The organism is Brevibacillus brevis (assembly GCF_031583145.1).
Taxonomy (GTDB): domain Bacteria; phylum Bacillota; class Bacilli; order Brevibacillales; family Brevibacillaceae; genus Brevibacillus; species Brevibacillus brevis_E.
In genome coordinates, this window is sequence record NZ_CP134050.1 from 4267501 (window position 1) to 4498186 (window position 230686).

Sequence of the window (230686 nt, forward strand, 5' to 3'; positions counted from 1 at the left end):
GGGTCCGACTACGGCTGTGGAGGGCTTGAGAAACATCAACGGCTCCTTGGGCAGATCCATCGCCATTTCCGAAACATGGTCCCGGTAATTCGCACCGATGCAGACGATTTTGCTGGGCGCAGCCGGGGCGACCAATGTGACTTCGTCCATCGACAGCTCCAAACCCGTCATGATGGGCTTCGCTGTTTGGATCTTGTAGATATCTCCTTCGATCACGCGTACTTTGTGATCCTCTTCCACCATCCAGCCGTGCTTGATCTTGCCGTTGCGTTCATAACGAATAATCATGGTACTCCTCCCCCGTCACCACTATTTCTCCTGTCAGAACAAATCCGAGGCAACCTCTCGCGGCTTCGTCGTAATTTCTTCAACCACGGTACGGTTGACGGCATCGTCCACCAAAGCCTCGACATCCAATGCTCCCTCGAATTTCTCCGCCAGATATGGCTTGGGACGCGTCACCGGATTTTTCGGCGTGAAGACCGTGCAGCAGTCTTCATAAGGCAGGATAGAGAGCTCGTACGTATCGATCCTGCGGGAAATCTCCGTAATCTCCGTCTTGTCCATCCCGATCAGGGGACGCAGCATCGGAATCGAGATCACCTTATTGATGGTATCCATGCTTTCCAGCGTTTGCGAGGCAACCTGCCCCAGGCTCTCCCCAGTAGCCAACGCCAATGCCTTGGTATTGGCTGCGACCCGCTCCGAGATACGCATCATGAAGCGGCGCATGATGGTGATCAAGTAATCCTCCGGGCATTTCTCGCGGATCGCCGTCTGGATCTCGGTAAACGGCACCACGTGCAGGCGGACCGTTCCTCCCCATCTTGCGAGCTTTTGCGCCAGGTCGCGCACTTTCTCCAAGGAGCGCTCGCTCGTGTACGGATAGCTGTGGAAGTGGATCGCTTCGAGCGTCACTCCCCGCTTCAGCATCATCCAACCGGCGACAGGACTGTCGATTCCGCCGGAAAGCAGCAGCAGAACCTTCCCGCTGACACCTACCGGCAAACCACCCGGGCCCGGAACGGTTTCGCAGCTGATATACGTGCCTTCCGTGCGGATTTCGATATTCACAATGGCTTCCGGTTCATGCACGTCTACTTTGATTTGAGGAAGCGCGCGCAAAATATGGGTACCGACCATGCGATTGACTTCCATGGAAGGAATCGGGTAGCGCTTGTCTGCCCGACGCGTCACGACGCGGAACGTGCGTGGCTGCGGATTCATTTGCCGGATCAGCTCCAAAGACCGCTGCTTGATCGTCTCAATATCCGGATCCACCTGGATCGTCGGGCTGAAGGAAGAAATCCCGAAGACGCGCTTCAGTCGCTCCATGACCTCATGCGCATCTTCGCCGTGCAGCTCCACATACATCCGGCCGTAGTTGCGGCGGACCTTCACCTTGTAAAAGGAACGAAGAACGCTTTTGACGCTGCGCACCAGCGTTTCTTCGAACGTATCGCGATTCTTGCCCTTGAGGGCCAATTCTCCGTAACGGATCAAAATAACATCGTAGTTCATGTCTGTCTCCTTTATATGGGTTACGCTTTGACTTTCATCTGTGTACGCAGGCTGCTGACGCACTCTCCTAACGCGCTCAAAAAGCTCTTGATGTCTTCCTCCGTATTTTCCCGGCCCAAACTGATGCGCAGCGACGACAGCGCACAGTCGCGGTCGATGCCTGCAGAAACGAGAACGCGGCTCGGTTCATTCGCTTTGGACGAGCAAGCCGACTTGGTGGAAACCAGAAAACCGCGCTCTTCCAAGGCGTGCAGCAGTACCTCCGCTTTTACGCCGGGCACGGAAATATTCATGATATGCGGCGCCGTGCCGCTCGCCGGGGTGTTGATCCGGCAGCCTTCGATCGCGGAAATGCCTTGGCGCAATTGCTGCAACAGCTTCTCCAAACGAGCGGTTTCGCCTGTTCCCAGTTCGCTCAGGATTCGGATCGCCTTTGCCATGCCGGCGATTGCAGGCAGGTTTTCGGTCCCCGACCGGACGCCGCCTTCTTGCCCTCCGCCCATCAGGAGCGGGTGAATGATCAGGCCTTCCCGCTTGTAAAGAATCCCTACACCGCGAGGGCCGTAAAATTTGTGAGCCGACACGCTCAGAAGGTCAATCCCGGAATCCTTGAGACGCAAAGGGATCTTGCCAACAGCTTGCACCGCGTCCACGTGAAACAGCACTTTCGGAAATTGCTTGAGCCATTGACCGATCTCCGCAACGGGCTGGATGGTACCCAATTCGTTGTTCACATACATAACCGAAACGAGAATCGTATCCGGACGCATCGCCTTTTTGACATCTTCCAGCGATACCCGGCCATCCCGGTCCACCGGCAAATACGTCGTCGTAAAGCCCAGGCCTTCCAGCTGCTTGCAGACATCGTAAACAGCCGGATGCTCGACCTGTGTCGTGATGATGTGCTTCCCTCGGTTTTGATATTGAAAGGCAACGCCTTTGATCGCCGTATTGTTGCTCTCGGTTCCGCCGGAAGTGAAAATGACTTCTCCCGGTTTGCAGCCGAGATACGATGCAGCCACCTCACGCGCCTGCTTGAGCACCGTCTCTGCCTCTACTCCCATCTGATGCAGGGAGGAGGGGTTTCCGTAATAGCTTTCCATGGCCCGTTTCATCGTCTCCACCACTTGGGGATGAGGGCGTGTCGTAGCACTATTGTCCAAGTAAATCACCAGTACACACCATCCTTGGGGGCGAGGTGCCCGATATCTACGCTTCATCATAACACGACTGTTCCCCGAACATACAGCGTAAAGCATGTTTCCCGCTTATTTTCCCCCAGATTTGGGGGATGGACAGCCAATTCTCGCCAATTCCGAGCGATCGTTCACACACTATTCACAGATGAAGCGCTTACATCCAGGAATAGGCTCTTTACACCGCGAACCCTTTTCGTTAGAATTGTCAGTAAATTAAGAAAACCTTTTTACAAAAAGAAAAATCAACGAGGAGAGAGCAACCATGACGACACAAGCCATGCAAGAAAAAATCACCAAGATGGAGGCAGAACTGAAGCGCCTCCAAGCCGAGCTCGCAAAAATGAGCAAGAGCACCCCTCCGATCAACCGGTCTGATGTCGCATACCTAAATGAGGTGTACAACGGGTGACCATTCCCTTCCTTTGTGATCAACAGCGTGGTGACGGCATGAAACGTATTGCCCGAAACCACGCTACTTTTGTGTTTGCGATCCAATAAAAACCGCTTCGGTCAAGGTGACGGAAGCGGTTTTTGTTTGCCTTCTATTTATAGGGGATCGGGCCGTGATAAACGCCCGTGAACACTTCTTGCGCAGGTCCAGTCATGAACACCCGGTTATCCTCTTCCCGCCACTCAATGAACAGGTCGCCTCCCGCCAAGTGAACGGTCACCGTTCGATCCGTCTTGCCGCTCAAAATGGCGGCGACAGCAGCCGCACAAGCTCCCGTGCCACAGGCCAGCGTGACCCCGGAGCCCCTTTCCCACACGCGGAAAAGAATCTCCTGCCGGTCGATGATTTGAATGAACTCGACGTTCGTCCGCTCAGGGAACCACTCGTGAAACTCGATTTTCGGACCGTACTTGAGCACGTCTTCGTCGCGGACTTCGTCCATAAACAGGATGGCGTGCGGATTGCCCATCGACACCGCCGTCATGGTAAACGCTTCACCGTCGACCTCGATCGTCTCTTCCAACGCTTTCTCTTCGGGAATGCCGGTCATGGGGATGGCTGCCCGCTCAAATCGAGGTTCTCCCATGTCGATCGTGACCTGCTCCACCTTTTCATCCTCGCCAAGAGAGACGATCGGAGTGACAATTCCCCCCAGCGTTTCTACCGTAAACGTCCGTTCCTTCGTCAAACCGTGGTCATACACGTACTTGCTGACACAGCGCAGCCCGTTCCCGCAATTCTTCGCTTCACTGCCGTCGTTGTTGAATACGCGCATGCGAAAATCCGCGCGTTCCGATGGCAAAATCAAGATCAACCCGTCTCCGCCGATGCCGAAATGGCGGTCGCTTACCCGCCGCGCCAGCTCGGGGAGATCTACCCCTGACAGATCTTCCGCGAAGCAGTTGACATACACGTAATCGTTTCCCAGTCCATGCAATTTGGTAAATTTCATGGTTCTCTCCTCTTTTTCTCGAAAATTTCTGTCTCTAGTATTAGCCCTATCTTAACACAACACACCCGTCCGTAGGGAAGTGGTATACTACCACTAGTTTATCGCGAGAGCAGGAGGAATGTCCCATGGATTTTTCTGTTTGCCGCTATGCACTGGGCACAACCAATGAAGCGAAAAAATCTGCTGTCCGCATGGCGACCGGGGTGGAGCCCGTCTGCATAAAGGTGCCTTCCGGCGTATCTGCCCAGCCCATGTCGGAAGTGGAGACGATCGAGGGCGCGATCAACCGGGCGAAAGCTGCATATTCCGGGGTGCCGGACGCCCGGATCGGACTGGGTCTGGAGGGGGGCTTGACGTACGACGAACGCGTCACGCAGCAATGGTACCTTATTTCGGTATGCGCCGCCTGGAACGGCTCCAAGCTTTCAGTGGGTAAAGGCGTTGCCTTCCCCATCCCGAATCAGGCAGTGGAGCGAATCCGAAAGGAAGGCATTGAACTGAGTGCAGTCATCGACGAATGGAGCGGCGCGACCGGAACCAACCACGGCGGCGGCGCTTACGGCCTATTGACGGAAGGGCGGATTCACAGAGCCGATGTGTTTCGCGATGCGGTTACCGCTGCGATCACGCCCTATTTTTCGCGATTTTATTCGTGAACAGACCATGCAAAACACCTCCCCAGACATTTCTGGGGAGGTGTTTTTGGAATGGCACTTTTACCGGGCCGTGTAGAAGGGGTAGATCACAAGCGCACCCAAAATGGCGATCGCCCCTACAATCATCGCCCAGGCACCCAGCGAACGGGAATTGCGTCGATACGCCAGATAACCAAGAACCATCCCGATGGGTGCGATCAAGTACGGCATCAAGAACAGGGACAGGATCGAAAGCCCCAGCCCCGTCATGCCGATACCGCTCGCCCCATTTTCCCGGCCATCCTCGTCCCGATTTTCACGAACCGTGCGGTGTGCCCGAACGGGTTCCGCGATCTCGGCAGCAGTCTCCGCGTCGTTATCCCGTACACCCGCGACTCTGTAATGCTCTTCGCGTGTGCGGTCTACGCCGTCCAGACGGTCCGAAAAATCGTTTTCTACCCGAGCCGACTCCCCTGTGTAACGCTCCGTGTGCGTATACGGGTCGTACTGAATTCTGCGCATTCGGGCCTGTTTCTCGTCTTCGTCAAACGCAGCCTCGGTCCACGCATCAGCAGCAAACTCCGTATCGTGCAGATCGACTGTCTCGGAAAAACCGGTATCTTCCTTCCGCTTCGCATTCATACGTTCGTTTCGGTCCGACATAGCATGCTCAGCCCCTTTTGGCAAAGGATTTGTTGGTGAAGGAAGTAGCCTTATTCTCTGCCTTGGGTGTACAATTTAAACTGGAGGCGAGAGGATGAGACCTGACAAAGTCCTAACCATTGGCATTGACATCGACGGAACTGTAACGTCACCCAGCAGTATTGTCCCTATGATGAACGAAAGCTTTGGAAAAGATTTGCGATATGAAGACTGCTACGAATACAACCTGGCGAACGTGTACAACATCACGGACGAGGAATTTGACCAGTGGCTGGAGGATAATGGGGAGCGCCTGTACGACGAGGCCCCCGTACACGGCAGTGCTGATCGCATCCTGCAGTCGTGGCACCCTCACTACAAGCTGGTTTATATCAGCGCACGCGAAGCGCGTCACCGCGATGTCACGATAAACTGGTTTTCAAGGTACAGCATTCCGTATCACGAGGTCGACTTGATCGGCTCGCACGACAAGTTGGCAGCTGCAAAAAGATGGGGCGTCGATCTGTTCCTGGAAGACCGGCTGGAAAACGCCTTGCAGCTGTCACAAGCCCTGCAAATCCCTGTCTTTCTGTTCGACACCCCTTACAACCAGGGCGAATTGCCTTCGCTGATTCACCGCGTCTCGACGTGGGAGGAAGTACATGACTATGTTGAGAGGCTGTCCCTTCGCAAAAGCAGCGTGTAAGAAGCAAAAAGACGTATCGCCGTGAGGGATACGTCTTTTTCGCCAAAAGCAGTTACTTGCCGGATTTCGATTTCGGCTTGAACGTCAGACAACAGGTTTCGGACGATGTGCTCGCTTTGTCTTGATGTTCCGTATCATGGCCGTGCTCATCAGCAAACTCTTCATTGTAGTTTGCGTTCGCATGGGCGTCGATTTCCACCATGATTTCGTCAGCGCTGCACAAGTTTCCTTGTGCCCAGTATACGCAATTGGCTACGCTGCATTTTACTTGTGGCATCCCTTATCACCCCCTAGGGGCTATCCTTCACATCACCGCAGCAGGTTATACTTTTCAGACGCGGGAAAAAACTTACGGCGCCTGTTCTTCTGCCAGAAGGGGAATCGCACATGACAAGCATTCGAATCGTAGTTATCACAGGAGCGACAAGCGGACTCGGCCACGCACTCGTGCGCCTGCATCTGGAAAAAGGAGACGTCGTCGTCGCTACCGGCAGAAAAATGCCGGGACTGCAAGCATTGGCCAAGGAGCATTCGTCTAGCGAGCGACTCCACACGCATTTGTTTGACGTATCGGACAAGCAGGCGGCGACGCAGTTGGCCGATTGGGTCTTTGCGCGCTTTGGGCGCTGCGACCTTTTGTACAACAATGCGGGAACGGCCGTGTTCGCTCCCTTCGCACAGATGAGCGGCAGCGAGGTCGAAGAAATGGTGCAGACGAACATTGTCGGCGTCATGTACACCACCCGCGCCTTTTTGCCGATGATGCAACAGGCGTGCTCCGGACATATCGTCAACATCGCCTCGCTTGCGGGCCAGGTGGCCACAGCCAAAGCAGCTGTGTATGCTGCGAGCAAAGCGGCGGTCATCCGTTTTAGCGAAGGGCTCCGCCATGAGCTGGAGCCCTATGGCATCCGGGTCACCTGCGCGATGCCGGGACCGATCGACACCCCGTTTCTCGACCGCGCAGATCGGACAGGCTCATACCGTACAAAGGTCAGCCGCTATCTGCTGACGCCGGAGCAGACGGCTGGGCGGATTCTCAACGCGGTAGAAAAAGGCAAGGCGGAAGTGGCCATGCCTTTGCGCCTTCACTATCTGTCCCTACTCTACGCCCTCTTTCCCCATAGCGTGAAGCGGCTCGTCGCCCCGCTGCTCAACCGCAAGTGACGGTTTGTCCAGCTGCCGCAGCGCCACAAACGCGGCTCCCGCTGCGAGCAGGCACACGAGAGCTCCTGCTCCAAACAGTCCCTGTACTCCCAGGAAGGGAATCAAAAGACCCGAGACAGCGGCTCCTGCCGGCATTCCCGTCCCCGTGATCGTGCGAATGCTGGTCATGACCCTCCCGAGCAGATCGTTCGGCACCTGCTTTTGCAGATAGCTCCGGTACAAAATGTTGTAAGGCGAATAACTGAACCCGGCAAGCGCCATCGCCACCATCGCGACCTCCAGACGGGAGAACAGGGCAAGCGGCAGCGTCGTAATCCCCCATGCCGCAATAATTCCCGCCAACGTCGCCCCCAGCGGCACTTTCCACGTCACCGTAGAGAAGAACAACGAGCCCAGCAAAGCCCCGATCGCCAGCGAAGACCAGAGCATCCCCAAGGCGACCGATCCCCCGCCCAAATCTTGATTGGCATAGAGCGGAAGCGCCACCTCGATCGGCCCGTACGCCATATTGAACAAAAAGGTAAAAAAGACGAGAGCGAGCATCTGTCTTTTGGTAAACAAATAGCGGTAGCCCGTCCGCATGTCGCGAAGCAGCGAGCGCACATACCCTCCCGCATTCTCCTTCACAGCCGAAGCTGCAGCTGGAACTTGGGAGCTTTTTGCCTGCCTTGGCAATCGCGAAAAGCAAAACGCACAGATGAAGAAGCTGGCGGCGTCGATCAGAAGCACGTAGGCTTCGCCGATCAGTCCGATCAACACCCCTGCCAATGCCGGACCGAACATGTAGACGATCTGCCATTGGCTTTCCATGACCCCGTTGGCTCTGACCAGATGCTTCGGATCAGTCACGAGGCTCGGAAGCATGGTCTGTGCCCCCGCAGTGCTGAGCGGAGATAAAATTCCTGCGATCACAATGAGCACGTAAATGACAGCAAGAGGTACCTGCTCGGCCAGCAGCAAGGCGACGAGCAGGATAAAAATCAGCCCCCGCACAACATTGTCGACCATGATCAGCTTTCTCCGTTCATAGCGATCCAGCAGCACCCCCGCCACCAGACCGGAAAAAACAGCCGGGAGCATGTACGCCAGAATGACTCCGCCCATCGCTGCAGATGATCCTGTCTTCTTCATGACGAACCACGTCAGACCCATCCAGCCAAACTGATCTCCCAGTGCAGACAGAAGCATTCCCAGCCAGTACCAGCGAAAAGAAGGCTGTCGCCACAATTCTTTCATGTTCATCTTCCTTTTCTTACCGGATGTTTCCTCCATTGTACGGATTATTGCATACTTTTTCAACAATTATATTTATTAATAAAAGAAGTTTCTTTTTCATATACAAAGAACCCTCTGCCAACGATCAGTGGCAAAGGGTTTCCTTTGAGACAATTCGTTATTCGCTGGTTGCTTCCACCTTCTCCCGTGCCCGCCAGCTCCACAGCCAAATCAGGCCGGCCAATACGCCAAAGACGGCCAGCCAAGTGGAGACAGCCGCACTGCCGACCTGCTCTGCCCCGTACCCAAGGACGATACAGCTCACCGAAAAACTGCCCATCGTCGCCATCTCCCGAATGGAAAAAACCCGTGCCAGGTAATCGGGATCCGCGAGTCGCTGGAGTTTGGTGACGGACAGAATGGACGAGCTGTACGAAGCGAACGAACAGCACAGGATCGCCGCTGCCAGACCGAGGAGCGGCTCGATGTGAAAGACAGCGTAAATGGAGAGGCCCATAGCAACGAGCCCCCATCCTTGCACGGTCGAAACCCCTCGATCCCCCAACCGGTCGGCCAGCTTGCTCACCGCGATTCCCGCGAAGACGCCGCCCAATCCGAGTGGAATGTCCAGCAGACCAAATACGTACAGACCTTCCCCGCGCTCCTGCAAAATGTAAAACATGAGCATGATGTAGAAAGCGCCGAGAACACGCTCTGCCATTTGGTACAACAGAATTTGACCAATGCCTTTTTTGGTTGCGATGTAGCGAAAGCCCTCCTGCAAGCGAGCCGCAAAGCTTGCAGCCGCTTTCGAATCCCCGACAATCGCGATCTTGGGCAGCTTCAGCAAAAAGGCAAGCGAGACCAGATAGCATGCCGAATCCAGCAAAAAATTGTAACGGTACGAGAACCAATAGACGAGGACCGCAGCCGCCCCCTGACAGACGATGATCAAAAAGGAAGTCGTTCCCTGGAGCAAGGAATTGGCTGCAAGCCGGTCCTTTTCCTCGACAGCGCTGACGATCGTCACTTGCATCGCCGGCTGGAAAAAGGCGCTGCAAATATTCACCAGGATCAAAAGCAAAAAGGCGACCCACAGATATGCGGGAGAGGTAATGAAGAAAAACAGGCTGACGAGCACAGCTCGCAGCAGATTGACCGTGACCATGACCCGCTGTTTGTCCCAGTTTTCCACGAGCGCACCGGAGAAGAAGCTGGTCAGGACGTAAGGAACCATGCGAAAAACCGTTCCGCCCGCGAAGGATAGACCGGAACCGCTCAGATCGTGCAAAAGCCCGACAACCGCGATAAAGGTGAATTCGTTTCCGATAATGTGAATGATGTGAGCCGCATATAAACGGCGAAATACCGGGTGTTTCAGCAGCCCCATAGCCTAGCATCCTCTCACCGTTTTTCCGTATTGTAACACTTGCTTGAAAAGAATGGCAGAATGATCTTGAAATTCAACTCGTTTTATTGATACAATACGTTCAAATAAAACTGAACGTTTAAAAAATAGAGCACGTTCACTTTCATCGAAAAGAGGTTTGTACTATTGAAACGTTATCTGGTCATCGAAACCATCGAGCAGTTAAAGGCCGTCAGCGACGCCCTGCGCATGGAAATCATCACCCTGCTCACCAGGGACGAGTATACGGGAAAGCAACTGGCCACCATGCTAGGTCTCTCCGCCTCCAAAGTCCACTATCACCTCAAGGAGCTGGAAAACCACCACTTTGTCGAGGTCGTTCGCACGGAAGAAAAGAACGGGATCGTACAAAAATTTTACCGGGCGGTTGCCTTCGACTTCAAAGTCAGCGATGCGCTGCTCCCCTCTTTGCGCGAAGACACCATCCTCCTGCAGGAAACCATGCTCAACCATCTGCGTTCCAGCATCACGCGTTTGTACAACGCTCCTGATGAGTCGTTCCTGTATTTTGCCGATGAGGACAAACGCCCTCCGGCAGTCGCTCTCAACTCGGAAGTCAAGGCTCCCCGCCACGAAATTCGGGAATGGATCGGGAAGTACCACGCGCTCTTGAACGAACTAGCCCAAATCGGAGAGCGGTATCAGGAGCGAGTCGCAGCCGGAGAAGCCGAAGATACGGAGGAGTATTTTTACTTGGTGACGGTCGGCTTCATGACCCATGAGCGTTACTACATGGCAGATGACGAGTCTTTGCCGGAGGACTACGAGCACCTCCCGTCTGAATACAAGCACATCACCGGCAAGATGGTTGTGAAAAAAAGAAAGGAGGGTGAAACGGATGCCGGTAAAAACCGGGGATAGCAGCCTCTGGCGCCATTCGGCTTTTGTTCGCCTGTGGTGCGGGACGATCCTGTCCGCTTTGGCCGACAGCGCCTTTTTCCTTCTGCTTTCGTGGTTTATCGTGGATGTGACCGGTTCCGAGGCAGTTCTCGGGACGACGCTGATCTGCATGTCCATTCCTCGTCTGCTGTTCATGCTTTTAGGTGGAGTGGCTGCAGACAGGTGGAGCCGCAAATGGATCATGTTTGGCTCCATTTTTGCCCGCGGACTGATCTTGCTCTTGTTCAGTCTGCTTCTGGCAATCGATGGCGGGGGCTGGCTTCCCTACTCCGCTTATGCCGTCGCTGTTCTTTTCGGCATGGTCGATGCGTTCTTCTGGCCGGCTCGCAGCTCCATCCTGCCTTTTCTCGTACCGCGCGAGCAGCTCGCGAAAGCCAACAGCATGATGGAAATTTCGCAGCAAATCAGCACAGTGGGAGGGCCCCTCGTCTCCGCCTTGCTAATCCGCAGCGCCCACTATCCACTCATGTTTCTCATCCTGGGAGTGTGCTTTCTCGCAGGGACGTGCTTTATCTTCGCTCTTCGCTTGCCGCCTGCCGCGGCTGAGGGAGCGCCTGGACCGGCTTCCACCGAATCCTCCTCTTACTTCAAAGACCTCTTTAGCGGCATTCGCTATACGTTTTCCGTACCGATCCTGAGCATCATTTTCGTCACTTCGCTGTTCACGAACATGACGTTTTCCGGCCCGATCAACATGGGGCTTCCGTTGCTCGTGAAAAGCCTGGGCTGGAACGGCAGCGCCTACAGCTCGCTGTCCATCACTCTCGGAATCGGGATGATCGCGGGCGGTATCCTGACAGGCCTGTGCAACGGCTTTCGCGGGAAATTCATGCTGCTGCCGCTCATTCTCGCAGTTATGGGCCTTTCCATCAGCTCCCTGTTTTTCATGCAGCATCTCGCTCTGGGGTATGCCGCGATGCTGATCATCGGACTTGCGCTCAGCATGACAAACATCCCCTACATCACATACATTCAAAGCATCGTGCCCGCACACATACTGGGGCGGGTCATGTCGCTGCTCTCCCTGATGTCGATCGGACTTGGTCCGGTGAGCTACGCCATCTGCTCTTTCGTTCTGGAACACAAGGTGGCGACTCCCGCCGTCATCATGCTGGCGGGCGGCCTGGGCTTGGCTGTGATCGCCATGGGCCTGTTGATGTTCCGCGAAGTGCGCCAAATGGAGCGGCATCCGGCTTGGAGCCGCTCCAACCACTCCGAGCAATCGCATCCTCTCAGTTCCTAACAAGGCGTCGACAATGGCGCAAAAGGGTTTGCAGATGTACGGCATGATCCGGTGAACAGCGACGGCTGGACGGCGAATGCAGCGTCATTCCTCCATCCGCCTGGTCTACCGCATTTTGCAAGCAAGGGGTGCCCGTTCGGATATCCATTCATTCCCATTGAAAAAAGCGCCCCTCTTCCGATTGGAAAAGGGGCGCCGCCCGTTCGTCTGCAGTATTAGGATGTTTTCCATTTCGCCAGTTCAGACGGGAATTTGTCGTTCAACACCTTGATGTAGGTCCCTTTCATCCCCAGAGAACGGGATTCCAGTACGCCGGCGCTCGCCAGCTTGCGCAGAGCGTTGACGATAACGGAGCGCGTGAGGCCGGCCTGATCGGCCAATTGGCTGGCTACCAGCAAGCCTTCTTTGGCGTCGAGCTGCTCCATGATCTTTTCGATCGCGATTTGCTCGCTGTACGAGAGAGACGAAAGCGCGATTTTCGCAAACGTTTTGTCACGAACTTCATTCTCGATCTGCTCTGTCCGCTGACGCACGATTTTCATACCGATGACAGTCGCCCCGATTTCACCCAGAATCAAATCCTCCGTCTCGAACTGGCCGTACGCCCGCAGCAAAACCAACGTCCCGAGACGGCTTCCGCCCGCATTGATCGGCACGATCGTCGTCATCATTTGCGGGAACAGGGAGCGCATTTCTGCCGGAACCATGCTGTACGGGCTGCTGATCGGCTCATTAGCGAGAGTCTGATTGACTTCCAGCAGTTTTTGGTGGATGCCTTCCTGTACGTGGGTCGAAGGTCTTCCCTCTTCATTCAGTGCAATTTCCTGGTTCAGTCCGCTTCCGAGGATGGAACCGTCAGCCGTAATGATGTACACATTCGCCGCAATTACTTCCGACAAGAGTCGGGCAAGGTCTTGATAGCCGACTCCGCTTCCACCCATGGTCTTTTGCAGCATCACATTGATCTTTCTCGTTTTTTCCAGCAAATTCATCAATAATTTCCTCCTTGGATTCTTCTTGATCACAGTGTTGTCAGAAAAATCCAGGGCTATACATGCAAATCAAAAAATTAGAAAGACACTTCATGGACACCCTTGTTGCTGTAGAAACCGCGGGGAAATAGGTGTGAGCCCGGACACGCATACGTCTATCCACTCGTATCATGAATGGAATGCACAAAGCCAAAGATGCGGGAGGGATTGGTTGATGAGTCTTTTTCAAGGGGGGAACGGGATCGCATTGATCCTCGTCTTGTTTATTCTTCTGACAATTGTGGGTGACTTTGAAAATTGACAGCGAGAGGAAAAGAGCTGCCCGTAAATGTTCGGGCAGCTCTTTTGCGAAATTCAGGCGCGGATCTGCTTGCGAATCAGTTGTTCGATTGCAGTCGCGATGTCGCCGGTGGGGCGATGGAGCTCTGCAGCATGCAGGCGGAATCGGACGTAGCGTTCGTCCAGATTGAACGCTTCCTCGAAGGCGCCTAAAAATCCCCGTGCGCGTTTGTCCAGCTCCAGCAGCACCTCCACGCTATCCTCTCTCAGGTAAAAGATTACCTCCAGCTCTTCCAGACGGCTGCGGAGCACGCCTGTCGGGCGAAACTCGAATTCTTGCACAAATGGATACGTCCTGCCCAGATGGCGGTTGTATTCACAATCCACCTTGTACAATTGAAAACCGATCAGTTGGACAGCATCCAGCACCTTTGCCATCAGCGGATGCGGACGTACTTCGATGAAGTCGGAATCCCCCGGGTCCATGGCATTTTTAATGTCGAGTCCAGTCCGCAAATAAACAGGCTGGCGCCCCATCGTCAGCGGCGTATCGTACGGAAGCTGGAAGGAAAACGGCAGCACTTTGTGTTCCTTGGGCGAAAGCACCACCGGTTCCGTTAGACGATGCTTGATCAGGGTGCACTCTTCCTTGGCTTTTCCGTTATTCGTTTCCCGCTCGTAGTGGGTGATGACATACATATAAATCTCGTCGATTTCCTGGGCCACGTCCCCCCCTGTAAGGTGGACTTCGCCTCTCAGCATCTCTCCGGGGACGAGGGACTCTTGCTCCAGACGGGTGTCCACTTGCGCAGAACCGATCCCTACGCTGGCCAACAGTTTTTTAAACATCGACATTCACGTTCTCTCCTTTTACTGGTGCCCCTGCTGATCCTGCATCCGGGCAGCACGGATGATTATGTAGGAGTATACGGATTCAGGAAGAGAAAGTTTCGGGCGACCTTTTTGAGCACGTCATCCTTTTTGACTTCGGCTGTAACAAACACATGCAGCGTCCGGCTGATGACGACCGTCTTGACCCTGACCTCCACCATCGTCCGGTCAGGCAGGACGTATTCGCGGCGCCGCAGCATTTCGTGCAAGACCTGGTGCACCTCAGCTACTTGCTCGACCTTTTTCCCTTTCAACGAAGCCAAATCCGCTTCCACCAGCTCGACCACCTGCACCTGGATCGTCGGGTGAAGATTGGAATCCAAAACGGTCACGCGAACCGTATCAATCCCGACCTCCTGTTTTCTCCGCGATTCTTTTTGCTTGTTTTTGAGCTCCTGATTTTCCTCAAACAGCTTTTTGTTTTGGAACTCGAGGCTTTTCTTCACGAGCATCATTTCTTCCATCTCCTTGCCGTACAAAAAAAGCACCGTGGCGCCCCCTAGCAAAATTCCGATCATCCAGATGGCGATGTAGCGCTTCCAATGCTTTCGGCTCATGACCTCACCTGCACAAGCCACTGCATGCAAATCGTTCCGATGTGTGCGCCCAAAAAGGCGACGACAATCATCACAAGCTGCTTGACGACAGGGGAGAAATTGCCCATCAATATTTTCTCGATTTGCAGGAACGAATCAAATGTCCCTCCGAGAGCGCCGACGATCCCAAAAATTTTCAGCTGATCCGCCAGCTGGGCCATGGAGAAAAGGGGCGGCTTTTCGGTCAGAAACGCACCCAGTCCGCCTGAGATCGCACCTCCGACGACGATGCCGTAGGCTACGAAAAACGTCAAAATGACTTGAGCCATGCCGTATCCATCCTTCCGACACCAGAGCTTATGTTTATCCCTACGCGGCTCGTCTCCTTTTTATGATGGATGCTCCAGGGTAGCATGGGACAAAAAAACGACGGCATGCTTTGATCGCATGCCGCCCCTCTACCTCTTCCTTCTTCCTGCTCTGCGCAGTCTTTTCTCGATTCGCGCCGAATTCATCACCATGAGATCCATAAACAAGTTCACCATATTGGGATTGCGCAGCAGCTGCTTGAATTCGTCCGGATTCTCTTTGAACCAACGCTCATTGGCGTCAATCCAGGACCGGAACCCGGCATTGGACTTGTAGTGCTGGTGTAGCCGTCGAATCGGTCTATATGAGCTCACATTAATCAATCCCTTCGTCAAAGAATATCGAGAGGAGGAAGATGATGATCACGATCCAGATCACCACTTCGAAGCCATCCTGGTTAAAAAAACCTTTCATGTCTGTCCCCCCTTTAACCAGTCGCGATCCTTGCAACCAGGCCGCCCATGGATCCCTTCTCTGATAGGAATATGTCGTGTGGAAGCCGTCGGATTGGACCATGGCCTGCCTCGCTCCCATTTTCCGCTCCCGCCCAATTGCCGTGCATAGAGACGTTGTTGTTCCACTCATACTAATGGGAAAGAAAGCTCGAGAGGAGACGATCATGGAAGCAGTGACCGATTCCCTGTGGCGCAACAAGCCTTACTTGTTGCTTTTGCTGATTGTCTTTTTCATGCACGCAGCCTCTTATTTGGTCATCCCTGTCTTTCCTGTATACCTCGAAAAAATCCGCTCCCTCTCCCTCGCGCAGGTCGGACTTGTCTTGGGGGCGGGCAATATTACGTACCAAGTCGGCAGTCTGCTCGGCGGCCCTCTGTCCGACCGCTTCGGACGGCGTGGCCTTATCATGCTCGGCGCCCTGCTTCAAGGCTCTGCTATGCTCGGGTATCACTACATGTTTTCGTTTTGGCTGTTTCTGCTGTTTTCCGCGGTCAACGGAATGGGGCTCGGTCTTCTCGCTCCCACCATCAAAGCCATGATCGCAGACGAAGTGCCCGCACAAATGCGCACCTCCGCTTTTTCGTGGCGCGGGATCCTTGCACATTCCGGGATTATCGTCGCGGGAGTCGTCATCGCGTGGATGACTTCACTGGGCAGGCAGCCCTTTTTGCTTGCTGCGCTTGTTTTTGGCCTTCTGGCGGCACTGACCCGGCTCAGCTTGCCCGACGATCGATGTATCGGCCCACAGTGCAAGCGAACGCCGCTTTCGGAGTACAAGCACATCCTGACCCATCGGAGCTTTCTGTTGTTTTCTCTGATCACCCTCTTGATTTGGGCGCTTTACGCGCAGTTCGCCCTGGTCATGCCGCTGAGAGGTGAGCATGTCCTGCATTCCGCCACGCTGATCGGGCTGATCTGGACGATCAATTCCACCAGTGTCGTCCTGCTTCAAGGCATCGTCTCCCGATTCGTGCTCCAAAGAGTCAACCCGTATCTGTGCCTCGCCTTCGGGACCACACTATTGGGAACGGGACTTACGCTGATGGGCTGGGCGGGCCAGTTCGCTACGCTGAGCGGAGCCGCCATCCTGTTCATTCTCGGTGAAATGCTGTTCATGCCGGTCCAGGACAGCCTCGTTACCCACTTCGCCAAAGAAGAGTGGCTGGGCGCGTATTTCGGCTTTTCCAACTTTGTCTCCGGAATCGGCACCGCGATCGGCACGAGTCTCGGCGGGGTCATGGTGGAGAGGCTGGGAGGTGTGGGCAGCCGCTACCCTTGGCTCGCATACGGAGTGATTACCTTGTTTGTCGCGGCTGTCCTCGGCCTGTTCGCCATCTATGCCATGGCCAGGCATAAGCAACCGGAAGGAGCAAAGAAGCATCCGACCGGCTCAAGGAGAAAGGAGGAGGCCACATGAAGCGAAACGTCGCATCAGCACAGCCGGGTTCTACGGGCAACCGAAACTGGCTGCCGCTGTCTTCGCTGTTGATCCATCTGGAGGACAGCGCCCTTGCAAGAAACCGCCAGGGTCACAGGAAGTCAAGCGGCGAGCCTTGGCTGTGAACGAGCCTGGCTGTAAACGAGCCTGACCTATAACCTGCCATACCGAAAGGAGATCACAATGACCAAGCAAAAGCCGCAATCCCCGCACTCCAGCGAAGCCAACGAACGGAATCGACAGCCGGACTCCGTCAAGAACAACGCGCCCGGCTTCGGCGATAAAAAACTGGAAGGACCAAATCGTCCCTCCACCTGAGATGGTTAAGTCGGAGCATTCCCTTGTGCGGATGCTCCTTTTTGTTTGGCTTTCTTCACTTAATTTTCGACAATATTCGGATATTTTCTTGAACGTGATGTTTAGATATCCTATTATGAAAAGACAGAATACCAATAACCGGAAAGGACGTAGAGCCTTGCCACACCATTCGACGACCAGATCTCATCTTTATCCTTATTTCCTCGTGCTTCTACCCATCATCTTTACGGTGGTCGTTGTCATCGGATATTCTCAGGCGAAGCTCCTCTATTTTCAATCTGGTGTCCAGACGATGGACAGGCAGCTGAACACCGTAACGCAAATCCTCACTCTGTTTAACAAGCAGGTCAAGTCCGAAATTCTCACCTTCACGGAAGCGGAAAACCAGATCCGGGACATGATGGTCGGTCCGATGCCGGAAGAACGCGACCGTTCGCAAATCAGGCTGGCGCTCGCCGAAGGGGACGAGCTGTTCGCCTTCAATTCCCAGGGCACCTTGATCGTACATCCGTCTTACGAAGGCCAAAATTTGTACAACATGAAGAATCCTACCGACCGCTATTTCGTCCGGCAAGTTCTGAATGAGGGAAAAAACGTGGTGACGTACCAGAAGACAGACCCATCCACTGGCAAAGCCGAGGAAAAAGTCACCGTTGTCCGCTATTTTCCCCAGTGGGAACTGGTACGTTTGCCTATCCTCCCCGGAAAGCGAGTTTTACGAGCAATTCAGCAAAGTGAAGGGATTTCTTATCGCTCTCGTCGTAGCAAGCTACGTCATCACCGCTATCTTGTTCATTTTGACCTACCGAAAGGAAAAAGCGCTGGTCTCCTCTACCCTGCGCGGAGAGCAGCTCGCAGAAGTCAACAAAAGCATACTCAAATCACTTGCCGTCGCCCTGGAAGAACGCGACGCGTATACCTCTTTGCATTCCCAGCGCGTGGCTTATTACATGCGGGTCATCGGGCAGCAGATGGGCCTGGATGAGCATACACTTGATCTGATGTACACCGGCGGTCTGCTGCACGACATCGGCAAAATCGGGATTGAAGACAGCATTCTGCTCAAGCCGGGGAAGCTGACGGACGACGAATTCCACAGCATCAAGTCCCATCCGGTACGCGGCGAAGCCCTTTTGCGAAAGCTGTATGCGCAAGTGGACAAAAAGGATGCGGCGAGCATCCAGTCGATCCTTGCCATCACCCGGCACCATCACGAGCGCTTCGACGGCAAGGGCTATCCCGATCAGCTGCGGCAGGAAGAAATCCCCATCATCGCTCGCGTGACGGCTGTAGCGGATTCGTTCGATGCCATGACATCGTCCCGGGCTTACAGGAGGGGCTTGTCTTTTTCCAAAGCGTGCGACGAAATCATGCGCAACTCGGGGACACAGTTCTGCCCGAAGGTCGTGGAAGCTTTCTTTCAAAGCGTGACCGAAGAGACGTTTCGTCACGCCCATCAAATTTCCCGGACGAACGAGCTGCTCGAGCCGCTTGTAACCGAGCCAAAACCCCAGCTCTTCCGTCCGTTGAGCGGGTAGCGCAGATGCCTGCCAGGAAGCAGCAAAAAAAGCCATGTGCTCATGAAACAAGGAGCAGCATGGCTTTTTTGCAATTCTCAGGAGATCGGCACCAGTCGATACGGAAGCGAATACGATTCGAGTCCAGCCAAAAACTTGTCACGTGACGGTTCATCCGGCGCGATCAGCTGCAAATAACGGGTGAAATAAAAGACGATCCGATCCTCATCCCCTTCTTTCAGCCGATAATGCGCAAGTGTGGCGATATCCTTGAGTTGATAGAAGTAATCGTAGCGCTCCCGGGTCAGCTCTGCCCTGAAGGTACGGCTGACAACCACGTCGTGGCTGCGATTTTCCCTCGTGTTTTCCTTGGTCGCCCCGAGAAACCGCAGCAGCTCTCCCGCGCGCGCCGCCCCCATTTTCTCGGCGAGCATCCCGTCGTTGTATTCAATCTCTACATCACTGAGACGTTCACGGACAGACTCCAGCATCGCCATCAACACTTTGCGCACCGCCAAATTTTCCGTGGCAAACTGGTTGTCGAACACATTGAACTCAAACGATGTAGCTGCACCTTGGCGACGAGTGTACAAGATGATCGCATTCATAAGTCTGCCTCTCCTTCGGGTTAGCGCGGCAGGATCGACTCCCATGTCTTCCGATCCAGCTTGCGGATGATGGAGAACAAGAGACGTTTTGCCGCTTCGTAATCAGCCGTGTCGATGATGGACGCATGGCTGTGAATGTAACGGGACGGAATCCCGATCACGGCCGACGGAACCCCTTTGCCGTGGTATTGAACCACTCCGGCATCCGTATAGCCTTTCGCCACGTAAATTTGGTACGGGATCTTCTCTTCCTCGCAGGTCGCGATCAACAGCTCCCGCAATCCCACCGGCATGACTTGCATCGGGTCGAAAATGCGCATCAGCAGACCGCCGCCGAGCCTTCCGCCTTCTTCCCGTACACCCGGTATGTCACCGGCCGGGCTGGCATCAAGGGCCAGGAACAGGTCGGGATCGATCAGCTCTGCCGCCGTTTTTGCTCCGCGTCCCCCAGACAGCTCTTCCTGTACGGTCGCTCCCACATAGACTACATTCGGATGCTCAGGCTGCTCGTGCAGCTCCTTCGCCAACTCGACGGCCAAGCTGCAGCCGTAGCGGTTGTCCCAGGCTTTTGCCATGATGCGCCGCGGGTTGGCCATCACCTGGAACGGACAGATCGGCACAATCGGTTGACCCGGACGGACGCCCAGCCGCACCGCATCTTCTCGTGTGTCTACGCCGATGTCCACATACATGTTGCGAATATCCATCGGGCGATTACGCTGGTCGTCGCTGAGCACGTGCGGAGGAATGGAGCTGATGACCCCTTCGATCACACCCTGATCCGTCACAATTTGTACACGCTGGGCCAGGAGCACTTGCCCCCACCATCCTCCGAGCGTCTGGAAGGAAATAAACCCTTTGTCCGAGATGCGCGTGACCATGAAGCCCACTTCGTCCATATGGCCAGCCACCATGATTTTGGGACCGCGCTCGTCCCCTCGCATCACGCCGAAAATGCTTCCCAGATTGTCGTAAACCACTTCGTTTGTATACTGGCTTATGTATTCCCGCATGATATCCCGTACCGGGCCTTCAAATCCCGGTGCGCCGGGCGCTTCGGTCAGACGTTTCCACAGTTCAAGTTGAAACTCGTTTCCCATCTCGTCGTGCCTCCTCTATGATCCACCCATGATCAGTCTTTCGTACTCTATTATCGGCCAGTGCGGATAGGGATGCAACCAATCCGTTTGCAGGAATGGGCATCCGTTTCCCGAATGCTAATAAGGATAGAACCGTGTTGGGAGGAAATGCACATGCCGATTACATTTCGCAAACTGACTGAGCCTGCTGACCTGCAGCTGGTGGAAGCCTTGGAGCGGGCCGTCTGGAACACAGACGAGGTCGTTCCGTACCATATGACGATCACGGTCGCCAAGTTTGGCGGACTTTTTATAGGAGCCTTTGACGACGACGAGATGATCGGCTTTCTATACAGTTTTCCCGGCTTCACGGAGGGAGAACCCCATCTTTGCTCGCACATGCTCGGCTTTTTGCCAGCCTACCGCAAACAGGGGTTGGGCGTGCAGTTGAAGTGGCTGCAGAGGGACGAAGCCCTGGCGATGGGCCACACGAAAATCACATGGACGTACGATCCGCTGGAAACCGTAAACGGGATACTCAATATCGTCAAGCTCGGCGGCATTGTTCGCACTTACCTGCCAGACTGCTACGGTGTGCTCGACGATGAGTTCAATCGCGGCTTGCCGACCGATCGCTTCCTCGTAGAGTGGTTCCTGGACAGCGGCCGCGTCCAGCGCCACAAGGAAGGCTCTGTCCCACCGCCCGCTCTGGCGGCAAATGCACCCGAAATTCTCGCCTATGAAACAGTCGATGATGTCCCCCGTCCGCTTGATGTACGGTTTGATCTGGATGAGTCTCTCCTGCTTTTGCCGGTACCAGCCCACTTCCAGGAAGTCAAGCGTACCGACATGAAAATCGCAGCCGACTGGAGAGCGAAGACCAGTCAGCTGTTCCAGCATTACTTCGCGAGAGGATACACCGTCACGCACATTTTGCGGGATCTGGAAATCGTTCGGTACGTCCTCGAGAAGCGCTCTTTTTCCTCGATCCTACAAGAAGCCGATCGCGGGTAACGGCAAGCGAGAGCCGCTTGTGGTACAATATGGGCTGACCTACCCTACACGAAAAAGGACGAGTTACGTACATGAATAGAGACCTACGAGATTACGATGTCATCGTCATCGGCGGCGGACCATCCGGATTGATGGCCGCTGCGGCAGCTTCCGGACAGGGCGCCCGCGTCTGCCTGGTGGAAAAGGGCGGAAAGCTGGGGCGCAAGCTCATCATTTCAGGCGGCGGACGCTGCAATGTGACCAACGCCAAGGAAGAGGATGAGCTGATCAAGCAAATGCCCGGGAATGGACGCTTTATGTACAGCGCTTTCGCCCAGTTTAACAACCGCGACATTGTGCGTTTCTTCGAAGAGCTCGGCGTAGCGCTGAAAGAAGAGGATCGCGGCCGGATGTTTCCGGTGACAGACAAAGCCGTCACAGTAGCGCAGGCCTTGATTGACAAGATCAAACGGCAGGGCGTGACGATCCGGCTGAACAGCCCGGTTAAAAAAGTGCTGTACGAAAATGGACGCACCGTTGGCATCGAACTGCTCAACGGCGAGCAGCTGAGTGCGTGCAGCGTCGTGATTGCGGTTGGCGGCTGCTCTGTCCCGCAAACCGGATCTACCGGGGATGGCTACGCGTGGGCTCGGGAAGCCGGGCATACCATCACCGACCTGTACCCTACGGAGGTCCCGCTGCTTGCCAGCGATTCGTTCATCCGCGACAAGTCGCTGCAAGGCCTTTCCCTGCGCGATGTAGAAATGACGCTGTACGCGCCCAACGGGAAGAAAGTGAATACGCAGGAAGGCGACATGATCTTTACCCATCAAGGGATTTCCGGCCCCGCTTCTCTGCGCATGGGCCATTATGTATCCATCACCATGCGCAAATACGGTGCCGGACCATTGAAGCTTACCCTGGACTTGATGCCGGCCAAGTCAGCTGAAGTCGTATCCGCAGAGAGTTGGGAGCTGTTGGAGGAGCAGCCGAAAAAGGCCGTGAAAAACGTCCTCAGAGGCTACCTGCCCGAGCGGATGATTCCTATTCTGCTCTCGCTCGCTTCGATCCCGGAGGAAACGACGCTCAGCCACATGCGCAAGCAGGAGTGGACGGACCTGGCCAAGCTGATCAAGGCCTTCCCTCTGACCATCACCGGTACCCTGTCCCTCCAGGAAGCCTTCATCACCGGCGGCGGGGTAAGTGTAAAGGAAATCGACCCGCGCACTATGCAGTCCAAATGCGTCGATGGCCTTTATTTTGCCGGAGAAGTGATGGATGTCCACGCCCACACAGGCGGATACAACATCACGATCGCCTTTTCCTCCGGCCACGTCGCAGGAACGCACAGTGCCATACAAGCGTTGGAAAAAGTTTGAGATAAAGAGGTTTAAGAAAGAACAAAGCGGGGAACGAATAAAGTAGGTACTCTTTTTGGAAAAGAGTGATCAGCACCTTACTCCCCCCTAGTTGTAAGATGCTGGTTATCACACCTTTACTCCCTTTATCTTCCCTAGCTGAAGCGTCGCCGCGGTGAGCGACGCTTCTTTTTTTGCTGTGCGCTTGTCGCGGAGCCAATCTTTGGCGGGGCCGCGGATGCCCTTATACTGGATAGAAATACAAAAAAACACCCGTGCGGTTTTGTTTGCACGGGTTCTCTTTCCTCTATTCAAGCTACGGCTGCCTGGTACAAATAGGCCAGTCCCGCCATGACAAAAGCAAAGCCAAGCAGGTAAAACGTGTTTGCCCTTTGCTTGACCCGCTTCTCATCTCCATGGAAATGTGCCTCCATTCGGGCTTGCCACCGTTTCGTGCGGGGCTGAACCATCACCAGTACTCCCATCAAAAGGAGAAACAGGGGAAAAAACAAGGATGCCTCACCCCTTTTTCTTCCGTCGCAAAAGCCAGCGCGTTTCCATCTCTTCCGGGGCCCCTTCGACCACCAGGCGCGCTTCCTCCGCCAACTGGTAGGCTTCCGCAAAAGCCAGCTGCCTAAACGACTGCTCCGCTTTCGTCAACAGCTCGTTTACTTGCCGATTTTGTCTGCGGTACCGGTTCGTGTACTGGATCGCCCCTTCGGCCAATTGACACGTCGAAATGATCCGCTCTGCCATCCGCTCGGTCTCTCCTACCAGTTCGTTCGCATCGTTGATGAGAATCGCGACTTCTTCCAGGTCGTAGCGATACTGTTCCATGATCGCCTTGATTTGCGAGAGCGTCTGTACTACCTCTTCAAACATATACTTCAGGTGATCCGGGATGCCGGGCAAATAGCTGCGCTTGATTTGCTGGCGAACGCGGATCAGTGTCCCGGAAATGCGCTCCAGCTCGTCGAGCGCATCGTCTTCCGTCTCGATGACCAGTCGGAGTGGTTCCGGCTCCGGCTCCGCCTCTTCCCACTCGGCGGCCCGCTTGGGAATGACCAGCTCGTACTCGTCTCCCGCTTCTTCCATCGGCTCGGCCGCCTTTTGCTGCGGCGCCACAGTCTGCCGCCCGGAAGTCGGAAACGGGATCGCTTTGGCGTTTAGCAGCACATCGCGCTCTGCCTTGCTCAGCTCGGCCTGGTTCAGTTCAGCCGGCAGCTCATCGGCATGCCAGGCCAGCGTCTCCCTACTTCCCGTACCTACCTGCTCCACACGATCCGACCGCGATGGGGAGAATGCTTCTTGCTCTTCCTCTCGCTCTGCTTTGGAAGCAAGGGCGGTTTCCTCCGGCATCTCTGTCTCCCAATGAAGCTCCGCTGCTTGTCCGGATCCGTCTGATTCCCTCGTGCGGAAAGACTCGCCCGTCTCTTCCACTTCTTCCGCAGCCTCGGACGGAGCGTGCTTCGGCCAGACAGCCGCTTGTCCCCCCGCTGCAGCTTCCCGATGGGCCAGGACTGCCTCCTCCAGATTTTGATAGGTGGTGTCCACCAACACCTCGAACGCCTTTTGATGGGTTCGCACCATCTCGAGATTGCCTTCCTCCAGAGCGCTTTTAGCTGCCGTCAGCAGTTGCTTTGCCTGAAGCAGCGCTTTATCCAACGCATCCTGCTCCAGTTGAAACCCGTCGCGGTGGGCTTGATCGATACCTTCCTCCAGCTGTTTGAACTCCTCCGGCATTTCCTTTTGTACCCTCTGGACCAGCGACGGGATCTGCTCCATGGATTGGGTCACGCCCTCCAGCAGCTGCTGTGCTTTGAGCGTGGTATTGTACGCCTGAAGATCGTCTCCGGCCGCCCGTGCCGTCTTGATCAGGTTTCGCATCGTCTCGACCTCGTCGAGCGTGGACTTCAGCTCGTGAAACGAAAGCCCGTACTCCAGACGCAAATCGGACAGGCGCCGCTCCACTTGCTCGACCAGCTTGCCGATTTCCGGGATGACGACCTTCGTCTCCGACTCCTTCTTGGTCGCCTCGACTTTGGGAGCGTCCGTTTTGAGCTCCGCAAGCTCCGTCTCGATCTCGGTCAGCAGCTCTCTCACTTCGCCCAGCATGCCGAGTGCCAGTGAGAAGCGGAAGCGGTCGCAAGCCTCTTCCGCGTCGAGAATCATCATTTCCACGTCTGGGACGCGGATGCGCAGCAGATTTTCTTTCTTGTCGGCGAGGTGGTGGTAGCGGACCTCCGTCGTGGCGCTGGAGCGGCGCTTTTCTACTTCAATCTGGTTGATTTTGTCTACGACCTCGTCCTTCCAGTCTTCCACTTCGTCCACCTGTGCAAAAATGGAACGGCGCCGTATCATGGCGTAGATGAGTCCAATCGAGAGTGCGGCAAAGATGGCGCCGATCAGGTAGATCCACCACGGTACGCCTCCTAGATCGGACGCTTTCTTGTCATCTGATTCGGTGCTCGCTTTGGCGTCAGCTGGAGCGTTCGTCGCCGGCTTGTTGCTGATCCGGTTCAACTCGGCGTTGACCTCTGTAATCATCGTCTGGATGCCTGTCAAATACTGCTTTTGATTGCGGAAAGGCTCGTAAAAGGAAGTGATTTTGTCATGCAGCATTTCCATCGTGGCGCCTTTTGCCTGAAGGCCGGGCCCGGCGTATACGCCCAGCTGCTCCGCATCCGTATCCAGGACGACCATCAAGGAATCGTCGGCCAGATTGTAGTTGTCAAACAGCTTTTGGGCATAATCGTCCGGAGACTCCGCTTCCGGGGACGTGCTTTCCACGACCACGACCTTGTAAGTGCCCGGATTTTCTTTGAGGGCATCGGCGAACTTTGCCTTCTCTTCTTTTTTCAAAAAGTTGTCCGCGTCTTGAACGACCTCGTCGGTTTTGTCCGGGAACGGCGTGGCAAAAGCCGGACTCGCGTATAGCAACATGCCTGCCAGACAGAGCATGAATAATTTTCGTTTCACGTTTCATACAACCCCTTAACGTATGTATTCATGGGTGAGGGTACTCATTATGTGGGAAGCAAGCATCCGCGAAGATAGCTCATGATAGAGGCTTGCAGCCATAAGGCGAACTCCTCGGAGTACGGTTCGAGGTCAAAAACCTGGCGAACCATTTGCGCTTGCAAAAAAGGATACGTCATTTGGCTGATCACAGCCAGAACAGTCCGATCAATCGAAACAGGCAAAAAGTCACCCGTCGCTACGCCATTTTCAATGACGCGGGTGAGCCCGTGCTTCCAGCGGCTGATATACAACGTCAACACTTCGCGAGCCAGCATCGATTCCACGCTCAATTCCCGCTGGATCAGCCGGGTGATCGGCGCGTGCTCGCATTGAAAGCCTACGTACAGCTCGACGGCCTTTTCCAGCCGCTCAAAGGGCGTGGCGTCCCCATCGCGGGCTTCCTGCTCTTCCACAAGCCTGAACAACGTCTCAAAATAGGAAGCGATCAAGGTTTCCAAAACTCCTTGCTTCCCTTGGAAGTGATAAGAGATCAAGGCGGAATTCACCTGAGCTTCCTCAGCAATCAGTCGAACCGATGTTCCTTTGTAGCCATATATGTCAAACAGCTTGGCCGCTGCAGACAAGATGCGCATTTTCGTCTGATCCATTGCCCGGTCCCTCCTGTTATGGCTCGTCACCAAGGCAGTGAGGCATCTTTCCTATTTTAACGATGTTTCGACGCAAAAAGATAGTCTCGTTTGTTAGTTCGACAATGTTTTCCAGTATTCCTCCCCGATGCGGGCAAGCTATGATAAAAAAACAACGTCACCTTCGCTCCGTGCGAAAGGAGGTCCCATGCGCAAAAAATGGCTTCCGCTCACCCTGTTTCTCGCGCTGTTCAGCTTTCCGCCAGGAGGCCCGGTGGTTAGCAGCTCCGCTCCTTTCGACCTGGTTTCCCCCAGTCATTACGATCAACCCTTGTCTGTCGTTACGTACAACATCCGCGGTTGCCGTACGGATACCGGTGCCGCTGACCCCGAGCGGATCGCATCTGCGCTGCGTACGCTCGATGCCGATGTGATCGCCTTGCAGGAGGTCGACGTTCGGTTGCCGCGCTCCGGATTTGTCGATCAGGTCGCGGCCATCGCCGCCCAGCTCCGAATGAACTTCGCATACGGGCCATCGATCGATTTCGCCATCGGCTCCTACGGCAACGCCGTGCTCAGCAAGTTTCCGATCCGGCATGCCGGGATTCTCAGGCTGCCTGCCGAATGGGAGCCGCGCAGCTTGCTGGATGTGTCGATAGACTGGAACGGCTACCCGCTCCATGTGCTGGTCACCCATTTGGGCATCGAAAAGTCAGAACATCGCGAACAGGTCGAATCATTGTACGACTATTTGCAAGAAAAATCGTACGATTCCACCGTTTTGCTCGGCGATCTCAACATGCTCCCGTCTGATCCGCTCTTGCGCCAATTGCGCGGACCGCTCCTTGACCCGCAGCACGAGAGAAATCTGGCCTTGCGCACGCTCAAGCATGACGGGCCCCCAAAGGAGATCGACCGCATTTTGTACTCCCGTGATTTCGGCTTCCTCGCCGCCTCTGCTCCCGCTATCGGTCCTTCCGATCACTTTCCAGTGAAAATGGAACTGAAGAAGTCCGGACTCTCAACCGAGAAAAAGGCGATCCCTCCCGGCTGAGCCGAAGAGGAATCGCCTTGCAAGCAAAACGTCATGGAGAAGCTGGAGCAGCCTCCGGATCCGGAATCGGTTTTACTTGGCCATAATTCTGTAGATACGTTTCGACCTGGGAATGCTCACGAACTCGTCGGCCATTCAAATCATATTGCGACTGAATCGACATGGTGATCGTGGTGGGGAGCATGGTTTTCCTGTTGTAGTGGACAGTGTACTCGGCATTCAGGTCCATCTGCTCCACGATTTCGTTCAAGTTCGGAGTGTTCGCGGATTGGATCCTGGGTCCCTTCTGTCCGGTTGCGCTCTTTTTCCACGCCCCGTCCGACAAGGCCATCGCCAGTTTGACCCTCGGCCGGTGGGTTGAAGTAGCCGCTGACGTGGATTGGACGTGAGAGCCTGTCTGTTCGTTCATCTGGGTTACCAGCCAGTTTTTCAGCTTCGCGGGATCGAGCGTGACCCGCACCGCTTCGATATCGTCATTCGGATTCTCGTCCGGAACGGGGCGGACATTCCTTTTCATTTCTGCCATTTGCTGAAAGGAGTAGTCCGGACTCCAGTTGTCCAGCTCCTGCCGGAAAGCCGCCTGGGCGTGTGCGACGTCCTTCCATTCGGGATCGCTGCCCTGTTTGGCGTACAGCTTGTCGCCACGGTGCAGCAGGCTGAGGGTCTCCACCCGGTTCTCTTCGGGCACGGACAGCTTTACATTCATATACACGGCATCTCTATCTTTTCGTCCGGAAAAGTTCACGGCATTGCCATTGGCGCTGTTTTCCGTAAGCAGCTTGGTGCTGCCGTAAAAGGCGTACGAATCTTGCGCGGAAAATTGATCGTGTACCTGATCAAAAGCTGATCCCGCATTTTGCTTGACGCCCATCTGATTGCAGCCGGCCATGGCCGTACAAAAAAGGGTCACCAGACCAATCGTCCAACCTTTGCGCATAATAGCCCTCCTTCACGCGACATCGGCAAGCCGCCCCCGGTCGCTCGTCTCCCTTAGCGTTTCCTGGGAAGAAAAAGGTTATTCTGCGCACAGCCCTCCATCGGTCATCAGCCCCCACATTCAGGCCCCATCATCCGCCTATCGCATGCTGCTTTGAGACCGCCTGATTTCCTTCAATGCCTTCATCACATGATTTTCTCCCCTGCCGAAATAGTCGTGCAGCCGCCTGTATTCCCGATACAGCTTATCATAGACCGCCACGTTTTCCGGAACCGGCACGATCTTCTCCGGGTTCACTCGGGCGATCTTGCGCGCCGCTTCTTCGATATCGTCAAACCCTCCGGCCGCCTTTCCCGCCGCTACTGCTCCGAACATCGCTGCTCCTACCGCCGGCGTTTGCAGGTGGGAGGCAATGGAGATCTCCATCCCTGTCACATCCGCATAGATCTGCATCAGCATCCGGTTTCTGTGCGGCAATCCTCCGCACGCTATCAGCTCCCTCACCGGCACCCCGCTATCGGCAAACGTCTCGATGATCACCCGCTTGCCGAAGGCCGTCGCTTCAATCCACGCCCGATAGATTTCCTCAGGCTTTGTATCGAGCGTGAGGCCGAGGATCATTCCGCTCAAATGGGCATCCACCAGGACAGAGCGGTTTCCGTTCAACCAATCCAGGGCGAGCAGGCCGCTTTGCCCCGGCTTCAACCTCGCTGCTTTTTCTTCGAGCAGTTGATGCAGGGAAAGCTGCTTCTCCCTCGCTTCGAGGTGATAAGCCTCAGGGATGCCGTTTTCCAGGAACCAGGCGAAAATATCGCCCACCGCGGACTGCCCGGCTTCATAGCCGTAAAAGCCCGGGATGACGCCATCCTCTACAACCCCGCACATGCCGGGTACAATCTTTTCCTCATCCCCGAGCAAAATGTCACAGGCGGAAGTTCCCATGATCATCAGCATGGAGCCTGGTTGGGTGATCCCCGCCGCCGGAGCAGACACGTGGGCATCCACATTCCCGACTGCCACCGCAATCCCTGGGCAAAGGCCCGTTTTCCGGGCGAATTCCTCCCGTAGTCCCCCCGCCCTGCTGCCCAGTGGCAGCAAGGTCCGGGACAGCTTTTGGTCGACGACATGCTCCAGGCGCGGATCGAGCGCCTGAAAAAAGTCCGGACCCGGATATCCCTGCTGTTTATGCCAAATGGCTTTGTAGCCGGCCGTGCAGGAGCTTCTCGCTTCGTTCCCGGTAAGCTGCCAGACGATCCAGTCCGCCGCCTCTATGAATCGGTCCATTTCATCGTAAATCTCCGGCGCTTCGTTTACGATCTGCCATAGTTTCGGGAACAGCCATTCGGAGGAGATTTTCCCGCCATATCGCGACAGGAACGAGAAGCCGGGCTGCATCGCGATGGCATTCAACCGGTCGGCCTCCTCTTGCGCTGCATGATGCTTCCACAGCTTCACCCAGCTGTGCGGGTTTGCCCGATAGGCAGGGAGATTGCACAGCGGCGTGCCGTCTGCTTTTACCGGCAAAACGGTGCACGCTGTAAAGTCTGTCCCGATCCCGATAATTTGCCGAGGCGACAACCGGTGCGACGTATCGCGAACGACCGCCGCGACCGTCTCCACCCATGCCTCGACGTAGTCATTGGGATCCTGCAATGCCCACTCCTTTTCCAGCTCCGCGTCCGTGCCGGGCAACCTCTCGTCGATCACGCCGTGCGTGTAGTCTTTTACCGCGGATGCCAATACATCTCCGTTTGCCAGATCGACCAGCACCGCCCTGGCGGATTCCGTACCAAAGTCCACCCCAATTGCATAGGTCTTTTCCAAAACGATCGTTGCCCCCTCGCTTGTACGTACAAGTGCGAACGAAAATGATCGGCTACCGGAGCCTCCAGACAAGGTCGTTCCAGCGCAGCTCATTGCGGAAAGCTGCCAGCGAGGTCCCTTTGCCGATCACGAGACACTCGATGTTGGCCATCTCGGTCCAATCCACGAGCTGTTCCGTCGTTACCCGAAACGAGAAGCAGGTGTGGTGCGCCCCGCCCGCCAGGATCCACGCTTCCGCCGACTCCTGCAAAGACGGCTGCGCTTTCCAGAGTACGCGGGCAACCGGAAGTTTTGGCATCTGCTTGGATGCGGCTACGGCTTCCACCTCGTTGATCAGCAGACGAAAGCGGTCTCCCATGTCGATCAGCGAAGCATTTACCGCAGAACCAGCCCTCCCGTCGAAGATCAGCCTCGCCGGGTTTTCCTTACCCCCGATGGACAAGGGATGCACTTCCACCCTCGGACGATTGCCCGCGAGCGTCGGACATATTTCCAGCATGTGTGCTCCCAAAACGAGCTCATTGCCTTCTTCCAGATGGTACGTGTAGTCTTCCATGAAGGAGGTCCCTTCGTTTGCCCCCATGATTTTCATCAGGCGGACGAGGGCCGCCGTCTTCCAATCTCCCTCTCCTCCAAAGCCGTAGCCCTGTTCCATCAGCCGCTGTACGGCCAGCCCGGGAAGCTGCTTCATTCCGTGGAGATCCTCGAATGTCGTGGTAAAAGCGCTGAACCCGCCTTCTCGCAAAAAGGACAGCAAGCCCAGCTCGATTCGCGCCTGTTCGCGGACTGCTTCTCGAACCGGCCCATCTGAGCGTGCTTCGGGTTGAAAGTCATACCGATCCTCGTACTCCTCCATGAGCGAGTCGACCGCTGATTCTGGAACGGCGCGCATCCTTTCTACCAGATCCCCAACGCCAAAGCCGTTGATCGACCAGCCGAATTTGATCTGCGCCTCCACTTTATCCCCTTCCGTGACGGCTACCTCGCGCATGTTGTCGCCGAAGCGGGCTACTTTCAGCTGCCTTCCCTCCACGTGTGCGGCTGCCGTTCGCATCCAGGCCCCGAGCCTGCCTATTACCTGCGGATCTTCCCAATAGCCGACGACCACTTTGCGGGGAATTCTCATGCGGCTGCCGATAAACCCGTACTCGCGGTCGCCGTGGGCAGACTGGTTCAGGTTCATGAAATCCATGTCGATGGTCTCCCATGGAATCTCCCGGTTAAACTGCGTATGCAGATGGAGGAGGGGCTTTCGCAATTCGGAAAGGCCCGAAATCCACATTTTGGAAGGAGAAAAAGTGTGCATCCAGGTGATGACCCCGCCGCAATGGGCGGCTGCATTCGCTTCCAGACAAACCTGGCGAATGCCGTCCGGCGTGGTTACTACCGGCTTGAAGATCACCTGGTGCGGGGCAAACGCCTCGCTTGCGAGTCCGAGCACCAACCGCTTGGCGTTTTCCTCCACCTGACGTATCGTATCCTCGCCGTACAAAGGCTGACTACCTGTGACAAACCAAAATTCATACGCTTTCTGTTCGAGCATGGCGTTCCTCCTTGGATAGTCCGACCGGGTGCGCCGGAGGACATGATTGAATTATTTCTGAATTTTCAGTTATTGTTTGGCAGCCTGACCGTAGTAGGCATCCGCCCCGTGCTTCCTTCGGAAATGCCGATCCAATAGCGCCTGATCCATCCCGCCTGCATCCGGCTGAAGCGCGTAGGTACGGGATGCGATCTTCGCTACTTCCTCCAATACAACCGCATGGTGGAAGGCTTCATCCGCATTCCTCCCCCAGGTGAACGGTGCGTGCGAATGGACTAGCACTCCCGGGATATTTAGCGGGTCCAGTCCCCTGAGCGCCTCCACGATCACTTGGCCGGTGTTCTGCTCGTACTCGCCGTGGATTTCCTCCGCCGTCATCCTTCTGGTGCAAGGCACTTCTCCGTAAAAATAATCCGCATGCGTCGTCCCCAGCGCGGGAATCCCTCTGCCCGCCTGCGCCCACGCAGTCGCCCAAGGCGAGTGGGTGTGAACGATGCCGCCAATTTCCGGAAAGGCCTGGTACAGCAGCAGATGCGTCGGGGTATCGGAGGACGGCTTCCACTTCCCTTCTATCCTTTTTCCCTCGAAATCCACCACGACGAGATCGTCGATTGTCAGCTCTTCGTAGGGTACGCCGCTCGGTTTGATCACCATGAGACCTTTTTCCCGATCGATCCCGCTGACATTTCCCCACGTAAACGTCACCATCCGATATTTGGGCAAATTCAGGTTTGCTTCCAGCACCTCTTGCTTCAATCGCTCCAGCAACCATATCCCTCCCCGATCAAAGGAATTCTTTATTTTCTGAATCAGTCCACTCCCATAAACTGCCGCTCTCTCAATATTTTCGGTTTGCCACTTCTTTTGCGGCCAAGACCTCGGTATACACGCTTTCCGGGGACACAATCCTCTTGGGCAAGGTTCTGCCTTCCATGACTTCCATGACGGCAGTCGTGATCAGGGGCCCGAGCAATGGATTGCACTCCACTACACAGTTGATTTTGCCCTCGACCATCTTTTCGAAAGCCTTTCGCGTCCCGTCGACCGAGATGATGATGATATCCTTCCCCGGTGCGACGCCTGCCTCTTCCATCGCCTCGATGGCGCCGAGAGCCATGTCGTCGTTGTGGGCGAACAGCACCTTGGGTACCTTCTTCGGATCCTTCAGAAATGAGCTCATGACCTTCTTGCCTTGCTCCACCGTAAAATCAGCGGGGGCCTCGTAGCCTATGACCAAATCCGCCCGCGCTTTGATCGTATCCCGAAAGCCTTTTCCTCGCTCGATGGAGGGCGTGGATCCAACCGTGCCCTGCAATTCGGCAATCACGATCGGTCCGGGGGTGTCGCGCAGCTTGTCGAGCAAATACTTTCCGGCCTTTCTCCCTTCTTCATAAAAGTCGGAGCCGATGAAGCTGACGTACAGCGACGGATCTTTCACGTCGACGGCGCGGTCGGTGATGATGACGGGGATCCCGGCCTGCTTGGCTTCCTTGAGAATTGGCTCCCACCCCGACTGGACTACGGGAGCGATCGCAATCACGTCGACCTTATGCCGGATAAAGGAGCGGATCGCTTCGAACTGCTTTTCCTGGGACTGCTCGGCATTGGAAAACAGCAGGGTAATGCCAGCCTCACGGGCTGCCTCCTGTATGGAACGGGTATTGGCGATCCTCCAGTCGCTTTCCGAGCCGAGCTGGGAGAAGCCCACCACGATCCGTTTGTCCGTTAGCGGTTCTGCCGCGTCCGAAGCACGCCCCTGACCCGAAATCGCTCCCTCCATGTGCGGGGCAGCAGACGGGGAGGACTCAAGCGTACTGGCTTCATTGCAGCCGAGCAGGCCACACGCCATCAGCAATATCCAGATGTACGGAAAAAACCATCGGCGAGATTGTCTTCCCATCTTTTCCTCCGCCCAGCAGGATTGGTATATCGGCGAAACTGTCAGCGCTTTCACAATCTTTCTTATCCTTGCTGCTGCATCGCTCTCCTTGCGCCCAGCAATCGCTGGAGAAGGATGAACACAAGCAGAAGCAGCCCGATCACAATTTTGGTCCACCAAGAGCTGAGTGTACCTTCGAAGCTAATTATAGTTTGGATAACCCCCTGGATCAACACGCCGAAGAAGGTCCCCACGACATACCCCACCCCTCCCGTCAGAAGCGTGCCTCCGATGACGACAGCGGCAATCGTATCCAGCTCCATACCGACCGCGTGCAAGCCATACCCGGACAGCATGTAGAAAGTGAACACGACGCCGGCAAGCGCAGAGCAAAATCCGCTCAACGTATACACCTGCATTTTGGTCCGGGCGACCGGAAGCCCCATCAGCAGGGCGGATTGCTCGCTTCCCCCGATGGCGTAGATGTTGCGGCCAAACCTTGTGTAATGGGCGAGGTACACGGCTAGCGCTACCACGATCAGGGCAATGATGGCGCTGACGGATAGGAAGTTGCCGCCCCCGACCGCTACTTTGGTTTGGGCTGCACTGGTATAGAATGGATGGTCGATCGTAATCGTATCGATGCTGATGACGTAACAAAGCCCGCGCGCCAGAAACATGCCTGCCAGCGTCACGATGAACGGCTGGATCTGAAAGTAATGGATGACGGCCCCCATCCCCCAGCCAAACAGGGCACCCAAGGTCAAGACAAGAGGAATGACGACCCCGGGCGGCCACCCATGCTGCTGAACGAGGCTCGCCGAAATCATCGTCGTGAGCGCAATCATCGATCCCACCGACAGGTCGATCCCGCCGGACACAATGACAAAGGTCATGCCCACCGCCGTGATCAGCAGAAAAGCGTTGTCGATCAGCAGGTTCAGGAGCACCTGCAAGGAGAAAAAGCCCGTATAGAGGAACGAACCCGACGCAAACATCAGGACGAAGAGGCCAAACGTCACAAGAATGGAGGTGTATTTTCGGTTACGCATGGGGTGATACCTCCCTTTCCGCCGGGTATTTCCGCGTTTTCCAGCGCTGCACGATCGCATTGCGGAACGCTTCCGACTGGATCAGGCAGACCGCCAGCACGACGAACGCTTTCACGACCAGTGTGATTTCAGGGGGGACCCCGACCATGTAGATCGTGGTGGTCAGCGTCTGAATGATGAGCGCACCAACAAGTGTGCCTGCCAGGTAAAACCTTCCTCCGTTCAGCGACGTCCCTCCGATGACGACGGCGAGAATGGCATCGAGCTCATACCAGAGACCGGCGTTATTCCCGTCTGCGCTGGAGACGTTGGCACTAAGAATCAGCCCAGCGAGACCGGCACATAGGCCCCCGAAGATGTACACCGTCGCGATGACCCACCCCGCGTGCACGCCCGCAAGTCGGCTGGCTTTTGGATTGCACCCCACGGATTCGATGAACAGTCCGAGCGCTGTCTTGCGTGTCACGATCGACGCAAGGGCAAATACGACAGCCACGATAAAAATGGAAAACGGAAGGGTGAAGAGCGATCCTGCCCCGATGTACTCGTAGCTCTCGCTGGTTACCGTAATGATTTGCCCGTCCGTTATCAGCTGTGCAATCCCTCGCCCGGCCACCATCAGAATCAACGTGGCGATGATCGGTTGTATCCCTACCCCGGCTACCAGGAAGCCGTTCCAAAGACCGAGCAGCAAAGACAGGAGAAGGGAGATGGCGACCGCTGACAGCACCAGTCCCATGGCGTTCTGGTCGGCACCTTTGCTGATGGTCATGCAGCCGACAGCTCCGGCGATGGCCACGATCGAACCGACGGACAGGTCAATGCCTTTGGTCGCGATCACCAGCGTCATCCCAATCGCCACGAGAATGAGCGGCGAGCCAAAATTCAAGATATCGATGAGACTCCCGTACAAATGCCCTTCTTTCACCTCGATTTTGAAGAAGTCAGGCTCCACCAGGAGGTTGCATACGAGCAGCGCCGCCAGAACGGTTAACGGCCAAAACAAGTGATGCTTGGCGATCCGATTCATCTCTCTCACGCTCCCGCAATCGTCTGCATGACGGTTTGCTGATTGATTTCTGCGCCGACGATCTCTCTCACCTTGCGTCGATCGCGCAGCACCGCAATGCGGCTGCTTACCCGCACCACTTCCTCCAGCTCCGAAGAAATGAACAGGACGGACATGCCCCTCTGAGATAACGAAAGCACGAGCTTCTGGATTTCTGCCTTGGCCCCGACATCGATCCCGCGCGTCGGTTCGTCCAGGATGAGCAGCTTCGGCTCCGTCAAGAGCCAACGGGCCAACAGCACCTTCTGCTGGTTGCCGCCGCTGAGGTTTTTGATCAGGTGTTCCGGGTTCGGCGGATTGATGTTGAGCATGCGAATGTATTCATCCGCAATCTCTTCCTGCCGCTTGCGGGAGATCGTCCGGAACCAGCCACGCGTGGCCTGAATGGCCAGAATCATGTTTTCTCTGACAGACAGGTCCTCGATGATCCCCTCGGCTTTTCGATTTTCCGAACAAAAGGCGATCCCCCGCTCGATCGCTTGCTTCGGTGATCCGACTCCCTCGCCGGCATCCCCGATCGTAAGCTTGCCCTGATCTGCGCGGTCCGCCCCGAACAGGAGGCGCGCAACCTCTGTCCGCCCTGAACCGAGCAGCCCTGCAAGTCCGACTACCTCTCCCTTGTGAATGCGCAGGTCGAAAGGCTCGATCGCCCCTTTTCTTCCCAGACCGGATGCTTCGATCATCAGCTCATCCTTCGTCCTCCTCTGTTCAGCCGCAGATTTCGGGAGCTCCTCCAGCAGGTGAAGGTCCTTGCCGATCATTTTGGAGACGAGCTCGATTTGGGGGAGCTCTCGTGCAGGATACTCGCCGACAAATTCGCCGTTGCGAAGAATCGTGATCCGATCCGCTACAGCGTATACCTGGTCCAAAAAATGCGTCACGAACAGAATGGCCAAGCCCTCGCCCTTCAGCTTGTGCATGATGCGAAACAGCTGCTGCACTTCGTTATGGTCCAGGCTGGAAGTCGGCTCGTCGAGGATCAGCACTTTCGCGGAAATATCGAGCGCCCTGGCGATCGCGACCAGCTGCTGGACGGCGACAGAATACGCGGAAAGCGGCTGTGTCACATCAATTCGCAGCTGCAGGCGTTCTTGCAGGAGCCTCTCCGCTCCCTGATTCATTTCCTTCCACCGAATGCAGCCGAACTTGCGAGGCTCCCGTCCGATATAGATGTTTTCGGCGACCGATAGATTGGGGCAGAGGTTTACCTCCTGATAAACCGTACTGATCCCGACCTCCTGGGCCTCCTGCGGACTATGCACCTCGATGGGACGTCCTGCCAGCTCCACGCTGCCCTCCTCAATCGAATAGACTCCGGTCAGAACCTTGATCAGCGTCGATTTCCCTGCACCATTCTCCCCCATCAACGCATGCACTTCTCCGGGAAACAACCGGAAGTCAACACCCGAGAGCGCTTTTACCCCTGGGAACTGTTTATGGATTGCCTTCATTTGAAGAATGGGCTGTCGTTCATTCACCGTATCCGCTCCTTTCTGGGATATAGATAGTGCGCCGCGTTCCGGGAGACAAGCCACTTGGTTCTTGCGCAGAACCGATAGCGAAGCGACTGCGTCTCCCGGCTCGCGACCGCCTCAATACTGGCGTGTCGGAAGTGCTTCTTTGGCTTGCTCCGACGTAAAGGTGCCTTCCTTGGTCACAATCCGCTTGGGAATGTCTTTCTTGTCGAGGATGTTTTGAACGGCTTCCATCAATTGAGGTCCGAGCAGCGGATTGCATTCCACGATGAAATTGATCTTGCCTTCGCTGGCTGCCTGCATCCCGTCGCGAACAGCGTCAACGGAAATAATTTTGATGTCGACCCCGGGCTTCAGACCGGCCGACTCGATCGCCTGGATTGCGCCGAGCGCCATGTCGTCGTTGTGGGCGTAAAGGACGTCGATGTCTTTATGCGCTTTCAAAAACGCCTGCATGACCTCTTTGCCTTTCGCCCGTGTGAAATCGCCGGTTTGCGATGCGATGATCTTGAGGTTCGGATTGGAGGCAATCACTTCCTCGAAGCCCGCTTTCCGGTCAATCGCCGGTGCGGATCCCGTCGTGCCCTGGAGCTCCACGATGTTTACCGGATCTTTTGCGTCCTTGTACTGTTCAACCAGCCACTGCCCGGCTTTGCGTCCCTCCTCTACGAAATCGGAGCCCAGGAACGTCACGTAGAGAGAAGGATCCTTGGAATCCACGGCGCGGTCTGTGAGCACTACCGGAATCCCCGCATCTTTCGCTTCCTTGAGAACAGTGTCCCAGCCCGACTCGACGACCGGCGAGAATGCGATCACATCCACTTTTTGCTGAATGAACGAACGGATGGCTTTGATCTGGTTCTCCTGCTTCTGCTGCGCGTCGGAAAATTTCAAGTCGATGCTCGCCGCTGCTGCAGACTCCTGGATGGATTTGGTGTTCGCTGTCCGCCATCCGCTCTCCGCCCCCACCTGGGAGAAGCCCAGCGTGATTTTCTTTTCTGCGGAGGCCGGCTGGCTCGGTGCCTGGGCCTGACTTTGCCCGGATGCCGCAGCAGGGGGCTGGCTTCCTCCAGCCTGCGTCGTTCCGCTCCCCGCATTTGAGCCACACGCCGCGGTAACCGTCATAGCGGCCGTCATCGCGAGCAGGACTCCCCATTTCCGAAGTCGTTTCACCATCAGTTTGACTCCCCTTCCTTTTTTCATGGATTGATTGGCTTTCGCTCATTATAAAGCGCTTACATTCCACGGGGATATGGAGCCTCCGGGTGAGTTGGTTGAATTTTTTGTCTATTTGTCGTGACCCTCTTTCAATTCGTGGATTTTTTTGTGCAAGTGGTGGGTTATTTTGCGATGGCTCTCTTTTTTGGCCTTACATTCAAATTTTTTGCTACAATTTTGTTATAGTGGAAGAAAAGTCCTAATTTCTCATCCGGCGAGGGAAAGGTAGCTCACAATGAAGATGATCCATTGGGTATCCTCCAGCTTGCGGGCCAGACTGCTGACCATGTTTATCATCCTGACCTCGGTTCCCCTGATAACCGTCGGGCTCGTTTCCTATCAAAAGTCGTTCAACACGATTTCCGGCCACAGCAAGGCAGCTACGATCCTTGTCGCAGACCAGCTTGCCCACAGCATTGACGTTCTTTTTGAGGACACCGGGAAGCTCCTGGAGGTAGGAAAGAGCCCGGAAGCGATGCGCTTTCTTTTCTCTCAGAGCGAGCCTTACGAGGATGCCAAAGAGATTGTCCGAACATTCGATCTTTATCGCCAAACCTACAAAAACGACAGCGTGCTGAACATATCGATGATCAATCTGTACGGGAAAGGCATCAGCGAACGCAAAGGCGTCTTCCACGTCGCCTACAATCCTCTGCGGAATCGCCATTTCCTCTATCTGATGAACCACCCGGACGAGATCGTCATCGTTCCCCCGGCAAACGCGACCGAATGGGACCGCCTGGATGGGTTCACGTATCCCGGACAGGGGATCATCTCCATCATCGCTCCCGTGAAGCAACCGATCACCCATGAGGTAGTAGGCTTTACCATGATTGACCTGGAGGATTCCATCGTCGAGCAGTTTTGCAACAATGTGACCATCGGCAAGACGGGATTTTTTTACGTGGTGGACAAAGACGGCTCCCCGATCTTTGCCCCTTCTGCGCAAAAGGAAACAGCCCGGACCATCACGGCACTCGGCCTGTCCGCCTCTCTGAGCGAAGCGCGCGGCAGCTTTGTGCACTCCCCTTCCGGCAAACCGAGCTTTGTCGTCTTCACCACTTCAAAGGAGACCGGCTGGAAAATCGTCGGCACGGCTCCTCTGCAGGAAATCGTCGAGGACGCCCACGAGATCCGCCAGTTGATCATCATCAGCGTCGCGCTCAGCATCGTGTTTGCCATCGGGCTTCATTTCGTCATCACGACCAGGCTGATCCGTCCCGTTCAGCTCTTAAAAACCAAGATGAGGCAAGCCGCTGCGGGCCACCTCGATGCCAAGGTCACCCCCACCGGCACCGATGAGATCGCTGACCTCGGCGACAGCTTCAACATCATGCTGGAAAAAATCAAGGCGCTTTTGGAGCAAAGCATACGGGAACAAGAGCAAGTCCAGAAAGCGGAGCTGCGGACCCTTCAGGCCCAAATCAATCCGCACTTTCTCTACAACACGCTCGACTCGATCATCTGGATGGCGGAAGCCGGCAAGAACGACCAGGTCATTCAACTGGTCAAGGCGCTCTCCCAGTTTTTCCGCATCAGCCTGAACAAGGGAAGAGACTGGATCACATTGAAAACGGAGCTGGAGCACGTCCAAAGCTATCTGGTCATCCAGCAAATGCGCTATCGCGATATCCTCGAGTACCAAATCGACGTGGATCCTCTGCTGGGCGCTTATCCAATCCTCAAGATGACTCTCCAGCCTTTGGTCGAAAACGCGCTCTACCACGGAATCAAAAACAAGCGCGGCAAAGGGGTGATCCGGATCACAGGCGATGCGGAAAACGGTCGGGACATTACGCTCTTCGTCGAGGACAACGGGATTGGCATGAGCGAGGAGCGCTTGGCCGACGTGCGAAAGCAGCTGGAAAAACCGCTGCATGCAAACGAAGCTGAAAATGAGCCGGCCTCGGGATTTGGCTTGTTGAACGTTCACCGGCGCTTGCGGCTGTATTTCGGAAACGGATACGGCCTGGAGGTGGACAGCGTGAGACTGGAAGGCACCCGCATCACGGTGCGAATTCCGATGAGAGAAAGGGGGCATGGCAGGGATGAAGAAAGTGATGCTGGTCGATGATGAGATTCTCATCCGGGAAAACATTCGGGATTGCGTGAATTGGGAACAGGAAGGATTCCTTTATTGCGGAGACGCTCCAGACGGCGAAGTCGCCTTGCCATTGATCGAGGAATGGATGCCGGATATTTTGATTACGGACATCAAGATGCCCTTCATGGATGGTCTGGAGCTCTCCAGCATCGTCCGCAAGCGCATGCCGGACGTAAAAATCATCATACTGAGCGGCCATGACGAATTCAGCTTTGCCCGCAGCGCGCTCCGCATCGGAGTCGAGGAATATTGCCTGAAGCCTGTCAGTGCAGCGGATTTGATCGAGATTTTGCGCGCGACGAGCCTAAAAATCGATCGGGAGCGGCGGGAAAAACAAAGGCACGCCTACACTCGCGAAAAGCTGCTCAGCGATCTATGCGGCGGCTTGATCTCCACCGCCGATGCCATTACCTATGCTTCCGGCTTTTCCATGCAGCTCATCGCCCGCTTTTACGCCGTGGTGATCCGGGATTTGCGGTACCCTGACACAGCATCAGACCCTGCCCGTACCGCAATGGCGGAAGCGATGCTCGATGAAATCATGGGGGAGCATTTTTCGTTTCAGAGAAGCCGAATGGAGAAAGTGTATCTGTTGAAGGGGGAGACCGTGGAGTCCCTGCGCACTCGGCTCGCCGCCTTGCAAACAGAAGGCTTCGCTGCGTTGGAAGCGGCGTTTTCCAGTCCCCCTGGCATCGGTGTCGGCAGCATCCAGGATCGGCTGCAAAACATTCACACGTCTTTTCTGGAAGCGGAACAAGACAAAAACCTCCGCAGGATTTCTTTCCGGGATGTAGAGGCCGTCGGGAAGTCGGCAAATGGAAACGTGGTCTTGGAACGAGCCAAGTTTTTACAGTTTCTGAAAATCGGAAGCCCCCAGAAGACGGCAGACTTCCTCACCCAATTTTCAGCGGGCCTGCGGTGCCTGGATTGGCAATCTTCCTTGTACGGGTATTACCTCCTGAACGATTTGACCCTCGAAACGGTCTATCTGGCGAAGCAAACCTTCAAGCTGCCAGACAGGACGGAGGGAATTCTGGAGCCGTTGCGGGAGAAAATCAAGCAGGTTCGTAGCGAAGAGCAATGTCACCGGTATTTGCTTGAGCTGATGGAGCGTTTTTGGCAGTGGCGATCAGAGGCAACGGGGAAATACGGGGATTTGATCCGCAAAGTAAAAGGGTACATAGAGGAGCACTACGCGAACGACCAGCTTTCGCTGCAGGATGCAGCCGAGCATGCGGCCGTGAGCCCGAGCCATCTCAGCAAGATATTCAGTCAAGAGACCGGACAGACCTTTATCGAATTTCTGACTCGGACCCGTATCGAGAAGGCGATGGAACTCCTGCAGAATACACGTGCGAAGACTTATGAAATCGCTTTCTCGGTCGGTTACCACGACCCTCATTACTTTTCCGGCCTGTTCAAAAAAACGACGGGGATGACCCCGAAAGAGTTCAGACGGCTGGGCGTATCGTACTTCAGGCAGACAGGAGGGACTTCCCGTGAGAGCCAAGGCCCCTTTGCCTAAAATCGTCCTTGCCCTCCTCCTGTTGCTTGCACTGGGGAGCGGATGCCTCCCGCAGTCGGATGTTTCCCCTTCCCTTCCTCCTACTCCCGCCATCTCCGCGCCGGCCGTTCCATCCGATGGCAAGCCGCTGACTCTGGGGATCATTTATCCGATCTCCCATCCCTTCTATGAAAGGATTACGGAGGACGCGGAAAAAGCTGCCCTCGCCAGGCAGGTCCGACTGCTTGTCAAAGCCCCGGACGAAGCCAGCCTGGAACAACAAATCCGGATGATGGAGACGATGATCCGGCAAAAGGTGGACGGAATCGCCATCGATCCGATCGATGAACATGTACTCGCACCGATCATCAACAAAGCAGTCCAAAACGGCATTCCCGTGATCTGCTTCGAGGCGGATTCTCCGGAGAGCATGCGAACGGCGTTTATCGGCACCGACAACGAGAAAGCAGGGGCAATCATGGGCCAATCCATCGACCGGCTGCTTGGGGGAAGGGGAATGGTTCTCGTCGAATCAGGAATGAGCGGCAGCCGCAGCTTGAACCAGCGTTTGGAAGGAATGCTCCGCTATTTGCACGATCATACGGAGGTGCAAGTGCTGGATGTCCGCTACCATGAAGGCCATACAGGACGAGCGCTTACGGAGCTCGAGGAGATGATCGAGCAGCATCCCCATTTCGATGCGTTTGTCGCGCTGGACTTTGTATCCAGCTCTACTTCCATCCTGGTCTGGAAGGCGAAGGGGTTGACCCGGTACTCGATTGCGTTCGGGATGACGCCCGAGATCAAGGAGGCCATGATCAACGGGCAAATCACGGCTGTCATCTCCCAAAAGGAGGAGGAATGGGGAAAGAAAATCGTCGAAAGCCTGATCCAGGCAACATCGGGAAAAAGCTTACCTCCTTTTATCGATACCGGCGTCGTCGAAGTCGCCAACGATCACGCGGACAGCCTTGCGAAAGGAACCGGGAAACATTCCCGCCAGGAGCAGAGCCCGCTCCCCGATGCAATCCCGTTTTTTCATTAAAACAAGCAGCCACTCTCAATATTTTCGCTGTTTTTGCCGAAAAAAGAAAAAGAGCCACTTCTGGCTCTACGCTAACACAACCTGATTTCTACCCGAATTCTTGGCTTCATACAACGCGATGTCCGCTTGATGGAACAGGGACTCGACACTCAAATCTGCACCCGATTCCTTGCTCCACTTCGCGAGACCGCACGAGATCGTCACTTGCGGAGACGTCTCCTGCTCGACGCAGTTGCGAATTCTCTCGGCCACACTGTGCGCAGTGGCCTTGTCCACACGCGGCAAGTACACCGCCAGTTCTTCGCCCCCCCAGCGCGCCGCGATGTCGCTGTCGCGGATGCTGTGGCGAATCAGATTGGAGACCTGGATCAGCACTTCATCCCCTACCTGGTGGCCAAACGTATCATTCACGGTTTTAAAGTAATCGATGTCGATCAAAATCAGGGAGCCGTATCCATCCTGCTCAAGCGAGGCGCGGACCCTTTCGTTCAAATGCCTGCGGGTGTAAAGCCCTGTCAGGTTGTCCGTGATGACCATGCGCTCCATTTCGTTGTGCAGGACCGCGTTTGTCATCGCCAGGCTGGCGTGTTGGCCGAATATTTCGAGCAGCTTGTAGTCGTCAAAACTAAAAAAATGATAGCGAGAATCAGCGACTAGCAGCACTCCACTTATTTCGCCCTCCACAATCAGCGGGACGCCCATGAGCGAGCAGCAAGGCAGCAGCGAGAAAGGCAGCGGACCGGCTCCCGGCTGAGCCAGCAGCAGCGCCTGCTTGTTCTGCAGGATTTCCTGAAACGGCTTTTCGTTCGTCGGCACCATCATTCCGTTGAACTCCGGGATCGATGCGGAAAGGACGTCAAAACGGTCTTCTCCAGGCGCTTTGCTTAAAATGGCGCAAAACTCGGCGTCAAAGGTAGCGCCCATCATCGTGGTCACAAAGTCCAAAATTTCCTTCAGATCGAGGCTGCGGTTGAGCTGTCTCGCCATTTCGTTGATCAGACGCAGCTCGCGGATCAGGTTGCGGGATTGCTGGTACAGCTGTGCGTTTTCAAAAGCGGTCCCCGCGGTGTCTGCCAAAATCGCGATGTAATCCGTTTCGTGCTGGCTAAGCGACACCCGCTCGTCCGACGTGACTTGCAGCACTCCGTAGATTCCCTGCTTCCCGAGCAGCGGAGCCGCGATGACCGTCGTCGCGTGCTCGCCCTCGCCTGTCGTCTCCACGATCAGCCTGCCTTCCAGATAGGCTCTCGTGCTGGTCGAAGGCTCCGCTTCCTGAAAGGACAGCTGCTTCACGGGAGTCGTCGCATTCGGTTCGACCGTCAGAAACAGCTCGACCGACAAATGCGGGTACAGGCTGGGAATGCTGGTGACAATTTCGTGCAAGACGTCGTTCACATCGATGGAGGCCTGAATTTTGGACATCAGCTGGTACAATAGGTCCTTTTTGCTGGCTTCCCTGCGCAGCTCGTCCAGCCGAATTGCCCTCCACAGCGCACTGCTTGCTTTTTCGCCCACCTCCTGCAGAAAAGCGACATCCCGCTCGTCATACGTGCAATCCATCTCGTCCGGGGGCAAGTGAAGGATAAGCGCGTACAACGGGTGGGACTGGCAGTTGACGGGGACGATGACAATCCGGTTGCCGTCGAGAACCGATGGCTCTACGGGCTCCTGTCCGATCCGGGCGACTACCCGGGCGATATCGCCTGGCCCACCGCCCGTGTGCTGGGTCGTCACGGACTCCTGCGGGATGCAGAGCCTGTTTGCGGACAGCTTTACGGCCGAGCAGTAGCCTTTCTGGATGATATCGCTGATCTGCGTAGTCAGACAACCCAAGAGATCGCGAGCCGTGTCGTGAAAGTTGAGATCCATGATAATCTGGCTGGTCGCGTGCTGGATGTAGGCGTCGTAGCCCATCCGTATCATCGGCTCCAGTCCCCGCATGTAGGAAAAGAGTTCGAAGTCGATTTGCGACTGGGGAGCGATCATTCCGACGACAGCGCGGACACGTCCGTCGTTTTCGCGCAGGGGAATGGCCCCGTACACGCAATCATCCCCCTCCCATGCTCTCACGACAATTTCCCTGCCACCGGTCGCCTCCGTGATCACCTCGTATACTTTCCCGGAAGGAACAGAGTGCAGCATCAGGTCAAGTCCTTGAGGGTGCCAGGATTGGCCTGCCATTAGCTCCAGGAAGTTGATTACGCGGCCCCCGGAATCTGTCAAGAAAAGGATGCCTGGGCGCTTTTCCGGCCACGATTGCAAGATAAAGTGGGCTGTGTAGGAAAAGACCGTCTCTAACTTCCCCAACATTTTACTTGACACGAGATACTCCCTCTCTCAACATTTTCTCAAATTTACAAATGGTCTGTACAGTTTACCTGCAAGACATCCCATCGATCGAAAGCGTACCGGAACACCGTGATTCCCGTATTGTCGATCCGCGTGATCCCCGTTCCCTGCTCGCCCGCTGTCACATAATGCAAAAAGCTGTTGATGAGGCCACCGTGCGAAACGACGACGATCGCTTCACCCGGGTGGTTCTTCGCCAGCTCTGTGAGGGCTGTCACCGCGCGCTGCTGCATATCCTCGAAAGTCTCGATGCCACAGGCAGCTTCGTCCTGCGCCTCAAAGCGGGCGCGGATTTCCTCGTAGGTCAGCCCTTCCCATTCCCCGTAGCAACGCTCCCGCAGGGTCGTCCGGGTGGATACGGCCGATCCGGACGCTTCGGCAATCTTCGTCGCAGTCACGTAAGCTCGGCTCAAATCACTGGAGTAAATGGCGTGGATCGTTTCGTCCCGGAACCGCCGGGCTACCTTCTCTGCCTGTTGCAATCCTTGATCGTTCAAAGCAATGTCACTGTGACCTTGTATCCGCCGGACTTGATTCCACTGTGTCTCTCCGTGGCGAACGAGGTACATGATAGTCTCCAAGGCGGCAAATCTCCTTTAACCAAACTTTCGATAATACTTCTTATTATATAAGATGCTATTACGCAATTCTAGATTGATAAAAAAACATTTGGGACAAAATTCCCATTATTCTTCCTTTCCGCGGGGTCCGAGCCTCTTTGTACCTTTTTTCTCCATCACAGTGAAACGGTACCTCTCTTCGGCTCGTCAGAGTGTTAGGTAAGCATTTTGACACCGTTGGAGGGATTCTCATGAAGCCATGGCTCGTACGCTCGAGCTCATTTCTGTTGACGGCCAGCCTGGTGCTGCCAGCCGTCTCGGCGCACGCCCAAACGCCAGTCGCTGCCGTTGACCTCGCGGCTGCCGACAGCGTCAAGGTCGGAGGCGCCGCGCTTGCTGCCGCCAGCAAAGCCAAGCTGTCCAAGGAGGATGCGGTGAACCTCGCCAAAAAGATCGTGCCCACGCAAGGGCTGGAGCTGACCCAAGTCTCGTTTCGTTCCGCCGATTATTGGCGGCCGTTTCCCGAGTGGACTTTCAACTGGGTAAAGAAAGCAGCAAAAAGCAATGATGTCGAGCTTTCTTACAGCATCGGCATCCACGCGGACACCGGAGAGGTCACTTCCTATTCCCGCTTCGACCGCGGCGCTTCCAACCTGCCGTATGCCAAACGCGTTTCGTACGAGGATGCGCGCAAGCAGGCGGAAAACTTCCTGGCCAAGTACAATCCCGGCAAAGCCGCCGAGACCCGCCTGTATTTGCGCGACATGCCCGCTCCCAAAACGCCACTGAACTCCGAAACTGCCTATTCGTTCCGGTTCGTTCGGGTCGTAGACGGGGTTCTCTTTCCCGAAAACAGCGCAGACATTACGGTGGACGGCGCGGGAATCGTGACAGGCTACTCGCTTATGTGGAACGACGTCACGTTTGAAAAACCGTCCAAGATCATCTCCCAGGAGGAAGCGGAGGAACGGATGACCGCCGAAGCGACTGCTCCCCTCTCTTATTTGCTGCCGTGGGAAAAAACCGGGGAGGAACGCAACAAGCCCGTCCTGGCCTATCAAAATCCGTTTATCTTTTACATCGATGCCAAGGACGGAACTGCCTTGACGTCACCGTATCTGGTTCCCCGCAGCCAGGTAAAAGCTCCGACACCGGTGAGCGAGAAAAAGCTGCCGGCACGACACAGCGGCGCTCCTCTCTCGCAGGACGAAGCGGTCAAGTGGGCCTCGCAAACGTTTGACCTCGGCAAATACGAGCTGCGTTCGGCCAATTACAGCGAAACCGATTATCGTGGCAACCGTCCCGTCTGGAATCTGGAATACGGAGGAACGGACAAGGGCGACGGCGGTTATCTGTACGTATCCATTGATGCCAAAACGGGCGACATCCTCGCCTACAACAAAGACGTCCGCCCTCTCGCGACAGAAAAGGCCACTGCCAAGAAGGCGGATCCTGACAGTCTGAAGGAAAAGGCGCTGGAAACTATCCGCAAATGGTCCCCTACCATCGCCAATCAGCTGTACTGGATCGACCGCTCCCTGGATGAAGCAAGCCGGGGTGACTCGGATCGCTACAGCGTGACATTCCAGCGCTATCTGGACGGGATCGCTGCCGCAACCGGCTCCGCATCGCTGACGTATGACGCCAAGAGCGGAGAACTCCTCTCGTACTACGCCGAGTTCGGCAGCGAGACGTACCCGGCGAAGCCAGGCAAAATTTTGTCGGCTGAGGATGCGATTTCCGCCTGGAAGGATGAGACCGAAGTAGAAGCTGTCTACGTGCTGACGCCACAGAGCGAGCAAGACCGCAAAAAAATGGAGGCGACTCCGTCTTATTTGCCGAAGCGTACGGCCAAACTGGTGTACCGTACCATATCCACTCCCTTTGAGCAGTCTTACTACCTCGATGCCGTGACCGGTGAATGGCGCTCACAGGCTTCCGGAAAAGTCGTCAACCTTCACCGGGCCGAGCCTGCCGATCTGAAGGGGCATCCGGCCGAAAAAGAGCTTTCGCTCATGTACGAGTATGACGCTCTCTCCCTGATCGACGGCAAGATTCTGCCGGATCGGCAAATCACGCGCGGCGAGATGGTCGAGATGCTGATGATCAGCCTCAACAATGGACGCTACTATCCGGTCTACGGTGCCGAGCGCAAGGCGACATACAGCGACGTGGCCAACGGCTCCCGCTTCTTCTCTGCGGTCGAAGCCGCCGTAGACCGCGGCCTGCTTGACAAAAACGCTTCCAAGCTCAATCCCGATGAGCCAATCAATCGGGAAGAGCTGGCTGACATGATCGTCCGCGCCCTGGGTTACAGCAATCTGGCGAACTATTCTGGCATGTTCCAGTCCAACCTGACAGACATTTCCGGATCGAAGCATCGCGGGGCGATCGTCATCGCCACTACCTTGGGCATCATCCCGACCGACAAGACGGCTTTTCATCCGCAAGCCGCCGTATCCCGTGCCGATGCCGCCATCGCCTTCACCCGCTTCCTGGAAAAGCGGGGGGATCAGAATTCCCAGCCAGTCGCCTACACGGCCGAGTAATGAACACGAAAGGCGCCGTCCCCGCTGCTTTTGCGCGGCCGGCGCCCTTTCTTTTCCCTTGACTATCCGCTGCCTATCCTTGTATTATTGAATGTATGTGTACAGGGTAGCATTGATTGCAGGTAAAAACGGAAGGATCAACCCTCTTAGTTGCTTCCCTTACAGGCAGCGGCTGAACTACCTGTGAGGAGCACGATGCGGAAACGCTACCGTCCGAAGTTCGTGTAGATAAAGAAGAAACTAACCTGCCGGAAGTAAACACCTGCGAATCCAAATTAAAGGAGAATGAAAACATGTCACGTTACACAGGACCTCGTCACAAACTGGCCCGTCGTCTGGGTATCTCCCTCGATGGTACAGGAAAAGACATCAAGCGCAACTTCCCTCCAGGTCAACACGGTCACAACAACCGTCGTAAACTGAGCGAGTACGGAATTCAGTTGCAAGAAAAACAAAAACTGCGCCACATGTTTGGCCTTAACGAAAAACAATTCCGCCGCACTTTCGATAACGCAAGCAAAATGGCTGGCGTAGTGGGCGAAAACTTCATGAAATTGCTGGAATCCCGCCTGGATAACGTGGTATACCGCATGGGCTTCGCTCCTACCCGCCCAGCTGCTCGCCAGTTGGTAAACCATGGTCACTTCCTGGTAAACGGCAAGAAAGTGAACATCCCATCTTATCGCGTACAACCAGGCGATGTGATCTCCATCCGCGAGAAATCCCGCGGTCTGGAAATCATCAAAAACTCCCTGGAAAGCCGCAACTTCCTGCCAAACTACATCACTTTCAACGATGCTGCTGCTGAAGGTACCTTCACTCGTCTGCCTGACCGTGAAGAAATGCCAGCTGAAATCAACGAAGTTCTCATCGTTGAGTTCTACAGCCGTTAATCGCTTGAAGAGCAAAAAAAGAGTAGCGCCGCCAGCCGGCCTACTCTTTTTTTCTTTCTCACCCTACTGCTGCGCCTGCTTCTCCCGATAGGCTGCAAGTACTCTGTCAATCTGCGCCAAATGGCCGCGAACATGGTTTACATACCGCTCCAACAGCTGTGCGAGTGTCAAAGGCCCCGCCTCTTCATGAATGCCGCAGCGCTGCCAGTCCGCTTCCTCGGCCCGCAAAAGTGCCGGGAGCATCGTCTGGCGCAAAAGTCCGAACAGTTCCAGAGATCGCGCCGCATCCTCCAGTGAATACTGCAAGGCATCAGCCCAGGCATCCTGATTGTACGCGGTCAACGTCGGGTTTTCTTCTGCAAGGACCCTTTTCATCCGGTGAACGCCAACGATCTCCGCATCCGCCAGATGAATGATGATCTCATGGATGCTCCACTTGTCCGGAGCAGGCTTGAACTGCAGCTCCTCCTTTGTCAAACCGCCAATCGCATTCTTCACCTGGTCATATCCGCTTCCATACTCTGCAACGAGCTGTTGGACCATACGCTAAATCACTCCTTCACCCTATCTGCTTGTTTCCTTTGCCTTCCATTTTACACGCCCTGAGAAAAAATGAGGAGCCGCTGCTCAGTGGTTTGTCCGCATTTTTTGGTGGTAAGTATCCATTTTTATAATAGGAAGACATCGGCGCCCACGTGGCTTTATCCTGAACGCGTCCCCTGCATGCGAGCCCCGGGAGCAATTGGGGCAAGATGTAGAGGGGCAGCTCGCATACTGATCCGCAATTTCAAACAGAAGAAAAGAGGGAGACCATGAATCCAAAATACCAGCCTTTCTTTGAGACCTTCCGCTTTCGCAGCGGAGTACAGGTGAACAACCGGATCGTCATGGCACCGATGACCACCTATTCGGCCGACCCGGACGATACCGTTTCCAAAGCGGAAGTGGCCTACTACGTCCGCCGCTCCAAAGGTGTCGGCATGGTCATCACCGCCTGCACATACGTAACCGCAAATGGCAAAGGATTTCACGGGGAGTTTGCCGGAGATCGCGACGAAATGATCCCGAGCCTGCGTGAGCTTGCCTCGGCGATCAAGGGCCAGGGGGCAAAAGCCATCCTGCAAATTTTCCACGGCGGGCGCATGTGTCCACCGGAGCTCGTTCCCCAAGGCGATGTGGTCAGCGCCAGCAGCGTCGCCGCGGAACAGCAAGGAGCGAAAGTCCCTCGCGCACTGACTGAGGAGGAAATTCAGGAGATCATCACGTCGTTCGGGGAAACGACCCGCCGCGCGATTGAAGCCGGCTATGACGGCGTCGAGATTCACGGTGCCAATGGCTACCTGGTGCAGCAATTCTTCTCCCCCCACTCCAATCGCCGCGAGGATCGCTGGGGAGGAAGCCTGGAAAATCGCCTGCGCTTCCCGCTTGCTGTCGTGGACGAAGTGAAACGAGTCGTATCCCAGCATGCGAAGGAGCCGTTTCTGGTCGGATACCGCTTCTCGCCTGAGGAGCCGGAGACCCCCGGGATCACGATGGCGGATACCTTGGTGCTGACCGATGCCCTGGCAAGCAAAGAGCTGGACTACTTGCACGTGTCCCTGATGGATTTCTGGTCCACTCCTCGCCGTGGAGCAGACGGTTCCGACGCGACTCGGATTGAGCTGATCCAAAAGCAGGTCGCGGGACGCGTACCTCTGATTGGAGTCGGTTCCATCCATACACCGGACGAGGCGTTGAAAGCCCTGGAATCCGGCGTGCCGTTCGTCGCGCTTGGCCGCGAGCTGATCATCGAGCCGGATTGGGTGGAAAAAGTCCGGCAAGGCCGTGAAGCCGAGATCCGGGTCGAGCTCTCCCGCCACGATCAGGCTCGCTTGGAGATCCCTGACCCACTCTGGCAAGCCGTCGTCAATACGCCAGGCTGGTTCCCGATCGCAGAAAAGGGATAATCGGAAGACCAGAACGGATCATCGGGAGTCTGTGCAGCATTTATCTGCTCGCAGGCTCCTTTTTCCTATTCCGCCTGCCCTACAACCGCCCGCCATTTTCCCCTCTCTTTCCCCACCATTTTCTGCGCCATTCGACAGACGTCCCCCCTTGCCAACTTCCGCACTTCTATCCTCCAGGTTCCTCGTATGGTATAATCAGGGTGTATGCTAGGGGGTCATAAACTATGTCGAATAGCCACACTTCTTCCTCTGAACCGACGAAGAAAAAACGACGAAGAAGCCGCGGCAGGACCATCTGGATCGTCGTTCAGATGCTGTTTTTGCTAGGGTTGATGGGGGGAGCTGTCGCAGGAGGAATTGTGACGGGTTATGTAGCCGCGCTGGTAAAGGACGAGCCTGTACGCAGCAAGGCTGAACTAGAAAAAAAGATTTTTACGAACTATCTGACCGGCTTCGCCTACTACAACGACGGCTCTCTGATCGGGCAGCTCCGAGCGGAAGAGGGAGACAGGCGGCTGGTGAAAAAAGCAGACGTCTCACCGTACTTGATCAACGCAATCATCGCAACCGAGGACAAAAACTTCTACCACCACAATGGGATCGCTCTGCAATCGACCTTGCGCGGAGCCATCCAGGATTTCACCAATCAGCCCGTCGTGACGGGCGGCAGCACCATCACCCAGCAGCTCGTCAAAAATACGATTCTCTCTGCTGAGGTGAGCCACACGCGCAAAGCCAGGGAAATTTTCAGCGCCCTGCGGATCGAGCGCATGTTTTCCAAGGATCAGATTTTGGAAGCCTACATGAACGAAATCTATTTCGGGAAAAATGCGAACGGCTCCAACGTCTACGGGGTGCAGGCCGCAGCAAAGGGCATCTTTGGCAAAGACGTCAAAGAACTCAACCTCAGCGAAAGCTCGTACCTCGCAGGGATGATCCAAAATCCTGGCGCCTACTCACCGTTTGGCGCCGAGAGCTACGCTCGCGGGAAAGAACGCCAGAAGATGGTCCTGGACCGGATGCTGGAGAACGGGTATATCACCCAGGCGCAGTACGATACAGCCAGCAGCGCGGACCTCAAAGCCACGCTGGCCAAGCCGACCCAGCAGGCGTACCGCGAAGTGCCGTTCCTGATGATGGAAATCGAAGAGCGCGCGGCCCGCGAGCTGGTCGATGCGGACCTCAAGGAAAAAGGCCGGGACAAGGAAACGGTCGGCCGAAACGAGTACCGCCAGCTTATCGAAGAAAAGCGGCGGGACATTCTCCGCAACGGCTACAAGATCCACACAACCATTGACAAAAACGTGTACAGCATCATGCAGGCCGTCGCCAACGACCCGAAAAACTTCGGGAAGAACCGATCCTATACGATCCGCCGTTCGAACGGCACGACCGAAAAGATCGAAAACGCCTTGGAAGAAGTCGGCGCGATGCTGATCCACAACAAGACCGGAGCCATCCTCGGGATGATCGGCGGACGCGACTTTAAAGTGGAACAGACGAACCACGCCACAGCACCAAGGCAGCCCGGATCGGCCATGAAGCCGCTCGCAGCCTATGCGCCAGCCTTTGAGCTCGGCATCCTGCAGCCGGCCACACCAATCGACGACTCGCCGGTCTTGCTGGCGGACGGTCAGAACGGCTCTCACTTGCCGATGAACTGGAACAACAAATGGCAGGGGATCATGAGTGCCCGCGAGGCCTTGCGGCAGTCGTGGAACATTCCGGCCATCAAGACGTATCTCAAAGTGGGTATTCCGACTGCGCTCGAATACGTGAAAAAGATGGGGATTACCACCCTCGTGGACGCGGACAACTACGCAGCGACCGGGGTGATCGGCGGGCTTACATACGGCACGACCGTCGAGGAAATGACCAACGCGTACGCCACCTTCGCCAACCACGGCTCGTTTGTGGACGCCTACCTCATCGACCGGATCGAAGACAGTCAGGGCAAGGTCATCTTCAAGCACGAGGCGCAGCCTGTGCAGGTGTACAGCGAGCAAACCGCCTACCTGATCACCGATATGATGCGTACGGTGGTCAATTCGGGGACCGGTACCCATATCCGCAAGTACGTGCCGCGAAAAGTGGACGTCGCGGGCAAGACCGGTACGACCAACAGCAGCAACGACTTGTGGTTCGTCGGCTACACGCCTGAGCTGTCCATGGGCGTCTGGGTCGGCTTCGACGAGCCTTACCCGATGCCGGACGCCGACAAGTACGTACCGATGGTCGTATGGGGCAAGGTCATGAAAGACATCCTGGAGAAGCAGCCGAATTTGTCGTCTCCGAGCGACACGTTCAAAAAGCCGGAAGGAATCGTCAGCGCGACGGTAGACTCCAAATCCGGTCTTTTGCCGAGCGAGCTCTCCAAGGAAGCCGGGCACCTGATCACGGATATCTTCAACCGCCGCTTCGTGCCGACAAAAGTGGACGACTCCCATCAAAAGGCGCGAATCGTCACGTACAACGAAGAAAGGTATCTGGCGAAGGACGGCACGCCGGATGACTTTGTCACCGAAGGCGTCTTCTACCGTTCGCCTGATCCGCTCCCCACCAAGGAACAGATCCAGGCCAAGAACAAGAGAGTCGCGATCCGACCGCCAGACTGGGAACAGCGTCTCCCGGACGCGGAGGATCCTCGCACCGAAGTGCCGGGCGCCCCGCAATCGCCAACCGGGCTGGCTGCGAGCGCCAAAGACAAACAGACCGTGCTCACGTGGCAATCCGCAAAAGAAGCCGACCTGCTCGGCTACCGGATCTATCGGGCAGATACCCAGAACGGCTTTACCCGCATCGCAACCGTCAAAGATCCGTCGGTGCTGACGTTTACCGACACGGGAGCGACGCTGGGAGACGCGGGCTACTACGTGACCGCCGTCGATATTACCGGACAGGAGTCTCCGCCTTCCGCCATTGCGACCGCCAGCGGCACCTCGCACACGTGGGAACTTCCTGATCCGAATCCGGTGACAGACATCCCCGATCTGTCCGGTCTCCCCGGGGAAAACACAGATCCTGCAGGAACGCCGTCTGGGGAAGGCAACGTTGGAAACAACGGAAACAACGGGAACTCCGGCGATGTCTCGACCTCTCCTCCATCCACGCCGAAATCGCTGACGATCAAAACGGCGGGCGGCGGTTGGAAGCTGCAGTGGAAAGCAAACGCTGTATCCGAGCAGGTCATCGCCTACAACATTTACTTCAAACCCGATGCGACGAGCGGCTATCTGCTCCTCGACACGGTTTCCGGCACCAGCTACACACACGCTGCAGATGTGCCAAACGGCAGCTACTACATCACAGCCGTGAACAGTTACGGAGAATCGTCACAATCGAACAGCGTAACGGCAAGCGGCAACTAATACAATGAAAGAAACAGCAGAGATGGTTTCATGGCCATCTCTGTTTTTCTACAAGCACAAGGGAGGAACCCTATGGATCACGTCAAGCGTTATCACGCGCAAAAGATGACCGCGAACGGTAGGGAGCTTTTGATTGAGGGGCCGATCACAGGGAGCGAGCTCGCCTCCTTCCGCTTCGATGAAGGGCTGAAGGCGTTTCGCATTCCCGAGCAGCAGCACAAGGCACTCATCGAAATCGCCGATCTTCCGGAAGGGCGAATCATTGTGGCCCGTGAAGATGATCTGGTGCTCGGCTACGCCACGATCCTGTACCCGGACCCGATGGAGCGCTGGTCGGAAGCCAAGCTTCCGGATCTTCTGGAGCTGGGTGCCATCGAAATCAGCCATCTCATCCGGGCAAGCGGCGTTGCCAAGAAGATATTGGAGGTTGCCTTTGCCGACGATGCACTGGAAGACTTCATCGTCATCACCACCGAATATTATTGGCACTGGGACTTGAAGGGCACCGGGCTCGATGTCTGGCAGTACCGCAAAGTGATGGAAAAAGTCATGGGAAGCGTCGGCATGATTTGGATGGCGACGGACGATCCGGAAATTTGCTCGCATCCTGCCAATTGCCTGATGGCCAAAATTGGCAGCCGCGTTCCCCCCGAGACCATTGAAGCCTTCGACAGCATGCGTTTACAAAATCGCTTCTTCTATTAGGAGGACGCTTTTGCTATTTGACGCTCGCTACGGATATGCGGGCGCTTCGCCTGTGCATTCCGCCAAGTTGAAAAAGGAGGCCTCTCTCATGCGTATTGAGGATATCATGCGAAAAGATGTCGTTACGGTAAGCCCTTCCACTTCCATCGGGGAGGCGCTCCTCTTGCTCCGCGCCAATCGAATCAGGCATCTGCCGGTCCTGCAGGACGACCGTTTGGTAGGGATCGTCTCGGACCGCGACTTGCGGGATGCCCTTCCCTCCCGCCTGCTCACGCACGAGGATGACGACACCATTTTGCACAAACCGGTCATTGCCATCATGCAAAAGCAAGTCGTCACCGCCCATCCGCTCGACTTCATCGAGGATGCGTCCGCCCACATGTACGAGCACAAAGTCGGCTCTCTTCCCGTCGTCGAAGGCGAGAAGCTGGTGGGGATGATCACGGAATCCGACCTGTTTTCCAGCCTCATCGAGCTCTTCGGAGTCAACAAGCCGAGCTCGCACATCGAGGTGGAAGTAGACGACCGGGTGGGAGTGCTCGCCGAGGTCAGCCAAGTATTTCGGGAAGCCCATGTGAACGTGACCAGTGTGGTTGTCTTCCCGGGAAAAAAGCCCGCCAAGAAAAACCTGGTCTTTCGCGTACAGACGATCGACCCTCGCACCGTTCTCCATCTGCTCTCGGAAAGAGGGTTTCACGTCGTCGGCCCGACCGAAGGAGGGATCCCTCAGTGAGCCGCAATTCTCGCCTGATCTACTCACCTGACTATACGAACTACTACTTTCACGACGAACATCCATTCAATCAGCGGCGCCTGCTGCTGGCGCACGATCTGATGAAGGCGTACGGCATTCTCGACGACGCGGACATTTTGCCCCCGCGAGAGGCCACGGACGAAGAACTGGCCATGGTGCACGACCAGCGCTACATCGAATTCGTACGCGAGCAGGGCCACAGCGAAGCGGAGCTCCCACTCGCTGCCAGCTACGGTCTCGGAACCGAGGATGTCCCCTGCTTCGCCCATATGCACGAATCCGCTGCATTGATCGCGGGAGGAACGCTTCGAGCTGTCGAGGCTGTGATGAACGGCGAAGCCGAGCACGCTTTCAACCCGGCAGGTGGGCTGCACCACGCCTTTCGCGGACGAGCTTCGGGCTTTTGCATTTACAACGATTGCTCAGTGGCCATCGCCTACTTACGCAAAAAGTGGAACGCCCGCGTCTTGTACATCGATACGGACGCCCATCACGGAGACGGCGTCCAGTGGGCCTTTTACGACGATCCCAACGTCCTGACGGTCTCGATGCACGAAACGGGAAAATACCTGTTTCCCGGCACGGGGAATCTGACCGAACGAGGCGATGGAAGCGGTTACGGATACTGCGTGAACGTCCCCCTCGACGCCTTTACCGAAGACGACTCGTTCCTTGCCATCTACCAGGAGTTGGTGACGAAGCTGGCACGAGGCTTCAGGCCAGACGTCATTTTGACGCAAAACGGCTGCGATGCCCATGCGTTTGATCCGCTTACCCACCTGTCCTGTTCCATGAACATTTACGGAGCCATCCCGCGATTGGCGCACCAATTGGCACACGAACTGTGCGACGGGCGCTGGATCGCCGTAGGAGGTGGCGGCTACGATATTTGGAGAGTCGTTCCCCGCGCCTGGACCTTGTTGTGGAGTGAAATGACGGATCAGCCCCTGACTGACGGACCGCTTCCCGAATCGTGGAGCGAAAAATGGCAGCCGCACTCCAGCCTCGTCCTGCCCAAGAGGCTGTACGATGAACCGTTCCCCGCCATCCCCCGCCGGGCTGAAATTACGCAAAAGAACCAAGTAACGCTGGAGCGGGCCCTGATGTACGCCCCGATCGGACCGGAGTCGTCTTCGAGCGGCTTGTCAGAATAGCTCGACTGAACGCTTCCGAACATGCAAAAAAGCGCGCAGACCTCGTATCCGTTTGATACGTAGCCTGCACGCTTTTTTTCCATCAAGTTTGTGGTGCAGCTTCTTCGGGGCTCAGCTTATCAGCACCCTCTCAGGAGGAAAGGCTGCTCACCAGCTGTTCGAGCTCCGCCGGCTGGTAGCCCTTCACTGCTTTGTCGCCGACGACCGTCACCGGCACGCCCATGAAGCCGAAGCGCTCCACTTCTTCTTGGTAAGTACGGCTCGTCATGACATCCCGCACCTCAAAAGGGATGCCTTTCGCGGTCAGCCACCCTTTCACCAAATTGCAATCGACGCAGTTTTGGGTGGAATAGACGATGACACCGGCTGCTTCGGTCGTCTGGCTCAGCATGTTGCGAACGATCGCAAAGGATCTTTCGGAGGCGAGCTTGGTGAATTCCACAAAGTTGACATGAGCGGATCCGTCCGCCTTATCCGACATGGAGCGAACGACTACAAACGGCACGTCATTCATCGCGCACACCTGTCCAACGGAAGCTCCCTCCATCTCGGTGCAATGGGCATCGAACTGCTTATGGAGCCACTGCACTTTTTCCCTGCTGGCGACGAACTGGTCGCCGGACAGAATGCGGCCGCTTACGACCTGCACATCCGCTTCCAGTTCCTTTCCCGCCTCGACCGCCTGGCGTATCAGTTCTTCGTCCGCTTTCCATACCCATTGGTCTGTAAACGGAATTTGCCCGGGAGCAAAACCGAGCGGCGATACATCGATGTCGTGCTGGATGCAGTCCGTCGAGACGACGATATCCCCGATGTTCAAATCCGGGTGGACAGCCCCCGCCACTCCCGTAAAAATGACCCGATCCACCTGGAACTGGTCGATCAAAATTTGCGTGGTAACCGCGGCGTTGACCTTTCCTACGCCTGATTTGCAGAGGACGACGGATTTTCCTTCCATCTCCCCTTCGTAATAGGTAATCCCCGCTTTGACGGTCTCTTTCGTCTGACCCATCGCTGCCAAGTAAAGCGCGATTTCCTCATCCATCGCGCCGATGATGCCGATGCGCATACTACCCCTCCTCATGCTGGTCGATCTGTGTCCCGTTCTTACGCTTCTTCGGGCCTGGTGCTCTCTCGGTATTCAATTCGGTGCGGCAGCAGGACGACGTGTTCTTCCACGTGCTCGTTGTTCATGTATTTGGTCAACAGACGCATGGCCACCGCACCGATGTCGTACATCGGCTGTACGACGGACGTCAGGCGCGGGCGCACCATTTCGACCAGTCGGATATTGTCATGGCCGATCACTTCAATGTCTCCAGGCACGTTCAGGCCGGAATCCTGGATGGCGTGGATCGCTCCGATCGCCATCTCGTCATTGGCCGCAAAAATCGCCGTCGGCGGCTCCGGCAGCTGCAGAAACTGTTTCGTAAGCGAAAGGCCGGATTCATAGAAGAGGTTGCCGGTGGCCACAAGCTCGTCCACCAGCCCGATACCTGCGTCGATCAACGCTTTTTTATACCCTTCGAAGCGCATCAGTCCGCTCAGCGGATCGTTCAGCGGTCCGGTAATCATCGCGATCCGCTTGTGCCCGCGCTGGACCAGAGCTTCCGTCGCATCGTAGCCGGACTGGTAATGGTCGATGCTGACGGACGGCAACACATTGTCGGCGTCCCGCGTAGCCGCCAGTACAGTCGGAACCGATGTGCTCGTAAGCGCCTGCAGGTGGTCTTCCTTGATTTCCGCGCCCATGAAGAGCAGCCCGTCCACTTGTTTTTCCAAAAGCGTATTGATCAATTGCAATTCCTTTTCCATCCGTTGATCGGAGTTGCACAAAATAATGTTATACTTGTACATCGTCGCGATGTCCTCAATACCGCGAGCCAACTCAGAAAAAAACAAGCTGGAGATATCCGGAATGATGACACCGACCGTCGTTGTTTTTTTGCTGGCGAGTCCGCGCGCTACAGCGTTTGGCCGATACCCCAGCCGCTCGATGGCAGCCAATACTTTTTTCCGGGTCAAAGGTTTCACATTGGGATTTCCGTTCACTACCCGCGAAACCGTCGCCATCGAAACCCCCGCTTCTCTTGCCACGTCATAGATTGTTACCGGCATCACACACCCTCACTTTCCCCATTTAATGGTTTTCATAATCATTTTCAAAAATGTATGCAACTATGATACGACAAGCCGTACGCGGTTGCAATCGTTTTTGGCTTGTCGTCTTCTTCCTATTTCATCAGTTTGTTCATCGTTTTCAAAAGCTCGTCGATCACGTCGCTATCGCCTTGCTGAATGCGGTCGATGACGCAGCTTTTCATATGGCCTTCCAGAAGTATTTTGCCCACAGAGTTCAATGCTGACTGTACGGCAGCGATCTGGTTCAAGATGTCATCGCAGTACACGTCTTTCTCGACCATTCCCCGAATCCCCCGGATTTGTCCCTCTACACGGTTGAGACGGGATATGAGGTTGGACTTGATTTTGTCCGGTCGCATCGTCGCGCGTTCCGACGAGCAGCATTGGTCGTGTTCATTCATCTGGCACATCCCCCTTCTGCCGTTACCAGCACGTACTCTTAGCTTACTTCGTCGATTCTCTTTCGTCAAATAAGGAAGGAGGCCTCCCCCGCATGCAGGAAAGCCTCCTTTGCCATCGCTTATCGAATTAACCGCGAGCGGTAACCACTTCGCCTTTGTACAAGCCGGAAGCGAGCAGAGCATCCACGAAGCTGTTGAAATCCGGGATGTTCAGCTGCTGCTTCGCGTCGGACAACGCCACGTCCGGATCCGGGTGAACTTCGACCATAATTCCGTCCGAACCGACTGCGATCCCAGCTTTTGCCGTCGGCAGCAGCAGATCGCGGCGTCCGGTCGAGTGAGTGACGTCCACGAATACCGGCAGGTGAGTCTCTTGCTTGAGGAGCGGCACTGCCGAGATGTCGAGGGTGTTGCGGGTCGCTTTCTCGTACGTGCGGATACCGCGCTCACACAGCATGACCTGCGTGTTGCCTTCCGACAAGATGTATTCCGCTGCGTAAATGAACTCCTCGATCGTAGCCGAGAGGCCGCGTTTCAGCAAAATCGGCTTGTTGATGCGTCCGGCCGCTTTCAGCAGCTCGAAGTTCTGCATGTTGCGCGCGCCGATCTGGATGACGTCGATGTAGTTGCTGGCCATTTCCAGGTCAGCCGGCGTCACGATCTCGCTGATTGTCACGAGGTTGTACTCGTCACCGATGCGCTTCAGGATCTGCAAGCCTTCTTCGCCCAGACCCTGGAAGTCGTATGGAGAGGTGCGTGGCTTGTACGCTCCGCCGCGCAGGGTACGCAGACCGCGCTTCACGTGGTTTTCTGCCACTGCTTTTACTTGCTCGTAGCTCTCGACCGAGCAAGGGCCCGCGATCAGAATCGGATTGCCGGCACCGAATTCCACGCCTTTTACGGAAATCACTGTATCTTCCGCCTGCTTTTTGCGGCTGACGAGCAGGACTTTCTTCTTGTCGTCGTTTTGCAGGTCGAGAGATACTTGGAAGATTTGCTTGAACAAATGGCGAACGGTATTGTCATTGAACGGACCTTTGTTGTTTTCTACCAAAAGGTTGAGCATTTGACGCTCGCGCTCCGGATCAAAGCGATTGCTGCCCTGCTTTTCCTTCTCCTTGCCCAGCTCCTGCACCAGCGTCGCACGCTTGTTAATCAACTCGAGAATCTGCAGATTGATTTCGTCGATCTGTTTGCGCATGGTATCGATCACATCGTGTGCCATGTCTCTCCACTCTCCTCTTCACTTTTGTTTCTCATTTCGGGTCTTTATCGATAAATTAGGGTTATTATAATCGATTCAAACTCCCTTGTCAGCAGTTTAGCGCCAAAAAGCGCGAAAGTAAATTGCAAATGTTTTGCAAATCTTCAAATCAACCCGGAAGATTCGCTGATTCGACAGGATTCTCCTTTGCGAAAGTCGAATAATTGGATAAAAGTACATATCTTTGCACGATATTCATCCAGAACGAGGAGTGACCTGACCTTTGTCTGAGCATACGGAAACAGCTACCAAAGAGCTGATCTTTTCATTAGATATCGGAACGCGCAGCGTGGTCGGCCTGATCGTAGAGGCTGACCACGAACAATACCGGGTCCTGGACCTGGCCATTCGGGAGCATGACGAGCGTTCCATGCTGGACGGGCAGATCCACGACATTGTCGCGGTCGCCAAAGTGATTCGGCAAATCAAGGAAGAGCTGGAGCAAAAATTCGGGCCGCTCCACCAGGTAGCGGTCGCAGCTGCAGGCCGTTCCCTGCGCACCCGGAGAGTCCGGACGGACATGCCCCTCTCCCGCCATGCCTTTATCAACCGGGAAGACGTGCTTGCGCTGGAATTCGCCGCCGTCCAGGAAGCCCAGGCCCAGCTGGCGCAAGAGCTGAAAGACCAGGATGTCACCCGTTATTACTGCGTCGGATACAGCGTCGTGAACTACTATCTGGACGGCGAAGTCATCGGCAGCCTGATCGATCAGCGGGGGGATACCGCGAGTGCGGATGTCATCGCCACCTTCCTTCCACGGGTGGTCGTCGACTCTCTGATCGCCGCTCTCAAGAGGTGCGACCTGGAAATGAAGGCGCTGACGCTGGAGCCGATCGCCGCCATCAACGTACTGATTCCGGTCACGATGCGCCGTTTGAACATCGCCCTCGTCGATATCGGGGCCGGCACGTCGGACGTCGCCTTGACGGAAGAAGGGGCGATTACCGCTTACGGAATGGTCCCGGTGGCCGGAGACGAGATTACGGATGCACTCATGAACGCCTTCCTGCTGGACTTCCCGATGGCGGAGGAAGTGAAGCGGGTGCTTTCCACCCAGGAGTCCGTCTCGTTTACCGACATTTTGGGCATGGAGCACACCATGACCGCGGCAGAAGTGACAGCGGCAATCGATGCCGACATTCACCTGCTGGCGGAGAAAATCGCGTTTAAGATCCTGGAATTGAATGGAAAGGCACCGCAAGCCGTCATGCTGATCGGCGGAGGCAGTCTCACCCCCGGCCTGACCGCGAAAGTGGCGCAGGTGCTGAACATCCCAGCCGCGCGGGTGGCTGTCCGCGGCGGTGATGCGATCAAGCAATACGTCGGGGACCACCCGCAGCTTAGCGGACCCGAGTTCGTCACACCGGTCGGGATCGCGGTCGCTGCCCGCAGGCATCCGCTCCGCTACGTCACGGTCACGGTCAATGACGCGCCTCTGCGGATCTTTGACCTGCGCAAAATGACGCTGGGCGATGCCTTGGTCGGCGCGGGCCTGGACATTCGCCGCCTCTACGGGCGACCCGGACTGGCTATGACGGTCACGGTCAACGGCAGAATGAAGATGATCCCGGGCAAGCACGGCACTCCTCCCGTGATCGAGAAAAACGGGGAAGCGGCCGGGTTGGACGCCCCGCTCGTGGACGGCGATCAAATCGTCATCGTGCCCGGGCAGGACGGAGAAGACGCGCGTATACAAGCCAAGGATTTGCTGGACCAGTTGGACACGCTGGAAATACACTGCAACGGCCGGCCTCTTTCTCTCGGTCCGGTCATCCTGGTCAACGGCAAGCCGCAATCGCTAGAGGCGGCGGTGCCGGACCGCAGCGAGGTAGAGATCCGCTTGCCGCGTACGGTGGGAGAAGTGCTGCAAATCGCCGGCGTGCTATCTGAATCCGGGCAGGACGAGACTCCATCCCAGCCCTACCAGTTCACGGTAAACGGCCATTCGTATTCAATCCCGTCCCGCTCCACCACGATCGAGCTAAACGGCAAGACTGCCTCGGCTTCCGATTACATCCGTCAGGGCGACGAGCTGCTGTATCGGGTGGAAGATGTGCCGTTGCCGACGATTCGGGACGTGATCCCGCTGGAAGAGTGGGTGCAGGAGACGATCACGGTCCATTTCAACGGGGAGCCTGTCGTCTTGCCGGTGGCCCAGGTGACGATCACAATGGACGGCAAGACTGCCCAGGCCGAGGACCTCATCTTGGACGGAGCGGTGATCACTGTCAAGTCGGCGCCTGCCGCCACACCTGTATTCAGCGATGTATTCCGCTACGTCGACGTCTCTTTGGAAAAACCGGATCGAGAAAGCATCACTGGCTTCGTGATGCTGGTAAATGGGGAGGTCGCCTCCTTTCAGACAGAGCTGAAAAGCGGAGACAAGCTGGAGCTGTATTGGGACTAATGAAAAAGAGCTGCCGACTCCCTGGGGTCGCAGCTCTTTTGACTTATTAGGCTTTCATGGCATCCGCAATGGCATCCTTGGTGATTTTCCAGTGGGAGGTGTGCCATTTGACTTGTCCTTCTTCCAGCAGGAAGATTTGCGGGGACTCATGCTTGATGGCGAACCGCTCTGCCACCGCATTGGATACCGGACGGTCTTCGATTACGAAAATGACGGCCGAGGGCACTTCCTGCTCCTGCAAAAACGCTTGAAACTCCCCGTACGCCGCCGCGCTGATCGGGCAGGTGGTGCTGTGCTTGAACAAGAGCCTTTTTCCGCCTTCCGCGACAAACTGATCGAGTTCTTCGGTGGAATGGAGCTGCTTTTGTGCCATGTCGAATCTCTCCTTTTGTTTACTTCCATGTGGTTCAGTATACAAAAACCGGCAGCGGGAAGTCTACGCCCGCGATGCACAATGCTCGCTTAGAAAACCTGGCTACGCCATGCCTTTTGGCGGAGCCGCGTACCCAAAGGGCACAAGTCTCGCTATCTCACTGTGTTCGAAGTCTCGCTATGTTGCCCTTATACTGGATAGGAATTTTGCTAAATTCCGATCTGTACAAAAGAAAAGACGCCCTCTAAGGCGCCCCTCCCCCTTCTTACACCATGATTTTGGTCAGTCTCTCTCTGAGCTCCAGCATCCACTTTTCGTCACCCAGCGATTGCGCCAGCAAAAACAGATCCAAGAGTTCGTTGACCTTCTCGCCCAATGCTTCCCGAACCGACGAATTCGTTCTCTCATTGGAAATCAGTACCAATATGTTGGATAACTCTGACATTTCTTCGAACTCGATGGCCTGGCGTTCGGGATGTTGCCCCAGTTCCTCCATCAATGCTTTCAAATCGCCTTTAATGACATCCACTACTTGGGAATGAGCACAGCAGTCATCCACGCAGACGTGCACCGGTACGTTCAGGATCTTGACCCGGTTGCGGTACACGACGTTGCGCAGCACGATTTCCATGTCTTTTCCGCAGCGGCTGCATTTCTTCTGCATCTTTTCACCTCAATTCCACATATGTATACCCCTCATATATTCGTGAAACCCCTCTTCAATCCTGCTAAACATTTGGTGGTACATGGTGGATGAGGTGGCAGATAAAGATAAGCTCGAAGCGTTTGAAAACCCAAAAAAGCGATGCCTGTAAAAGGGCACCGCTTCTGCTGATGGAACATGCTTCTTGGATCCGGTGGCGGATCAGGCGTAGATCGCGTTTACTTTTTCACAATGGGGGCAAACAGCAACCTTGCCCGTATGTCCGGCTTCGTCCTCTACCCGATACCCTGTGATTCGTTCGGAGAAGCAAAACAGGCACTCCGTATTGAAATCCATGTCGTACTGGGCCTTCCAGACGATGGATTTGAAGTCTTCTCCTACATTGATCGTAATGGGAACTAAGTCGTGCTGGAGGCTGGACAATGATCTTTGCATCCTCATGACATCCTTTCGATATAGCAAAGTCTTTTGGTATCCTCTAGCTTTTCCTGATTTTCAGAATAATAAACATAGCCACTGGAACAGAAAAAAGGACGGCGGAAGAATCTTCCCAAAAATAGGCGGATGCCCGTATCGGCGCTGTGCGAAAACCCATATGTTATGGGTGTAAGCACAACGAGGCTTAACACACAAAAGGAGGATGTTTTCTCTATGAGTAGCATTTTCAACGGCGAATTCGACGGGTTCACCATTGTATTGATTCTGTTCATCCTGCTCGTGATCGTCGGCTGCGGCTGCGATTGATTCGGTTCCAACAAACATAGGCACATTTCGGCTGACAGCTGCATATATATGAAAACCGAATCCTGCTCAAGCGCGTTTTCACGCACGCTACCCGCCTCCTGCGGGTAGCTTTTTTGTAGGCAGGTTGTGGTACAATACATACTGAATGATATGGAAAGCGAGGGATACCCTTCCTATGAAAGATCCACGTATCGAAAAACTGGCGGATGTGCTGGTCAACTACTCCACACGGGTGCAGCCGGGTGAACACGTATTGATTTATGCGATCGGGCAAGTCACCGACCTGGTGAAAGCCGTCATCGCCAAGGTATATGCTGCAGGGGGCAACCCTTACGTTCAACTGATCGATCAAACCGTCCAGCGCGAGCTCTTGCTCCATGCCAATGAGACACAGCTGGAAGTCATGCGGGAAGCAGATGTTGCCTTCATGAAGAAAATGGATTGCTACATCGGCATTCGCGGGGCAGACAACATCAGCGAACTGGCTGATGTCCCGGGCGACAAAATGCAAATGTACTCCAAGCTCTTTCAGCGCCCTGTCCTGGACGTCCGCGTACCGGAAACCAGATGGGTCATCCTGCGCTACCCGAATGCGTCCATGGCCCAGCTCGCGAATATGAGCACAGACGCCTTCGAAGATTTTTACTTCAAGGTGTGCACACTCGACTACGGCAAAATGGACAAAGCGATGGACAGCCTGGTAGAGCTGATGGAAAAGACGGACAAGGTGCGCCTCACCGGTCCCGGAACCGACCTGACCTTCTCGATCAAAGGCATCCCGGCGATCAAATGCGCCGGAAACGCGAACATTCCCGACGGCGAAGTGTTTACTGCCCCTGTGCGCGACTCTGTCAACGGGACCATCTCCTACAACACTCCTTCGCCCTACCAGGGCTATACGTATGAAAATATCAAGCTGACTTTCAAGGATGGCAAAATCATCGAGGCGACCGCGAACAATACCGAAAAAATCAACGAAGTGTTCGATACGGACGAAGGGGCCCGCTACGTCGGCGAGTTTGCCATTGGGGTCAACCCGTTCATCCAGAACCCGATGAAAGACATCCTGTTCGACGAGAAGATCGACGGAAGCTTCCACTTCACGCCCGGACAAGCCTACGAAGAAGCCTTCAACGGCAACAAGTCCTCCATCCACTGGGATCTGGTCATGATCCAGCGGCCGGAATGGGGCGGCGGCGAGATCTGGTTTGACGACCGTCTGATCCGCAAAGACGGGCGCTTCGTCATCCCTGAGCTCGAGTGCCTGAACCCCGAAAACCTGAAGTAACCCCCTCTATCAGAGCCGGCACAAGGCCCGCCGCCGTGTAGAGAGGGATGAGTTCTGCCAAAAAAAGCGAAGGGCGCGCTCATCGAGAGGTCCCTTCGCTTTTTGGTATATCCTGCCTGATGGTAATCATTTTCTTTGCCTACACGGGAACGGAACACGCCGGCTGTTTGAGCAGGCTGGGCGACTTTTGCTCCAGAAACGCAATGGTCGACTCCAAGTGATGGATGGTATATTCCCAGCAAAAACGCTGATATTCGTCAAACTCGGCTGACAGTTTGCTGAATGTAGCCCTGCTTTGCTCCAGCAGATGGCGCTGAATCTCTATACAGCTGTCGAGCAATTCCTGCTGCTCTTCCGGGCTTCGGCTTTTCCCGAAGAAGATTTTGACCAACATGTCAGAACGCAGCACAGGCGGTACGATCGGCGTCTGAATTTCTTGGCGGAACGTCTCTTTTCCCGTATCCGTAATCCGGTACAAAATTTTGTTTGGTTTGCCGGATTGGATAATCTCCTGTTTCGTCACGTGCCCCTCTTCCTCCAGCTTTCTAAGAGCCGGATAGATCGCTCCGAAGCTCGCGTCGTAGAAGAAGCCGATGCTGTTGGTAAACGCCTGCTTTATGTCGTACCCGCTCATCTCGCCATAGCTCAAGAAACCAAGTATGATCGTTTTGACATCCATCTCTTCGCATCCTCCAATTCCATTCGTTTCTTTTCTCTCTCTGTGTCGGCCCCTCTGATCGATTCCCGCTTTCCGTGCGGGGGATCAATGAATGCCTTTATGTTCAAAATATTCTTTAACTAAATGTATTATAATTGGATTCTAATAATTATACCAATGGGATTTCTTTATTATATCAATCAAAAATAATGATATATCACATCTGTCATAGCAGACGCCTGTGGAAAATTGGGCTTCCCTTCACTGCGGACCTCCCATAAGATGATACATACCTATCTGCTGTACGTAGGGGGAGAAATCGGTGAAAAGTAAAAAATGGTCCCATTATACGCGGGTAAAGTACCCCGTGAGCAGCAGCAGTTTGCATCCCTTCAACTTTTTCGTGCCTATCGTAGAACGTGTGCAAGAGGGAGTGGTCTCCATCGTCACCGAGGATGCTCCCCATTCCAAAAACGTGGACTCCTTGATTCGCAGTCTGATCAACGAAGAAGAACAGCCAAATACCACGGAGCGAAGTTTTGGCTCCGGCTTCCTCTTTCACCCGAAGGGGTATATCCTCACCAGCGAACACGTTATCGGCAAATCCAAAAACATTTACGTCAAGCTCTTCAACGGGCGCGTATTCGAAGCGCAGCGCATTCTGTCCGATCGGGTACGCGACTACGCCGTCATCAAGATCGATGCCGATTGCCGCTTGTTTCCGCTGCCCTTGGGGAGCTCCGCCCATACCAAAGTAGGGGAATGGGTCATCAGCGTCGGTTCCCCGCCTGTCGCCAAAGAGGCAAAATGAATTCGCGTTAGATGACGCTTCGTTCGCCCGAAAGGTCTTTCGAAGGATTTTGTTTTGCTTTTTCCTCGATCAGATGCAGGGCAAACTGAACGGGTCTTCGGATCGCCTCCTCGTAAAGAGCCAGTTCTCCCATCTGGCGGAAGACTTCCCTCCCCGGTTTTGGGTTCACTTCGATCAGCCAGACCTTTCCGTCCACATCCACTCCGATATCCAGGCCGAATTCCATCATGCGGCCAAACCGCTCCTCGAGCACACGCGCAACCTGATGGGCCATCTGATGGCATTCGCGCAAGATCGTCCCCGCCTGTTCCTCGCCAAACCGCTTGGCAACCAGTACATGGAACGGTACGGCCTTTCCCCCACCGTGCAAATTGGAGGTGGCGCTGCCGCTTTTCCCGACTCTCGCACCGCATCCCGTCACCCGCCATTCGCCTTTCCCGTCCTTTTGGATCAACAGCCGCACGTCCGTTACCCGGCGAGGGACAAGCCCCAGATCGAGCCCTTGCTGAACCAGAAAATTGCCACCCTGAATGCTTTCATCACGGACCCATCGCTTCACCCAGCTTCCCGCCTGCTCCGCTGTACGGAGGCTAGCCGTCCGCTGTCCGTAGCGCTTGTCGCGTCCCGAGATCTCGTATCCGTTTGCCCGCGCGACGACCTTTGCGATGCCTCTTCCGCCTGTCCCGTTGCCGGGCTTCACGTAAAGAATCGGGTACCGCTTCAGCATGGCTTTGAACCTTTCCGGCGAGTATACGCTAGTAGCGGGTATCCACTGCTGGACCCTTTCGTCGCTTGCGAGAAGCTGGGTCACTCTCCACTTTTTGCTGAACGGGCTGTTGGCAAAGTCAAACAGACCGCTATGGCGCAGCTTCATATAGGCGGGCACCCGCCTCCGGTAACGGTCGATGACGATCTGCGGCCATGGATGCCACCCGCTCTCCCATCCACCGTTTGCCTTGGGAACGAATCCGCGGATTTTCCTCCCCCGCGCGAATACGTCCTGGTGGGAGAACAAGAACACATCGGCTCCCAGCTTTCGGCCAGCTGCGACCAGTCTGCGCAGGTAGCCCGGCTCCGCAAAGCGCATCCCCTCTCTCCACGTCAAGATCCCGATGACTTTTTTCGCTGGCATGCAAGTCCCCTCTTTCCTCGCTATTTTCTCCCACATTGTATGTGCGCCCACGGACCGCCGTAACGGGAGTCCGGGAAACAGGCTCGTTTGCTCGTTTCTCCCGGGCATTGGCAGAGTAGGCTGTCCGTTTTTCGGTGAATATTAGTGGTGTGCCCACAGTAAACTTCTGTTACTTACTTTTTTCAAGTCCGTGTGCTACAATATGAGGTAATTCAAACATGCTGTAGAGGTGACGCCGTCATGAGTCAAGATTTTTGTGGCGAACACATGTGTCCGAAGTACGAAGGGGCGATGAACGTCCTGGGAAAACGCTGGACGGGCTTGATCCTCCACGTGCTGATGCGCGGCACGGTACGCTTCAAGGACATCCGGGAAATGGTCCCGCATATGAGCGACAAGATGTTGTCGGAACGGCTGAAGGAACTCGAAGAGCTGGAAATCCTGGAGCGGAAAGTGTACCCGGAGATTCCCGTTCGGATCGAATACGAACTCACAGAAAAAGGAAAGGATCTGCGTCCTGTTGTCGAATCCATACACGAATGGGGACAAAAATGGATGTAGTTCCCCCCGCCTCGTCCCAGACAGGATGAAGCGGGGCTTTTTTTGTTCGGGTCAGGCATAAGCCCCCTTCTCGTGTTGTAGACTCTAGCATCCCAACGCGACAGGAGGGGGCTTATGCGGACAGCTGTCTACATTCGGGTCAGTACGGATGATCAGGCTCGCGAAGGCTTTTCTATCCCTGCTCAGCGGGAAAAGCTGCTTGCGTACGTGCACTCCCAGGACTGGACTGTCTCTGACCTGTACGTGGATGAGGGGGCAAGCGCCAAGGATACCAACCGGCCCGAGCTTGCGCGGCTTTTGGCTGACGTGCGCAGCGGCGGGATCGACGTGGTCCTCGTCTATCGGCTGGATCGGCTTACGCGGTCTGTACTCGATCTGTATCGGCTGCTTCAGGAATTCGAGGAGTACGGTGTCCGATTCAAGAGCTGTACCGAGGTATACGATACGACGACGGCGATGGGCCGCCTGTTCATTACGCTGGTGGCTGCCTTGGCGCAGTGGGAGCGGGAAAACCTGGGTGAGCGCGTCAGGCTCGGGATGGAACAGATGGTCAAGGAACGGAAACGGCCTGGCGGACCGCCTCCATACGGCTATGAGCTGGCGGATGGCAAGCTGGCAGTCCATCCCGAAGAAGCCTCCGTCGTACGCATGATGTTTGAGAGCTACAACCGAGGCGAGTCGCCGCGCAGCATTGCGGAGCACGCCAATCGCGGGGGAGCGAGGGGGAAAAACGGGGCGCGCTGGAGCGCCGGAGCGGTTTTGCGCCTGTTGAAAAACCCTGTGTACTACGGAGCCCTGCGCTGGAATTTTACGGACTCCGGCCAGCGGCAAAACGCTCCTGACGAATGGCTGCTGGAAGAAGCGGCCCACCCCGCCATTGTCGGGGAAGACTTGTTTCGTCAGGTGCAGGATCGGATCGGGCAGCGCGGTTCCCGGCATCCCCGGGTCCTCTCTTCGTCTCTGCTGTTTTCCGGGCTGCTATATTGCTCTCGCTGCGGCTCGCCCATGCGCGGGAAGACGACGCGAATCGGCAAAAGAGACGGCGGCTGCGCTTCGCACACCTACTACACGTGCCGTGCGAAGCGCACCGGCACCGGCGCCTGCGATGCCGCTGCCATTCGCGAAGACCTGCTGGAGCTGGCCCTGCTCGGCCAACTGCTGCTGTATCCGCAGCCGATCCGGGAGGCAGCTGCTGCTGCATGGAACACGGCCCGGCTTTCAGCGGGCAGGGAGACTGGATCGGTGGAAGCCGAGCTTTCGGCCAAGCGAAGACGATGGGAAAAAGCCTACGAAGAAGGGCTGATCACCTTGCCTGCCTTTCGGGCAAAGCTGGATGAGCTTGACGATTTGGCGAGAAAAGCTTCCCGTCCGCTTCTCCGGTCAGCTTCGAGCGACACGGCTTGCGGCCAAGCGGATTCAGGCTGCCCAACCGATTACCGTGCGCTTCTCGACTGGAGAGAGGTGTGGTCCTTCGCCACCCGCGAGGAAAAACGGCAACTGATCACGACGCTGGTTGAGCGGTTGGATGCCGAAGCCCTCACCACTTCCAGACGCAACCGCCAAGTGCGCCTGACCCATTTGCTCTTTCGCTGACACTTTTTGGCCGTTCGGAAACAGGCGGTTCCCCGCTTGGTTTGGAAAATTCGGTCACAGCAGGGATCATCAGCGCAAAAAACCGCCGCTTGCAGGTCGCCAAGCGACTGTACGAGGAAATATTCCAGACGGACGCCGCCATCAATCCCGGGAACAGCGGCGGACCGCTCATCAACCTGAACGGAGAAGTCATTGGACTGAATGCGTTTATCATTCAGTCGAGCCAGTGTCTGGGCTTTGCCATCGGAATCGACGCTCTGAAAAACCAGTTGGACCATTACGTATTCAAATGAAAAAACAACAAACCTTCTCAGGACGTAAGGCAGGTCGGCTGCGCCACGCATCGGCGTAGCCTCTGTTACAGGCGTCCACTCGTTTTTTCACAGGAGAAATCCTGCCTGCGCCATGCCTTTTGGCGGAGCCGCGGTTATCAATTCCTATCTGCACAAAAAGACCCCGTCTAGCGGGACGGGGCTTGCTTCTCAAAGGCGATCAGATACACATCTTGGCCTTCCGAGTTGATCTGCTCTTCCGCTTGCTTGAGCTGCTGCAGCTGGGCGGCCGTCAGCTGCGCAATCGGCAATTCGTTCAGGCGATTTTGTTCCATAGCGCTTCATTCCTCCGTGGTTATCAGACTCCTCACTAGTCTGTCCTGCCCGGAAGGTATGTATTTACGCCGTCTTGTGAAAAGCTTTGGCGATGGCCGAACACGAGCGTTTGCAGAACAAGATGGGCAGTTCCCGGTCTTTTGCCTGGCTCTTTACGGTTTTGGCCAAATTGTGATTGACATAGTCCGTCAGCACGAGAATCATGTGAATCCCCGAAGGAATTTTCACGCCGGTCTGCGAGCTTTTGCGCCCCGTTACGTGATGGATTTCCTGGAATCCTCTCTCCTGCAAAAAATCGATGATATTTCCCAGGCGATCTCCGCCAATGACCAGAATCGATGACATAACCATAGTACCTCCTTCAATGTTTGGATGATGGATCTATGTTGTTTTTCATTCGTTATTGATAATGAATATCACTCTTACTGATAAATATTATCATTCCCATTTACCTTTGACAATACTCTCCATGATATCTTTTTTAATCAGACACAAAACTAAGGACAATGAAAGGAAACTGTACATATTTCTTGCCCGGTGTATTTTTCCAACGGTATAATGAACAAATATAGATCATTGCGAGGAGGTGGCGTAGGGTGCAAGACTTTTCCCAGCTGCACGCCATATTCGATCGAACAAGAGGGTATATCAACCGCTTCATGGGCATTATTCAACCGATCATTGACGCTGCCCAGGACGAGCATACCCGACTGTACTATCACCACATTTTGGAAGAAGAAGAGCAGCGCTTGGGCCGTCTGGAAGAACTGATTCCGCACCTGGCAGAACTGTCTGCCGAAAACAAGCCGGATCAGCTGAGCGACCGCGAGCTGTCCCAACTGCTTTCGGATATCAATCTGGAACGTTTTGGCCTGCACAATTTCCGCGAGCATCTGGAGCTGTCCCTGTATGAATTCCGGGACGAGGAGACCCGCCAGACGCTTGACGGCATGCGCGAGAAGACGCACGCCGACTACCTTCAGGTAAAAGAGATCATGAGCAGGCTGAGCGAACGCTTCTCCGACGTCTATCACGCCGATCTCACCGATCACGACGAAGGACATGACGTCCATCAGGTGGACCATCTGAAAGCGTCCGCGAACGCCCCGCAAGGCGTCGCTTCCGTGATCAAGCACGCTCCTGCCCCCGCTCCCGGGAAGAAAGGGCTGACTGTCGGCAGCCTGAAAGGTTTGTAAAAGAAAGAACGATCCTGTATGACTTGGAGGGAACTGCTATGGACAAGCTTCGCAAATATCCGGATTCGCCCTTGACCCAGGAGGAATGGGCCCAACTGGACGCCACAATCGTCGAAATGGCCCGCCGCCAGCTGGTCGGCCGCCGCTTCATCGATATTTACGGACCGCTGGGTGAGGGCATTCAGACCATCACCAACGACGTGTACGAGGAATCCCGCTTCGGGGGTCTGAGCCTGCGCGGAGAATCGCTGGAAATGACCCAGCCGAGCCGCCGCGTCAGCATGACCATCCCGATCCTGTACAAAGACTTCATGCTCTACTGGCGCGATGTGGCACAGGCTCGCACCCTCGGCATGCCGCTCGACATGGGCGCTGCGGCCAATGCGGCTTCGGCCGGCGCTCTGATGGAAGACGATCTGATCTTCAACGGCGCAGCCGAATTCGATTTGCCCGGCCTGATGAACGTGAAAGGCCGCCTCACTCACCTCAAGAGCGACTGGATGGAGTCGGGCAACGCGTTTGCCGACATCGTGGAAGCCCGCAACAAGCTGCTGAAAATGGGCCACAGCGGTCCTTACGCCCTGGTTGTATCCCCTGAGCTGTACGCCCTGCTGCATCGCGTGCACAAAGGAACGAACGTGCTGGAGATCGAGCACGTGCGCAATCTCGTCACGGATGGCGTCTTCCAATCGCCGACCATCAAAGGGCGCTCCGGTGTCCTCGTGGCTACCGGCCGACACAATCTCGACCTGGCGATCGCCGAAGACTTCGACTCGGCTTTCCTCGGCGACGAGCAAATGAACAGCCTGTTCCGCGTGTACGAGTGCGTCGTCCTGCGCATCAAGCGCCCGAGCGCGATTTGCACACTGGAAGAAACCGAAGAATAAACAACAAAACGTCCCTTTTGCCCGCGAATCGCACGGCTGAGGGACGTTTGTTTGTGTCCGAGAAAAAAGACAGCCAATCCGATGGCTGTCTTTTTGCAAATGGCTTTATTTTGTGGCGGCAACTTCGTTTTGGCTGTAGGCGGCCAATGCTTTGCTCAACCGGGAAATGGCCAGCTGTGTATCTTCGCGATTGAGCAGCGTGTAGTTCAACCGCATCGTGTTTACTTTCTGCTCCGCCGCATAGAACGGTTTGCCCGGTACGAAGGCCACCCCTTCTTTTACCGAAAGGGCCAGCAGTTTTTCCGAATCCACATGCTCCGGCAGATTTACCCAGAGGAACATGCCGCCGCGCGGTTTTTCCCATGTCACGCCTTCCCATTGCTGCTGGGTCATCAGCTCGTGCATCCACTCCATCCGTTCCTTGTAGGAAGTGCGGATCTTTTCGATGTGGCTTTGCAGATCAAAGCGGGACAACAGCTGATGCAGGGCGATCTGGTCGATGGTGCTGGACTGCAGGTCGACGGCTTGTTTCGCTTTGACCATCATCTGGATGACACGAGAGTCTCCGATTGCCCATCCTGTGCGGAGTCCAGGCGCCACAATCTTGGAAAACGTGCTCGTGTAGACGACACAGGAATCGGTCGGATGCTCATCGAGCGAGAAAATCGAACGGTATGGAGCCTCTCCGTCGAACTGGATCTCGCCGTACGGATCGTCCTCCAGGATCAGGATGTTGTTTTCCTTGCATTGACGAAGCAGGCCGAGGCGGCGTTCCACCGACCATACTTTTCCGGTCGGGTTTGCGAAGGTGGGGATCACGTACGCCATTTTCGGACGGTACTGCTTGATTTTCGCGGCCAGATCGTCAAGATCCATACCCTCAGCGTCTCCATCCACCGGAATGGCGCGAATCCCTCGAAACTGGAACAGTTGGACCGCAGCCAAGTACGTAGGATTTTCTACCAGCACGACGTCGCCTTCGTCCAGATAGACTCGGCATAGCAAGTCGACGGCCTGCTGGGAGCCGGTGGTCAGCAGCATATTGTCCACGCCAACATTCATCAGTTTCTGTTTCATGCGGGAGGCAACCCACTCGCGAAGAGGCAGGTACCCATCCGTCAAGCCGTATTGCAGCGATTTGGCACCCAGATCGAACGAACGATCAAAAGCTTCGCGCATTTCTGCGATGGGGAATGAATCCTCGGCTGGCAATCCCCCTGCAAGCGAGAGCACCTGGTTGCCCTGCGTCAGCTTGAGGATTTCCCGGACTGCCGAAGAGGACAGTGCTTCTACTGATTTTGAAAAGGAATACTCCATGTTCCTCTCTCCTTGATTTTTGGTTTATTCTTGTTTTATCACTGACGAGGGGCAATGTCCAATGGTCGCTTGCTATGGGGGAATAGGTTTTGGCTATGTCGAGCGACTGTTCGATCGATTCGTCGCGAGCTGCCGGCACTATATCCGCCTACCGCAACGAAAAGCAGTTTCTCGAAAGCCCTGACAAGTGATCCATCCTCCGGCTTGGATCGGAACAAGCTGGTTGAAACATGCCGAAAGCAGTATTTCTAACAACTGGAAGCGAACAGCAAAAAACCTCCTTCCCGCAGGAAAGAGGTCTATGTATGTGTGCGCATGGTCTGTATTGTTTACGCGATGCGAACGACACGTGTCTTCTCCGCTTGCGGCAGGAAAGACAAATCGACGTGCGCGTGTGCTTCTTCCAGGCCGATATCCTGGGCCAGCAGCAGGGCTTCCTCCTGAAACGTCGGCGTACAGCTGCCTTCGTTTAGCTCGCACAGACGCTTCAATCGCTTGAGCCGCTCCGCTTTTTTCTCCGCACGCATGCATTCGTTGCGCAGCATGGAGACATCCACATGGCGCGCATCCGCAATCATGCTGATATCGTCGACATGGACGATCAGGCGCTGCCCTTCTTCCGTCACAAACCCGATCGAGCAAAAATGCGCACCGGACATTTCCAAGCGAGTGAGTACGGCATTGGCATACACTTCACCTGTACGCAAACGAATCGAGCTGGCTTCGATGGCCCCGCCGATCTTTCGCTCGTTGGCGATCACCGTGTACATATCCGTGTAACCGTTAATCTGATAGCGCATGATACCCTCCTGATCTGCCATAAGTTGACGATGAGACTAATTATCATTAACAAACTCATCGTATAATGAAAATCATTATCTGTCAATAATGAGAATGATTTTTATTGAGAATAAGTTTAGGCTGCCCATTCCTTGTTACCTTATTCGTCCCGGCTGCATGGGGCTCTAGGCGATGGCCCCTTGCAGGGGAAATTTCGCTGAAAAAGGCCGTACCCGCTGTCTTACGGCAGGTACGGCCTCTCTTTGCTTCTTTCTTATGCTTTCGTGAATATTCCGAGCTGTTCAATGCGGCGGACGGCTTCCGCCAGCCGTTGTTCATCCGACAGCAGGGCGGCTCGGACGTAGCCTTCACCGGTAGGGCCGAAACCATTCCCCGGCGCGACCACGACGTGCGCTTTTTCCAGCAGCAGATCGGAAAACTCCACCGAGGTAAACCCGCTCGGCACGGGCAGCCAGGCGAAGAACGAGCCCTGTGATGGCTGCGCTTTCCAGCCGATGCGGTGCAGGTTGGAGAACAGCGCGTTGCGGCGTCCTTCATACACGGAGACGAGCTCGCGGACACACTTCTGAGAATCGGTCATCGCTTTCGCCGCAGCCATTTGCACGGCTCCGAACAGACTGACGAAGTAATGATCCTGAATCAGGTTGATCAGCCGCACCAGCTCGCGGTTCCCGACCATTGCGCCTACGCGCCAGCCAGCCATGTTGTACGTCTTCGACAATGTATAAAACTCGACTCCTACTTCTTTCGCCCCGGGTACCTGCATGAAGCTGACAGGCTTCTTGCCGTCGTAGCTGATCGCTCCGTAGGCGAAGTCGTGGCAGACGACGATCTCGTGCTTGCGGGCGAAGCGTACGGTATCCTCGTAAAATTCAAACGGCGCGTTGACGGCCGTAGGGTTGTTCGGGTAGTTGAGAAACATCAGCTTGGCGCGCTCCAGATCCGCTTGGTCGAGCCTGCCGTAATCAGGCAAAAATTGATTTTCCGCCCGAAGCGGCATCATGACCATCCGGCCGTCCACGACGGCTACACCGGACCAGTAGTCGGGATAGCCCGGATCCGGCACCAGTGCCACGTCTCCCTTGTTCATCAGGACCTGGCAAATTTCCACCAGTCCCGTTTTGCTGCCGAACAGGATCGCCACTTCTTCCTCCGGATCGAGATCCACGTCAAACTCTTGCTTGTACCAGTGAGCGACGGCCTGTTTCAGCTCCAGACGTCCGCTGAACGGCGGATATTTGTGATGCAGAGGCAGTGCGGCGGCTGCCTGCAATTCTTCTACAATGTGAGCCGGCGTCGGCAAATCGGGATTGCCTTGGCCGAGGTTGATGACATCGTGGCCTGCAGCGATAACTTTATTCACTTTCGCTACCAGCGTGGCAAAAAACTGTGTCGGGAGCCGATCAATCATGTCGGATGGTTGGATACGCATCTGTCTTCATTTTCCTTTCTATCGGGTAATGCGGGCTGCATGAAACAAGCAGCAAAAACCCCCTCTTCCTTACAGAAAAAGGGGGTAGATCAGCTTCGTCACGTCCTTATCTGTCAGGAATTCTCCTGCTGGAATTGGCACAGCATCTGCTTTGCGTGCAGATCCGCTGCCGGGCTTCATAGGGCCAGTCCCTCCACCTCTCTCAATAAGTAAAGCACACGGAATATAATGTTTTGAATCTTCTTCATACTACATGGAGCGGTTTCCCCATGTCAAGTTGTTTGCGGAAATTGCTCCGTTTTCCGCCTCGCCTTCTTCCCTGTCAAAAACACGCCGCCGACGATGAGAACCATCCCCGCCAGCAAATTCCAGGTGATCTCCTCATTCAGGAAGACATACCCCCAGACAAACGCGGTGACCGGGATCAAATAGGTGACCAGCGAAGCGATCTCAGGTCCGCCTTTTTGCACCAGGTAATAAAACAGGATGTATGCGACACCGGATCCGAGCACCCCGATGCCTGCCAATGCGGCGAGAATGTCGGGGGATGCAAAGGACGAGAAGGAAGCCGATTCGCTGGCGAAAGCAATCACTCCGCTGCCAATCATACTGCTGAGCAAAGTGCCAAACGTGACCTGGAACATCGACAAGTCCCCGGGCAATCGCTTGGAGAGCTGTCCTCCGATCGCGTAACAGCACGTCGCCGCCATCATGCAAAGGAACCCGAGGGTATCGACGGAGACAAAGGACACGGGATTCACATCGAGCAAAAGGATGATTCCGACGAAGGCGATGAACATCCCCATCCATTGCATCCGGCTCGAAGCCGCCTTGAAAAACAGGATCCCGATCAGCACGGTCCAAAGCGGCGTCGTGGCATTGAGCACCGAAGCCATCGTGCTCGTCACTCTCGTCTCGGAAAATCCGATGAGCGCCCAGGGGATCGCCGTGTTGATCAGCGCCATCCGGGCCATCGGGAACCAGGCGATTTGTCTAAAGCCAATCGGCTTTTTCAAAAGGGCCATTACCAGCACGATCGTGATCAGACCGAGAGCCGAGCGCAAAAAGGCAATCGTCCACGGACCGAAGTCGTGAAGCAGGATCTTGAAAAAGAAAAACGATCCTCCCCAGATGAGGCTAAGCAGCGTCAATACGAGAAACAGTGACCGTGACACACAGATCCCTTCCTTCTTCTTTTTCAGCCTGTGTTGCTTGCATGCCTGTATTCTACCAGCCCTTCCCTTCCACCGCTATCGAAGTTTGCCTTCCGCGAATAGAACGGCAAAATTGCAAAACGAAAAAGACGCACGAGGCGTCTTTTTTCGATCGTTATTTTTCAATGGGAGTCGCAATCACACTGCGTTCGCTTCGGCGCTGCAAGGAGCTTTGCAGGACGAAAAAGCCGACGGACAACAGGGAAAGACCTGCCATGATGTAAAGCAGCCCTTGGGCCTGAAACGTCTGGAAGATGAAAGCGCCGAGCAGTGGCCCAAGCATGCGTCCGGCAGATCCTGTGCCGGAAACCAGCCCTTGGATAAAGCCTTCCTGACCCTCCGGAGTAAACTGGGCCGCAACTGTCGGCACGGCTGGCCAGACGAGCATCTCACCGATGGTCATCACGAACATCGCAACCACGAACCCGGCGTATGCCGTCGTCTGGGACAAGATCAGCATGGACAAGGCGAATACATAGGTTCCGAGAAGCATTTGGGTGCGCAGTGTCCGGGCGAAGTGCTTGATCACCCAGGAGATCAGCGGCTGACCAAACAGGATCAGGGCGCCATTCAAGGTCCAGAGAAGACTGTACTGACGCAAGGTGATTCCGAGCGACTGCATATAGGTCGACAGAACCGTCGTCCATTGTACGTATACGATCCAACTGATCAACAGCCCTGCGCACAGCAGCACGAGGGCTCCCCAGACGACCTTCCTCGGCGAAGTCGGCACCGCCGGATTCGCAACAGGCGCTTCATTCTGTCTGGTCGACTGTGCAGCCGTCTGTCCGATCGCTTTTAAATGGCGGGGCAGCAGCACGATAAACATAAGAAACACCACGACCTGAGCGAGTGCATTGCCGAAAAACGTCCAGGAAAACGAGATGCTGGCCAAAAGTCCTCCCAAGGCGGAACCTGCGGCCACGCCCGCGTTTTGAGCGACGTACACGAGGTTGAGAGCTTTTCGCCCTCCGTCCGGCCACATGACGACCGCGAGCGCGTTCATGACCGGAGACAGTGTTCCATAAAACAGTCCGTTCAAAAGCAGCAGTACGGTGTATACCGTGAAATCGGTGGCAAAGCCGAGACAAGTAGAAATGAGAATGATTCCGATTGAAGAAAGTACGATGGTCTTCATCTTTCCCCAACGGTCAAAGAGCATGCCGCCTGCCAAACTGCCGATGAGAAACGCTCCCTGATTCAATAAAAGCAGGAGTCCGGCTACCGTCAGAGGCTTGCCCAAGTAATCGTGAATGTAGATCGTGACGAGCGGCCAGATACAGGCCATCCCGGTCGAAAAGAGGATCGTGGCAACCGCCAGCATGCGGATGCCGCTCGGATAGGATTTCCATGCCTGATTCATGAATTAGTTCTCTCCCCGCCGATAATCCCCGCTTTTCCCGCCTGTCTTTAATAGAAGGCTTGTAGGTCCGATTACCATTCCCTTGTCCATCGCTTTGCACATATCGTAGATGGTCAGGGCCGCAGCGCTTGCAGCCGTCAGCGCTTCCATCTCCACACCGGTCTTCCCGGTCGTTTTCACGGTCGCTTCGATCTCGACCGTATCGTCGCCCTGAAACGAAAAGCGGATATCGATCCCGGTCAGCGGCAGCGGGTGGCACATCGGGATGATCTCCCATGTCTTTTTGGCCGCCATCACCCCTGCGACCTGGGCAACCGCCAGCACGTCGCCTTTTTCGATGCGTCCTTCGCGAATCCGCGCCAGCGTTTCCGGCTTCATCGCAACCTTGCTTTGGGCTACCGCTTCTCGCTTGGTGATGTCCTTTTCCGACACGTCGACCATGCGGGCACGGTTTTGTTCATTGAAGTGTGTCAACTGATCGCTCATGCTAAGCCTCCAAAAATAGGCGAAAATCCGGAGAATTCCCGTTTTTCGCCCCATTCGATCCTTGATCGTCTCTACCCTCTACCTTACTCTGGCTTCCGGATAAAAGCAATCACAATGTAAAGGTTTCCATCTCCTGCTTGTACGCTCTCCGACTCCCTTGATACGTGCCGGCATTTCGGCCTTGCCAGGTTTGAGTTTTGCCGGTCCGATGCATTTCGGGAATAACCTCATGCGCCCTGGAGCGTTGGCATCTTCTCGGTTGTATGGTATCTTCAAGCCATAGAGAAATGTTTATTTTCTACGGGAAATGAGGAATCGCCTTGATGACACTCACGATCTTGTTGTTCGCCGGCCTGGCCGAGCGGGCCAATGAACGGGAAATTCAATTGACGCTGCCAGAGCAGGCCAGCGTTCGCGATCTGCTGGATGCAGCGGGGCACCAGTACCCTGCTCTCGCCCCTTTGCTCGGCAGCTGCTTCGTATCCATCAATCACGAGTACGCGCCCCTCGACCGAATCGTAGTCCCCGGGGACGAAATCGCCTTGCTTCCGCCCGTCAGCGGAGGGGAAGATCCTCGTTTTTCCATTACCGAAGAGCCGCTCAGCGCGGACAGGCTCGTCCGACTGGTAAGCAATCCCCACGCCGGCGCCATTCTGACCTTTGTCGGAACCGTCCGCGAATTTACGCATGGGCAGCGTACCGTTTCCCTTTCCTATGAGGCGTACGCGCCGATGGCCGTCCAAAAAATGAAGCAAATCTCTGCCGAAATCGAAGAGCGCTGGCCCGGCGCCCAGGTCGCCATGCAGCACCGCGTCGGCCACCTTCAGATAGAAGAGATCGCCGTCGTCGTAGCTGTCGCGACGGCTCATCGGAACGAGTCGTTCGAGGCCGGCCGCTACGCGATTGAGCGTCTCAAGCAAATCGTCCCCATCTGGAAGAAAGAGCTGTGGGAAGACGGAAGCGAGTGGAAAGGCCATCAGCAAGGGCCGTGGAATCCGCTCGCGACCTATGACGAAGGAGTGGAATCATAAAGTGAATACACGCTATTCCCGCCAGATCCTGTTTGCTCCCATCGGGCCGAGCGGACAGGAAAAGCTTCGGCACAGCCGAGTCGCCATCGTCGGGATGGGAGCGCTCGGCACGGTTCTCTCCAACCATATGGTCCGGGCAGGAGTAGGCTTCGTCCGGCTGATCGACCGGGATTTCGTGGAGCCGAGCAACCTTCAGCGGCAAATGCTCTACGACGAATCCGACGCTTCCGAGCATCTACCGAAAGCGATCGCGGCACATGCCAAGCTGTCCAAGATCAATTCCGAAGTCGAGATCGAGCCGGTCGTCGCCGACTTGACCGCCTACAACGCCGAGGAGCTGCTCACAGGAGTCGATCTCGTCCTCGATGCTACGGACAATTTTCAAGTCCGCTACCTGGTAAATGACGTCTGTGTCAAGCACGGCATCCCGTGGGTATACGGAGGGGCGGTGAGCGCCACCGGGACTTTCACCGCGATTCGCCCGGGGGAAACGCCGTGTCTGCGCTGCCTGTTTCCCGAAGCCCCAAATCCCGGCGAGATGCCGACGTGCGATACGGCTGGAGTCATCGGCCCCATCATTCACATCGTCGCATCGTATCAGGCTACAGAAGCGTTCAAGCTGCTCGTAGGCGCGACCGATGCGCTCAATCCGAATCTGGAGCACTTCGAGATCTGGCAAAACCGCCATCAGCAGATCAAGGTGTCCGGCGGCAAGCGTGCGGACTGCCCTTGCTGCGGACAGCGCGAATTTGCCTTTTTGCAGCCGGAAACACAGGATGGACAGGCCGTCTCGCTGTGTGGCCGGGATACCGTGCAGATTTCCCCTGCCGCTAAAGCGACTCTCGACCTGGACGCCCTCGCCGAGCGGCTTGCTCCCCTTGGGGAAATTGAACGCAACAAGTTTTTGCTGCGCTTCCGCGTCGATCCGCATACGCTGGTCGTCTTCCCGGATGGCCGGGTGCTTGTCCAGGGAACGGATGACATCACGCAGGCGCGCAGCCTTCATGCCAAATACATCGGAGCGTAGCCACGCCTTTGTCCCGATTCCAAAAGGGCGATTCCGTCACTTCCTATCGACGGAATCGCCCTTTTTTTCCCATTTCTGCTACTGCTTGATCGGCTCTGCTCCCTCAGCCCCACCCACCCGGTCAGGGGGCTGGGACGGCAACGTAACGGTAAACGTCGTCCCTTCGCCTGGCTGGCTTTGCACCGAGATGGTCCCGTGATGCAGATCGACGATTTTTTTGACGATCGAAAGTCCCAGGCCGCTGCCGCCACCCGTGCGCGTACGCGATTTGTCCGCTTTGAAAAACCGCTCGAACACGCGCTCCCGATCCTCGCTGGAAATGCCGATGCCCGTGTCGGACACCTGCACCACCACTTCTTTTCCTTGCCCGCGCAGTTGAATGCCGAGCGTACCGCCGCTTTCCGTGAACTTGATGCTGTTGCTGATCAGATTGATCCAGACCTGGCTCAGCATCTCTTCATCTGCGACGATTTCCACCTTCTCCAGTTCGACGTCCAGCTCCAGCTCTTTCTCTTGCCATTGCGGCTCGCAGGCTAACAAAATCCGCCGCAGCTGCTTATCGAGGCTGTACGTTTTCCACTCAATGGGATGGTGCTTGCCCTCCAGCGAGGTGAGCTTGAGCAGGTTTTCGCTGATCTTGGACAAACGCTCGCTCTCCATCTCGATGATCTCGAGGTAATGCATCCTTTCCTCGCTGGTCAGGCTGTCGTTTCGCAAGGCCCTCGCAAAGCCGCTGATAGACGTCAACGGAGACTGGATCTCATGGGAGACGTTGGAGATGAACTCCTGGCGCAGCTGCTCCATTTCCCCGAGCTGCACTGCCATGTGATTGATCCCTTGAACCAGCTCACCCCATTGACGATCCACCTTCAAATCGATGTTGACGCTGAAGTCTCCCTTGGAGATTCTGCGCAGCGCATCGAGGATCATGCGAAACAGGTCCATGTGCCGGCGGGGAAACAAGCGGGAAACCAAGAACATGGCTCCGACGAAAATGAAAAATCCGAGCAGGACATTGGACAGGCCTGCGGCAAAATCGGATGCCTCCGGCCATACTCTCGGATAGACGAACGAGGTAATCCAATACGCGGCCGACCAGCAAAGAGAGAACAGGACCAGAAAGGCCAGGGTCCCGAGCAGTCTCAGAACATAGCGATACTTCCAGAGCCGCTCTCTCATGGCGTCACCTCCAGCCGATAGCCGAGCCCGCGGATCGTCCGGATCGAAAATCCGAATTCCTCCGCGGGGAACCGCTCGCGCAGCCTGCCTATGTGCACGTCTACCGTCCGTTCGTTCCCTTCGAAGTCGTAACCCCAGATTCTCTCGATCAGCTGCTCCCGCGAGAGCGTCTTGCCGCAATAGCTGGCCAGTTTGAACAAGAGCTCGAATTCCTTCAGCGGGATGGTGAGGAGCTTGCCGTCCTTTGTGGCCTCAAACGTCTGCCGGTTCAACTGCAGCTGCCCGACCTGCACGACGTGGGAAGCGGCGATGCGGTACCGCTTGAGCAGCGCTTTGACCCGTACGACCAGCTCGGCAGGCTCAAACGGCTTGACGAGGTAGTCGTCGGTACCCAGTTCGAAGCCTTTGATCTTTTGCGCCGTCTCTCCTTTGGCCGTCAACATCAACAACGGGATGTCATACAGGCTGCGCAGCTCGCGGCACAGCTCCCAGCCGTCCATGTTCGGCATCATGATGTCGAGGATGACCAGCTCTGCGGGCGTTTGCTCGAGCTTGGCGAGCGCCTCTTCCCCATCTGCGGCTTCTGTGACCTCGAAGCCTTCCCGCCGCAAAAAGATGCGGACCAATTCGCGAATGTGCGGATCGTCATCCACCACCATCAATCGAGTCATTCCGCTCACACCCTCTCTTTCACACGCAGCTGCTGCGTGGCAAATTCCCGGTACATCGCGTGGGATTCGAACAGCTCGGCATGTACGCCCCTGCCGGTAATCTTCCCTTTTTCCATGAAGAGGATCTGATCTGCATCCACTACGGTAGACAGGCGGTGGGCAATCACCAGCGTGGTGCGTCCCTTCATTAAATTGCCGAGCGCCTGCTGGACGATCCATTCGGATTTGCTGTCCAGGCTGGAGGTCGCCTCATCGAGCATGAGAATTTGCGGATCCCGCAGAAGCGCCCGGGCGATGCCGATTCGCTGGCGCTGCCCCCCTGACAGCTTGACGCCACGCTCCCCGACCTCGGTGTCGTAGCCATCGGGAAATTCCTCGATGAACTGGTCGGCGTACGCCATGGCAGCCGCTTTCCTGAGCTCCTCGTCGCTGATCGGGCGGTCCAAGCCGTAGCAGATGTTTTCCCGAATGGTGCCGGCGATGAGCGGGCTCTCCTGCGACACATACCCGATCTTGCTGCGCCAGGAGGCAAGGGTAAAGTCCTGGATCGGTTCGTCGCCCAGACGGATGACGCCGCTATTCGGACTGTAGTACCGTTCGATCAGGGAGAACATCGTCGTCTTCCCGCTTCCGCTCGGACCGACGATGGCCGTGACCTTGCCCGGCTTGATCGTGAAGCTCACGTCGTCGAGGATCGTTTCGCCGCTGTCGTACGCGAAGCTGACATGCTCGACGTGGATCGGCCCGTCGGCTTTTTTCAGCTCCCGACCTGCTGTGTAGTTTTCTTCCTCTGCACCCAGCGTGTGAATGATTCGTTCGGTCGCTCCCATCGCTTTTTGCAGCTGTGTAAAAAACTGTGTGAACTGTCCGAGGGGCATCACGATCTGGACGAGATACAGGATGAAGGCCACCAGCTCCCCTGCCGTCAGCGCGCCGCTCGAGACGCGCATTCCCCCGTAGCCCATGATGACGACCAGCAGCACCATGATGATGAAGGACATGAGCGGCCCAATCATCGCCTGCACTCTTCCTTCCTTGATTCCGTACCGGAACAGGTTTTCGATGCCCCGCTTTCCGTTCCGGTACTCCAACGGCTCGGCATTCGACGATTTGACCAGCCTGATTTCCGAAAGCACCTGGTTCATCACCGTGGTAAAGCTCGCCGTCTCATCCTGCAAGCTTTTGGAGATGCGGTACATTTGCCGTCCGAGCGGAAACAGGATCGAAAACGACAGCGGGACCGCGATCAACATCACCAGCGTCATCTGCCAGTCGAGGTAGAACAGCGTGACGATCGAACCGATGATCGCGATGATCCCTGTGAAGAAGTTCGACAGATGCTCTGAAATCAGCCCTTTGACGACACCGGTGTCATTGGTCATGCGGCTGATCGTGTCGCCCGTCCGGTGATTGTCGTAGTAGGAGACCGGCAAGACGAGTAGCTTCTTCCACAGCCGGTCACGCAGCGAAGCCACGATGTCCTGGCCGACGTGGTTCAGCAAGTAAATCGACAGCCCGCCGGCGACGGCTTGCGCGATGAAAGCGATCGCCAGCAGCACGATCTGGCCTTTGCTGATCGAGGATAGGGAAAAGCTGTCGACGAGATCGCGGGTAAACAGCGGAATCACCAGGCTGACTAGAGTGGTCGCGATGCTCAGAAACAGCGCCACCCCGATTTTCAGTTTGGAAGGTTTCGTTTCCTTTATTAATTGAAAGAACGGTTGCCAGTTTCCCTGGGCTCGTTCCTGTTTGGCTGCATTCATATCAATTCTCTCCTCGATTCTTCATGGAATGCGAAATCGGTTCCTGTGCCGTTTGGAGCAATCGGGCTTTCCCTAGTAGGAACGCTCCCACCCATCCAAGGACCAGCAGCAGGAGGCCGAGCGTAAAGACGTTCTGCACGCCTCTTTCCAGGCTGGGCTGTATGTGGATCAGCGCCCCCATGATACTGACACCGATGGTAGCGCCCATGGAGCGGACGAATCCGAAAAGCGAAGTCACAACCCCGCGCTGCCTTCGGTCAACGGCGCTCTGCATGGCGGTACCCAACACCGGCATCAGCGGCCCCATGCCCAATCCCGCTACGATTAAATACGCGGCAAGCGCCGCCATCGTCACATGGCTGTCGATCTGGCTCAATAGGCCGAAGCCCATCACCACGACGGCCAAACTCACCCAGACGATCTGCCGGTAAGAGAATCGGTTGAGCAACCGCCCCCCGACGATATTGCCGGCAATCAGGGAGAGCATAAACGGGATCAGCATGTTTCCCGCCGCGGAAGGGGACAATCCCTTGACGCCCTGCAGAAACAGCGGGACGTACGTGATCGCGCCGAACATGCCCGCACTCATCAAAAACGATACGATGCTGGAGCTGGTGATGACGGGATTGCGAAACAAGGACAAGGGCAGGATCGGCTCCTTCACCTTCGTCTCGATCCACAAAAACAGTCCGAGCAACACCCCGCCCAGCCCGTAAAGTCCAAGCAGCATCCCGTCCGTCTCCCTGCCATTTCCGCTTAGGACGAGGGCGAGCAAGATCGCGATGATCGATCCGCTCAAAGCCACTGCTCCCGGCCAGTCGATCGGATGCTTCGTTTCCTCCCGCTTTTCCGCGAGGCCTGCCGTCAAAAATCCGACCGCCGCCAAGCCAAACGGCAAATTGACGTAAAAGACCCAGTGCCAGCTAACGTGCTCGGTGAGGTATCCTCCAAGGGCTGGCCCGAGAATGCTCGATACCCCGAAGACTGCCGCAAACAGCCCTTGAAATTTCCCTCTTCTCTCCGGTGGATACAGATCGCCGACGATCGTCATCGCGATCGGCATGAGCGCGCCTGCCCCCAGGCCCTGTATTCCGCGAAACACGATCAGCTGTGCCATGTTTTCGGCCAGCCCGCACAGTGCGGAGCCCGCGAGAAAGAACGTCATGCCTGTAATGTACATCCGTTTTCTTCCGTACAAATCCGCGAGCTTTCCATAGATGGGCATGCTGGTCGTAGACGTCAGCATGTAAATGGAAAAGACCCAGCTGTAAAGCGATAATCCTCCCAGTTCCTCGACCACTGTCGGCATGGCTGTGGCTGTAATCGTCTGATCGAGGGATGACAGGAGAATCCCCAAAAGCAAACCGGTCAAAATCAGCCCGGGTTTCCCTTGCTTCCCGTTTTCCATCCTTCCTCTCTCCTTTGTCAAGGTTGACGTGTTCCTTCTTTGCAAGAGAAAAGATACCGCATGAATGTAAACGGAATATAAACGGGATAATACGGGAGGTTAGGTACATTCCAGTTCGACCGCTCTTTTTCTCCGATGATTTTTGTATAGAAATGATGAATTTGGGGTAGATGGCGGGAAACAAATCGAGTATAATAGGTTCGTAATGAAGAAACGAAACTGCGTTTCACCAGATGAAACCCCATGAATCTTTAGGGAGGTCGTATACATTGGCTAAACAAGATGCTTACAAAGTAAAATCCTCCTTGCAAGTAGGCGACAAGTCTTTTGCGTACTATCGCCTGCAAGGGTTGGAAGAACAAGGAATTGGAGAAGTTTCCAAGCTGCCGTTCTCCATTAAAGTACTGCTTGAAGCAGCGGTTCGTCAATTTGATGGCCGCGCCATCACCAAAGAACACGTACAACAACTGGCCACCTGGACAAAAGGCCGCGACGCAAACAAAGAAGTACCGCTTGCGCCTGCACGCATCGTGCTGCAAGACTTCACCGGTGTACCTGCCGTTGTAGACTTGGCTGCTATGCGCATCGCTATGAAACGCGCCGGTGGAGATCCAAAACGAATCAACCCGCTCGTTCCGGTTGACCTCGTTATCGACCACTCCGTCATGGTTGACGATTTCGGAAACCCTGCGGCACTCGAAAACAACATGAAGCTGGAATTCGAACGCAACGCTGAGCGCTATCGTTTCCTGCGTTGGGCGCAAACTGCGTTTGACAACTTCCGTGCCGTACCTCCAGCAACCGGGATCGTTCACCAAGTAAACCTGGAGTATCTGGCTACTGTCATCGCTACCCGTGAAGTAGACGGCGAACTGGTCGCGTTCCCTGACTCTCTCGTAGGTACCGACTCCCACACCACCATGATCAACGGTCTTGGCGTACTGGGCTGGGGCGTTGGCGGTATCGAGGCAGAAGCAGGAATGCTCGGTCAACCGCTGTATTTCGTAACACCGGAAGTCGTTGGTTTCAAACTGACTGGTACGCTGAGTGCCGGCGCAACTGCAACCGACCTGGCTCTGACTGTTACGCAAATGCTGCGTAAAAAAGGCGTGGTAGGTAAATTCGTGGAATTCTACGGACCTGGCCTGTCCAACATCTCGCTGGCTGACCGCGCTACCGTAGCAAACATGGCACCTGAATACGGCGCTACGATGGGCTTCTTCCCAGTAGACGCTGAAACGCTGAACTACCTGCGTCAAACCGGTCGCGAAGAAGATCTGATCTCCCTGGTAGAAACTTACACCAAAGCTCAAGGTCTCTTCCGTACTGACGATACGCCAGACCCGGTATTCTCCGAAACCTTGGAACTGGATCTGTCCACCGTCGTACCAAGCCTTGCTGGTCCAAAACGCCCGCAAGACCGCGTAGAACTGACTGCGATGAAGGAATCCTTCAACAACAGCCTGCGCACACCGATCGACAAAGGCGGCTTCGGTCTCTCCGAAGAGAAAATCGCAGCTTCCGCACCGGTTACTTATGCAAACGGTGAAACAGCTACACTCAAAACAGGTTCTGTCGTTATCGCAGCGATCACTTCCTGTACCAATACATCGAACCCAAGCGTAATGCTGGGCGCTGGTCTCCTGGCGAAAAAAGCAGTGGAAAAAGGCTTGAAAAAACCGCCATTCGTGAAGAGCTCCCTGGCTCCAGGATCCCGTGTCGTTACGCAATACCTGAAAGACGCTGGTCTGATCGACTCTTTGGACGCTATCGGCTTCAACGTCGTCGGTTACGGTTGCACCACTTGCATCGGTAACTCCGGTCCATTGCCAGAGGAAACCAGCAAAGCAATCGCGGACGAAGATCTGACTGTAGCAGCTGTACTGTCCGGTAACCGCAACTTCGAAGGACGCATCCACGCACAGGTAAAAGCGAACTACCTCGCTTCTCCTCCGCTCGTTATTGCATACGCACTGGCGGGTACTGTGGATATCGACCTGACTACCGAGCCGATCGGTACTGGCAAAGACGGTCAACCGGTATTCTTGAAAGACATCTGGCCAACTCCGCAAGAAATCGCAGCAGCGATGGACAAAGCGATGAACCCTGCTCTGTTCCGTGCCGAGTACGGCCAAGTGTTTACCCAAAACGAAGCTTGGAACCAAATCGACGTTCCAACTGGCGATCTGTACGAGTGGGATGAAAAATCCACGTACATCCAAGAACCGCCATTCTTCAAAAACCTGACTGGCGACATTGGTCACATCGAAGACGTCCTGGCAGCGAAAGCAATCGCTCTGTTCGGTGACTCCGTAACAACCGACCACATCTCCCCAGCAGGTAACATCTCGCCGACCAGCCCTGCAGGCAAATACCTGCAAGAAAACGGCGTAGAACGCAAAGACTTCAACTCTTACGGCGCTCGTCGCGGTAGCCACGACGTCATGATGCGTGGTACGTTCGCAAACATCCGCATCCGCAACCAAGTGGCTCCAGGCACTGAGGGCGGCGTAACCAAGTACTTGCCAACTGGCGAAGTTATGTCCATCTACGATGCTTCCATGAAGTATCAAGCAGACGGCACTCCACTCGTCGTGCTGGCTGGTAAAGAGTACGGTACCGGTTCTTCCCGTGACTGGGCAGCCAAAGGTACGTTCCTCCTGGGCATCAAAGCGGTTATCGCCGAGAGCTTCGAGCGTATCCACCGTGCAAACCTGGTAGGTATGGGCGTTCTGCCTCTGCAATTCGCAGACGGAAACAGCTGGAAGTCTCTGGGCATCGATGGAACAGAATCCTTCAGCATCCAAGGTCTCTCGGACGATGTTCAACCTGGCCAACGCGTGAAAGTGACCGCTACCCGCGTAGACGGCAGCACCTTCGACTTCGATGTCATCGTGCGTCTGGACTCCATGGTAGACGTCGACTACTATCGCAACGGCGGTATCCTGCAAACGGTTCTGCGCCAGCTGCTGGATGAAGGCAAACCAGTTAACGCATAAATGATTCACTAAAATACGTTCGCTACAGCACCCACCCAAAAAAGAGGCAGCCATCGAGCAATCGATGAGCTGCCTCTTTGCGTTGCCGTTTTGGTTATTTTCCATTCGGTCTGGCCGTCATTTCCCTGCCAGCTCTGCTGCCGCCTGTTTTCTCCTGCTCCACTGCTGCTCGATCAAACCGGATGCAAGCGTGACGCCGGCAAATACGAGCAAACCTCCCCACACTTGCGCCTGCGTGATGCTCTCGCCCATGATGACGCTGATCATCGCCGTGAACACCGGGATCAGATTCAAGGTGATGCCGGCCTTGCTGGCCCCGACAGCACGTACGGAGACATTCCAAAACACGAACGAGCAGATGGACGGAAACAGCACGATATAGAGAATGCCCGCGATCGCCATTGGGCTGATTGCTGAGAAATCGACTCCTTCCGCGATGGCAAAGGGCAGCATCATCGCGGTTCCCAAAATCGTCGATGCCGCGGTGGCCGTTACGGGAGGCACCCCCTTCAACCGCTTGCCTGTGATGGAATACAGTGACCAAACCAGCACACAGCCCAGGACCAGCAGATCTCCCTGATTGTAATCCGTCTGAAACACGTGCGCGATCTTTCCCCGGGTCAAGATCACCAGCACTCCCAAGAGTGACAGCGCGAATCCGGCTGCCTGTACGCGCGACACCCGTTCCCGCAGGAGCAATACGGAAAAGAGCACGATGACCCCCGGGTTGAGGGCCGTCACCAGGGCCGCGTTGGTGGCGGACGTATGCTGGAGCGACGTATACAGCAAAACGTTAAAGCCGATTACTCCGAGCAGGCCCATCAGCGAGAGCGGCAGCCATGCCCTCGCCGCCTGCTTCCAATCCGGCTTTTCCAAAAGCTGCGCGAGCGGAATCAAGATGACAAGCGCGAGAACCCATCGCGAGAACGTCAGCCAAAGAGGGCTCAGCTCCGAGACGACGTACTTGCCAAACACGTAATTGCCTGCCCAAAAAAGATTGCAAAACACCAATAACCCCCATGCCCGGTACGTCCCCACACCATCCACTCCTCCATTCATGTCTCTCTTTTTTCGTTGTATCTTTCAGTATCATGGCTCGCTCCCGTTTTTTCAATATTGGAGCTTTATTTTCGGCGCATGACTTCCCCTCGTCCTAGACACCCTTACCATATGAAGGGGGAATCTCGCATGACTTCATCCAACGAAAAAGACTTTGCGCGAATTTACGAAGAGTACAAGGCGAACGGCGAGCAGCAGGCCATTCTGGAAAACGGCGGCGAAGCACAGTCGATCCCGGGCAAGGAGCAGATCGTGGCTGTCCGCAAAAACGACGATGGCGATCTGATCGCATTCAAGACGGATACGGGCCGGGAGCTGGACTACATCACTGCCCTGAGCGAAGCGAAGGCCGGCAAGCTCGCCCACGTCGACGTCTTCCACAAATACGGCCGCGATATTTTGCGCAGCGAGCCAGACGGAATCAAGGAAAACAACCTGGACAACCTGCCGCCGTTCTGAATTGCACCGTACAAAGAAGAGGTCCCCGTTCTTATTCGGTAGACCTCTTTTGGCTTGCAGGCTTCTCTGCTGACAAAATCAACATCATCGGCCTGCGCAGCTCCTCTTTCATCCGAACGTCTTGCTGCATCATTTCCTTCGGAGGCTTCGGCTCCCTCACGGCTTTGATGACGAAACCCGCCTCGATGACATCGTTCATGTACGTGGCGATGGTACGGTGGTATTTGATCACATTTTCATCCAGAAACGAGGTCACCCGCACACCTTCCGACTGATAATCGTCGACAGGCCAGTGCAGGCGCTCCCCGTTTGGCCCGTAGCACCAGTCCTGCTCGGCTCTGGATGTGAAGATCGGGTGTTCGACGGAAAACAGGAAGGTTCCGCCTTGCTTCAAGCAGTCATACACCTTTTGGCACAGCGCCCCGAACGCTTCGACATAGTGGAGGGCAAGCGAGCTTAGGACCACGTCAAACTCCCCGTCCGCAAAGGCGATGTCCTCGATTGCCATCTGCACGTACGCAATGGCAGGGTCATTCGTCTGCTCCCGCGCTTTTTGCAGCATCTTTTCCGAAAGATCGACTCCGACCACCGAGCTCGCCTGCTGCTCTCTGGCATACCGGCAATGCCACCCATACCCGCATCCCAAATCAAGCACGCGCTTGCTTCGCAAATCCGGCAGCAATGACCGGAGTTCCTGCCACTCTCCCGCGGCCTCCAGCCCTCTGATCGACCGCGGCATCTGCTGGTACGCCAAAAAGAAGGACTCGTCGTCGTACTTGTTTTGTTTCATCGCGCTTCACCAGACCTTTCCTGGTAGGAATCGATCAGCCGACACAGCTCCTTCTGCACATCCCCGCGAAACCAGCCGCCGTGGTAGCAGACGATTTGCTCGATGTCATAGGCGAGCAAGCGTTGGACGGAGCGGACCGCCTCCTTTAGATCCAACGCAAAGTGGGGATTGGCAATGTCGAGCTGCCCGTTCTCGTAGACGACCGCATCTCCCGCGATAAGGGTCTTGCTGCCGGGAAGATACAGGGAGATATGGCCCGGCATATGTCCGGGAGTGTGTACGACCTCAATCCCGCCGCACCAGGGAAGCTTTTCGCCATGGGAAACGATCTGGTCGACGACCGCCGGCTCGACAGATGCGAGCGACCGGATGAATTGCTCGGCCCCCGGTTTCAGCTCATCCGGCAGGTCTGCCAATGTCGATTCGGCCTGCTGGAGCCGCAATGACCTTTTGATCCCTTGTACGTACGGGACTTCCCGCTCATGAGCGATGACGGCGATATGCGGATACGCCTCCTTCAGCGCTGCCAATGAACCGATATGGTCGAGATCGTGGTGAGTCACGATCAGCTTGGTGATCGAGCCGAGCGAGAGACCGTATCGTCCGGCCGCCGCTTCAAGCTTTTCCATACTGTCAGGATATCCGCAGTCCACCAGAACCACATCGCGCTCATCCTGCAAGAGGACGGGAGCTATCGATTGTCTTTGCCCTCCGTTTTCGATCTCGATGGTAAGAAGATGCAAGTCGCTCATAAATAAGTACCTCCTCATTCCTCGCCCTATCCATAAGGGTACGACAAGGAACGAGGGGAAGAAAGTTCGACCCTGTTACAGACTCAAAGTTGTACGTTCCGGCTCTCCCGGATGATCCTGCGGATGCTGTGCTCGGTCAGATGATAGCGCAAGGCGAGAGCTTTGACAGCCGCTCCGGCGCGGTGCGCTTCCACGATCGCCTCGTTTCTCTTCCGCATCACCCGCCTGGAATCGGTGCACTCGCCCCAGCTCTTTTTGTTCTCTTCCCGAATCGGGATGTACAAGTAGCAGCCTTGGGTATACTCCTGAATGCTGCGAAGCAATTCCTTCGGCAATAGTTTTTCCGCGTTTCCGTATTTCATGGCACTTTGCTCCCATCTATATCATGTTTTTCGATATAGAGAAGCAAAGAGTTCCCGCTTGCGTCACTTGGCAGGCTCTAAACAAAGAACGTGTGGAACTCTTTGCTTAGAGCCGCATGCGGCAACGCGTACCAGCCGTGTGACCATCCAACCATCACCTCCGTGCAGCGTTTCTGCTCACAGTGTACACCGACGTCCCACTTGGCTGCCAGGATTGTTTTTGCCTAAAAATCTTCCTAGGGAGGTTGCTCATGCTGAATCAGGATGTAAATCAGCGACGTTATCCTTTGTGCTTCCGTAAAAAAAAGCAGCCACTCAGGACTGCCGTTTTGTTTGCCATCGTTTTCTTATTATTGCGGAGGCGTGGGAACAGCAGGCTCGTTGTCTCCCCCCAAGCGCCTCCGTGCCGTCTCCCTCGTGCCTGTGGCCGGCACGTGCTCGCCGGCTCGAGCCAAGCCCCAGACGGGCATATTGCCGTACAGGCACTCGTATTTTCCCGCTTCCACCAGATACGTCTCGTGGAAAATTCCGACGGTGCCGTCCGTTCCGACCGCCTGATTAAACCTCCGCCACGCTGTCAGATGATTGTGACTGTTCCGCGCGTAGCTTTCCAGATGCTCGTAGGAACGCCAGTACTGGATCTGCGTCACTTGCCGAAAGCTGACATGTGAAGTCGCTCCCAAAAAGCCGAGCTCGGGATGCTGGTACAGCTCCCGCAGCATGCCCCCCATCGCATTTGCGACGGGTACCCATTTATGGAGTGCCAGCACCCGATTTACCCTCATCCCGATAATAAAAACCACAAAGGGGCCATCCAGTTTCGCCGTAAATCTGCCCGGTATGACTTTTCCCATGGAATCCACCTACCTGATCAATAGTTTGAGGTGCATGTCGTAATACGCCATGTAATCGTTCGAACGAAAAAGATGCGCAGAGAGATACGCTCCGTAAAAAATGGAGAACAGCAGCACGACCGCCTCCTGGTCGGTGATCCCGATGGCAAGCTGTCCATCCTCCTTGACTTCGGTCACGCAGCGCTGAAAAATATGGTAGAGCGTAACGTCTGCCAACCCCTCCGGACAGTCTCGTTCCGGGAACAGCAGCCAGAGCTCCGTTTCCGACAGCTTTGGTACCCATGGGTGCATCTTTTGCTCGGCCAGGAAGCTGATCAGGCTGAGCATGATGCCCGGATGCTTCTCCGCATCTGACGCCACTTTTCCGTACACGTGCCGTACGGCTTCCCATCCTCGCTTGCCCGCATCCAACAGCTCCAAATGACACCGCGCCTGCCAGACGCTCATGAAGTACAGGAGCACATCCTCTTTCTGCGGAAAAAATTTAAAAAAAGTCACTTTCGACACGTCCGCATGCTGGCAAATTTCCTCTACCATCACCTGTCGAAACGAGCGCTCCCCGCTCAATTCCAGGCTCGCCTGCAGCAGAGCCAGCTTGGTTTTCGCTTTTTTCTTTTCTCTCAGCGACGGATTCATGGTCAGGTCTCCTGCTTTGTTTTTGTTATATTTATCCTACTACATAAATTAACTTGAGTAAAGTTTTTTATTCAAGTTTACCCGTTTATTTCTTCACCGTTTTCTCCGTCCGGGTAGCCAATCGCTTTCAATCCCAATACCATAGTGAAGAGCCCGAAAAGGAGAGAAACGCGTGAGAGTGTGTTTTCATTGCAATCTCGTGGAATTCAAGCCGAAGGGGAATGTCCTGCAGTTTTTTATCTTGCTGCGCGCCCTGGACCGGATGCTGGCGCAGCTGCCGGCAAGCGAGCGGCAAGCGTACGATTTTGAGTGCGTCCTTCCGTTCCGTTTTCGCGATGGAACAGGAGGCTTCACCTTTCGGCATATCCGCTTTCGCCAGTCGGAGGAGCCCATTTCGGAGATCATCCGCCTGGATCGCAGGAAGCCCTATGACTTCATCTTCATTCGCGGGCGCAACGAGGCCGTAAAGCTTCTCCGAAAGAAGCGCTCCCTCGGCCCCAAGCTGCTTTTTTTGGCCATTCAGTACAATCTGCACGATCCGTACATCATGGGCAGGCTCAACTTCGTGTTCCGCCATGCCCGCGTCGTCTTCTTCCAGACAGAACCGAACGCCGAGCGCTACCGGACCTACCAGCTGCAAAAAGCATCGTACTCCCACGAGGAGCTGGAGCGCAAAATCCAGGTGCTCCCCCAGTTCGTGGAACCGATGCCAGAGCTTTCGGTCACTCGCTCGCCCTTTGATCCCCTCGATCTGATTCAGGCCGGCGTGATCCGGCCGCGCTACGGGCTCCCGGTGGCCACCAAGGCAATTCGGCTGATCCGCAAAAGCTATCCGCATGCCAAACTGCGCGTGCTTTATCCTTCCATCGTCGGGAAGTACCGCAAACGCGCCGAAAAGCTGCTGCGCTCCCCGGGCGTCGCCGATCACGGGCAAAAATCCATGTGGAAAACGAAAGAAATGATCGTCAAGAGCGGAATCGGGGTCGCTCTCCTCTACGACACGACAGAGGACCGCAACCCTTCCCATTCGTATCTGTCCCGCATTCTGGAATACATGGGGCTGGGAGTCCCCGTGCTGACCACGCGAACGATCGGCAATCTCTGCTTGCTGGGCGAAAGCTACCCACTGTTCGTGGATGATGCGTACGATATCGTCCATCATTATGAAAAGCTGAGCAACCCTGCCTTTTACCAGGAGATGAGTCACTATGTCAAGCAGCGGGGAGAACGGTTTCTGGCCGATGAAGCGGTCAAATCGTTCTGGGCCATCCTGCACGACGAGTACCGCCGAGGGAGATAACATTAGAAAACCCGGCTATGCCAAGCCCTTTTTGGCGGAGCCGCGGTTGCCCTTATACTGGATGGGAATTTGATAAATTCCTATCTGTACAAAAAAGCCAGCACGCCGCGCTGCGGTCCCGTGTTGGCTTTTCGTTCATTTCATCATTTTCCCCATGCGGTACGCCGCCTCCATGATGAAGGGCGCGTACTCCTTCATTTTTTCAGGAGTCAGCCGGTTAGAAGGTCCGGAAGCAGCAATGGATGCCACGAGCTGGCCATTGCGGTTGAAAATGGGTGCAGCTACTGCGGCTGTACCCAGCTCCCGCTCTTCGACGCTTGTCGCAAAGCCCTGCTTCTTGATCTGTTCCAACTGCTCGACATACGATTCCCGGCTCACAAAGTCAGGCCAATCCGGGTCTTCCAAGAGCTCTCGCGCTACCTCTTCGTCGGCGTACGCGACGAGCACTTTGCTGGAGGCCCCGACCGTCAGCGGCATGCGTGCTCCGATTGGCGCTACCCTGCGAATCGGCTGTTTGCTCTGAACGGCTTGAATGCGAATCCGCTCCTGGCCGTCTCGGACGTACAGACTGATCGTTTCCTCCACCAGATCGCGCAGCCGCTCCATTTCCGGAAGCAGCATGGTCGCCGGATCGTCATTATGCGTGAGATTGGCAGACAGTTCCCAAATCCGAAAACCGAGACGATACTTTTCCGTTTGCACGTCCCGAATGAGAAAGCCCTTGTTTTCCAATGTTGCCAGCAAACGATGCACGGTGCTTTTATGCAAGGAGAGTCGACTGGAAATTTCACTCAGGCCCAAATCCGTGGAATCCGTAAAACAAAGCAGGATATCCAGGGCCCGTTCGACTGCCCGCACGTTTGCTTTTTGTTCTTCCATCTTCCTTACACCTGCTTCCTTCATGGTTCCGTACGTTTCATCTGATGAAACTGTTATGCTACTTTTCAGTATACGAAAAAAATGCACATAGTAAAGAGCCCAAATTGCAAACCCGCGTGAAACATCCCGATTTTGCGGGGGCGAGGACACTCCCACAAGCGATGAAGCAAAAGGGACATACATTAGAAGGGGAACAACCTTTTGTTTCAGTTCAGGATTGGGGGAATGACCTCATATGGCCATAAGCGAATCAAAATGGACCAAATACCGCGTCCTGCGGGCAAATCCGACTCTCGCAGGAGCTTTGCCGGACACACGGCTTTTTTCCAGACAGGCGCTGTTTGCCCTTCTCGATCAGTATCGAAAGGCAGTCGCCAAACCGGCAGCGGGCAGCGGCGGCGCCGGCGTCATCATGGTCTCCGGACTCCGAAACGGGAGGTACCGGGTACATCGCGGGGCCGGCCGCCGAATGGTCCGCGGCAAAAGCAACGCCTTTCGCCACGTCCGCAGCAAAGTCAGGGCTCCTTACCTCGTCCAGCGCGGCATTTCTCTTGCGCGGATCAACGGGAGACCCTTTGACGTGCGCGTCATGGTGCAGAGGCACATGGGATCTCCCTGGGTGGTCACCGGCATGCTGGCAAAAGTGGCAGGCAGGGGCTACATCATCACCAATATCAAACGAAGCGGCGGACGAGTCCTGCCTTTGCGCACCGCCATCGAGCGCTCCACGATCTCCTGGATTTCCCCCGATGCCGTCATCGAAAGCCTGAGCAGTATCGCCCTCCTTGCCGCCGAAACACTAGCCACTTACTATACTCACCAACAGGTGTTCGGGCTAGACATGGGCATCGATACGACCGGCAAAGTGTGGATCATCGAAGCCAACCTGCGGCCGGATACCTCCTTGTTTCTGAAGCTCGCCGATAGACAGATGTACCATACCATCCTGAGCTACCGTTGATGGAGCCGGGGACGAAAAAAGGGAAGCTGCGCAGCGCGGCTCCCTTTGTTTCTCAGGAAGATAGGGTATGGTTAGAAGTTGAAGTTGTCCGGATCTGCTCCGAAACGCTTGTTTTCGTTCAGTGCGCTGATTTTTTCCACGTCTTCCGCACTCAGCGAGAAGTCAAAGACATCCGCATTTTGGCGAATCCGCTCTGGTGTGATCGACTTCGGAATCGTGACGACCCGATTTTCCAGATCCCAGCGAATGACGATCTGTGCGGGCGACTTGCCGTATTTTTGCCCCAGCTCCGCAAGCAGCGGATGATCGAGGTTTCCTTGCATCAGCGGACTCCATGCTTCCATCTGGATGTTGCGCTCCTGGCAATAAGCGAGCAGCTCCTTCTGGGTCAAAAGCGGGTGGTATTCGACCTGGTCGACCACCGGAGTGATTTCGCTGTGCTGGCGGAGATCCTCCAGATGATGGATATGGAAATTGCTGACGCCGATCGCACGCACATATCCGTCGCGATACAGCTTCTCGAGAGCTCGCCAGGTCTCAAGGTACTTGCCTTTCACCGGCCAGTGGATGAGATACAGGTCCAGCGTATCGATCCCCAGTTTTTTCATGCTCTCGTCAAAGGCTTTGAGAGTGGATTCGTAGCCTTGATCCGCATTCCATACTTTGGTCGTGATAAACAACTGGTCCCGATCGATACCGGATTGGCGGATTCCTTCCCCGACGCCCGCCTCGTTTCCGTAGACGGCAGCCGTATCCAGACTGCGGTACCCCGCCTCAATGGCAGAGCGGACGGCGAGCGTCACTTCGTCTCCGTCCTTCGCTTTCCAGACACCAAGACCAAGCCAAGGCATTTCAACCCCGTTGTTCAATACCGAACGATCCGTGATAGATGTAGCCATCCGATCTCCTCCCATTATCGAAAAATATGTATGTACAGAAACAAGTCTAGCACAAGCCTCCTTCCAAAAAAAGGGCGGGAAGCCGGCGAAACTCTTTTACATTTTTTTGTTAATTGGATTAGAAAAAGGAAATACTATCGGTATTCAAGTCCATACATAGCAGGTGATGCAAATGCCAAATGTCTTCTGGTATGTCGGCTTAGCTGTGGTCAGCGTGTGTCTAATCGGTTATACCCTTTGGAAGACCAGGGACGGCCGCTTGCTCGCTTTGCATTTTTGCTTGGCAGGCTTGATCGATCCGCTGGAATACTTCGTTCTCATTCTCTTTTCTTCCTATCAGTACTTCCCGACTGCCATCAGCGATGTATGGATTGACAACATCATCGGGGCTTTCGCTTCCAACGATCTGATCATCCCTGCCGTAGCAGTAGCAGCGGCGGCTTTTCGCCTTCGCTTGGCCTGGCTGCTCGTTCTCTCCGTCTTGTTTATGGGCGTGGAATGGCTATTTTTGCACCTCGATCTGTTCGGACTGTTTTGGTGGAAAACCGTGTACACGGGAATCGGTATTTTCCTGTTCTTTCTGATCGGACAGTATCTGTGGAGAACCATCCAGCGCGGACACGCAAGCAAGCCCTTCCTCTTTTTTTACACGTTCTTTGTCTATTTGTTCGTCTACGGTACGAGCCATGTCATTCAAGGACACTTTCTGGACATCCATGATTTGAAGGTTGGCTGGTTTCCCGATCCGATCCGCGATCAGTTGGCTTTTGGGGAACTGATCGAAGTCTTCGCTTCCCTGATCACCGCAGCAGCCTTTTTTATGGCCCCTGTGGCGAAGCTGGCTATGCTTGCCTGCCTGGTTGGGTTCGATGTGCTTTTGCTCTTGCTGGATGTCATAACGGTAGACAGGCGCGGAGAATTTGCCTTCTTCGTCCTTCTGCAGCTCGTCTCCTTCTACGCCGTACACGGGATCGTCAAGTACGGTACTCGCAGCAATGCAAGTTAAACATGCCTGTGGGAGTTGAATATGATGCATGTCACACTTATCCTCTGGTCCGTTTTTGCCGTATGGCGTTGGGGGAACTGGAAGCATTGGAAGCAATACCACGCCACCATGCTCTTCATGGCATTGTCCAGTGCCATGTACGACGTTCTTGTGAATGACGGCGACTTCTACCTCTGGCGATACATCGGCAATCGCTACGTCAGCGAGGAAATGGCCAGCCTTATGTACACCGTCATCGCCTTCCCCGCGAATGCCCTGCTCTTTCTGTCCAATTATCCGGAAGAAAAATGGAAACAGCTCCTGCACATCTTCAAGTATGCGGCGATTTACGTGGTGTTGGAAATAATCGGGCTCCACTACGGTCTCATCTCTCACGCCCACTCGTGGAACATGTGGTGGTCAGCCTTTTTCGACTTGACCTTGTTCTCCATCCTCCGCCTGCATCACACGCGTCCCCTGCTCGCCTATGCGGTATCTTTTGTGGTGGCGACGTACTTGATGATTCATTTCCACGTGTCGCTGTGGGACGGGGAATAAAATAACCGACAGTCTTTTCGGACTGTCGGCCTGGATGCGATTCTACTCAGTACAATCGATTGGTGTAGCTGTCTCGCAGCCCGGACGCCACTTCCTCTGCGGTCACGCCCGGCAGCTTCACGTGATCGGCCAGCATCTGAGCCATATTCGGAATGGACTCCTTGGCCGGCCATTTCTCGGGCTGCCACAGACCGGAGCGCATGAAGGCTTTGGCGCAATGCACGTAACACTCCTCTACTTGCACACCGATGCCGATGACCGGAACTTTCCCGTTTACCGCCATTTTTTCGAGGATGTCCCCGTCGCGTATGACGCAGGCCCGTCCATTGATGCGAAGAGTCTCTTCCAGGGAAGGGATGATGAAAATCAGGCCAACGTAAGGGTTGGCAAGGATATTTCGCAGCGAGTCCATTCTCTTGTTGCCGGGGCGTTCAGGGATCACCAGATGACGGTCGTCCAGCACATGGACGAAACCGGGGGCATCTCCCCGCGGGGACGCGTCGCACTTCCCTTTCGCATCGGAAGTCGCCAGGACGAGAAACGGCGCCTTTGCGATAAAGTCACGACAATGCTGATCCAGCTTTTCGATGGATTTGTTCTGCACCATCCGGCTTGGTTCCCCGAGCAGCTCCCTGAGATCCTCCTCTTCGTCGATCACTTCCCGAAACATTCCGAATCCTTGTTGCAAACCAAACACCTCATTCCACAGAGATTTCGTACTTGCCTCCATCATAGCACAACGATACTGTCAGGGTGGACATAGCCTTTCCGTCAACCTCTTCCCGAAGCGCCCCGCTTGGTTTCTACGTACTGCCTGATATACTGGACCGATTGATCGCTAAGGCAGCGGTCTTCCTCCATGAGCGGGGTGAACCTGGACAGCCGTTGCAAATAAGGCTTCACGATGCTGGTGCTTACGATCAAGGCGGGTTCCGCCTCGACGATCTCATCCAAGGAAGGCGGGTATTCCAGAGCGCCCACAATCAGCTCGACATGCAACAAGCCGGCCTGGATGATCGATTGCCGCAAGTTTTCCGCTCCTTCCCAGGTGGTCCCCGCAATCCCTACCTTGCTGCCGGGAGGCAATTTTTGCAGCACTTTCATGCATTGCAAATTCGACTCGAGCAGGCAAGCGATCACTCTCGGTTCAGCGTCCCCGAACAGCCGATCGACAATGGGCTTCACTTCTTCGATATGGAGGAATGTCGTCACGATCAGGTCGTATTTCCCGCTCTGTATGTTGCTGCCGAGCAGCTCCAGATCTTTGACCAGACACGGCTTGACGACATATCCGGTCGCTTTTTCCAGCTCCACGGCGTATTCCTGCGCCTGTGGGACGTTGCATTCTACAAACAGCAGCACCGGCTTGGTCTGCCCAGCCGCTTCGGCGAAGTCCCGCAAATCGACCGACTGCTCCAGCCGCGTCTGATGCACATGCCGAACGGGCACTCCCGGCGCTTGCTCGCGTCCACTTGGAGGATGGGCCCGAGCAAACACACCTTTGCCCGGCTCCGTCGAAATGTACCCTTCCTGCTCCAGCAAGGAATACGCTTGTTCCACGGTATCGCGGCTCATCCGCAAAAATCCCGCCAGCTCATCCACGCTCGGCAGGCGTTCGGACGGTTGATACAACCGGTGGTGAATCAGCGTCTTGATCTGCTCCTTTAGCTGGACATGGATGGGAATGGACAGAAATTCATTTCCAGACACTTTCATCGGGGCACCTCTCATCTCAAAGGGTGTGGCAGATATTGTCATCGTACCTTGCTCCCCCTATGTTTATCAATAGTGAACTGGCAGAGCGGACACTTACAGGAACGCGTCGAGCAAAGGTCCAGACGAAACGAAAAAAACCGCCGGCATCGGCAGTTTCTCCCTCCCTTTCCTATGTGCCGCATTGTACCTGCGGGAGCAGCCTCAAGCGGCGTCCAGCCACATCCGGAACAGCCCTTCCGTGACGCCCAGGTTGTACATGTAATAGCAGCCAAACGCGACACTAATCGCACCTGTAATCCGGGTCAGCGCCATGTTCACGCCGGCGTTTCGCGCGCTGAGCACAAAGGGAATCCCTATTGCGGTCGTGCATAGCAGCATCCCGACGACAGTCCCCGCACCAAAAATGAGTATGTAGAGAAGTCCCTCCCACTCCGAATGCACCGTGGACATGGTCAAGAGCACCATGGCAGCGCTCCCGGCCAGACCGTGAACCATGCCGATGACAGCCGACTTGGCAAAAGATGCTCTGCCGACGCCGTCGCTCTCCGAATCATCCGTCCACGCTGCCGCATGCGTATGACGGCGCAGCGAACCGGCGTGCACGTGGCTGCTTGATCGTACCTTCCGTTTGTGGAAGGAGAGAATGCTGGACATCCCGAGATAGACCAGCATGATCCCGACGACAAATTCCAGCGACATCGCCCATGTCTCCGGAATGGCGCTCTTCATCAGAATCAGCGCCATCCCTACCAGGAGCAGGGTCAATGTGTGCCCGCTCCCCCAGAATACCCCCGCCAGCGAAGCCTTTCCCAGCTTCTTGGTTTGACTCGCAATCGTGGAGACGGCGATGACGTGATCCGGCTCCATCGCGTGCTTGATCCCGACGAGAAACCCAATCGACAATACCGTCAGCAAACTCCCCTCCATGTACCACCCTCCAAGCGTATTGGTTTCTATGATCGTCCCCGGTGAAATATGTCTGATTTTATCACGACTTGCCACCATTCGGAATAAAGGATTCGGCTTTGCTCCCGATGATGCTATCTACGGAAGCTCCCCCCTTGAATCGTCTTCTTGTACCACAGATTGGCCTGAATGGCGAAGTACAGATACAACACCGTCATCACCGGCAAAACGAGCAACGTCAACCCTCTAAACAAGGCGAACGGCGTTTCGAAGAGAAAGGCTCTCCAGAAATCTGCCCCTTGCAATTCCCACAGCCCTGGCGTGTAGTACAGCGATTGCGGATCGAGCAATACTCCCGCATCGATCGCGCCGGTAGAAATGAGAGCCGCCAGTATCGGCACGAAGGTCATTGCCAGGGTAGCCCACATGTCAGACAGACGCTTGTAACGTCCGGCCTTGGAATCGACATCCGAAAAGATTTCCTCGCTTCCCTGTCGATTCGCCTTTCTGAAATATTGATAGCCCGAGCTTTTCGTTCCAGCGATGTGTTCCCAGCCGCTGTCCTCAAACAAGGCGCGGTAATCCTCAAAATCCTCCCGATTTTTAAACGGGCGGTAATCGATTTTGATCGTTGCCTGATCAGGTTTCCCCGGTTCAAATTCATAGCCGAGCATCGTCTTCCTCGTCAAACGGCAGCCCTGTCTCGCCATGTCATTCAGCCATTTTTCCTCTGCGTCAAAGTTGGTAAAGAACTTGAATTTCCTCATACGCAGCCCCTCCTTCTATCTCAATCGTTCCATCGTGACCTGAACCATGTGCTTCATGCGCTCGAGGTCAAGACGGAGAATCCGCAGCCCTTCGTCGGTAATGGCATACACCTTTCGTCGGCTGTCCTCGCTGGCCACGGGCTGTATGAACTTCAGCTTCACGAGATTCTCGATGGCGCCGTACAGGGTACCCGCCGCCATTCGCACTTGCCCGCCGCTGAGCTCCTCCACCTTCTGCATGATCAGATAGCCGTGCGCCGGTTCTGCCAGGGCCAACAAAATGTAATAAACGGTTTCGGTCAACGGCAAGTGTCTGTCTCTGTCCAATGCTTACGCTCCTTCCGACAACTTTATATCGTTTGACTATATAGTTACACTATATACAGTAAGACTTACTAATGCAACAAAAAAAACGCCATTGGCCGAAGCAATCGCGATCAGGAAGGAAAAAACGCTCCTCCCTCGGGCAAGACGAGGACTTCACCAAAAAGAAGCATCCCGCTGCCTCAGAGGTGCAGAAGCGGGATGCCTGGCCTCCCATACCAGCTTTCAGGGCAACAGGAGATAAGCAAGCGGCGTCACAAGCAAGAGCGTCAGAACGGTCCGCTCCAGCCAGATCACCAACAGCTTGGGAATGCTGATGGGGATGTCCGTGGACAAAATGCACGGAATGGTAGCGGAGAAAAACAATATCGACGAGACGGAAACGACGGCAATGATAAATTTGGTGACGAGCGGAGCTCCGGTCACGAGCAGCGCCGGCAAAAACATTTCGGCAATCTCGATGGCGGACGCCTTGGCCGCCAGAAGCGGCTCCGGGATCTGCAGCAGGAGCGTGACCGGATAGAACAGGTAGCCCAGCCAATCGAACAGCGGGGTGAATTTTGCCAGCATGAGCCCGAGCAGTCCCACCGACATGATGGAGGGAAGAATGCCCATGGTCATGATGAAGCCATCGCGCAGATTTTCCCATATATTGCGACCGATCGGCAGCGCCCCTCTGGCTGCAGCCATAGCCTCTGCCCAGGCGTGGCGCCAAAACTGCTCCTTGATCACTTTCTCCGGATCGCCTTTTCCTTCATAGTACTCGTCGCTCATGCGGGAAAGCGGCCAGAGCCGGACGGTCACAGCCGTCACCAGAAACGTCACCACCAGCGACACCCAAAAATACAGGTTCCAGTAAGACATGATGTCCAGCGTCTTGGCGATGACGATCATGAAGGTGGCTGAAACGGTGGAAAATCCGGTTGCGATAATCGCGGCTTCCTTGACGGTATACTTTCCTTCCTTGAATACGCGGTTGGTGATCAACAGACCGATCGAGTAACTTCCTACAAATGATGCCACCGCATCGACAGCCGAGCGGCCCGGCGTCTTCCAGACCGGACGCATGATGGGCTGGACCAGGACGCCGATGAACTCCAGCAATCCATAGCCCACGAGCATGGCGAGAAAAACGGACCCGACCGGGACCACCATGCCCACGGGAATCACCAGCTTCTCGAACAGGAAGGGCCCCATGTCCTTTTCCAGCAGCCAGGCGGGGCCGGCTTGAAAATAAATCATCAAGGCAACAGGGACTCCCAGCACCTTCAGCACGGAAAAAACGAGGTTGACCTTGTTCTTGTTCCACGTCTTCGCCACGAACGGATAGACGGCTCCCAAAACAATTACGGCGAGAGCGTAGAGCGGCGCCGCCCCGGGAGCGAGCTGGCGAAGCCACGTGACGATGTGGTCAAGCATGATGGAAGAGGAACCGTTTACGGTCACGGGAACGAAGAAAACGAAAATACCGATAAGGCTGAAAACGAAAAACTTCCAGGCATGAGCGGCGGAAGCAGTTTCCTTTTGGGAAGGCACCCCCAGCTGGTGGTTCGCATGAGTTTCCAAGCAAATTCCCCCTTTTACTCCTGGTGATCTTCACGCTCTCTCCACTTTCCCATCCGAGCCTGTCACTTCTCTCTCTGCTTGCATCCCGTCAAAAAGGACAGCAGCACATGAACTGCCGTTTTCACGGTAGCTTCTCCCCGATCCTTGAACGGGTCGAGGCACACCAGATCCATCGCTTTGACCTTGCCGCACAAGCCGGCGGCATGCACCGCCTCGAACAGCTCGTCGCTGCTCATCCCGCCCGGTGTCGAGGCGGGCACGCCGGGACCGTAGCTGATGTCGAGCACATCCATGTCTACGGTTAGATAGATCGTGTCCACCCTCCGGCCGAGGGCATCGAGCGCCTGGCGGACAGTCTCGGCCACTCCCTTCCCCCTCGCCTCCCGAAGCGTCGTGTAGCGGACACCCGCTTCGTCGGCGTACGCTTTGAGCGAACGCGCGTTGAAAAAGCCGTGCAGGCCGATGTTGTGCACGTCTTCTCCCTTGATCGTTCCGCTCTCGATCAGATTGCGGATCGGCGTGCCGTTCGACGGTCCATTGTCTGCCAAATCCCGCAGGTCGAAGTGCGTATCGAGCTGCAAAATGCCGACCCGCTCCTCGGGATGGGCGTCCTTGTAGCCTTTGACAAGCATCGCGGTAATCGAGTGATCGCCTCCCATCATGACGGGCAGCACTCCGGGATGATGGGTGCGCATCGCATGCATGGCCTCCCGAATATTGTGGTGGCAACGGGCGATGTCGGTGACATGCTGGCGGACATCCCCCAGATCGACCACGCGCAGCTCGGACAGATCCACGTCGTGATCGAGATTGTACGTGGTAAAGTACTTCCACGCTCTGCGCATCGCTTCGGGATTTTCGCTGGCTGCCGATGCGGAGATCGAGGAACGGGACAGCGGGACGCCTAACAGGGCGACGTCGAAGTCCGACCAATCAACAGCGTCACCACTCCCTGGCTCCAGCGTCTGGATCCACTCGCTTACTTTCGGTTCCGGGGGCGCGGCGCTTCGGTCCCAGGCAAAGCTGGGGGGCTTCAGGAGAGGATACGGATAGCTTTTCATGCCAATCTCCCTTCCGAGACGACGATCGCACCATTTTTGATGACCGTATGCACGTGGTTCACCCCGTAGCGGTATTGCAAGGTCATGAAGTCCGGCACGTCAAATATCGTAAGGTCCGCACGTTTGCCCGGCTCGATGCTGCCAATGTCGTGCGCCCGTATGATCGCATGGGCCGCGTTGATGGTCGCCGCTGTCAGCACTTCCGCAGGAGTCATGCCCATTTTCAGGCAGCCGAGGTTCATGATAAGCGGCATGGACACGGTAGGGGACGAGCCCGGATTGCAATCCGTCGAGATCGCGACTGCCACGCCCGCATCAATCATTTTTCGCCCGTTGGCCGATTCCGCCATCAGGAAAAAGGCCGTTCCCGGCAGCAGCACCGCGATGACTCCCGCTTCCGCCATCCGCTTGATCCCTTCATCCGAAGCCCGAAGCAGGTGGTCGGCCGAGACCGCCCCGATCGCCGCCGCCAGCTCCGCGCCTTCGTACGGTTCGATTTCGTCCGCGTGGATCTTCGGCAGCAGGCCGTACTCCCTTCCCGCTTCCAGGATGCGTCGCGACTGCTCCGGGGTAAAAACGCCCCGCTCGCAAAAGACGTCGTTGAACTCCGCAAGCCTGCGGCGGGCCACCTCCGGAATCATCTCGCGGATCACCAGCTCGACGAAAGCGTCCGGGTCCGCCTTGAACTCCTTGGGGACGGCGTGCGCGCCCATAAATGTGCTGACCAGATCGACCGGGTGCAGTTCATGCAGCTTTTTCGCTACCTCCAGCTGCTTCAGCTCATCGGCGAGCGTCAGTCCGTAGCCGCTCTTGGCTTCCACGGTCGTCACTCCGTGCAAGAGAAACAGGTCGAGCCTCCTTTTGCTTTCTTCGTACAGCTGGTCATGGGTGGCGTTCCTCGTCGCTGCGGTCGTGGCGTGGATTCCCCCGCCGTTGTTCATGATCTCCATATAAGTAGCGCCATTCAGACGCATGTTGAATTCATTTTGCCGAGTCCCGGCATGGACCAGATGGGTGTGCGGGTCGATCAGCCCCGGCGTGACAAGACGGCCGGTCGCGTCGACGACTTCGGCCTCTGTCACCCGCTCTCCGTACACGGCCTCCAGCTCCGCATCCGTCCCCACTCGCTCGATCCGGCCGTTTTCCAGCCATACGCTGCCATCCTCGATGATGGACAGCTCATTCATGCGCTTCCCGACTACAGGTGCGGCAGAGCCGCCAGCCAGCGTGGCGAGCTGGCTGGCATGGCGAATCCATACGGGTCTGGTCATCGTGATCACTCCTTCATCATCGGGATGTGTACGCCTTTTTCCTTCGCGGTCCGAATCGCCAAGTCATATCCTGCATCCGCGTGACGGACGATGCCCATGCCCGGGTCGGTCGTCAGCACCCGCTCCAGTCGTTTCGCGGCTTCCGGCGTCCCATCGGCCACGATGACCATGCCCGCATGCAGCGAATACCCCATGCCGACACCGCCTCCATGGTGCACGGATACCCAGCTCGCTCCCCCGACAGCGTTGATCAGGGCGTTGAGGATGGGCCAGTCAGCCACCGCATCGCTTCCGTCCCGCATCGCTTCCGTCTCCCGGTTCGGGGAGGCGACGGAGCCGGAGTCGAGATGGTCGCGGCCGATGACGATTGGGGCGCTCAGCTCGCCGCTGGCCACCATGTCATTGATGATCTGGCCGAAGCGGGCGCGTTCCCCGTAGCCCAGCCAGCAAATGCGCGAAGGCAGTCCCTGGAATTGAATCCGCTCGCGGGCCATGCGAATCCAGTTGCACAGGTGGGTATTGTAGGAAAACTCGCGCAGGATGACTTCGTCCGTCTTGTAAATGTCTTCCGGGTCGCCCGACAGCGCCGCCCAGCGGAACGGCCCTTTTCCTTCGCAAAACTGCGGACGGATATACGCAGGTACAAAGCCCGGGAAGCGGAATGCGTCTTCCACGCCTTCGTTTTTTGCTACCTGGCGGATGTTGTTCCCGTAGTCGAAGGTGACGGCGCCGCGCTCCTGCATCGCCAGCATCGCCCTGACATGCTCGGCGATGCTCGCCTTCGCCCGCGCTACGTAAGCGATCGGGTCGCGCGTCCGCAGCTCTGCCGCCTCCGCCAGACTCATGCCGATCGGGATGTAGCCGTTCAGCGGATCGTGCGAGGAGGTCTGGTCGGTCAATACGTCCGGGATAAAGCCGCGCGCCAGCATCGCGTTCAGCACTTCAGGCGCATTGCCCAAAAGGCCGATGGAGATTCCTTTTTTCTCCCGCTTGGCTTCCTCGGCCATCCGGATCGCTTCGTCCAGGCTCTCGGTCATGACGTCCAGGTACTTCGTGTCCAGACGGCGCTGGATGCGGGTCGGATCGATCTCGATGTTGATGCTGACGCCGCCGTTCAACGATACGGCGAGTGGCTGCGCCCCGCCCATTCCTCCGAGGCCGGCCGTGACCGTGATTGTGCCCGCGAGTGTCCCCTCAAAATGCTGGCGGGCACATTCCGCGAACGTCTCGTACGTTCCTTGCACGATGCCCTGGCTGCCGATGTAAATCCAGCTGCCCGCCGTCATTTGCCCGTACATCATCAGTCCTTTTTGATCCAGCTCATGGAAGTGCTCCCATGTCGCCCAGGCAGGCACGAGGTTGGAGTTTGCCAGCAAGACGCGCGGCGCATCCGGATGCGACTTGAACACCGCGACCGGCTTGCCGGACTGGACCAGAAGGGTCTCATCGCACTCCAGATTTTTCAATGTTTTGACAATAACATCGAAGCATTCCCAGTTGCGGGCCGCTTTGCCGATCCCGCCGTACACCACCAAGTCTTCCGTCCGCTCTGCGACGTCGGGATTGAGATTGTTCAGCAGCATGCGCAAGGCTGCTTCCTGCACCCAGCCTTTCGTGTGCAATGTCGTGCCCGAATACTCCTGGAGCAATTGCTGAATCGACTGCGTATGGGTCATGTTCATCTTGTCCACCTGCTTTCTCGAGATTCACCGCTTGGCTCCAGTATAGTGAAGGAAAAAAACGCAAAAAAGGCACCTGTCTTTCGAAATGGTGCCAGTTTTTTCGATCCGAAACTGTCCTCGGACAGCCTTCGATCGAATTTTTCACTCTTTTCTTTCGATTTCTATACTTTTTTTTGATTTCGCATAAAACGAGGGGTTGTCCCCGTCTTTTCCTTAAAGATTTTGCTAAAGTAATTGGCATTCCCAAACCCGGTCCGCATCGCCACTTCCTGGACCGGCAGCGATGTTTCCAAAAGCAGCCGCTGCGCCTCCTTCAGCCGCATGTTGACCAGGAGCTGGCGGAATGAGATGCCGTGCTTCTGGCTCAGGAGCGTACTGAAGTAGGCGGGACTGCGATCCACGTGACGGGCGACCTCCTCGAGCCGCAGGGTCGGATCGGTATAGCGTCCTTCCATGTAGCGGATAGCCAGCTCGATCACGTCCGCACGTCCCCCAACCTGATGGCTGCGCGCCGATTCGAGCAGCGTATAGATGAAAAGCAGCAGCTCCTGCACGATCCGGTACAGGATGGGCGAGTACAGGATCGTATCGAACGCCCGGTGATACTCTTCCTCCAGCTTCCCGCGGTCAAGTCCGTGCGCCTTCATATAGCGCCTCACTTGCGCCAGGATGCTGGTCAGCCTGATGCGCAGAAGCCCCGGCTCCGGATACGGCTCTTCCTTGAAGAAGAAATGGCGATACATCCACTCCTTGAGCGCTTCCTTGCTGCCGTCGTGAAGCATGTCGATCCAGGCGCGCTGCTCGCTGGGCGTCAAAAACGGGTCGATCATCGTCCAGGCGATACGGCCGCGCACGACCGACAGCTGCCTGTAGCCTTTGAAAAAGCGGATGTCGAGCGCTTGGCTCGCGTCCCTGTACTTTTCGCTCAGCCGCTGCTCAGGGTCGTCCGAATCGTACATGACGAGCGACAGCGGAGCATCCGAGGCCGCCTCCCAATCGCGCAGGAGCCGCCTGCCGACTTGCTCGAGGCGGGACAGCGGCTCGGGCTCGTCAGCTGGAAATAGGCCGACGATCGCATCCCCCAGCGGAAGCAGGACCGGCTTCTCCCGAAATGGATACTCCGTCAGGAAGCGCAGCAGCTCGGGATGCCGATTCGGCTCTTCCAGCTGCGCCAGCATAAGCGGGTACGGCCCTCCCGGCATCGAAAGTGGAAAGAACAGATCCAGGTACGATACTTCCGCCACCCGGCCCGCGTCGTCTCCCCCCTCCTGCCCGTGGGCAGCAGCGTCCCTTCTTTCCTGGCAATACCGTGCCAGTGTGCGCCGGATCGTCTCCGGCGTCTGCGGCTTCAGCCACAAATCGCGTGCATTCAGCTCAATTCCCTGCATTGCGCGCTCAAAAGTCGCTTCCGCGGTCATGACAGCTACCCGTGGGCGATAATGCTCGATCAAGAGCTTGAGCGGCTCCCACTGCCCTTTCCCGATCATGTCCAGCTCCAGGCACAGCACGTCCGGCGTATGGGTTTCTACGCAGCGGATGACCTCAGTCGCGGTAGAGGCCATATACACATGATCGTACGGAATGGCGCAGCTCGTGATGAGCCAGCCGATCCCGATTCGCTCGTTCGTATCACGGTCCGCAATCAAGATGCTCGGCACGGTACATACCTCCTATTTCGAAGCGGCTGAAGATTTCGACATCTTCAGCCGCCTAAGAAGGGTTGTCCTCGCTTGGACAACCCCTCGCTTTTAGGAAAATGGATTCTCAATCATGGTTCCCATCACGTGGTCGAGCGGAATAAATCCGATCTCGCGGGAATCAGTGCTGTGATTGCGGTTGTCCCCCATCACGAAGATGTGATTCGGCGGGACAGTGAGCTTGCCGTCGGACACGTAGTCCATCGTTTCCTTGATGTACGGCTCGTCCAGGGCGACGCCGTTTCGGTACACCTTGTTATCCTTAAATTCCAAAACATCGCCCGGTTTGCCGATGACGCGCTTGACGTACATGGAATGATCGTCAGCCGTTCCTGTGATCAGGCCGATCAGCGGGTGGCTCAGTATATCGTCCATCCATGTGCGGTTGCGGTCTACACGGCTGTCGATTACGACGATGTCGCCGTAGTTCGGCATGTAGCTAAACGTATGGGACAGTTTGGAAACGTATATGCGTTCTTGGTCTTGCAAGGTCGGATCCATGGAATGCCCATCCACCTTGTACGGCTGGAATACGAAGATTCCGAGAACCAAGGCGAAGATGACAGCAAATCCAATGGAACGGATCCATCCTACGATTTCTCTCATTTTCATCTGTTTTTCCTCCTCCCGTATGAAAAATCGCTGCACTAGAGATATGATACCACAAAACGAACGCCAATCCAAAAAGGCTGACTACGGGATCGCCAGCCTTGCTGATAGGACGGGGCTGTCACTTTATTCCTGTCGCCGCCTTGCCTCCATGCTGCCGCGAATGGCAGACGGGCCGAATGCTCCGCATGCGTCTACCGGCAAAATTCGCGAATCGTATCCGCCAAAATGTTCGCCATGTCCACCAGACTCTCCGTCTCTACGTATTCGACTGCACCGTGCAGTCCTGCCCCGCACGGTCCGAACAAGACAGTAGGAATGCCCGCTCCCTGAAGCAGGGCGGCATCGGTCCAGCCGGAAAAGCCGGAGATGTCTGGCGCCCGCCCCAGCCTGCTGCGGCAAGCAGCTTCCAGCGCTGCGAAAATCGGCTCGTCCGTAGAGACTTCAAACGGTTCCCTCCAGAAAAACAGCTCTGCGCTGGCCTGAAAGCTGTCGTCCCCTGCCCGCAGCCGCTCCAGCATGCCCGCCACTTCCTGTTCCACCTCCTGCCGGGTCTCGCCCGGAATGGTTCTGCGCTCCCAGTCGAGCCGGCAATGATCTGGATACGTAGACAGCTCCGTCCCGCCCTGGATAAGCGAGGCATGAACGGAAGGCGGGCCCAGAATCGGGTGCCGTTTCTGTGCGAGCTGCTGTGACAGACGCTCGATCTCCGACAGCACCCTGCCCGTGTGAACAATGGCATCGATCCCTTCAGCCGGGCGACTGCCGTGCGCGGCTTTGCCTTTCACTTCGCAGCTGATCCAAGCGAAGCCTTTGTGGACGATGCCGATGTCCAGGTCGGACGGCTCGCAGACGATGGCTGCGTCCGCCGAATATTCCTCGACCAGGGCTTCCGTCCCGATGCTCTTGTACTCCTCGTCGGCGACAAATGCGAGGATGACGTCCCCCGAGAGAGGCACCTGTGCTCGGGAGACCGCCTCCACCGCAGCGATCATCGCGCCGAGGCTGCCTTTCATATCCTGGCTGCCGCGGCCGTAAATTTTGCCATCCTCGTGCAGCGGATCAAACGGCTTGATCGCCATGCGCTTGGCGCTCACCGTGTCCATGTGGCCGTTCAGCAGCAAAGACCTTCCGCCACCCGATCCACGCAGGATGCCGATGACATTGACCGCCGTGTCGTTGATCGGCATCACCCTCACCTCCAGCCCCCCTGCCTGCATCCTTTCCTGAAGAAAACGGGCGATTTGCCTCTCCCCTGGACCGTCCGCATCCAGATAAGGATTCACCGAGTCTATCCGAATGAGATCTTGCACCAATGCGATCAGTCCGTTGCGATCGATTTCGATTTTCATCTGGTCTTCCCCCTCCTATTGTCTGTACCGCTTCGATGCAGCTGGCCAGAACGGCCGCCGCCATGGTCTTTCTACTTAGGTACCAATGAAAATAGGTACTACTTTTGCGCGCAAAGACTCGCTACGATAAAAGGTAGGCCGGGCAGACCAAGCTCTGCACGCTCGAAACTCTACTCACGGTGGCGAATCCTATGAATCTCATTCTTTTGCTTTTCGGTCCTACACTCATGCTTTTTATCGGCTTGCAGGTGGCGGGCAGCGTTCCCGTTGCCTTTCTTCTCTTTTACAGCTGGCTCTTGTTCATCCCCCTTCAAGAATGCCTTCGCCAAAAAGCCGGTCGGAGGCAGGCCTTGCTTGCCGCAGTCGGGCTGGTCCCGAAACGAAGGAATCTCCTTTTCGGGCTCGGAAGCGGCGTTCTCTTTTTGCTTGCGATCGTGGCTGCCGGTTTCTTCTTTCACGCTTCTTTGTTTGAGAGAGACGAGCTGCTGCGCCTCCTGGAAAGATGGCAATTTTCCGGAAGCCATGCCGTGTGGCTCATCGGGATCCTGATGTTCGTCAACCCGCTGCTGGAGGAGCTCTACTGGAGAGGCTACCTCCACCAAAAGCTGGCCCGGAAGCGAAACCCGCACATCGTCGTCCTGGTGACTGCCTTTTTTTACAGCCTGTACCACCTGCTCTCGGTCATCCCCCTGTTCGCCTGGCCCTACAACGCAGCGATGGTCCTTCCGGTTTTTCTCGCAGGCGTCGTCTGGGGGTACATGCGGCACCGCGACGGTTCCCTGCTGGGCTCCATGCTCAGCCATATCCTCGCCGATATCGGGATTATGATGGTGTATTTATTATTTTTGGCTGAATAAACTGCAAATCCTTTCTTTGTAAAAAAAACAAACGTTCGTTATAATGAATAGTAGAGTGTTGCTATTTTCGTACCAAGGGGGTGTCCATGATAGCCCGTCATCGGCTTGCACTGTGGCTGCTTGTCGTTTGCCTGCTTCTCCTGCTCTCTGTCATCGTGAAAGACCGACTGAACCACTATCGAAATCAATGGGTCCTCGTATGGAGCGACGAGTTCGACGGACCCTCTCTGGACCTCTCGAAATGGAACGTCGTCGATTCCCCCGCTCCCCGAAACAACGAGCTGGAATACTACACCCCCTCGGCGCTGTCCATCGTCGACGGATATTTGCGCATCCGCACCGACCAGCGCAGCTACAAGGGTATGGACTACACATCCGGTGCGGTCGATACGAGATTCAAGTTTGACTTTTTGTATGGAAAAGTGGAAATACACGCTCGCCTGCCCAGGGGACAAGGGATCTGGCCCGCCCATTGGATGCCGCCGAGCGATCACATTTCCCCGTATGAGATCGATATCATGGAGATGCTGGGACACGAGCCCGACAAGATTTATTTGACACACCACTGGCTGGGAAGCGGCAAGAAGCAGTATACGGGTACGTACCGGGGCCCGGACTATTCGCAGTCGTTTCATACGTTCTCGGTCGAGTGGGAGCCCGGCAAGATCACCTGGTACATCGATGGCATCGAGCGCTTTTCTTCTACCTCCCACGTCCAAAACACGCCGGCCTATTTGTATTTGAACACGGCAGTGGGCGGTGACTGGCCGGGTGCGCCCGACGAAACGACCGTGTTTCCCCAATTCCACGACATCGATTACGTCCGGGTCTACCAAAAGCAAAAAGACGTTGACTGGAAGTTCTGGTAGTCCTATAATGAACGAAGAGTAGTTCTCAATAACGAACATTCTTTCCAATCCCCTTCCCGCCTCGCCCACGTCTACATCGCAGTTGGTTTTCGAGAGAGAAATAGGAGTTGACTGTATGAAGATCATCATCAATGCGGATGATTTCGGCACGTCCCATTCGACGGACGAAGCGATCATCCAGACATTTTCTTCAGGCGCCCTGTCTTCCACCACCATCGTCGCCAACGGAGCTACCTTCGAATCCGCCTGCGTGCGCGCCCATGATGAGAAGCTGCTGGACCGCATCGGGCTTCACATCAATCTGACGGACGGCTTGCCGCTGACAGATCGCATCCGCAAATGCCCACGCTTTTGCGATGCAGACGGATTGTTTCTTCCGAAGAAGCTCTCGTTCTCCCGCCTCTTCCTCCCGTTGAACCCGGACGAAAAAAATGCCCTCGCCACTGAAGTCAAGGCGCAAATCGACCGTTGCCGCGCGCACGGCCTGCCTCTTACGCACGCAGACTCCCACAATCACGTCCATACGGAATTCGTGATCGGCACATTGATCATGGATGTCTTGAAAGAGGAAGGCATCCATTACCTGCGGCTCACACGCAACCTCGGAGAGAATATGTCGATCGCCAAAAAAGCATACAAGCATCTCTACAACAGCATTCTTTCGGCAAAGGGGCTGCGCGGAGTCCGCTACTTTTGCGAAATTACGGACATGATCACCGCCTGTAAGAAGGGAGAAAAGCGGCCGGTCTCTGCCGAAATCATGTGCCACCCGGTCCTCGGCGAAAACGGCAGCGTCATGGATTTGTACGGCGGCTCCATCATTCAGCAATTCAAAGAGCTGACCCTGCTCGTCCCCGAAATGCAGCTCACTACATACGGACTCACCGGACGTGCTGGATGAGTGAAAGGTTTGGGGCGGGATGCCATTCTCCCGCCCCTTCGCATTTATACAGTCACTACCGCCTGATTGTTCTCCGTGCGATCTTCCCCCCGTACGTCTCCCGCCTCCCGTCCTTCCAGGTAGCCCAGAAACACTGCAAAGGTCACGATGTTTCCCAAATGGGCATCCAGTATATCGTTGACTTCCAGCCGCGGATCGAGAACTCCTTCCCGCTTTAACCGTTCGACGGCCTCTTCAGTCACGCCCAGGGTGCGCATTTTCCGGAACAATTCCGGGTGTTCCGGGCTCTCCTGCAGGTAGGTTTTGCTCAGCAGCTTGCGGCCGACTACCTTGGTGACCCGCCTGCATCTGTTGCGGATGTACTTTCCGATATCCTTGAGCATCTCGAGCGTTTCCGCCGATGCCGAGATGCCTCCCTCTGCCGTGGGGATCCTGGCTACTTGCGGATTCAATCTCGTGATCAGCTCGCGATGATACCGGTTGAAAAAACGCACGCGGCGCTTCAAGTGGAAGCCGCAGCGGACCAGATCGTACTCCAGAAAAGGCGAGTAGCAGCCGAACAGGTGGTTCGTCGAAGCGATAAACGTGCTGGCGACAGTCTTCATCCGAAAATGGTAGTAGATGCTGTCGTACGTCTTCGTATTCGTGTCCATCCGATAGCGCCCCAATTTGTCCACCACGCCGTTTTCGAAGGTGTCGTTGATCGCGCGGAACTCCCCCGCGAAATACGAGCTTTTGCACTTGATCTGAAGCATTCTCATCCGCAGAAACCGGCGGATATTGGCCTTTTTCCGGGCGTAGAACGGAAAGTCCTGCACCCACATGTTTTCTTTGAGAAACTCTCCTCCGATGCCGGATATGACCAGCTCGATCCCTCTGTCCCTCCTGCTTTGGTGGTGCGGCAACGTCCGGTAATGCTTAAACAGATCGTTCATTCCGTCGCACCAGACGAACAGCTCGGGAACCATCTGCTCCAGCCGCTCGACGCACGGCTCCGTCACGTACAGGCGATGATCCAGCACACGGGCGATCTCTACGGGAATGTCCACATCCCGGATACCCGCCCTCCCGGAAATAGCCGCCTCGAAGGGAACCCCGTAATGATCGAGCAGCACACAGACGAGCCTGGAGTCCACTCCTCCCGTCAAATCGGCGCTAATTTTCAAATGCCGGATGGACTGGCAAAACCGCCGAAAAAAATCCATGACATCCACGTCGGGACAGGGTGTGTCGATACTTGCCAGCTGCTTGGATACGATAGATTTTTTATGAGAGCAAAAGACGATGATTTCATTGCTATCGATTTTGCAAATGCCATCCAGGAGCGTGCGGTTGTCGTAGATGTTGCCGAAATTGATGAATTCGACGATCGCTTCCTTGGACACGCGTTCCTTGCCAAAGCCGCTGTACCTCGCCAGGGCGAGAAACGAAGTGGATATGGCGGAATCCGTATGAAAGGCTTCAAAAGCTCCGCTGTTGTCGATAAACGAATAGAACACGCCTGCCTGCTTGTCGCAGACGGTCATGAAGAAATGTCCTTTCAACAGCTTGATCGCCGTGATCAGCCCGGACGCTCTGACTTCCTCTGCAAATGTCATGACCGAATCCATTCCCGCCGCAATGCCCAGAACAAAAACAAACCCCCGCCAACTGATCAAATAGTCGCCGTCTTCCCACATTTGCTCCGTTTTCTGATAGTGGGTAATCCCCTCTTGTGTGATTAGCATGCTTGCTCACCCTGTTCTCCCTGAGAATTCACGATGAATGGGAAAGATGCGATAGGCGTCCTTCTCTTTGCTTCTCGCGATCACCCTGGTGCTCATTTCCTATTTTCTGGTCGAAATAATGGAGCAGTGTCGCCAGTGTGATCATGCTGCCGATATGCTGATTGTGGATCTGCTCCAGCGTCAGGTGCGGATGAAGGATGCCTGCCTCTTTCAGCAATTCCAGCGAGGCCTGGGCCTGGCGAAGCTGCCGGACTGCCGCAAACAAGCGCGGATGCTCGGGACTGTCCTGCGAAACGCTCTTCTTCAACACCTTCCTGCCCAGCAGGTTCATCAATCGCCTGCTGTAGTTGATCGCGTATTTTTGGACGTCCTTGGCCACCTCCAGCCGTTCGCTCGAAACGGAGATCCCTCCTTCCGCTGTCCGTATTTTGGATACCGCCGGATTCAGCTGCGTGATGACTTTGCGGTGAAATCCGTTGAACATGCGCTCCTTTCTGTTCAATTGATAACCATACCGCACGAGATCTTCGTCCAGCAGAGGAGCGTACGAAGGCAGCACGCGGTTGGCTGCCGTCATGAAATTGCCCGCGATCGCTTTCATGCGGTAATGGTAGTAAATATTGTCGTAGGTTTCGGTATTGGTCGCGAGCACGTAAGGAGAGAGTTCTTGCAGCATACGCGCGGAAAACGTTTGGCAAAGGGGGACAAACGGGATTGAAAAATAATGGGTGCTGCACGGAATGGGAAGGATCCGTGTATGGAACAGCCGGCTCAGGTTGGCCTTTTTTCGGGAGTAAAACGGGAAGTCTTGCAGCCAAAAGAAATCTTTGAACAGCTCTCCGCCGATGCCGGTGATGGCGACATCCATCCCTCTTTGGAGACGGTTTTGGTTATGGCGATGGGTACGATAATGGCGGAACAGATCGTGCAGTCCGTCGCTGAGCAAAAACAGCTCCTCCACGCGCTCTTCCAGATCGTCCACGTACGGGTGCGTCACATGCAGAGGGACTCCGAACAAGTCCGCCACTTCTCTCGGGATTTCCACATCCGAAATGCCCTCCATCCCCGAGATCGTCGTCTCGAATTCGACGCCGTAGTAATGAAGCAGCACGCCGAGCAGCCTGGAGTCGATTCCGCCCGACAAATCGATGCTGACTTTGTGATGCCGCAGAGAGCCGGCCAGCTGCTGAAAAAATGCGTAAAAATCGACCGGCTCCGCCGTCTCGTAGATGGAGGCGAGCTTCTTTCGGACCAGCTTGACATGCCGACCGTTCAATACGGCCAGTTCGCTGCTGTCGATCTTCCGGATCGAATCGAAAAAGGTTTTATTGCCGAAGAGATGGCCAAAATGCAGAAATTCCACAACCGCGTCAGGGTTTAAGGACGTCTCCGGACGTGACTTGAAGACGGCCAGTGCCAGAAAAGAGCTGGACAGGGCATCGTCGGCGAAGTAAGCGTCGAAGCAGCCGCTCGAATCGGTAAAACTGTAGTACGCATGCGTGTGTTTGCTCTTCAGGACCATATGGTAGCTGCCTTTTAGCTGCAGTACATCCTCTGGCAAAGCCGACTCGGCTGCGAATGCGGCAAACCGCTGGACGGATGGCAGTCCTGCAGCAATTCCCGGCATGTAGGCAAACCCTTTCCAGTAAAACACGGCCCAGTCGTTTTCCCATTTGCTGTACCCCGGGTCGACCGATTTGATTCCCTCGTGTGTAATTAGCAAGTATACTCCCCCATTAGCTGGAATGTGTCCGGTTTTTTACTCGTTTCCGAGGGAACATTGCCCTTTTGTCGAATGAAGGAAATCCACAAAGAGAAACAGCGACAAGAAATGGCTGAGATGAGCGTCGTGGATCTCGTGCAGGCGGACGCGCCTGTGCAAGATGTTTTCTTCCTTTAAGAGCTCAATGGCATCCTTGGCAAACTGTGAATTTCGGATTCGTTCGTACAAATCGGGATGATCCGCCTTTTGCCTCGTATACGATGTCTGAAACAGCTTCCTTTCGATGACCTTCACAAGCCGGATGCTCTTGTCCCTGACGTATTTTTGAATGTCTTTGCCGACCTCCCATTTGTCTGCCGAGACGGATACGCCGCCTTCGGAAGTGCGAATCCGGGAGATGGCCGGGTTGACCTGGGAGATGGTCTTGCGGTGAAACGTGTTGAAAAACCGTTCCCGGCGCTTCAGCTGGAAGCCGAACTGCACGAATTCAGGCTCCATCATGGGCGCATAGCTGGGCAGGACGCGATTGGCCGCAGTAAGGAAGTTGCCGCCAATCGTCGGCAGCTCGTACTGGTAGTAGATATGGTCGTACGTTTTCGTGTTGAGGTCCATTTGATAGCGGGACAGCCTCTGGACGACGGCCTGCTTCACATTTTGATTGCGTCTGGCGTAATCTTTGCTGAAGTAGTCGTCCTTGCACGGAATGGGGAACATCCGCAGCGTCACCAGCCTCTCCAGCCTCGCCATCCTGCTTGAATAGAACGGGAAATCCTGCAGCCACAGCTCGTCTTTGAGAAATTCTCCGCCGATGCCGGACAGCGCCAGCTCGATCCCCCGCTTCACCCGGTTCCGATTGTGCTGATAGGAGCGGTAATGCTTGAAGGTGTCGTTCAGGCCGTCGCTCAGCCGAAACAGCTCGGGAATGCTGTCTTCCAAGCCGTCGATGCACGGGTAGGTGATGTGGAGCGGCTTGCCGAGAGCTGCCGCTACCTCCTTTGCGATTTCCACGTCCTCCATGCCATCCATGCCGGAGACGGTCGTCTCAAACGGGACGCCGAAATAGTCGAGCATGACAGCGATGAGCCGCGAATCCACCCCTCCCGTCAAATCCACGCTGATCCGGCATTCGCGGGCAGAGTGCGCGAATTTCTCGAAGAACTGAAGATAGTCGAAATCCCCATGGCCTGCATCGATCGGCGCCAAATTTTTGGAATGGATGCTTTTCCCGCCCGGTCCAAACCGGATGACCTGGTTGCGGTCAATCCGGAAAATCCCTTCGACAAGCGTCCGGTTCAGGAACACGTTTCCGAAATTGACGAACTCCATGACGGAATCGCGGTTCAGGCTGACGGGTGTCAGACCGTGGTAGGTGACCAGGTCCAAAAACGAACTGGCTGCCGCCGTTTTCGAATGAAATGCGGTAAATCCCCCATTGTTGTCCGTAAAGCAGATGTATGTATGCGTCTGTTTTTCCTTCACCACCATGAAAAAATGACCTTTGAGCGAGGAAATGGCACGGTCCAGCCCTTCTGCAGCCATCAATCGGGAAAACTCCCGGACCGAAGCGGCTCCAGGCGCAAAGCCCAGCAGGTAGACGAACCCCCTCCATCGAAACAAATAATCCGGGTTTTCCCACGACTGCAGTTCACCGCCAGAACTCCTCAACCCTTTCGCTGTCAACAGCAATGCAAACTTCCTCCTTCTCGTCGCTTATTGTCAGAGGATCTCACTCACCCTCCTGTTGTCCGCCAAAATTTCTCTCGCCTTGCTCACGAACGAAATTTTCTTTTGTGCGTCCATGTTGAGCTGCATGATTTTTTGCACAAAGGTCTGAGGATGGTTGACGCAAAAGTCTTCGTCGAAAATTTCTTCCGAATACCCTACCGTGCTCTCCTTGGTCGCAAGCACCGGGATTCCTTTCATGATCCCTTCCAGTATCTTGATCTTGGCCCCTCCGCCCAGCGTGTTGGGGACGATCAGAAAGTCGCAGCTGCGTATGTATTCATCCACCGACTTCACTGCACCCGTGATGGTGATCTTCTCCGAACGGTACGGCCAGAGCCTGGGACTCGGATCACGGCCGACGATGTACAGCCGGTAGCGATCGTCCTGCTTGACGAGCTCTTGGAATACGTTTTCGATGAACCAGACGGCCCCGACCACATTGGGGTACCATTCCATGCTTCCCAATAGCAGCAGCTGATAGGTCGGCTGCTCGACATGCTCTTGCAGCTTGATGGCCGGGTAGTTGTAGTAGGGCGGAATCACGTGGATGCGGCTGGCGTCTTTCCCCATCCTCTCGATGAGCGCTTTGTCCTCCGGCGAAATCACCCAGATGTCGTCTACAGCGTGAATGGCTTGAACCTCCAGCTTCCGAATTCCGCGGTTGAGCAGGCGCAGCTTCCATTTGTCCTTCGCCCGCTGCTGAAACCGGATCTCTTCCCTGGCGTTGAGATGCTCGATGTTGTGCTGGATGAGCACGAGCTTGGTCTGGCTGCGGTCGATGTGCTTCAGGATCGTCTCGTACAGGAAAAACATCCGCAGATGATCGAGAATGATAATATCGTAACGCTTCTGGGACAGGAGGGCTTCCGCTTCCCGGATCATGCTCCCCAGATACTTTTGGGTGCTGTCCCCGTAGATCAGCACTTTCTTGTAGTTCTCCCACTTCGTTGGAGCGTAGTCGACGAGCCTCATTTCCCCGAACAAGGACGCGTAGTAGCGGTATTCATCAGCCCCTACGTCCGTGTCCTCGTACCGGTACGATAAGACGTCGAAGGTAGCGCCTGTTCCGGCCAGTCGTTCCAATATCCCCAGCGAGTAGATCGCATCGCCGGAATTGACCGGGAAGAGCTTTCCCGAAATGTACAAGACTTGTTTTCCCATCTTCATCGCATCCTCAACTGATCTCGAAATGGCAGGCACCGTGCCAGGAGCCTCTTTCCCACGTACATGCGCCACAGAGCAGGGTAGTGCCGCATGATCTCGCGCCGTTGGGAAAACAGCTCCTGCCTGTGAAGGTCGCTGATCCCGCCGCCTTCGTACTTGCAGACGGCCTGCTCCACTTTTTCGAAGACGTCCCCCCGCTGCAGCATCTCCAGCACCGCCTTGTAATCCGCTGCGATGTGGTAGCGGGTGTCATACTGTACACGGCGATGGAGCCTCGTCGCGAACAGGATGGACTGATGACAGATCATCTTCGTGCTCATGTAAAAGTTGCCGAGGCGCGGCGGCTGTATCACCAGCTTGCCGCCCCTGTGAATATTGCCGTACAAATGAGTCTCGCCCCGGCGTCCAGGCAAGATCGCGTCCAGGACCACATCATTGAAAAAGACATCTCCGGCGTTCATGAAAATGATGTAGTCGCTGTCCGGCGCTGTCAGGGACAGACCTTTGTTCATCGCATCGTAAATGCCGCGATCCGGCTCGGAAACGACGCGGTCTATGACATGCCGATACGACTCGATCAGGTCCAGTGTCCCGTCCGATGATCCCCCGTCGACGACGATGTATTCCCTGTTCCGGTACGTCTGAGCCGCGACACTCTTGATGGTCGCCTCCAGCTGGCCGATCGCCTGATAGGTCACGGTCACCATGCTTACTTTTGGGTAATGCGGCGATGTTCCCACACGACTCCCCTCCTCTCGCACAGCTTTTTATTTCCCAGACAAGCCTTTGAGGTAACCGATAAAGAAGAAAAACAAGGTGACATACGTATACGATGCAATCAGCGTAGGCTCGACCATCATGGCCACCAGAAAGGAAACCGACAGCCCGATGACGCCGTACGACTGATCCGGATAGCTGCGAACAAATCGAAACAGGCATGGCAGGTGCCGGACCTGGATCAGGAGCAGCAGCAGCATGGGAATCCAGCCGACGTACCAGCCGACGTCCAGCCACAGGTTGTGGGCGTAGTCGTACGGGGCAAAGTCCGTTTTCGCTCCACCCATCGGGTACTCGATCAGTCCCAGCACTCCTTTGTACCACAGCTGATAACGCGGCGTGTCCAGCCCTTCGCTGATCAATCGTTCCATGAACGGATTGTCCAAGAGGCTTTTCGTCTCCGAAAAATCCACGAAGAACAGGTTTAGCGGCAACAGGCAAATCAGGACGAGCAGGGTGATCAGCTTCTTATGGGTCAGCTTCATCTGTGTCAGGTACAGCAAGGTAGCGATGGAAATGGAAAGGACGCCCGCATAGATGGGACTGCGGTTCTGCAACATGAGGTTGAGAAAAACGCTGACGAGGGCGAGTGCGACGAAGCACCCTTTCAGAAGCAGGTTGATCCTGCTGTACACCATGGCGATCAGGCAGATGCTCAAGGAAAAGAAGATTCCGACGATCGGGCCATTGACGATCCCTCCGTTCCAAAAGGAAGGGACCGCCCTTTCTGCAATCAAGTAGTTGTTTCCTGCGACCTCGCCGAAGTGCTCCAGCGTAAATTTCGCTGTCGAGAGGAATCCGTAACTGAAAAGCCCCCCGGCGGTGACGGCGATCACGGCGCTGATCTTCGCAAAGTTCTGAGCGAGAAAATAGCCGATGATATAGGCGATCGTCATGTTGGCGATGAGAAACGCGAATTTGCTCTCCAGCCATTCATCATCGGTCGTGATCTCAAACAGGACGCTCATGGTGTAGTACAAAAATGCGAACAAAAAAACAAGCGAAGCATCCAACAGGAAGGAGACGGTCACGGTCTTGCGCCTCAGGAAAAAGATGGCGGGAAAGCTGAGAATGAGGCAAATCAAAGACAGGTTGGGGACGCTTGTTCCATAGAGGAACACGCTGAGCAGCAGGATGCCGGAAGCCATCGCGTAGGTCGTTGCCCCTTGGCCCTCTGCCGCCAGCTGCCCGTTTTGGCTTCTGGATATGATGATGAACGTGTCTCGCAAGCAAATCCCCCCGCAACCTCTCTTACTCTACGGCCTGACAGCCGATTGCTGCGCCAGATACCAGTCGTACGTTTTCCGGATGCCTTCCGCAAGCGTCGTGGACGCTCGCCAGCCAAGCTGTTCCATCCTGCTGACATCGAGCCACTTCCGCGGTGTCCCGTCCGGCTTCGACGCATCGAAGACGATGCTTCCGCGGAAGCCGACGATGCCCTTGATCAACTCGGCCAGCTCGCTGATCGCCAAATCCGTACCGGTCCCGATGTTGACGATCGGTCCAATGTCAGCGTGTCTGTAGGTCTTCATCAAAAACACGCAAGCGTCGGCCAAGTCGTCGACGTACAAAAACTCCCGTTTCGGCGTCCCTGTCCCCCATACCACAACTTCAGCCGCATCCGCGACTTTCGCTTCGTGGAACTTTCGCAGCAGCGCGGGAAGCACGTGGGACGTCTGGGGATCGAAGTTGTCGTACGGGCCGTATAAATTGGTCGGCATCACCGCAAGAAAATCGGAACCGTACTGGCGGTGGTACGCTTCGCACATCTTGATCCCGGCAATCTTGGCGAGCGCGTACGGCTCATTGGTCGGCTCCAGCTCGCCTGTGAGCAAATACGCTTCCCGGATCGGCTGCGGAGACAACTTGGGGTAGATGCAAGAGCTGCCCAGAAACAGCAGCTTTTTCGCCCCATACCGGTGGGCTGCATGAATCACATTGGTCTGAATCAGCACGTTCTGGTAGAGGAAGTCAGCCGGGTACGTCGCATTGGCGTAAATCCCCCCTACTTTGGCCGCAGCCAGAAACACGTATTCGGGGCGCTCTTGCGCAAAAAACCGCGCTACGGCCCTCTGGTCCAACAGATCCAATTCGCTGCGGCTTTTGACCAGCACTTGCCGGTACCCTTGCGCCTCCAATGCTCGTTTGATAGCCGACCCGACCAGGCCGCGATGCCCTGCGACAAATATTCGTGCCTCTCGATCCACTAGAGGGACTCCCCTTTCGAGCGAATGTGCAGCTGAGCCATGATTTTCTTCAGGCGAAAGAAAACGAAGATCGCCTTGGTCTGCATGACACCTGTCCGATGCAGCGGGCGAAAGAAATAGCAGGAGCCATGCGTCTGGAGCCAGTACGAAAACAGGGATGCGACCGTGGCTCCCATCGCCCCGTATCTGGGAATGAGCAGCAGATTCAACAGGACGTTCATGATGCAGCCCATCAGCGACGTGACGAATTGCCAACGGGTGTAGTTCATCGTGTTGAGAAACGAGGTTCTCGCCACACCGAGATTGACGAACAGCCCGATCCAGATGTACCAGATCAGCAGGGAGGCAGCTGCCTCGTAATCCGGGCCGAACAGCTTGACGATGACGGTGGCGAAGCAGGTCGTGGCAATGGCCACCACGTACCCGATGAACGCCATGACATCATACAAATGCTGCATCCGCTCGTAAAACAGCTCCTCGCTGATTTTTTTGGCCTCCACAATGCTGGGAAACGTCGAGGAGACGATGGCGATCGGCACGAAATACCACATCTCTCCCAGCCGGACTGTCACCGAATAGATGCCGAGCTCGTGATCTCCCGCCATTTCCCCGATCATGATCTGATCGATCCGCATGTAGATCATGATTGCCAGGCTGGACAAGATCAGCGGCCAGCTGTCCTTCAGCATGTCGATCGCGCACGGCAGCGACACGCGCCATTTTCTGACGGAATGGCCGTGGATCCGGTAGCCGATCAAAAGCCCGGTAGTAATGATCACAGCTTCTGCCATCCCGGCGTAGGCGAAAGCGATGAGCGGGGCGTGCAGCACGATCATGACGAGCTTGACGAGCGAAATCAGGAAAAAGGCAATGCCATACGCATACACCTTCACTTTTGCGTACACCTGCGACTGGAACCAGTAGTCGATCGTGTCGAACGACTGCAGGATTGTCCCTAGCGCGATCAGCGCCACCATCCATTGCGTTTGGGGGTCATCCGGCCGCAGCAGGACGATCAGAGCAATGGTGAGAGCGATCGTAAACAGGGAGCCCAGCAGCTTCAATACAAAGGCGCTGCCCATGATCTCGTCTTTTCGCGCAGGGTGGTTGACGATGTTGCGGACGACGATTCCCTCGAGACCGAGAGCTGCAATCGCGGAAAAGAGGGCGACGAACGACTGCGCGTAATTCAGCTGTCCGTATTGGGCCGGGCCGAGGTACCTGGCAATCGCGATCCCGACGAAAAAGGAAACGACCATCCGAAAGATTCGTTCCATCGCCAGCCAGCCTGTGCTGATCACGATTCTCTTCAATCCCTGGCTCCTGGATACGAGGTGTACGAGGGAGAGGGTCAACAAGCGCCATTTGTGGATCATACCGAAAGCATGTGCTCCTTCTCGGCCTGCTGCCGGTCTGCCCGCACCATGAGCCGCACCAGCTCGGAGAAGGTGCAGGAAGGCTCCCAGCCCAGTACCCTTTTCGCTTTTTCAGGATTGCCAAGCAGGAGGTCGACTTCCGTTGGCCTGAAATACGCCGGATCGATTGCGACGAGGACTTTTCCTGTCTGGCGATGGATTCCCACTTCCTCGGCTCCCTGCCCCTGCCATTCCAGATCCAGACCGTTTTCCGCGAAGGCGAGCTCCACGAATTCCCGAACGGAATGCGTCTCCCCCGTCGCGATGACAAAGTCGTCCGGCACTTCTTGCTGGAGCATCAGCCACATGGCATGGACGTAATCTTTCGCATAGCCCCAGTCCCGTTTGGCATCCAGGTTGCCGAGGTACAATTTGTCCTGCAAGCCCAGCCGGATGCGGGCGGCCGCCCGGGTAATCTTGCGGGTGACAAATGTCTCCCCCCGCAGCGGCGATTCGTGGTTGAACAGAATGCCGTTGCAGGCAAACATGCCGTAGGCCTCCCGGTAATTGACGGTGATCCAGTACGCATAGAGCTTTGCTGCTGCATAGGGGCTGCGGGGGTAGAAGGGAGTCGTCTCCCGCTGCGGGACCTCCTGGACCATTCCGTACAGCTCGCTCGTCGACGCCTGGTAAAATTTTGTCTTGCCTGCGAGCCCGAGTATGCGAATCGCTTCCAGCAGCCGCAGCGTCCCAAGTCCGTCCGCATTGGCTGTATATTCGGGCGTCTCGAACGACACCTTCACATGGCTTTGCGCCGCCAGGTTGTAAATCTCGTCCGGCTGCACCTCCTGGATGATGCGGATCAAATTGGTGGAATCCGTCAGATCGCCGTAATGAAGGTGAAAGCGGCTGTCCTCTTCGTGCTTGTCTCGGTACAAGTGATCGATGCGGTCTGTGTTGAACGAGGAAGCCCTTCGCTTGACTCCGTGCACCTCATAGCCTTTCTCCAGCAAAAACTCGGACAAATACGCACCGTCTTGGCCGGTAACGCCTGTAACCAACGCTTTTTTTGTCATCTGGCAGGACCTCTCCTTTAGCCGAGAGCGGATTTGCTCATCATCCGCTGCTTTTGCAAATATTTGGACTTCTTGTAGACGACGTAGGAATCGTAGAGGAGGACAAACGCAATGGACAGGAAAAATCCGACCACGAACGCCATGATGATATTCAGGATGGGCCTGGGGTAGACGGGGTTGGGATTATCCGATGTCTTCGCTTCGGAAATCACCTGGATGTTGTCGATCCGCATGATTTCCTTGATTTCTTCTACGGAAATGTTGGACAGCGTATTGGCGATCTCAACCGCAGTCGAAGGCGAAGGATCGCGCACGGTAATTTCGATCACCTGCGAAGCTTTGACCGGCTTGACTATCGTCCTGCTGTCCAGTTCGGTGGTGGAGAGCGGAAGCCTCATGCTGTTCATTGTCTTTTCCAAGACCCTGGGGCTTTTGATGATGACCTGGTAGGTGTCCATCAGTTTGATGCTGGTCTGGATATCGTTGAAATCGATCTCCCTCGATTGCGCGTCGCTCTGGGCAGGATTCGGCATCACGAGCAGCTCCACCGTCGCGCCATACAGCGGGGTGATGTACCAGTAGCTGTACACCCCGATGGCCGAGGTGACCAAGGTGGTGAAGACAATGACAATCCAGAATCGCCGCCAGATCATGTCAACTAGATCGCGTACTTTCATATGCCCTCCCGGACTCCCAAAAGTTTGTTCTTTTTATAGAACGAATTTCTTCTAGTGTACCTCAAATCCCTCAAAAATGAAACAGCCATATTCGTGCGTTTCCCCCTACAAACCTCCTATATAACTCATGTTCCGACAGGTTTTTTGCGTACGTTTCCACACGAATCGACGTTCGTTATGAAGAATGTTTAGAGGCTTGCTCCTCTTGGGTTTTGGTCCAGGCTTCTTTCCACGATATGACCATTTCCTTGCTGACCCCCGACTTTGTCAATTCCCGGATCAGCTCCATCCACTCCAGATCAAACGGGACGCTTCCCGCTTGGCGGTCGAGGACGCAACGGACCAGGACTCCTGCTTCGATCTCCAGCACAGCCGAGATCTTCTCCAGTATTTGTATGGAAGGGTTCGTCTTGATTCCGCGCTCCAGCGCGTTCACATACGACTTGGTCACGCCCGATCTCTCCGCGAGCTCAGACATGGACAGTCCTTTTCGCATGCGCAGCTCTTGTATACATTTCCCTAGCAAGGCTTCAGCGCTCCCTTCATACCCACACGCAGTTTTTTTCGACTTCATCCCATGTCATGTAGATGCGGATGATGTCCTCTTCCACCAGCGACTGGCCGGTTTGGACCTCGATGAATTCGAGATCGGTCAGCGCCTTGATTGCATGCTTGGCCTGTACGGGAATCGTCAGTACATCGCCTGCTTTTACATGAAAAATTTTATCGTCCAGGCAAAAAACGCCCTCCCCGCGAATGATCGTCCACACCTCGCTGCGCTGATGGTGAAGCTGGTAGCTCAAATTTTTCCCTGCGGTGACGCCGATGCGCTTCGTCAGAACCTCACGCCCGTCCACCGACGTATCGTGATCGAGTACCTTGTACCAGCCCCAACGCCGCTCCTCGAACATCGGCCTCGTCCCGATGTCCTTCACCAGATCCTTGACGTGATGGCTGACCGATTTTTCCGCGATGAGGATGCCGTCCGGACTGGCAGCTACGATCGCATTGGACAACCCCAGCACGACGACGGGAATGTCCAGCTCGTTCACGAGATGGGTAGCGGCAGAACGCTCATCGACCCACCCTTTGCCTACCTGGCTTGTTGCCATCTGGTCTGTGAGCGTATTCCAGGTCCCGAGATCGCTCCAGCTCCCCTCGTAAGGCAGGACGGCGATGCGGCTCGTCTTTTCGACGACCTCGAAGTCAAAGCTGATCTTTTGCAGGGAATGATAGTGCCGCAGCAGCTCTTCGTAATGAATCGGGATCCCTTTTTCGATCAGGGCCGTGATCAGCGTCTCCAAGCGGAAGGCGAACACGCCGCAATTCCACAGCGCCTGCCGGGCGATCAGCTCCTCCGCCACTTCCTGCGTCGGCTTTTCCACGAATCGGCTTACTCGGCAATGCCGCATGCCCTCCTGTCCCGCAAATGGCACGATATAGCCGTACTTCTCGGAAGGGTACGTCGGTTTTACGCCGATGAGAGCGAGCTGGGCCTCCGAGTCGCGAAGGACGGACTCCAGTTCCTTCAGCCGTTCGAAAAACGCATCCTCCACGCAGGCGTCGACAGGCATGACCACACACACTTCCTGCATGCTGATTTCCTTCCTTGCGTACAAGTAAACCGCTGCCAGCGCGATCGCGGGAAACGTGTCGCGGCGCTGCGGCTCGACCAGCAGCTCGACATCGGTGCCGATCTGGTTTTGGATGATGTCGACCTGCGTTTTGCTGGTGGTGATGATGCACTCCTCTTGCAAGCCTGCCGCCCCGAGCTGCCGCCAGATACGCTGGATCATCGACTCCCGCTCGCCTTTTTCGTTTTGCAGCAGCCTGAGAAACTGCTTGGATCTCGCGTCATTGGACAAAGGCCACAGCCGTTTTCCCGACCCGCCCGATAGAAGAATCAGCTTCACTGTCCCATCTCCCGTTCATCCGTTTTTACTCGTGATTGGCGGTGTTGGCCATGTCGTAGTAGCCGAACAGCCGCAGCAGCTTTTTCTTGTGCTCTTCGTTTTCGCGCGCCACCCCTGCCGCCTGCTCTCTTTGCAGCACGACGCGGATGGTCTGGAGCAGGATCTTGATATCGAGGACGAACGAATACGTCTTCACGTACAAAATGTCGAAGCGGAGTTTGTCTTCCACCTTCGTGCTGTAGTTCGCCAAGATTTGGGCGAGACCCGTGATGCCGGGTTTGACCGACAAGCGGTAGGTGTAATCCGGGATGCTTTCCTGGAACTGTCGGATGAAAAAGGGGCGCTCCGGCCGCGGTCCGACCAGACTCATTTCTCCTTTCAGCACGTTGAACAGCTGCGGGATTTCATCCAGGCGGGTAGAGCGCATGAACTTGCCGATGCGTGTAATTCGCGGATCGCCGTCAGCTGCCAGCACCGGGCCCGTCGCCTTCTCCGCATCCGGGACCATGCTGCGGAATTTGTAGATCATGTACGATCTGCCGCCTTCCCCCAGACGCTCCTGCTTGAAGATCGCGGGTCCCGGGGAAGTGACTTTGATCAAGGCGTACAAAATCAGCATCACGGGTGACAGGAGGATCAGCATGAGGCTGGACACCGCGATGTCAAAGCTGCGCTTCACCAGCAATTTGCCAGGGACAAACCTGGGGGGCTGGATGGACAGCACCAGAAGGTCGTCGATCTGCTGCAGCTCCGATTCGATGGCAAGCAGCTCCACCATCTCCGGAACGACCAGCACTTCTTTTTCCTGTCTGATGCACATGCCGATGATTTCCGCCTTGTCTTCCCGGTTGAGACTCGGGCCCAGGAGGACGACATCGACTTCCGCCATCTTTATTTGCAGGACCCGTTTGCTGTGGGCGGGAAGAAAGCTGTGGATGACGAACCACCCTTTCGAATGGTTCATGCACTTCTCCGCCAGAGCCAAACCGTTTTCGAGAGTGCTTGCGACGATCAGCACCTTTTTGCTGCCATGCCGCTTCCGGCTCAGATGCCAGAGAAAGTAGCGGCTGGACCCCAGTACGATCACTTGCAGGAACGTCGCGACGAAAATCACGCTGCGGGGAAATGAGAAGCCTTTGCCCAGGTACGTCAGCGACATGGTCAAAACCATCACGAGCAGAATGGACAAAATGATCGTGTAGAGCAAATGGTGCAAGCTTTTTCGCTTCCAATTGGAGTACAGGTCGAACATGTAAAAAGCGATGAGGCAAAACAGAGAGATCCACGGGAACAATGCGAGGTATGGCTTGAAGTTGCGCAAAGGAACGTCAAACGAGAAGCGGGATAAAAACGAAACCACATAGCAGGCATTCAGCAAGCCTACGTCGAGCAATACGAGCAAAAACAGGCGTAGCTTTAACGTCTTGCCACTCATAGATTCCTCCTGCCGTTATCCACAGAATCGTCAGCTGTGGGCGATGGACATTTTGCTGCGAACGTATTGAATCGTCTGGTTCAATCCGCGATGCAAGGAGACCTGCGGCTCCCACTTCAGCACTTCCCGCGCTTTGTGGTTGTTCAGGCAGCTGTGGCGGATGTCCCCTTCCCTCGCCGGCAAGTAGACCGGCTCGATGCGCATGGACATCATTTCGTTCAAGAGCTCCACGAGGTCGTTGATACTGAGCGACCGGTTCGTCGCCACGTTCAGCACCTCCCTGGCCCCATGGCGCAGTGCAGCCACGTTGGCGGCAGCGACGTCCTCCACATGGATGAAATCTCTCGTCTGCAAGCCGTCGCCGTAGATGGCGGGAGGGATATTCATCAGCATTTTCTGGATGAAGCTCAGGATGACCCCTCCTTCTCCCGTCAGCTCCTGGCGTTCTCCGTACACATTGGCGTAGCGCAGGATGGTGTAATCCATGCCGTACTGTTCGGACAACACCCGTATGTACTGCTCGGGAGTGTGCTTGGAGATACCGTAGCAGGAAAGAGGAAGGGTCTGGTGCGACTCCTCAATGAACTCGCCGAGAGGCATTCCGTAGACGGCTGCTGACGATGCGTAAATGAACTTCTGTACGTGATGCGCAAGAGCGCACTCCAGCAGCCTGACGGTACCAACGATGTTGACGGTAGCATCGCGGAGCGGAGCGATCATCGATTGACGGACATCGATTTGCGCCGCCTGATGGATGACGGCATCCGGCTTTTCCTGTGCGAATACGTGCTCCAGCTCATCGCTGGTAATGTCGCACGCGTAAAACTTTGCAGACGGGTGAACGTAATGTTTTCTCCCCGTAGACAGATTATCGACGACGACCACTTGCCAATTGTCGGCGATGAGTTGATCAACAACATGCGAACCGATAAAGCCTGCTCCGCCCGTCACCAGTACTTTCATCGCGATCTCCCTTTTTCCAGATAACTTGTCGCTGTCCCTTGGACCCATGCCCCTCTTCCGACCGGATGATACTCAATGCCCCACTCTCCAAGCACAGCAGCATCCAGGCAGTTTCGTCCGTCGAATACGATCGGCGCTTTCATCCGCGTAAACAGCCGGGCGAATGAAGGGCGTGTAAACTCTTCCCACTCGGTCAAAACAAACGCGGCGTCCGCTCCTCCCAGCGCTTCCTCTGCCCCCGGCGCCAGCTCCACCGCAGGCGGCAAGACATGGCGCGCCTTTGTGTTGCTCACCGGATCGTATCCGACGACTTGCGCCCCCATCTTCAGCAAGGTTTCCGCGATCGTCAGCGACGGGGCCTCGCGCATATCGTCCGTATCCGGCTTGAAGGCAAGCCCCAGCAGTGCGATCCGTTTGCCGTGCAGATCACCCAATCGCCCGACCAGCTTCTCTATCAGAAGCAGCCGCTGTCGGTAGTTCACCCGTTCGACAGCCTGAAGGATGGAAAAGGAATACCCGGACAGCTCTGCCATTCCGAGCAGCGCCTTGACGTCTTTCGGGAAGCAGGAACCCCCGTAGCCGATTCCAGCCCGCAAAAATTTTTCGCCGATCCGAGCGTCCATACCCATGCCCCGGGCCACATCCTCGATCGTCGCGCCGAGCCTTTCGCACAGCTGGGCGATTTCGTTAATGAAGCTGATCTTCGTCGCCAGAAAGGCATTGGACGCGTATTTGATCAGCTCGGCACTGCGGGTATCCGTATGCAGGACCGGTATGCCCAGCGGCTGATAGATCGCTTCCACCAGGCGCGCCGCCTCCTCGTCGTCCGCACCGATGACGATCCGATCCCCGTGGAAGGTATCGTAAACCGCGGCCCCCTCCCGCAAAAATTCCGGGTTGGAGACTACCTGTACGGTTACGGGCCGAACGAGATGCTCCGCGATGAGCTCGCGTACAAAATGGTTCGTCCCGACAGGCACCGTGCTTTTGATGACGACGACCGCATCGTTTGCCAGCGTCAGCCCGATCGCCCTCGCCACCTCAATCAACGCCCGCAGATCCGGCATGCCGTCGATTCCTTGGGGCGTTCCTACTGCGATAAAGATCGCTTCCGCCCCGGAAAAAGCCGCTTCGTGGCTTTCCGTAAACGAGAGCCGCCTCTCCTGTCTTTGCACAGCGAGCAGTTCATCTAGTCCGGGCTCGAAAAAAGGGACAATCCCGGCTCCAAGCTGCGCCATTTTTTCTTCATCTACATCCACGCATGTCACGTCATGGCCGATGGCCGCCAAGCAGACCCCTGTCACGAGTCCGACGTATCCTGTTCCGACAATGGCTATCTTCATTTGTCCGTTCCTCTCCCGTCAGGTCTGACCCACATTTTTCTTCCACGCGTTCCAGCCGTAGTGGACAAAGCACCATGCGGCGGACGCGAAACTCAGCTTTTCGATATCCCGATACAGCCGCCACGTGTTTTTCGCCGCTTTCCATTTGTTGCTGGAAATCGAGCCGGCTACTCTGCGGTACTGGGACAGCTCCTCCTGGATCCCGTAGGCGAGGTGCCCCTGTTTCAGAATGTTCAGCCACAGCGCCGTGTCTTGCCGGGTCCGCAGATTGGGCATCTGGATCGTCCCCAGCTTTTCTTTGTCCAGCATCACGGTCAGGCAGCCGATAATGGTGTTTTTCAACAGGCCGCGGTAGTCGATTTTCTCCGGGATCGGGACGACATACGGGGTATGCGTGCCGTCTTCCTGGATCATGCGGTAACGGGTAAAGGAAAACGCCGCATCCCGCTCTTGCATGAAGGCCACCTGTTTCTCCAGCTTTTGCGGGAGCCACAGATCGTCGCTGTCCAAAAACGCGATGTACCTTCCATTCGCGGCGGAAATTCCCGTGTTTCGGGCTACGGCCGCACCGCTGTTTTGCGCAAGGACGATCAAGCGAATGCGCGGATCCGCGAGTTCTTCCCGGATAATCGGGACCGTATCGTCGGAGGAGGCATCATCGATCAGGATGAGCTCCCAATGCGGATACGTCTGCCGCTTGACCGAATCGATCGTCTCCCGGATAAATCGTGCCGCATTGTAAGTGGGCGTGATCACGGACACCAGCGGATGTGCCGGCTCTGCTTGGCTCACAGGCACAGGGGAAATGGTCACGGGCAGGCACCTCCCGCCTGCGGCTGACCTGACTGATCAGCGGAGGATAACGACTGGTACAGCCGGATCAATTTCTCCGCTTCCTTCTCCCAGTTGTACTCGTTCACTGTGAACTCCACCCCTCTTTGCCCCATTTCTTTCGCCTGCTCGGGATGATCGTGCAAAAACGTCATCGCTTGCGCTATTTCCAACGGGTCTTCCTGGTTGACGAAGACGCCGGATCCGACATGTCCCACTTTTTCCCTCCACACGGCAAAATCGCTGGCGATGAAGGGAATCCCGAAACGCTGGTACTCGTATATCTTGTTCGGACTCGTTTTGGCGTGGTCTCCGATGTCTTGAATCGTGATCAGACCGACATCCGACTGGATCATGTAGGCAAAGGCCATCTCCTGGGACAATACTCCCAGGTAGTCCACATACATCCACCCCACCCGATCGCGCACCTCTTCCATAGCCGCCTGATCGTGTACAGGACCGATGAGCCACAGCCGCGCCGGAAACAGCTGGTTGACGTATTCCATAGCCTTGACCATCTGCAACAGCCCGCGCGTCCGCCCGATTGTCCCGACGTATACGGCTCGGAACACTTCCGTCTTCTGGATGGCCTCGCTCAGCGAGTAGGCATTCTCGATCAGTTCTCCTTGCGAGATCGGCGCGTTTTCAATCACGACGCTCTTCGCCCCGAGCCTGCGCGCCACATCCACTTGAGTCGCGATCGAAGCGTCGAATACCCGCCCGGCCCACGCTTCCAGCCGCCCGACAGCTTTGGCGACCGCCTTGCGCAGTATCGCCGGTATCCATTCGCGCATCAGGATTCGCTTCGTAAAATCCTCGTGCGTATCGTAGATCACCTTTTTCCCCATGAGCTTCAGGAGAAACCCGAGCAAAAGCGTATCCGGGTTGTGGAGATGGACGATGGACGCCTTGGTTCTCCAGATGCTTTTCAGCATCAATGGCTGCATGAGAAAACGTTGAAAGCGGCTCCTGTAACGCGGGACTCCCTCTATCCGCAGCTGGCCCCGCTCCTCCGCCGCTTCCCTCTCTTTTGCAGCCCTGGCTATCAGCACTACCGAATAGCCGGCAGAAGCGATTGTTTTTGCTTCCTTTTGATACACCCGGATGTCCGTGTAAACATGCACCGGCGCGAAAATGCACACTTTTTCAGCTGCTCCCATCCCGTGTCCACAATCATCCTTCCTAACCATTTTCGTTCTTTATAAGGAACGATTATCCTAAGTATATTCTCCTAGTAAAAATAACAAAAACGGCTAAAATAGCCAAATTTAGCCATTTTAGCCGTTTCTCTCAGATTAGGTAGCATTTTCATCTTTGTTCTTAAAAAAGAACGAAAATATCAAAGGAGCCCCTCATTCCACTGTTCGGTCCGGAATTATTCGTTTGCCGCGTACTTTTTGACGGACACCAGTAAAAATTGCCTAATCTCATCGACCGGGATTCCCAGCCTTTTTGCTTCCATGATCAATTCCTTCCACTCGGAATCGATCTCTTCCGTCACCGCTTTGTTCGCACCCATCGTGATTTCCCCTCCCGGACGATTGCCCAATCACGCCAAAAGGCAGGCACTGCACCTTTTTTCACTATTAGGCAAAAGGGTATTTTCCTGCTATAATGAAAAGAATCAGCAAAGACAAAGGATGATTCTCCCGATGATTGGTACACGTATCAAGAAACTGCGAAAAGAAAAGGGAATTTCCCTGTCGCAATTGGCTGAACGTGCAGGAGTTGCCAAATCGTACCTAAGCTCCATTGAACGCGATATTCAATCAAATCCTTCGCTGCAATTCATTGAAAAAATCGCCGATGTTCTCCAAGTTCCGATAAATGTTTTGATTGATAAAGAGCCTTATTTTGAACAGCTGGATGATGAATGGAATCAATTAGTCATGGAGGCCATGCAATCAGGAGTCAGCAAAGAGGAGTTCCGGGGATTTCTGGAATATCAAAAGTGGAAGCTGGCTCAAAACAAGGAGTAGCCATCCGCTCATCGCTTGGGCGCGATCGTCTGTCCCTGCATCCAATTTTCTAAATAGTACAAAAGCGGCGTGCGCAGTTCCTCGTTTCGAATGGCGAACTCGAGTGTCGTCGTGATGTACCCCAGTTTATCCCCGACATCGTAGCGAACCCCTTCGAATTGATACGCGTACACGGTTTGTCGCTCGTTCATGGCTTGGATGGCGTCCGTCAATTGGATCTCGCCGCCCATGCCTTTTTCCTGTCTGTCCAGGATGGCGAAAATGTCTGGGGTAAGGATATACCTGCCCATGATGGCTAGATTGGACGGAGCCGTTCCCTTCGGCGGCTTTTCCACAAATGCACGCACGCGGTACAAGCCTCCTTCTTCCGTGATCGGATCGACAACTCCATACCTGGATATGTGCTCTTCCGGCACTTCCTGCACGCCGATCACCGAGCAGCCGGTATGGTCGAAAACTTCAGACAGCTGCTTGATGCACGGTACTTCCGAACGGACGATATCGTCTCCAAGCAGCACCGCGAACGGTTCGTCCCCCACGAATTTCCGGGCGCACCAAATGGCATGTCCCAGACCCAGAGGCTCCTTCTGCCGGATGTAATGGATATTGGCGATTTTGGCCGAATGACGCACCCGGTCCAGCAAATCGAGCTTCTTCTTTTCCAGCAGGTTTTGCTCCAGCTCGAATGCGGAGTCGAAATGGTCTTCAATCGCCCGCTTGCCTTTGCCCGTCACGATGATGATATCTTCGATCCCCGCCTCCACCGCTTCTTCCACAATGTACTGAATGGTCGGCTTATCTACGATCGGCAGCATTTCCTTGGGCATCGCCTTGGTCGCCGGCAAAAACCGGGTGCCCAAGCCTGCTGCCGGGATAATGGCCTTTTTGATTTTCGATGGTCTCATCAGTCGCAGCTCCCTTTACAAAAACTTGGCTGGCCACTCTTGCGCTTTTCCTGATGCCCCTGCGTGTCTATCCGTTCGGCCTTCTTACCTGGATCTGCCGATCAAGTCTGGCACGGCCGCCTGAAACGCCGCCATTTTCGCATCGGCCTCCGCCATGGAGGATGGGGAGTACGCACTGAAGTATACCTTCATCTTCGGCTCCGTACCCGATGGGCGGACCGCGATCCATGAGCCGTCCTGCATGATGATCTTGATGACATTGGATCTCGGCAAGGACAGCGGTTGCGTTTCCCCGGTGCCAATCACCGTTCTTTCCCGGCGCTCATAGTCCTCTACAGCATGAACACCATACCCCGCCACCTGTTTTACAGGATTTTCGCGCAGACGGGCGATGCTTTCCTCCATTTCCTGCCGACCCGCTCTGCCTTCGATGGTAAGCGACAGGAGCTCTTCCCGAAAATAGCCGTACGTGGCGTAAATCTCCTCCAATACTTCAAACAGATTCTTGCCTCGGCGGCGATGAACCAGCACCATCTCGGCCACCAGCACGGCGATCTGGACCGCGTCCTTGTCCCGGACGAAATCACCTGCCAAGTACCCGTAGCTTTCCTCGTATCCGAATACGAACGTATGTGAGCCGGTTGTTTGGCACTCCTGAATTTTTTCGCCGATGTACTTGAAGCCCGTGAGTGTATTTTCTGTCGTCACGCCGTAGCTCTCCGCGATTTTTCCCCCGAGGTCCGAGGTGACGATGGTTTTCAATACGAGTCCGTTTTGCAAGGGACGTCCTTTCGACGAGGACTGCTCCAGCAAATAGTGCAGGAGCAAGGCGCCGAGCTGATTTCCGTTCAGCATCTCGTAGCCGTGCTTTGTTTTGACCAATACTCCGAGTCGATCGGCATCCGGGTCCGTCGCCATGACGAGATCGGCCTGTTTTTCGGAGGCCAGCGAAAGGGCGAGCGCAAATACGTCCCGCTCTTCCGGATTTGGTGCCTTGACGGTTGGAAACTCCGAATCGGGCTTCGCCTGCTGAGGGACGAGATGGACACGGCTGAAACCGACCCGCCGCAAAAGGTCCGGGATCACCTGTATCCCCGTGCCGTGCAGAGGGGTATACACGATAGACAGGCTGTCGCCCTCCGCCTTTATGAGCGGCCGTTGACATAGCAGCTGCTCGACTCGCTGCGCGTAGGCCTCCGTGATTTCTTTGCCGATCGTGGCGATCGCATCAGCGCGGTCGGAGGCTGCAGGATCTTCTTCCGGAAGCAGGAGAGGATCTCCCGTCCGCTGGATTTCAGCGTAGATGTCCGCGGCGTCTTGCTCTGTAATTTGGCCGCCTTCCTCGTTATATACCTTGATTCCGTTGTATTCTGATGGATTATGGCTGGCGGTGATCACGATACCTGCGGAGGCTTGCAGATGGCGAATGGCAAAGGAGAGCAGCGGAGTCGGCGCGAGGTGCTGAAACAGGTACACCCTGTTGCCGGAATGCGCCAGAATAGCGGCAACTTGCAGGGCAAATACATCGGAGTACTTTCGTGAATCGTAGGCGATGGCAACGCCCTTGCTCTTTGCCGTCTCACCCTTTTTATCCAGATAGCGGGCAATTCCATGCGCGGCACGTCGGACCGTATAGACATTGATCCGATTGGTTCCGGCGCCGATGACTCCCCGCATTCCTCCTGTTCCAAATTCCAAATGCTTGTAAAAGCGGTCCTCCACTTCACGGCTGTCCGAGCCGATCTGCCGCAGCTCCTCCAAAAGGTCTGCCGGCATGCCTGCGTGGCGCAGCCAGCGATTGTACGCTTCAACAGTATCAGGTCCAGGATCTCCTACGTGATTCGTATCCACCAACATTTTCACCCCTGGATTCAGCTTCAACGCCCCGAGCGCCCTCGCTGATGGATAGGATCAAGCGGGATGCATATGTACTGGGAGGTTCGTCGGATAGGCTTATACTACAATACGCCTATTTGAATGACAATAGACTTAATTTGTCGTTTGGCTAAAAGAAATAGCGAAAAATGAGCCTCCTGTCGATTTGTCAATCCTTCTTTATTCGCGGTCTTTCTCCCCATAATCTAGTCGATCAGCTCTCCCTGGTGCAACTAACCAAAGTTAGCCGAATGCGAAAAAGCCTGATGGAACAACCATCGTGAAACGCAAAAGCACCCCGGGACTTGCGGACTCCCGAGGTGCCAGCGCTGATGTCAAGCTCCTGTATAGCTGATCATTTGTACCCAGTCGGTATTCAGTGTATTGCCGGTGCCGGTTGTCAATCGAAGCCAGCCTAGGATGACGTACCTGCTGCCGGCTGTCCCCCTGACGGAGGGTGCCGTGTTTTCGATCATGTCTCCAGCCGTCCATCTCCCTGTCGTCGGCATCGCAGTTCCCTGCATCCGTTTGAGGCCATTTACCAAAGTCCCCTTGTAAATGACTCCCCCCACATTGATGCACGTCGTCGTGCCGCTGTCGTCCACATACGTCGCTGTGCTGTTGTTGCTGTAGGACACGTAGCTGTTCCCGTTTGTCGGAAGCTGGCACAGATTGAACATGGCATCTGCTCCGTTTTGCACGATGTGGTTGAAGTTGGTGGCGGTATTCAGCGTGTACGAGCTGTCGTTGGGATCCGTCGTTTGATAGTTCGGGAACCGGCATGCATTGAATACGACGCTGGAAGTGCCGGTGACAAAGACAATCGCGGACGTCCCTCTGGAGGCCGGCGCGCCAAGGAGAAAGTAGGAGTTGAACCCATTCACGACCCCGCTCGTGTTTTCGAAATAGAGCACGTCGCCTTTTATGTCTTCCGCTCCGCATCCATTCAGCGTGATTCCGTTGCACTTCTTGAAGGAGTAGGCACGGGCCGTTCCACTGTGTACGTGGTCGACGCCACAGCTGGTGAACGTGGAGTAGTTGAGCAAGGTGATGTCAAAACCTACCTGAGCCGTGTTCGCCCAGACGTTCGACGCGTTCAGGGTCGTACCCGTCCCGTTGTTGGTGCCGTCGTCTTGCCAGCACAGGGCGGAGACGCAATCCCGGGCAAAAAATCTGTCAATCGTCGTCATCCAGGAATCGTACGTAAAGAAACCGTAGTCGCAGTAGTAGGTTTGGATGTTCTCGAAGGTGGCATGCGTCGTGCGGGGAGCGTAAATGCCGTATCGTACTTGCTTGGGGGCAGTGGAATGGAGAGTCAGGTATTGGAGAGAAGTGTTGTAGTTCGTGTCATTGTCGGGGTGGTCGATGAGGAAAAAGGCGTCGACATTGTAATTGTCGGTGACCGCCCCTCCCCGCGCCTTTCGCGTCTTCGTGCCGTACGTGGTATTCGTGGTTTTTTCGATGATCGTACCGGGGACGAACGTAAACTTCCCGGTATAGATATCGTCTAGCATCGTGGAGGAGATCGATGTGCCAACGAGCATGACCCCTTGCGGCGGGAGAAGGATCGGCTTTCGTATTTTGAACCGCTGGATGGGAAACACCACGACGCCTTGAATGTTTGCTTCGTAGCCATTCGAGCTGTTTCGCGCTTTTTGCGATACGTCGTTGACTGCCCGCTGAATCGCGTCCGACCAGTCTTCCGTGGCTGTTCCGACATTGACCGCATATTGCTTGTAATCGACAACCGAAACGGCGTACGGCTGCGGTGTAAGTATGCTCATCTACCTATTCTCCCTTCTATTCGTGGAGTGGACCTGCTATACGATATGCGGAAGATTCGTTTCCGTCACGGACTTATCCAAATTTCCGCTAACTCCCATCTTGCAAAAACTGACGCCACAGGCATGGCGTCAGCAATTGTTGGGCAGCCGGACCAGGCTTTCAGTCCCCTTCGGCTTCCCTCTTCCCTATGAATGTTGGTTCTCCGCGCTCCCATGCAGCACCGCGTCGATCTGCTGCTTGATCCGCGCTCGCTCTTCGGCTGACACTTGGTAGTAGTAGATTCCGTTCAGCATTTCTCCCTGCCCGTTGATGCGGAGCACGTTCACCTGATCGAGCGCGCTCTTGTAGTGAAACATCAGGTCCTGCATGTTGTCGAATGTCAGGTTTGTTTTGACGCTTTCCCCGATGTTCGCCAGCACTTCATCCAGCTTGCTGACCGTCGAAATTTGCTTGGCTTTGGCCATCAGCTGCTGGATGATCAGCTGCTGCCGCTTGTTGCGGCCAAAGTCTCCCTCGGGGTCGTCGTGCCGCATCCGGGCGTAGGCCAGCGCTTTTTTCCCATCGAGCACGATCTTCCCTTTCTCGAAGCGGTATCCCTCGTAGCTGAACGGAAACGTATTGTCTACCTGCACCCCGCCCAGGGAGTCGATGATTTTGGAGAAGCCTTCCATGTCCACCTTGACGTAATAGTCGATCGGGGTGTCCAAGAAGCTTTCCACGGTATGCACAGTGGAGGCCATTCCACCGAACGCGTAGGCGTGGTTGATTTTGTCTTCTTTTTTGCTCCCGTAAATCTGGGTCCGCGTATCCCGCGGGATGCTGAACATGAGCGTCTGTTTCAGCGCCGGATTGCTCGCAAGGTAGATGATCGTATCGGATCGGCCCTCATCCGCTCCCCGCTTGTCGACGCCGAACAGCAAGATGGAAATCGGCTTCTGCTGTGCAGGCACTTCCTCGCTTTGCTTCTTCTCCGTGGATGCTGGCTGCACAGGCGGGTCAGGCTGCTGCTCCGCGGCAGGCAGTTCAGGCAATGGCTCGTAGATCGCAGTCGCTGTTTGCTCCACGTTTTTGTAAAACTGGTAAAACGTATAGGCGGCCCCTCCCGCCCCCAGCACCAAGATGACGCCCAGCGTTCGCAATATCCTTTTCATGAGCCAGTCTCTCCTACTCGCTTCATTGGATTGGACAATTCCTATATTCAGTCTATTACGGCAATGGGTGGCACTTTACTGTCATCTGTCACGCTTCTTAAGGGAAAGTGCCTGCGGGAAGCCGTAGACAAAAAACAGCGATCGTGTGAGATCGCTGTCGCTAGCTGCCTGTATTAACCGATGACCTGCAGGTGGGGATTGTATCGTTTGACATACTGATAAATATCCTCCCCCTTCAATTGGGAGGTAGACAGGGTGGCAGGCTGGCCCGCCAAATGGGCATCTAGCTGCTCCTTGCCCCGTTCCAGCCGTTTGCGGGCGGCTTCGGGAAGGGTGAGCACGTGGGGAACCAGCAGCTGCAGGTACCAGATACCGCGATGCTCCTCGGAAACATCGATCTCCAGTTCCATATCGTCGCTGTCGAACTCGAAGAGACGGTTGAAAAACGATTCCCGGACCGGCGTGTCGAGTCTGGAAATATCGAGGCGGATAACACTTAAATAGTATTCTTCATTGAATAGCACCATCTCGCTGTCAATCGCTTGATACTTTTTGGTCACGTGATCCATAGGTCCTCCCAAAGGTCGTGTCATATCCTTTAGGATACTATTTTATCGAATATTTAGGCAACTCTTTTTCATGTAAGCGCGCTGCCCTCGTAATCGGGGGAAAAAGGCCGCGTCCTACATTATCATTTCTCGGAACACCGGCCGGTGCTGCAGCCGCATGTATGCCAAAACACCTACTCAACAAAGAAAGAGTGGAGTCCCCCTCATTTGGAGGCTCCACTTTTTCCTTTTCCATTGGTTTTACGGATACCTGCCCTGACAAACGGGGCTGTCGAACCGGTACGGAGCGCGACATACGAATCCTACATGAACGTCATGCCTTCACATGCTTCTGCTATCTCTCATCTGCTTATTTCCCGGCCACAATCGGAATCTCCCAATTAACATTTCGGTTCTCCGTCATCTTTTTGTCATAGGAGATCGTCAATTGTTTTGGAAGAGGCTTGAACACCAGCATCCCTCCCTGTACGATCGTTCTTCCATTTTTATACTCGGTTTTATCGATCAAGAATTGCACCTCGCGCTCTTTGCCATTTTCGTCGGTAATCGACCAGGCATCAAACGGGTACATGGGAGCAGTGCTTTCACCGAGCAAGCCATCATAGGCAAGGTGATAGGCTTCTATTTTGCTGGTTGTGCCGTCTGGATTAACCTGCAGGAGGTCTCCCCTTCCTTCCTCGAAATCAACGATGTCCTCCGGCTTCCTGACGTACTTCTTAAACGTAAAGCGATCTCCCTTCTCCTCTGCTGTAACGGTTTCTTTTTCCATTCGGTCAAGATCGAGCTTTACGCGAAAAGCTGCCGGTTCTTCGTAATAGACAGACTCCAGCTCAAAGCTTATGCCTTTGTCATCGTCGATCGGATAGAAGTATTGGAAGTCTCTGACCCCGTTCTGGGTAGGCACGGACTTGCTCCAGTTTATCCAACCGTTCACATGGCTTTGATTTCTGGGGATTTTCCATGCATCTGCCGAATCCCATGAGCCCAGGACCTCTCCCTGTTCATCCACAAGCTGATAGCTGTAGCCACTCCTCTCGTCTTTCTTGGCGTTCCGGTCGATGACCAGCTCGATGCCGCTTGGCGCAAATGTCATTTGTTTTACGTCTAGCGTCAGCCCTTGTCTGGTCGTATAGGTCTTGTTAATCTCTTGAATATGGGTCGCCGCTTTGGCTTTTTTCATATCCACCGGCACGGACAGCTTCCAGTTTCCCTTCCTATCGCTAATTTTATTGATGTTGAAGTCGACCACCAGTACGTCTGGGATCTGCTTCGGGTCATCGAAATAGCTTCGCAGCTCACGATTCAGAATCAGGAACCCGTCATTCGGATACGTGTAGCTGTCCCAATATTCATTCGGGTTGCGATCTTCTGCATTTCGAGAAGACTTCAATATGTTACCCAATTTGTCCTTCAGTGTAATCGCTGGCTCCCTATCGGCTCGTTCATACAAGTCGTTCCAGCCTAGATCCATGAACCTGCCGTTTTTGTCTTTCACCGTCACCATCATGCTGATGCGCAGCGGGTCAGCCACGACCTCTTGCACTTCAAACGTAATTCCTTGGTCGGTAACGCTTGCTCTGATCGGCACGGCAAATCCGTTTTGGGCCGCCTCTTGGATACCGCGGTCTCCGACATCGGCAAATTTGCTTTTGCTTACAGCATTCGCAGGAAGATCCTTTTGAAGGGAGCTGCTCGAGATGGCGGCATTTACGTACTGGGCAAAATTCGGGGAAATCAGCATTCCTCCCGATATGGCAAGGGCTATGGCTGCAGCAGCAATTGTCGTTCTTTTCATAATGGCGATGCTCCTCTTTTTCCACAAGGGCTGTTCGTACGAAAGTGCGGTGGGGCTCAATACTCTGACTGGGTGAGCAGAGAGAGAACGGATGATCTTCTGGTCGAGATGCTTGGGCAGAAGATCTCCCGGAAGCGCCTCATCTGCTTGGTCCAGACCATCGACGAAATGCTCCAGCTGCCGCTGGCAATGCACGCAATGATCCAGATGACTCTCCAGCTCCCTTTTGTCTCTTGGTGACAGCTTGTCTTCCATATAGGCGATCAGATCTCTTTGCGTTAGACAGCTCAAAGCCGATTCTCCCCTTTTTGCTCCGTCCGGATGAAATGGTCGCGAAGCTTTTTTCTGGCATAGGAAAGACGCATCCGCACGGTATCCACGGACAGCGACAGTTTGCTGCCAATCTCCTTGTAGCTGAGCTGCTGGAGATAGTGAAGCGCGAGCACCGTCCTGTATTCCTTGTCCAGCCCCATCATCTTCTGCCGCAATGCCCTGCGCTGCTCTTTCTCCAGATAGACTTCCTCTGGTATCGGACACTCATCTGCCAGATCGGCATCAATCTCAGCGGGGAAAGGAGCTCGTCTTCGCTTTCGCAGCTCGTCGATGCCCCGATTTATGGCGATTCGATACAGCCAAGCGGAGAATGAGTGATTCGGCCGATAATCAGAAAGACTGTAGTACGCCTTGATAAATACCTCCTGCAAGACATCCTCGACCTCGTGGGGATGACGCAAGCTTCTTTGGAGAATGGAAGCGACTTTTCCTTTGTATTTGTTGACGATCAGAGCATAGGCCTCTTTGTCTCCCTGAAGAACCTCCGCAATGACCTCTCGATCGTCCTGCATGTTTGTTTCCTCCTTGCAAAAGGGTGCTGCGCAGCCGTCCTTTTGTTTGTTCACTACTATAGACGTCTGTTAGGGGGTCCCCCTCTCAAAAAAATTCCAGAAAAATGGTCCACGTCAAAAAAGGATCTCACTTCCGCTAGGCAGAATGACATCCTCTTTGCAACAGATGTGAAAGCCGATCCGGCCTCGCTTGATTGAACCGGATCGTTCGATAGCTACTCACTGAGTAACAGTTTCATACCATCATGACTCGCAACAAATCCAAGTCGTTCATAGAACCGATGAGCATCTTTACGTTTTTTATCCGTTGTCAGTTGAATCATCCCGCAGCCCATTGCTCTAGCTTCATTAATGGCATAACGGAATAAGGCTTCTCCGACTCCTTTGCCACGATAACGACTGTCAATACGAACACCCTCAATTTGACCCCGTGTCATTCCTAATCTTGCTAGCCCCGGAATAATTGTAAGCTGAAGACAGCCAATAACTTCATGGTTGTCCAAAGCAACGATTATGGAATTCCCAATCTGCTGGTTCATCTTTGAAAAAGCATCCACGTACGCTTTTGGCAGTGGGTGTTCATAGCGCTCACGGGTAGCACCCAATTCATCATCCGCTAATAATCGGACAATTGCGGGAAGATGGTGTACAGTTGCCGTTTTAAATTCCATAGCGACCTCCCATATTTCATGACGAGTATCCATGAAAGCAGAACCCTGTCTTTTTCTTTTATTTCTCTTCGTCTACCTTGTGAGGCGGTTGCATATTGTTCCCATCATAATCAAACTCCCCTTTCTGCTCTCTAAAAGCTTTTGGTAGAAAATAAGATTGGTCAGTTTCATCTATTAAAACTTCATTTCATTTTATATACATATCGTAACTTACCATCATAAAAATGGAAATTCCAATATCGTATGCGTAGTATAAAAAAAGCGAATAGCAAAAAAACGTGGAGCAAATCCACGTTTTTTACCAAACAAGTAAGTTGGTCGGTGTAGACTGTTCGGCACACACTTTCAATCGTTACGATGTAAGGGGACCATCGCGAGGAAATGGGTTCATGTTCTTGTCACCCAACGGCTTGATTCGTCCCCTCTATGGTGAGTACCTCCCTCGCTGCTTCTATGAACGATGACAGGATTGGTGAAAGCCACTTGTCTCGATGCCATAGCATCTGTGTATACACGTGCAAGTCCGGAATTGTCCATGGAAGAACAACAAGCTCGCCTCGTTCCACTTCCGCTTTCGTTGTCATTTCGGGAAGAAAGGCAATACCGATTCCCGTAATGGCACATTGCTTAATGGCTTCGGCATTTTGAAACTCTAAATACGTAATACGATCAATCCCTTTTTTCTCAAATTGCCGGTCAAACATGGTGCGATAGGGACAACCCTGTTCATTGGTCAGGAACACTTGTCCGTGAAAATCTTCCAGCTGTAGTACAGTTCGTTTTGCGAGTGGATGATCGGGTGCGGCGAAAAAGCGGAACGTTTCTTCTACCAACGGCTCCACTGCAAGTGTACTCGAGAGAATGGGTTCGTCCAGCATAAAGACGACATCTGCGGTTCCCTCAAAGAGCGTTTGCTTGAGATGTTGATTGGGAACGGAGCGGAAGATGAGACGCACTCCCGGATAGCGCGAGCGAAATAGGTGAAAGACAATCGGAAGCCGATAGGCGCAAAGAACCTCGTTCGCACTTACTGTGAGGGTGCCGCTTACATTTTCATTGTCATGAACGGCGCTGCGAGCTTCGTCCAACTTGTCCAGAACGCTTTGGATATGTGTTAAAAAGCGTTTGCCCGCAGTCGTGAGAACGAGCTGCTTGCCCAAACGGTCAAAGAGACGAACACCGAGCTCATCCTCCAATGCTTTTATTTGCATCGTGACGTTGGAGGGGACGTAGTTCAGCACTTCCGCAGCCCGACTGAAATGCAACGTGGATGCAACCGTGCGGAACGTAATCAGTTGGCGCAATTCCATCATACGATCCCCCTTCATCTTCAAAAATATTGAATACAGCTTTGAATTCTATTCACTTTTACTGAGACTACCACAGATCTATACTACCAACAAGAAATACATTCTGGCTGTATGGCTTCATTTTGAAGGGAGAGACAACACGATGGATTACGAGATTTTTGATTTGGGAGACGTTACCTTGCAATCAGGAGTGACGTTACCGAACGCTTTTCTTGCGTATAAGACTTATGGAAGATTGAATGAAAAGAAAGATAATGTCATCGTCTATCCAACTGCGTTTGGCGATCAGCATGTTCAAAATGAATGGTTGATTGGAAACGGCATGGCACTAGATCCACAGAAATATTTCATCATTGTGCCAAATTTGTTGGGCAACGGATTATCTTCGTCTCCCAGCAACACGCCTCCCCCATTCGACCGGGCTAATTTTCCACAGGTAACCATCTATGACAACGTTACATTTCAGCATCGGCTGGTGACCGAAACATTCGGCATTCAAAAGATCGCTCTCGTAGTAGGATGGTCAATGGGAGGCATTCAAGCATTCCAATGGGGAGCAAGTTATCCGGACATGGTAGAACGAATTGCCCCTTTCGCCGGAGTTGCCAAGACTTGGCCCCAAACGTATGTGGTCCTGGACGGAATGAAAGCTGCACTCATGGCTGCGGTCCGCTTCGATTCAAGTAAATTAGACCAATTGACTTCTTCAGACATGCGTGCCGTTGGCCGTGTCTATGCGGGATGGGGCGTATCGCAGGCGTTTTACAGAGAGGAACTATACCGTGAGCTGGGATTTGACTCATTGGAGGATTTTGTGACTGGCGTCTGGGAAGATAGCTTTATGAAGATGGATCCGCACAATGTCCTGGCCATGTTATGGACAGGCCAACACGCAGACATAAGTGCAAATCCCGTCTATAACGGAGATTTCGACGCGGCGCTAGGAGGCATAAAAGCGCTTGCCTGCATCATGCCAGGAAGCACAGATCTCTTCTGCCCGGCGGACGATAACGAATACGAGGCGAAGCTAATCCCTCATGCAGATTTCACACCTATCGAGTCGATCTGGGGCCATTTTGCCGGTCGCGGTATCAACCGTGCCGATAATCATTTTATTGATGACAACCTCAAACGCTTGTTGGCGCTTCGTACGAACGAATAAACTATCATTGGCATTGGAGTGGCCTGCCAGGGATGAACCTACACGTTTCCTGCGTGCTAGCTGAGCTATTCAGCCAGGCAGGCAGGCTCGTACCAACGGAAAAACGGCAACCGCTCGTTATGGCCGGTTGCCGTCATGTTCGCTACATCTCATCGTTCCGTTTGAAAAGGCTCGTCTTCTTTATTCGTCTCGCAGAATTGCTTGGCGAAATAGGTTCCATTTGTCTTCACTTCAGCGTTATTCACGATCCAATTTCAAACGTCAGATGACTGGGGGCAAGGGACGATGACTTCTGCAGGAAGTCGTGGCCGGTTTTCAACAGATGGTTTTCGGGGGGACATCAGCCTCTTCAGGTCAGCAATGGAGTCAAGCCAAATGCATAGATCGCGACTGTCACGATCCTCATGGCCATCCCAACCAGTGCAGCGGACAATGCTTCTCTCGGGGTCAAATCGGAATTGGCCGACCAGATCGCCGGAATTTGGCCAAACACATCGGAGAGCGGCAATCCCGAGGCAGCCAGCACGAAAGCCCCTACGACCAGCCGAGGATCGACAGTTCCCGCTACCTCCTTCAGCTGGGCCATCGCCAGGGTCGGAGATGCCATGATCGCTGTGATCCCCGTCTTCGGATCGACCCCGATCCAATGCAGGGTGGCAGACAATGCGCCCTCGATTCCCGACCACACTCCGATGTAATCCAGCAGCCCAATCAGGCCGAAGATCACAGCGGCTGCCGGAATGACCAGCAGAAACAGCAGCTCCGCCCCTTCCTTTGCCCCATTGAACAGCGTGGTAAAGTAGGGCGTAGTTGGCGTGAACGAGGGCAAATCGCGGAACGACACCCACTTCGTATCCCGGTAGATCGTACGGCTAAGCACGAACGGCACGACGACCAGCGGAGCGAATATCGCCAAAAAGACGACGGGAAAGGCTTGAATCCCGGCAATGGACAGACAGATAAGGCCGAGCATAAAACAGGAAAACGATTGCTGCGACTGCACCATAGTGGCGATCGCGATCTTTTGCTCGTCCTTCGTCGCTCCTGCCCGCTTCAGGATCGGACCGCCGATGCGTCCGGCGGCGTTGATATCGCCCAATATGTTGTAGACGCCAGGGATCACGACAGATGGATTGACGCGGATTCGCTGCGTGATCGGCACGAAGATTCGCATCAAGGCGTCGGTAAAGCCCAGCCTCTCCAGCATTCTTCCCGTCATTACGCTGAGGATGATGGCCACTCCGACCGATCCCATCAAAAACACGTCGACCACAATCGGCTTCACTTTGTTCAGCATCGCGGTAAAGGCATCGCCCAGCACGCTCGGCTGAAAAATCAAGAGTACGGTAACCGCCGCGACGAGCCCAAGTCCCACCCATTCCATCGAGGTCATCGTTTTTTTCCGAGCTTCCTGCTGCAGTTCGTAGACGCCTTGCAGTTGTTCCTGCGGTTTTGCCATCACTCATTCCTCCCTCGTTTCAGTAGATTGTCTAGCTACACCTGCACTTTGTTCACCAGGTAGTGATCCGCCATCATTTCCGCGTATTGCCTGATTCTCTCTCCCCCCATTTCCCTGAGTGGAATGGACGTCACCCGCTCGCGGAACAAAACCACCTCCACATCGGGAAGGAGCTTGTCGAGCGCATAAGCCAGCGGAAGGCCGTTCTCCAGAATCTCGAGGACGTGGCAGTTTCCAATGACAAATGCCAGCCCCAGCCGCTCTGCCTCGCGGACCAATTCGCTGTCGCTTCGGACGCGGCTGATCGACGCAATCACGGTATCTGCCTCCGGGAACCGCTCTTTCGCCTGTCGCAAATGGGACGGGGAAAAGCCGGTGTGGGGAAAGATATGCAGCACGTGCTTGACCGCGCTCTCCTTGCTGCCCAGCACGATGCGACCCTGTGTCACGAGAGAAGCCTCTACGGCCGATGAGCTGCCCCGGATCTCCTTTTCCATCTTCAGCAGTTCTGCGTCTTCGTCGACCCCCATATACGAATGGAGCCTGCTCAGGATATCGCCCAAGGTCTTGACCTCGGGGAACACCGTACCAACGAACAGGACGTTTCCTTCCTCCCCGCCGAAATGAATATCGGAATACCGGACCCGGTGCCCATGCAAAAAGGCGATACCGGGGTGCAATCCGTGAAAGGCCTCGTGGAGCTCCAGCACTGCCAGGCCCGATAGATTCAGGTAGTTTTTTAAGGTCACTCCTCCCGAACTGGCTGCGTCCGCAATCGGGTGATGAGCCACAATGGCGTCTACCCCTGTAGCGGCCGCCAATTCGATGTCATGCTCTGACAGGGTCATCGCCACCGCCAGCTTTTTTACCGGCCGAGAGGGGTCTCCCCACACGAGCCCGGGGCTCTCCAGCACTTTTTTTCCGCGTATCCCCGAGTCCTTCCAAATCGAAAACGGATGCTCTGTTTCTGTCCGGCTCACCCTTCCTCCCGACAGCGTGTCCAATGCAATCACTACATCTTGAATGGTTGTCATCTTGCTCTCCTCCCTTTTGCACAATAAAAAGGCCGCCAGTACCAAACAAACAGGAAAGACAAAGGCCACCTGTTTATTTGCGTACTGACGGCCGTCCTGCGCTCGCTTTCGAGATCATTCCACCAGTCAGATTTGCCGTTTGAGGTACGTCTCCACATCTCTGTCGAGTACGACTGCGGTTGCCGACAGCTCGGTTTCCGGGTCGTAATCCTTTAGAATGGAGACCACCTTGATGCCATACTTCGCTTCCAGACGTTTTTTCAGATGCACTTTGAACTCATCGATCAAGAGCACGTCCATCATTCGTGTAAGCTCCCGGTTTTTCCCGTCGATCGAGCTCATAGCAGGGACTCGTCGATGGTAGGTCATGAACAAAATCCGGTCGCCCACGAAATCGACTCGCAGCCGTTTGACCCCAATCTGAAACAGCTGCACATTCACTTCGTTGTAGACTTTGGTCAATTCTTGCTTCAACTGACCTGCACTCAACTCTAGCGGATTCATCAGACCGCCCCTCAAATGCTGCTAGTTTCCGAAAGTTATTACTTACTATAGTGCATCCCAAAAATAGAGTCAATATTTTAATTACAAACAATATTCAAACTACGAATCCTTGACGATTGCATGAAACAAAGAGGGGAACTGCCTTTTTGGCCGTTCCCCTTCTGTTATGTGCCTGCTCAGGTTTACACCAAGGTAGATCCGTCCACGATGGCTTGCGCGTCCTCGCGGGAAATCAGAACCGCGCGGGCCTTGCCCCCGCTTTGTCCCGCTACGTATCCGTCCGCTTCCATCATTTCGATCAGGCGGGCAGCCCGGTTGTAGCCGACGCGGAATCTCCGCTGCAGTCCGGATGCGGACGCTTGGCCTTGCTCCGCCACGAAGACGAGCGCTTCCATGTAAAGCGGATCATCGCCGGAATCATACGATTGAACCTGCTGTTCCAAATCTTCCTTGCTGAACAGATAGGAAGGCTTGCGCTGCTTTTTAATCGCTTGCGTGATTCGCTCGATCTCGTCATCCGATACGAAGTTCCCCTGCAAGCGGAGCGGTGTCGTCCCGCTCTCTAGGAACAGCATGTCCCCGCGTCCCAGCAGCCGCTCCGCGCCGGACTGGTCGAGGATGGTACGGGAATCCACTTGGGAAAAGACGGCAAAGGCCAGCCGCGTAGGCACGTTTGCCTTGATATTCCCCGTGATGACGTCCACGGATGGACGCTGTGTCGCGAGCAGCAGATGGATGCCGCACGCCCGCGCTTTTTGCGCGATCCGGATGATGCAGTCCTCGACGTCTTGCGGCGACACCATCATCAGGTCGGCCAACTCGTCAATGACGATGACGATGTAGGGAAGCGTGTCATCCGTGGTCTGGTTGTACCGGTCAATATCACGGACACCGGCATCGACGAACAGGGCGTACCGCTTTTCCATCTCCTCGACGGCCCATTTGAGAGCGGCGGTCGCCTGTTTGGCTTCTGTCACCACTGGCGTTACCAGATGCGGCAAGTGGTTGTACGGTGCCAGCTCCACCATTTTCGGGTCGATGAGCAGCAAACGGACCTGCTCCGGCGTCGCCTTGTACAGCAGGCTGACGATGATGGAGTTGATGCAGACGCTCTTGCCGGAACCGGTGGAGCCTGCGATCAAGCCGTGCGGCATCTTTTTGATGTCGGCGACGATCGGCTCTCCGCCGATGTCCATCCCCAGCGCAACAGCGAGAGGGGAGCTATGCTCCTGAAACTTGTCCGAACCGATGATCGTGCTGATCATGACGGGACGGCTGGACAGATTCGGCACCTCGATCCCGATCGCATTGCGTCCCGGAATCGGGGCCTCGATCCGGATATCCTTTGCAGCCAGATTGAGCTTGATGTCGTCGATCAGACTGGTGATCTTGTTTACTTTGACGCCAGGAGCTGGCTGGAGCTCGAAGCGGGTGACGGACGGACCTTTGACGATGCCGACCACTTGCGCGCTGACATTGAAGTTGGACAGCGTCTCTTCCAGCAAAAGCTTTTGCAGCTGGGTATGCTCATCGTCGTCATCGCTGGGAATCGCGCCCGGGTTGAGCAGATCGAGCTCGGGCATGCGGTAGGCCGTTACCGGCTCGCTGACTTGCGCCTCCGCAGGTGCTGTTTGGGCAGACTCCGATTGCACACGTAACGCTTGAACCGGCTCGGATTGCGGGCGCGCCGCTTGAATCGGTTCGGATTGCGCAGACTTCGATTGCTCTTGCACCGCTTCAACCGACTCGGATTGGATCCGCTCTTCTTGGATTACCGTCGCCGCAGCCGCCTCATTCATGGCTGCGGAAGACTGCGCGAAAGGATCGTGGACTGCCACATCCCGCTCAGCCGCAGGCAATTCAATCTCAGCCCTCTCCAACAGTCGGTTCACGTCGTAAGCCCAATCTGCCTTGCTGTCCGTCTGCAGCACGGAATCGCTGCCTCCAGAAGTGATGGCGAGTTCGGCGTGTACCGTGCCCGACGCATTCTCTCCTATCTGAGCCTCGGCTGTTGCAGGCGCATCGGCAGATCCGCGGATCAGATCGGCGTCAAGCTCCGGCTCGGCTCCCGTACGGAACGGAGCACTCGATCCTTTGAACGCTTCAGATTCTTCAGCTGCGACAGAGGCAGGAACATCCGATTCTTGAAACTCCCCGCTGTAGTCAATTCCACTGCCAGCTGGCTCGGTCCCCTCATTGCCATTCAGGCCCGCCTCGGCGTCACTTTCCCGAGAAACGAGATCGTCTGCAAGGACCTCTGCCGCTTCAGCTTTGGCTCCAACATCTTCTTTCGTCGCCACCGATGAATAGGCATTCTCCTCATGGGGCAGCTCTGACTCCATTGCTTTCCCTGATGCGATAGCGTCTTCTTCTCCCGCTCCCGCTTTGCTTGCTTCTGTTGCTTCTATTGCTTCTATCGCTGCTTTCCTCTCAACCGCTTCTATCGTTTCCGATTGTTCAGCTAGCTCATCTGCTTCTGTCTTAACGGGTTCTACGGTTTCTACGGCTTCTTCTTCCTCTACAACTTCTACTGCTTCTACTAGTTCTACCGCTTCTGCCGCTTCTACTGCGTCGGCTCTCTCCGCTTGCTCTGCGATGACTTCGGCCGCACCTGTCCCTTCCGCTTCCACGGCAAACGCGGACATTCCCGGCCTCTCCACCTCAGCTGCACTCACTGGACCTGCCGTATGTACCTCGGTTGAAGCATCTGCTTTCATCGCTTCCACTAGCCCGCTTGCTTGCTCTTCCTGCTGCACGGGAGCCAATCGCGGTTCCGCAGCGAGTCCGATTGCGTCCGTTTCCCCCCGCGCTTCTGCTGGAACACCCCAGGCCAGCTCTTCCGCCGGCTGATCATTTTCTTTTTCTTTTTGCTGCTGCTCCCATTGCTTTAACTGTTGCAGCTGCTCCTCCTGCTCGAGTCGCGGATACACGATCCCAGCCGTGGTGTGAATCCGATGCTCTGTTTCACGGGTAGTCGGCGTGATTTTTCCGTAGACAGGGGACACGATCTCCGACGGCTTGTACGCCTTTTTCGGTTCATCCGGCTGACGCGGACGCACGAGCGGCTCCACGCGTCCCTCCGTCTTTCGTCCCGTCCGCTCCCTCGATTGCTCAGATTGCGTCGGCTGCTTCTCGACTTTTCTGCTGCTCTCTATATTCCTCTCGCCCAACCGCGCAAAAGGTGTGTCGCGAACGGCCGTCTCGCTGTCGCGAGCCGTCCCTTGATAGCGGTCCCTTGCCGGAATGCGCTGCTCCTGAGACGGTTCTGTCCTGTCCGCTTTCTTGCCCTTTTTCGCCAAATAATCGTCAGGAACCACGGGAAAGCGAAATTGACGTTCTTTTTCCCTTCTGTACTCGTCCTCTGACCGACTGTACGCCCGCTCTTTCGGGTAGATGCTCTTTGTCTTTGCCTGAAGCTGACGGGGAGCCGGTTGAACGGGGGGACGAGCGCCTTCTTCTATCCGTTGTTCATCTTCGCCCTGAAAAAAACTCATCAGCTTTTGAAGCCACGACCACATGTTGCAACGCCCTTTCTTTCGCTAACCATCTTTTCCCTTCCATCTTACCATGAAATAACGGCATTTTTGCGAGATTGTGATTTTTTTCCGGTTTTGCGAAACCTTTTCCCAATTCAAACGTACTAAGAGGAGGGAATGAAAATAGATACATAGGGGAGGAACAGCACATGTGGAAAAAAGGTAGCGCCCTGCTCGTAGCCGGTATGCTGCTGCTGACCGGTTGCTCCGGCGAAGCGTCCCTGGTACGCGACTCGATCGTGGCGTCCTTGGATAAGCCGAATTACGATTTCGAAGGAACCTTGAAATTGACAGGCGACATCGATAAATTGCCGGAAGCATTCGGTGAGACGGCTGTGACGAAGGAAGATCAAGCTCTGCTTGCAGCACTCAAAGCAGGAGTCACTCTGAAAGGCTCCCAGCTGGATATGGATAATGCGAAAGTCCAGTTCGAAGTCAACGACGACAAACTGCTTCGCGACAACAAGCTGTGGGACGGAGACAAAAAAGCTTCCGTCGAGCTGATCGTGGCGGATGACAATTTCTACGCCAAAACGCCTTTGGACAGCAAATACTTGAAAATCAGCGCGGACACGACCGGTGCGCTGGGAATGTCCGACAGCAAGGCGGACCCTGCCAAGCTGAAAGAGTATCAGGATAAAATGAACGACCTCACCATCAATTTCGTCAAGAAGTATATCGCGAAATACGGCTACGCTCTCTCCAACGCGAAGAACCTGGGTGTAGAGACCGTCACGCTGCCTAACGGCGAAAAAGTGCAGGCGACTCACGTAAACATCAAGATCGACGCCAAGGAATTGGTGAAAATGTTCTTCTTCACGGCGAACGATGCAGTCGCTAGCAAAGACGTAAAAGACTTTGCCATCGACATGATGGTACTCGCAAACTCCCTGCAAGAAGAGCTGAACCCTGAGCTGGGCAAAACGACAGAAGCGGAAAAACGCGCACTGGCGGAACAAACCGTAGCAGAAGGTCTGAAGTCCGCAAAGCAATGGCTGGATGAGACCGGAAAAGTGTACACCCCAGAAAAAATCGTGGAAGAAATGAAAAAAGAAGGCTTCCAAGGGCTCGCCTGGAACCTCGACTTCTACATCGACAACGCCAAAATGCCTGTTCATCAGAAGAGCGCTCTGAACGTCACCATCCAACTGCCTGAGATGAAGCAGCCTCTGACTGTCGGTCTGGAAGCAGACCAATACGCGTACAACTTCGGAAAAGCGACGAAATTTGCTATTCCGGCGAAAGACGCGGCTCTTACGGCAGAACAGCTGTACGAGGACAAAAAGGCAATCGAGAGCTTCAGCAGCAAAGGCTTCCTGCGTCCATTCGCGGAAAGCCTGGTAGAACAGTACCAATGGCAAAAAGAATGGGAAGAAGAAATGGAAGCGGAAGCGACAGCTGAGCCTGTTGCCCCATAATCAGTTGCAAAACAAAAAGCACGGCGCCGTTTACACTTGGGCGCCGTGCTTATTTCGTATTCTCCCTGTTACACGATTCCTTTTTGCTGCAAATAGGCGAGGACGGCATGCACCGACTCTTCCACCGTCAGCTTCCCGGTGTCAATGACCAGCTCCGGAGCATCAGGTTCCTCGTACGGCGACGAAATGCCTGTGAAATGACTGATTTCCCCGGCCCTCGCCTTTTGGTACAGCCCTTTGACGTCCCGCCGCTCGCACTCTTCCAGCGAGCACTTCACATACACTTCCACGAATTCTCCGTCAGCGACCAGACTCCGCGCTAAAGCGCGATCCTCCTGGAAGGGCGAAATAAAGGCGGTCAGTGTAATGACGCCTGCGTCGACGAACAGCTTCGCCACTTCCCCGATGCGTCGAATGTTTTCCCTCCGGTCCTCTGCCCCGAAGCCCAAGCCCCGATTCAATCCGTGCCGTATGTTGTCGCCGTCCAGCACATAGCTGGACAGTCCGCGCTCGTGCAGCTCATACTCGACCGCATTGGCCAACGTCGACTTGCCCGCCCCGGACAGACCCGTAAACCAGATGACGCAGCTTTTGTGTCCGGCTCGGCGCTGCCTGTCTTCCTTGGTCACCGTAGTGGGATGCCACACGATGTTGGCTGTCGTTTCTCTTGTCATCCTTCGCTCCTCCTTTCGTCAGACGGAAAGCGCCTGCAAGCCTTCGATCAAGACCCGGGCCACTTCCGGACGGCTGAATTCTGCAGGAGGGGCTTCCCCTCTGGCCAGCATTTCCCTCACCTTTGTCCCAGACAGGGCGACGTGGTGCTCGGAGGTATGCGGGCACGTCTTGTTCGAAGCCATGTTTCCGCATGTCCGGCAGTAAAAGCTGTTTTCAAAGAAGAGCGGCGTAATGCCGAGCTCGGCGGACGTGAAATGGCGGAAAATGAGCTGGGCGTCATAGGTGCCGTAGTAATTGCCCACCCCGGCGTGATCACGCCCGACGATAAAGTGGGTGCAGCCGTAGTTTTTCCGCACCATAGCGTGGAAAATGGCTTCACGCGGCCCCGCATAGCGCATGGCAGCCGGAAACACGGCCAATTGCACGCGGTCTTTCGGGTAGTATTTGTCCAGCAGTACCTGATAGCTTTTCATCCGTACTTCTGCCGGAATATCGTCTGCCTTCGTTTCCCCGACGAGCGGGTTCAGAAACAGGCCGTCCACGATCTCCAGCGCGGACTTCTGAATGTATTCATGGGCGCGGTGAACAGGATTGCGGGTCTGGAAGCCGACGATGGTCCGCCAGCCTTTCGCGGCAAAGCCAGCCCTCGTTTCGACTGGATCCAGATAATGAGCGGCAAACACCCCTTTATCCGTCCGCCGGGTGAGTGTGATCGGGCCGCCGAGGTAAACAGCCGGACGATTCAGCAGCTTTTTCACTCCGGGGTGATTCACATCTTCGGTTCCGTAAACATGGCGCGCTTCCGCCTGCTTATCCGGCCGGTAGATGTCGGTGATCGTCATGAGTCCGTAAACCACACCCCCGTGCACAAGGCGAACCTGCTGCCCGGTCTGCAGACCTGCCGCTGTCTCCTCCGTCACAGGCAGCGTGATCGGTATGCTCCATACATGTCCGTCCGCCAGCCTCATCCGCTCGACGACAGACTCGTAGTCGCGTCGGTCCATGAATCCTTCGATCGGGCTGTATCCGCCGATGGCGATCAGCTCCAGATCGGACAGGGCAAACGCATCCAGCTCCACCCCTGCTGTCGCTTGCGACAGGTCTGCCTCCGGATCAAAGCGGCGGATCAAAATTCCCCCATGTGGTGTGCTTCCACTCATCTTTTCTCCACTCCTTCTCCTGTTCGTTGTACGTTGATTGCTCCCGTTTATTTCGCCAAATGGAGGCCGCACTCTGTTTTGCCTTGCCCTGCCCATCTGCCGGCTCGGGAATCTTCTCCGGGTGCGACGGCTCGGGTGCAGGGCGCACATCCGATGCTCGGGTAGTTCAGGTCGTGCAGAGGGTTGTACGGCAGTTCGAACATGCGTATGTACTGCCAGACCTCTTCCTCCTTCCAATGGATGAGCGGGCAAATCTTCAGCGATTGAAACTTGTCGTCGCGGTTGACGAATTGGACATGGGCGCGGGTCGGGGACTGCTCCCGGCGCAGCCCGGACATCCAGGCGACCGCCCCGCGCAGCTCTTCGTCCATCGGCTCTACCTTGCGAATCTGGCAGCACAGATCCGGCTGTCTGGTCCACAGCGCTTCTCCGTGGGCCTCAGCCTGCTGGTCAAGCGTCAGCTTTGGCTGCTTGACCTTGATGCGCAGATCGGGATAGCGCTCGCGGACTTTGTCGATCAGCTCGTATGTGTCCCGAAAGTGCAGCTGGGTGTCCAAAAAAAGGATCCGGGCGTCTTTCTTCACATCGCTGATCATGTCGATCAGCACCATCGCCTCAGCCCCAAAGCTGCACGAGTACAGCAAATCGTCCTGGAACGTCCGGTAGGCCCATTTGATTGCATCAAGCGTATCCCCCTTCCCCAGCTCCCGGTTGATCTCGGCCAGCTTCTCCTCTGTTGCCGTCGCATAACTTACGTGGCTCATATGCCCCCTCCTTGGTCGTTGATCGAACTATTCTCCCTGCGAATGAGCCGGATCAGCGCGACAAAGCCCCACGTCGCGATGAAAACACTGACCAGCGCTGTCAGCATATACAGATCGGCGCGCAGAAACACATGCACGAACGCAAACGAGACAACCAGCGACGATACGGGAGAGACGATCCAGACCATCAAGATCTGCTTGATGATCCCTTTCTGCCACAGCTTGAACCCGTTTTCCGCCGTTCCCACCCCGAGGATCGCACAGGTCGTCGCCTGGGTCAGCGGTACGGGAATGCCGAACAGCGATGCCACGATCACCAGCGTCCCCCCTGTCGCCGAGACCGCGCTGCCCTGGAGCAGAGACAGCGACGTGATTTTCTTACCGTTCGTCTCCAGTACTTTGCCGCCCAGCAAGACGCACCCGATGGCTACCGCCGCTCCTCCCAGCCAAATGCCGGACGAAGTGCTCATCAAGCCCGCGCCGACGAGAGGACCGACTGCATTGGCCACGTTGTTCATGCCGGCCGAGAACGCCTCGTACACACCGCAAGCGACGAGCAGCCAGCGCAGCCACCGCTCTGCCGACGTCCCCGGCTTTTGCAGGTGGGGATAGCGGCGATCGACACGCCGAATCAGCTTGCCGGCGAGATAGGCGGCGAAGAAGGCGACGACCGGCACCAGCACCCAGAACAGCACAATCAAAAGCAGATTGGAGAGGTACAGGGACTGATAGGCCAGCCCGACCCCAACGATTGATCCTACGGTCACTTCACTGGTCGAAAGGGGGACTCCCAGCAAATTGGCGCCAAACAGCGTGAATGTAGCGGCAGCCAGGACGATGACGACGGTCTCGACGATCATCAGATTCCCGGGAATGATGCCTCCGCTGATGGTTTTGACGACCTCCCCTCCCCCCAGGACCGCACCGAGGAGAGCCGCCGCGGCGACGAGCAGCATGGCGATGCGCTTGTTTCGTACGGCACCGCTGCCGTACGCTGCTCCCATAGATGCGGCTGTCCCGCTAGCTCCGATATTCATCGCAAAAAACAATGCAATGGCGATTGCGACATAACTCCATCCCACGGGATCGACCACCTCCCAACACGCCCGTCTGAAAATTACGAATAGAGGTGTGTCACTTTGCTTGCGGTCGCAAGCTGATCAAGCACTTCTTCCAATTGTCCGATTCCTGCCGGGCATGCGACGATCCCGCTTGCGCCCAGCTCTTTGGCAAACCGGACCGTTTCTTCCCCGACGCAAAGCAGTTTCCCGTCTTTCCAGCCTTTTTCTGCCAGCTCCGCCAAGACGGACAAGGCGTCCGGTTCGTCCGCAGCCAGCCAGTCAAAGCTGCGCTCTGTGAACCACCGGGAAGCAAGATGCTCGCGATCCCACCCTAGCTCTCCCGTCAGCCACAAGTGGTCCACAGCTTCTTCCCCGTTTCGTACCGTCGGGCTTTTGCCGCCACGGACGTGCAAGATCCGCTCGCCCTGGCCCTCCGGCAAGAGCTGTCGGATCGGAACGGAACGGCCGGGCTCTTCCAGCACGCGATGCGGATACAATCCCCTCTCCTCCAGCGCTCGGGCGGCTTGCAATCCGCGCGCGACCATTTTGCCCCTCAGCCGGCGAATGTCGAAGCGCCGGACCGACAGCTCCCGGAAAAAGGCTGTCACGTGCCGCTCGCTGTCGAACACGATCCACGGATAGTCTTCAACGGCCTCCGGAAAGCCGCTTCCGCTGTCCGTCTGCCATCGCGGCATTTCGGAGAGGGGAAGCGGCCACACCTCTGCGCCCAGCCGCTCGAGGGCCTGGGCCAGCGACTGCTCCCCGGTCCTCCGGGAAGCCACGGCGATCGTCTGACCAAACATCGGCTTGCTCTCGTGCCAATTCAAGGACTCCCGCAGGCGTACCACTTCCCCTACGACGATGATCGCCGGAGAGCGAAAGCCAGCCTGCGCCGCAGTCTGATCGATCGTTAGCAGCCGGCCCTCCACTGTCTGCTGTTCGCCAAGCGTCCCCCAGCGCACGAGGGCGACGGGCGTATCCGGGTGCTTGCCGTGCGCCAGCAGGCTGTCCTTGATCCGGGGCAAATTTTTGACCCCCATGTAAATCACCAGCGTCTCCATCCGGGCCAGTGCCGCCCAGTCCAGCTCTTTGCCGGCATTTTTTTCGCAAAAGTGGCCGGTGACGAACGCGACAGACGAGTTGTATTCGCGGTGAGTAAGCGGAATGCCCGCATACAGCGGAGCCGCCATGCCGGACGTGATCCCCGGCACGATTTCGAACGGAATGCCGTGGGCCAGGCATTCCTGCGCCTCCTCGCCCACGCGTCCGAACATGCTGGGGTCGCCTCCTTTGAGCCGGACGACGATCTGGCCCCTTTGCGCTTCGCGGACGAGCAGCCGGTTGATTTCATCCTGGGGTAGCGTATGCCGATCCGCTTCCTTGCCGCAGTACACCAGACGTGCTTCCTGTTTGACATGGGCCAGCAGAAGCGGATTAGCCAGACGGTCATAGACTACGACATCCGCGTGCTGAAGGGCCTCCATTCCTTTGATCGTCAGTAATTTGGGGTCGCCCGGTCCCGCCCCGACAAACAAGACGCTGCCTGTCTTCATCGTCATCGCTCCCTCGCTGCCTGTTCTTTCGTATCATGTGTGTTTCTTGTCAGAAATGGGATGTCTCAATGACGTAACCCACACCCTGCCGACCGATCGGCTTCTTTTCCACCAGACTGAGCTCTTTTATGTGAGGCGGCGCCACCGTGTGCCGCAAGATATTGTTTTCCGCCGCGCTGAAAGCTCTCTCATCCGAATTCGCGAGGACGACTACCGTCAGCAGGCGCCCTTCCTCCAGCACAGCCTCCAGTTTGTACAGATACGTTTCCGTTTGCTCTTCCGACATGCTGCTCCCTCTTTTCTGTCCGCTGCTGCGTCGGCCCTGCTCAGGCGGTCTGCAGGATCGAATCGACTTGTTCCTGGATCCGCTCCAGTCCGACGCGCTCCACATAGCGCCAGTACGGCTCTCCCTCCAGGCGATCCGCCTTGTAGAGCGTGATCAGCTGCGCCAGGAAAGGCCCGAGCTTGTCGACGGTGATGCGTGCGTTCAGTTTGCGGTTGAACTGCGGCTCCTCAAGTGTCCCCCCTACGTGAATGTCAAACGCCTCGACCATTCCAGAAGGCGTCTTGACAAGCGCGCCCTGGAGTCCGATGTCCCCGATTTGCCGCTGGCCGCACGAGTTCGGGCAGCCGATCATGTGAATGCGCAGCGGCGTGTCGAGCTCGACCGTTTCATCCAGATAGAGCGCGAGCGCACGCATCCTCTCCTTCGTCTCGACAATCGCCAGGTTGCAGTATTCCGTCCCTGTGCAGGAAACCGCGTAGCCGACAAACGTATTCGGCTGCAGCTTGAAACGATTGACGATCAACGGCTCTGCCTGGAAAGCGGCGATTTTGTCTTTCGGGATATTGCGGATCAGCACGTTTTGCGTATTGCAGGTCCCGATCGTCCCGTCCCCGTACTCATCGGCCAGCCGCGCCAATTCGACCAGCTCGCTGGCGTCCATCCGGCCGACAGGGACAGATAAGCCCGCATAGTACAGCCCTTTTTGCTTCTGCTCGTGTATGCCGTAAAAGTACCCGCCGTTCCAGCCCTGCAGCAGGTCTTCTCCCTGCGGCTCGAGCTCGCCCACGAGTTTGACCAGCTCCTCCTTGAATTTTTCCGCGCCCCAGTCGGCGACGAGAAATTTCAGGCGGGCATGCGTGCGCTTTTGTCGGTAGCCGTAGTCGCGGAACAGCGTGGTGACCCCTTCCGCCACTTTGACGACCTCTTCCGGGCGGCAAAAGACATCCAGCTTTTTGGCCAAATACGGCTTGGCCGACAACCCGCCGCCTACCCATACGTGGAACCCGATGACTTCTTCGCCAGCGATCGTCTTCTTGGCCGGAGTGAAAGCCAGGTCGTTGATCTGCGCATGGGCGGCGTTGTGGATATTGGCGGAAATGGACATTTTGTATTTGCGCGGGAGGTTGGAAAACTCCCGGTTCAGGAGGAAAAATTTCTCCAGCTCCGCGACGAGCGGGCGTGTGTCCAGCACTTCATGCGGATCGATGCCTGCCAGCGGATTGCCCATGATCGTCCGCGGACAGTCCCCGCATGCTTCAAACGAAGAGAGGCCGACAGCGGCGAGGCGGTCGAAGATGTCCGCGAGCGATTCGACCGTCAGCCAGTGAAACTGCACGGCTTGCCGCGTCGTGACATCCACCAGGTCACGGCCGTAGTCTTCCGCGATCTTTGCCAGGACCCGCGCCTGCTCGCTGTTCAAAAGGCCTCCCGGGATGCGCACGCGCATCATGAAGTGGCCGTCTTTGGGGCGCTGCTGGTAGACGCCTGCCCATTTGAAGCGGTCCATATCAGAAGATTCGATCGATTGAAAACCTTCTTTGGAATACGTATTTACGATCGTCTCGATGACGTCCAACCCGTCTTTCTCCAGCTTGGTCAGTTCCATCTTGTTGAGTGACGGATCATCCGCCCATTTCCACTGCTTTCTTTCTGCCATTCTCATACACGCTCCTTTGTGTGAGGATGTCCGATGCCAGGGCCGTGCGAACGGATTGCCGGATCCATTCCGCGATCGCGGGATGCGGGAGGTACGCGCTGCCGTCGTAGCGATAAGGCAAGCCTTCCAGCCTCTGCGGGATCCCTTTTCGGGTATAGTACCCCTGGCTGACGAAGAGCGGGACAACGACGAGCTCCCCTTTTGCGGAGAGCGAGCCTGCCGCGATTCGCAGCGTGTCCGGCCGCAATGTACCGTATCCGGCAGCGGCAAAGAAAAACTTGTTTTGCAGGCGAAGCGTCAGGCGGTGCATTAGCTTCTCCCATTTCGCCTGACCCATCGGGGAGTCGCTGCCGTGTCCGACGAGCAGGAGAGATTCTCCCTGGGGATTGGCAGCCAGCGTCCGTACCCGCTCTTCCACGATCTGCTCGACCAGCGGATGGTCTTCCAGCGGCGGGCACCAAAGGATCCTTGCCTTTACCGGGATCTGCCATCGCTCTTTATCCTCCTGCCGCCACGGCTCCAGCCCCAGCATGGAGCGAATCTCGCCGACGTGCCCGCTCCCCGCCGTCACAAAAAGCGGAAGCACAATGATTCGCTTCGCCCCGGCTTCTTCCAGCCGTCTCCACTCCTCTGCGATGCTGCGGCCTTCCACTCCACCGAGAAAGGCGACCCGCACGGGCAAATCAGCAACGCTGCCCGGTACCGACGATTCGACCAAAGCCAACCAATCGGGATCGGGTGAACCGTGTGCGATTAACAAAACAGCGGTGTCCCCCATCGGATGTCCCCCTTATTCACCCTGAATAAATAAATCATATGCGTTTACTCGGAATTATAATTGCCTGATCCTGTTGCGTCAATCAAAAAATGACAGTTTGCAACAAAGAAGACCGCCAAGCCAATTGCTCAGCGGTCTTCTTTCTCCCCACTCTCCTGCGTCTCTTTCCTCGTACGCCGATACAGAAGATCGAGGCTCTCCTTCAATGTCTCGTACTCGCGGTCCGTCAACTGCTCGATGTCCTGGACATGCCGGATCGCCTGCTTCTTCATCTCGTCCGTCAGGCGGTCGGAATCGCTCCGGGGCTTGTCGTGAACATCCGTCCAGTGTGCTGCAAAATTGGCGGTCAAAGCCCCCAGCATCCCGATCCCCGTCAGCATCAGGATCGTGGCCATGATCCGGCCCCCCGGAGTCACCGGTGAAATGTCTCCATAGCCGACGGTCGTGGTCGTGACGATTGACCACCACAGGGCGTCGCCGAAGCTGTTGATATTGCTGTTGACGCCGTACTCGAGCAGGTAAATCGCCAAAGAGCTCCACAGCATGATCATCGACACGACTCCGAAGACACGCCGGATCGATCCCGACTGCACAATGCTCCATAAAAAAGGAGAGGCCCGCAAGATGCGGACGAGCCTGAGGACCCGCATGAAGCGGGCCAGATAAAAGTAATGGTCCAAAGGAATCATGGCGACGAGATCAAACCAGTTTCGGATGACGAACTTGCGTTTATCCTTCGCCCGCCAAATGCGAATGGCGTACTCGATTACCAGAAACAGGATCAATCCCGTATCCACCTTGTTCATCACTTCATCCGTCAGCAGCGGATGGATGGAGAAGTCTGCGGACAGCAAAATCGCATAGGTAATCACGAGCATGATGACAAAGATTTCGTACAACACACGCCAAAACAAGAAAATTCCTCCCCGGGCTGCGCATAGCTGCGAAAACAGGCCCTTAGTAACTGATGAGCGCCGCCATCAAGAGACCTGCCGCGATGCTCAAGCGGGAAGCGAAAATGCCGACCGATACGTTTCCATTGGGAATTTCGGACACGACTTTAAAAGGGGTGATCCACTCAAACAAATAAAAAACGAGCACCTGGAAAACGATTCCCACGAATCCCCAGACGACGAGATCCCATAAGTTCACGGCATGATACACGGCGGATGCGAGCACGATCGCAAGGCCGATCACCTTTCCTCCCAAATCGTGCGACGCCGCTTTGGCCGCCGCCATTTTTTTCGGATCGTCGGTTTGCGAACCGTTTTTGATCAACTCAAACTCCTTATAGGGAGTCGTCATCACAAAAATGTAAATGCCAACAGCCAAAATCGGAATGGTCACGACCAAATACTGCAAAAAGTTTAACAAGTAACCCCATTGCGAATCCACGCCATTTTCCTCTCCTTCCAATTATTCTGCAAGGCCTACCGGCAAAAAGTAGGACATGTTGTTGGTGATGGGACCCCCGACACGGGCCACGATCGCCGAAGCCTGTGCTCCGATCCAGAACGAGCCCCACAGCAGCCGTCCGTCGTAAGGCCCGTTCTCCGTCTTCACCCGGATGTGCGGCAGCTCCACGCGCTTTTGATAGATCATCGGCTGCTCCCAGTAGCTGTCCTCCTGGTCTTTGTCCACGACGGCGCCCTGTGCGTCAAACAGCACGACTCCCCCTCCTTCTCTCCCAAAAACCGGCTTGGTGACGTAGTCCGCCATTCCCAGAAACCGATTCTCGAAATAGGTCGGCAGCATGTATGTCTCGATGATGTCGTGCTCCTCGCTCCCAAAAAACCGGCCCTCCTCATGCAGGCTCCAGATCAAGGCCTGAAGGGCTTTCGTCTGGATGAGAAACGCCGAGGGAGGGTTGATGACGGCGAGCTTGCGATCCGCGATGAGCGAAAGCACGTGGGCACCCGTCGGATAGCCGTCCTCGTCGCATTCCTCCGCCAGCTTTTCCAGCGCGTGCAAGCGGTAGAGCACATCCACAGGAAGAAGCTCCACTCCATCCTGGACGTACAGCCGGTCGTTCCATACGCGCAAATTCTCCAGCGCAGCGAAGCGGGCGGCAAGACCTGACTGCCGCAGCAAATAGCGGGTTGTCCCTTTGTGCTCCGTCGGATAATTCAGCCGCCGGTATGCATCCAGCAGTTCGGCAAAGGCGGACGCGATGTGCCGCTCCATCCCCTCATTCGGGTCTGCATATCCGTAAAACCGGCAGGCGCGCCCGTTTGCGTAGAACGCCTCCACAATGCCGGTCGGCGTGTCGCTGTTGCATTCCAGCATCTTCAGTCCATCTGCGGTCTGGGCAAAATCAAATCGCGCCACAGCCGTCGGCATCGACCGGGAGACAACTGTTCGCACGGTTCGCAACGCCTGCTGCGGCACACCCAGCTCGCGAAGGAGCGGTTCATCAGCTCGCTCCAGCACCGGTACGACTTTCCCATAAATGCGGCCCAATCTTTCCGTCGCAGCCGCCAGCTCCTCCCGCAACGAGCGAGAAATGAGGTGGATGTCAGCCAACGCATACTCTTCCTCGTACATGCGATCCCACGTAAACACTCCTTCCTCGCGCATAGGACCGTACAACCGCTCTCGAATGGCAGCCTGTGTATGTTCTCCCATCCCTTTCACCCCGAACTCGATCCAGAGCTTCCGATGCCGCCCTTGGAACCGCCGGAATAAAAGCCGGAGCTCCCGCTGCTCACCCCTGTGGAGCTGCCCTTCTTGCTCCCGCTCGAGTGGATGTACGTGGATGAGCTTCCGTGCGATCCGCTGCTTCCGCCGTCATCGCAGTAGCCATCGTTGTCACCATCGTAGCAATCGTCGTCATAGTCTGACGAACAACCGCTGACTGTCAATGCGGCAGCCACGAACAGCCCGACCATCATGGCCGTCTTGGTTTGCGCCATGTTTCTTCCCCCTACCCTGCAGGCTTCGCGTAATATACATACACGCGCCTGTCTTCATCTACTTCCGCCGATGTCTTCTCCCATTCGCGCCCGTCGTGCATCAGGTAATCGCTTTGCAGGTACAATAAGGCATCGTCGTCATCTTTCAAAGAAAACGTATGGACGAGCGGGTAGACCATTGTGCCTTCCCTGTATTCCCGAAGTTCGATCTGAATGCTCCCCCAGCGTGCAGTGGCTCCGTGGGTGTAGTCCACTGCCTGCTCCTCATGGGAGCGCTTGACGTATACGACAAAGCAGCCGGGCTCGACTGCGCACGACGTCTTCTCATAGACGACGTGGCCTTTGACGAGATAGTCGCAGGCAAATCGCAGGGAAACCTCGTCCTTGTCGATACGATCGTAGTAAAACAGAACCGGATAGCCGTTCGCTTCGTCCAGCAGCCGGTATTCCAGTCGTGGCATTTTCATCCCTCAGCTTTCTATCATATCGAATGAAATGATATACGGATCAGGAAACAATTGGTTTCCCGGCTGACGACAAAAACCGGCAGCCATCGGAAGTCCTCGCTGCCGGCGAAAGATCGTAGCCGTCTGTCGTACCGTTACTCCCTGATCAGACCGCGAATGGTCTCGTGCAGGCGCCCGTTGCTTACCAAAAGGGAGCGATTCTTGTCCTGCTCAAACGGCTCGTGGCGATACGGTGTGCCTTCCCAGTCCGTCACCGCAGCCCCAGCTTCCTGCGCGATCACGATCCCTGCCGCGACGTCCATAATCCCCGAGCGCTGCATGACGATGTAGTCCAGCCAGCCATTGGCGAGCAGGCACCAGTCCAAAGCAGGGGCCACATTTCTCAAGAGTCGCTTGGTCCTAAGAACGAACGGGCGCGTAAAATCAAGCTCCTGCTCCTTCGTGACGGAGTTTCGGCCGCGTATGTAGGTGCCCACCGCCCTCGTCTCGTCGGTGCGATCGTTGACCGACAGACGCTTGCCGTTCAAATAAGCCCCTTTTCCTTTTTCCGCCCAGAACATCTGGCCCGCTACCGGGTTGTAAACCACGCCCAGCACCAGATCTCCTTTATGCTGCAGGGCAATAGAAACGGAGAAGTACGGATACCCGATAAAGTAGTTGTTGGTCCCGTCGAGCGGATCCACAATCCATAAATACTCTTCGTCGCGGGATACCATGCCCACCTCTTCGGAAAAGATGGTATGAGTCGGAAAGTGGCGGTGAAGCACCTCGATGATCCGCCGTTCGCTCTCCTTGTCTTCCGGCAGCTTCACGTCATTGTGCAGTTCTTCGTCGGGCACGAGCTGCTCCAGGAAGCGCTCCTTCAAATAAGCTCCCGCGATGTGCGCCGCCTCTTTGGCAACCTCCAGCATTGATTCCATCTCCTTCTTTTCACTTCAGTACCATTGTTTTCACTTGCGCGATTGTCCGCATCATCACTATGATAGAGAGACACCCGATCCGGCTTGAAGATAGGAGGGGATACCCATGAACAGCGATTTTATCCGCCTGAAAAACATGGAAGGCGAATTGAAATTTTCCCAGATGAACCATAGCCTCGGCTGCTCGGTTACGAGCAAAGAGCTCGTTTTTTTCAAACCGCATATGACGTACCATCTGTTTCTGCACGACATTGTCAGCATGGTTCCGATCAAACTGGACACAGCCCCGGTATCGTTTCGCTACAAGAGTGAGACGATACATTCCACCTTTGGTTCCGATTACTACAAACTGGTCGTCAAATGGGCCCGAGTTGTTTCCCGTTCCGGGATCGTTGAAAAAGAAAACATGGAGTTCATCGTTCCGCTCTCCCCGAAAGTCCTGTCCTACATCTCCCAGTACAGCGGGCTCGTCTCCATCAAGTGACCGCGTTTCGATTTTCAATAGAGGGCTGCGGTACTTTCCAGACGCTCCATTTTCCATGCAAAAGCCTCTTGCACACCGCTAGTCGTGCGAGAGGTTTTTCGCTTTTGACGAGTCTCTTACGTCCGTTTGTTCCAGCAGTCTTCCTGCGGTGTGATGGCAATTCCTTCTTACCGTTTGAGCACGATGAACGTCCCGGTTCCATGGGCCACCCGCTTGCCCCTGTCGTCGTACACCGTGCTTTCCATGACGACCAGCGTCTGACCGCGGTGGAGGTACGTAGCTTCCGCAACCAGCCTCTCCCCCTTGCCCGGCCGGAGGTAATTGATTTTCAGCTCCGTCGTGACGGCGTACTCTTCCGGCGGCAACGATCGGTTGATCAGCGAGCCCATCGCCGAGTCGATAATCGTCGCCAGTATTCCTCCGTGTACCGCACCTCCCGAATTGTGCATGAACACCGTGAGCGGGATATCGAAGCGATACGTCCTCTCGTCGACAAACTCTCCGTTCAGTCCGAGGAAGCCCGACAAAAAGGCTTTGCCCCGCTCTCGTCTGTGCCGAATGGCGGAAAGGGCGAGGGCCAATATTTGCTGTTCCTCTTCGCTGCCTTCCTCGACTATATTTTTTAATTCCTCTATCATTTCGTTCACTCCAGCGTAAAATATACTCAATTCCCTTATTGTAGCCCAAATGCCGCGCGATTGCTATTCTTCCCCGGCTTATCACCGTCGTAAGTGACTCCATGAAAGGGCTTCCCTGAACAAATGTTCAGACTTTTACGGTTGTTTCTATTTATAAAAATTGATAAGATAGTGCAAAACAAAAGACAGGCACCATCTATAGGAAGGGAGATTTTTCAATTGGCTAGACAACGCAGCGATATGATCAAAAAAGGCTTTGACCGCGCTCCGCACCGCAGCTTGCTGCGCGCAGCGGGCGTGAAGGACGAGGATTTCGACAAACCGTTCATCGCGATCTGTAACTCTTACATCGACATCATTCCTGGCCACGTGCATTTGCAGGAATTCGGAAAAATCGTAAAAGAAGCCGTACGGGCGGCAGGCATGGTGCCGTTCGAATTCAATACCATCGGCGTAGACGACGGGATCGCCATGGGCCACATCGGGATGCGCTACTCGCTCCCTAGCCGCGAGCTCATCGCAGACAGCCTGGAGACCGTAGTCGCCGCTCACTGGTTCGACGGTATGATTTGCATCCCGAACTGTGACAAAATCACTCCCGGTATGATCATGGGAGCGCTCCGCGTGAACATTCCGACCGTTTTCGTCACCGGCGGTCCGATGAAAGCCGGGAAAACCAGCGATGGCCGCTCCATTTCGCTCTCTTCCGTCTTTGAAGGCGTAGGCGCTCACCAGGCAGGCCTGATCGACGACAAGCAGCTGGCCGAGCTGGAGCAATTCGGCTGTCCTTCCTGCGGGTCCTGTTCCGGCATGTTCACCGCCAACTCGATGAACTGCCTCCTGGAAGCGATCGGCCTCGCTCTCCCGGGGAACGGTACCGTTCTCGCTGTCGCTCCGGAGCGCAAGGAGCTGGTCAAGTCTTCCGCCGAGAAGCTGAAATATTTGATCGAGCAAGACATCAAGCCTCGCGACATCGTCACCCTGGAAGCGATCGACGACGCATTCGCACTGGACATGGCAATGGGCGGCTCCACGAACACCGTCCTGCACACGCTGGCGATCGCTCAGGAAGCGGGCATCGATTACCCAATCGAACGCATCAACGAAGTGGCGAAGCGCGTTCCTCATATTTGCAAGCTGGCTCCGTCTTCCGATTACCATATCGAGGACTGCCATGAAGCCGGCGGTGTCTCCGCCGTATTGAAGGAAATCTCCAGAAAGCCCGGCGCGATCCATCCAGACCGCATCACGGTCACCGGCAAGACGCTGGCGGAAAACATCGCGGGCGCCGAGATCAAAAACGATCGGGTCATCCGCCGTCTGGAAGATCCATACAGCCAGTCCGGCGGCTTGTCAGTCCTCTTTGGAAACCTGGCCGAGCAAGGCTCGATCATCAAAACGGGCGGGGTCGATCCGTCGATCACTCGCCACGAAGGTCCTGCGATCTGCTTCGACTCCCAGGATGAAGCTCTGGCTGGCATCGCTTCCGGCAAAATCAAGCCGGGCCACGTCGTCGTCATCCGTTACGAAGGGCCAAAAGGCGGTCCGGGCATGCCGGAAATGCTCGCCCCGACTTCGCAAATCGTCGGGATGGGACTCGGCAAAGAAGTCGCTCTCGTCACGGATGGACGCTTCTCCGGTGCTTCCCGCGGCATCAGCATCGGCCACGTATCTCCGGAAGCAGCCGAGGGCGGACCGATCGCCTTTATCCAGGACGGCGACATCATCTCCATCGACCTGGAAGAGCGCTCGATCCAGCTGCTTGTGGATGAAGCCGAGCTGGCTCGCCGCGCAGAGAACTGGAAGGGCTTCGAGCCGAAAGTGAAATCCGGCTACCTGGCCCGCTACTCCAAGCTGGTGACCAACGCCAGCACGGGTGCCATGTTGAAAATTTAAGAAACAGCAAATCCCTTTCGTGAAGATATCACTCGGATCGACCTTTACTTGCTGAAAGCAAAAATGGATAGAGCGCTTCAGAGACATTCTCGGGCGCCCTATCCATTTTTTGCTGTTTCATTCCCATCCGCTCCAAACCGATCGAGATCTGGGCAGAGGAAGCCCACCTCTTGGAGCCGGAGCTGAGGATGGCGGCGAAACGACATCCATGTCCTGTACATTTACGAGATGATGCAAGCCCATCGTGACACATTGGAACAGACATGCGGACCCGCTCTGGGTGCTGCAAGCTCGACAGGCCGTTACCAATCTGATCGGATGGCTGCCTGCTGTTCCTGAAGGGACCTTCAGTCGCTATTGAGTTATGGTACGAAACGAACTATTCTTCTTCCCTGTCTTCATTGTTTTCCGTATCCGTAGATGCCTGGGCAGTTTGCTCCAATGCCTCCCCCTTTTCCGAGAGGGAGTAGCCGTGCATGTTGCTTCCGTGGTACCCCATATCGGGTTTTTCATTTGTTGGGCGATCAGTCATTTGCTTCACCCCCATCTTGTCTCGCAGGCCGGGAATCTTGCTGCACATAGGGGTTGTCGACTGCGTTCGGATCTTTGTCCAGATTGGTTCGTATCCCGATGATCGGGCCGGTTGGGGGCTGAGCAATCAATCTGTCATCCAGCTGTTTGAAATCAGGCAGGTCGTTTTCCTGACGGTCATCCATGCGCCTCTCCTCCTTTTCGGGTTAGTATGTCCACAACCTTCCCGGGAATTTCCTCTACATGGAAAGAGAAAAGCTTCATGAACCGTGTTGGGCAACAGACCCGTAGTCTGGTTAAAAAAGAAGCCGTTCTCCTATGAGGAGACGGCTGAAAAGCTGCACCGCCAATTTCCAGGGACTGAAAGGGATGAACCAGACGGTAACCCTGCGTTTTTCTGCGCTTTATTCGACCGTGTTTTCCAGCACTCCCAGCCCCGTGATCTCCAATTGGACGATGTCCCCCGGCTCCAGCCAGCGGTGCACCTCCGGCCCCAGCTCGAGCAGACAGCCGGTTCCGACCGTCCCGGAGCCGATCACATCGCCGGGATAAAGTGTGACACCGTCAGACGCGCGTTCGATCATCTGTCCGAAGGTGTAGTAGATGTCTTGGAAATTGCCCCTGGACAGCTCGATGCCGTTTACACGCGCGACCATCTCCAGATCGTAGCGGTTCCCCCTTCGATGCGCCTCCAATTCGTCCTTGGACACCAGGTATGGACCGAGCGAAGTCGCGAAGTCCTTTCCTTTGGCCGGACCCAGGCCGATTTTCGATTCCTTCATTTGCAAGTCCCGCGCCGACCAGTCGTTCAGGATCGTGTAGCCGAATATGTATTCGTCGGCTTCCTCTGCCCGGATGTTTTTGCCTTCCTTGCCGATCACGCAGGCGATCTCCAGCTCGTAGTCCAGCCACTGGCAACGGGCAGGCCTGGCTACCTTGGCGTACGGTCCCGTGATCACTTGATGATTGGTGAAATAAAAGGCCGGAATTTCATACCAGGCTTGTGCCAGCGGAATCCCCAGCCGCTTGGAGGCATTCAGGATGTGCAGCTCGAACGCCATGAAGTCCCGTACACTGCGCGGATTGGGGATGGGTGCCAGCAGCTGTACCTCTTCCGGCTTGCAGGTCGGCTCCACCTGGCTCTGTTCCAGCTTTTGCACGAGCGGCATATACGCCTCCTGCCGACTCAAAAAATCGAGCATGTTGTCCGGCAGCTCGCCTCCACTGGCCTGTTTCATGTCAACGATCCCCCGCGGCGTCACCCAGCCCGCTCGCACTTCACCGTCTGTTCGTTTAAAGGTCGCAAATTTCATCTCGTCTCCCCCTTTTGCATGCTGCCAGCAGCTTCATTTATTCTTCGAAGATAGCGACTGGGCGAGCCCAGCCCGCGCTGGCGCCTTTCACCTTGACCGGAAAGACGGCGACAGTAAAACCGTACGGCCGCGGCAGCTGATCCAAATTCGCCAGCTTTTCGATCTGGCAGTACTCTTTTTCCCTTCCGACGAAATGGGCTGCCCACAGCACACCATCGCGGGGATTTTGCTTGTAGTCCGCAGCCTGGACCCCGAACGGGATATCCCAGCCCCATCCGTCTGTCCCCATCACCTTGATGCCTTGATCGATCAGCCAGCGAGTCCCCTCCGCTGACATACCTGCGTGGGACTGGAAGTAGTTGTCCTCGTACAGCCGTTTGTCTGCATCCGAGCGAATCAGCACGATATCATACGGCTTCAGCGTGTACTGAATTTCCTCCAGCTTCGCCTTCAAATCCGCCACGGTAATTTCATAGCCAGACGGCTTGTCGCTGAAATCGAGCAGCACACCGTCCCCGTAAAACCACTCCAGCGGCAGCTGATCAATCGTCCGGGCCGGTTCTCCTTGGGATGTGGGCCAGTAGTGCCAAGGGGCGTCTACATGGGTGCCAGTATGTGTCGTCAAAGTCACCGTCTCATTGGCCCACGCCTTGCTCTCGGGGAAGTCGGACGGAGCGAGTCCAAACAACTTTGCCGCTTGCACGGCTCCGCTCTCGTGACGATCGTAGCGGATGTCGGGCGGAGACGGCTCTTTTGCCGCAGGATCCAGCATCACGCTCAGATCAATGATGCGTCTTGTTTTTCGGGTCATGGTCATTCTCCTCTCGCTTTTCTCGGGAATCCCTTCATTCAGTTGGGGCCTATACAAAATGTAAAAGAAGATTTGGCCGAATATTCTTTCAACAATACTGCTTTCCCTGCCTTCAGGTCACACCCCAACCGCTCTCATACGACAGCTTCCCGATCAGCGGCAGCAGGTTCTTGGGCAGGTCTGGACGTTTCCGGCAAAAACAGCATGATGACCGCACCGATGAGAAGCGTAATGGCGCAGAGGGCGAAGCCTGTGCCCAAACTGTAACGCGTCGCGATCTGCCCCAGAAAATACGGGGCAAAAGCGGACAGGCCGCGCCCGACATTGAAGCAAAAGCCGGCTCCCATGCTGCGCAGATGCGTCGGATACAGCTCGGAAAAATAGGCGCCGAACACACCGGCTTGCGAGAAAAACAGAAACAGCAGCGGGCCCATCCAGAACAATACGGTGACGTTTTCTGTCCACACGTAAAGCGGAATCATCATAGCTGCGCCGAAGAACGACAAGAGACTGATCTTTTTTCGGCCGATCTTGTCTGCGACATAGCCGAAGATCTGGTAGCCGATAAACATCCCGATGTTGATTACGATCAGAAAGATCCCCATTTTGTCTACGGACAGGCCGCGCTCCTTGGTTAAATAAGTAGGCAGCCAGGTATTGATCCCCCAGTATGCGGTGAGCGTGCAAAAAGACACGAGTGTCGCAAGCACGGTGCGCCGGGCCAATCCGCCGGCAAACAGCTCCTTGACCGAGACCTTGGCGGGACGGCTCGTTTCCTGTTCCCGCTTGCGTTTGTTTTCCTGCCACGCCTTTGATTCAGGGACGAACACATGCAAATAAATCATGACCACGATGCTGGAAAGCCCGCAGACAAAGAGCGCGCGCCAGCCGTAATAAGGCAAAATGAGTGCGGAGAGCAGCGCCGCCAGTCCGTATCCGACCGGCCAGGCGCTGAGCACGAATGACGTCGCCCTTGCCCGGTGCTTGGCTTGCCAGGTTTCGCTGACATACGCCGAGGCAATGCCCCACACGCCGCCTAGTCCCAGCCCCGCCAGGAAACGGAGCACCATGAATTGCTCCCACGTCTGCGAAACGGCGATCGCTACGGTAAAGAGTCCGAACACCCCGAGGCTCACTTGCAGGGCCTTTTTTCTTCCGTAGTTGTCGGAGTACCACCCGAGCACCACACTGCTGAGTCCCACTCCGATCAGCGTCGCCGTCCCCAGGAGGCCGGCTTCCCCGAGAGGCATGTTCCATTCCTTGATAATGACGGGCAATGCCAATGCCAAAAACATGAAGTCCATCGCATCCAGCGTGTAGCTGAAAAAAGAACCGAATAACGTATGCCATTTGACAGCTTGCTTGTCTGACCCGGTGTCATCTGCAGAAACGTGTTGGGACATGCCCTTCCCCTCCCTGTAATCGCTTTCCATTCCTGCCTCGAACATGCCGGGCGGATGAGCGAGCCCGATGCTGTCAGAAGTCGTTGATGAGCCCATCCAGCCCAGGTCCGTACCGCTGAATCATCACCTCCCCGAAGTCGGCCACTATCCGATTGACGTAGATGTCATGGCGAATGTAGTTCAGCGTCGTCTTGATCGTGACCGGATGTCTGGATACCACCGCATGCGGGCGCTCGTGAGATGATTGGAAGACGATTGCTTTTTCCTTGTCCAGCACCAGGTTGAGCTCTCCCTCATGGCGCAGCCGGATCAGCTTTGCGTCGTGATGGCGGAAATTCCGCCAGGGAACGGCTGGGGGCTCATCGAATGTCAGTGTGACGATCGAGACACCCCGCTCGTGCGCATCGCCGAGGACGTCGGAAAGCGCGGAGAGCTCCCGGCTCCAGAGGCTCATGATGATGTCCGTTTTGGACTCGGCCACTGCCGAGCGAACCGCCTCCATGGCCGCCGAGTAGCCGTGGATGACAAACAACTCGGTCCAGTTCGTATCGCTCATGGATGCGTATTCGGTGAGAGCATCCTGCAAATAGCTCACGTTCCCCAAAAACGCTCGCTTCGTCCGCGTGAGCAGCTCGTCATAAGGCAAGGGGCTGTAGCGCACCTGATTCCCTTTGTCACCGCCCGCCACCGCGAAGACCACCTCCCGCTCCTGCATTTTTCGCAGCGTTTCGTAAACCTTTGGCGTGGGCACCCCGGACAGGGTGGCGATCGTATTGCCGTTGGAAGGATGGGCCCGCAGGAGGGCGAGGTAAATCCTGGCTTCGTATTCGGTAAAGCCAAGCTCCTTTAGGGTATCAATCGTTTGTTGAATATTCAAAACATTCACCTCAAAACAAATATACTACCTTTGTAGTATAAATGTCAATCACGAACGGAATGCCGTCTGTGATTCAGTTGGACAAGCCAATGGAAACAACGTCAGCCAAAGACCTGGATCTTACAAGTCTTTGACTGACGCTGTTCTTCGTACGCCATTGAATCCCGTTCGTTTCGATAGATCCATGGAATTTTATCCTTTTTGCCGTATGCCGTTATCCGCCCGCAGCGAAGTTGTCGATCACCTCAAGCGGGAGATGATCGGTAACGATGCGACCGTAATGCGCCAGCCGTACAATGCCACGCTCGTCAATCAAAAATTCGGCAGGGATCCGGTTGAAGTTCGAACCTTCCTCCGGAGTAAGAGGGAAGCCGGCAGCCTCCGCCTCAGCGGCGAACGATTTTGTGTTCGCATCAGCCAATGTCAGCTTTACTTTCTCTTCGGACGTCTCGACACCGTACAAATCGTACAAGTGCGCCTTCGGATCGGCGACGAGCGGGAACAGAGCTTGTTGAGCACCAACGTATGTGTGCATACTCTCCTCAGGCGATTCGAAAATGGCGATTACGCGCATGCCTTTTTGCTGCCATTCCGGATGTCTGCCGATAAAATGATGCACCCGCAAATTGCATAGAGCGCAGGCGGAGTTGCGAAAAAAGGCGAGAAGCACTTTGTTTCCGCGATAACTTTCCAAAGATACCGGATTGCCCTGGAAGTCGACGGTACGAAATGTCGGGGCAACCATGCCCTGCTGAAGCTGGTGAGCCATCGGTGAATCCCTCCTAAGCTAGAGAAAATTGTATCCTTTTTCACTTTACTAGATTGAGGGACTCCCCTTCTGTGACCTAGTCACCAAATAGCTCCTCCAGTTCTTTGCGGCGGGTGATCCGTACCCACCCGCGTCCCGTCTCCACCCACCCCTGACGCTGAAAGCGTTGCAGCGCACGGCTCACGACTTCACGGGCGGTACCGATCTCTGCAGCGAGCGCACCATGCGTCATTCGCAGCAGTGGCTGCTGCTCCGACGTGAAACCGAGCAGGGCTTCTGCCAGCCGTATGTTCAGCGGTTTGCTCTGCCTCGCTTGCATCTGTTCACCCATCCGCATCATCCCCTCAAGGAGGCTGCCGAATACAGCGCTACGGATTGGCTCGTATTCCTGCACCCAGCGCAGGAAGCTGCGTTTGGACACAAACAGCGCTACTACTTCCGTCTCGGCCTCAATCATGGCGGGGTAGTCACGTCCGCTCAGTCCGCTTAACACAAGGAGAGCGCATATTTCACCAGGAAGGAGTTTATTGACGACCCTCTCGCTCCCGTCCTCCCCGATTTGGCTGATGCGGGCTCTGCCGCTCAGCAAAAACATGCCGTAGGATCTGGCTTCCTCCCTCTGGAAAAGACGCGATTTGGCGGAAAATGTCCGCACTTCCTGCTGAGCTTCCGCCCATTCCCTGGGGGAAACCGCCCGCAAACACGGGAAAACCTCCAGCAGCCTCTTGTCTGAGACATTAGCATTCATGCTTCTTTCCCCTCCTTACCATTCGTATTCTTCGTAGCTCCCCTTTCTCCTTAGGACGATAACATCATTCCCACACGAATCTGTCAATGAGTGGAATAGCTGAAATCGATCCGGTCTGCCACCATCCTGCACGGCAACGGTCCAGCACGGAAAAAGGAGCCCCCGTCCGGTAAAGACCTTCGGGAGCTCCTCGTCATGTCGACTGACAGCAATTGCCTTATTTTCTTTCGCAACTATCAACCTCGTGGGACGTATTACTAAGTAGAAAACGAAACGAGGTTGTTACAGCATACGGCGTGCAGTGACAAACCGTTTTTCCCAGGACGTCCCTTTGAATGTCGAGAAGGTCACCCCAGGCGCCCCGTACGTATGCAGAATTTTGTTGTTGCCCGCATAGATGGCGACGTGCGTAATGCGCTTGCTCTTCGTGGTCTTGTTCGCCTTGAAGAAGATCAAGTCACCCTTTTTCAAGTTGTTCTTGGATACAGCGATCCCTTTTTTCGCTTGCTCGCGGGATGTGCGCGGCAACGATTTGCCGACCGCCACTTTGAATACCCGTTGGGTGAAGGAAGAGCAGTCGAATACTCTGGTCGTGCCGCTGCTTGCTCCGAATTTATATGGAGTGCCTAAGTACTTTTTCCCGGTGCTGATGACTTTGTCCGCTTTCGACTGCGTCCAGGCTGCGTGAGCCACATTTTGATCTCCTGGAAGCGGCGCCACGATGGTGGTGAATCCCAGTGTCAATCCCATCAAGACCCCGATTAATCCCTTATGTACTTTCATGTTGTTCATCCTCCCTTTTGATCGTTTCGGAATGGTTGCGAATATTTCCGCACATTCCTGTACGCATAAAGCTCCTCTCAAAACCAGTGCCATTGCCGTGTCCATGACTTCTACAGGATGCTTTTTATGCAAAGTTTGGGTGACCTCTCACTTGTCCTCTACTTTACCATTGCAAAAGGGACTATTTGATTGGAAAATTATTACCACACGCCTTAGCCACTTCTGGATAAATCTGCTGGTTGACGCAATTTCCCCCGATTTTACAGGCATTCCTCAAATTTTCAGTTAATTTTCTTGCCAAGATGTTCCACGAAAATCCACCAATTTTATCCTGCATTTTTGAACGTATATCCGCGCTACATGCGACTTATGGCCTATTTTTTCATACAGAAAAAACCATTCGCCTCCGCTGCCTCCCCCCTCGCAGAGGAAATCTCGCCACTCTCGCTTTCTATCTGCTTGCAACAGAGTGAGAGTCATCGTAAAGTAGATAGGAGTTCGTTCTAAAGGAGGCACATATGCGACTGCGCAACATACCAGGTGCCGAATCGGCCCTGCGCGAATACCCGACATTCGTAGACAATCCCGCATCCTTCAAGGGGCGGTGGAAAGAGCGCTTCGGCAACGATCACCCGATCCACGTGGAGATTGGCTGCGGAAAAGGGCGCTTCATTAATACACTGGCAGAGCGTCACCCTGACGTGAACTTCATCGCGGTGGAGCTAAAGGCGGAGGTCGTCCTCAGAGCCGTTCAGCGCACCGAATACCGCGAGATTCCCAATCTGGCTTTCGTCCAGTTCAACGCTGCCGAATTGACGGAACTGTTCGGCGACCACGAAATCAGCCGGCTGTACCTCAACTTCAGCGACCCGTGGCCAAAGACGCGCCATGCCAAGCGCCGTCTGACCTACGCCAGCTTTTTGCGCACGTATCGCCAGGTGCTTGCTCTGGATGGGGAGATTCATATGAAGACAGACAACGAAAAGCTGTTCGAGTTCTCCCTGAACCAGTTTGCCGGCGAGCGATTCCAGCTGCGCAACATCACGTTCGACCTGCATCAGTCCAAGCTGGCGGCAGACAACGTGATGACGGAATACGAGGAGCGCTTTTCTTCCCGCGGCCAGCGCATTTATCGGGTAGAGGCCCATTGCCGTTTTTCGAGTACAGACGAGAGCTGATTCTTGTCCAGTAAAAGGGCACCCAAGGCTCCGCCAAAAGCCGGAGCCACGTTTTTGAATTTCTCCGCATGCAAAAAGGAAGTCCGCCTAATCGCTGGACTTCCTTTTTGCATCCTGCCGAAGCTTTATGATTTGCCTGCGCTCCGGTATACGCGCTCCGGGCGTCCGACCACGCCGTACGACAAGTCGGCGCTGGCCTCTCCCATCGCAACGAGGTATTCCAGATACCGTCTCGCCGTCGACCGGCTGATTCCCGTCTCCTTGCTGACCTGGTCGGTGGTAGCCGACTCCGCCTGCATCAGGAAAGAGGAGATCTTCTCCAGGGTAATCCGGTCGATCCCTTTGACCAGCTTCGACTCCTTGGGAGCTTTCATCCCTTTTCCGCGTATGAGCTGGTCGATTTCCTCCTGATTGATCGTCTCTCCTTCTTCTCGCCAGGCGCGAATCTTTCCCTGATATTCCTGGTAGCTGCGCAGCGTCTCCTGCAGCCGTGAGAAGATCAGCGGCTTCGTGATGAAATCATAGACGCCGTAGCGGATCGCATCAACTACGGTCTCCACTTCCTTGGCCGCTGTCAGCATGATGACGTCGCAGTCAGGATGGTGCTCCTTTATATAGGTCAAAAAAGCAAGGCCGTTCATGTCGGGAAAGTAGATGTCAAGCAGCACCAGATCGGGCTGCAGCAGCTCCAGCTGGTCTTTTGCCTCCTCCATGTTCGCGGCGATGCCCACTACTTCGTAGCCGCTGACTTTTTCCACAAAGCGCCGGTTTACCTCGGCTATTCGCAGGTCGTCCTCTATGATCAGCACCCGCACGGCTTGCTCTTGCTGCTTCGCGTAGTTCATCTCGACGCTCCTTCCTGCTCAGCTGGCGAATATTCCTCCATCGGGATCGTCACCGTAAAAACCGTCCCGCCCTGCGGATTCCCGGTATGTGTGACCGTCCCGTGCAGCTGCTCGACAGCCTCTTTTACCAGATAAAGGCCGTAGCCGTGATCGTGTTCCTTCTTCGTGGAGAAACCGCGATCAAACACAAGCTCGGCATGGTCCTCGGGGATCCCGGGACCGCGATCCTCCACTTCCACGATCAGCCATTCTCCGAGCTGCCCCAAAAAAACGGAAATTTCCCTGGCATGGGCCTGTGAGTCGCAGACGGCTTCCATCGCATTGTCGATCAGGTTCCCCAAAATCACGATCAACAGCGTCCGGTCTACGGTGGGCGGAAGCACTGGAAGTTGGCTCTCCGGTTCGATCACCATGGATATTTTCCGCTCGTTGGCCTGGTTCACTTTTCCGAGCAGCAGTCCGCCGATGAGCGGATCAGGCACGTTGCGCATGATCAAATGGGCGCCCTTGACATGGACGTTCGTTTCCGCCGAGATGAGTTCAATGGCTTCCTGGTACGATTCGAGCTGGATCAAGGCCGAAATCAGGTGCAGCTTGTTGGAGTATTCGTGGGTCTGGGAGCGCAGCGCTTCCGCGTATTCCTTGGTACGCGAGAGCTCCTCCGTGACTCGAAACAGCTCGGACCTGTCGCGAAAGCTCGCCACTGCTCCCATGACCCGCCGCTCCTTGTCCAGAATAGGCACGCGGTTGACGACGAGAGCCTTCCCGCCGACAAACGTCTCCTGATCGAACTCGGCTCTGGCTGTTTCCATGACTTCCTTCAGCCGAAGCGATCGCACAAGAGTGGCGTGTTCTCCCTCAGTCGCCCGCTCCAGGCTGTCCGTTTGACCCAGCAGCTCGAGGGCCGTCGGGTTCGCCAGCGTGATCTGTCCATCGGTATTGACCGCGACAATCCCCTCCCGAATGGATGAGAGAACCGCCTGATTTTCCTGGTACATCCTCCCGATCTGGGCAGGCTCCAGGCCAAAAATCGCTTCTTTCACATTCCGCGCCAACAGCAGCGTCCCGACCATCCCGAGAAAAAGGATGCCGGCTCCGATCGCGATGATCCGATTCCGATACAGCTCGATCGTCTCCTGGATGTCCTCCAGCAAATAACCGACGGAAACGACCCCGATCACGTTTCCAAGGTCGTCCCGGATCGGCGTCTTGCCGCGCAGCCCGGGACCGAGGGAGCCAACCGTTTCCGAAATGATCGAGTGCCCCGCAAAGACGGCCTCGTTATCCCCGCCGACCATCGGCTTGCCGATCTGCTCCGGGTCGGGATGGGAGTAGCGGATTCCCTGGCGATTGCCGACCGTTATGAATGCTGCCCCCGTATCCAGGCGGATTGTTTCCATCAACGGATTGATCAAACGGGCAGGATCCGGTTCCGAAAACGCCTGTTTGATTTCCGGCATCCGGGCAATCGTCTTCGCCGTGTTGAGCGCCCTCGTCCCGATTTCCTTGCGCAGGGCCCCGTCCAGCATCTGTTCGAACGAGATCCCCAGCAGGGCAATCACGCACACCAGGAGCGCTCCCATCATCAGCATGAGCTTGGTGTGAAACCGCACGTCTGTCCCCCCTCTTCTCCATTGTAGCCAAGCATAGGGCGTTTTTGCCATGTTCAGCTGCACCATGCGGATTCCTGGCTTCGCTTAGCGAGAGGCGCGAGCCGAAGCCTTCCTTGCCGACAGTAGAAAAAAGAGGCCCGAATCGGCCTCTTCTGATGGTGCGGCAAAGCGGTTACAACGAAAGGACTCCGGTCAGCAAGGCGACCACGATCATGACGATGGAAGTCCCGAACGCCCATTTCATGATCGCTCTTTGGCTTTCCCCGTAGTCGACGCCGACCATTCCGATCAGCAAATACTGGGCCGCAAACAACGGGCTCAAAACGTGGAGCGGCTGACCCAGAATGGATGCCCGCCCGATCTCCACCGGATCGACGCCATAGGCGGCGGCTGCATTGGCCAAAATCGGAACGACACCGAAATAATATGCGTCGTTGGACATGAAATACGTAAACGGCATGCTCGTCAACGCCACGAGAACGGGCATGTGCGAACCGAGCGAATCGGGAAGCCAGGAGACGATCGTACCTGCCATCGCATCGACCATTTTCGTCTCCGTCAGAATGCCGGTAAAGATCCCTGCCGCAAATACCATCGAGACTGTAGCCAGCGCATTTCCGGCGTGGGCCGAAATCCTTTCCTTTTGCGCCTCCATTTTGGGGTAGTTCACCAGGAGAGCGATCGCGAAGGCGAGCATGAACAAAATCGGCAACGGGAGAAGGCTCATGATCAGGCAGACCATCAGGACGACGGTCAACAGCAGGTTGAACCAGATCAATCGCGGACGCTTCAGCGAGTCGTCGGCGGTTTCCGCAGCAGCAGCGGCTTCCGAGGCGGCTTCGCTTGAGGAGTCGGCCAACTCGATCACTCCCAACCGTTTTCTCTCCCGCTTGCCCAACATATAGGCGACGAAGATGACCCACGCCATTCCAGCGGCCATCGCCGGTATCACTGGCGTGAACAACTGCGAGGCGTCGAAGTTCAGCACGCTCATCGCACGGGCAGTCGGACCGCCCCACGGTGCCATGTTCATGACGCCCAAAGCGAGCGTCGGAACCACCGCCAGAATCATCGGCTTGATGCCCAACCGCTGATAGAGCGGCAGCATCGCCGATACCGTAATCATATACGTCGTCGTCCCATCTCCATCCAGCGCCACCAGACTGGACAGGATCGCCGTACCGACGATCACTTTCAGCGGATCGCCTTTGACGAGTTTCAGAATTTTGCCAATCAACGGTTCAAACAAACCTGCGTCCATCATAATCCCAAAGTACAAAATCGCGAAGAGCAGCATAATTCCCGTCGGAGCGATTTGCTTAATCCCGGTCAGCATCATGTCGCCGATGTCGCCGGCAAAGCCGCCGATGAGTCCGAAAACGACCGGCACGACGATCAGCGCTACCAATGCGGACAACCGCTTGGACATGATCAGGTACATAAAGAGTGCAATCATGATAAATCCGAGCCACGACAGCATGTTCCGTTCCCCCTTGGAAGTATACGCTTTCAAAACCGACTCGCTTTTCGAGCGAATGCGCTTTCATCAATGTGTTGTCATTATAACAATGTTCAGACAGCGCGAATAGAAAATGGCCATAAACGACATTAGCCGCATTTCAGCAATTAACATCATTAACGCCACGGTACTTCCCAGGCTCGATAATGGAATGGTAAAATAACAAAAACCTGATTTTTCCATGAAAGGGTGTATCGGTTGTCGGCCTTGTCACTATCACCCAGCATTGTTCTCTTGGTCCCTCTCCTCTTCTACGCGCTCGTGGTCTACTTCATCATCAGCGTCATTGTGTTCATGAAGCGAAAAACGAAGCTCGACCAGCAGCAAAACGAAAAGCTGGACCACTTGATCCAGCTTTTGCAAAATCGGGAACGCCAGGAATGATGGGCGTCCCTTTTTTAATTTAAACATCCCGCCGTTTGAACATCCGCACCGCCAGCCACAGCGCTGCCGCTCCGTAAATCAGCGTGTAGACCAGCATGGCGTCGCTCGGCGCCGACGTGCTTCCGAAAAACCCTTGGGAGGCAAACGAAATCGGATCGTCCGCGGTATCGAACAGGGCGATGGTTGTCCGGCGGAACAGCGAATCCGTCGGAAACAGCAGACTCGAAACAATCCCGATATTGATGAGGGTCTGCTCCCCCAGGATCGATCCCAGCTGTTCGATGAAGCCCCCGATGAAGCTGATCCCGTACAAAATGATGAGGATGATGCCGCCTGTCACCGTCGTCGTGATGCTGCTGAGCAGGAGCGAGACACAGACCAGGATGACCGGCATCAGCGCAAAAAATCCGAGTGCCGCCAAGACTTGTCCTCCCCCCACATCGACCGCCAGAGCGCCGCCTCCTACAAATCGGTTGATCCCCAGGAGGCCGAGAAACATCAGGATGGCGTACAGGACGAGCATGCTCGCAAGCCCGCCGAACTTTCCGAGCAAATAGCGGCTGCGCGGGAGAGAGCGGGCCAGCCACGTATCGATCTGATGGCTCTCGACTTCGGAAGCGATGCTGCCGACACTGCTCAGAATCGCGAGCAAAGCGGTGATGAAAGAGCCGAAGTACAAGCCCATCCCCAGCAGCTGGACGGAGAAAAAGCTTTTCTGCATCTGAAAATCGCCGGCGATTCCCGGCGAGCCCTGCATTTCTTTCGCCATGTAGGAGGTCCCGACGCCAAACAGCACCAGAAAGGCCAGCGACATCAGTACGGTAATCGCAAAAATACGCTTGGAGAGCATCTCCCTATACGTGATTTTCATGATGGGCCACATGCGCTTCCCCCTCCTTCTTTTGCACCCAGTACAGGAACACTTCCTCCAGGGATTGCCGTTTCTGCACGACTTCATGCAGCGCAGCTCCCCGGGCGATCAATGTCTCGAGCAGAGCCGGCACCCGTCCGTTCTGGTCCAGTGTCACGAGCCAACGCTCCCGCTCTCCTTCCCGTCCCGCATGCTCCGCGGACCGAACAAACTCCGGAAGCTGCTCCAGCAGCGCCCCCTGCCCCGCGTCGATCGCCAGATCCACCTGCGGCTGAACGGCGCTCAGCTTGCGCCATTCTCCTTGAACCACCAGCTCCCCCCGGTGAATGATGCCGACGTGATCGCAAATGGATTCCATTTCGCTGAGCAAATGGCTGTTCAGGAAGATCGTCTTTCCTTGGGCGCGCAGCTGTGCGATCAGCTCGCGCACTTCTTTTCGCCCGATCGGATCGAGCGCCGAGGTAGGCTCATCCAGAAAGATCAAATCCGGATCGGACAACAGGGCGCATGCGAGGCCGATTCGCTGCTGCATCCCTTTGGAATACCCGCGGATTCTCCCTTTTTCCCTGCCGGACATGCCGACACGGGCGACCACATCGCGGATGACCGTCTTTCTCGCAGTTCGCGACAGGCCGCACAGCTCCGCATGATGCTCCAGCAGCTGCGTCCCCGTCAGCCAATCGGGATAGCGGAACAGCTCGGGCAAATACCCGACCTTTCGCCGGGATGCCACGCTTCCGATCGGCTGGCCGAGCATAACGGCCCTGCCCCCGGTCGGGTGCAAAAGCCCGAGCATGGTCCTCACAAACGTGCTCTTGCCCGCGCCGTTTTGCCCCAAAAATCCGAACACGGAGCCTCGCGGAACTTGCAAGGTGATGTTTTTGCAGCCGGCTTTGCCGTCGTATTGCTTGGTCAGATCCCAGGTCTCGATTACGTAATCAGCCATCGCTTGGCCGTCCTCCTCCCGAAACGGTACAAAGCAGAGCATCCCCAAAAAGGGAGCTCTGCTGGTCCATTCGACTTATTTTGTTCTCTACATTTCCTTGGCGAAAGCCAAAAGCTCATCAGACTTGATCCCGTTGTACCCTTCCAGCATGTGGATGCGGCCATCCTGCTGCCAGATCACTCGATTGTCATGCTCGTTTGTGATCAGGATGCCATCGGCGCCATTCACCTTGACTTCCTTCAGCTTGCTGTCCTTGTCTGCCACGTATGGCATCGGCAGAGTGTGCTGCCAGTCCTCGATGCTGAGCATTTGCTTTTTCACGTTGTCCGGAATGAACGGCAAGGACAGGATCGTACTTCTCAGCTGCTCGAGATCCACACCTTCTGGCGCCTTCAGCTCAGGGGCATCCACGATCGAGTAGTTCAGGTCTTTGTCATTCGCCCGCAGCCAGATCGTCTGAGCATTCGGCACAGTCAGCGAGAAGGTTTTGCCGCTCAGCTTCTCGTCGAATTTCTGGTCGACTTGCAGCTGGGAAAGCAGCTTGTTTGCCTTGTCGACGTTGATTTCGAAGTGAACGGTGAAGGAAGGATTGAGATCCACGCCTTGCACTTCCAGCTCTTTCGGCAAGGTCGGCAGCTTGACTCCCGCCTTCTCGGCCGCCTCTCTGCTGTTGTAAGAGCGATAGTCTTTCTCCCCTTTGCCTGATTCATCAATCCACAGTTTGCCGAGCCCTTTCAAATCCATCTCTCCGGCTTCGCCGCGGGACAGCCACGCTTCCGTTTGCGCCAGATCGTCTTGCGTCAGTTTCACGAATTGGACCTTATCCATTCGAAAAATGGACAGAAAATCGCTGGCGGCCGCCTGCACTTGCGGGAAGGAAAGCGATACGGCAAGCACAGCCGCCGCGGAAGCTCCCGTCACCCATGTTTTCGTCTTTTTATTCATGTCTTTCCAGCTCCTTTTCCATACACGATTTTGCGCAAGGCTTCTCCCTGCGCTTTGTTCCAGCCTGAGGGAAAAACGCTGCCAGGCGGCATCGGTATCCACCTTCGCCTTGTCGGCATGTCGAAACAGCTCATTCTCGATCGTCTGCCGGGTCCAGGCGTCCAGAGCGGACAGCTCCTCCATCAACCGGCGACATTCGGCGCATTCTCCGAGGTGAGCGATGATCTGTCTGCCTGCCTCATCGCCACACTCGCCATCTACAAACATCTGCATTACGCCCGCATCCGCACACTTCACGTCTCCGCCCCCCTCATCCGATCGTACAGCTTGCGAAACTTGCTCTTCGCTCTGATGAGCAGCGTTCCGACCGAGCTCACTTCCGTCCCCGTCGCTCGCGCAAGCTCCGCATAGGCAAACCCTGAATATTTCATGACGAGCAGCGTACGCTCCCTCTCGTCCAGCATGGCAAGCACATCTCGCACCCCGACAATTGCGTCCTGTTCCATCCACGCATCCTCGGAAGACGGCGCGACCCACTCTTTCTCGGCCGCTTCCTTTTCTTGCCGGGCCGTCCTGCGCTTTTCCGCACGCAAGTGGTTGTAGGCGGCGTAGATGCTGGCTCGCGACAGCCAAGCCGGTATGTGTTCGATCGCGGAACGGTCCGTATGGTAAAAGGACAAAAATACGTCCTGTGCGATGTCCTCTGCAGTCTGCTGCTCCTTTACAATTCGCATGATTTGCCTGACCACGAAGGGATAGTACGTCGTAAACAAATCTCGAAAGGAATCCGTATTGTCCTGGACAACTCCGGTATCCATCGCCAGTTTTGCCTGCACCTCCACTGTCATCCCTCCATCCTGCCGGCACAGTCGCCTTGCTTGTGCGGCCGGGCCATCCGGGGTGTTTCGGTGTCCTTCCGCTTCGTTCAAAGTATAGAAACCGCCGAGCCTTCTTTTGTGACAGGTCCAGCCAAAAAAATTTAAAAATCGCTCCAGAAGCTTTCACGATTTTCCAGAAAGCGGCGCGTCAATTGGTAGTGCTCGGTATCCTCGTAGCGGATTTCCTCTGCGGGTGACGCATCAAAATTGAGGATGGTCGCTCCCGGAAAGCCCATCAGGATCGGGGAATGCGTCGCGATCAAAAACTGCGCCCCCTCCTCCACCAAGTCCTTCATCACGTACAAAAACGCCAGCTGGCGCATCGGAGACAAGGCTGCCTCCGGCTCGTCCAGCAGGTAGATGCCTTTTCCCGAGAAACGATGTGAAAACAAGGAGAAAAACGATTCGCCGTGGGACTGCTCGTGCAGAGAGCGTCCGCCATACCCTCTCGTACTAGCGGTATCGTCGATATGGCTGGCAAACTGGTAAAAGCTCTCCGCCCGCAAAAAGAAACCGTTCGTCTGCTTGGGCAGCCAGGAAAGCTGGATGTAGTCGCCAAGGCTCGACTCTGACCGATCCACATCGTACGAGTTGTGGCGGGAACCCCCCGCCGTATGGAATCCGCACTGGTAGGCAATCGCCTCCATGAGCGTAGACTTGCCCGAGCCGTTTTCCCCCACAAAAAACGTGACGCTGTTTTGAATCTCCAGCTCCTCCAGCCCGGCCAGCGAAGGCAGTGAAAACGGATAGTGGTCCGTCCGGGGAAATGTCTCGCGCAGCAAGCGGATCGTCCGCAGGTAAACCATTTTTTTCCTCTCCTTGCTCACTTTTTTTCGCGCATTGTCCGATACACCTAGTAGGGGGGAGTATCCGTGGACAAGGTTTCCTTTCTGCAGGAAAAAAGCACCTTTCATATGAAATATCCAGATCAAAGCGATCTTGCTTTTTATCGTTGGTACACCGAGCAGCATCCTGAGGAAGCGATCGGCTGGTATCATCTCGGTCGCGAGCGCGAGGCGCGCGGAGAGCTCGATCAGGCGATCGCGGCCATGAAGCAAGCCTTGCACGCCAAACCAGGACCCTACTTCCACGAAGCGAGGGAAGCCTACCAGGAGCTGATTCGCAAGCGCAAATCACGGGGACGGGGCGCTATCAAGCGACGGCTGCTCGCCTCGCTCCTGTTTTTGTACGGGCTGCTCGCCTTCTCGCCGGGGCCCTTGACCGAGCCCGCCCAGGTCGAAAAGGCTTCCGGCCCCATTTCTCCACCGGCCTTCACCGACCGTCCCCATGTAGAGGTGGTAGCGGTCCCGGCCAACCTGAGCCCTTCCCAATTGCAGAGCCAATTGCGGAGCTACGTGGAAAGCCGGCGCCCGTCTCTGGCACAGCCGTATACGGTCATCGCCGTCCCGGAATTCGCTGGCGGTCCGCTGTTTACGCCGCTGCTCTTTTATCAGCCGAAAAACGTGCTCGGGGTCCTGCGCTACCAGCCAGACACCCGCACGGTCATCAGCCAGACGTGGTTCGAGCGACCAGGCCCCTATGAACAGGATCCTCGTCTTCAGGCGGCTCGTGCTGCCCTGGCGGAAGAACAGCAGATCACGGAGCAGATCCTGACCCTGCGCAATGCGCTTTACCGCTACTATCAGCGAAAAGGGAGCCTGCCGGACAGTCTCTCGCAGCTCGCCGGAGCCTATCCCGGCAATTACTTGCCGCAAATCCCCGTGCCGCCAAAAGGGCTGAGCCTGTCCGCTTACGTGTACAATCCAGGGGCTTTTCGCCCCGAGACAGCCTGGGCCAGCCTGCGGGAAGTGATGCCGCTCCCCGGTTATCCCGAACCGCTCATCCCGCTGGCGCCGCTGCAAATCCATCTGTCCGAAGCCACGCACACGCTGCGGCTCATGAGCGGACCTCACCTCGTGCGCAGCTATCCGGTCGGAATCGGGAAAAACGGGTCCACCCCCGAGGGATACTTCACCATCCTGCAAAAAATCAACCATCCCCGGGGGCATGACAACATCTACGGCACCCGTGGCATGGTCTTCCAAAACAGCGGCTATGCCATACACGGCACCAACCATCCGGAGAGCATCGGGTCTTCCGTGTCGCTCGGCTGCATCCGCATGCTCAATGCCGCTGTCGAGGAGCTCTATTCGTTCGTGTCGCTCGGTACAGAAGTCGTGTTGTCGGACGCCCCGATGCCTTCCATCGCCTGGAGCAACCCGGCTGCTTTCTTGTTGAAGGCCCGTCCGCAGGAAGAGACGCCGCAAGTGGTCTATCAATGGCTGCACTAGTCTTCCTCTTTTGTAGAAAAGACGGTTCAGCGTCCGAAACGTTACCTCCATTCTTTGCCAAAACAAGCAGCAGCAGCGCCGGACTTCCTGGCGCTGCTGTTTTTTGCCCGCAAAAAAAGCGCGCTCCCGTACGGGATACGCGCTATTGTGCAGCTTTATTTTTCTTCCAAATGGCTGATCTTCTCTTCCTGTTCTTCTTCCGGATTCCAGTAATCGAGCACTTTTCCTTGAAGCACCTTGCCTTTGATGAACGCAACCTGCTGCTCGGTAAAATCCTGTGTCCACTCGATCCCCAATTCTTCAGCCAGCCGCACGACGGTCAGCAGTTCTGACCAAGCGACGTAGCGTTTGTACCAGAAAAACTGAGGCTGTTCGTTCATATATGGGTAGAGATCGTCAAAATCGGTGTGTTTACAGTCGAGAGCTCGCTCAAAATTCACCTTGGTTTGGCGCAACTGCTCTTTAAAAAAAGTGGGTAAATCCTTTTGTGCGAAGTCAGACATGGACTGTCCCCCCTGTCTCCCGATTTACTGGTATTGTACCACGCGAAAGAAGATGTGCAAATAGGTGAAACGATCCGAAGTCGTTTATCCTATTCCAGAAATCAGCCGTTGGTGTCGCCTCGTTGCGAGTTCTGGTCACCTTGATCCGGTGGAGGAGGCAGCTCGATCCCTTGCGAAGGCTGGTTGGTCTCGTCTCCGCCCGGATTCACGATATCCGGCGGCGGCGCTTGGGAATCGCCCGGGTTTTGGGAATTTCCCGTATTTCCCGGTGACTGGCCATTCCATGGACCCTGGCCGTCGCCTCCTGTGTTTCCTCCGTCAGAAGGCTGCTGGCCGCTGGCCCCGTTGCCATTGCCATTGTCTGGCGGCAGGTTTCCGTCGGTGCCCATGTCTCCTTCTTCCCCGGAATTCAACACATTTTCCAGCTGTTTCGTGCTGATGCCTACTTCCTTGGAAGGAGTTTCTTCTTCACCTGTAGCGTTTCGCGGAACGACCACGTACTTGTACTGCGTCGGCGAATCCAGTTCGTCTACATAATACGTATCTTTCAAACCTTCAGCGATCTTCTCGCGCTCCCCGTTTGGACGGATGCGATATACATCGTACGTGTAGTCCGGCGAACCGCCGATCCAGCTCAGGACGACCTTCAGCTTGTTCTTGTCGATCGTCATATCCGCCGCCAGTTCAATTTTCGACTCCTGCTCCTGTGGCTCCTCTTTAACTTCCTCAAAGCCTCCCGGCGGAACAAAGTCGCTGGCTTCCACGCCTTTCAGACCTTCCGCCAATACCTTCGAGAACATCTGGGCGGTCAAGCTGCTGCCCTGGCGCATCAAGTGCTGTTTGTCCTCCGGGTCGAAGCCCATCCAGACAGCGCCGACGTATTCCGGCGTGTACCCGACGAACCAGGCGTCCTTGTTGACGTCGCTGCCGCCCGCGATCGATTGGGTCGTCCCGGTTTTCCCGGCTACATGGCGGCCGGAAATGCGGGCTGCCTTCCCTGTCCCTTCCTGGACGGCGCGCTCGAGCATGGTGTGGACTTTCCAGGCGGACTCCGGCTTCAGGACGTTGGTCTGCTTCTCTTCGTACACGCGCTCGATGCCCACGTTTTTGTTCGTCATCTTGGAGATCGCATGGGCTTCCGACATGACCCCGCCGTTGGCGAACGCTGTATAGGCCTGCGCCATTTTCAGCGGCGACGTCCCTTTGGACAGCCCCCCCAGCGCGATGGCCAGGTTGCGGTCCTCCGGAGCCAGCTCGATGCCGAATTTGTTCAAGTAGTCGATCCCGTTTTTCACGCCGATCTCGTTCAGTAGCCAAACGGCCGGAACGTTGAGGGATTCGATCAAGGCCCGGTTCATGCTCACGTTCTCGCTGTACTTGTTGTTGTAGTTGCGCGGCTCGTAGCCGTTGAAGCTCTGCCGCTTGTTGCTCAGGGACGAGTTGGGTCCCCACTTATCGCTGTCAATGTCGATGGCGGGCGCGTACACAGCCAGCGGCTTGAACGACGAGCCCGGCTGACGCTTCATGTCGGTCGCGTAGTTAAAGCCCTTCGCGGCATAGTTGCGGCCGCCCATCATCCCGGCGACCCCGCCGTTTTTGGCGTCGACGACGATCATCGCCGATTCTACCCCGCGCTTTGCTCCGTCTTTGGGGAAGTTTTTCGCGTTGGCATATTGGTCGAGCATCGCGTCCTGGATCTTCTGATCGAAGGTGGTGTAGACCTCCCATCCTCCGCTGTACAGCTCTTCCTCGGTCACGCCGTAGCGCGCGTCGGCTTCCTTGAGCATGTAGTCGAAGAACGCCCGGTAGCCTTTTTTCAGGCTTGCGCCCTCCACCTCGTTCGGCTCTGTCGGCAGCGGTTCTGCCTGCGCTTCGTTTTTCTGCGCCTCGGTAATAATGCCTTGCTCATACATCAGCCGGATGACGGTATCGCGGCGCAGCTTCGCCTGCTCCGGATTGTTGAACGGCGAGTAGGTCGTCGGCGCCTTGGGAATCGCGGCCAGCATGGCGGCTTGGGCAATGGTGAACTTCTCGTCGGAGACGCCGTGCCCGAAGTAATAGTTGGCCGCGTCCTCCACGCCGAACTCCCCTTCGCCCAGGTACACCCGGTTCAGGTACATTTCGAGGATCTGGTCCTTGGAGTACCTGCACTCCAGGCCGATCGCGATACTCATTTCCTTTGTCTTCCGCCAAAACGTTTGATCCAGGGTGAGGAATACGTTTCTCGCTAACTGTTGGGTGATCGTACTTCCGCCCTCCGCCAGCGACCCCTTGCGGATGTCGTTGAGGATGGCGCCGCCGATCCGGATCATATCCACGCCTTTATGCTCGAAAAAGCGTTTGTCCTCGACGGCGAGGAAAGCATTCACGAGCACCTTCGGCATTTCGGTGATCGGCTTGTATTCACGGTTTTTCTGACGAATCAGGCTCGTCATTTCTTTCCCGTTTTTGTCGTATATGACGGTTGGCTCTGCTTTCAGATCCTTCAGTTTTTGCTCATTTTCCGCAATCATCCGATCCCCAGCGTACAACAGGGCAAAATAGCCTCCGATGACACTCAGGACCAGGAAGATCGCAAACGATACGGCAATCATCAGCAAGCTGCTTTTCTTCTTCCTGACTTTCTTCTTGGCCTTTGTTGCCATTGTTTACCTCCTGGTTTTCTCTCTCCCCCACATCATATAGACGGATACATTCGCAAAAAGTTTCTGGCTCCTGGTACGTGTCTATCATTCCACACTCGTCCTGGTTTGTCTAGAAAACCTGGAGTTCTTCCCCCGGCTGCCAATGGTTCCTATAGTACCATCGTTTCGCCCGTTTGTGGCTTCATAGTACTGGAAAAAAGCCTATCGCCGCGACCGGGCGATAGGCTTCTTCTTATACCATTGGCTTTTACTTCAGCAGCTTTTCCGCTTCAGCCACGACGTTTTCTACCGTAAAGCCGTATTCCTTCATGATGCGCTCTCCAGGTGCCGATGCGCCAAACTGATTGATGGCGAGCACTTTGCCGCCGTCTCCCGCATAGCGCTCCCAGCCCATTGGCGAAGCCATTTCCACTGCCAGGCGAGCTTTGACTGCCGGAGGAATCACGGAATCGCGATACTCCTGGGACTGGCGCTCGAACAGGTTCCAGCTCGGCATGGACACCACGCGCGCTTCGATGCCGCGGGACAGCAGCTGTTCACGCGCTTGCATGACCAGCGACACTTCGGAACCGGTCGCAATCAGGATGAGCTGCGGCTTGCCGCTTGGAGCATCTGCGAGCACGTACGCGCCTTTGGTCACGCCCTCTGCCGCTTTCTCGATGGTTTCCGGCAGAACAGGCAGGTTTTGGCGGGTCAGTACGAGTACGACCGGCTCGTCCGTACGGGACACAGCGTATTTCCAAGCCTCGTTGGTCTCCACCGCATCGGCCGGACGCAAAATGGTCAGGCCCGGCATGGCCCGCAGAGAAGCCAGCTGTTCGATCGGCTCATGGGTCGGTCCGTCTTCCCCTACCGCGATCGAGTCATGCGTGAAGACGTACACGACCGGCTGCTTCATCAGAGCAGAGAGGCGGATCGCAGGACGGACGTAATCGGAGAACACGAAGAACGTGCCGCCGTACACTTTTACGCCGCCGTGCAGCGCCATCCCGTTCAGCGCCGCTCCCATGGCGAACTCGCGGACACCAAACCAGATGTTGCGTCCATCGTAGCTGCCAGGCAGGAAGTTCCCCGCTTCTTTGATGACCGTGTTGTTGGAGTGTGCGAGGTCGGCGGAACCGCCCAGGAAGAACGGCACAGCGCCAGCCAGAGCGTTGATCGCGTTTCCGGACGCCACGCGCGTAGCCAGCTTCGCACCGGCTTCGTACGTAGGCATGCTCTTGTCCCAAGCGCTCGGCAGCTTCCCTTCTGCTGCCGTCTGGAACTGCTCCGCCAGCTCCGGATATGCTTTCGCGTAAGCGGCGAATTGGTCGCTCCACGCCGCTTCCGCCTTTTCCCCTTGCTCAGCGAGCTTCGCATACAGCTCGGCTACTTCCTGCGGCACGTGGAACTCGTTCTCATGCGTCCAGGAGTAGTTTTGCTTGGTCAGCTTCACTTCATCTTTGCCCAGCGGAGCGCCATGGGACGCGCTGGAGCCGCCTTTGTTCGGGCTGCCGTACCCGATGACGGTTTTCACCTCGATCAAGGTCGGGCGATCCAGGTCTTGCTTTGCCTCTGCAATCGCCTTTTCGATCGCAGCCAAATCATTGCCGTCTTCCACACGCAGATATTGCCAGCCGTACGCTTGGTAGCGCTGAGCCACGTTTTCCGAGAACGAGCGGGACAGCTCGCCGTCAAGGGAGATGTCATTGGAATCGTACAGCACGATCATTTTCCCCAGCTTGAGGTGCGCAGCAAGCGAAGAAGCCTCGCTCGAGACACCCTCCATGAGGTCCCCGTCGCCGCAGATCACGTAGGTGTAGTGGTTCACGATGTCGAAGCTGTCGCGGTTGTATACGGCTGCCATGTGCTTTTCCGCCATCGCCATCCCTACTGCCATCGCGATCCCTTGTCCCAGCGGACCTGTCGTCGCATCGACGCCGGCAGTGTGTCCGTACTCCGGATGGCCCGGCGTCTTGCTGCCCCACTGGCGGAAATTATGTAGGTCTTCCAGTGAAACATCGTATTTCATCAAATGCAACATCGAGTATAATAGCATAGAGCCATGTCCCGCCGAGAGCACGAAACGGTCGCGGTCGATCCATTTCGGATTCTGCGGATTTACTTTCATGAAGCGGCTCCACAGGACATGCGCCATCGGAGCTGCGCCCATCGGCATTCCCGGGTGGCCGGAATTTGCCTTTTCAATCGCATCAATAGCCAGGGTGCGGATGGTATTGATGGACAGTTGATCGACAGACGTAAACTGAGTCATCTCGAAATATCCTCCTTGCTTTTCTGGAAAACGTTGTGGTCTGCTTGTCAGAACGAGTGTAAAACATCCAGCCCATTATAGCATAGTTCCCCCGGACAATCATGTCTGCTCTTGAATTTAGGAGGTACCTTTCATGTCATCTACCATGTACTTGATTATCGGAATTGTCTTGGCTTTAGCCGGATTCGGAATGTTGTTCGCGGCGATGGCGAGCTCGCCTGTGCTGAAAAAAAATCGGGAAAAGCTGCGCAAGAAAGCCGCCGAACACCATCATCCCGAAGAAGGATGACACACAAGGAGGATCCGCAGTTTTGGCTTCGGGTGACGGAGCCATACCCGCAAATAAAAAAAGCCCTTTCGCTTTCTGGTCAAGACCCCATTTAGTGGACAGTAAGAAAAAACCCGACCGTTAGACCGACAGCTGACGTCTGAATTCAACAGGCGTCAGCCTTTTTAATTTTCGTTGTGGTCGACTTTGGTTGTAGAATTGAATATATTCCTCAATTCGCCTTTGTGCCTCATCCACACTTCGGATATCATAAGGGTAGAGCCCTTCCGTTTTGAGATGCGAGAAGAAGCTCTCCATCGAGGCATTATCATAACAGTTGCCTCTCCGAGACATGCTGATTTGGGCGCCAACCTTCGGCAACATGTCGTGGTAAGCGTAGGACGTGTACTGGAATCCCTGATCGCTGTGAACGATCAGTCCAGTCACGTCTTTCGTCTTTTTAAAGGCTTTCTCAAAGGTCCGTAGGACCAACTGATTGTCGTTGCGAACTCCAATGTGGTAAGCCACAATCTCATTATTAAACAAATCCTTAATAGCAGACAGGTAGAGCCACGTATCCGCGACACGATACTGTGTGACATCGGTTACCCATTTTCGATTAGGTGCATCCGCTTTGAAATTCCGCTGCATCACATTCTCAGCGACTCGTCCACCTTCGGTTGAAGCATAGTGACCTCGATATTTGCGGCGTATTCGAGAACGGAGCTTCATTTCTTGCATCAGACGTAGTACCTTCTTATGGTTGACCCATACCCCGTGATCTCGTAAGAGAAACAGCTGGGTTTGTCGATACCCATATTTACCATCATACTTCTTATAAACTACTTTGATGAGGTCTTTCACGGGCTTGTCCCGGTCCGCTTGTTGCCGTTTCAAGTATGCATAGTATCCACTTCTTGAGACTCCAAACAGGTTGCAAAGTTCACTAGTCGTATACTCACCAGCTACTTGCTTGATCGCCTCATACTTATGGGCTGCACCTCCCGCATCCAGATTTTCAAACACTTTTTTAGCATCGAGTTCTCTCGTTTTAGCTTTTTAACATATCGATCTTGGTCAACATATTCTTCACGTCTACCTCGTTGATCCATCAACCCAAATTCGCCTAACTGTTTATATTTTTTCATCCATACTTTAAGCCGGTGGCGGTCCGGAATCCCCAGATGCTCCATGATTCGACGGTATGTCCATCCTTCTTCGATATGCAGTCGTATGGCTTCCACCTTTAATTCGTGAGAATAACTTCTAAACGTTTGCCCCTTTTTCACCATAAAAAATGCACCCCTTAAATTTCATCGGATTTACCAGGGGTTTAATCCAATGTCCATTCTAAGGGGTGCACTTCATTCACCGTCCAAAGCTGAAGGGCTTTTCTCTATTTTTCGTTCGTTCTTCCATTCCTGCTCCCTCCCGTCCCAAGCGATTGGCCATTCCCCATCGCAAAAGCCGCCGGAAGATGATATACGTCAATCCGATGATGAACAGCCCCCCGCAGGTAATCTTGCCGTATGTGTATACGCCCGCTTCCAGCCACTCCAGCTTGTCGGAGAACCAGTATCCCGCCATGAAATAATGGAGCGTCCAGATCAGGCTGCTCGGCAAGACGGCCAACAAGCATTGGCCAAACGAGAAGCGCGATAGTCCTGCCCAGAAAGGGACCAATTGGCGGGCGACGGGAATAAAGAGGCTCAGGCTGATGATCCAGCCAAGCAAGGCGGAGCGCTCGCGCTTCTTACCGGGCGCCTCCCCGTCGCTTTGTCCGAACCTGGCCATGAGCGGGCCGGCGACGATTGTTCCTGCCCCATAGCAAGCCAGTGTCACCAATACCACTGCCGCGTACACGGCCGCAAAGGCGAGCCCTGCTCGTGAGCCGGCAGAGGCTGCCTGCGCCCCTGCGTTCATGACGATAAGTTCATCGGGGACGAGCCCCCCTAGCATTTCTTTCCCACGCAAGACAATTAACGCGAAATAGCCTGCTTGCTCCACGATCGATCCCTCCCGGCTTCCTGCTCTCTATGCTATCTTGGAAACCTTTCAAAAAAGGAGAGAATCGTTTAAGAATTGTTAAAGGATTTCTGAAGAATTCCGAAAAAAACGTGCTTGTCATCAGACAAGCACGCCGCCTTCTCATCTATCTTCTGCTTTCCGTCTGCTGCGTACCGCAGACATCGCCTCCAGAAACTCATCCCTGTCGATGACATTCAATTCGTACAGCTCCCGAATCTCATCCTCGATCAAGAGCAGGTCCCCTACAGGGTCACCCGTGTAAATGAACAGACCAAAGCGCTGAAGAAACGCCTTCAAATCGAAATCACTCGGGCGAGAATTCAATGTACTCCCTCCAGATCGATTTCCATCCTCGCGAGGACGGCATCGTAGTCAAACTCGACAGCAAAGCCGGTAATAACGATGATCTTCGCGTTCGGATACGCTTCTTGCCACGCCTCCTCTTCTTCCGGTTTCAGACCGACGATGTACAGCGGATCCCGGGACAGCTGCGGATGCGCCAGGACGAGCTGCAAAAACTCCCGGCACCGCGCCTGTTCCTCTGCGGCATTCAGCACCAGCACAGCCCGTGTCACCTCGCCTGACTGTCTCCTTTCGGCCAGCATCTCGAACGTTTTCACAGTCGGCACCAGAGCGTTTACCTCGGGAAAACGGTCGAGAACCTCATCCAGCCAGTCGTCTTCTTGCCAGGCCAGGTAGTATAGCATTGCAGTAGACATGTTGCTTCACACCTCATGGATATATACTTGACAACCTTGCGAACCATTCTTCTTTCTTTCCCTATTATAGCATGCCTGTGCACTGACTGCGCGTTTCACTTGCTTGACTTCGCCCGAACCATCACGTAAGGTGAAAAAAGCAAGGCAAGTTCTACCAAAATGATCCTGTGTGAAAAGAGGTTTTTTCCGTGAATAAGAAGCACCTGGCCCTCTTGTTCCTGATTGCTTTTCTCACCATGTTGGGCTTTGGCATCATTATCCCGATCCTGCCTTACTTCGCAGAAAAGCTGGGGGCATCCTCCCTCCAAATCGGCGTCCTGTTCGCCAGCTACAATATCATGCAGTTGGTCTTCGCTCCCATCTGGGGCGCTGTCTCGGACCGGATCGGGCGCAAACCGCTTGTAGCATTTGGTCTCTTCGGCTTTTCCATCACCTTTATCCTGTTTGGATTGGCGGAGAGTTATACGGCCATGCTGTCCTACCGGATCCTCGGCGGAATCGTCTCGGCCGCTGCCATGCCGACGGTCACGGCCATGGTAGCTGATCTGTTTCCTTCTGAGGAGCGCGCCAAAGGCATGGGTGTCATCGGGGCCGGGATCGGGCTCAGCTTTGTCTTCGGTCCTGTCATCGGAGGCCTGCTCAGCGGATTCGGCTTCGCGGTTCCGTTTTTCGCGTCCGGCGGTGTGGCCTTGCTCACGTTTTTCGTGATCCTGTTCGCCCTGCCGGAAAGCCTGCCCAAGGAAAAACGGACCGGGAACGCAGCGCGGCCTGCTGGCAATCCGTTCGTGTCGCTGTTCGGCTCGCTCTCCCTGCTGTACGGCATCCTGTTTATCGTGTCGTTCGCCTTCTCGGGACTGGAGACGACATTTGCCCTGTTCATCAACGACCTGTACGGCTACACTTCCAAAGACCTGGGCTACATGTTCCTCGTCATGGGGATCATCGCGGCGATCGTCCAGGGCGGCTTGATCGGCAGACTGGTCAAAAAGCTGGGGGAAGCCGCCGTACTGACACTGGGGATGATCCTGTACGGCATCGGATTTTTCGCCATCCCGCTTTCGGGCAACTTCTGGGTGCTCGCCCTCATCCTCTCCCTGTTCGGGGCCGGTCAAGGGATGATCCGGGCGACTGCTACCGCCATGATTACCCAGCGGACGACGCAAGGCCAAGGCGTCACGACCGGGGCGGTCAGCTCGATGGACAGCCTCGGCCGCATCCTCGGACCCTTGGCAGGAGGCGCGGTGTACCAGTTCACTTACAGCGGCCCGTTCCTTTTGGGCGGCGTCCTGATGGTACTCATTCTGCTGTGGTTCCGCAGCAGCTACAAGCGGCTGCCGGAAGCGAGCTCGCAAGCGTGAGAATTGGTGAGACAGACAGTTAGGAAAGTAGGGAAGCTGGCTTTGGCGCCGGCCTCCCTATTTTTATTCAGGCAGAGAGCCGCCGCTCCGAATCACCCCAGCCACGGAATGATGACAGCCAGCACGGCAGAACCGCCAAGCAGCCCCCAGGTAACCCTCCTGGACAGCTTCCGCCTGCCATTGCCTTTGTACCAGCCCGAAAATTGCCAAAGGTTCCGGTACAGGACGAAGATCCACACGTAGATCACGACTCCGATGAGCCAGCCGTATTCGCTGCCGGCCAAATCGGCCCCGAAATAGGCGTAAACGTACTTGAGCAGCTCTCCCAGCAGTCCGCCCGCCAGCAGCATGAGCAGGACCACTCGGAGCAATTCTAAGGCAAATCCCACTGTTGCTCCCCCTTCCCCTTCCTTCCGCGTCTCTATTCCCTCGTGTATTTTTCCGGCAGCAGTTCCATGATGCCCTTCTTGCGAAACAGGCCCGGACCGTCCGGCATGATCACCTGGATTTGTTCGCCGTAATCGCTGATCAACTCTCGACACATGCCACACGGTGAGACGAGATGAGGGTCCGCTTCTGGCGAGTCGGCGTACACGGCCGCGATTGCCAGAAGCTCCTCTTCGCCTTCCGATACAGCCTTGCCCATGGCGATTGCTTCGGCGCAGACCGCCACTCTGCCGATATACGCATCGAGATTGACGGCTGCGTAGATGTTTCCGCTCTTCGTCCGAACAGCCGCTCCCACATGGTGTTTTCCCTCACGGAAGCGGGACTTGAGCATCTGCTTCGCTGCCTCGATCAGTTCGACATCCTTTTCCCTATCCTCTTTGATGCTCATTCTCTTCCTCCTTCACTCCGCCTGTATCACTTACTCTGCCTATACGATTTCCTGCATCGCCAGCCACGACTGGTAATGCTCGTCAAGCTGCTGCAAGAGCCGCTCGCTTTCCTCCTGCCACTCGAGCAGCTGCTGGTAGCTCTCGCCCCCGGCGGCCAGGCGGGCATGGAGCTCGCCGATTTCGCTCTCCAGCCGCGCGATCGTTTGCTCCAGTTCAGCCATCTTGTACGGGTTGGGACGCTTGGGCGAATCGGCCGCACGGGTCAACACCGGCTCTTTTTTCACAGAAGGCGCAGCGGCTTTCGCATCCAGCGCCTTCGCTTTTGCCAGTTGCCGCTGCTTTTGCTTCTCCCTGGCCTCTTCGTACGTCCCGACATCGTGGACCAATCGACCGTCTTCCACCCAAAATACGCCGTCGGCCATCTTTTGCAGAAAGTAGCGGTCGTGGGAGACGATAAACAGCGATCCGGCGAAGTCTGCCAGCGCTTCTTCCAGTGTCTCCCGCGCCTCGATATCCAGATGGTTGGTCGGTTCGTCCAGCACCAGCAGGTTGATCTCCTGGTGCATCAACTGGGCCAGCCGCAGGCGCATCCGTTCGCCCCCGCTGAGCTGCCCGATCCGCTTGAACACGTGCTCCCCGTAGAACAGGAAGCGTGCCAGGAGATGCCGCGCCTCCGCTTCCGTGACCAGAGCCACGTCCCGGAACACATCGATGACCCGAAGATTTTGGTCTCCTTCCAGCGCCTGCTGGGACAAGTACCCGACCTTCACGTTGCTGCCGATCTTCAGGGTGCCAGCATCCGGTTCTACCTCTCCCAGCAGCATCTTGATCAGGGTGGATTTGCCGCAGCCGTTGGGGCCGAGCAGCGCTTTGCGCTCCCCGTAGCGCAGGAGAAAACCCGCGTCGGCAAACAGTGTCTTGGCCCCGTACGCCTTGTGCACACCGGATGCCACCAGCACGTCCTGACCGCTGCGCTCGGTCTTTTGGAAAGCAAGCCCCATGCGGTCGGCCTCCAGCCGCGGCCTTTCGATGCGCTCAATGCGGGCCAATGCTTTCTCCATGCTCTTGGCCCGACGGTGAAACGCTTCGTTCGGCGGATTGGACCGGTTGCCCCATTCCTTCAGCCGCTTGATGGCTTCCTTCATTTTTTTAATCTGCTTTTGCTGTTCCTGATAGGCCGCGAACTGCCTCAGGAGCCGCTCCTCCCGTTCTTTGACGAAGGCGCTGTAGTTGCCGATGTAATACTCCGTTTCGCCCCCGTCGACATGATGGATCGAGGTTACGACCGCATCAAGAAAGTAGCGGTCGTGGGAAATGATCAAGACGGTACCGGGATAGCTCTGCAAAAAGCTTTCCAGCCATTCCATGGACTCTACGTCCAGATGGTTGGTCGGCTCGTCAAGCAATAGCACGTCGCTTCGCTGGCAAAGGAGCTTGGCAAGCCCGACTTTCGTTTTCTCCCCGCCGCTCAGGAGGACAAACGGCGTCGCCAAATGTTCGGCGGAAATGCCGAGGCCCTCCGTCACTTGGGCCAGCTTGGTCTCCCAATGATAGCCGTCCTGCTGCTCGAATGCCTCCTGCAGCTTTTGGTAGCGCAGCATGAGCCGCTCCAGCTTTGCTGCGGAGTCGGCCGCCTCGCTCATCTGCCTCTCCAGGCTGCGCATTTCCTCCTGCAGCTGGATGATCTCGGCAAAGGCGCTGGCAATGACGTCCTGCGCCCGCCACTGCTCCGGATAGTCCGGCGTTTGCGGCAAATACGCCCACACTTTTCCTTTGGCCCGATACAGCTCACCCGCATCGGGAGTCTCGATGCCTGCCAGCAGCTTGAAGAGCGTCGTTTTTCCCGCTCCGTTCGGCCCGACGATCCCGACCCGCTCTCCGGCCTTGATCTCGAGGGTGACGTCCTGCAATACGGGATCTGCCCCGTACGATTTTTGAATATGTTTGGTCGCGACTAGTATCATGGTTAATTCCTCCTTAGATTTTGGGGGGTAACGGTCAGTGCTTTTTTGCGACAGCTGTTTGAAAGCACAAAAAAACCGCAGGCCTACGCCCGCGGCATCGTGAAGGGACGAGCGGGAGCAGAAGTGCTGCTGCGCCCGGCTCCCTGTCCCTGTATCGTTTGAACGACCGTTCCTTATCGATGCTTGGTACGCCTATGGGATTTCCGTTCAGTTGTATGGCTAAAAATGGGCAGACTGATCCCGTTGTATGCTGCGTCATGCGTCATACTGGTAATCTCTACCACAAACCATGCGTGAACGGCTCCAGACACGTACCTGCACCTCCATTCCAAGGAAAAATTTTACCTAATCTCCACTATACTACAACGCTCCGCCAACCTCAAGCAGCTTCTGTATGGACAGGCAAACGTCTACTGCTGCGGCGCAAACAGCGGCTTTTTCGTGTCCGCATCCAGAAATACCACCGTTGTATAAGAAGGCAGGTCTGCTTTCGCCACAATGTACGGATAGGTGATCGCTTGCGTGTACATTTTTCCGGGCTCCGGCTTGGTCAGTTTGACGTAGACGATGAGCTGCTCCCAGCTCCACTGCGTGTGGGTCACCTGCAAGCCGTAGCCGGGATTCGGCGACTCGCCGCGGGCAATGACGTACAGGTTGCCTTGATGATAGATCCCTTGTTTTTGTCTGACCGATTCTACGTACGCCTGCTCCTCTTTCGTCAGCTGGTCTGCGGTCAGCAGTACCAGACCGCCTTCGTGCTCGGCTGCCATGACTTCCACCGCCCTTTTCTCGGCATTCCACGCGATTTTGCCGCCCGCCTGCTCGACGAGCCACCTCAGCGGCAGAAAGACACGTCCGCTCTGAACGACGGCTCCTTGCCCGTCTTTTACCGCCTTTCCGTTTACAGTCACTTTCCCATCTGCCAGCCCAAACGTATACGACTGCTGATCCGACAGCTTCAGCACGCCGGTGTTCTGGCTTCGGGCCCATTCCGCTTCCAGGATTCGGGCCGCATCCTCGGCTGCCACATACGTACGCTGTCCGACGAGAATGGGTGCCTGCAACAAGCTCATTTCCTCGCCATTGACGTACACGTTCGCAGCAAAGGTCGCTGCATGCGAGGGAGAGGCAGCGGGGGCAGCCGCTGCCGGATATGCCGCAAGCAACTGCACTCCCAGGGCGGCTGCTATCCATTGCTTCGCTTTCATGTTCATTCCTCCATTTGTCTGCCATTATCCATGCTGTTTCTATCTTGTTAGACTGGTGATCGGTTTTATTCGTTTCATCGATGTCTGTACCGCTCCTTTTTTCCATCGATGGCGGAACAGCAAAACCCGATCCCTGCACCGGGGATCGGGTGGGGCCAGCCCAAATCAATGCAAAAACCAGCTGCCCATCAGCACCACCGCAGGGATCGAGAGCAAGGCCAGCAGCGTCGAGAAAACCGTCGTCATCGCCCCCATCTCTTCATCCGCCTTGTAGCGGCCGAACAATATGGAGGCGAGTGTCAGTGTCGGCATCGCGACCTGGATCAACGCGACACTGGAGATGTCTTTGTCGATCGAAAACACGGACAAAAGCAGCGCCGCAAGCAATGGAAAGACGATCAGCTTCAAGGCGATTGGCATGCCGAGCAGCGGCAGGGAGACCTGCGGTTTGCCCTTCAAAAACATCGGGAGCAGCATGCCGATATACATCATGGCCAGCGGAGAGGCGAGCTTGGACAGCGTCCCGAACAACTGCTTGACGGGTTCGGGCGGAGCAAATCCGATCAGGGCCGAGCCAAGGCCGACGATGATGGCGATCATCGGGATGTTGATCAGCGTCTTGAGGCCCTTTAAAGAAAACGCTGCTTTATCCTGGAGCATCATCACCGCTACAGTCCACAGGACGACGTCCACTCCGGCGTCAAAGATCGCCGCAAGCAGCGCACCCTTGGGCCCGAACAGGGCGGCGCATAGCGGCAGCCCGATGAATCCGGTGTTGCCGAGTGCGGACAGGATCGCGATCTCCCGCCGCTTCTTCGCAGAGAGGGGGAGCGTCCGCGCACTCGTCCATCCAATCGCAATACCGAGGCAGTTTAATAGAATGGAAATGATGAAAATTGAAAATATTTGCGACAACGTATTGGCGTCGATCGGCGTCTGAAAAATCCCGTCAAGAATAATGCAGGGCATCGCCACATTCACGATGATGGTGATGACGAGACTGCGGGACTCGGCCGTCAAAGGCTGGCGGTAGCCAATCAGGCTACCGATGCCGATGATGACGGCCATAATCAGGATCGATTGAGTCAGCGTCTGAAATTCCATGTTGTCCTCCAGCCCTACATCTCTACCGGCAGCCATTCCAGCTGCGCAGGCTCACCTTTCTCGCATGTCCGCAAAACATCGCCGCATACCGGAACGGCCTGCTCCAGCGGCACACACCAGGAGATGGGGAAAGTGACCTCGCTGCCTTCAATGACCAGGGTACACATGACACCCGTATGCTTGTCCGCCGCGAGAACGTAATGCTGGGCGACTGGCTCGTGTTCTTTCCATTGCACCAGCACTTTTCCGTTGTTCCCCCCAGCCACGACCAGGTCTACATGATCCCCGTAGGCCGCGTGCACCAGCGTCCGGGTGCTCCCGTTCAGCTGCGCGATTTCCTTGAGGACCTCATGCCATGCGACGTGTTTTTGTTCGGTTCCGCTCTCATCTGTATAAAGACGCCAATCGTTCAACATAGTATGTGGACTCCTTTTCTCATCTGCTTCCCTATGTACTCCGAATACCGAGATTCGTACCTAATTGTACGCTTCTTCCCTGTGAAGCTCAACTGCCAAAACGGCTCGTGACGGCTGGCAAAAGCTCCAAACATAGCCTTCCGCATGAATGAGTATCCTATGGAGGGAGAAAAAGGCGGCTACATAAACCCTATCACCCAAATCGGATTTCGAAGGTTTCGTCATTGACAAATGCGACGTTCGCCACTACTATGAATCAATGAAATTCCATCACACTAAAGGAGATCGTACGTATGAAAAAGTTGATTTTCTCCGCTTTAATCTCTAGCATGCTACTGGGAATTGTCGGCTGCGGCACGTCCAATGCCCCATCCCAGCCAAATAACGCCGCTCCTGCCGATCAGGCAGCATCCCAAAGCCTGCTCGAAAAAGTGAAAGCCGACAAGAAGCTCGTCATCGGGACAGAGGGTACATACTCTCCCTTTACTTTCCACGATCAGTCCGGCAAACTGACCGGCTACGACGTGGAAGTGGCGGCAGAGGTCGCCAAGCGCCTCGGTGTGGAACCGGTCTTCCAGGAAACGCAATGGGATGCCATGTTTGCCGGGCTTGACTCCAAGCGCTTCGACGTCATCGCCAACCAGGTGGGCATTCGCCCTGACCGCCAGGAAAAATACGATTTCTCCAAGCCTTATTCCGTGTCCCACGCCGTTCTGGTCACAAACAAAAACAATACGACCGTGAAAGACTTCAAAGACATCAAAGGTCTGAAAGCCGGCCAGTCGATGACGAGCAACTACGCAGACCTCGCCCGTTCCAACGGCGCGGAAATCGTCGCCGTCGACAGCTTCAACCAGGCGATGGACCTGATCGCTACGGGCCGCGTCGACGTCGTGCTCAACGACAACCTGACCGTGCTCGACTACTTGAAGCAAAAACCGGATACGCCGATCAAAGTCGTGGCGAAAAACGAAGAAGGACAGCCGACCGCCTTCATGTTCCGCAAGGGCAGCACCGATCTGTCCGACGCGATGAGCAAAGCGCTGGATGACATGCGCCAGGACGGAACGCTGAAAGCCATCTCCGAAAAATGGTTCGGGGAAGACATCTCCAAATAAGCGATTGACAAAACTTGGGGCGGCCATTAGTATGTTCCTTATTCAATTCACATCGGTTTAGTGGGGGTTAATTTATGAAAAAAGGTTTATTCTCTGTAATCGTCTCCACACTCGTCTTCGCATTAGCGGGCTGCGGAGCTGCTCCAACCAGCCAGCCGCAGCAAAGCCAAGGATCGTCAACCCCTGCTTCTGCCGAGACCAAACAGGAACAGAACTTGCTCGATAAAGTAAAAGCAGACGGCAAGCTGCTGATCGGCACCGAGGGAACATACGCCCCCTTCACCTTCCACGACCAGTCGGGCAAACTGACCGGCTATGATGTGGATGTCGTGACGGAGGTGGCCAAACGCATCGGCGTGGAGCCGGTCTTCCAGGAAACGCAGTGGGATGCCATGTTCGCCGGTCTCGACTCCAAGCGGTTCGACGTGGTCGCCAACCAGGTGGGCATTCGTCCGGATCGCCAGGAAAAATACGACTTTTCCAAGGCTTATACCGTCTCTACGGCAGTCCTTGTCACGCACAAAGACAACACGACCGTGAAAGGCTTTGAGGATATCAAAGGCTTGAAAGCCGGGCAGACGCTCACCAGCAACTTGACAGACATCGCGAAGAAGAACGGCGCGGAAATCGTCGGGGTCGAAGGCTTCAACCAGGCGATTGACCTGCTCGTCTCCAAGCGTGTCGACGTCACGATCAACGACGGCCTCTCGCTCCTGGACTTCCTCAAGCAGAAGCCGGATACGCCGATCAAGATCGTCGCCAAGGATCCGAACGTCGCGGAAAACGGGTTCATGTTCCGCAAAGGCAATCCGGAGCTGGTCGAAGCCTTCAACAAAGCGCTGGATGACATGACAAAAGACGGCACGCTCAAAAAAATCTCCGAGAAATGGTTTGGTGCAGATGTCTCTCAGTAACTTTTTTGACAATCCAGAACGCCTGGACCGTTGGATCTCAATCGCGCAAAGCTCCTTTCTCCCTCTGGTGAAAGGAGCCTTGCTCTATTCTATTACCCTTGCCATTGCGTCCTTTTTCATCGGTCTGATCATCGCGGTTTTTACCGCACTCGCCCGGATTTCCGGCATCAAGGTGCTGTCCGCCATCGCCAGGATCTACGTCTCTATCGTTCGCGGCACGCCGCTGCTCGTGCAGCTGTTCATCATCTTTTTCGGCTTGCCCAGCATCGGCATCATGATCGATCCGATCCCGTCCGCTATCATCGGCTTTTCGCTCAGTGTAGGAGCGTACTCCTCCGAGATCGTGCGCGCAGCGATTTTATCGATCCCCAAAGGACAGTGGGAAGCGGCCTACTCCATCGGGATGAGCTACCGCCAGGCACTTCAGCGGGTCGTCCTGCCGCAAGCGGCTCGTGTATCCATCCCGCCGCTGTCCAACTCCTTTATCAGCCTGGTCAAGGACACCTCGCTTGCTGCGGCGATCCTCGTGCCCGAGATGTTCCGCAAAGCGCAGGAGATCGTGGCATCCACGTACGAACCGCTCCTGGTCTATTCCGAGGCGGCACTTATCTACTGGGTGATTTGCTTCGTGCTTTCGATCATTCAGGACCGCCTCGAAAACAGGCTGGACCGCTATGTATAAGAGAAGTAGGTGAATTCGCATGATTTCCATCACGGAATTGCACAAGCAATTTCAGCACCTGCACGTGTTGAAAGGAATCTCCCTGAATGTGGACAAAGGCAAAGTAATCGTGATCATCGGCCCCTCGGGCTCCGGGAAGACGACGCTGCTCCGCTGTCTGAACGCCTTGGAAATCCCGACGAGCGGCACGGTCCGGATCGGCGAGGTCAAGCTCGATTTCTCCCAGAAGGTAGAGCGCTCGCAGCTTCCCCTGCTGCGGAAGCAAACCGGGATGGTTTTTCAAAACTACAATCTGTTCCCCCATATGACCGCGTTGGAAAACGTCATGGAGGGACCGGTGACGGTAAAGAAAGAAAGCAAGGAAAAAGCGAGAGCGAAAGCTTCCACCCTGCTCGCCAAAGTCGGTTTGGGAGACAAGCTGGACCACTACCCGGCCCAGCTCTCGGGCGGCCAGCAGCAGCGAGTCGGCATCGCCCGCGCCCTCGCCATGGATCCGCAGGTCATGCTCTTTGACGAGCCCACCTCCGCCCTCGACCCCGAGCTCGTGGGAGAAGTCCTGAAAGTCATGAAGGAGCTGGCTCTGGAAGGAATGACCATGGTGGTAGTCACGCACGAGATGGGCTTTGCGCGGGAGGTAGCGGATGAAGTCATCTTCATGGACCAAGGGGTCGTCGTGGAGCAAGGCTCTCCGGAACAGCTGTTCACGCAGCCGCGCGAGGAGCGTACCCGGCAATTTTTGCAGCACTTGAAGTAATAGAGATTTATGGAATGAAAAAGGAAAGGCTCTGCGCCCACTATACCAGCGCAGAGTCTTTTTCCTTTCCAGCCAGATTAGTCATCGCAAAAAGCAGCGATGAGAAGAATGATGATAATGATCCACCAAATACCGCCACCGTTGAAGCCGAATCCGAATCCCATTCCTATTCTCTCCTCTCTCTTGGCGATGATAGCAGCTGCCGCCTTGCGACGGTCAGCGCCTTACTTTCACCATATGACAAACCCTTCCCGTCCGTATGGATGCCTGTCTATCGCTTCTCCCAATTCAAAAAAATCGGGTGCTTGCCTCCCTAAAATTAACAAAGCCTTTATGCAGTCTCTACGCTTCCTTAACATCCGCCGTCTATCATAAGGTTGTCAGACCCTACGATGGACATATCGTCCTCCATTTTCCGCCCGGATAGCCCCCTTCTAGCTCGGGCGGGCTTTTTTTGCTTAGAAAACCTGGCTACGCCATACCTTATGGCGGAGCCGCGGTTGCCCTTATACTGGATAGGAATTTTATAAATTCCTATCTGTACAAAAAAAGCGAGCCCTCCCTACGCAGGAGCGCTCGCTTCTCTATTGAAAACGGGTGAACTTTTGCTCGGCCGGCGTACGCGGTCGCGGGTCAGGGACGGCAGCCGGATCGAAGAAGCCAAGGTGCAGGAATCCCACGATCTTTTCACCCGGCTGTACGCCCAATACTTGGTGAACTTTCGGATCCCAGTTGTGCGGGTTCGTTTTCCACACGACGCCGAGGCCGCGCTCCCAAGCTAGCAGCTGGAAGTTTTGAATCAAGGCGCAGGTCGCGCCAAAGTCTTCCTCCCATTGCTTTTGACGAGGATCCTGCTTCATGATGACGATCAAAAAGGCGGCGGGCTCGCTGAACAGCTCCCGGCGCTTTGCCTGCTGGTCCGGGGCGAACTGCGGCAGCATCCGCTCGATAAACGCCTCCTTGTTTTCCGTGGATACGAACAAGAAGCGCCACGGCTCGCGCAAGCCGTGATTCGGAGCGTACACGGCGTCATTCAATAGCTCGAGAACGAGCGATTCGGGGACGGCATCCGGCTTGTAACCGTTTTTGATCGAGCGGCGCTCGCGGATAACTCTGGATATGGACATGGGTTCACCTTCTATATTCAAAATTAACATATGATAATGGTTCTCATTTTCATATGTTAACGTTTGCCTCCCATAAAATCAAGTAGGAGTAGAGGGAATTTTTTCATAGGGCTTGATAACGGACATGATACAATGCCATTGAGGAGGGGGATGACTTGTGAACCAGATACGTCCTGATGTGATCCGACCCGGCTTTTTCAGCATCGATGCCGCTGCCGACAGGAGGCGCAACGAGTTTGACTTCCATAACGAGGCGCTGCTCTATCACAGTCGAAAGGTCGATATCGTCTTTTTCGGGGATTCCATTACCCACTGGTGGGATGTCGCGACATTCTTTCAAGACTCCGGGCTCGCCATCGTCAACCGTGGAATCGGCGGAGATACCTCCGGGCACGCCCGCCTTCGTTTTCCTGCCGATGTGCTGCAGCTGCGCCCGCGCTGCGTGGTCATCTTGATCGGCATCAACAACACCTGGGCCCTGGACGCATTTTCTCCGGCAGACCGGCTGTCCCCAGAAGAGATTTTCAGGGAAGTGACCAGCGATGTGGAAGCGATGGTGCGGATGGCGGCCGAACAAGGCATCCGGCCGGTCGTCTGCTCCCTGCTTCCTACCCGAATGGACCGGTATGCACGCAATCGGGAACGAAACGAGCTGGTTGTGAGAATCAATGACGCTCTCCGGGGACTGGCCGGCGAATCGGGAGCCGTCTACGTCGATTACCACTCCCGGCTGACCGACCCGGACGGACTGACCCTGCGCGAAGGCCTTGCGGATGACGGGCTTCATCCGCACGTGCTTGGATATGAAATCATGGCAGACGTTTTGCGCGAAGCACTCGTTGCGTACGGCATTTCGCTCTAGGAACCAGGAAATGGAAATGTAAAAAGGATGCGGGCGGCTTTGGCTGCCCCATCCTTTTTCACGCAAGAAAGCGACGTGCCGCTACCTGCTCATCTCCTCCACAATCCGGCTCAGCAGCCGTATCCCCCGCTCGAGCTCAGGCAGCGATGCATACGCGTAGGAGAGCCTTACGTGACCGTCCGTCTCCTGCGCGTAAATGTTCCCCGGATTCAACAGAATGCCTTGTCGGGCCGCCTTTTTGAACAGCTCCAGCATGGGGACTTTGGCCTTGATTTTCAGCCAGATAAAGAATCCCCCCTGCGGAATGTCCCACGCAGCGAGACCATTCATGTACCTCTCGAGCGCATTCAGCGCTACGGCCCTTCGCACCTTCAGCTCCCCCCTGACATTTTGCACATGCTGGCTGTACAGGCCGCTGGAGAGCCATTCCGCCGCCACCCGCTGGGAAAGCGAGCTGGAACCGTAGTCGGTTTGCATTTTGATGTCGGACAGGCGGTCGATGACGGGCTCGGGTCCGATCACCCACCCGATTCGAAGCCCAGGCGTCAACGTTTTGGACAAGCTGCCCAAATACAAGACGTGCCCGTGCTTGTCCCGCGCTTTGAGCGGCAGCGGCGGCGGCTCCTCCAGCCAGAGCTCGCGGTATATATCGTCTTCCATGATCGGCAGCCGCGCCTCCTCGCAGACCTGGAGGAGCTCCTGCCGTCTTCTTTCGGACATCAAGACTCCCGTCGGGTTGTGAAAGCAAGGGATGGTGTACAGCATGTCGCCCTGCTTTTGTCTGCCATGCGCCGCCGCGATCGCCCGCGGAAGCAGACCTTGCTCGTCCATCGGCAATCCCGCCAGCCTCATTCCCGCCGACTGAAAAAGATGCAGCGAGTACAAGTAGGACGGCCTTTCCAAAAGAACGGTCGAGCCACGATGCAATAGCCCGGCCGAGATGAGCTGCAGCGCCTGCAATCCACCCGACACGACCAGGATGGAAGAAGGGGATGCCTCGATGCCAAATGTCTTCACATAATCGCTGAGCGCCTGGCGCAACGGCAAAAACCCTCTCGGCTCCTCGTACCCGAACGTCTCGAGGCGCTGCGTCACCCGCTGAAGCACCTCTTTCATTTTCTCCAGCGGAAAAATGTCCGCAGCCAGCTCTCCCTTGCCCAGCTGAATGAAGCTCGCATCGGACTCGTCCCGGTTGATTTCCTGGACGGCTGCCTGACTCGGCTTGTGCGTACCCGCCCGCACGTATTCGTTCCAGTCTGGTGGAGGGTTGGTGGCAAGCAGCGTCCACGTATTGTTGACGACCACATTTCCCATCCCCATCCGACCTTCGATCAGCCCGTCCGCCGTCAGCTCCTCCAATGCCGCGATGACCGTGCTGCGATTGACGTGGAACTGCGCCGCCAGTGTGCGCTGGCTGGGAATCCTGCTGCCGATCGGCCATTCCCCGTTAGCGATCTTTTCCTTGATGAATTCGATGATTTGCCTGTATTTCGGAAGCGTTTTGACTGCTGTCTCCTTGCTTTGATCCATGAGGCCATCGTCCCCCTTGCCCGGCTGCTTACCGCCTAAGTGGTTGGGTTTTACTTTGCGCAACTGGTTGCAGTCATTTTACCAATTCCTTTGTAAGATGAAAACATCAAGCCGCCTTACCGCAAAAGTGGTTGGGTATAGCACAAAAGGGACGGAATGATATGAAAAAACAGTCACAGCTCGGCGTCGTCTTTGCCCAAGGCAGCTGCCTCCTTCTATGGGCTTCGGCATTTCCCGGCATCCGCCACGGACTTACTGCCTTCACGCCCGATCAGCTCTCGCTCCTGCGCTTTCTCGTCGGCTCTGCGCTGCTCCTCCTCATTGCCCTGATTTTTCGCATCCGGCTGCCCGAGCCAAAGGACATCCCCGCCCTCCTCCTGTTTGGCGCTTCCGGTTTTACCGTGTATCACGCAGCCCTCAATTACGGAGAGGTGACCGTCAGCTCCGGGGTTGCCAGCCTGTTCGTGTCCACTACCCCGATCTTCGCCGCGCTGCTCGCCTTGCTGGTTTATCGGGAAAGGCTTGGCCTTCGGGGATGGGCCGGTTCGCTTCTCGGATTCGTCGGGGTGCTGATCAGCTCCATGGGCACCGGGCAGCCTTTCCAATGGAATAACGGGATTGTTCTGATTCTCGTGGCCTCTTTTTCCGAGAGCCTGTACTTTGCTTTTCAAAAGCCTTATGTCGAAAAGTACGGATTCCTCGCGTTCACCGCCTACTCCGTCTGGGGCGGCACCCTGTTCATGCTCTACGCCTTGCCTGGCCTCGGGGAAGCGATCCTCCAGGCGCCTGCAAGCGTCTCCCTCACCGTGCTCTACCTGGGCATTTTCCCGACGGTGCTCGCCTATCTCGCTCTGGCGTACGTAACGGCTCGGGTAGGCGCCTCCGAGGCGACCAGCTCGCTGTACTTGACGCCCGCGCTGGCGTTCGGGATCGCCTGGATTTGGCTCGGTGAAGTCCCTTCGCTTCTGTCGATCGCAGGGGGAGTTGTGACGCTGGGAGGAGTCTTGGCTGCTACGACCGGGGGCGCACCTGCCGGCGATGCAGAAGCAGGCACAAGAAAAGGGAAGATCGGCCACGGATCGAACTGAGTGGCCGGCTCTTCCCTCTCCGCTTTTCCAGACCGCTTCATGCCTGCTGCCAAGGTCGACGCCGCGTCTGCGATACTTTCGCCAGTTTCAGCGCTATTCCATCATCCGCACCAGTTTTCCCGACAACAGCAGCAAAATGATCCCCATCACGATCGCCATCAGGCCGATCAGTCCGAACACTTCGAAGTAGCCGAGGGACTGCGTATAGGCGGCGAGGTAACCAGCGAGAATGTTCGCCACGCCTGAGCTCGCGAGCCATACGCCCATGAGCAGGGAAGCCAGCTTGAGCGGAGCCAGCTTGCTGACCATCGACAGACCCACCGGCGACAGAAACAGCTCGCCAAGCGTATGCAGCAGATAGGTGAACACGATGAACATGATATTCGACTGCACTACGACGTTAGTCGCGTCGCTCCCCGTCTGCAGGACCGCCATGATCAGCACCATGTAGCCGAGACCGAGCAAAATCATGCCGCAAGCCATTTTGACAGGTATGCTCAGATCGCCGCGCTTGGTGTGCGACAGCTTGATCCAAAAGGAGGAAAGCACAGGTGCGAGCAGGACGATAAACAGCGGATTGAGCGACTGAAACCAGGCGGTCGGGACCTCGAACCCGAAGAAGTGCTTGTCTACAAACGTGTCCGCGTACAGGGTCAACGAGCTCCCCGCCTGCTCGAAGCCAGCCCAGAAGAAAATCACGAAGCATGTGATGATGACGATGACGGCTGTCCGCTGTTTTTCTTTTGTGGTCAAAGGGCCGGCAGCGACGGTTCCTCCCTGGCTATTGCCTTCTGTTTGAGTGGTCACCGGCGTACGCCCGATGTCACCCAAATACCGGTTTCCGAGACTGTTGTAAATCACTTGGCCGATGACCATCCCGATCGCCGAGGCCAGAAAGCCGTAGCGATAGCCAAAATGGTCCACGCCGTTCGCGGAGGTCATGAACAGCTTGTCAGCCAGGTAGCCCGTTACCAGCGGAGCAAAAAAGGCGCCTATGTTGATCCCCATGTAAAAAATGGTGAAAGCCGCATCTTTTTTGCCTTCGTCGTTTGGATACAGCTCTCCGACGAGCGTGGAGATGTTCGGCTTGAAAAAACCGTTTCCGATAATCAGCAGGCCCAATCCGATGTAAAGTCCGGTCGTATTCGTCCATGCGAATAGCGCGAAGTTGCCGAGCGCCATCAGAATCCCGCCGATGGTGATCGCCCGCCTTCTCCCGATATACCGGTCCGACAAATAGCCGCCCGCCAAAGGAGTAAAGTAGACAGCTCCCGTGAAGAAGCCGTATATGCTCATCGCCACGCTTTTGTCAAAACCGAGCCCGCCGCTGATCAGAGCCGTCGTCAAGTACAGGGTCAACAGCGCGCGCATTCCGTAGTAGCTGAAGCGCTCCCACATCTCGGTAAAAAACAACAGGTACAACCCCGGCGGATGCCGATCTTTGCCGTGCTGCGCAGGTTGAGATGCCGCCAATTTTCATTCCCCCCAGCAAATAGTCAATACGGGACCCATCACGTCGCACTTCATTTACTATTTGTCACGTCTGACATTTTATTCTTTCGCGCGGCGGCTGAGGTCGCCTTTCCCCCTATAGAAGCATGGCAATCGAAAGAGGCACGCCAAAAAGCTCCCTGCGGAAGCTCTATTTCCGCTAGGGAGCTTGTATGTGAAGGTCCTACTCGGACTCGTTTACCGTAATATCGCCGGAGTTCGTTTGGATTTTGACGACGTCCTCCGTTTCTCCCTTGGCAACGGGAGCCTCGATCTCACCGGAATTCGCATGCAGCTGATAACGTCCTGCATAATTTTCGGCTACGGTAAATGTCACGCTGCCAGACCTGGCTGTAATGTCGGCATTTGCCGGTGTTTTCTGGACGATGTCGACGTCTCCTGATGTCGAATCCACTACAGAATCCCCTGAGAGCTGGTCAACCGAGACAGAGCCGGACTTCGATGCAATTCGGGTAGTCCCTTGAATTTCGCTCGCGTTGATGTTCCCCGAGCTGCTTTCGATTCGAATATCCTGGGCAGCAATGCCGCTGATATCCATATTTCCTGAAGCTGCCTCGATTTGCACGCGTTTTGCTTTGATATGGTCATAGCTGCCGTCCCCCGACCGAAGACGGAGTGCGACCGTATCCAGCATTTTTTCTTCAGGAAGCGCAACCGTAACCAAAAGGGTCCGTTCCCGGGTATCAAAGGACAGAAAATGCCATTCATCGGAAGCCAAGTCCAGACTCAATGTATGATTGGCTATCTGGGCTGATTCAATCTTTTGGGCCACGTCGCCCAGAGCTGTTCCTTCCACCAGGATATAGGACTCATCATTCTCGCTCGGGATAAATTCTACCTGAAGGTCCGTAGAGCCGCCCTGAACATCTAAATTCTTGATGTCGTTCGGTTGAATCACCCACTTTTTGTCCACATTGGCTACTTCTCTTTGAAATATGGATACACCCATTGTCTGATAGGCAAAGTACGAGATTCCTATCAGAATGAGGCTAGCTCCCAGAATGGTTTTTCCTTTACCCAAGCTGTATCTCTCCCTCCAAAATCGACCGCATGCAAGATAACGGTCCGTGACCGGCTACTTCGCGACCTGCTCGATGTACATGCAGCCCGTGGTACCCGATATGGCCATTATACTTACTCTCACGACGGAGATCGTCGGGCCGCGGGATGATTTTCCAGCATGGGATGGTCAGCCTTCAGACTGAGGGATTTGGCATCGGACCGGTTGGGTTTGGATTCTCCGTCAGCCCCAGCTCTGCAGCGAGGACGAGATACATCGCATGAGTCCAGAGCAGCGGCACCGCGGGCTGGCCTTCCCTCTCCACCCACTGGCGATACGAATCCGGGGACAGCAGATGATCCTGCACTTGCTCCGGAAAGCCTGCGGGGAGCTTGTGTGACGCGATCCACTTCAAGATGTGCAGCGCCTCTTCCTCTCTTCCCGTCCGCGCGTAATACCAGCCGAGCCATGCAGACAAGAGCGGCCACTGACCGCCTCCGTAATACGTATCGGCGGCATAGCGATGCAGGCCCCAGCCGGCGAGCAGCTCGCGCTCGATCGCTTGCACCGTCCCCTTCATGAGGAGGTCGTCGGGTTCGACCAAACCGAAAGGGACGCTGAGCCACAATAAGCTGGCATCAGGGACAGGGTTTCCGAGCGATTTGACGAATTGCCCTTCCGCTGTGCCGCGAACAAGCACGAACTCGCGGATGTCATCCGCTAGGCGCCCGAGCTCCTCTGCCCGCTCCGGAAAGTGTCCAGCCATCGCCCGCACACCTCCGAAAATCGCCGCCATCGTGGCAGGATGCTGCCGGTCGCCCCATTCCTCCCAGCAGTCGTAGTTGGGCAGTCGCCAGCAGGCCTGCAGGTAGTCCAGCGTCAAATCGACGGCTGGGCGAAGCTCTCGGATGAGCTGAGCGTCCTGAACGAGTCTCACATGCTCTGCCAGTCCCCAAAGCCAGGCGCCATAGCCGTCAAGCTGAAAGCTCCCCCACTGGCCGCATACCTCGTCTCCGTCCACCGTGTACCGGGTATGCAAAAAACGTTCATTGCCCCCTGTGCGCTCCCCAGCTCGTACTGCCGCGATGGCGGATCGGGCTTTCTCCGCGTGTCGCAGCACGACGCTGCCGCACCATTGATAAAAGCGGCGAGCGCTCTCGTGCTGCCCTGCGCGATCCATGGCGTACGCCGTAAACGTCCCGTCGCGCAGCCACGCATATCGGTAAGCGGCAAAGCCAGGCGAGGCGACGTACGCGCCGCTCTTTGCCTGATGCCGGATGATGATGCGCACACTTTCCTCTGCCAGGGCGGTAATCGTCATCGTTATCCCCTCCTGTGAGACAAGCCTGGTGCATTCATCGACTTTCGCCAAAAAAGAAACCGCTGCCATAGCATATGCGCCGTACGTCCGTTAAGCGACCCGAACGGCCGAAAACGGCAAAACCTGCTGGACACGGCATCCAGCAGGTCTCGGCTATTCCTCGTTACGAGTGTGCTTCGTTGCTATCTGTTAAATTCAAGTAATGCTGGAGCTCTTCGTAAAAAGCCGGATTGCAGGCCATCACGCTGCTTTTCTGGTTAAACGGCAATGGCGTCCCCAGCATCGTCGTGACCTTGCCGCCCGCTTCTTCCACAATGATTCTGGCTGCGCCGAAATCCCAAGCGTTCAGGGACATGCTGACGTACCCATCCAAGCGGCCGGCCGCCACGTACGACATTTCCAGCGCCGCGCTTCCGAGAAGGCGCATTCCTCTGACTTTGCCTGCCAGCTTTTTTACGATTTGGTCGATGCCCATCTGTTCGGCCCGCTTGTTCCAAAACACGCTCGTGCAGAGCAGCGCTTCTTCCAGCGTCACAACCTTTTCCAGTCGCAAGGGACGGTCGTTGAGGTACGCCCCCTCTCCTTTTACCGCGTAAAAAAGCTCATCGCGGGAAGGATCGTAAACCGCCCCGACCAGACCTTCCCCTTTGTGGTACACCGCGATGGACACGGAAAAATTGATATGCTGATGTACGAAATTGGTCGTTCCGTCGATCGGGTCGATGACCCAAAGCGTATCGTAATCCCGGTAGTTTCCCGTAAAGGTGCTCTCCTCTCCCAGGATCCCGTGGTGGGGAAAACGCTCGAGAATCATATCGATCACATGTTTCTCCACTTCTTTATCGACAGCCGTGACCAGGTCGGAGGCAGAGGTTTTGTATTCGACAGTAAACGGCTCATTCATTCGCTTGAGGCTCAGCTCGCCTGCGGAACGGGCGCAGCGTAGGGCCAGCTCTTTCAGTGCCGCCAGTGATGGTTGATGCACACGTATCGCCACCCAAATCAAGACTTTTCGTTTAGTGTACCATACTTTACCTGCGGTTACACCACACCGAAACGAGGGGAAATGCGAAAAGAGGTCCGGGTAGTCCCGGGCCTCTTTGGCGGATGTCTAGCAGCAGCGTGTGACGCCGCCTTTTTCATACCGTTCGCGGAGCGCGTACATGTAATACTCCCGCTCGGTCATGGGGAAGACGCCGGGGGCCGCATGGGCTCTGTACCAGTGCTGCACGTAACGATCGTAGTCCGGCATCCCGAAGATAGTCTTGATAGCGGAGCTGACTTTGCGCAGGGACTTTTTGATCGCTCTCCACTTGCGACGGCTCATGCTACGTGATGCCCCTTGCCGTCAATGATGACGCCCTTGGACTTGACGTAAGGAGATTCGTACAACGGATACTGCTTGCCCCGCAAAATGTTGATCCACAGCCGCAGCCCGTCGAGAATGATGCCGATCGTGATGATCATGAAGATCGCGCAGACTGCCGCGTCGATCTGGTCGTTCAGAATCATTTTTTGGGCCGCCTCGATCGTCTTGACGCCTTTTGGCAACGTACCTGCATCAAGCGCCTTTTGGAAGGCGTCCGCGTGTGACAGGAAGCCGATTTTCGGGTCGGCATGGAACAGCTTTTGCCAGCCGGCCGTCAATGTCGCTGCACTGAGCCAGGCCATCGGAACGAGCGTGACCCACGAGTAAGCGGCCTTGCCCATTTTGAATATGATGGTCGTGCCCACCGTAAAGGCGATGGCCGCGAGCATTTGGTTGGCGATTCCGAAGAGAGGCCACAGCGTATAGATGCCTCCCAGGGGATCCATCACGCCTTGCAGGAGGAAGTAGCCCCACCCGATGGAGATGAGACCGGAGCCGATCAGGTTGCCCGGCAGCCAGTTCGTTTCCTTCATTTTCGGGAAGACGTTCCCCAGCATATCTTGCACCATGAAGCGTCCTACGCGGGTACCGGCGTCGATGGTGGTCAGAATGAAAACGGCCTCGAACAAGATGGCGAAGTGGTACCAGAACGCCATCAGAGCCTTTCCGCCCAACACGCCGGAGAAGATCGTCGCCATCCCGATTGCCAGCGACGGCGCTCCCCCCGTCCGGGAAAGGATGGTCTTTTCCTGAATGTCGTTGGCCAAGGTCGTCAGCTGGTCAGGCGTGACCGTAAAGCCCCAGCTTGAGATGGTCGTGGCGGCAGCAGCTGCGTCTGCGCCGATCACCGCACCCGGCGAGTTGATGGCAAAGTAGATGCCGGGAGTGAGGACGCAAGCCGCAATCATCGCCATGATCGCCACTCCGGACTCCATCAGCATGCCGCCGTAGCCGATCAATGGCGCGTGCGACTCCTTGGTAATCATCTTCGGCGTCGTTCCCGAGGAGACCAGCGCGTGGAATCCGGAAACGGCGCCACATGCGATCGTAATGAACAGGAACGGGAAGAGGTTGCCGGCGAAAGCCGGGCCGGTCCCGTCAATGAACTTGGTCAGTGCCGGCATGTGAAGCGGCGGAAGCGTCAGGATGATGCCTACAGCCAGCACGGCGATCGTGCCGACTTTCAAAAACGAGCTCAAATAGTCGCGCGGCGCGAGCAGCAGCCAAACGGGCAGTACCGAAGCGACAAACCCGTACACGATGATCATCCACGCGAGCTGCACCTTGGAAAACGTAAAAGCTGGGCCCCAGGTAGGGGAATGGGCGACTGCCTGCCCCAGCCAGAGCGACAGGAACAGGAGGGCGAGCCCGATCAGGGAGCCTTCCATGACCCGTCCCGGCCGGATGTAGCGCATGTACAGCCCCATCAGGATCGCGATCGGCAGGGTCATGAAAATCGTGAAGGTCGCCCACGGAGATTCCGCGAGAGCGTTTACAACCACCATCGCCAAAACGGCAATCAAAATAATCATGATCGCAATAATGCCAATCAGAGCCAGCGCTCCGCCGACCGGACCGATCTCTTCCTTGGCGATCTGGCCCAAGGTCTTGCCGTTGCGGCGCATCGAACCGAACAGGATGACAAAGTCCTGGACGGCTCCGCCGATGACGACCCCTACGATAATCCAGAGTGTGCCCGGCAAATAACCCATCTGGGCGGCCAGCGTCGGACCGACGAGCGGCCCCGCACCGGCGATCGCTGCGAAGTGATGCCCGAACAAGATCCATTTGTTCGTAGGCACGAAGTCTTTGCCGTCATTGTTTACTTCGGCAGGCGTCGCCCGATTGTCGTCCAAGCCCATGATTTTCTTTGCAATAAAACGGCTGTAAAAACGATAAGCAACAGCATAAGTGCAAAAAGCGGCAGTCAGCAGCCAGAACGAGTTGACCGATTCTCCTCGCGAAAGGGCCAGGATCCCGAATCCAACGGCGCCCAGTGCGGCAATCGCTCCCCAGATCAGGACTGAGAGTAGCCATTTTTTCATCTGAGTCTCCTCCTTTTCTTTATGTGAACTTCAGGCAAAACGCGCCTTCCTAGAAAGTATCACAGGAGTATCTTCCTCAAAATGGAAATGGGCTGAACCGTACAAAATGAAACACGAACCGCACCATAGCTGGATGAATGTAAGCGGATACATAGCATTCGCTTCCTGTCCTGCCCAATCGTCGATCAGTGCGGCCTGTTCAGAATTCGTTCAACCGATCCAGCATCCAGGAAAAGGGAGATGGACTCTTGCTGTCTGGGACCAAGCGCTCAGGAAGGAGTCCCTCATTTCGTGTCGAAATCACTCAGAATGATGCCCATTCGAAAGGTTTTCCTCATTCTTTGTCTGTTTGTGGTTTCGCTTTTTGCCATTCGCGCGGCGTGGTACAGCCTCATGATGAAACCGGATCCGAGCGTTCCGAAAGCCGTACAGGGCGTGCTCGACCTGCGAAACTGGAGTTTCTCCGAAGATCAGATCACGGTGCTGAACGGGGAGTGGGAGTTTTTCCCCAGCCAGCTCCTCCCATCGAACGTCGTCGACAAAACCGGGCCTGTCCCTCTCGCTACAACCATCCAAGTACCGGGGACATGGAACGAAACGCTGAATCCGAAGAACCATTCGCCGTACGGCTACGGCACCTACCGCTTGCGCGTGCTGGTCACGCCCGATCCTTTGCGCTCCTACGGCATGTACGTTCCGAGCCTTCGCTCCGCGTCGAAGGTGTACGTGAACGGGCAGCTCCTGGCCAGCTCCGGCGAACCGGCCGCGGAGCCTCGGCTGTATTCGGCTCGGACGATCCCGTATTCCCTCATGTTTACCAGTGACCGAAACGAGATCGATATCGAGCTGCAAGTGGCGAATTACGATCATTACCGTGAAGGAGGGATCATTCGCTCGATCAAATTCGGTTCGTATCCCGCCATTGAAAAAGAAAAGTGGTTTTCCATCAGCATGCAAATCATCGTCTGTGCGGTCTTGGCGTTGCACGCCATTTACGCCTGCATCCTGTACGTCATCGGAATGCGTCAAAAGGCGTTTCTTCCTTTTCTGCTGCTCATCGTGAGCGCAATCGTGATGACGCTGGCCGACGATGACAAACTGCTGCTGCAATGGCTGACGTTCGACTATTCCTGGTCTGTCAGGCTGGTATTTTTGGCGTACATCGCCGTCGCCGCCTTCCTGCTGCATTTCGCTAAACAACTACTGCCCGAGGGGGGCAGACGCAAAACAGCGTACCGGGTGGTCACCTGGCTTTGCGTCCTTTCTGCAGGGGGCGTGATTTGTTCGCCAGCTGCCTGGGTCTTGAAGCTCGGCATCATCTACTTCCTCCTGCCGTTTGTGGTTTGCGTGATGCTGCTCATCCGCTCCGTCCGCACGGCGGCCACCGAGGACGAAGACGCCCTGTTCCTCGCCCTGGGTATGACGGGGATCATCACCAATGTGCTCGGTGCTCTTGTCAAAACCCGGTTTTGGCCGGACATGGGCTATTACCCGATCGACCTGATTGTCACGTTCCTGATGTTCGCCTCTTTCTGGTTCAAACGCTATTTCCGCGCCACCGCCCAATCCGTCGAGCTGGCATCCAAGCTGCAAGCGGCCGACAAGGCGAAGGATCTGTTCCTGGCGAATACCTCCCACGAGCTGCGCAATCCGCTCCACGGCATGATCAACATCGCCCAGTCGGTTCTGGAAACACCGGATCGCGACCGCGATTCGAAAGAAAGAGAAAACCTCGAGCTCCTCATATCCGTCGGGAAGCGCATGTCGTTTTTGCTAAACGACCTCTTGGACATGGCACGTCTCCGGGAAAACGGGATCCGCCTCCATGTGCGGGAGCTAAAGATCCAGGCTGTGGCCCCCGGCGTGACGGATATGCTGCGATTCATGCTGTCAGGCAAAAACATTCGCCTGATCAATACGATTCCCGACACGTTCCCGGCCGTGCTCGCCGACGAAATCCGGCTCACGCAAATCCTGTTCAACCTGCTGCACAATGCCGTGAAGTATACGGTAGAAGGAAGCATTACCCTGCACGCCTTCATTGAAGCGGACAAGGCGCACATTTGCGTCACGGACACAGGCATCGGAATGGACGCCGAGACCAAGCGGCGCATTTTTCTCCCCTACGAGCAAGGAGATCCGGATACGACGGCTGTGAGCGGTGGAATCGGGTTGGGTCTGAGCATTACGAAGCAGTTGGTGGAGCTGCACGCAGGGACGCTGGAAGTCCGGTCGACGCAAGGCAGTGGTTCGCAGTTTTGTTTCACGCTTCCGCTTGCCCGGTCTGTCCATGAGCTTTCCTCCGAAGCAGCACCCTGGCAGGAAGCTGCAGCCGGATCCGCTGAAGCTGCGGCCACCAGCAATGACCGATTGAAGACGGCTGCAGACGCCAGTACGGACCTCTCGGAAGCAGCCGCTGCCAGTGAGCCGCTGCGGCACGATGCACCGGAGCCGACAGACTCCCTTGCCTCAGAGCTGCCGAACATCCTTGCGATTGATGACGACCCGATCAACCTGAGCATCCTGGTCAACCTCCTCACGATACAGCGATACCGGATCGTCACGGCGAGCAGCGGCAAGGAGGCCCTTGCTCTTCTGGACTCGCGTGAGTGGGATCTCGTCATTTCCGATGTCATGATGCCTGGCATTTCCGGTTATGAGCTCACCCGGCAGATTCGGGAACGTTTCACTCTGTCCGAGCTGCCCATACTGCTTTTGACGGCGCGCAGCCAGCCCGAGGATATCGAGGCCGGATTCCGCTCGGGAGCAAACGATTACGTGACCAAGCCTGTCGATGCGCAAGAACTGCGTTCCCGCGTTCAGTCGCTCACGGAAATGAAGCGGTCCGCCCGCGAGCGTTTGCGTATGGAGGCAGCGTGGCTCCAAGCGCAAATCCAGCCGCATTTTTTGTTCAATACACTCAATTCAATCGCGGCTCTGCAGCTTGTTAATCCCGACCGGATGAGTGGGCTCTTGGACGCATTCGGGAACTACCTGCGCATGAGCTTCGACTTTCATAATTCCGAACGTCTCGTTCCGTTGTCCTATGAGCTGGACCTCGTCCGCTCCTATCTGTACATCGAAAAAGAGCGATTCGAAGACAGGCTGGACATTCGCTGGGAGATCGACGAAGTCCCGGGTCTGCGCCTACCGCCCCTTTCCATCCAGCCTCTCGTCGAAAATGCCGTCCGCCACGGTGTGTTGAAACGACGAAGCGGGGGCACGATCTGCATCCGGATCAAAGACCGAGGAGATCGCACCGAGATCGCAGTGATCGACGATGGTGTGGGAATGGACGAGGAAACCCGTCTCGCTCTCTTGAGCCAGCGGCAGCATGCCAAGCGCTCGGGGATTGGCTTGATCAATACCGATCGCCGGCTTCGGCAGGGATACGGCGAAGGGCTTCTGATCGAAAGTGCTCCTGATCTCGGGACTACCGTGCGATTTTTCGTCCCGAGCAACGACTGACGGAAGCCATGTACAGAAACAAACGGCCCAACCTTTTGTGAGGTGCGGGCCGTTTGCCTGAATGGCTTTTTGTGTGCGGTTATTACGTCAGGGAAGCGTACCATCCCTTTTTCCTGTCAAGCATTTGAAATCCGTCTTCATTCCTCATCTCTGTCCCCAGAATATGCTCAATGGCCCATTCTACTCTCTCTTTCTGAAGCGGCTTGGCGATAAAATCGCAAACTCCCATATGAACTGCGCCAATGACGGTCGCACGATCCGTGATCGCTGAACAAATAATGATCTTGGCTTCCTGATCATATTTGAGAATCTCTCTTGAAGCGGTCAGTCCATCCATGTCCTGAACGGCAATATCGATCAAGACTAGCGATGGTCGATACAGCCGATAGTTTCTTACCGCTTCTTTCCCGTTGTCCGCCTCGGCAATGACTTCAAACCCCAGCGATTCGAAAATGTTTCGCAGCATAAGGCGCGTGAACGCAGCAACATCGACGATCATAATGCTGTTCATTCGAATAACAAATCTCCTATCTCCTTACTTCATTCGATGGTTCGTTCCATACGGCATCTGCTTGGAAAAGGATTGCCAGTGAACCAGTCGGCCTTATTCTACAAAGACTGTCTAGACAAATTCTGAACAAATAGTCTCGGTACTTTTTTCCCGGTTCTGAATCCCATTCAAAAAGCCGAGCGCAGCTTATGCTGACTCGGCTTTTTCCTGGCTATTCCGTTGGCGTTTTCCATTGCTCATACCATTGACGGACTTCTTCTTGCGGCGACATGTCGAATTCCTCGAGCAGCATGCCCGTCAACTGCCGATACTGAGCTTCGACCGCTTCCCGGTCCCCGACCAAATCGTAGAGTTTCATCAGGCTGAAGTAGACTTCTTCCATATGCGGATGTATTTGCTGCATTCGCAAATACAGGACGATCGCTTTCGCATACTCGTGGGTGCCCACGAGAAACTGACCCACCTGCGAAGCGTGATGGTACCAATCGGCCCGCAGCCGCTGACGCTCGCTTTCCGCCCACATGTAGTCGTATTCGGCAAAGTAGTCGCCTCGGTAAAGCTCGATCAACTGCAAATGCTCGTGAATCGTCTCCTGGGTAATCGGGGGAGCTTTGCGCAGACCATTTTCCCACTCCTCCACATCGATCTTGACCCCGTTCGTTTCAAGCAAATAGCCTTCGTCGTAATTTTTCAGCTTCAGCCCGATCCCCAGCCGGTCCAGTGTCTTGCGGATCTGATACACCGTCGTATAGAGGTGGGCGTACCCTTTTTTCCATTCGGCCTCCGCCCAGAACAGCTCCAAAAGCACATCCTTTCGAACGGGTTGACCCCGTCTGTGGATCAGATAAGCAAACAGCTCCTGTGCTTTGGAGGTACGCCAGCGAATGGTTTCCGCCCCTCCTTCCGGGCTCTCCCATTGAATGGATTGAAAGCAGCGAATCTGGCAAATGGACTGCGGCGAACCATCAGGGGCCATTTCGGCTTTTTCCTTTTCAATTCGCTTGAGTGTATTTTCCAGCCTCTCGCGCTTGACAGGCTTCAGCACGTAATCCAAAGCGTTGAGCTCGAAAGCTTTGACAGCGTAATATTCATAAGCGGTGACGAACACAATGTGCGTATCGGAATGATGCAGGAGGATCTGTTCCGCGATTTCAATACCGTTCATTTCCGGCATCTCCACGTCCAGAAATACGATATCGGGCTTCGTATCCCGAATGTCGCCAATCGCTTGAAGGGGGTCCATGTACGTTTTCACGATCTCTATTCCTTCGTAACTTTTGAGCACCTTTTCCAAGTACTGCAAAGCCAGATGCTCATCATCGATCAATACGACCTTCACTTTCGCGTGCACCCCCACTTTCTTCCTTTCTTACTTCTCTCTCTTTCATCCGATTCCCTTTCCCCAAATGTTCTCTCTCTTTCAGGGGCAAGGCCGCCCTATCGCAGAATTCAAATTTTCGTCATTTCTAACCGGGCCATCGTTCCTCTTACTTGGACGCTAAAAATAGGCACTAAGTTGCAAAAAAAACAAAAACAGCAAAGGCATATGGATCTATTCGAAAACAGCCTGGTTCATCCGTCGTATCTCCCTGCCGCAGAATCACGGCAATGGGCAAAAAAAAACCCTGAAAGGAGCGGACGGCACGCCACATGAGCGTATGGCCGTTCTCTTCCTGCAGGGTGTCACTTGGATGAGAGGTGCCTTCTCTCTTCCTTCACATAGATCACCTAGAGGCGAAATGCTCCGCCGGACAGCTGTTGCTCGGCAAAGCTTACCAGACGTTTCGTGATTTCTCCTCCGACCGAGCCGTTCTGTCTGGAAGTGGTATCCGGTCCCAGAATGACTCCGAATTCGGCGGCGATTTCGAACTTCATTTGATCGAGCGCCCGTCTGGCTTGCGGTACCAGCTTTTGATTGCTGTTTCTGCTGTTTGATGTCGACATCCAGGTTCCCTCCAATCGGTGCTGTGGGATTATTATGCGCATGCACCCATGGCAATATTTACGCCGAATGAGGGCTCCTTTCTTTTCCAGCGTCCTACAGCATGCCTTCCAAAAACGGCCGCTCCAACTGAGCGATCGTCTCTTTTTGGCCAGCGGCTATGCTGTTTTGAATCGCTTCCCGGTATGCCAGCGCGTACTGGACGCGCGACCCAATACGTTGTCCGAGGTTTTGTCCGTCCGTGGACACGGCCAGCTCGGGCAGATCCAGCGAGCTGACAAAATCAAAGCACTTGAACCGATAGGCAAGGCAGACGAATGGTACTCCGCTGACTGCGCTGAGCACATTGGCATGCAGCTTGAAGTTGATGGTCGCCTGCAAGGTCTGGAGACGCCGCAGCATCTCCGTGTAGCTGTGTACCTCCAGATCGAGAGTGGTTGCCTGTGGCTTGCCGATCTTTTGATACAGGCGCTTGATGGCTTCCCGATCCGGCCCCCACATCGTAAACAGATACAACTGGCAGCCGTCATCCGCAAGTTTTCTCGCCACCTCCGCCAGTTCGTCCTCAACCGCTGCTTCGTTCTTTCCGTAGATCCGGTTGTAGGAGGTTCCCCAGTTGATGCCGATGACTGGCGTCTTTCTTCCATTTCCTCCTGCGTCCGCAGCCGGTGGGGCCATCAGCATTCCCGGATCCCCGCTGACCGAAAGCTTGCCGCCTACACCTGCATCCTGCAAAACCTGCATGGTCAACGGTCCGCGGACACCGAAAAAGGCTGCATGATCTCCGATGTCCCGCAGCATTTGGCGCATCTTTTCACTTTCGCCAATCTGCGCGGCAATCAATCGTCCGGTCGAACTTGTCTTCACAGGCTCTTGCGTATCGTATCCGCTTCCCCATATCAAAAGCCGTTTGTTCTGCAAAACCGCTCGGTGGGCTACATCCACATACCCCGGAACCAACAGAGATCCCCCACCGAGGACGACTGTATCGTACGGACTGAGATCTTTCAGGTCTACACCTGGAAGAGACGGAACGACCCGAGCATGCCGTGGATCGAGGTATTTGCGGGACATTTGCTCGAAAACCTGCCACATCAGCTCGTCACCCAAGTTGTTGAAGCCGATCCACCCGACGTACAAAATGTTTCTCACGAGCGCTCCTCTCCTTTCTTCCGATTTTGGACGCGTTCGTACAAATCGAGGATGGCCCCCGCCTTTTGCTCAATCGCAAATTCGGACGCGATCCACTCCCTCGCTTGTGCTCCGATCCTTTTCAATGACCCGCGGTCGCGCAGCGCCGCCCTCAGCGATTGCGCGATCAAATGCGGAGACGGTTTTTCTATCGAGTCATGATCACCAAAGTAATAGTCCCATGCCTTGCTATAAACGTCCGGCGTCACCATACCGAAGTAGCCATGGTTGCCGATTGCGAGTACAGGCTTGCCGCATGCCATGGCTTCCAGCGCCACGCGTCCCGTTCCGATGACCAAGTCGCTCCTGGCATAGAACGGCCTGACGTCTGTCTGTTCCCCGGCGATGTGGATATAGCGCTCTCCCTTGAGCTTGTTGAGCGCACGGGCGAGCTCTGTGACATGATGGGCTTGAGCGCCCGTTCCTACCACCACAATGTGTACGTTTTCCAGCTCAGGAAGCTTGCTCTTCGTCGAGCGGAGCACCATATTGCAAACAGAAGCTTTTTGCCAAGCCAGCCTGCTGACATAGGTCACTACAGTCGCATGCTGGGGGATTTCCTCTAAAATGCGGGGCGTCCCGTGCTGTACCTCAACCGGACGGAACGCTTCCGGATCGACGCCGTTGGAAATGACGCTGGACTCGATTCCGCGAGTTCTCCAGTATCCCTGGACAGGTTTGCTCACACTGATGATCGCATCGCACATCTCGGCCAGCTCGAGTGCTTCCCCGGGCGGATAGTACGTGCCGTGCATGGTAAACACGACGGGAATCCCCAGGCTTCTTGCGGCTGACGCGGCGGCGAGACCGGATGGCGTCTGGTGCACGTGCACGATCGTAACGCCCTCCCGCTCCATGACTTGGCGGAAAGCTTTCATCCGGCAGTCTCGTCGCGCCTCGAGCGGCTGGGATTCCGCCTCCACGAGATGCACGCGAAAGCCTGCCCGGACAAACTCCTGATGGAACGGACCGTCCGCCCCCGCAACATGCAGCTTGGCTCCCTTCGCCGCAAACGGTTTGCCGACGCTCAGCACATGCGTCTCCGTACCGCCTGCGCCCATGCTGTCCAGAACCATCAAAACAGTGACTGTCACTTTTTC

The 230686-nt window shown here is 55.6% G+C and carries 224 protein-coding genes, 1 pseudogene and 1 riboswitch (2 of these 226 running past the window's edge); of the genes and pseudogenes, 63 read left to right on the forward strand and 162 right to left on the reverse strand.

From position 1 onward, the window contains the following. The 3 genes in view from RGB73_RS21325 to RGB73_RS21335 are tightly spaced (at most 33 nt apart) and all read right to left on the reverse strand, a layout consistent with a single transcriptional unit that may run on beyond the window. A protein-coding gene (locus RGB73_RS21325; RefSeq protein ID WP_310764711.1) for a fumarylacetoacetate hydrolase family protein crosses the window boundary here: on the reverse strand, window positions 1–288 show its 5' portion. The gene continues 489 nt to the left of window position 1, outside the view; 288 of the gene's 777 nt are visible here — the first part of the coding sequence; the start codon lies at window positions 286–288; its stop codon lies beyond the left edge, outside the window. 33 nt (window positions 289–321) lie between these two features. Further along, window positions 322–1521 carry a tRNA uracil 4-sulfurtransferase ThiI gene (gene thiI / locus RGB73_RS21330; protein ID WP_310764712.1) on the reverse strand — a complete coding sequence of 400 codons (1200 nt, stop codon included), beginning with the start codon at window positions 1519–1521 and terminating at the stop codon, window positions 322–324. A 20-nt stretch (window positions 1522–1541) separates the two neighbouring features. After that, the gene (locus tag RGB73_RS21335) at window positions 1542–2693 is read right to left on the reverse strand and encodes a cysteine desulfurase family protein (protein ID WP_310764713.1); all 1152 of its coding nucleotides are present in this window, start codon (window positions 2691–2693) and stop codon (window positions 1542–1544) included. 289 nt (window positions 2694–2982) lie between these two features. Between RGB73_RS21335 and RGB73_RS21340 the strand changes: the two genes are divergently transcribed. Next, the gene (locus RGB73_RS21340; protein ID WP_310764714.1) at window positions 2983–3129 is read left to right on the forward strand and encodes a hypothetical protein; all 147 of its coding nucleotides are present in this window, start codon (window positions 2983–2985) and stop codon (window positions 3127–3129) included. A gap of 133 nt (window positions 3130–3262) precedes the next feature. On the opposite strand, the gene dapF is transcribed toward RGB73_RS21340, so the two are convergent. Then, window positions 3263–4123: a diaminopimelate epimerase gene (gene dapF / locus RGB73_RS21345; protein ID WP_310764716.1), complete on the reverse strand. Its 861-nt coding sequence runs from the start codon at window positions 4121–4123 to the stop codon at window positions 3263–3265. Window positions 4124–4248: 125 nt separating this feature from the next. On the opposite strand from dapF, the gene RGB73_RS21350 reads away from it, so the two are divergent. Continuing rightward, entirely contained in the window at window positions 4249–4779 is a 531-nt protein-coding gene (locus RGB73_RS21350; RefSeq protein ID WP_310764717.1) for an inosine/xanthosine triphosphatase, read from the forward strand. Window positions 4780–4839: 60 nt separating this feature from the next. Here RGB73_RS21350 and RGB73_RS21355 read toward each other — a convergent pair whose 3' ends face one another. Beyond that, a complete protein-coding gene (locus RGB73_RS21355; RefSeq protein WP_310764718.1) occupies window positions 4840–5421 on the reverse strand; it encodes a DUF456 domain-containing protein in 582 nt (193 codons plus the stop codon). Between the two features lie 94 nt (window positions 5422–5515). Between RGB73_RS21355 and RGB73_RS21360 the strand changes: the two genes are divergently transcribed. Further along, window positions 5516–6106 (forward strand): 5' nucleotidase, NT5C type, encoded by a 591-nt coding sequence (locus RGB73_RS21360; protein ID WP_310764719.1) that lies wholly within the window; start codon window positions 5516–5518, stop codon window positions 6104–6106. A 52-nt stretch (window positions 6107–6158) separates the two neighbouring features. Here RGB73_RS21360 and RGB73_RS21365 read toward each other — a convergent pair whose 3' ends face one another. Then, window positions 6159–6383 (reverse strand): DUF1540 domain-containing protein, encoded by a 225-nt coding sequence (locus tag RGB73_RS21365; protein WP_310764720.1) that lies wholly within the window; start codon window positions 6381–6383, stop codon window positions 6159–6161. 110 nt (window positions 6384–6493) lie between these two features. On the opposite strand from RGB73_RS21365, the gene RGB73_RS21370 reads away from it, so the two are divergent. Next, on the forward strand, window positions 6494–7273 hold the full coding sequence (locus RGB73_RS21370; protein ID WP_310764721.1) for an SDR family NAD(P)-dependent oxidoreductase: 780 nt from the start codon (window positions 6494–6496) through the stop codon (window positions 7271–7273). On the opposite strand, the gene RGB73_RS21375 is transcribed toward RGB73_RS21370, so the two are convergent. Further along, window positions 7208–8509, reverse strand: coding sequence for an MFS transporter (locus RGB73_RS21375; RefSeq protein WP_310764722.1), 1302 nt, complete (start codon window positions 8507–8509; stop codon window positions 7208–7210). The genes RGB73_RS21370 and RGB73_RS21375 overlap by 66 nt on opposite strands. 157 nt (window positions 8510–8666) lie before the next feature. After that, window positions 8667–9878, reverse strand: a complete 1212-nt coding sequence (locus RGB73_RS21380) for an MFS transporter (RefSeq protein WP_310764723.1) — start codon at window positions 9876–9878, stop codon at window positions 8667–8669. 165 nt (window positions 9879–10043) lie between these two features. On the opposite strand from RGB73_RS21380, the gene RGB73_RS21385 reads away from it, so the two are divergent. Continuing rightward, window positions 10044–10778: an ArsR/SmtB family transcription factor gene (locus RGB73_RS21385; RefSeq protein WP_310764724.1), complete on the forward strand. Its 735-nt coding sequence runs from the start codon at window positions 10044–10046 to the stop codon at window positions 10776–10778. Beyond that, the gene (locus tag RGB73_RS21390; RefSeq protein ID WP_310764725.1) at window positions 10756–12060 is read left to right on the forward strand and encodes an MFS transporter; all 1305 of its coding nucleotides are present in this window, start codon (window positions 10756–10758) and stop codon (window positions 12058–12060) included. The genes RGB73_RS21385 and RGB73_RS21390 overlap by 23 nt, the downstream gene beginning before the upstream one ends. Before the next feature lie 215 nt (window positions 12061–12275). On the opposite strand, the gene codY is transcribed toward RGB73_RS21390, so the two are convergent. Then, window positions 12276–13052, reverse strand: coding sequence for a GTP-sensing pleiotropic transcriptional regulator CodY (codY, locus tag RGB73_RS21395; RefSeq protein ID WP_310764726.1), 777 nt, complete (start codon window positions 13050–13052; stop codon window positions 12276–12278). A 214-nt stretch (window positions 13053–13266) separates the two neighbouring features. On the opposite strand from codY, the gene RGB73_RS30645 reads away from it, so the two are divergent. Further along, window positions 13267–13353: a YjcZ family sporulation protein gene (locus tag RGB73_RS30645; protein ID WP_396136226.1), complete on the forward strand. Its 87-nt coding sequence runs from the start codon at window positions 13267–13269 to the stop codon at window positions 13351–13353. 53 nt (window positions 13354–13406) lie between these two features. On the opposite strand, the gene RGB73_RS21400 is transcribed toward RGB73_RS30645, so the two are convergent. The 4 genes from RGB73_RS21400 to RGB73_RS21415 all read right to left on the reverse strand — a co-directional run bounded on the left by RGB73_RS21400 (window position 13407) and on the right by RGB73_RS21415 (window position 15441). Further along, window positions 13407–14186 (reverse strand): sporulation protein, encoded by a 780-nt coding sequence (locus RGB73_RS21400; protein ID WP_310764727.1) that lies wholly within the window; start codon window positions 14184–14186, stop codon window positions 13407–13409. A gap of 59 nt (window positions 14187–14245) precedes the next feature. Next, window positions 14246–14779, reverse strand: coding sequence for a sporulation membrane protein YtrI (locus RGB73_RS21405; protein ID WP_310764728.1), 534 nt, complete (start codon window positions 14777–14779; stop codon window positions 14246–14248). Next, on the reverse strand, window positions 14776–15087 hold the full coding sequence (locus RGB73_RS21410; protein ID WP_310764729.1) for a YtrH family sporulation protein: 312 nt from the start codon (window positions 15085–15087) through the stop codon (window positions 14776–14778). The genes RGB73_RS21405 and RGB73_RS21410 overlap by 4 nt, the downstream gene beginning before the upstream one ends. 129 nt (window positions 15088–15216) lie before the next feature. Further along, window positions 15217–15441, reverse strand: a complete 225-nt coding sequence (locus RGB73_RS21415; protein WP_310764730.1) for a hypothetical protein — start codon at window positions 15439–15441, stop codon at window positions 15217–15219. A 305-nt stretch (window positions 15442–15746) separates the two neighbouring features. Here RGB73_RS21415 and RGB73_RS21420 point away from each other — a divergent pair, with 305 nt between their 5' ends. The 5 genes and pseudogenes from RGB73_RS21420 (at window position 15747) to RGB73_RS21440 (ending at window position 18877) form a co-directional block, all read left to right on the forward strand. Continuing rightward, window positions 15747–17000: an MFS transporter gene (locus RGB73_RS21420; protein ID WP_310764731.1), complete on the forward strand. Its 1254-nt coding sequence runs from the start codon at window positions 15747–15749 to the stop codon at window positions 16998–17000. Next, window positions 16997–17146: a hypothetical protein gene (locus RGB73_RS21425; RefSeq protein WP_310764732.1), complete on the forward strand. Its 150-nt coding sequence runs from the start codon at window positions 16997–16999 to the stop codon at window positions 17144–17146. The genes RGB73_RS21420 and RGB73_RS21425 overlap by 4 nt, the downstream gene beginning before the upstream one ends. Before the next feature lie 58 nt (window positions 17147–17204). Next, on the forward strand, window positions 17205–17339 hold the full coding sequence (locus tag RGB73_RS21430; protein WP_310764734.1) for a hypothetical protein: 135 nt from the start codon (window positions 17205–17207) through the stop codon (window positions 17337–17339). Window positions 17340–17631: 292 nt separating this feature from the next. Then, a pseudogene (locus tag RGB73_RS30650) lies at window positions 17632–17964 on the forward strand (cache domain-containing protein); the annotation flags it as partial. A 28-nt stretch (window positions 17965–17992) separates the two neighbouring features. Continuing rightward, window positions 17993–18877: an HD-GYP domain-containing protein gene (locus RGB73_RS21440; protein WP_310764736.1), complete on the forward strand. Its 885-nt coding sequence runs from the start codon at window positions 17993–17995 to the stop codon at window positions 18875–18877. Window positions 18878–18954: 77 nt separating this feature from the next. On the opposite strand, the gene RGB73_RS21445 is transcribed toward RGB73_RS21440, so the two are convergent. Both RGB73_RS21445 and RGB73_RS21450 read right to left on the reverse strand, forming a co-directional pair. Further along, a complete protein-coding gene (locus RGB73_RS21445; RefSeq protein WP_310764737.1) occupies window positions 18955–19464 on the reverse strand; it encodes a hypothetical protein in 510 nt (169 codons plus the stop codon). Between the two features lie 20 nt (window positions 19465–19484). Next, on the reverse strand, window positions 19485–20564 hold the full coding sequence (locus RGB73_RS21450; RefSeq protein ID WP_310764738.1) for a M42 family metallopeptidase: 1080 nt from the start codon (window positions 20562–20564) through the stop codon (window positions 19485–19487). Between the two features lie 153 nt (window positions 20565–20717). Here RGB73_RS21450 and RGB73_RS21455 point away from each other — a divergent pair, with 153 nt between their 5' ends. Then, the gene (locus RGB73_RS21455; protein WP_310764739.1) at window positions 20718–21557 is read left to right on the forward strand and encodes a GNAT family N-acetyltransferase; all 840 of its coding nucleotides are present in this window, start codon (window positions 20718–20720) and stop codon (window positions 21555–21557) included. A gap of 71 nt (window positions 21558–21628) precedes the next feature. Further along, window positions 21629–22915, forward strand: coding sequence for a BaiN/RdsA family NAD(P)/FAD-dependent oxidoreductase (locus RGB73_RS21460; RefSeq protein ID WP_310764740.1), 1287 nt, complete (start codon window positions 21629–21631; stop codon window positions 22913–22915). Window positions 22916–23205: 290 nt separating this feature from the next. Here the strand turns inward: RGB73_RS21460 and RGB73_RS21465 are convergent, their stop codons facing one another. The 3 genes from RGB73_RS21465 to refZ form a co-directional block, all read right to left on the reverse strand. After that, window positions 23206–23328 (reverse strand): hypothetical protein, encoded by a 123-nt coding sequence (locus RGB73_RS21465; protein WP_310774616.1) that lies wholly within the window; start codon window positions 23326–23328, stop codon window positions 23206–23208. Between the two features lie 85 nt (window positions 23329–23413). After that, window positions 23414–25873, reverse strand: a complete 2460-nt coding sequence (locus RGB73_RS21470; RefSeq protein ID WP_310764741.1) for a septation ring formation regulator EzrA — start codon at window positions 25871–25873, stop codon at window positions 23414–23416. A 47-nt stretch (window positions 25874–25920) separates the two neighbouring features. Then, window positions 25921–26523, reverse strand: coding sequence for a forespore capture DNA-binding protein RefZ (gene refZ / locus RGB73_RS21475; protein WP_310764742.1), 603 nt, complete (start codon window positions 26521–26523; stop codon window positions 25921–25923). A 187-nt stretch (window positions 26524–26710) separates the two neighbouring features. On the opposite strand from refZ, the gene RGB73_RS21480 reads away from it, so the two are divergent. Beyond that, the gene (locus RGB73_RS21480) at window positions 26711–27556 is read left to right on the forward strand and encodes an endonuclease/exonuclease/phosphatase family protein (protein ID WP_310764743.1); all 846 of its coding nucleotides are present in this window, start codon (window positions 26711–26713) and stop codon (window positions 27554–27556) included. Window positions 27557–27587: 31 nt separating this feature from the next. On the opposite strand, the gene RGB73_RS21485 is transcribed toward RGB73_RS21480, so the two are convergent. The 9 genes from RGB73_RS21485 to RGB73_RS21525 form a co-directional block, all read right to left on the reverse strand. Beyond that, window positions 27588–28493 (reverse strand): hypothetical protein, encoded by a 906-nt coding sequence (locus RGB73_RS21485; protein ID WP_310764744.1) that lies wholly within the window; start codon window positions 28491–28493, stop codon window positions 27588–27590. A 138-nt stretch (window positions 28494–28631) separates the two neighbouring features. Next, on the reverse strand, window positions 28632–30317 hold the full coding sequence (locus tag RGB73_RS21490; protein ID WP_310764745.1) for a ribulokinase: 1686 nt from the start codon (window positions 30315–30317) through the stop codon (window positions 28632–28634). Between the two features lie 52 nt (window positions 30318–30369). Then, a complete protein-coding gene (gene araA / locus RGB73_RS21495; RefSeq protein ID WP_310764746.1) occupies window positions 30370–31860 on the reverse strand; it encodes an L-arabinose isomerase in 1491 nt (496 codons plus the stop codon). A gap of 69 nt (window positions 31861–31929) precedes the next feature. Then, window positions 31930–32628, reverse strand: coding sequence for an L-ribulose-5-phosphate 4-epimerase (gene araD, locus RGB73_RS21500; protein WP_310764747.1), 699 nt, complete (start codon window positions 32626–32628; stop codon window positions 31930–31932). 70 nt (window positions 32629–32698) lie between these two features. Then, window positions 32699–33760, reverse strand: a complete 1062-nt coding sequence (locus RGB73_RS21505) for an ABC transporter substrate-binding protein (protein ID WP_310764748.1) — start codon at window positions 33758–33760, stop codon at window positions 32699–32701. A gap of 62 nt (window positions 33761–33822) precedes the next feature. Continuing rightward, complete coding sequence (gene yjfF / locus RGB73_RS21510; RefSeq protein ID WP_310764749.1) at window positions 33823–34791, reverse strand: galactofuranose ABC transporter, permease protein YjfF; 969 nt, start codon at window positions 34789–34791, stop codon at window positions 33823–33825. After that, window positions 34784–35821: an ABC transporter permease gene (locus RGB73_RS21515; protein ID WP_310764750.1), complete on the reverse strand. Its 1038-nt coding sequence runs from the start codon at window positions 35819–35821 to the stop codon at window positions 34784–34786. Before RGB73_RS21515 ends, yjfF begins: the two co-directional genes overlap by 8 nt. 5 nt (window positions 35822–35826) lie before the next feature. Beyond that, complete coding sequence (locus tag RGB73_RS21520) at window positions 35827–37338, reverse strand: sugar ABC transporter ATP-binding protein (RefSeq protein WP_310764751.1); 1512 nt, start codon at window positions 37336–37338, stop codon at window positions 35827–35829. A 114-nt stretch (window positions 37339–37452) separates the two neighbouring features. Continuing rightward, window positions 37453–38508: an ABC transporter substrate-binding protein gene (locus tag RGB73_RS21525; protein ID WP_396136227.1), complete on the reverse strand. Its 1056-nt coding sequence runs from the start codon at window positions 38506–38508 to the stop codon at window positions 37453–37455. A gap of 280 nt (window positions 38509–38788) precedes the next feature. Here RGB73_RS21525 and RGB73_RS21530 point away from each other — a divergent pair, with 280 nt between their 5' ends. The 3 genes from RGB73_RS21530 to RGB73_RS21540 are packed head-to-tail and all read left to right on the forward strand — an operon-like array spanning window position 38789 to window position 43206. Further along, window positions 38789–40627 carry a cache domain-containing sensor histidine kinase gene (locus RGB73_RS21530; protein ID WP_310764753.1) on the forward strand — a complete coding sequence of 613 codons (1839 nt, stop codon included), beginning with the start codon at window positions 38789–38791 and terminating at the stop codon, window positions 40625–40627. Further along, window positions 40602–42182, forward strand: a complete 1581-nt coding sequence (locus RGB73_RS21535; protein WP_310764754.1) for a response regulator — start codon at window positions 40602–40604, stop codon at window positions 42180–42182. The genes RGB73_RS21530 and RGB73_RS21535 overlap by 26 nt, the downstream gene beginning before the upstream one ends. Next, complete coding sequence (locus tag RGB73_RS21540) at window positions 42157–43206, forward strand: sugar ABC transporter substrate-binding protein (RefSeq protein WP_310764755.1); 1050 nt, start codon at window positions 42157–42159, stop codon at window positions 43204–43206. Before RGB73_RS21535 ends, RGB73_RS21540 begins: the two co-directional genes overlap by 26 nt. Before the next feature lie 66 nt (window positions 43207–43272). Here RGB73_RS21540 and RGB73_RS21545 read toward each other — a convergent pair whose 3' ends face one another. Then, window positions 43273–45516: a sensor domain-containing diguanylate cyclase gene (locus RGB73_RS21545; RefSeq protein ID WP_310774463.1), complete on the reverse strand. Its 2244-nt coding sequence runs from the start codon at window positions 45514–45516 to the stop codon at window positions 43273–43275. A 44-nt stretch (window positions 45517–45560) separates the two neighbouring features. Further along, a complete protein-coding gene (locus RGB73_RS21550; protein WP_310764756.1) occupies window positions 45561–46136 on the reverse strand; it encodes a histidine phosphatase family protein in 576 nt (191 codons plus the stop codon). 230 nt (window positions 46137–46366) lie between these two features. On the opposite strand from RGB73_RS21550, the gene RGB73_RS21555 reads away from it, so the two are divergent. Both RGB73_RS21555 and rpsD read left to right on the forward strand, forming a co-directional pair. After that, window positions 46367–48664, forward strand: a complete 2298-nt coding sequence (locus RGB73_RS21555; RefSeq protein WP_310764757.1) for a YcdB/YcdC domain-containing protein — start codon at window positions 46367–46369, stop codon at window positions 48662–48664. 293 nt (window positions 48665–48957) lie between these two features. Continuing rightward, entirely contained in the window at window positions 48958–49557 is a 600-nt protein-coding gene (gene rpsD / locus RGB73_RS21560; RefSeq protein WP_310764758.1) for a 30S ribosomal protein S4, read from the forward strand. 63 nt (window positions 49558–49620) lie between these two features. Here rpsD and RGB73_RS21565 read toward each other — a convergent pair whose 3' ends face one another. Further along, window positions 49621–50100 carry a DinB family protein gene (locus RGB73_RS21565; RefSeq protein ID WP_310764759.1) on the reverse strand — a complete coding sequence of 160 codons (480 nt, stop codon included), beginning with the start codon at window positions 50098–50100 and terminating at the stop codon, window positions 49621–49623. A 269-nt stretch (window positions 50101–50369) separates the two neighbouring features. On the opposite strand from RGB73_RS21565, the gene RGB73_RS21570 reads away from it, so the two are divergent. The 5 genes from RGB73_RS21570 (at window position 50370) to RGB73_RS21590 (ending at window position 57484) form a co-directional block, all read left to right on the forward strand. Next, window positions 50370–51503 (forward strand): NADH-dependent flavin oxidoreductase, encoded by a 1134-nt coding sequence (locus tag RGB73_RS21570; RefSeq protein WP_310764760.1) that lies wholly within the window; start codon window positions 50370–50372, stop codon window positions 51501–51503. 224 nt (window positions 51504–51727) lie between these two features. Then, window positions 51728–54871 (forward strand): PBP1A family penicillin-binding protein, encoded by a 3144-nt coding sequence (locus tag RGB73_RS21575; protein ID WP_310764761.1) that lies wholly within the window; start codon window positions 51728–51730, stop codon window positions 54869–54871. 72 nt (window positions 54872–54943) lie between these two features. After that, complete coding sequence (locus RGB73_RS21580) at window positions 54944–55576, forward strand: N-acetyltransferase (RefSeq protein WP_310764762.1); 633 nt, start codon at window positions 54944–54946, stop codon at window positions 55574–55576. Window positions 55577–55664: 88 nt separating this feature from the next. Next, a complete protein-coding gene (locus RGB73_RS21585) occupies window positions 55665–56309 on the forward strand; it encodes a CBS and ACT domain-containing protein (protein WP_310764763.1) in 645 nt (214 codons plus the stop codon). After that, window positions 56306–57484, forward strand: coding sequence for an acetoin utilization protein AcuC (locus RGB73_RS21590; protein ID WP_310764764.1), 1179 nt, complete (start codon window positions 56306–56308; stop codon window positions 57482–57484). The genes RGB73_RS21585 and RGB73_RS21590 overlap by 4 nt, the downstream gene beginning before the upstream one ends. A gap of 130 nt (window positions 57485–57614) precedes the next feature. Here RGB73_RS21590 and RGB73_RS21595 read toward each other — a convergent pair whose 3' ends face one another. The 4 genes from RGB73_RS21595 to RGB73_RS21610 all read right to left on the reverse strand — a co-directional run bounded on the left by RGB73_RS21595 (window position 57615) and on the right by RGB73_RS21610 (window position 61252). Continuing rightward, window positions 57615–58553: a 5'-methylthioadenosine/adenosylhomocysteine nucleosidase gene (locus RGB73_RS21595; RefSeq protein WP_310764765.1), complete on the reverse strand. Its 939-nt coding sequence runs from the start codon at window positions 58551–58553 to the stop codon at window positions 57615–57617. A 38-nt stretch (window positions 58554–58591) separates the two neighbouring features. Continuing rightward, window positions 58592–59602, reverse strand: a complete 1011-nt coding sequence (gene ccpA, locus RGB73_RS21600; RefSeq protein ID WP_310764766.1) for a catabolite control protein A — start codon at window positions 59600–59602, stop codon at window positions 58592–58594. Between the two features lie 116 nt (window positions 59603–59718). Beyond that, complete coding sequence (locus RGB73_RS21605; RefSeq protein ID WP_310764767.1) at window positions 59719–60027, reverse strand: metal-sensitive transcriptional regulator; 309 nt, start codon at window positions 60025–60027, stop codon at window positions 59719–59721. 127 nt (window positions 60028–60154) lie between these two features. Next, window positions 60155–61252, reverse strand: coding sequence for a bifunctional 3-deoxy-7-phosphoheptulonate synthase/chorismate mutase (locus RGB73_RS21610; RefSeq protein WP_310764768.1), 1098 nt, complete (start codon window positions 61250–61252; stop codon window positions 60155–60157). A gap of 262 nt (window positions 61253–61514) precedes the next feature. Here RGB73_RS21610 and RGB73_RS21615 point away from each other — a divergent pair, with 262 nt between their 5' ends. Continuing rightward, complete coding sequence (locus tag RGB73_RS21615) at window positions 61515–63698, forward strand: cell division protein FtsA (protein ID WP_310764769.1); 2184 nt, start codon at window positions 61515–61517, stop codon at window positions 63696–63698. A 46-nt stretch (window positions 63699–63744) separates the two neighbouring features. Here RGB73_RS21615 and ytxJ read toward each other — a convergent pair whose 3' ends face one another. From ytxJ to RGB73_RS21630, 3 genes are all read right to left on the reverse strand, one after another. Further along, window positions 63745–64071 (reverse strand): bacillithiol system redox-active protein YtxJ, encoded by a 327-nt coding sequence (ytxJ, locus tag RGB73_RS21620; protein ID WP_310764770.1) that lies wholly within the window; start codon window positions 64069–64071, stop codon window positions 63745–63747. 265 nt (window positions 64072–64336) lie between these two features. Then, on the reverse strand, window positions 64337–64735 hold the full coding sequence (locus tag RGB73_RS21625; protein ID WP_310764772.1) for a hypothetical protein: 399 nt from the start codon (window positions 64733–64735) through the stop codon (window positions 64337–64339). A 201-nt stretch (window positions 64736–64936) separates the two neighbouring features. Then, window positions 64937–65170 (reverse strand): hypothetical protein, encoded by a 234-nt coding sequence (locus tag RGB73_RS21630; protein ID WP_310764773.1) that lies wholly within the window; start codon window positions 65168–65170, stop codon window positions 64937–64939. Window positions 65171–65386: 216 nt separating this feature from the next. Here RGB73_RS21630 and yjcZ point away from each other — a divergent pair, with 216 nt between their 5' ends. Together yjcZ and RGB73_RS21640 are read left to right on the forward strand one after the other, a co-directional pair. Continuing rightward, window positions 65387–65479, forward strand: coding sequence for a sporulation protein YjcZ (gene yjcZ / locus RGB73_RS21635; protein WP_310764774.1), 93 nt, complete (start codon window positions 65387–65389; stop codon window positions 65477–65479). A gap of 175 nt (window positions 65480–65654) precedes the next feature. Continuing rightward, window positions 65655–66767 carry an aminopeptidase gene (locus RGB73_RS21640; protein WP_310764775.1) on the forward strand — a complete coding sequence of 371 codons (1113 nt, stop codon included), beginning with the start codon at window positions 65655–65657 and terminating at the stop codon, window positions 66765–66767. A 139-nt stretch (window positions 66768–66906) separates the two neighbouring features. Here RGB73_RS21640 and RGB73_RS21645 read toward each other — a convergent pair whose 3' ends face one another. Beyond that, window positions 66907–67446 (reverse strand): helix-turn-helix transcriptional regulator, encoded by a 540-nt coding sequence (locus RGB73_RS21645; RefSeq protein WP_310764776.1) that lies wholly within the window; start codon window positions 67444–67446, stop codon window positions 66907–66909. Between the two features lie 301 nt (window positions 67447–67747). On the opposite strand from RGB73_RS21645, the gene RGB73_RS21650 reads away from it, so the two are divergent. Next, window positions 67748–68236 (forward strand): S1C family serine protease, encoded by a 489-nt coding sequence (locus RGB73_RS21650; RefSeq protein ID WP_310764777.1) that lies wholly within the window; start codon window positions 67748–67750, stop codon window positions 68234–68236. A 7-nt stretch (window positions 68237–68243) separates the two neighbouring features. Here RGB73_RS21650 and RGB73_RS21655 read toward each other — a convergent pair whose 3' ends face one another. Continuing rightward, window positions 68244–69368 carry a YheC/YheD family endospore coat-associated protein gene (locus tag RGB73_RS21655; protein WP_310764779.1) on the reverse strand — a complete coding sequence of 375 codons (1125 nt, stop codon included), beginning with the start codon at window positions 69366–69368 and terminating at the stop codon, window positions 68244–68246. A gap of 240 nt (window positions 69369–69608) precedes the next feature. Between RGB73_RS21655 and RGB73_RS21660 the strand changes: the two genes are divergently transcribed. The 3 genes from RGB73_RS21660 to RGB73_RS21670 all read left to right on the forward strand — a co-directional run bounded on the left by RGB73_RS21660 (window position 69609) and on the right by RGB73_RS21670 (window position 71815). Continuing rightward, entirely contained in the window at window positions 69609–69929 is a 321-nt protein-coding gene (locus RGB73_RS21660; RefSeq protein ID WP_310764780.1) for a winged helix-turn-helix transcriptional regulator, read from the forward strand. A gap of 114 nt (window positions 69930–70043) precedes the next feature. Further along, window positions 70044–71522, forward strand: a complete 1479-nt coding sequence (locus RGB73_RS21665; protein ID WP_310764781.1) for a recombinase family protein — start codon at window positions 70044–70046, stop codon at window positions 71520–71522. A 41-nt stretch (window positions 71523–71563) separates the two neighbouring features. Then, window positions 71564–71815 (forward strand): S1C family serine protease, encoded by a 252-nt coding sequence (locus tag RGB73_RS21670; RefSeq protein ID WP_310764782.1) that lies wholly within the window; start codon window positions 71564–71566, stop codon window positions 71813–71815. A gap of 167 nt (window positions 71816–71982) precedes the next feature. Here RGB73_RS21670 and RGB73_RS21675 read toward each other — a convergent pair whose 3' ends face one another. Together RGB73_RS21675 and RGB73_RS21680 are read right to left on the reverse strand one after the other, a co-directional pair. Next, complete coding sequence (locus tag RGB73_RS21675; protein ID WP_310764783.1) at window positions 71983–72129, reverse strand: hypothetical protein; 147 nt, start codon at window positions 72127–72129, stop codon at window positions 71983–71985. Between the two features lie 64 nt (window positions 72130–72193). Continuing rightward, window positions 72194–72475 (reverse strand): DUF2325 domain-containing protein, encoded by a 282-nt coding sequence (locus tag RGB73_RS21680; protein WP_310764784.1) that lies wholly within the window; start codon window positions 72473–72475, stop codon window positions 72194–72196. Between the two features lie 251 nt (window positions 72476–72726). Here RGB73_RS21680 and RGB73_RS21685 point away from each other — a divergent pair, with 251 nt between their 5' ends. Together RGB73_RS21685 and RGB73_RS21690 are read left to right on the forward strand one after the other, a co-directional pair. Continuing rightward, window positions 72727–73326, forward strand: coding sequence for an IMEF encapsulin system ferritin-like cargo protein (locus RGB73_RS21685; protein WP_310764785.1), 600 nt, complete (start codon window positions 72727–72729; stop codon window positions 73324–73326). A 38-nt stretch (window positions 73327–73364) separates the two neighbouring features. Continuing rightward, the gene (locus RGB73_RS21690; protein WP_310764786.1) at window positions 73365–74213 is read left to right on the forward strand and encodes a family 1 encapsulin nanocompartment shell protein; all 849 of its coding nucleotides are present in this window, start codon (window positions 73365–73367) and stop codon (window positions 74211–74213) included. A gap of 105 nt (window positions 74214–74318) precedes the next feature. Here RGB73_RS21690 and RGB73_RS21695 read toward each other — a convergent pair whose 3' ends face one another. The 6 genes from RGB73_RS21695 to moaC all read right to left on the reverse strand — a co-directional run bounded on the left by RGB73_RS21695 (window position 74319) and on the right by moaC (window position 80826). Continuing rightward, window positions 74319–75530, reverse strand: coding sequence for an aminotransferase-like domain-containing protein (locus RGB73_RS21695; RefSeq protein WP_310764787.1), 1212 nt, complete (start codon window positions 75528–75530; stop codon window positions 74319–74321). Between the two features lie 329 nt (window positions 75531–75859). After that, on the reverse strand, window positions 75860–76330 hold the full coding sequence (locus RGB73_RS21700) for a hypothetical protein (protein ID WP_310764788.1): 471 nt from the start codon (window positions 76328–76330) through the stop codon (window positions 75860–75862). A 254-nt stretch (window positions 76331–76584) separates the two neighbouring features. Beyond that, on the reverse strand, window positions 76585–77763 hold the full coding sequence (locus RGB73_RS21705) for a pyridoxal phosphate-dependent aminotransferase (RefSeq protein WP_310764789.1): 1179 nt from the start codon (window positions 77761–77763) through the stop codon (window positions 76585–76587). Between the two features lie 103 nt (window positions 77764–77866). Beyond that, a riboswitch (SAM riboswitch) is annotated at window positions 77867–77975 on the reverse strand. Between the two features lie 60 nt (window positions 77976–78035). Next, entirely contained in the window at window positions 78036–78938 is a 903-nt protein-coding gene (locus RGB73_RS21710) for a DMT family transporter (RefSeq protein ID WP_310764790.1), read from the reverse strand. Window positions 78939–79092: 154 nt separating this feature from the next. Next, complete coding sequence (locus tag RGB73_RS21715; RefSeq protein ID WP_310764791.1) at window positions 79093–80340, reverse strand: MDR family MFS transporter; 1248 nt, start codon at window positions 80338–80340, stop codon at window positions 79093–79095. A gap of 3 nt (window positions 80341–80343) precedes the next feature. Beyond that, complete coding sequence (gene moaC, locus RGB73_RS21720; protein WP_310764792.1) at window positions 80344–80826, reverse strand: cyclic pyranopterin monophosphate synthase MoaC; 483 nt, start codon at window positions 80824–80826, stop codon at window positions 80344–80346. Between the two features lie 323 nt (window positions 80827–81149). Between moaC and RGB73_RS21725 the strand changes: the two genes are divergently transcribed. Both RGB73_RS21725 and RGB73_RS21730 read left to right on the forward strand, forming a co-directional pair. After that, the gene (locus tag RGB73_RS21725; protein WP_310764793.1) at window positions 81150–81857 is read left to right on the forward strand and encodes a molybdenum cofactor biosynthesis protein; all 708 of its coding nucleotides are present in this window, start codon (window positions 81150–81152) and stop codon (window positions 81855–81857) included. Window position 81858: 1 nt separating this feature from the next. Continuing rightward, the gene (locus tag RGB73_RS21730) at window positions 81859–82884 is read left to right on the forward strand and encodes a ThiF family adenylyltransferase (RefSeq protein WP_310764794.1); all 1026 of its coding nucleotides are present in this window, start codon (window positions 81859–81861) and stop codon (window positions 82882–82884) included. A gap of 78 nt (window positions 82885–82962) precedes the next feature. Here the strand turns inward: RGB73_RS21730 and RGB73_RS21735 are convergent, their stop codons facing one another. The 4 genes from RGB73_RS21735 to RGB73_RS21750 are packed head-to-tail and all read right to left on the reverse strand — an operon-like array spanning window position 82963 to window position 87905. Further along, a complete protein-coding gene (locus RGB73_RS21735; protein ID WP_310764795.1) occupies window positions 82963–84063 on the reverse strand; it encodes a sensor histidine kinase in 1101 nt (366 codons plus the stop codon). Further along, window positions 84060–84734, reverse strand: a complete 675-nt coding sequence (locus tag RGB73_RS21740; protein WP_310764796.1) for a response regulator transcription factor — start codon at window positions 84732–84734, stop codon at window positions 84060–84062. The genes RGB73_RS21735 and RGB73_RS21740 overlap by 4 nt, the downstream gene beginning before the upstream one ends. 5 nt (window positions 84735–84739) lie before the next feature. Further along, window positions 84740–86497 (reverse strand): ABC transporter ATP-binding protein, encoded by a 1758-nt coding sequence (locus tag RGB73_RS21745; RefSeq protein ID WP_310764797.1) that lies wholly within the window; start codon window positions 86495–86497, stop codon window positions 84740–84742. Between the two features lies 1 nt (window position 86498). After that, window positions 86499–87905, reverse strand: coding sequence for an MDR family MFS transporter (locus RGB73_RS21750; protein ID WP_310764798.1), 1407 nt, complete (start codon window positions 87903–87905; stop codon window positions 86499–86501). A gap of 269 nt (window positions 87906–88174) precedes the next feature. On the opposite strand from RGB73_RS21750, the gene acnA reads away from it, so the two are divergent. Continuing rightward, window positions 88175–90904 carry an aconitate hydratase AcnA gene (gene acnA, locus RGB73_RS21755; RefSeq protein ID WP_310764799.1) on the forward strand — a complete coding sequence of 910 codons (2730 nt, stop codon included), beginning with the start codon at window positions 88175–88177 and terminating at the stop codon, window positions 90902–90904. 117 nt (window positions 90905–91021) lie between these two features. Here acnA and RGB73_RS21760 read toward each other — a convergent pair whose 3' ends face one another. Further along, window positions 91022–91942: a DMT family transporter gene (locus RGB73_RS21760; RefSeq protein ID WP_310764800.1), complete on the reverse strand. Its 921-nt coding sequence runs from the start codon at window positions 91940–91942 to the stop codon at window positions 91022–91024. A 150-nt stretch (window positions 91943–92092) separates the two neighbouring features. On the opposite strand from RGB73_RS21760, the gene RGB73_RS21765 reads away from it, so the two are divergent. Beyond that, window positions 92093–92422 carry a DUF3892 domain-containing protein gene (locus tag RGB73_RS21765; RefSeq protein ID WP_310764801.1) on the forward strand — a complete coding sequence of 110 codons (330 nt, stop codon included), beginning with the start codon at window positions 92093–92095 and terminating at the stop codon, window positions 92420–92422. A 31-nt stretch (window positions 92423–92453) separates the two neighbouring features. On the opposite strand, the gene RGB73_RS21770 is transcribed toward RGB73_RS21765, so the two are convergent. The 5 genes from RGB73_RS21770 to RGB73_RS21790 all read right to left on the reverse strand — a co-directional run bounded on the left by RGB73_RS21770 (window position 92454) and on the right by RGB73_RS21790 (window position 95816). Continuing rightward, window positions 92454–93212, reverse strand: a complete 759-nt coding sequence (locus RGB73_RS21770; RefSeq protein WP_310764802.1) for a class I SAM-dependent methyltransferase — start codon at window positions 93210–93212, stop codon at window positions 92454–92456. After that, window positions 93209–93964, reverse strand: a complete 756-nt coding sequence (locus tag RGB73_RS21775) for an MBL fold metallo-hydrolase (protein ID WP_310764803.1) — start codon at window positions 93962–93964, stop codon at window positions 93209–93211. The genes RGB73_RS21770 and RGB73_RS21775 overlap by 4 nt, the downstream gene beginning before the upstream one ends. An 83-nt stretch (window positions 93965–94047) precedes the next feature. Continuing rightward, window positions 94048–94326 carry a CD3324 family protein gene (locus tag RGB73_RS21780; protein WP_310764804.1) on the reverse strand — a complete coding sequence of 93 codons (279 nt, stop codon included), beginning with the start codon at window positions 94324–94326 and terminating at the stop codon, window positions 94048–94050. A 350-nt stretch (window positions 94327–94676) separates the two neighbouring features. Further along, window positions 94677–95180 (reverse strand): DUF4188 domain-containing protein, encoded by a 504-nt coding sequence (locus RGB73_RS21785; protein ID WP_310764805.1) that lies wholly within the window; start codon window positions 95178–95180, stop codon window positions 94677–94679. 9 nt (window positions 95181–95189) lie between these two features. Continuing rightward, on the reverse strand, window positions 95190–95816 hold the full coding sequence (locus RGB73_RS21790) for a TetR/AcrR family transcriptional regulator (RefSeq protein ID WP_310764806.1): 627 nt from the start codon (window positions 95814–95816) through the stop codon (window positions 95190–95192). Window positions 95817–95988: 172 nt separating this feature from the next. Between RGB73_RS21790 and RGB73_RS21795 the strand changes: the two genes are divergently transcribed. Further along, window positions 95989–97116, forward strand: coding sequence for a glycosyltransferase family protein (locus tag RGB73_RS21795; protein WP_310764807.1), 1128 nt, complete (start codon window positions 95989–95991; stop codon window positions 97114–97116). A gap of 135 nt (window positions 97117–97251) precedes the next feature. On the opposite strand, the gene RGB73_RS21800 is transcribed toward RGB73_RS21795, so the two are convergent. Further along, complete coding sequence (locus RGB73_RS21800) at window positions 97252–97995, reverse strand: IclR family transcriptional regulator (protein WP_310764808.1); 744 nt, start codon at window positions 97993–97995, stop codon at window positions 97252–97254. 235 nt (window positions 97996–98230) lie between these two features. On the opposite strand from RGB73_RS21800, the gene RGB73_RS21805 reads away from it, so the two are divergent. Continuing rightward, window positions 98231–98956 carry a YheC/YheD family protein gene (locus RGB73_RS21805; protein WP_310764809.1) on the forward strand — a complete coding sequence of 242 codons (726 nt, stop codon included), beginning with the start codon at window positions 98231–98233 and terminating at the stop codon, window positions 98954–98956. A 71-nt stretch (window positions 98957–99027) separates the two neighbouring features. Here RGB73_RS21805 and RGB73_RS21810 read toward each other — a convergent pair whose 3' ends face one another. Next, on the reverse strand, window positions 99028–99855 hold the full coding sequence (locus RGB73_RS21810) for an aldo/keto reductase (RefSeq protein ID WP_310764810.1): 828 nt from the start codon (window positions 99853–99855) through the stop codon (window positions 99028–99030). Window positions 99856–100027: 172 nt separating this feature from the next. On the opposite strand from RGB73_RS21810, the gene RGB73_RS21815 reads away from it, so the two are divergent. Further along, window positions 100028–100861 carry a hypothetical protein gene (locus RGB73_RS21815; RefSeq protein ID WP_310764811.1) on the forward strand — a complete coding sequence of 278 codons (834 nt, stop codon included), beginning with the start codon at window positions 100028–100030 and terminating at the stop codon, window positions 100859–100861. Window positions 100862–100882: 21 nt separating this feature from the next. After that, on the forward strand, window positions 100883–101398 hold the full coding sequence (locus RGB73_RS21820) for a CBO0543 family protein (RefSeq protein ID WP_310764812.1): 516 nt from the start codon (window positions 100883–100885) through the stop codon (window positions 101396–101398). Between the two features lie 46 nt (window positions 101399–101444). Here RGB73_RS21820 and RGB73_RS21825 read toward each other — a convergent pair whose 3' ends face one another. The 12 genes from RGB73_RS21825 to RGB73_RS21880 form a co-directional block, all read right to left on the reverse strand. Further along, entirely contained in the window at window positions 101445–102068 is a 624-nt protein-coding gene (locus RGB73_RS21825; RefSeq protein ID WP_310774465.1) for a pyridoxamine 5'-phosphate oxidase family protein, read from the reverse strand. 101 nt (window positions 102069–102169) lie between these two features. Then, entirely contained in the window at window positions 102170–103114 is a 945-nt protein-coding gene (locus RGB73_RS21830; RefSeq protein WP_310764813.1) for a GntR family transcriptional regulator, read from the reverse strand. A 201-nt stretch (window positions 103115–103315) separates the two neighbouring features. Beyond that, window positions 103316–104041, reverse strand: a complete 726-nt coding sequence (locus tag RGB73_RS21835) for an urease accessory protein UreH domain-containing protein (protein ID WP_310764814.1) — start codon at window positions 104039–104041, stop codon at window positions 103316–103318. A 113-nt stretch (window positions 104042–104154) separates the two neighbouring features. Further along, window positions 104155–104787: a DUF2812 domain-containing protein gene (locus tag RGB73_RS21840; RefSeq protein WP_310764815.1), complete on the reverse strand. Its 633-nt coding sequence runs from the start codon at window positions 104785–104787 to the stop codon at window positions 104155–104157. A 15-nt stretch (window positions 104788–104802) separates the two neighbouring features. Then, complete coding sequence (locus tag RGB73_RS21845) at window positions 104803–105114, reverse strand: PadR family transcriptional regulator (RefSeq protein ID WP_310764816.1); 312 nt, start codon at window positions 105112–105114, stop codon at window positions 104803–104805. A 222-nt stretch (window positions 105115–105336) separates the two neighbouring features. After that, a complete protein-coding gene (locus tag RGB73_RS21850) occupies window positions 105337–106677 on the reverse strand; it encodes a YjiH family protein (protein WP_396136122.1) in 1341 nt (446 codons plus the stop codon). A gap of 62 nt (window positions 106678–106739) precedes the next feature. Then, window positions 106740–107738, reverse strand: coding sequence for an agmatinase family protein (locus RGB73_RS21855; RefSeq protein WP_310764817.1), 999 nt, complete (start codon window positions 107736–107738; stop codon window positions 106740–106742). After that, window positions 107735–109009, reverse strand: coding sequence for an imidazolonepropionase (gene hutI / locus RGB73_RS21860; RefSeq protein ID WP_310764818.1), 1275 nt, complete (start codon window positions 109007–109009; stop codon window positions 107735–107737). Before hutI ends, RGB73_RS21855 begins: the two co-directional genes overlap by 4 nt. 5 nt (window positions 109010–109014) lie before the next feature. Beyond that, window positions 109015–110685, reverse strand: coding sequence for a urocanate hydratase (hutU, locus tag RGB73_RS21865; protein WP_310774470.1), 1671 nt, complete (start codon window positions 110683–110685; stop codon window positions 109015–109017). A 167-nt stretch (window positions 110686–110852) separates the two neighbouring features. Then, complete coding sequence (locus RGB73_RS21870; RefSeq protein ID WP_310764819.1) at window positions 110853–112349, reverse strand: helix-turn-helix domain-containing protein; 1497 nt, start codon at window positions 112347–112349, stop codon at window positions 110853–110855. Between the two features lie 90 nt (window positions 112350–112439). After that, window positions 112440–112994: a signal peptidase I gene (gene lepB / locus RGB73_RS21875; RefSeq protein WP_310774472.1), complete on the reverse strand. Its 555-nt coding sequence runs from the start codon at window positions 112992–112994 to the stop codon at window positions 112440–112442. Between the two features lie 197 nt (window positions 112995–113191). Beyond that, window positions 113192–114349 carry an ArgE/DapE family deacylase gene (locus tag RGB73_RS21880; protein WP_310764820.1) on the reverse strand — a complete coding sequence of 386 codons (1158 nt, stop codon included), beginning with the start codon at window positions 114347–114349 and terminating at the stop codon, window positions 113192–113194. A 191-nt stretch (window positions 114350–114540) separates the two neighbouring features. On the opposite strand from RGB73_RS21880, the gene RGB73_RS21885 reads away from it, so the two are divergent. The 3 genes from RGB73_RS21885 to RGB73_RS21895 all read left to right on the forward strand — a co-directional run bounded on the left by RGB73_RS21885 (window position 114541) and on the right by RGB73_RS21895 (window position 116976). Continuing rightward, window positions 114541–115206, forward strand: a complete 666-nt coding sequence (locus RGB73_RS21885; RefSeq protein WP_310764821.1) for a CPBP family intramembrane glutamic endopeptidase — start codon at window positions 114541–114543, stop codon at window positions 115204–115206. A gap of 86 nt (window positions 115207–115292) precedes the next feature. Continuing rightward, complete coding sequence (locus RGB73_RS21890; protein WP_310764822.1) at window positions 115293–116075, forward strand: glycoside hydrolase family 16 protein; 783 nt, start codon at window positions 115293–115295, stop codon at window positions 116073–116075. Window positions 116076–116190: 115 nt separating this feature from the next. Beyond that, on the forward strand, window positions 116191–116976 hold the full coding sequence (locus RGB73_RS21895) for a carbohydrate deacetylase (protein ID WP_310764823.1): 786 nt from the start codon (window positions 116191–116193) through the stop codon (window positions 116974–116976). A 44-nt stretch (window positions 116977–117020) separates the two neighbouring features. On the opposite strand, the gene RGB73_RS21900 is transcribed toward RGB73_RS21895, so the two are convergent. From RGB73_RS21900 to RGB73_RS21985, 18 genes are all read right to left on the reverse strand, one after another. Then, the gene (locus tag RGB73_RS21900; RefSeq protein ID WP_310764825.1) at window positions 117021–118703 is read right to left on the reverse strand and encodes a hypothetical protein; all 1683 of its coding nucleotides are present in this window, start codon (window positions 118701–118703) and stop codon (window positions 117021–117023) included. A gap of 28 nt (window positions 118704–118731) precedes the next feature. Further along, window positions 118732–120426, reverse strand: a complete 1695-nt coding sequence (locus tag RGB73_RS21905; protein WP_310764826.1) for an asparagine synthase-related protein — start codon at window positions 120424–120426, stop codon at window positions 118732–118734. Between the two features lie 36 nt (window positions 120427–120462). Beyond that, entirely contained in the window at window positions 120463–122112 is a 1650-nt protein-coding gene (locus RGB73_RS21910) for an asparagine synthase-related protein (protein ID WP_310764827.1), read from the reverse strand. 30 nt (window positions 122113–122142) lie between these two features. Then, complete coding sequence (locus RGB73_RS21915; protein ID WP_310764828.1) at window positions 122143–123312, reverse strand: glycosyltransferase family 4 protein; 1170 nt, start codon at window positions 123310–123312, stop codon at window positions 122143–122145. A 2-nt stretch (window positions 123313–123314) separates the two neighbouring features. Then, the gene (locus RGB73_RS21920; protein ID WP_310764829.1) at window positions 123315–124055 is read right to left on the reverse strand and encodes a glycosyltransferase family 2 protein; all 741 of its coding nucleotides are present in this window, start codon (window positions 124053–124055) and stop codon (window positions 123315–123317) included. Window positions 124056–124082: 27 nt separating this feature from the next. Continuing rightward, window positions 124083–125321 carry a hypothetical protein gene (locus tag RGB73_RS21925; RefSeq protein WP_310764830.1) on the reverse strand — a complete coding sequence of 413 codons (1239 nt, stop codon included), beginning with the start codon at window positions 125319–125321 and terminating at the stop codon, window positions 124083–124085. Window positions 125322–125348: 27 nt separating this feature from the next. Continuing rightward, window positions 125349–126299 carry a GDP-L-fucose synthase gene (fcl, locus tag RGB73_RS21930; RefSeq protein WP_310764831.1) on the reverse strand — a complete coding sequence of 317 codons (951 nt, stop codon included), beginning with the start codon at window positions 126297–126299 and terminating at the stop codon, window positions 125349–125351. After that, window positions 126299–127612, reverse strand: coding sequence for a flippase (locus RGB73_RS21935; RefSeq protein ID WP_310764832.1), 1314 nt, complete (start codon window positions 127610–127612; stop codon window positions 126299–126301). The genes fcl and RGB73_RS21935 overlap by 1 nt, the downstream gene beginning before the upstream one ends. Window positions 127613–127671: 59 nt before the next feature. After that, window positions 127672–128730 (reverse strand): GDP-mannose 4,6-dehydratase, encoded by a 1059-nt coding sequence (gmd, locus tag RGB73_RS21940; protein WP_310764833.1) that lies wholly within the window; start codon window positions 128728–128730, stop codon window positions 127672–127674. 17 nt (window positions 128731–128747) lie between these two features. Further along, window positions 128748–129407, reverse strand: a complete 660-nt coding sequence (locus tag RGB73_RS21945; RefSeq protein WP_310764834.1) for a YveK family protein — start codon at window positions 129405–129407, stop codon at window positions 128748–128750. A 175-nt stretch (window positions 129408–129582) separates the two neighbouring features. Further along, window positions 129583–129903: a helix-turn-helix domain-containing protein gene (locus RGB73_RS21950; protein ID WP_310764836.1), complete on the reverse strand. Its 321-nt coding sequence runs from the start codon at window positions 129901–129903 to the stop codon at window positions 129583–129585. A 46-nt stretch (window positions 129904–129949) separates the two neighbouring features. Further along, window positions 129950–131320 (reverse strand): sugar phosphate nucleotidyltransferase, encoded by a 1371-nt coding sequence (locus RGB73_RS21955; RefSeq protein WP_310764838.1) that lies wholly within the window; start codon window positions 131318–131320, stop codon window positions 129950–129952. A 25-nt stretch (window positions 131321–131345) separates the two neighbouring features. Further along, complete coding sequence (locus RGB73_RS21960; protein ID WP_310764840.1) at window positions 131346–132755, reverse strand: sugar transferase; 1410 nt, start codon at window positions 132753–132755, stop codon at window positions 131346–131348. A gap of 30 nt (window positions 132756–132785) precedes the next feature. Next, window positions 132786–133718, reverse strand: coding sequence for an NAD-dependent epimerase/dehydratase family protein (locus tag RGB73_RS21965; protein WP_310764841.1), 933 nt, complete (start codon window positions 133716–133718; stop codon window positions 132786–132788). Further along, window positions 133715–135061 carry a UDP-glucose dehydrogenase family protein gene (locus RGB73_RS21970; protein ID WP_310764843.1) on the reverse strand — a complete coding sequence of 449 codons (1347 nt, stop codon included), beginning with the start codon at window positions 135059–135061 and terminating at the stop codon, window positions 133715–133717. Before RGB73_RS21970 ends, RGB73_RS21965 begins: the two co-directional genes overlap by 4 nt. An 18-nt stretch (window positions 135062–135079) precedes the next feature. Continuing rightward, on the reverse strand, window positions 135080–135868 hold the full coding sequence (locus tag RGB73_RS21975; protein ID WP_310774475.1) for a glycosyltransferase family 2 protein: 789 nt from the start codon (window positions 135866–135868) through the stop codon (window positions 135080–135082). 2 nt (window positions 135869–135870) lie between these two features. Then, the gene (locus RGB73_RS21980; protein ID WP_310764844.1) at window positions 135871–137052 is read right to left on the reverse strand and encodes a glycosyltransferase; all 1182 of its coding nucleotides are present in this window, start codon (window positions 137050–137052) and stop codon (window positions 135871–135873) included. A gap of 215 nt (window positions 137053–137267) precedes the next feature. Further along, window positions 137268–137411: an anti-repressor SinI family protein gene (locus RGB73_RS21985; protein ID WP_310764845.1), complete on the reverse strand. Its 144-nt coding sequence runs from the start codon at window positions 137409–137411 to the stop codon at window positions 137268–137270. A 133-nt stretch (window positions 137412–137544) separates the two neighbouring features. On the opposite strand from RGB73_RS21985, the gene RGB73_RS21990 reads away from it, so the two are divergent. Next, window positions 137545–137871: a helix-turn-helix domain-containing protein gene (locus tag RGB73_RS21990; RefSeq protein WP_310764846.1), complete on the forward strand. Its 327-nt coding sequence runs from the start codon at window positions 137545–137547 to the stop codon at window positions 137869–137871. A gap of 8 nt (window positions 137872–137879) precedes the next feature. On the opposite strand, the gene galU is transcribed toward RGB73_RS21990, so the two are convergent. The 9 genes from galU to RGB73_RS22035 all read right to left on the reverse strand — a co-directional run bounded on the left by galU (window position 137880) and on the right by RGB73_RS22035 (window position 148777). Continuing rightward, window positions 137880–138776: a UTP--glucose-1-phosphate uridylyltransferase GalU gene (galU, locus tag RGB73_RS21995; RefSeq protein ID WP_310764847.1), complete on the reverse strand. Its 897-nt coding sequence runs from the start codon at window positions 138774–138776 to the stop codon at window positions 137880–137882. A gap of 84 nt (window positions 138777–138860) precedes the next feature. Further along, window positions 138861–140627 carry a phospho-sugar mutase gene (locus tag RGB73_RS22000; RefSeq protein WP_310764849.1) on the reverse strand — a complete coding sequence of 589 codons (1767 nt, stop codon included), beginning with the start codon at window positions 140625–140627 and terminating at the stop codon, window positions 138861–138863. Between the two features lie 359 nt (window positions 140628–140986). Further along, on the reverse strand, window positions 140987–142435 hold the full coding sequence (locus RGB73_RS22005; RefSeq protein ID WP_310764850.1) for a hypothetical protein: 1449 nt from the start codon (window positions 142433–142435) through the stop codon (window positions 140987–140989). 186 nt (window positions 142436–142621) lie between these two features. Next, entirely contained in the window at window positions 142622–143587 is a 966-nt protein-coding gene (locus tag RGB73_RS22010) for an LCP family glycopolymer transferase (protein WP_310764851.1), read from the reverse strand. 173 nt (window positions 143588–143760) lie between these two features. Then, on the reverse strand, window positions 143761–144156 hold the full coding sequence (locus RGB73_RS22015) for a hypothetical protein (protein ID WP_310764852.1): 396 nt from the start codon (window positions 144154–144156) through the stop codon (window positions 143761–143763). A gap of 349 nt (window positions 144157–144505) precedes the next feature. After that, window positions 144506–146242, reverse strand: coding sequence for a DUF4179 domain-containing protein (locus tag RGB73_RS22020; RefSeq protein WP_310764853.1), 1737 nt, complete (start codon window positions 146240–146242; stop codon window positions 144506–144508). Then, window positions 146239–146796, reverse strand: a complete 558-nt coding sequence (locus RGB73_RS22025) for an RNA polymerase sigma factor (RefSeq protein WP_310764854.1) — start codon at window positions 146794–146796, stop codon at window positions 146239–146241. Before RGB73_RS22025 ends, RGB73_RS22020 begins: the two co-directional genes overlap by 4 nt. Window positions 146797–147011: 215 nt before the next feature. Continuing rightward, window positions 147012–147467, reverse strand: coding sequence for a GNAT family N-acetyltransferase (locus RGB73_RS22030; protein ID WP_310764855.1), 456 nt, complete (start codon window positions 147465–147467; stop codon window positions 147012–147014). Window positions 147468–147865: 398 nt separating this feature from the next. Next, window positions 147866–148777, reverse strand: coding sequence for a LysR family transcriptional regulator (locus RGB73_RS22035; protein WP_310774477.1), 912 nt, complete (start codon window positions 148775–148777; stop codon window positions 147866–147868). 142 nt (window positions 148778–148919) lie between these two features. On the opposite strand from RGB73_RS22035, the gene RGB73_RS22040 reads away from it, so the two are divergent. Further along, window positions 148920–149939: an alpha/beta fold hydrolase gene (locus tag RGB73_RS22040; RefSeq protein ID WP_310764856.1), complete on the forward strand. Its 1020-nt coding sequence runs from the start codon at window positions 148920–148922 to the stop codon at window positions 149937–149939. A 349-nt stretch (window positions 149940–150288) separates the two neighbouring features. Here the strand turns inward: RGB73_RS22040 and RGB73_RS22045 are convergent, their stop codons facing one another. From RGB73_RS22045 to RGB73_RS22060, 4 genes are all read right to left on the reverse strand, one after another. Next, a complete protein-coding gene (locus RGB73_RS22045) occupies window positions 150289–151398 on the reverse strand; it encodes a hypothetical protein (RefSeq protein ID WP_310764857.1) in 1110 nt (369 codons plus the stop codon). 35 nt (window positions 151399–151433) lie between these two features. Beyond that, on the reverse strand, window positions 151434–152432 hold the full coding sequence (locus tag RGB73_RS22050) for a Nif3-like dinuclear metal center hexameric protein (RefSeq protein WP_310764858.1): 999 nt from the start codon (window positions 152430–152432) through the stop codon (window positions 151434–151436). A 126-nt stretch (window positions 152433–152558) separates the two neighbouring features. Then, the gene (locus RGB73_RS22055; RefSeq protein ID WP_310764859.1) at window positions 152559–152936 is read right to left on the reverse strand and encodes a Na-translocating system protein MpsC family protein; all 378 of its coding nucleotides are present in this window, start codon (window positions 152934–152936) and stop codon (window positions 152559–152561) included. A gap of 182 nt (window positions 152937–153118) precedes the next feature. After that, window positions 153119–156454, reverse strand: coding sequence for a DNA translocase FtsK (locus tag RGB73_RS22060; RefSeq protein WP_310764860.1), 3336 nt, complete (start codon window positions 156452–156454; stop codon window positions 153119–153121). Window positions 156455–156621: 167 nt separating this feature from the next. Here RGB73_RS22060 and RGB73_RS22065 point away from each other — a divergent pair, with 167 nt between their 5' ends. After that, window positions 156622–157890, forward strand: coding sequence for a hypothetical protein (locus tag RGB73_RS22065; RefSeq protein ID WP_310764861.1), 1269 nt, complete (start codon window positions 156622–156624; stop codon window positions 157888–157890). A gap of 68 nt (window positions 157891–157958) precedes the next feature. Here RGB73_RS22065 and cysC read toward each other — a convergent pair whose 3' ends face one another. The 14 genes from cysC to RGB73_RS22135 form a co-directional block, all read right to left on the reverse strand. Next, window positions 157959–158564, reverse strand: coding sequence for an adenylyl-sulfate kinase (gene cysC / locus RGB73_RS22070; protein ID WP_310764862.1), 606 nt, complete (start codon window positions 158562–158564; stop codon window positions 157959–157961). Window positions 158565–158582: 18 nt separating this feature from the next. Beyond that, the gene (gene sat, locus RGB73_RS22075; RefSeq protein WP_310764863.1) at window positions 158583–159725 is read right to left on the reverse strand and encodes a sulfate adenylyltransferase; all 1143 of its coding nucleotides are present in this window, start codon (window positions 159723–159725) and stop codon (window positions 158583–158585) included. A 47-nt stretch (window positions 159726–159772) separates the two neighbouring features. Then, window positions 159773–160489 carry a phosphoadenylyl-sulfate reductase gene (locus RGB73_RS22080; RefSeq protein ID WP_310764864.1) on the reverse strand — a complete coding sequence of 239 codons (717 nt, stop codon included), beginning with the start codon at window positions 160487–160489 and terminating at the stop codon, window positions 159773–159775. After that, on the reverse strand, window positions 160486–161571 hold the full coding sequence (locus RGB73_RS22085; RefSeq protein ID WP_310764865.1) for a sulfate permease: 1086 nt from the start codon (window positions 161569–161571) through the stop codon (window positions 160486–160488). The genes RGB73_RS22080 and RGB73_RS22085 overlap by 4 nt, the downstream gene beginning before the upstream one ends. A gap of 35 nt (window positions 161572–161606) precedes the next feature. Beyond that, window positions 161607–163103 (reverse strand): uroporphyrinogen-III C-methyltransferase, encoded by a 1497-nt coding sequence (gene cobA / locus RGB73_RS22090; RefSeq protein ID WP_310764866.1) that lies wholly within the window; start codon window positions 163101–163103, stop codon window positions 161607–161609. Window positions 163104–163152: 49 nt separating this feature from the next. Further along, window positions 163153–163389 carry a DUF3906 family protein gene (locus tag RGB73_RS22095; protein WP_310764867.1) on the reverse strand — a complete coding sequence of 79 codons (237 nt, stop codon included), beginning with the start codon at window positions 163387–163389 and terminating at the stop codon, window positions 163153–163155. A 40-nt stretch (window positions 163390–163429) separates the two neighbouring features. Next, a complete protein-coding gene (locus tag RGB73_RS22100) occupies window positions 163430–165046 on the reverse strand; it encodes a nitrite/sulfite reductase (RefSeq protein WP_310764868.1) in 1617 nt (538 codons plus the stop codon). Then, complete coding sequence (locus RGB73_RS22105; RefSeq protein WP_310764869.1) at window positions 165012–165824, reverse strand: sirohydrochlorin chelatase; 813 nt, start codon at window positions 165822–165824, stop codon at window positions 165012–165014. The genes RGB73_RS22100 and RGB73_RS22105 overlap by 35 nt, the downstream gene beginning before the upstream one ends. Before the next feature lie 128 nt (window positions 165825–165952). Next, on the reverse strand, window positions 165953–166738 hold the full coding sequence (locus RGB73_RS22110; RefSeq protein ID WP_310764870.1) for an ion transporter: 786 nt from the start codon (window positions 166736–166738) through the stop codon (window positions 165953–165955). Between the two features lie 43 nt (window positions 166739–166781). Continuing rightward, window positions 166782–167219, reverse strand: a complete 438-nt coding sequence (locus RGB73_RS22115) for a DUF350 domain-containing protein (protein WP_310764871.1) — start codon at window positions 167217–167219, stop codon at window positions 166782–166784. Window positions 167220–167240: 21 nt separating this feature from the next. Then, the gene (locus RGB73_RS22120) at window positions 167241–168449 is read right to left on the reverse strand and encodes a glutathionylspermidine synthase family protein (RefSeq protein ID WP_310764872.1); all 1209 of its coding nucleotides are present in this window, start codon (window positions 168447–168449) and stop codon (window positions 167241–167243) included. A gap of 5 nt (window positions 168450–168454) precedes the next feature. Beyond that, window positions 168455–168736 (reverse strand): hypothetical protein, encoded by a 282-nt coding sequence (locus RGB73_RS22125; RefSeq protein ID WP_310764873.1) that lies wholly within the window; start codon window positions 168734–168736, stop codon window positions 168455–168457. 11 nt (window positions 168737–168747) lie between these two features. Continuing rightward, a complete protein-coding gene (locus tag RGB73_RS22130; protein ID WP_310774480.1) occupies window positions 168748–169197 on the reverse strand; it encodes a hypothetical protein in 450 nt (149 codons plus the stop codon). A gap of 140 nt (window positions 169198–169337) precedes the next feature. Beyond that, window positions 169338–170114, reverse strand: a complete 777-nt coding sequence (locus tag RGB73_RS22135; RefSeq protein WP_310764874.1) for an inositol monophosphatase family protein — start codon at window positions 170112–170114, stop codon at window positions 169338–169340. A 115-nt stretch (window positions 170115–170229) separates the two neighbouring features. Between RGB73_RS22135 and RGB73_RS22140 the strand changes: the two genes are divergently transcribed. Beyond that, window positions 170230–170607 carry a hypothetical protein gene (locus RGB73_RS22140; RefSeq protein ID WP_310764875.1) on the forward strand — a complete coding sequence of 126 codons (378 nt, stop codon included), beginning with the start codon at window positions 170230–170232 and terminating at the stop codon, window positions 170605–170607. Window positions 170608–170774: 167 nt separating this feature from the next. On the opposite strand, the gene RGB73_RS22145 is transcribed toward RGB73_RS22140, so the two are convergent. Next, a complete protein-coding gene (locus RGB73_RS22145; protein ID WP_310764876.1) occupies window positions 170775–171245 on the reverse strand; it encodes a PaaI family thioesterase in 471 nt (156 codons plus the stop codon). Between the two features lie 219 nt (window positions 171246–171464). Between RGB73_RS22145 and ilvD the strand changes: the two genes are divergently transcribed. Beyond that, window positions 171465–173141, forward strand: a complete 1677-nt coding sequence (gene ilvD / locus RGB73_RS22150; protein WP_310764878.1) for a dihydroxy-acid dehydratase — start codon at window positions 171465–171467, stop codon at window positions 173139–173141. Between the two features lie 379 nt (window positions 173142–173520). On the opposite strand, the gene RGB73_RS22155 is transcribed toward ilvD, so the two are convergent. The 9 genes from RGB73_RS22155 to RGB73_RS22195 form a co-directional block, all read right to left on the reverse strand. After that, entirely contained in the window at window positions 173521–173673 is a 153-nt protein-coding gene (locus RGB73_RS22155; RefSeq protein WP_310764879.1) for a hypothetical protein, read from the reverse strand. Further along, window positions 173666–173857: a hypothetical protein gene (locus RGB73_RS22160; protein ID WP_310764880.1), complete on the reverse strand. Its 192-nt coding sequence runs from the start codon at window positions 173855–173857 to the stop codon at window positions 173666–173668. The genes RGB73_RS22155 and RGB73_RS22160 overlap by 8 nt, the downstream gene beginning before the upstream one ends. Before the next feature lie 219 nt (window positions 173858–174076). Further along, window positions 174077–174985 (reverse strand): fumarylacetoacetate hydrolase family protein, encoded by a 909-nt coding sequence (locus RGB73_RS22165; RefSeq protein ID WP_396136123.1) that lies wholly within the window; start codon window positions 174983–174985, stop codon window positions 174077–174079. A gap of 37 nt (window positions 174986–175022) precedes the next feature. Further along, complete coding sequence (locus tag RGB73_RS22170; protein ID WP_310764881.1) at window positions 175023–175796, reverse strand: cyclase family protein; 774 nt, start codon at window positions 175794–175796, stop codon at window positions 175023–175025. Between the two features lie 134 nt (window positions 175797–175930). Continuing rightward, complete coding sequence (locus RGB73_RS22175) at window positions 175931–177064, reverse strand: MFS transporter (RefSeq protein WP_396136228.1); 1134 nt, start codon at window positions 177062–177064, stop codon at window positions 175931–175933. Between the two features lie 208 nt (window positions 177065–177272). Further along, entirely contained in the window at window positions 177273–178076 is an 804-nt protein-coding gene (locus tag RGB73_RS22180) for a TrmB family transcriptional regulator (protein WP_310764884.1), read from the reverse strand. Between the two features lie 214 nt (window positions 178077–178290). Then, window positions 178291–178845: a peroxiredoxin family protein gene (locus RGB73_RS22185; RefSeq protein ID WP_310764885.1), complete on the reverse strand. Its 555-nt coding sequence runs from the start codon at window positions 178843–178845 to the stop codon at window positions 178291–178293. A gap of 76 nt (window positions 178846–178921) precedes the next feature. Continuing rightward, window positions 178922–179593, reverse strand: a complete 672-nt coding sequence (locus RGB73_RS22190; RefSeq protein ID WP_310764886.1) for a Crp/Fnr family transcriptional regulator — start codon at window positions 179591–179593, stop codon at window positions 178922–178924. A gap of 282 nt (window positions 179594–179875) precedes the next feature. Beyond that, window positions 179876–180376 carry a C40 family peptidase gene (locus tag RGB73_RS22195; RefSeq protein ID WP_310764888.1) on the reverse strand — a complete coding sequence of 167 codons (501 nt, stop codon included), beginning with the start codon at window positions 180374–180376 and terminating at the stop codon, window positions 179876–179878. Between the two features lie 518 nt (window positions 180377–180894). Between RGB73_RS22195 and trmB the strand changes: the two genes are divergently transcribed. Then, window positions 180895–181554: a tRNA (guanosine(46)-N7)-methyltransferase TrmB gene (gene trmB, locus RGB73_RS22200; RefSeq protein WP_310764889.1), complete on the forward strand. Its 660-nt coding sequence runs from the start codon at window positions 180895–180897 to the stop codon at window positions 181552–181554. Between the two features lie 125 nt (window positions 181555–181679). On the opposite strand, the gene RGB73_RS22205 is transcribed toward trmB, so the two are convergent. The 3 genes from RGB73_RS22205 to RGB73_RS22215 all read right to left on the reverse strand — a co-directional run bounded on the left by RGB73_RS22205 (window position 181680) and on the right by RGB73_RS22215 (window position 185492). Next, a complete protein-coding gene (locus RGB73_RS22205) occupies window positions 181680–182399 on the reverse strand; it encodes a response regulator (RefSeq protein WP_310764891.1) in 720 nt (239 codons plus the stop codon). Then, window positions 182396–184012, reverse strand: coding sequence for an ATP-binding protein (locus RGB73_RS22210; protein WP_310764892.1), 1617 nt, complete (start codon window positions 184010–184012; stop codon window positions 182396–182398). Before RGB73_RS22210 ends, RGB73_RS22205 begins: the two co-directional genes overlap by 4 nt. 172 nt (window positions 184013–184184) lie before the next feature. After that, a complete protein-coding gene (locus RGB73_RS22215; protein WP_310764893.1) occupies window positions 184185–185492 on the reverse strand; it encodes a CitMHS family transporter in 1308 nt (435 codons plus the stop codon). A 237-nt stretch (window positions 185493–185729) separates the two neighbouring features. Here RGB73_RS22215 and RGB73_RS22220 point away from each other — a divergent pair, with 237 nt between their 5' ends. Continuing rightward, window positions 185730–185915: a hypothetical protein gene (locus RGB73_RS22220; protein WP_310764894.1), complete on the forward strand. Its 186-nt coding sequence runs from the start codon at window positions 185730–185732 to the stop codon at window positions 185913–185915. 19 nt (window positions 185916–185934) lie between these two features. On the opposite strand, the gene RGB73_RS22225 is transcribed toward RGB73_RS22220, so the two are convergent. The 5 genes from RGB73_RS22225 to RGB73_RS22245 form a co-directional block, all read right to left on the reverse strand. Next, on the reverse strand, window positions 185935–186798 hold the full coding sequence (locus RGB73_RS22225; protein ID WP_310764895.1) for an ABC transporter permease: 864 nt from the start codon (window positions 186796–186798) through the stop codon (window positions 185935–185937). Beyond that, entirely contained in the window at window positions 186770–187732 is a 963-nt protein-coding gene (locus tag RGB73_RS22230; RefSeq protein ID WP_310764896.1) for an ABC transporter ATP-binding protein, read from the reverse strand. Before RGB73_RS22230 ends, RGB73_RS22225 begins: the two co-directional genes overlap by 29 nt. Window positions 187733–187819: 87 nt before the next feature. Beyond that, window positions 187820–188974 carry an anti-sigma factor family protein gene (locus RGB73_RS22235; protein ID WP_310764897.1) on the reverse strand — a complete coding sequence of 385 codons (1155 nt, stop codon included), beginning with the start codon at window positions 188972–188974 and terminating at the stop codon, window positions 187820–187822. Further along, window positions 188971–189519 (reverse strand): RNA polymerase sigma factor SigX, encoded by a 549-nt coding sequence (locus tag RGB73_RS22240; protein WP_310774482.1) that lies wholly within the window; start codon window positions 189517–189519, stop codon window positions 188971–188973. The genes RGB73_RS22235 and RGB73_RS22240 overlap by 4 nt, the downstream gene beginning before the upstream one ends. A gap of 137 nt (window positions 189520–189656) precedes the next feature. Continuing rightward, on the reverse strand, window positions 189657–190361 hold the full coding sequence (locus tag RGB73_RS22245; protein ID WP_310764898.1) for an AAA family ATPase: 705 nt from the start codon (window positions 190359–190361) through the stop codon (window positions 189657–189659). Window positions 190362–190427: 66 nt separating this feature from the next. On the opposite strand from RGB73_RS22245, the gene RGB73_RS22250 reads away from it, so the two are divergent. Then, window positions 190428–191846, forward strand: coding sequence for a L,D-transpeptidase family protein (locus tag RGB73_RS22250; RefSeq protein ID WP_310764899.1), 1419 nt, complete (start codon window positions 190428–190430; stop codon window positions 191844–191846). Between the two features lie 155 nt (window positions 191847–192001). On the opposite strand, the gene RGB73_RS22255 is transcribed toward RGB73_RS22250, so the two are convergent. The 3 genes from RGB73_RS22255 to tkt all read right to left on the reverse strand — a co-directional run bounded on the left by RGB73_RS22255 (window position 192002) and on the right by tkt (window position 197248). After that, window positions 192002–192349, reverse strand: a complete 348-nt coding sequence (locus RGB73_RS22255) for a hypothetical protein (RefSeq protein WP_310764900.1) — start codon at window positions 192347–192349, stop codon at window positions 192002–192004. A gap of 101 nt (window positions 192350–192450) precedes the next feature. Continuing rightward, entirely contained in the window at window positions 192451–194994 is a 2544-nt protein-coding gene (locus tag RGB73_RS22260) for a PBP1A family penicillin-binding protein (RefSeq protein ID WP_310764902.1), read from the reverse strand. Between the two features lie 247 nt (window positions 194995–195241). Beyond that, a complete protein-coding gene (tkt, locus tag RGB73_RS22265; protein WP_310764903.1) occupies window positions 195242–197248 on the reverse strand; it encodes a transketolase in 2007 nt (668 codons plus the stop codon). 133 nt (window positions 197249–197381) lie between these two features. On the opposite strand from tkt, the gene RGB73_RS22270 reads away from it, so the two are divergent. Next, window positions 197382–197537 (forward strand): hypothetical protein, encoded by a 156-nt coding sequence (locus RGB73_RS22270; protein ID WP_310764904.1) that lies wholly within the window; start codon window positions 197382–197384, stop codon window positions 197535–197537. A gap of 120 nt (window positions 197538–197657) precedes the next feature. On the opposite strand, the gene RGB73_RS22275 is transcribed toward RGB73_RS22270, so the two are convergent. The 5 genes from RGB73_RS22275 to RGB73_RS22295 all read right to left on the reverse strand — a co-directional run bounded on the left by RGB73_RS22275 (window position 197658) and on the right by RGB73_RS22295 (window position 200263). After that, on the reverse strand, window positions 197658–198542 hold the full coding sequence (locus RGB73_RS22275; protein ID WP_310763497.1) for an IS3 family transposase: 885 nt from the start codon (window positions 198540–198542) through the stop codon (window positions 197658–197660). After that, entirely contained in the window at window positions 198482–198808 is a 327-nt protein-coding gene (locus RGB73_RS22280) for a helix-turn-helix domain-containing protein (RefSeq protein ID WP_024985204.1), read from the reverse strand. Before RGB73_RS22280 ends, RGB73_RS22275 begins: the two co-directional genes overlap by 61 nt. Before the next feature lie 76 nt (window positions 198809–198884). Next, a complete protein-coding gene (locus tag RGB73_RS22285; protein ID WP_310764905.1) occupies window positions 198885–199523 on the reverse strand; it encodes a DedA family protein in 639 nt (212 codons plus the stop codon). A 141-nt stretch (window positions 199524–199664) separates the two neighbouring features. Then, entirely contained in the window at window positions 199665–199868 is a 204-nt protein-coding gene (locus tag RGB73_RS22290; RefSeq protein ID WP_310764907.1) for a YqgQ family protein, read from the reverse strand. Then, entirely contained in the window at window positions 199865–200263 is a 399-nt protein-coding gene (locus RGB73_RS22295; RefSeq protein WP_310764909.1) for a hypothetical protein, read from the reverse strand. Before RGB73_RS22295 ends, RGB73_RS22290 begins: the two co-directional genes overlap by 4 nt. Window positions 200264–200451: 188 nt before the next feature. Between RGB73_RS22295 and RGB73_RS22300 the strand changes: the two genes are divergently transcribed. After that, a complete protein-coding gene (locus tag RGB73_RS22300) occupies window positions 200452–201621 on the forward strand; it encodes an MFS transporter (protein ID WP_310764911.1) in 1170 nt (389 codons plus the stop codon). A 92-nt stretch (window positions 201622–201713) separates the two neighbouring features. On the opposite strand, the gene RGB73_RS22305 is transcribed toward RGB73_RS22300, so the two are convergent. From RGB73_RS22305 to RGB73_RS22330, 6 genes are all read right to left on the reverse strand, one after another. Next, window positions 201714–202010 (reverse strand): hypothetical protein, encoded by a 297-nt coding sequence (locus RGB73_RS22305; RefSeq protein ID WP_310764912.1) that lies wholly within the window; start codon window positions 202008–202010, stop codon window positions 201714–201716. 32 nt (window positions 202011–202042) lie between these two features. Next, on the reverse strand, window positions 202043–202459 hold the full coding sequence (locus RGB73_RS22310) for a cytidine deaminase (RefSeq protein ID WP_310764913.1): 417 nt from the start codon (window positions 202457–202459) through the stop codon (window positions 202043–202045). A gap of 39 nt (window positions 202460–202498) precedes the next feature. Then, window positions 202499–204424, reverse strand: a complete 1926-nt coding sequence (gene abc-f, locus RGB73_RS22315) for a ribosomal protection-like ABC-F family protein (RefSeq protein WP_310764914.1) — start codon at window positions 204422–204424, stop codon at window positions 202499–202501. Window positions 204425–204834: 410 nt separating this feature from the next. Next, entirely contained in the window at window positions 204835–205632 is a 798-nt protein-coding gene (locus tag RGB73_RS22320) for a protease complex subunit PrcB family protein (RefSeq protein ID WP_310764915.1), read from the reverse strand. Window positions 205633–205797: 165 nt separating this feature from the next. Continuing rightward, window positions 205798–206736 (reverse strand): AEC family transporter, encoded by a 939-nt coding sequence (locus RGB73_RS22325; RefSeq protein ID WP_310764916.1) that lies wholly within the window; start codon window positions 206734–206736, stop codon window positions 205798–205800. 14 nt (window positions 206737–206750) lie between these two features. Further along, window positions 206751–207152, reverse strand: a complete 402-nt coding sequence (locus tag RGB73_RS22330) for a hypothetical protein (RefSeq protein ID WP_310764917.1) — start codon at window positions 207150–207152, stop codon at window positions 206751–206753. Between the two features lie 293 nt (window positions 207153–207445). Between RGB73_RS22330 and RGB73_RS22335 the strand changes: the two genes are divergently transcribed. From RGB73_RS22335 to RGB73_RS22355, 5 genes are all read left to right on the forward strand, one after another. Further along, window positions 207446–208270, forward strand: a complete 825-nt coding sequence (locus RGB73_RS22335; RefSeq protein ID WP_310764918.1) for an amino acid ABC transporter substrate-binding protein — start codon at window positions 207446–207448, stop codon at window positions 208268–208270. Window positions 208271–208344: 74 nt separating this feature from the next. Continuing rightward, window positions 208345–209184, forward strand: a complete 840-nt coding sequence (locus RGB73_RS22340) for an amino acid ABC transporter substrate-binding protein (RefSeq protein WP_310764919.1) — start codon at window positions 208345–208347, stop codon at window positions 209182–209184. Then, entirely contained in the window at window positions 209171–209866 is a 696-nt protein-coding gene (locus tag RGB73_RS22345; RefSeq protein ID WP_310764920.1) for an amino acid ABC transporter permease, read from the forward strand. The genes RGB73_RS22340 and RGB73_RS22345 overlap by 14 nt, the downstream gene beginning before the upstream one ends. Window positions 209867–209885: 19 nt before the next feature. Beyond that, the gene (locus RGB73_RS22350) at window positions 209886–210620 is read left to right on the forward strand and encodes an amino acid ABC transporter ATP-binding protein (RefSeq protein ID WP_310764921.1); all 735 of its coding nucleotides are present in this window, start codon (window positions 209886–209888) and stop codon (window positions 210618–210620) included. Between the two features lie 14 nt (window positions 210621–210634). Beyond that, complete coding sequence (locus tag RGB73_RS22355; RefSeq protein WP_310764922.1) at window positions 210635–210937, forward strand: hypothetical protein; 303 nt, start codon at window positions 210635–210637, stop codon at window positions 210935–210937. Between the two features lie 267 nt (window positions 210938–211204). Here RGB73_RS22355 and RGB73_RS22360 read toward each other — a convergent pair whose 3' ends face one another. Continuing rightward, a complete protein-coding gene (locus RGB73_RS22360) occupies window positions 211205–211747 on the reverse strand; it encodes a nitroreductase family protein (RefSeq protein WP_310764923.1) in 543 nt (180 codons plus the stop codon). Between the two features lie 157 nt (window positions 211748–211904). On the opposite strand from RGB73_RS22360, the gene RGB73_RS22365 reads away from it, so the two are divergent. Next, on the forward strand, window positions 211905–212609 hold the full coding sequence (locus RGB73_RS22365; protein WP_310764924.1) for an SGNH/GDSL hydrolase family protein: 705 nt from the start codon (window positions 211905–211907) through the stop codon (window positions 212607–212609). An 81-nt stretch (window positions 212610–212690) separates the two neighbouring features. Here the strand turns inward: RGB73_RS22365 and RGB73_RS22370 are convergent, their stop codons facing one another. Further along, window positions 212691–214139 carry an aminotransferase-like domain-containing protein gene (locus RGB73_RS22370; RefSeq protein ID WP_310764925.1) on the reverse strand — a complete coding sequence of 483 codons (1449 nt, stop codon included), beginning with the start codon at window positions 214137–214139 and terminating at the stop codon, window positions 212691–212693. 161 nt (window positions 214140–214300) lie between these two features. Here RGB73_RS22370 and RGB73_RS22375 point away from each other — a divergent pair, with 161 nt between their 5' ends. Further along, window positions 214301–215227, forward strand: coding sequence for a DMT family transporter (locus RGB73_RS22375; protein ID WP_310764926.1), 927 nt, complete (start codon window positions 214301–214303; stop codon window positions 215225–215227). A gap of 93 nt (window positions 215228–215320) precedes the next feature. Here RGB73_RS22375 and RGB73_RS22380 read toward each other — a convergent pair whose 3' ends face one another. From RGB73_RS22380 to RGB73_RS22405, 6 genes are all read right to left on the reverse strand, one after another. After that, entirely contained in the window at window positions 215321–216700 is a 1380-nt protein-coding gene (locus RGB73_RS22380; protein WP_310764927.1) for a peptide MFS transporter, read from the reverse strand. 202 nt (window positions 216701–216902) lie between these two features. Continuing rightward, window positions 216903–217760 (reverse strand): DUF4097 family beta strand repeat-containing protein, encoded by an 858-nt coding sequence (locus RGB73_RS22385; protein ID WP_310764928.1) that lies wholly within the window; start codon window positions 217758–217760, stop codon window positions 216903–216905. A gap of 175 nt (window positions 217761–217935) precedes the next feature. Next, window positions 217936–219060 carry a glycoside hydrolase family 15 protein gene (locus tag RGB73_RS22390; protein ID WP_310764929.1) on the reverse strand — a complete coding sequence of 375 codons (1125 nt, stop codon included), beginning with the start codon at window positions 219058–219060 and terminating at the stop codon, window positions 217936–217938. A gap of 163 nt (window positions 219061–219223) precedes the next feature. Further along, window positions 219224–220066, reverse strand: a complete 843-nt coding sequence (locus RGB73_RS22395) for an inositol monophosphatase family protein (RefSeq protein ID WP_396136124.1) — start codon at window positions 220064–220066, stop codon at window positions 219224–219226. Between the two features lie 105 nt (window positions 220067–220171). After that, window positions 220172–220387: a CstA-like transporter-associated (seleno)protein gene (locus RGB73_RS22400; protein ID WP_310764931.1), complete on the reverse strand. Its 216-nt coding sequence runs from the start codon at window positions 220385–220387 to the stop codon at window positions 220172–220174. Then, a complete protein-coding gene (locus RGB73_RS22405; protein WP_310764932.1) occupies window positions 220384–222474 on the reverse strand; it encodes a carbon starvation CstA family protein in 2091 nt (696 codons plus the stop codon). Before RGB73_RS22405 ends, RGB73_RS22400 begins: the two co-directional genes overlap by 4 nt. Window positions 222475–222765: 291 nt before the next feature. On the opposite strand from RGB73_RS22405, the gene RGB73_RS22410 reads away from it, so the two are divergent. Next, complete coding sequence (locus RGB73_RS22410) at window positions 222766–225942, forward strand: hybrid sensor histidine kinase/response regulator (protein WP_310764933.1); 3177 nt, start codon at window positions 222766–222768, stop codon at window positions 225940–225942. Between the two features lie 82 nt (window positions 225943–226024). Here the strand turns inward: RGB73_RS22410 and RGB73_RS22415 are convergent, their stop codons facing one another. The 6 genes from RGB73_RS22415 to RGB73_RS22440 all read right to left on the reverse strand — a co-directional run. Beyond that, a complete protein-coding gene (locus RGB73_RS22415) occupies window positions 226025–226453 on the reverse strand; it encodes a response regulator (protein ID WP_310764934.1) in 429 nt (142 codons plus the stop codon). Between the two features lie 211 nt (window positions 226454–226664). Next, entirely contained in the window at window positions 226665–227804 is a 1140-nt protein-coding gene (locus RGB73_RS22420) for a response regulator (RefSeq protein ID WP_310764935.1), read from the reverse strand. A gap of 377 nt (window positions 227805–228181) precedes the next feature. Beyond that, complete coding sequence (locus RGB73_RS22425) at window positions 228182–228397, reverse strand: alpha/beta-type small acid-soluble spore protein (RefSeq protein ID WP_310764936.1); 216 nt, start codon at window positions 228395–228397, stop codon at window positions 228182–228184. Between the two features lie 94 nt (window positions 228398–228491). Then, window positions 228492–229547 carry a polysaccharide pyruvyl transferase family protein gene (locus RGB73_RS22430; protein ID WP_310764938.1) on the reverse strand — a complete coding sequence of 352 codons (1056 nt, stop codon included), beginning with the start codon at window positions 229545–229547 and terminating at the stop codon, window positions 228492–228494. Beyond that, on the reverse strand, window positions 229544–230680 hold the full coding sequence (locus RGB73_RS22435) for a glycosyltransferase family 4 protein (protein ID WP_310764939.1): 1137 nt from the start codon (window positions 230678–230680) through the stop codon (window positions 229544–229546). Before RGB73_RS22435 ends, RGB73_RS22430 begins: the two co-directional genes overlap by 4 nt. Next, window positions 230677–230686: the 3' end of a glycosyltransferase family 2 protein gene (locus RGB73_RS22440; protein ID WP_310764940.1), read on the reverse strand. It continues 707 nt past the right edge of the window; only the last 10 of its 717 coding nucleotides appear in the window; its start codon lies beyond the right edge, outside the window — the gene reads right to left on this strand; its stop codon occupies window positions 230677–230679. The genes RGB73_RS22435 and RGB73_RS22440 overlap by 4 nt, the downstream gene beginning before the upstream one ends.

What these genes read in the sequence shown, in the direction of transcription:
- codY (WP_310764726.1), bottom strand. Translation starts at nt 13,052, where the DNA reads ATGAATTTGCTGGAAAAAACGAGAAAGATCAATGTGATGCTGCAAAAG.
- RGB73_RS22325 (WP_310764916.1), bottom strand. Translation starts at nt 206,736, where the DNA reads ATGGAATTTCAGACGCTGACTCAATCGATCCTGATTATGGCCGTCATC.
- RGB73_RS21915 (WP_310764828.1), bottom strand. Translation starts at nt 123,312, where the DNA reads ATGGGAAAACAAGTCTTGTACATTTCGGGAAAGCTCTTCCCGGTCAAT.
- RGB73_RS21785 (WP_310764805.1), bottom strand. Translation starts at nt 95,180, where the DNA reads ATGGGAAAAGTCATACCGGGCAGATTTACGGCGAAACTGGATGGCCCC.
- RGB73_RS21705 (WP_310764789.1), bottom strand. Translation starts at nt 77,763, where the DNA reads ATGCGTATCCAACCATCCGACATGATTGATCGGCTCCCGACACAGTTT.
- hutI (WP_310764818.1), bottom strand. Translation starts at nt 109,009, where the DNA reads ATGACCAGACCCGTATGGATTCGCCATGCCAGCCAGCTCGCCACGCTG.
- RGB73_RS21820 (WP_310764812.1), top strand. Translation starts at nt 100,883, where the DNA reads ATGATGCATGTCACACTTATCCTCTGGTCCGTTTTTGCCGTATGGCGT.
- RGB73_RS21515 (WP_310764750.1), bottom strand. Translation starts at nt 35,821, where the DNA reads ATGAATCGGATCGCCAAGCATCACTTGTTTTGGCCGTTAACCGTTCTG.
- RGB73_RS22050 (WP_310764858.1), bottom strand. Translation starts at nt 152,432, where the DNA reads ATGACAACCATTCAAGATGTAGTGATTGCATTGGACACGCTGTCGGGA.
- RGB73_RS21405 (WP_310764728.1), bottom strand. Translation starts at nt 14,779, where the DNA reads ATGAGCCGAAAGCATTGGAAGCGCTACATCGCCATCTGGATGATCGGA.
- RGB73_RS21900 (WP_310764825.1), bottom strand. Translation starts at nt 118,703, where the DNA reads ATGCTAATCACACAAGAGGGGATTACCCACTATCAGAAAACGGAGCAA.
- RGB73_RS21815 (WP_310764811.1), top strand. Translation starts at nt 100,028, where the DNA reads ATGCCAAATGTCTTCTGGTATGTCGGCTTAGCTGTGGTCAGCGTGTGT.
- yjcZ (WP_310764774.1), top strand. Translation starts at nt 65,387, where the DNA reads ATGAGTAGCATTTTCAACGGCGAATTCGACGGGTTCACCATTGTATTG.
- RGB73_RS22190 (WP_310764886.1), bottom strand. Translation starts at nt 179,593, where the DNA reads ATGAATGCTAATGTCTCAGACAAGAGGCTGCTGGAGGTTTTCCCGTGT.
- RGB73_RS21655 (WP_310764779.1), bottom strand. Translation starts at nt 69,368, where the DNA reads ATGCCAGCGAAAAAAGTCATCGGGATCTTGACGTGGAGAGAGGGGATG.
- RGB73_RS22105 (WP_310764869.1), bottom strand. Translation starts at nt 165,824, where the DNA reads ATGGGGGACACCGCTGTTTTGTTAATCGCACACGGTTCACCCGATCCC.
- thiI (WP_310764712.1), bottom strand. Translation starts at nt 1,521, where the DNA reads ATGAACTACGATGTTATTTTGATCCGTTACGGAGAATTGGCCCTCAAG.
- RGB73_RS21745 (WP_310764797.1), bottom strand. Translation starts at nt 86,497, where the DNA reads ATGAATGCAGCCAAACAGGAACGAGCCCAGGGAAACTGGCAACCGTTC.
- RGB73_RS22080 (WP_310764864.1), bottom strand. Translation starts at nt 160,489, where the DNA reads ATGAGCCACGTAAGTTATGCGACGGCAACAGAGGAGAAGCTGGCCGAG.
- RGB73_RS21890 (WP_310764822.1), top strand. Translation starts at nt 115,293, where the DNA reads ATGATAGCCCGTCATCGGCTTGCACTGTGGCTGCTTGTCGTTTGCCTG.
- RGB73_RS21375 (WP_310764722.1), bottom strand. Translation starts at nt 8,509, where the DNA reads ATGAAAGAATTGTGGCGACAGCCTTCTTTTCGCTGGTACTGGCTGGGA.
- RGB73_RS21750 (WP_310764798.1), bottom strand. Translation starts at nt 87,905, where the DNA reads ATGGAAAACGGGAAGCAAGGGAAACCCGGGCTGATTTTGACCGGTTTG.
- gmd (WP_310764833.1), bottom strand. Translation starts at nt 128,730, where the DNA reads ATGACAAAAAAAGCGTTGGTTACAGGCGTTACCGGCCAAGACGGTGCG.
- RGB73_RS22320 (WP_310764915.1), bottom strand. Translation starts at nt 205,632, where the DNA reads ATGAAAGCGAAGCAATGGATAGCAGCCGCCCTGGGAGTGCAGTTGCTT.
- RGB73_RS21455 (WP_310764739.1), top strand. Translation starts at nt 20,718, where the DNA reads ATGCCGATTACATTTCGCAAACTGACTGAGCCTGCTGACCTGCAGCTG.
- RGB73_RS22060 (WP_310764860.1), bottom strand. Translation starts at nt 156,454, where the DNA reads ATGTGGTCGTGGCTTCAAAAGCTGATGAGTTTTTTTCAGGGCGAAGAT.
- RGB73_RS22185 (WP_310764885.1), bottom strand. Translation starts at nt 178,845, where the DNA reads ATGGCTCACCAGCTTCAGCAGGGCATGGTTGCCCCGACATTTCGTACC.
- RGB73_RS22370 (WP_310764925.1), bottom strand. Translation starts at nt 214,139, where the DNA reads ATGGATCAAAGCAAGGAGACAGCAGTCAAAACGCTTCCGAAATACAGG.
- yjfF (WP_310764749.1), bottom strand. Translation starts at nt 34,791, where the DNA reads ATGCGTAACCGAAAATACACCTCCATTCTTGTGACGTTTGGCCTCTTC.
- RGB73_RS22215 (WP_310764893.1), bottom strand. Translation starts at nt 185,492, where the DNA reads ATGCTGTCGTGGCTCGGATTTATCATGATTGCACTCTTTATGTACCTG.
- RGB73_RS21660 (WP_310764780.1), top strand. Translation starts at nt 69,609, where the DNA reads ATGAGTCAAGATTTTTGTGGCGAACACATGTGTCCGAAGTACGAAGGG.
- RGB73_RS21450 (WP_310764738.1), bottom strand. Translation starts at nt 20,564, where the DNA reads ATGGGAAACGAGTTTCAACTTGAACTGTGGAAACGTCTGACCGAAGCG.
- RGB73_RS21340 (WP_310764714.1), top strand. Translation starts at nt 2,983, where the DNA reads ATGACGACACAAGCCATGCAAGAAAAAATCACCAAGATGGAGGCAGAA.
- RGB73_RS21695 (WP_310764787.1), bottom strand. Translation starts at nt 75,530, where the DNA reads ATGGAGTATTCCTTTTCAAAATCAGTAGAAGCACTGTCCTCTTCGGCA.
- RGB73_RS22245 (WP_310764898.1), bottom strand. Translation starts at nt 190,361, where the DNA reads ATGGTTTACCTGCGGACGATCCGCTTGCTGCGCGAGACATTTCCCCGG.
- RGB73_RS21480 (WP_310764743.1), top strand. Translation starts at nt 26,711, where the DNA reads ATGCGCAAAAAATGGCTTCCGCTCACCCTGTTTCTCGCGCTGTTCAGC.
- RGB73_RS22100 (WP_310764868.1), bottom strand. Translation starts at nt 165,046, where the DNA reads ATGGCAGAAAGAAAGCAGTGGAAATGGGCGGATGATCCGTCACTCAAC.
- araA (WP_310764746.1), bottom strand. Translation starts at nt 31,860, where the DNA reads ATGCTCGAACAGAAAGCGTATGAATTTTGGTTTGTCACAGGTAGTCAG.
- RGB73_RS21775 (WP_310764803.1), bottom strand. Translation starts at nt 93,964, where the DNA reads ATGAGCGACTTGCATCTTCTTACCATCGAGATCGAAAACGGAGGGCAA.
- RGB73_RS22170 (WP_310764881.1), bottom strand. Translation starts at nt 175,796, where the DNA reads ATGACCCGAAAAACAAGACGCATCATTGATCTGAGCGTGATGCTGGAT.
- RGB73_RS22155 (WP_310764879.1), bottom strand. Translation starts at nt 173,673, where the DNA reads ATGACTGATCGCCCAACAAATGAAAAACCCGATATGGGGTACCACGGA.
- RGB73_RS21445 (WP_310764737.1), bottom strand. Translation starts at nt 19,464, where the DNA reads ATGAATGCGATCATCTTGTACACTCGTCGCCAAGGTGCAGCTACATCG.
- refZ (WP_310764742.1), bottom strand. Translation starts at nt 26,523, where the DNA reads ATGGATCAGACGAAAATGCGCATCTTGTCTGCAGCGGCCAAGCTGTTT.
- RGB73_RS21420 (WP_310764731.1), top strand. Translation starts at nt 15,747, where the DNA reads ATGGAAGCAGTGACCGATTCCCTGTGGCGCAACAAGCCTTACTTGTTG.
- RGB73_RS21570 (WP_310764760.1), top strand. Translation starts at nt 50,370, where the DNA reads ATGAATCCAAAATACCAGCCTTTCTTTGAGACCTTCCGCTTTCGCAGC.
- sat (WP_310764863.1), bottom strand. Translation starts at nt 159,725, where the DNA reads ATGAGTGGAAGCACACCACATGGGGGAATTTTGATCCGCCGCTTTGAT.
- RGB73_RS21390 (WP_310764725.1), top strand. Translation starts at nt 10,756, where the DNA reads ATGCCGGTAAAAACCGGGGATAGCAGCCTCTGGCGCCATTCGGCTTTT.
- RGB73_RS21370 (WP_310764721.1), top strand. Translation starts at nt 6,494, where the DNA reads ATGACAAGCATTCGAATCGTAGTTATCACAGGAGCGACAAGCGGACTC.
- RGB73_RS22425 (WP_310764936.1), bottom strand. Translation starts at nt 228,397, where the DNA reads ATGTCGACATCAAACAGCAGAAACAGCAATCAAAAGCTGGTACCGCAA.
- RGB73_RS21575 (WP_310764761.1), top strand. Translation starts at nt 51,728, where the DNA reads ATGTCGAATAGCCACACTTCTTCCTCTGAACCGACGAAGAAAAAACGA.
- RGB73_RS22165 (WP_396136123.1), bottom strand. Translation starts at nt 174,985, where the DNA reads ATGAAATTTGCGACCTTTAAACGAACAGACGGTGAAGTGCGAGCGGGC.
- RGB73_RS22400 (WP_310764931.1), bottom strand. Translation starts at nt 220,387, where the DNA reads ATGAGCCGTCGCAAGTGGAGAGCGATCAAAAAGTCCCTGCGCAAAGTC.
- RGB73_RS21555 (WP_310764757.1), top strand. Translation starts at nt 46,367, where the DNA reads ATGAAGCCATGGCTCGTACGCTCGAGCTCATTTCTGTTGACGGCCAGC.
- RGB73_RS22205 (WP_310764891.1), bottom strand. Translation starts at nt 182,399, where the DNA reads ATGAACTACGCGAAGCAGCAAGAGCAAGCCGTGCGGGTGCTGATCATA.
- RGB73_RS21690 (WP_310764786.1), top strand. Translation starts at nt 73,365, where the DNA reads ATGGACAAGCTTCGCAAATATCCGGATTCGCCCTTGACCCAGGAGGAA.
- RGB73_RS22095 (WP_310764867.1), bottom strand. Translation starts at nt 163,389, where the DNA reads ATGTCGGAAGAGCAAACGGAAACGTATCTGTACAAACTGGAGGCTGTG.
- RGB73_RS22125 (WP_310764873.1), bottom strand. Translation starts at nt 168,736, where the DNA reads ATGGCGCAAACCAAGACGGCCATGATGGTCGGGCTGTTCGTGGCTGCC.
- RGB73_RS21800 (WP_310764808.1), bottom strand. Translation starts at nt 97,995, where the DNA reads ATGGAAGAACAAAAAGCAAACGTGCGGGCAGTCGAACGGGCCCTGGAT.
- RGB73_RS22010 (WP_310764851.1), bottom strand. Translation starts at nt 143,587, where the DNA reads ATGAAAAGGATATTGCGAACGCTGGGCGTCATCTTGGTGCTGGGGGCG.
- RGB73_RS22390 (WP_310764929.1), bottom strand. Translation starts at nt 219,060, where the DNA reads ATGACGATTACCGCCCTGGCAGAGGAAAGTGTGCGCATCATCATCCGG.
- RGB73_RS21460 (WP_310764740.1), top strand. Translation starts at nt 21,629, where the DNA reads ATGAATAGAGACCTACGAGATTACGATGTCATCGTCATCGGCGGCGGA.
- RGB73_RS21740 (WP_310764796.1), bottom strand. Translation starts at nt 84,734, where the DNA reads ATGACTCGATTGATGGTGGTGGATGACGATCCGCACATTCGCGAATTG.
- RGB73_RS21880 (WP_310764820.1), bottom strand. Translation starts at nt 114,349, where the DNA reads ATGAAAATCGAAATCGATCGCAACGGACTGATCGCATTGGTGCAAGAT.
- ytxJ (WP_310764770.1), bottom strand. Translation starts at nt 64,071, where the DNA reads ATGGCACAAAAGCAGCTCCATTCCACCGAAGAACTCGATCAGTTTGTC.
- abc-f (WP_310764914.1), bottom strand. Translation starts at nt 204,424, where the DNA reads ATGATACTAGTCGCGACCAAACATATTCAAAAATCGTACGGGGCAGAT.
- RGB73_RS21825 (WP_310774465.1), bottom strand. Translation starts at nt 102,068, where the DNA reads ATGTTTCGGGAAGTGATCGACGAAGAGGAGGATCTCAGGGAGCTGCTC.
- RGB73_RS21400 (WP_310764727.1), bottom strand. Translation starts at nt 14,186, where the DNA reads ATGTCGATGTTTAAAAAACTGTTGGCCAGCGTAGGGATCGGTTCTGCG.
- RGB73_RS22160 (WP_310764880.1), bottom strand. Translation starts at nt 173,857, where the DNA reads ATGGATGACCGTCAGGAAAACGACCTGCCTGATTTCAAACAGCTGGAT.
- RGB73_RS22260 (WP_310764902.1), bottom strand. Translation starts at nt 194,994, where the DNA reads ATGGCAACAAAGGCCAAGAAGAAAGTCAGGAAGAAGAAAAGCAGCTTG.
- RGB73_RS22335 (WP_310764918.1), top strand. Translation starts at nt 207,446, where the DNA reads ATGAAAAAGTTGATTTTCTCCGCTTTAATCTCTAGCATGCTACTGGGA.
- RGB73_RS22225 (WP_310764895.1), bottom strand. Translation starts at nt 186,798, where the DNA reads ATGTGGCCCATCATGAAAATCACGTATAGGGAGATGCTCTCCAAGCGT.
- trmB (WP_310764889.1), top strand. Translation starts at nt 180,895, where the DNA reads ATGCGACTGCGCAACATACCAGGTGCCGAATCGGCCCTGCGCGAATAC.
- RGB73_RS22270 (WP_310764904.1), top strand. Translation starts at nt 197,382, where the DNA reads ATGTCATCTACCATGTACTTGATTATCGGAATTGTCTTGGCTTTAGCC.
- RGB73_RS21830 (WP_310764813.1), bottom strand. Translation starts at nt 103,114, where the DNA reads ATGAAAGTGTCTGGAAATGAATTTCTGTCCATTCCCATCCATGTCCAG.
- cysC (WP_310764862.1), bottom strand. Translation starts at nt 158,564, where the DNA reads ATGACAAGAGAAACGACAGCCAACATCGTGTGGCATCCCACTACGGTG.
- RGB73_RS21675 (WP_310764783.1), bottom strand. Translation starts at nt 72,129, where the DNA reads ATGGAACAAAATCGCCTGAACGAATTGCCGATTGCGCAGCTGACGGCC.
- RGB73_RS21585 (WP_310764763.1), top strand. Translation starts at nt 55,665, where the DNA reads ATGCGTATTGAGGATATCATGCGAAAAGATGTCGTTACGGTAAGCCCT.
- RGB73_RS22340 (WP_310764919.1), top strand. Translation starts at nt 208,345, where the DNA reads ATGAAAAAAGGTTTATTCTCTGTAATCGTCTCCACACTCGTCTTCGCA.
- RGB73_RS22145 (WP_310764876.1), bottom strand. Translation starts at nt 171,245, where the DNA reads ATGATAGAGGAATTAAAAAATATAGTCGAGGAAGGCAGCGAAGAGGAA.
- RGB73_RS21950 (WP_310764836.1), bottom strand. Translation starts at nt 129,903, where the DNA reads ATGCGAAAAGGACTGTCCATGTCTGAGCTCGCGGAGAGATCGGGCGTG.
- RGB73_RS22350 (WP_310764921.1), top strand. Translation starts at nt 209,886, where the DNA reads ATGATTTCCATCACGGAATTGCACAAGCAATTTCAGCACCTGCACGTG.
- RGB73_RS22230 (WP_310764896.1), bottom strand. Translation starts at nt 187,732, where the DNA reads ATGGCTGATTACGTAATCGAGACCTGGGATCTGACCAAGCAATACGAC.
- RGB73_RS21355 (WP_310764718.1), bottom strand. Translation starts at nt 5,421, where the DNA reads ATGTCGGACCGAAACGAACGTATGAATGCGAAGCGGAAGGAAGATACC.
- RGB73_RS21895 (WP_310764823.1), top strand. Translation starts at nt 116,191, where the DNA reads ATGAAGATCATCATCAATGCGGATGATTTCGGCACGTCCCATTCGACG.
- RGB73_RS22035 (WP_310774477.1), bottom strand. Translation starts at nt 148,777, where the DNA reads ATGGAATTGCGCCAACTGATTACGTTCCGCACGGTTGCATCCACGTTG.
- RGB73_RS21665 (WP_310764781.1), top strand. Translation starts at nt 70,044, where the DNA reads ATGCGGACAGCTGTCTACATTCGGGTCAGTACGGATGATCAGGCTCGC.
- RGB73_RS22280 (WP_024985204.1), bottom strand. Translation starts at nt 198,808, where the DNA reads ATGGTGAAAAAGGGGCAAACGTTTAGAAGTTATTCTCACGAATTAAAG.
- RGB73_RS21700 (WP_310764788.1), bottom strand. Translation starts at nt 76,330, where the DNA reads ATGCGCTATCAGATTAACGGTTACACGGATATGTACACGGTGATCGCC.
- moaC (WP_310764792.1), bottom strand. Translation starts at nt 80,826, where the DNA reads ATGAGCGATCAGTTGACACACTTCAATGAACAAAACCGTGCCCGCATG.
- RGB73_RS22065 (WP_310764861.1), top strand. Translation starts at nt 156,622, where the DNA reads ATGTGGAAAAAAGGTAGCGCCCTGCTCGTAGCCGGTATGCTGCTGCTG.
- RGB73_RS21970 (WP_310764843.1), bottom strand. Translation starts at nt 135,061, where the DNA reads ATGAAGATAGCCATTGTCGGAACAGGATACGTCGGACTCGTGACAGGG.
- RGB73_RS21425 (WP_310764732.1), top strand. Translation starts at nt 16,997, where the DNA reads ATGAAGCGAAACGTCGCATCAGCACAGCCGGGTTCTACGGGCAACCGA.
- RGB73_RS21945 (WP_310764834.1), bottom strand. Translation starts at nt 129,407, where the DNA reads ATGAAAGTACGCGATCTAGTTGACATGATCTGGCGGCGATTCTGGATT.
- RGB73_RS21840 (WP_310764815.1), bottom strand. Translation starts at nt 104,787, where the DNA reads ATGAGGAAATTCAAGTTCTTTACCAACTTTGACGCAGAGGAAAAATGG.
- RGB73_RS21885 (WP_310764821.1), top strand. Translation starts at nt 114,541, where the DNA reads ATGAATCTCATTCTTTTGCTTTTCGGTCCTACACTCATGCTTTTTATC.
- RGB73_RS22375 (WP_310764926.1), top strand. Translation starts at nt 214,301, where the DNA reads ATGAAAAAACAGTCACAGCTCGGCGTCGTCTTTGCCCAAGGCAGCTGC.
- RGB73_RS21680 (WP_310764784.1), bottom strand. Translation starts at nt 72,475, where the DNA reads ATGTCATCGATTCTGGTCATTGGCGGAGATCGCCTGGGAAATATCATC.
- RGB73_RS21960 (WP_310764840.1), bottom strand. Translation starts at nt 132,755, where the DNA reads ATGAGTGGCAAGACGTTAAAGCTACGCCTGTTTTTGCTCGTATTGCTC.
- RGB73_RS21380 (WP_310764723.1), bottom strand. Translation starts at nt 9,878, where the DNA reads ATGGGGCTGCTGAAACACCCGGTATTTCGCCGTTTATATGCGGCTCAC.
- galU (WP_310764847.1), bottom strand. Translation starts at nt 138,776, where the DNA reads ATGAGACCATCGAAAATCAAAAAGGCCATTATCCCGGCAGCAGGCTTG.
- RGB73_RS21640 (WP_310764775.1), top strand. Translation starts at nt 65,655, where the DNA reads ATGAAAGATCCACGTATCGAAAAACTGGCGGATGTGCTGGTCAACTAC.
- RGB73_RS21360 (WP_310764719.1), top strand. Translation starts at nt 5,516, where the DNA reads ATGAGACCTGACAAAGTCCTAACCATTGGCATTGACATCGACGGAACT.
- RGB73_RS22055 (WP_310764859.1), bottom strand. Translation starts at nt 152,936, where the DNA reads ATGAATCCGCTAGAGTTGAGTGCAGGTCAGTTGAAGCAAGAATTGACC.
- RGB73_RS22355 (WP_310764922.1), top strand. Translation starts at nt 210,635, where the DNA reads ATGAAAAAGGAAAGGCTCTGCGCCCACTATACCAGCGCAGAGTCTTTT.
- RGB73_RS21980 (WP_310764844.1), bottom strand. Translation starts at nt 137,052, where the DNA reads ATGGGAGCAGCTGAAAAAGTGTGCATTTTCGCGCCGGTGCATGTTTAC.
- RGB73_RS21535 (WP_310764754.1), top strand. Translation starts at nt 40,602, where the DNA reads ATGAAGAAAGTGATGCTGGTCGATGATGAGATTCTCATCCGGGAAAAC.
- RGB73_RS21545 (WP_310774463.1), bottom strand. Translation starts at nt 45,516, where the DNA reads ATGTTGGGGAAGTTAGAGACGGTCTTTTCCTACACAGCCCACTTTATC.
- RGB73_RS22030 (WP_310764855.1), bottom strand. Translation starts at nt 147,467, where the DNA reads ATGGAATTTAAAACGGCAACTGTACACCATCTTCCCGCAATTGTCCGA.
- RGB73_RS21350 (WP_310764717.1), top strand. Translation starts at nt 4,249, where the DNA reads ATGGATTTTTCTGTTTGCCGCTATGCACTGGGCACAACCAATGAAGCG.
- RGB73_RS21625 (WP_310764772.1), bottom strand. Translation starts at nt 64,735, where the DNA reads ATGCAGAAGAAATGCAGCCGCTGCGGAAAAGACATGGAAATCGTGCTG.
- RGB73_RS21765 (WP_310764801.1), top strand. Translation starts at nt 92,093, where the DNA reads ATGACTTCATCCAACGAAAAAGACTTTGCGCGAATTTACGAAGAGTAC.
- RGB73_RS21990 (WP_310764846.1), top strand. Translation starts at nt 137,545, where the DNA reads ATGATTGGTACACGTATCAAGAAACTGCGAAAAGAAAAGGGAATTTCC.
- RGB73_RS21855 (WP_310764817.1), bottom strand. Translation starts at nt 107,738, where the DNA reads ATGAAAAGCTATCCGTATCCTCTCCTGAAGCCCCCCAGCTTTGCCTGG.
- RGB73_RS22360 (WP_310764923.1), bottom strand. Translation starts at nt 211,747, where the DNA reads ATGTCCATATCCAGAGTTATCCGCGAGCGCCGCTCGATCAAAAACGGT.
- RGB73_RS21605 (WP_310764767.1), bottom strand. Translation starts at nt 60,027, where the DNA reads ATGAATGAACACGACCAATGCTGCTCGTCGGAACGCGCGACGATGCGA.
- RGB73_RS22330 (WP_310764917.1), bottom strand. Translation starts at nt 207,152, where the DNA reads ATGTTGAACGATTGGCGTCTTTATACAGATGAGAGCGGAACCGAACAA.
- RGB73_RS21565 (WP_310764759.1), bottom strand. Translation starts at nt 50,100, where the DNA reads ATGGTCCAACAGCTCGTTGCAGAGTATGGAAGCGGATATGACCAGGTG.
- cobA (WP_310764866.1), bottom strand. Translation starts at nt 163,103, where the DNA reads ATGAAGACAGGCAGCGTCTTGTTTGTCGGGGCGGGACCGGGCGACCCC.
- RGB73_RS22040 (WP_310764856.1), top strand. Translation starts at nt 148,920, where the DNA reads ATGGATTACGAGATTTTTGATTTGGGAGACGTTACCTTGCAATCAGGA.
- dapF (WP_310764716.1), bottom strand. Translation starts at nt 4,123, where the DNA reads ATGAAATTTACCAAATTGCATGGACTGGGAAACGATTACGTGTATGTC.
- RGB73_RS22120 (WP_310764872.1), bottom strand. Translation starts at nt 168,449, where the DNA reads ATGGGAGAACATACACAGGCTGCCATTCGAGAGCGGTTGTACGGTCCT.
- RGB73_RS21430 (WP_310764734.1), top strand. Translation starts at nt 17,205, where the DNA reads ATGACCAAGCAAAAGCCGCAATCCCCGCACTCCAGCGAAGCCAACGAA.
- RGB73_RS21810 (WP_310764810.1), bottom strand. Translation starts at nt 99,855, where the DNA reads ATGGCTACATCTATCACGGATCGTTCGGTATTGAACAACGGGGTTGAA.
- lepB (WP_310774472.1), bottom strand. Translation starts at nt 112,994, where the DNA reads ATGAGAGAAATCGTAGGATGGATCCGTTCCATTGGATTTGCTGTCATC.
- RGB73_RS21965 (WP_310764841.1), bottom strand. Translation starts at nt 133,718, where the DNA reads ATGAAAGTACTGGTGACGGGCGGAGCAGGCTTTATCGGTTCGCATGTT.
- RGB73_RS21505 (WP_310764748.1), bottom strand. Translation starts at nt 33,760, where the DNA reads ATGGGAAGACAATCTCGCCGATGGTTTTTTCCGTACATCTGGATATTG.
- RGB73_RS21580 (WP_310764762.1), top strand. Translation starts at nt 54,944, where the DNA reads ATGGATCACGTCAAGCGTTATCACGCGCAAAAGATGACCGCGAACGGT.
- RGB73_RS21485 (WP_310764744.1), bottom strand. Translation starts at nt 28,493, where the DNA reads ATGCGCAAAGGTTGGACGATTGGTCTGGTGACCCTTTTTTGTACGGCC.
- RGB73_RS22255 (WP_310764900.1), bottom strand. Translation starts at nt 192,349, where the DNA reads ATGTCTGACTTCGCACAAAAGGATTTACCCACTTTTTTTAAAGAGCAG.
- RGB73_RS22195 (WP_310764888.1), bottom strand. Translation starts at nt 180,376, where the DNA reads ATGAAAGTACATAAGGGATTAATCGGGGTCTTGATGGGATTGACACTG.
- RGB73_RS30645 (WP_396136226.1), top strand. Translation starts at nt 13,267, where the DNA reads ATGAGTCTTTTTCAAGGGGGGAACGGGATCGCATTGATCCTCGTCTTG.
- RGB73_RS22345 (WP_310764920.1), top strand. Translation starts at nt 209,171, where the DNA reads ATGTCTCTCAGTAACTTTTTTGACAATCCAGAACGCCTGGACCGTTGG.
- tkt (WP_310764903.1), bottom strand. Translation starts at nt 197,248, where the DNA reads ATGACTCAGTTTACGTCTGTCGATCAACTGTCCATCAATACCATCCGC.
- RGB73_RS22130 (WP_310774480.1), bottom strand. Translation starts at nt 169,197, where the DNA reads ATGCCACGACTGGAATACCGGCTGCTGGACGAAGCGAACGGCTATCCG.
- RGB73_RS22415 (WP_310764934.1), bottom strand. Translation starts at nt 226,453, where the DNA reads ATGAACAGCATTATGATCGTCGATGTTGCTGCGTTCACGCGCCTTATG.
- RGB73_RS21645 (WP_310764776.1), bottom strand. Translation starts at nt 67,446, where the DNA reads ATGGATGTCAAAACGATCATACTTGGTTTCTTGAGCTATGGCGAGATG.
- RGB73_RS22005 (WP_310764850.1), bottom strand. Translation starts at nt 142,435, where the DNA reads ATGAGCATACTTACACCGCAGCCGTACGCCGTTTCGGTTGTCGATTAC.
- RGB73_RS21595 (WP_310764765.1), bottom strand. Translation starts at nt 58,553, where the DNA reads ATGCGCATCGGCATCATCGGCGCGATGGATGAGGAAATCGCGCTTTAC.
- RGB73_RS21835 (WP_310764814.1), bottom strand. Translation starts at nt 104,041, where the DNA reads ATGGAGGGGAGTTTGCTGACGGTATTGTCGATTGGGTTTCTCGTCGGG.
- RGB73_RS22135 (WP_310764874.1), bottom strand. Translation starts at nt 170,114, where the DNA reads ATGCTGGAGGTTGCCAAAGAGGCGGCGCACATCGCGGGAGCTTATTTG.
- RGB73_RS21715 (WP_310764791.1), bottom strand. Translation starts at nt 80,340, where the DNA reads ATGAATCAGGCATGGAAATCCTATCCGAGCGGCATCCGCATGCTGGCG.
- RGB73_RS21410 (WP_310764729.1), bottom strand. Translation starts at nt 15,087, where the DNA reads ATGGCTCAAGTCATTTTGACGTTTTTCGTAGCCTACGGCATCGTCGTC.
- RGB73_RS22140 (WP_310764875.1), top strand. Translation starts at nt 170,230, where the DNA reads ATGAACAGCGATTTTATCCGCCTGAAAAACATGGAAGGCGAATTGAAA.
- RGB73_RS22405 (WP_310764932.1), bottom strand. Translation starts at nt 222,474, where the DNA reads ATGAAAAAATGGCTACTCTCAGTCCTGATCTGGGGAGCGATTGCCGCA.
- RGB73_RS21985 (WP_310764845.1), bottom strand. Translation starts at nt 137,411, where the DNA reads ATGGGTGCGAACAAAGCGGTGACGGAAGAGATCGATTCCGAGTGGAAG.
- RGB73_RS21465 (WP_310774616.1), bottom strand. Translation starts at nt 23,328, where the DNA reads ATGGAGGCACATTTCCATGGAGATGAGAAGCGGGTCAAGCAAAGGGCA.
- RGB73_RS21725 (WP_310764793.1), top strand. Translation starts at nt 81,150, where the DNA reads ATGACACTCACGATCTTGTTGTTCGCCGGCCTGGCCGAGCGGGCCAAT.
- RGB73_RS21770 (WP_310764802.1), bottom strand. Translation starts at nt 93,212, where the DNA reads ATGAAACAAAACAAGTACGACGACGAGTCCTTCTTTTTGGCGTACCAG.
- RGB73_RS22045 (WP_310764857.1), bottom strand. Translation starts at nt 151,398, where the DNA reads ATGGCAAAACCGCAGGAACAACTGCAAGGCGTCTACGAACTGCAGCAG.
- RGB73_RS21805 (WP_310764809.1), top strand. Translation starts at nt 98,231, where the DNA reads ATGGCCATAAGCGAATCAAAATGGACCAAATACCGCGTCCTGCGGGCA.
- RGB73_RS21790 (WP_310764806.1), bottom strand. Translation starts at nt 95,816, where the DNA reads ATGAATCCGTCGCTGAGAGAAAAGAAAAAAGCGAAAACCAAGCTGGCT.
- RGB73_RS22025 (WP_310764854.1), bottom strand. Translation starts at nt 146,796, where the DNA reads ATGCAGGACGATCGAGAGGTCATTGCGGAGGTTCTTCAGGGAGACAAA.
- RGB73_RS22015 (WP_310764852.1), bottom strand. Translation starts at nt 144,156, where the DNA reads ATGGATCACGTGACCAAAAAGTATCAAGCGATTGACAGCGAGATGGTG.
- rpsD (WP_310764758.1), top strand. Translation starts at nt 48,958, where the DNA reads ATGTCACGTTACACAGGACCTCGTCACAAACTGGCCCGTCGTCTGGGT.
- RGB73_RS21530 (WP_310764753.1), top strand. Translation starts at nt 38,789, where the DNA reads ATGAAGATGATCCATTGGGTATCCTCCAGCTTGCGGGCCAGACTGCTG.
- RGB73_RS22310 (WP_310764913.1), bottom strand. Translation starts at nt 202,459, where the DNA reads ATGAGCATCAAAGAGGATAGGGAAAAGGATGTCGAACTGATCGAGGCA.
- RGB73_RS21735 (WP_310764795.1), bottom strand. Translation starts at nt 84,063, where the DNA reads ATGAGAGAGCGGCTCTGGAAGTATCGCTATGTTCTGAGACTGCTCGGG.
- RGB73_RS21610 (WP_310764768.1), bottom strand. Translation starts at nt 61,252, where the DNA reads ATGGCACACGATGTGATCGATACCATGCGCAAACAGATCGACGAAATC.
- hutU (WP_310774470.1), bottom strand. Translation starts at nt 110,685, where the DNA reads ATGACCCATACGCAGTCGATTCAGCAATTGCTCCAGGAGTATTCGGGC.
- RGB73_RS21365 (WP_310764720.1), bottom strand. Translation starts at nt 6,383, where the DNA reads ATGCCACAAGTAAAATGCAGCGTAGCCAATTGCGTATACTGGGCACAA.
- RGB73_RS21780 (WP_310764804.1), bottom strand. Translation starts at nt 94,326, where the DNA reads ATGAAATACGGAAACGCGGAAAAACTATTGCCGAAGGAATTGCTTCGC.
- RGB73_RS21630 (WP_310764773.1), bottom strand. Translation starts at nt 65,170, where the DNA reads ATGCAAAGATCATTGTCCAGCCTCCAGCACGACTTAGTTCCCATTACG.
- RGB73_RS22295 (WP_310764909.1), bottom strand. Translation starts at nt 200,263, where the DNA reads ATGTCTACTGCAATGCTATACTACCTGGCCTGGCAAGAAGACGACTGG.
- ccpA (WP_310764766.1), bottom strand. Translation starts at nt 59,602, where the DNA reads ATGCCGGTAACAATCTATGACGTGGCAAGAGAAGCGGGGGTTTCGATG.